This window comes from Gemmata algarum (assembly GCF_034097035.1).
GTDB classification, from domain to species: Bacteria; Planctomycetota; Planctomycetia; order Gemmatales; family Gemmataceae; genus Gemmata; species Gemmata algarum.
The window spans coordinates 57672-223800 of the sequence record NZ_JAXBLV010000233.1 but is presented as its reverse complement, the minus strand read 5'-3'; the positions used below and the strand labels follow the sequence as shown (position 1 = coordinate 223800).

Annotated in this window: 134 protein-coding genes, 1 tRNA gene and 1 pseudogene (1 of these 136 running past the window's edge); 83 read left to right on the top strand and 53 right to left on the bottom strand. The window is 66.4% G+C overall.

Features of this window, described 5'->3' with window-relative positions; all coding sequences use genetic code 11:
- Nucleotides 1–131: 131 nt before the first annotated feature.
- The 4 genes from R5W23_RS29715 to R5W23_RS29700 all read right to left on the bottom strand — a co-directional run bounded on the left by R5W23_RS29715 (nucleotide 132) and on the right by R5W23_RS29700 (nucleotide 4305).
- On the bottom strand, nucleotides 132–1028 hold the full coding sequence (locus R5W23_RS29715; protein WP_320689520.1) for a sugar phosphate isomerase/epimerase family protein: 897 nt from the start codon (nucleotides 1026–1028) through the stop codon (nucleotides 132–134).
- A gap of 234 nt (nucleotides 1029–1262) precedes the next feature.
- Nucleotides 1263–2744 (bottom strand): RNA polymerase sigma factor, encoded by a 1482-nt coding sequence (locus R5W23_RS29710; protein ID WP_320689519.1) that lies wholly within the window; start codon nucleotides 2742–2744, stop codon nucleotides 1263–1265.
- A gap of 73 nt (nucleotides 2745–2817) precedes the next feature.
- Nucleotides 2818–3399 (bottom strand): hypothetical protein, encoded by a 582-nt coding sequence (locus tag R5W23_RS29705; protein ID WP_320689518.1) that lies wholly within the window; start codon nucleotides 3397–3399, stop codon nucleotides 2818–2820.
- Between the two features lie 345 nt (nucleotides 3400–3744).
- Nucleotides 3745–4305 carry a YybH family protein gene (locus R5W23_RS29700; RefSeq protein ID WP_320689517.1) on the bottom strand — a complete coding sequence of 187 codons (561 nt, stop codon included), beginning with the start codon at nucleotides 4303–4305 and terminating at the stop codon, nucleotides 3745–3747.
- A gap of 130 nt (nucleotides 4306–4435) precedes the next feature.
- On the opposite strand from R5W23_RS29700, the gene R5W23_RS29695 reads away from it, so the two are divergent.
- Together R5W23_RS29695 and R5W23_RS29690 are read left to right on the top strand one after the other, a co-directional pair.
- Nucleotides 4436–5839 carry a M20/M25/M40 family metallo-hydrolase gene (locus tag R5W23_RS29695; protein WP_320689516.1) on the top strand — a complete coding sequence of 468 codons (1404 nt, stop codon included), beginning with the start codon at nucleotides 4436–4438 and terminating at the stop codon, nucleotides 5837–5839.
- A 226-nt stretch (nucleotides 5840–6065) separates the two neighbouring features.
- A complete protein-coding gene (locus R5W23_RS29690; RefSeq protein WP_320689515.1) occupies nucleotides 6066–8732 on the top strand; it encodes a hypothetical protein in 2667 nt (888 codons plus the stop codon).
- 77 nt (nucleotides 8733–8809) lie between these two features.
- Here R5W23_RS29690 and R5W23_RS29685 read toward each other — a convergent pair whose 3' ends face one another.
- The 6 genes from R5W23_RS29685 to R5W23_RS29660 all read right to left on the bottom strand — a co-directional run bounded on the left by R5W23_RS29685 (nucleotide 8810) and on the right by R5W23_RS29660 (nucleotide 14566).
- Nucleotides 8810–9481 carry a class I SAM-dependent methyltransferase gene (locus R5W23_RS29685; RefSeq protein ID WP_320689514.1) on the bottom strand — a complete coding sequence of 224 codons (672 nt, stop codon included), beginning with the start codon at nucleotides 9479–9481 and terminating at the stop codon, nucleotides 8810–8812.
- Nucleotides 9482–9498: 17 nt separating this feature from the next.
- Entirely contained in the window at nucleotides 9499–10308 is an 810-nt protein-coding gene (locus R5W23_RS29680) for a formylmethanofuran dehydrogenase subunit C (RefSeq protein ID WP_320689513.1), read from the bottom strand.
- Nucleotides 10308–11216 (bottom strand): formylmethanofuran--tetrahydromethanopterin N-formyltransferase, encoded by a 909-nt coding sequence (gene fhcD / locus R5W23_RS29675; protein ID WP_320689512.1) that lies wholly within the window; start codon nucleotides 11214–11216, stop codon nucleotides 10308–10310. The genes R5W23_RS29680 and fhcD overlap by 1 nt, the downstream gene beginning before the upstream one ends.
- An 8-nt stretch (nucleotides 11217–11224) precedes the next feature.
- Complete coding sequence (locus tag R5W23_RS29670; RefSeq protein ID WP_320689511.1) at nucleotides 11225–11818, bottom strand: hypothetical protein; 594 nt, start codon at nucleotides 11816–11818, stop codon at nucleotides 11225–11227.
- A 95-nt stretch (nucleotides 11819–11913) separates the two neighbouring features.
- Complete coding sequence (gene eno, locus R5W23_RS29665; protein WP_010048178.1) at nucleotides 11914–13215, bottom strand: phosphopyruvate hydratase; 1302 nt, start codon at nucleotides 13213–13215, stop codon at nucleotides 11914–11916.
- A gap of 475 nt (nucleotides 13216–13690) precedes the next feature.
- Nucleotides 13691–14566 (bottom strand): deoxyribonuclease IV, encoded by an 876-nt coding sequence (locus R5W23_RS29660; protein ID WP_407936175.1) that lies wholly within the window; start codon nucleotides 14564–14566, stop codon nucleotides 13691–13693.
- A gap of 296 nt (nucleotides 14567–14862) precedes the next feature.
- On the opposite strand from R5W23_RS29660, the gene lpxA reads away from it, so the two are divergent.
- From lpxA to rplI, 7 genes are all read left to right on the top strand, one after another.
- Entirely contained in the window at nucleotides 14863–15717 is an 855-nt protein-coding gene (gene lpxA / locus R5W23_RS29655) for an acyl-ACP--UDP-N-acetylglucosamine O-acyltransferase (protein ID WP_320689509.1), read from the top strand.
- Between the two features lie 42 nt (nucleotides 15718–15759).
- Nucleotides 15760–18006 (top strand): sigma-70 family RNA polymerase sigma factor, encoded by a 2247-nt coding sequence (locus R5W23_RS29650; RefSeq protein ID WP_320689508.1) that lies wholly within the window; start codon nucleotides 15760–15762, stop codon nucleotides 18004–18006.
- A gap of 200 nt (nucleotides 18007–18206) precedes the next feature.
- Nucleotides 18207–18857: a 50S ribosomal protein L25 gene (locus tag R5W23_RS29645; RefSeq protein ID WP_320689507.1), complete on the top strand. Its 651-nt coding sequence runs from the start codon at nucleotides 18207–18209 to the stop codon at nucleotides 18855–18857.
- A gap of 112 nt (nucleotides 18858–18969) precedes the next feature.
- Nucleotides 18970–19611 carry an aminoacyl-tRNA hydrolase gene (gene pth, locus R5W23_RS29640; protein WP_320689506.1) on the top strand — a complete coding sequence of 214 codons (642 nt, stop codon included), beginning with the start codon at nucleotides 18970–18972 and terminating at the stop codon, nucleotides 19609–19611.
- A 121-nt stretch (nucleotides 19612–19732) separates the two neighbouring features.
- Entirely contained in the window at nucleotides 19733–20281 is a 549-nt protein-coding gene (locus tag R5W23_RS29635) for a 30S ribosomal protein S6 (protein ID WP_261186562.1), read from the top strand.
- Between the two features lie 163 nt (nucleotides 20282–20444).
- Nucleotides 20445–21026 carry a single-stranded DNA-binding protein gene (locus R5W23_RS29630; RefSeq protein WP_320689505.1) on the top strand — a complete coding sequence of 194 codons (582 nt, stop codon included), beginning with the start codon at nucleotides 20445–20447 and terminating at the stop codon, nucleotides 21024–21026.
- 101 nt (nucleotides 21027–21127) lie between these two features.
- On the top strand, nucleotides 21128–21706 hold the full coding sequence (gene rplI, locus R5W23_RS29625) for a 50S ribosomal protein L9 (protein ID WP_261186560.1): 579 nt from the start codon (nucleotides 21128–21130) through the stop codon (nucleotides 21704–21706).
- Between the two features lie 888 nt (nucleotides 21707–22594).
- On the opposite strand, the gene R5W23_RS29620 is transcribed toward rplI, so the two are convergent.
- Nucleotides 22595–23698: a GTP-binding protein gene (locus R5W23_RS29620; RefSeq protein WP_320689504.1), complete on the bottom strand. Its 1104-nt coding sequence runs from the start codon at nucleotides 23696–23698 to the stop codon at nucleotides 22595–22597.
- 118 nt (nucleotides 23699–23816) lie between these two features.
- Between R5W23_RS29620 and R5W23_RS29615 the strand changes: the two genes are divergently transcribed.
- Nucleotides 23817–25109 carry a putative oxidoreductase C-terminal domain-containing protein gene (locus R5W23_RS29615; RefSeq protein WP_320689503.1) on the top strand — a complete coding sequence of 431 codons (1293 nt, stop codon included), beginning with the start codon at nucleotides 23817–23819 and terminating at the stop codon, nucleotides 25107–25109.
- A gap of 29 nt (nucleotides 25110–25138) precedes the next feature.
- Here the strand turns inward: R5W23_RS29615 and R5W23_RS29610 are convergent, their stop codons facing one another.
- A complete protein-coding gene (locus R5W23_RS29610) occupies nucleotides 25139–25921 on the bottom strand; it encodes an NAD-dependent epimerase/dehydratase family protein (protein WP_320689502.1) in 783 nt (260 codons plus the stop codon).
- A 63-nt stretch (nucleotides 25922–25984) separates the two neighbouring features.
- Here R5W23_RS29610 and R5W23_RS29605 point away from each other — a divergent pair, with 63 nt between their 5' ends.
- Nucleotides 25985–26950, top strand: coding sequence for an amidohydrolase family protein (locus tag R5W23_RS29605; RefSeq protein WP_320689501.1), 966 nt, complete (start codon nucleotides 25985–25987; stop codon nucleotides 26948–26950).
- Nucleotides 26951–27224: 274 nt separating this feature from the next.
- Here the strand turns inward: R5W23_RS29605 and R5W23_RS29600 are convergent, their stop codons facing one another.
- Nucleotides 27225–30158: a response regulator gene (locus R5W23_RS29600; RefSeq protein ID WP_320689500.1), complete on the bottom strand. Its 2934-nt coding sequence runs from the start codon at nucleotides 30156–30158 to the stop codon at nucleotides 27225–27227.
- Between the two features lie 183 nt (nucleotides 30159–30341).
- A complete protein-coding gene (lysA, locus tag R5W23_RS29595) occupies nucleotides 30342–31655 on the bottom strand; it encodes a diaminopimelate decarboxylase (RefSeq protein WP_320689499.1) in 1314 nt (437 codons plus the stop codon).
- A 116-nt stretch (nucleotides 31656–31771) separates the two neighbouring features.
- On the opposite strand from lysA, the gene R5W23_RS29590 reads away from it, so the two are divergent.
- Complete coding sequence (locus R5W23_RS29590; RefSeq protein ID WP_320689498.1) at nucleotides 31772–32611, top strand: phosphodiester glycosidase family protein; 840 nt, start codon at nucleotides 31772–31774, stop codon at nucleotides 32609–32611.
- A gap of 42 nt (nucleotides 32612–32653) precedes the next feature.
- Here R5W23_RS29590 and R5W23_RS29585 read toward each other — a convergent pair whose 3' ends face one another.
- From R5W23_RS29585 to acs, 3 genes are all read right to left on the bottom strand, one after another.
- Nucleotides 32654–33193, bottom strand: a complete 540-nt coding sequence (locus tag R5W23_RS29585; protein WP_320689497.1) for a hypothetical protein — start codon at nucleotides 33191–33193, stop codon at nucleotides 32654–32656.
- Between the two features lie 52 nt (nucleotides 33194–33245).
- Nucleotides 33246–33572 (bottom strand): DUF3817 domain-containing protein, encoded by a 327-nt coding sequence (locus R5W23_RS29580; RefSeq protein ID WP_320689496.1) that lies wholly within the window; start codon nucleotides 33570–33572, stop codon nucleotides 33246–33248.
- A gap of 442 nt (nucleotides 33573–34014) precedes the next feature.
- Nucleotides 34015–35964, bottom strand: coding sequence for an acetate--CoA ligase (gene acs / locus R5W23_RS29575; protein WP_320689495.1), 1950 nt, complete (start codon nucleotides 35962–35964; stop codon nucleotides 34015–34017).
- Nucleotides 35965–36077: 113 nt separating this feature from the next.
- Between acs and R5W23_RS29570 the strand changes: the two genes are divergently transcribed.
- Complete coding sequence (locus R5W23_RS29570; RefSeq protein ID WP_261186549.1) at nucleotides 36078–36959, top strand: carbon-nitrogen hydrolase; 882 nt, start codon at nucleotides 36078–36080, stop codon at nucleotides 36957–36959.
- A gap of 106 nt (nucleotides 36960–37065) precedes the next feature.
- On the top strand, nucleotides 37066–39336 hold the full coding sequence (locus R5W23_RS29565) for a glycoside hydrolase family 2 protein (protein WP_320689493.1): 2271 nt from the start codon (nucleotides 37066–37068) through the stop codon (nucleotides 39334–39336).
- A 188-nt stretch (nucleotides 39337–39524) separates the two neighbouring features.
- Here R5W23_RS29565 and R5W23_RS29560 read toward each other — a convergent pair whose 3' ends face one another.
- From R5W23_RS29560 to R5W23_RS29550, 3 genes are all read right to left on the bottom strand, one after another.
- Nucleotides 39525–40766, bottom strand: coding sequence for an NAD(P)/FAD-dependent oxidoreductase (locus R5W23_RS29560; protein ID WP_320689491.1), 1242 nt, complete (start codon nucleotides 40764–40766; stop codon nucleotides 39525–39527).
- A gap of 119 nt (nucleotides 40767–40885) precedes the next feature.
- Nucleotides 40886–42493, bottom strand: a complete 1608-nt coding sequence (locus tag R5W23_RS29555) for a sialate O-acetylesterase (RefSeq protein WP_320689490.1) — start codon at nucleotides 42491–42493, stop codon at nucleotides 40886–40888.
- A 91-nt stretch (nucleotides 42494–42584) separates the two neighbouring features.
- Entirely contained in the window at nucleotides 42585–44003 is a 1419-nt protein-coding gene (locus R5W23_RS29550; RefSeq protein ID WP_320689489.1) for a pyridoxal phosphate-dependent decarboxylase family protein, read from the bottom strand.
- Between the two features lie 851 nt (nucleotides 44004–44854).
- On the opposite strand from R5W23_RS29550, the pseudogene R5W23_RS32835 reads away from it, so the two are divergent.
- A pseudogene (locus R5W23_RS32835) lies at nucleotides 44855–45745 on the top strand (SMP-30/gluconolactonase/LRE family protein); the annotation flags it as partial.
- Complete coding sequence (locus R5W23_RS32830; protein WP_407936176.1) at nucleotides 45719–46270, top strand: 3-keto-disaccharide hydrolase; 552 nt, start codon at nucleotides 45719–45721, stop codon at nucleotides 46268–46270. The pseudogene R5W23_RS32835 and the gene R5W23_RS32830, both read left to right, overlap by 27 nt.
- 678 nt (nucleotides 46271–46948) lie before the next feature.
- On the opposite strand, the gene R5W23_RS29540 is transcribed toward R5W23_RS32830, so the two are convergent.
- Both R5W23_RS29540 and R5W23_RS29535 read right to left on the bottom strand, forming a co-directional pair.
- Nucleotides 46949–48460 carry an RNA polymerase sigma factor gene (locus R5W23_RS29540; RefSeq protein WP_320689487.1) on the bottom strand — a complete coding sequence of 504 codons (1512 nt, stop codon included), beginning with the start codon at nucleotides 48458–48460 and terminating at the stop codon, nucleotides 46949–46951.
- A 118-nt stretch (nucleotides 48461–48578) separates the two neighbouring features.
- Nucleotides 48579–49226: a hypothetical protein gene (locus R5W23_RS29535; RefSeq protein ID WP_320689485.1), complete on the bottom strand. Its 648-nt coding sequence runs from the start codon at nucleotides 49224–49226 to the stop codon at nucleotides 48579–48581.
- 1207 nt (nucleotides 49227–50433) lie between these two features.
- Here R5W23_RS29535 and R5W23_RS29530 point away from each other — a divergent pair.
- The 5 genes from R5W23_RS29530 (at nucleotide 50434) to R5W23_RS29510 (ending at nucleotide 65513) form a co-directional block, all read left to right on the top strand.
- Nucleotides 50434–53931, top strand: coding sequence for a hypothetical protein (locus R5W23_RS29530; protein WP_320689484.1), 3498 nt, complete (start codon nucleotides 50434–50436; stop codon nucleotides 53929–53931).
- 195 nt (nucleotides 53932–54126) lie between these two features.
- A complete protein-coding gene (locus R5W23_RS29525) occupies nucleotides 54127–55875 on the top strand; it encodes a DUF885 domain-containing protein (protein WP_320689483.1) in 1749 nt (582 codons plus the stop codon).
- A gap of 369 nt (nucleotides 55876–56244) precedes the next feature.
- A complete protein-coding gene (locus R5W23_RS29520; protein WP_320689482.1) occupies nucleotides 56245–63264 on the top strand; it encodes a hypothetical protein in 7020 nt (2339 codons plus the stop codon).
- A 371-nt stretch (nucleotides 63265–63635) separates the two neighbouring features.
- Nucleotides 63636–65120 carry a hypothetical protein gene (locus tag R5W23_RS29515; RefSeq protein ID WP_320689481.1) on the top strand — a complete coding sequence of 495 codons (1485 nt, stop codon included), beginning with the start codon at nucleotides 63636–63638 and terminating at the stop codon, nucleotides 65118–65120.
- 177 nt (nucleotides 65121–65297) lie between these two features.
- On the top strand, nucleotides 65298–65513 hold the full coding sequence (locus R5W23_RS29510; RefSeq protein WP_320689480.1) for a hypothetical protein: 216 nt from the start codon (nucleotides 65298–65300) through the stop codon (nucleotides 65511–65513).
- A gap of 124 nt (nucleotides 65514–65637) precedes the next feature.
- Here the strand turns inward: R5W23_RS29510 and R5W23_RS29505 are convergent, their stop codons facing one another.
- The 8 genes from R5W23_RS29505 to R5W23_RS29470 all read right to left on the bottom strand — a co-directional run bounded on the left by R5W23_RS29505 (nucleotide 65638) and on the right by R5W23_RS29470 (nucleotide 76348).
- Entirely contained in the window at nucleotides 65638–65850 is a 213-nt protein-coding gene (locus tag R5W23_RS29505; protein WP_320689479.1) for a hypothetical protein, read from the bottom strand.
- A gap of 15 nt (nucleotides 65851–65865) precedes the next feature.
- A complete protein-coding gene (locus R5W23_RS29500) occupies nucleotides 65866–66810 on the bottom strand; it encodes a DUF1559 domain-containing protein (RefSeq protein ID WP_261186329.1) in 945 nt (314 codons plus the stop codon).
- A gap of 390 nt (nucleotides 66811–67200) precedes the next feature.
- The gene (locus R5W23_RS29495; protein WP_320689478.1) at nucleotides 67201–68148 is read right to left on the bottom strand and encodes a beta-propeller domain-containing protein; all 948 of its coding nucleotides are present in this window, start codon (nucleotides 68146–68148) and stop codon (nucleotides 67201–67203) included.
- Between the two features lie 19 nt (nucleotides 68149–68167).
- Entirely contained in the window at nucleotides 68168–69868 is a 1701-nt protein-coding gene (locus tag R5W23_RS29490; RefSeq protein WP_320689477.1) for an arylsulfatase, read from the bottom strand.
- Between the two features lie 115 nt (nucleotides 69869–69983).
- Nucleotides 69984–71594: a reverse transcriptase family protein gene (locus tag R5W23_RS29485; protein WP_320689476.1), complete on the bottom strand. Its 1611-nt coding sequence runs from the start codon at nucleotides 71592–71594 to the stop codon at nucleotides 69984–69986.
- Nucleotides 71595–71850: 256 nt separating this feature from the next.
- Complete coding sequence (locus R5W23_RS29480) at nucleotides 71851–72315, bottom strand: hypothetical protein (RefSeq protein WP_320689475.1); 465 nt, start codon at nucleotides 72313–72315, stop codon at nucleotides 71851–71853.
- Between the two features lie 36 nt (nucleotides 72316–72351).
- Nucleotides 72352–74046 (bottom strand): hypothetical protein, encoded by a 1695-nt coding sequence (locus R5W23_RS29475; protein WP_320689474.1) that lies wholly within the window; start codon nucleotides 74044–74046, stop codon nucleotides 72352–72354.
- A gap of 535 nt (nucleotides 74047–74581) precedes the next feature.
- Nucleotides 74582–76348 carry a hypothetical protein gene (locus tag R5W23_RS29470; protein ID WP_320689473.1) on the bottom strand — a complete coding sequence of 589 codons (1767 nt, stop codon included), beginning with the start codon at nucleotides 76346–76348 and terminating at the stop codon, nucleotides 74582–74584.
- 467 nt (nucleotides 76349–76815) lie between these two features.
- On the opposite strand from R5W23_RS29470, the gene R5W23_RS29465 reads away from it, so the two are divergent.
- Entirely contained in the window at nucleotides 76816–77145 is a 330-nt protein-coding gene (locus tag R5W23_RS29465) for a cupin domain-containing protein (protein WP_320689472.1), read from the top strand.
- Nucleotides 77146–77259: 114 nt separating this feature from the next.
- The gene (locus R5W23_RS29460; RefSeq protein WP_320689471.1) at nucleotides 77260–78336 is read left to right on the top strand and encodes a S66 peptidase family protein; all 1077 of its coding nucleotides are present in this window, start codon (nucleotides 77260–77262) and stop codon (nucleotides 78334–78336) included.
- An 80-nt stretch (nucleotides 78337–78416) separates the two neighbouring features.
- On the opposite strand, the gene R5W23_RS29455 is transcribed toward R5W23_RS29460, so the two are convergent.
- Complete coding sequence (locus tag R5W23_RS29455) at nucleotides 78417–78794, bottom strand: hypothetical protein (protein ID WP_010047132.1); 378 nt, start codon at nucleotides 78792–78794, stop codon at nucleotides 78417–78419.
- Nucleotides 78795–78917: 123 nt separating this feature from the next.
- Between R5W23_RS29455 and R5W23_RS29450 the strand changes: the two genes are divergently transcribed.
- The 3 genes from R5W23_RS29450 to R5W23_RS29440 all read left to right on the top strand — a co-directional run bounded on the left by R5W23_RS29450 (nucleotide 78918) and on the right by R5W23_RS29440 (nucleotide 80746).
- A complete protein-coding gene (locus tag R5W23_RS29450; protein WP_320689470.1) occupies nucleotides 78918–80189 on the top strand; it encodes an RNA ligase in 1272 nt (423 codons plus the stop codon).
- A 192-nt stretch (nucleotides 80190–80381) separates the two neighbouring features.
- Nucleotides 80382–80452 (top strand) — tRNA-Arg (locus R5W23_RS29445).
- Between the two features lie 27 nt (nucleotides 80453–80479).
- Nucleotides 80480–80746 (top strand): hypothetical protein, encoded by a 267-nt coding sequence (locus R5W23_RS29440; protein WP_010047130.1) that lies wholly within the window; start codon nucleotides 80480–80482, stop codon nucleotides 80744–80746.
- Between the two features lie 224 nt (nucleotides 80747–80970).
- On the opposite strand, the gene R5W23_RS29435 is transcribed toward R5W23_RS29440, so the two are convergent.
- The 3 genes from R5W23_RS29435 to dusB all read right to left on the bottom strand — a co-directional run bounded on the left by R5W23_RS29435 (nucleotide 80971) and on the right by dusB (nucleotide 83859).
- Nucleotides 80971–82029 carry a transaldolase family protein gene (locus tag R5W23_RS29435; RefSeq protein WP_010048103.1) on the bottom strand — a complete coding sequence of 353 codons (1059 nt, stop codon included), beginning with the start codon at nucleotides 82027–82029 and terminating at the stop codon, nucleotides 80971–80973.
- A gap of 214 nt (nucleotides 82030–82243) precedes the next feature.
- Nucleotides 82244–82738, bottom strand: a complete 495-nt coding sequence (locus tag R5W23_RS29430; RefSeq protein ID WP_320689469.1) for a hypothetical protein — start codon at nucleotides 82736–82738, stop codon at nucleotides 82244–82246.
- 11 nt (nucleotides 82739–82749) lie between these two features.
- The gene (dusB, locus tag R5W23_RS29425) at nucleotides 82750–83859 is read right to left on the bottom strand and encodes a tRNA dihydrouridine synthase DusB (protein ID WP_320689468.1); all 1110 of its coding nucleotides are present in this window, start codon (nucleotides 83857–83859) and stop codon (nucleotides 82750–82752) included.
- 57 nt (nucleotides 83860–83916) lie between these two features.
- Here dusB and R5W23_RS29420 point away from each other — a divergent pair, with 57 nt between their 5' ends.
- From R5W23_RS29420 to R5W23_RS29410, 3 genes are all read left to right on the top strand, one after another.
- On the top strand, nucleotides 83917–84552 hold the full coding sequence (locus R5W23_RS29420; protein WP_320689467.1) for a hypothetical protein: 636 nt from the start codon (nucleotides 83917–83919) through the stop codon (nucleotides 84550–84552).
- Nucleotides 84553–84605: 53 nt separating this feature from the next.
- Complete coding sequence (locus R5W23_RS29415) at nucleotides 84606–85289, top strand: Uma2 family endonuclease (RefSeq protein ID WP_320689466.1); 684 nt, start codon at nucleotides 84606–84608, stop codon at nucleotides 85287–85289.
- A 134-nt stretch (nucleotides 85290–85423) separates the two neighbouring features.
- Nucleotides 85424–86230 (top strand): cytochrome c, encoded by an 807-nt coding sequence (locus tag R5W23_RS29410; RefSeq protein ID WP_320689465.1) that lies wholly within the window; start codon nucleotides 85424–85426, stop codon nucleotides 86228–86230.
- A 179-nt stretch (nucleotides 86231–86409) separates the two neighbouring features.
- Here R5W23_RS29410 and R5W23_RS29405 read toward each other — a convergent pair whose 3' ends face one another.
- The 3 genes from R5W23_RS29405 to R5W23_RS29395 form a co-directional block, all read right to left on the bottom strand.
- The gene (locus tag R5W23_RS29405; protein WP_261187381.1) at nucleotides 86410–86835 is read right to left on the bottom strand and encodes a hypothetical protein; all 426 of its coding nucleotides are present in this window, start codon (nucleotides 86833–86835) and stop codon (nucleotides 86410–86412) included.
- Nucleotides 86836–86998: 163 nt separating this feature from the next.
- Nucleotides 86999–87763: an SDR family NAD(P)-dependent oxidoreductase gene (locus R5W23_RS29400; protein WP_320689464.1), complete on the bottom strand. Its 765-nt coding sequence runs from the start codon at nucleotides 87761–87763 to the stop codon at nucleotides 86999–87001.
- A gap of 179 nt (nucleotides 87764–87942) precedes the next feature.
- On the bottom strand, nucleotides 87943–88872 hold the full coding sequence (locus R5W23_RS29395; RefSeq protein WP_320689463.1) for a peptidylprolyl isomerase: 930 nt from the start codon (nucleotides 88870–88872) through the stop codon (nucleotides 87943–87945).
- 101 nt (nucleotides 88873–88973) lie between these two features.
- Here R5W23_RS29395 and R5W23_RS29390 point away from each other — a divergent pair, with 101 nt between their 5' ends.
- The 6 genes from R5W23_RS29390 to R5W23_RS29365 all read left to right on the top strand — a co-directional run bounded on the left by R5W23_RS29390 (nucleotide 88974) and on the right by R5W23_RS29365 (nucleotide 95610).
- On the top strand, nucleotides 88974–89702 hold the full coding sequence (locus R5W23_RS29390) for a 7-carboxy-7-deazaguanine synthase QueE (protein ID WP_320689462.1): 729 nt from the start codon (nucleotides 88974–88976) through the stop codon (nucleotides 89700–89702).
- Between the two features lie 85 nt (nucleotides 89703–89787).
- Nucleotides 89788–90309 carry a hypothetical protein gene (locus tag R5W23_RS29385; protein ID WP_320689461.1) on the top strand — a complete coding sequence of 174 codons (522 nt, stop codon included), beginning with the start codon at nucleotides 89788–89790 and terminating at the stop codon, nucleotides 90307–90309.
- 45 nt (nucleotides 90310–90354) lie between these two features.
- On the top strand, nucleotides 90355–90870 hold the full coding sequence (locus tag R5W23_RS29380) for a hypothetical protein (RefSeq protein ID WP_320689460.1): 516 nt from the start codon (nucleotides 90355–90357) through the stop codon (nucleotides 90868–90870).
- Between the two features lie 320 nt (nucleotides 90871–91190).
- Nucleotides 91191–92564, top strand: coding sequence for an aspartate aminotransferase family protein (locus tag R5W23_RS29375; RefSeq protein ID WP_320689459.1), 1374 nt, complete (start codon nucleotides 91191–91193; stop codon nucleotides 92562–92564).
- 190 nt (nucleotides 92565–92754) lie between these two features.
- Nucleotides 92755–94047, top strand: a complete 1293-nt coding sequence (locus R5W23_RS29370; protein WP_320689458.1) for a metallophosphoesterase family protein — start codon at nucleotides 92755–92757, stop codon at nucleotides 94045–94047.
- A 78-nt stretch (nucleotides 94048–94125) separates the two neighbouring features.
- Complete coding sequence (locus R5W23_RS29365) at nucleotides 94126–95610, top strand: FAD-binding oxidoreductase (RefSeq protein WP_320689457.1); 1485 nt, start codon at nucleotides 94126–94128, stop codon at nucleotides 95608–95610.
- A gap of 322 nt (nucleotides 95611–95932) precedes the next feature.
- On the opposite strand, the gene R5W23_RS29360 is transcribed toward R5W23_RS29365, so the two are convergent.
- Nucleotides 95933–98209, bottom strand: coding sequence for a beta strand repeat-containing protein (locus R5W23_RS29360; protein WP_320689456.1), 2277 nt, complete (start codon nucleotides 98207–98209; stop codon nucleotides 95933–95935).
- A 530-nt stretch (nucleotides 98210–98739) separates the two neighbouring features.
- Between R5W23_RS29360 and R5W23_RS29355 the strand changes: the two genes are divergently transcribed.
- Nucleotides 98740–98991, top strand: a complete 252-nt coding sequence (locus tag R5W23_RS29355) for an acyl carrier protein (protein WP_320689455.1) — start codon at nucleotides 98740–98742, stop codon at nucleotides 98989–98991.
- Between the two features lie 393 nt (nucleotides 98992–99384).
- Here R5W23_RS29355 and R5W23_RS29350 read toward each other — a convergent pair whose 3' ends face one another.
- Complete coding sequence (locus R5W23_RS29350; RefSeq protein ID WP_320689454.1) at nucleotides 99385–100632, bottom strand: S1C family serine protease; 1248 nt, start codon at nucleotides 100630–100632, stop codon at nucleotides 99385–99387.
- Between the two features lie 195 nt (nucleotides 100633–100827).
- Here R5W23_RS29350 and R5W23_RS29345 point away from each other — a divergent pair, with 195 nt between their 5' ends.
- The 10 genes from R5W23_RS29345 to R5W23_RS29300 all read left to right on the top strand — a co-directional run bounded on the left by R5W23_RS29345 (nucleotide 100828) and on the right by R5W23_RS29300 (nucleotide 110701).
- Nucleotides 100828–101649, top strand: coding sequence for a group I truncated hemoglobin (locus R5W23_RS29345; RefSeq protein WP_261187393.1), 822 nt, complete (start codon nucleotides 100828–100830; stop codon nucleotides 101647–101649).
- Between the two features lie 280 nt (nucleotides 101650–101929).
- On the top strand, nucleotides 101930–103009 hold the full coding sequence (locus tag R5W23_RS29340) for a DUF1559 domain-containing protein (RefSeq protein ID WP_261187394.1): 1080 nt from the start codon (nucleotides 101930–101932) through the stop codon (nucleotides 103007–103009).
- 81 nt (nucleotides 103010–103090) lie between these two features.
- The gene (locus R5W23_RS29335) at nucleotides 103091–103489 is read left to right on the top strand and encodes a lipoprotein (RefSeq protein ID WP_320689453.1); all 399 of its coding nucleotides are present in this window, start codon (nucleotides 103091–103093) and stop codon (nucleotides 103487–103489) included.
- A gap of 105 nt (nucleotides 103490–103594) precedes the next feature.
- Nucleotides 103595–104773 (top strand): bifunctional glutamate N-acetyltransferase/amino-acid acetyltransferase ArgJ, encoded by a 1179-nt coding sequence (gene argJ, locus R5W23_RS29330; protein ID WP_320689452.1) that lies wholly within the window; start codon nucleotides 103595–103597, stop codon nucleotides 104771–104773.
- Nucleotides 104774–104884: 111 nt separating this feature from the next.
- Nucleotides 104885–105811 carry an ABC transporter ATP-binding protein gene (locus tag R5W23_RS29325; protein WP_320689451.1) on the top strand — a complete coding sequence of 309 codons (927 nt, stop codon included), beginning with the start codon at nucleotides 104885–104887 and terminating at the stop codon, nucleotides 105809–105811.
- A gap of 144 nt (nucleotides 105812–105955) precedes the next feature.
- Nucleotides 105956–106888, top strand: a complete 933-nt coding sequence (locus R5W23_RS29320; RefSeq protein WP_320689450.1) for an ABC transporter permease — start codon at nucleotides 105956–105958, stop codon at nucleotides 106886–106888.
- Nucleotides 106889–106898: 10 nt separating this feature from the next.
- Nucleotides 106899–108023 carry an ABC transporter ATP-binding protein gene (locus R5W23_RS29315; RefSeq protein WP_320689449.1) on the top strand — a complete coding sequence of 375 codons (1125 nt, stop codon included), beginning with the start codon at nucleotides 106899–106901 and terminating at the stop codon, nucleotides 108021–108023.
- 58 nt (nucleotides 108024–108081) lie between these two features.
- On the top strand, nucleotides 108082–109155 hold the full coding sequence (locus tag R5W23_RS29310) for an ABC transporter permease (protein ID WP_320689448.1): 1074 nt from the start codon (nucleotides 108082–108084) through the stop codon (nucleotides 109153–109155).
- An 8-nt stretch (nucleotides 109156–109163) separates the two neighbouring features.
- On the top strand, nucleotides 109164–109916 hold the full coding sequence (locus tag R5W23_RS29305) for a cytidylate kinase-like family protein (RefSeq protein ID WP_320689447.1): 753 nt from the start codon (nucleotides 109164–109166) through the stop codon (nucleotides 109914–109916).
- Nucleotides 109916–110701, top strand: coding sequence for a purine-nucleoside phosphorylase (locus R5W23_RS29300; protein WP_320689446.1), 786 nt, complete (start codon nucleotides 109916–109918; stop codon nucleotides 110699–110701). The genes R5W23_RS29305 and R5W23_RS29300 overlap by 1 nt, the downstream gene beginning before the upstream one ends.
- A 351-nt stretch (nucleotides 110702–111052) precedes the next feature.
- Here R5W23_RS29300 and R5W23_RS29295 read toward each other — a convergent pair whose 3' ends face one another.
- Nucleotides 111053–112057, bottom strand: a complete 1005-nt coding sequence (locus tag R5W23_RS29295; RefSeq protein ID WP_320689445.1) for a hypothetical protein — start codon at nucleotides 112055–112057, stop codon at nucleotides 111053–111055.
- 254 nt (nucleotides 112058–112311) lie between these two features.
- On the opposite strand from R5W23_RS29295, the gene R5W23_RS29290 reads away from it, so the two are divergent.
- The 29 genes from R5W23_RS29290 to R5W23_RS29150 all read left to right on the top strand — a co-directional run bounded on the left by R5W23_RS29290 (nucleotide 112312) and on the right by R5W23_RS29150 (nucleotide 142374).
- Nucleotides 112312–112752, top strand: coding sequence for an NADH-quinone oxidoreductase subunit A (locus R5W23_RS29290; protein WP_010040340.1), 441 nt, complete (start codon nucleotides 112312–112314; stop codon nucleotides 112750–112752).
- A complete protein-coding gene (locus R5W23_RS29285; RefSeq protein WP_320681368.1) occupies nucleotides 112743–113348 on the top strand; it encodes an NADH-quinone oxidoreductase subunit B in 606 nt (201 codons plus the stop codon). The genes R5W23_RS29290 and R5W23_RS29285 overlap by 10 nt, the downstream gene beginning before the upstream one ends.
- A gap of 123 nt (nucleotides 113349–113471) precedes the next feature.
- Nucleotides 113472–113975 carry an NADH-quinone oxidoreductase subunit C gene (locus R5W23_RS29280; RefSeq protein WP_320689444.1) on the top strand — a complete coding sequence of 168 codons (504 nt, stop codon included), beginning with the start codon at nucleotides 113472–113474 and terminating at the stop codon, nucleotides 113973–113975.
- A gap of 9 nt (nucleotides 113976–113984) precedes the next feature.
- A complete protein-coding gene (locus tag R5W23_RS29275; RefSeq protein WP_320689443.1) occupies nucleotides 113985–114302 on the top strand; it encodes a hypothetical protein in 318 nt (105 codons plus the stop codon).
- Between the two features lie 33 nt (nucleotides 114303–114335).
- Nucleotides 114336–115565 (top strand): NADH-quinone oxidoreductase subunit D, encoded by a 1230-nt coding sequence (locus R5W23_RS29270; protein WP_320689442.1) that lies wholly within the window; start codon nucleotides 114336–114338, stop codon nucleotides 115563–115565.
- 161 nt (nucleotides 115566–115726) lie between these two features.
- The gene (locus tag R5W23_RS29265; RefSeq protein WP_320689441.1) at nucleotides 115727–116209 is read left to right on the top strand and encodes an NADH-quinone oxidoreductase subunit NuoE family protein; all 483 of its coding nucleotides are present in this window, start codon (nucleotides 115727–115729) and stop codon (nucleotides 116207–116209) included.
- Nucleotides 116210–116212: 3 nt separating this feature from the next.
- Entirely contained in the window at nucleotides 116213–117580 is a 1368-nt protein-coding gene (nuoF, locus tag R5W23_RS29260) for an NADH-quinone oxidoreductase subunit NuoF (RefSeq protein ID WP_320689440.1), read from the top strand.
- Nucleotides 117581–117703: 123 nt separating this feature from the next.
- Complete coding sequence (locus R5W23_RS29255) at nucleotides 117704–118453, top strand: hypothetical protein (protein ID WP_320689439.1); 750 nt, start codon at nucleotides 117704–117706, stop codon at nucleotides 118451–118453.
- Between the two features lie 101 nt (nucleotides 118454–118554).
- Nucleotides 118555–120261 (top strand): molybdopterin-dependent oxidoreductase, encoded by a 1707-nt coding sequence (locus tag R5W23_RS29250; protein ID WP_320689438.1) that lies wholly within the window; start codon nucleotides 118555–118557, stop codon nucleotides 120259–120261.
- 107 nt (nucleotides 120262–120368) lie between these two features.
- Entirely contained in the window at nucleotides 120369–121667 is a 1299-nt protein-coding gene (locus R5W23_RS29245; RefSeq protein WP_261187410.1) for a complex I subunit 1/NuoH family protein, read from the top strand.
- 63 nt (nucleotides 121668–121730) lie between these two features.
- A complete protein-coding gene (locus tag R5W23_RS29240; RefSeq protein WP_320689437.1) occupies nucleotides 121731–122297 on the top strand; it encodes a NuoI/complex I 23 kDa subunit family protein in 567 nt (188 codons plus the stop codon).
- Between the two features lie 137 nt (nucleotides 122298–122434).
- Nucleotides 122435–123667: an NADH-quinone oxidoreductase subunit J family protein gene (locus tag R5W23_RS29235; protein ID WP_320689436.1), complete on the top strand. Its 1233-nt coding sequence runs from the start codon at nucleotides 122435–122437 to the stop codon at nucleotides 123665–123667.
- A complete protein-coding gene (nuoK, locus tag R5W23_RS29230; RefSeq protein ID WP_320689435.1) occupies nucleotides 123664–124089 on the top strand; it encodes an NADH-quinone oxidoreductase subunit NuoK in 426 nt (141 codons plus the stop codon). The genes R5W23_RS29235 and nuoK overlap by 4 nt, the downstream gene beginning before the upstream one ends.
- On the top strand, nucleotides 124082–126040 hold the full coding sequence (gene nuoL / locus R5W23_RS29225; RefSeq protein WP_320689434.1) for an NADH-quinone oxidoreductase subunit L: 1959 nt from the start codon (nucleotides 124082–124084) through the stop codon (nucleotides 126038–126040). Before nuoK ends, nuoL begins: the two co-directional genes overlap by 8 nt.
- 94 nt (nucleotides 126041–126134) lie before the next feature.
- A complete protein-coding gene (locus R5W23_RS29220) occupies nucleotides 126135–128027 on the top strand; it encodes a complex I subunit 4 family protein (RefSeq protein WP_320689433.1) in 1893 nt (630 codons plus the stop codon).
- A gap of 83 nt (nucleotides 128028–128110) precedes the next feature.
- Nucleotides 128111–129679, top strand: a complete 1569-nt coding sequence (locus R5W23_RS29215; RefSeq protein WP_320689432.1) for an NADH-quinone oxidoreductase subunit N — start codon at nucleotides 128111–128113, stop codon at nucleotides 129677–129679.
- 880 nt (nucleotides 129680–130559) lie between these two features.
- Entirely contained in the window at nucleotides 130560–131099 is a 540-nt protein-coding gene (locus R5W23_RS29210) for a helix-turn-helix domain-containing protein (protein WP_320689431.1), read from the top strand.
- Nucleotides 131096–131803, top strand: a complete 708-nt coding sequence (locus R5W23_RS29205) for an ISL3 family transposase (RefSeq protein WP_320689430.1) — start codon at nucleotides 131096–131098, stop codon at nucleotides 131801–131803. The genes R5W23_RS29210 and R5W23_RS29205 overlap by 4 nt, the downstream gene beginning before the upstream one ends.
- Nucleotides 131804–132189: 386 nt before the next feature.
- A complete protein-coding gene (gene glgB, locus R5W23_RS29200) occupies nucleotides 132190–134166 on the top strand; it encodes a 1,4-alpha-glucan branching protein GlgB (RefSeq protein ID WP_320689429.1) in 1977 nt (658 codons plus the stop codon).
- 75 nt (nucleotides 134167–134241) lie between these two features.
- Complete coding sequence (locus tag R5W23_RS29195) at nucleotides 134242–134949, top strand: DUF1559 domain-containing protein (protein WP_261187418.1); 708 nt, start codon at nucleotides 134242–134244, stop codon at nucleotides 134947–134949.
- A 348-nt stretch (nucleotides 134950–135297) separates the two neighbouring features.
- Entirely contained in the window at nucleotides 135298–136281 is a 984-nt protein-coding gene (locus R5W23_RS29190; protein ID WP_320689428.1) for a DUF1559 family PulG-like putative transporter, read from the top strand.
- Nucleotides 136282–136418: 137 nt separating this feature from the next.
- Nucleotides 136419–136796, top strand: coding sequence for a hypothetical protein (locus R5W23_RS29185; protein ID WP_320689427.1), 378 nt, complete (start codon nucleotides 136419–136421; stop codon nucleotides 136794–136796).
- A 105-nt stretch (nucleotides 136797–136901) separates the two neighbouring features.
- Nucleotides 136902–137588 carry a DUF1559 domain-containing protein gene (locus tag R5W23_RS29180; protein WP_261187421.1) on the top strand — a complete coding sequence of 229 codons (687 nt, stop codon included), beginning with the start codon at nucleotides 136902–136904 and terminating at the stop codon, nucleotides 137586–137588.
- Nucleotides 137589–137616: 28 nt separating this feature from the next.
- Nucleotides 137617–138321, top strand: coding sequence for a DUF1559 family PulG-like putative transporter (locus R5W23_RS29175; protein ID WP_320689426.1), 705 nt, complete (start codon nucleotides 137617–137619; stop codon nucleotides 138319–138321).
- Between the two features lie 106 nt (nucleotides 138322–138427).
- The gene (locus R5W23_RS29170) at nucleotides 138428–139000 is read left to right on the top strand and encodes a TetR/AcrR family transcriptional regulator (protein WP_261187423.1); all 573 of its coding nucleotides are present in this window, start codon (nucleotides 138428–138430) and stop codon (nucleotides 138998–139000) included.
- A 109-nt stretch (nucleotides 139001–139109) separates the two neighbouring features.
- The gene (locus tag R5W23_RS29165; RefSeq protein WP_261187424.1) at nucleotides 139110–139694 is read left to right on the top strand and encodes a carboxymuconolactone decarboxylase family protein; all 585 of its coding nucleotides are present in this window, start codon (nucleotides 139110–139112) and stop codon (nucleotides 139692–139694) included.
- Between the two features lie 67 nt (nucleotides 139695–139761).
- Nucleotides 139762–140232, top strand: a complete 471-nt coding sequence (locus R5W23_RS29160) for a nuclear transport factor 2 family protein (protein ID WP_320689425.1) — start codon at nucleotides 139762–139764, stop codon at nucleotides 140230–140232.
- 25 nt (nucleotides 140233–140257) lie between these two features.
- Nucleotides 140258–141193, top strand: coding sequence for an alpha/beta fold hydrolase (locus tag R5W23_RS29155; RefSeq protein WP_320689424.1), 936 nt, complete (start codon nucleotides 140258–140260; stop codon nucleotides 141191–141193).
- Nucleotides 141194–141504: 311 nt separating this feature from the next.
- Entirely contained in the window at nucleotides 141505–142374 is an 870-nt protein-coding gene (locus R5W23_RS29150) for a fumarylacetoacetate hydrolase family protein (protein WP_010038675.1), read from the top strand.
- Nucleotides 142375–142448: 74 nt separating this feature from the next.
- Here the strand turns inward: R5W23_RS29150 and R5W23_RS29145 are convergent, their stop codons facing one another.
- From R5W23_RS29145 to rny, 4 genes are all read right to left on the bottom strand, one after another.
- The gene (locus R5W23_RS29145; RefSeq protein ID WP_320689423.1) at nucleotides 142449–143762 is read right to left on the bottom strand and encodes an NAD(P)/FAD-dependent oxidoreductase; all 1314 of its coding nucleotides are present in this window, start codon (nucleotides 143760–143762) and stop codon (nucleotides 142449–142451) included.
- A 36-nt stretch (nucleotides 143763–143798) separates the two neighbouring features.
- Nucleotides 143799–144269 carry a MarR family winged helix-turn-helix transcriptional regulator gene (locus R5W23_RS29140; RefSeq protein WP_320689422.1) on the bottom strand — a complete coding sequence of 157 codons (471 nt, stop codon included), beginning with the start codon at nucleotides 144267–144269 and terminating at the stop codon, nucleotides 143799–143801.
- A gap of 26 nt (nucleotides 144270–144295) precedes the next feature.
- Complete coding sequence (locus tag R5W23_RS29135; RefSeq protein ID WP_320689421.1) at nucleotides 144296–145723, bottom strand: cation:proton antiporter; 1428 nt, start codon at nucleotides 145721–145723, stop codon at nucleotides 144296–144298.
- 436 nt (nucleotides 145724–146159) lie between these two features.
- Nucleotides 146160–147764, bottom strand: coding sequence for a ribonuclease Y (gene rny / locus R5W23_RS29130; RefSeq protein WP_320689420.1), 1605 nt, complete (start codon nucleotides 147762–147764; stop codon nucleotides 146160–146162).
- A gap of 1124 nt (nucleotides 147765–148888) precedes the next feature.
- On the opposite strand from rny, the gene R5W23_RS29125 reads away from it, so the two are divergent.
- The 6 genes from R5W23_RS29125 (at nucleotide 148889) to R5W23_RS29100 (ending at nucleotide 153499) form a co-directional block, all read left to right on the top strand.
- Nucleotides 148889–149767 carry a DUF1559 domain-containing protein gene (locus tag R5W23_RS29125; protein ID WP_320689419.1) on the top strand — a complete coding sequence of 293 codons (879 nt, stop codon included), beginning with the start codon at nucleotides 148889–148891 and terminating at the stop codon, nucleotides 149765–149767.
- A gap of 54 nt (nucleotides 149768–149821) precedes the next feature.
- Nucleotides 149822–150763, top strand: a complete 942-nt coding sequence (locus R5W23_RS29120; RefSeq protein WP_320689418.1) for a DUF1559 domain-containing protein — start codon at nucleotides 149822–149824, stop codon at nucleotides 150761–150763.
- Nucleotides 150764–150776: 13 nt separating this feature from the next.
- Nucleotides 150777–151259, top strand: coding sequence for a hypothetical protein (locus R5W23_RS29115; protein WP_320689417.1), 483 nt, complete (start codon nucleotides 150777–150779; stop codon nucleotides 151257–151259).
- A 234-nt stretch (nucleotides 151260–151493) separates the two neighbouring features.
- The gene (locus R5W23_RS29110) at nucleotides 151494–152612 is read left to right on the top strand and encodes a DUF1559 domain-containing protein (RefSeq protein ID WP_320689416.1); all 1119 of its coding nucleotides are present in this window, start codon (nucleotides 151494–151496) and stop codon (nucleotides 152610–152612) included.
- 21 nt (nucleotides 152613–152633) lie between these two features.
- Nucleotides 152634–152801 carry a hypothetical protein gene (locus R5W23_RS29105; RefSeq protein WP_320689415.1) on the top strand — a complete coding sequence of 56 codons (168 nt, stop codon included), beginning with the start codon at nucleotides 152634–152636 and terminating at the stop codon, nucleotides 152799–152801.
- Nucleotides 152802–152875: 74 nt separating this feature from the next.
- On the top strand, nucleotides 152876–153499 hold the full coding sequence (locus R5W23_RS29100) for a phosphomevalonate kinase ERG8 (RefSeq protein ID WP_320689413.1): 624 nt from the start codon (nucleotides 152876–152878) through the stop codon (nucleotides 153497–153499).
- A 47-nt stretch (nucleotides 153500–153546) separates the two neighbouring features.
- On the opposite strand, the gene R5W23_RS29095 is transcribed toward R5W23_RS29100, so the two are convergent.
- The 8 genes from R5W23_RS29095 to R5W23_RS29060 all read right to left on the bottom strand — a co-directional run bounded on the left by R5W23_RS29095 (nucleotide 153547) and on the right by R5W23_RS29060 (nucleotide 161522).
- On the bottom strand, nucleotides 153547–155010 hold the full coding sequence (locus R5W23_RS29095) for an RtcB family protein (protein WP_320689412.1): 1464 nt from the start codon (nucleotides 155008–155010) through the stop codon (nucleotides 153547–153549).
- A 46-nt stretch (nucleotides 155011–155056) separates the two neighbouring features.
- Nucleotides 155057–155467, bottom strand: coding sequence for an archease (locus R5W23_RS29090; RefSeq protein ID WP_320689411.1), 411 nt, complete (start codon nucleotides 155465–155467; stop codon nucleotides 155057–155059).
- Nucleotides 155468–155508: 41 nt separating this feature from the next.
- Nucleotides 155509–156516, bottom strand: a complete 1008-nt coding sequence (locus tag R5W23_RS29085) for a TIGR02996 domain-containing protein (protein WP_320689410.1) — start codon at nucleotides 156514–156516, stop codon at nucleotides 155509–155511.
- A gap of 18 nt (nucleotides 156517–156534) precedes the next feature.
- Nucleotides 156535–157428, bottom strand: a complete 894-nt coding sequence (locus R5W23_RS29080; RefSeq protein ID WP_320689409.1) for a TIGR02996 domain-containing protein — start codon at nucleotides 157426–157428, stop codon at nucleotides 156535–156537.
- 18 nt (nucleotides 157429–157446) lie between these two features.
- Complete coding sequence (locus R5W23_RS29075; RefSeq protein ID WP_320689408.1) at nucleotides 157447–158463, bottom strand: 3-oxoacyl-ACP synthase III family protein; 1017 nt, start codon at nucleotides 158461–158463, stop codon at nucleotides 157447–157449.
- 98 nt (nucleotides 158464–158561) lie between these two features.
- Nucleotides 158562–159971, bottom strand: coding sequence for a hypothetical protein (locus tag R5W23_RS29070; RefSeq protein ID WP_320689407.1), 1410 nt, complete (start codon nucleotides 159969–159971; stop codon nucleotides 158562–158564).
- Nucleotides 159972–160150: 179 nt separating this feature from the next.
- Nucleotides 160151–160579, bottom strand: coding sequence for a hypothetical protein (locus R5W23_RS29065; protein ID WP_320689406.1), 429 nt, complete (start codon nucleotides 160577–160579; stop codon nucleotides 160151–160153).
- Nucleotides 160572–161522: a DUF1559 domain-containing protein gene (locus R5W23_RS29060; RefSeq protein WP_320689405.1), complete on the bottom strand. Its 951-nt coding sequence runs from the start codon at nucleotides 161520–161522 to the stop codon at nucleotides 160572–160574. The genes R5W23_RS29065 and R5W23_RS29060 overlap by 8 nt, the downstream gene beginning before the upstream one ends.
- A gap of 598 nt (nucleotides 161523–162120) precedes the next feature.
- Here R5W23_RS29060 and R5W23_RS29055 point away from each other — a divergent pair.
- Nucleotides 162121–164403, top strand: a complete 2283-nt coding sequence (locus R5W23_RS29055; RefSeq protein ID WP_320689404.1) for a PSD1 and planctomycete cytochrome C domain-containing protein — start codon at nucleotides 162121–162123, stop codon at nucleotides 164401–164403.
- Between the two features lie 14 nt (nucleotides 164404–164417).
- Nucleotides 164418–165899, top strand: coding sequence for a DUF1501 domain-containing protein (locus tag R5W23_RS29050; RefSeq protein ID WP_320689403.1), 1482 nt, complete (start codon nucleotides 164418–164420; stop codon nucleotides 165897–165899).
- Nucleotides 165900–165998: 99 nt separating this feature from the next.
- On the opposite strand, the gene rplU is transcribed toward R5W23_RS29050, so the two are convergent.
- Nucleotides 165999–166129: the 3' end of a 50S ribosomal protein L21 gene (rplU, locus tag R5W23_RS29045; RefSeq protein ID WP_261190191.1), read on the bottom strand. 250 nt of this gene lie beyond the right edge of the window; only the last 131 of its 381 coding nucleotides appear in the window; the start codon falls outside the window, past its right edge; the stop codon is at nucleotides 165999–166001.

Genomic DNA, 166129 nt, shown 5'->3' with positions numbered 1-166129 from the left:
CCGTCGCAGGGAGGCACAGTACCCCAGGGCGGTTCCGTGTGTACCTTGGGCGGGCTACGAAGACCCAGACCCAAACGCGGAACGGCCCTGGGCTGGATGTGGTTCCAGTTCATTCGGTTTCAGGCCGGCGATTACGCTCGCACCAGTTCGTCCCACAGCTTTTTGTAGCCCTTCAGGAACTCGGTCCCCTTCGCCACGTCCGGGTACGCGGTGCCGACCTCGCACAGGGTGTAGCGGTCGTACCCGATCCCGCGGAGCAGTCCGAACAACTCGCGGTACGGGTACGTGCCCTTGGCGTCGTTGGTCAGGTCGTTGATGTGGCACGACTTGATCCACGGCTTGAGCAGTTCGAACCCCGCCTTCACCGATTTGTTTTCGAGATCGGTGGTGTTGGAGTTCCACGTCACCCCGACCGCCTTGTGGCCGCACGCCTCCATGATGGCCTTCATGTTCTTGGGCAGTTGCGTCACGGCGCCGTGCACCTCAACCCAGATTTCGACGCCCGCGTCGGCGGCGGCCTTACCGCACTCCTGAAGGGCTTTGCCAATCTGCTCGAAGGTCTTTTTCTCGTCACCGCCCTTCGGCACACCGTTCGGGCGCACCTTCACCCCGGTCCCGCCGAGGTCGTGGACCAGTTGGATGAAGGCCTTGCACTCCTCCACGTTCTTTCTCACCACCTCGGGCTTGTCGGAGTGGAACTCGCAAGTGCTGCCGCTCCCCCAGAAGGTGACGCCCGAATCCGCGAACTGCTTCCTCACGTCCTTCCGCTGATCGGCGGTGAGGGCGGGTTCGACCCCGTGCTTGTGGGTGGTGCGGCACTCCACCGCCGCAATCCCCACCTCCTTGCACACCTTCAAAAGGGTCGGCAGGTCCCAGTCTTTGGGCACGTTGTACGTGACGATTCCGAGCTTGAACTTCGCCGCTTCGGCGGCGGCGTTGGCGTTCATGGGGTGTAAGCCCCCCGAGACGAACGCGGACGCGGACGCAGCGGACGCAGCCAGGAACGAGCGGCGGGAGAGCGTGTCCATTTTGTGCGGTTCCGGGTGAGAAGATCAAACCGGAACTGATGATCCAGATTGAAGATGCGACTGCAAGAGAAAAAAGTTTGGGGCGGAGGCAATAACCCGATCGCGGGGCGCATCGGAGATGGTGAGGAAGGGGAGTTTGGCAGCGACCCTTCCTTAAATGTGGGAGCGACTGTGTTGGGCCGGTGAGTCAAGGGGTTGGCAGCGTCCCCGAAGCCTCACCGGCCCGGCCTTTTTTCACTTCTGCCCGCGTTTCAACTCCTGTACCTCTTTCCGCAGTGCCGCAAGTTCTTTCAGGATTGCATCGAGTTTCGCGTCGGTCCCAGTGGACTCGGGAAACGTGATGCCGTTACGCTTGGCACGGAGTAGGAGCAACTGAAGTTGCAACTTTGCCAGCACTTCATGTTGTGGCACAAGTGCCGTCCGCATGTGTTCGGTACGCTTGTCTGGAACCGCGGCATGCTCTAATTGCTTCTTGAGGGCGTCGCGATCGATACGAAGCCCGTCGCATTCGGCCTTCTTAATTTCACGCTGAATGCCATTTTCAAAAATTCTTGAATTATCTTTATCGTTATTTATTCTCACGCGATTCTGGAGAATCTTAGCTTCGGCATCCAGACGAACCATTTCACGTTCGATCGCGCGGAGTGCCTGTTCGGTTTCTGCGATCCGCTTCTGAAGGTCCACGAGTGAGTTCTCGTTTCGAGCGTTGTCCCGTTCGAGGCGTTCGATCAGGTCTTCTTGCTGGCGGATCTTAGCCTCGAGCTCAGACGCAAAGCCTTCAAGCTTTAGCAGCTTGTCATCAGTATCAGGCACGGCCGTCGTGGGGGCCGGCTTGGCTTCCGATGGCGAGGGTGCAAGCTCTGTGGCAGTCTTTCGGTCTACCACCATTTCGGACCGACCGCTCTGAGCGGACACCAGGCCGAACCCGGACGCGAGGGTAGCGAGCAGCATCCCGCAAACGGCCGTAAACAAAGTCTTTCGGTTCATTGAGTTAATCACTCCGTGGGCCAGGGATATCGGTGTCGTGATCGGGCCGGAACCGGTGGTGAATTGTCGCGCAAGTGCGACCGCGGCAGAAACGGCACGCGGGGCCAGCCCACTTCCCCCGGCGGCAACCACCGCCGCCGGCAGCGTGACGCCGCGGCGGGTCAAACGCTGCGCCAGCCGCGCACGAGCGGCCGCAAGGCGCGACAGCACCGTGCCACGCGGGCAGCCGAGTTCGCGCGCGGCGTCCTCGGTCGAGATCCCGCCCAGATAGCACAGCACGACGGGGTGACGGAGCCGGGTCGGAAGGCGTGCCACTTCCGCGTCCAGCAGTTCCGACAGTTCGCCGCGCTCCACCGAATCGGGAACGGGTTCTCCGGGTACGTCTGGAACCGGCTGCGTGACCGGCCGACGTGCGGCGGCGCGGGCCGACACGCGGCGGGCGACCTTGAACAGCCACCCGCCGAGATTCCCACGCACGCCACCGGCTTTGCGCGCCAAAACCAGGAACACGGCTTGGAATGCGTCTTCGGCGAGTTGCTCATCACGGAGCGCGCGGCGACAGAGGCCGAGCACCATTGCACCATGCCGCCACACCAGCAGCTCAAACGCCGCTTCGTCGCGGTCGCGTGAATAGCGGAGGAGCAGTTCGGCGTCGGACACGCCGTCGCACGACGCGGATTTGCGCCGGGCCAAGAGTCGATCGAGTAAGCCGCGGACACGCTGAGACACGGTCACCTCCGGGGGTTCACATCAGAAGTGCCTTCAACCCCGGAAGCGATTCATTAAATTTCGCAACGACGGGTCACTCTTGCGGCTGGGCTTTCGCGCCAACGCCGAACTGGCTGATGGGTGTTCCGTTAGGCGCGGTGGTGAAGACGAGCAGGATGTCGCCGCTGTCTTTCTTCTGAGCAGTTCGGAACTGATAGGACTTGCCCCACGGGTCAACGAGATCCTTCTGCCCGTTCGGCAGGAACGATGTCCCCCCGAACGGCGGGTTGACGAGGTGTCCCGGTTCGATCGGCCAGCGGTCCTCGTCCGACGCGCCCGGGTTCGCGGGGCTCATGACGTAGGCGGTGACGGCGTCCGAAATGCGCTTGCAGCCGACCTGCGCCTGCTCGAGTTGCTGTTCCCGTTTGGCCACTTCACCGACCTCGCGCGGCGGCGGCACGGCTGCGGACGACGGATCCGCTTTCGCGTTCGGTCCGCCCTTCCCCTTCGGGGTCACTTGCTTCGGCTTCGGTTTGGGCGCCACCGGCTCCGGTTCGACCTCATCCGCCGAGGTGGTCCGGAACGGAGAAAACGTCACAACGACGAGCAGAGCGATGGGGATCGCCAGCACCAGCGCCAGAAGTGTCTGCCGCTCAACCGCACCAACCCGCTTCATGTTACGCCCTGTCGGTTGCAAGATGCCGGTACAGAATGTGGCGGGAACAGGCAAATCAGCCGTGTGCGACGCCAGCGGCGGCCTCGAACGAATGCCGGCGCGATCTAATGATCTCAGATCCGCACCAGCCGCTACGAGCCACACGCTCACAAAGACAGTTTCTGACAGGATATACAGGATCAACGAGATAAAGACTGATCCTGTATATCTCGTTTATCCTGTCAAAATCTTCTGCGACTCCCTCTTGCGTCTTGGTGACTCGCACCCTCGCCTTCTTCCAATAATTCCAAAGAGATTCTTATTCCGCCGCGCGTTCTGACGATTACAGATCAGGGCGGTACGGCGTCACTTCTTCTCGTCCGCGGACGTGTGGTCGTGGACGATTTTCCACCCGTCGGGCAGCTTCCGCAAGAGGAGCGTGAACCGACCGCTGGCGGTTTTCTTTTTCTCATCCTTTTCTTTCTCGAACACCAGCTCGAACTTCCCCCGCACCATCGCCGCGTTCGGGCTGAACGCTTCGACGTGCAGTTCCGAGAAGGTCAGCTTCCCCATCTCCTTGCCTTCGGCCTGATACCGCTTCTCGTACCGCTCCTTGGTCTTCTTCCAGCCGCTGGTGATGTCGCCGCCGGAGATGAAGGTCAGCTTCTCGTCGTTCCAGTATCCGGCCATGAAGCCGTCCAGGTCGCCCTTGTTCCACGCGACCGCCTGCGCCTCCAGCACCGCCCGGATGTCCTTTTCGTCGCTGGCGGGGGTGCTGGCGCCGGTCGCCCGCGCCACGGCGGTGACCAGCGCCGTGCCGGCCCCGATCAGCAGCACGAACAGCACGACATTGACCAAGAACGCGACCTTCAGGAACTTCGCGCGGAACCGCACTTCGTTGGCCAGCGTAGTGAGGGAATCAGACATAACGTTACGCCTCACAAAGAACGGACGGGACCGTGCCGGTTAGCATAGCCGCGCGGGTTTACCGCGACCCGGGCGCCCGGTACAGTGATTGCACCACCACCGCCCACCAGCACCCACGGAGCGACACACGATGCAAGCCGCAGCACTCGACTGGCTCAACAAGAACCACGAGGAGATCGTTCAGGGGCTGGCCGAGCTGGTCGCGATTCAGAGCATCAGCACCGACGGCGAGCACGGGGCCGAGATCGAGCGCACCGCCAAGCTCACCTGCGACCAGATGCGCCACGCCGGGTTGCACAACGTGGACGTGCTCCGCGTCGGGCACTCGCTCCCCTACGCCTACGGCGAGTGGCTCGAAGCGCCCGGCAAGCCCACGGTGTTCCTGTACGCGCACCACGACGTGCAGCCCGTCAACTTCATCGAGCAGTGGCTCAGCGACCCGTGGAAGCTCACCCGCCGCGACGGTCGCCTCTACGCCCGCGGCTCCGCCGACGACAAAGGCGCGATCTCGGCCCAACTCGCCGCCGTGGCGGCGTACCGGAAGACCGGTAACCAGCTCCCGGTCAACATCAAGATGCTCGTGGAAGGCGAAGAAGAGGTCGGCTCGAAAAACCTGCTGAAGTTCTTCGAGACGCACCGCGACCGGCTCAAGTCCGACGTGATCGTGGTGTGCGACACCGAGAACGTCGAGGTCGGCACCCCGAGCATCACCTACTCGCTGCGTGGCATTGTGGCGGTGCGGGTCGATGTGACCACCGCGAAGATCCCGGTCCACAGCGGGATGGGCGGCGGCAGCTTGCCCGACGCGGCCATCGCGCTCAACGCGATCCTGGGTCGGCTTTACAGCGAGGGCGGGCCGTACCCGATCCCGGGGTTCTACGACCAGGTCCGGGCGCTCTCCGACAAGGAGCGCGTCGCGTTCGACAAGCTCCCTTCCGACCTGGAAAAGATCCGCAGCTCGATCGGGATGGTGCCCGGGGCGCGGTTCGCGATGGAGCCCGGGTACTCGGAGTACGCCCAGTGCTGGCGCCGCCCGGCGGTCACCGTGATCGCACAGGAGGCGAGTTCGATCAAGGGCGCGTCCAACCAGGTGCTTCCCAAGGCGTCGGCCCTCGTGAGCGTGCGGATCGTGCCGGACCAGAAGCCCGAACAGGTGCTGGAGAAGCTGACCGCGTTCCTGAAGGCCAACCCGCCGTGGGGCTGCGAGGTGACCGTGACCCCGGCCGGCCCGCCGGTGGACTGGTGGATGACGGACCCGAACGGTCCGGCGTTCGAGGCCGCCCTCGCGGCGATGCGGACCGGCTTCGACCGCGACCCGGTCGCGGTGGGGTGCGGCGGGTCCATCGGGTTCGTCGGCCCACTGTCGGACCTGTTCGGCGGCGCCCCCGCGCTGCTCATGGGCATCGAAGACCCGGCGAGCAACGCCCACGCCCCCAACGAGAGCCTGCACGAAGGGGACTTCAAGAAGCTCATGGCGTCTCTGGTCGCGCTGTTCGCGAACCTCGGAAAGCTCACCCCTGCAACCGTCAAGTGAGCGAGAAAAGGCCGAACCAGATCCGCAGATCGCGCAGCTTGGCACGACTTGGAAGACCTGAGCAGCCCGTTCCCGTTCTTCCAAGCGGTGTCAATCTGCGGATCGACTCACTTCTTCGGGTTCTTCACTCGCCCCGCGCGGTTTTGTTCCCGTCTGCCGCTTGGCAACTCCCGTTCCGCCGGTCACGATGAAGTCTGACACGCTCGCGCCCGGATTAGGTCGCATCATGCCGCACGCACCCGCACGACTCACCCTGATCTCCGCGGCGCTGTTGGCGCTCGCGGCCCCCGCGCCGGCACAGGTCAACGAACCGCCCCGGCCCGAAAAGGTGAAGATCGAAATCCGGTACCGCATCCGGGCCGACCGCGACGAGCGGGTGCGCCAGTACACGGACCTTCAGAAGTTCCTGGCCAAACTCGGGTTCGACGACGCGCGCAAGAACGAGCCCGACTACGACCTCGAGGTCTTCGAGCCGACGGCGGAGCGCATGACCGGCACCATCGCGGGGGCGAAGGCGCTGAGCGTTTTGGACAACCCGCGTGTGCAGAACGTCCTGTTCGAGCCGGCCGACTTTGTGCGCCCCGACGCCGACAAGCCGGTGGCGGTGAAGCTCGGGCTGCGCGGCGGGTACCTGCCGGGCACGCAGCAGCAACTGCACCGCCAGACGGTCGAACACCTCGCGCAGCTCGGCTTCGTCGAGTCGCTCGGCTACGACACCCGCGGTTACACGCTGGTCCGCGGGGCGCTCCCGAGCAAGAGCGTGGACGTGCTCGTGAAGGATCTGCGGTACGAGCCGAGCGGGTGGTTCGCGCCCCGCACCCGCGTCGCGCAGTTGCCCGCCCCCCTCAGCGACCGCAACCCGATTCGGTGGGCCGAAGTGCTCCCGCACACGGAGTTCGCCGCGCCGCTCGCGCCGCCTGCGGTGCTGCCCGCCCAGCTCAAATACTCGGCCGACCTGCGGGCCGCCCTGTTGGCCCCCGCGGCCAAGGGGACGCAACTCCGTGTTGAGGTGGTCTTCCGGGACCGGGTCGAAGACCTGCAACCGCTCAAAATCGCTCTCCGCGGCCGGTACTCCGGTGCCTCGGTTGATGGGGCGATCGGGAACATCGTTCACGTCCGGTTGCCGCGAGCGGAACTCGTCGAGTTGCTCGCCCAGGAGCCGGGAGTCATCGGCCTGCGGCTCCCGCGTCAGGGGACCGAAACGGTCACGACCGGCACGGGGGGGAAAGGCGAGGCCGTCGCGGACGCGCTCAAAGCGTCCCGCCTGGATGAGCTGCACAAGCGTGGGTACACGGGTGCCGGCGTCAAGGTGGTGCTGATCGGGTCCGACTTCACCGGCGCCGAACAACTGATCGGCACCGAACTGCCCCGGCGCACGAAGGTGCTCGACCTCACGACGGAACTCGCTCCGGACCTGATCCCCTTCAAGTCCGACCCCACGCGCGTCGGGACGGGGGTTCCGGCCGCGAAGGCGCTCGCCGCCGCCGCTCCGGACGCCGAACTTGTGCTCGTCCGAATTGATCCCGGGTGCTACTTCCACCTGAACACCGTCCTGAAGCTGACCCGCGGCGAACTCGAATACACCGAGGCCCTCCAGAGCCGGCTGGCGGAACTCTCGTCCCGCCTCTCGGCGTTCGAGGACGACCGCGACCGGGCGATTGCTGCGTACAAGACGGCGTTCGCGGACCTGACCGACAACGAGGTGGCGGTCGCGCAGCGGAAAAAGGCCAAGGCGGATCTGGATGCGGTCCTGGCACGCGAGCGAGAACTCACAGTGCTGTCCGGGCGGTTAACCGGCTACCAGAAAGACATCACTCGCACGCTGGCCGGCGCCCAGGTGATCGTGAACACATTGGTGTGGGAGTCCGGCTATCCCCTCGATTCTGTCAACGAGTTCGCCCGGACCATCGACGCCCGAGCGACCGGACCGGCGCACCGGGTGGTGAAGGGCATCCCCGCGAAACCCGCGCCGCACGTGTGGGTGCAGGCGGCGAGCGCGTCCGGCGCCGCGGTGTGGGGCGGGCCGTTCCTGGACGCCAACCGCGACGGGCTGATGGAGTTCGCGCCGCCAAAGTCAAAGCTCCCCGACCACTCCTGGTCGGCAGCCCTCAACTTCCTCGGAACGCGGGCCGCGACCGGCACCGTCGCCCCCGAGTTGGCGGCCGGGTCGAAGCTGCGGATCGTCGTTCAGTGGCGCGAGGCGACCAACCCGAACTTCCCCGAAGCCGACACCCCCGCCCAGCCGCTCACGCTCCGGCTGTTGCGCCAAATCGATCCGACCGGCACCAAGCGGTCGAGCGACGAGTTGGCCGAAGAGGCCCGATCGGTGAGCGTCCCGCAAGTGATCTACCGCACCCCGACGTTGCTGGTGTTCGAGCAAATGCTGGAGTTCAGCGTTGCCACCCCGGGCCGATACGCGCTGGCGGTGGATTCGCCGGGGGCGCCGGACGCTCTGCTCCCGGTGCTGCGGCGCGAGGTGGAAATCTACCCGCGAATCGCGATCGACACCGTTGGTGCCGGCGTTGGGGATCCCAAGGTGGTGTTTCGGAGCTTCACCAGCCCGACTGCGGGCGTCGGCACCCCCGGCGACGCCTTGGGCGCGATCACGGTCGGAGCCGATGTGCCCGGGACCCTGGTGGGGGGCGGAACCGGACTCACGCTCCGCGGGAAGCCCGACATCCTCGGCCCCGGCACCCTGAACTTCGGCCCCCAGGCCGCAAGCGGTTCGGGCGTGGCGACCGGGTTCGTGGGTGGAGCAACCGCGCTGATGGTCCAGCTCGGTGCGGCCGGCCCGAATGTGTTTTCTTCAACCGGAATCGACGGCGCTAAGAAAATCCAGTTACCGCCCGCCTGGCTGAACGTTCTGCCCCAGGGGCCGCGCGTCAGGCAGTGATCCCCGAATCCGGCTTAACGACCAGGGCCGAGGCGTACTGCCGCGGCCCCGGTTTGCTTTTGATGTGACCGCCCCGCTCACGCCGTGAGCGTCAGCACCACGAGCATCGGCCAGCCGACGTACTTGGACGCGCGCGGATAGCGGTCTGCGAACGCCGCATCCGGGGCGAGTTCTTCCACGTTCGCGATCGTGAAGCCGGCACGCAGCGCGGCCATCACGAACGCCGCCACCGAGTGCGCGACACTTCCCGGCTGAACCAGTTCGCCCGAATCGGGGTCCGTGAACCGGGCCTGTGTGCCGCGCAGCATCATGGCGGGGTGCATCGCGGACACGACCGCTCGCCCGCCGGGTTTGAGGGCGCGGCGGGCGTCTGCGAAGAACGGATCGAGTTCGCGGAGGTGCTCCAGCACCAACCCGCTGACAACCAGGTCGAATTCCGCCGAAAACGGCAGCGGCGTGTGGAGGTCGTGAACCTGGAACGTGACCGCATCCGCGCCGGGCTTGGCCCGCGCCTCGTTCAGCATCCCTTCCGAGAAATCGACCGCCGTGACCGACGCCCCCTGCCCCGCCAGCCAGAGCGCGTGCCGCCCGGTGCCGCACCCGAGGTCGAGCGCGCGGAGGCCGCGCACCGCGCCGACGGCGGCCCGAACGGGCGGCTCTTCAAGCCCCTGGAGCGGGTTCGCATCGTGATCGTAGACCTTGGCCCAGCGATCATAGCCGCCCCGAACGGCGGAGAGTTGATCCGACATGTCTGTTCCCTACCGCGCTAACCTCCGACCAACACCTCACCCTTTCCGCCGGTGAGCATGTCGCCCCGGAAACAGCGCAGGGTTCCGACACCGAACCCCGTCGGCAGGTTCACGCCCAATCGCGCGAAGTGTGCGAGGTACAACGGCAGAAAACTCGGGCGGTACTCGCACGCGAAGCGAAACGATGGCGGCAGTTGCGGCGCGCTTGCGGTCAGGATCGTGCCGCGTTTCATACCTGCGCCGCACCGCTCCCCGACCGTTCCGAACAGCGCCAGCGTCCCCGCGATCATCGACGCCCCGGCGAACTGACCGCACGCGCCTTCGACCACGATCAACCCGCGCCGCATGAGGAGCCCGAGTTCGTCGCCCGCCGACCCGCGAACGACAATCGTTCCGCCGGTCATGCCCCGCCGCGACCCGCGATAAGCGGCCCCGACGTGGTCGCCGGCGTGGCCGCGTATCTCAATGGAGCCGCCTTGCATCTCGGCACCGAGCCACCCGGCGGCGCCGGAGTCGAGCGTCAGAGACCCGCCGCTCATCTGCGCGCCCACATGCATACCGACCGGACCTTCCACGAAGACACTGCCGGCGCTCATCCGCGCGCCGATGAGTTTCACGTTCCGCGTGTCGCCCGCGAAGTGCAGATCGGCAATTGCGGTCCCGCCGGCGGTGACCTGGAAGAACTCGCCGAGCGGCTCCGAGCGGTTCCCGTGCTGTACCGGCAGCTTCGCGACTTCCAGCGGCGAGAGCCCCGCCACCCGCTCGGGGGTGATGCCGTCGACTTCAAGCGGGATGCTGGAGGGCACGCGAAGGGTGAGCTTGAGCATCACGTGCCCTCGATCAGCGCGCGGAGGCGGATGTGAAACGGTCCGAGCTTCCCGCCATAGTTGCCTGCGGTGATGCGTTTCACACCGGGCACACGGGTCGCCGCGAGCATCGCCTCCCAGGTCGCGCGTTCGACCGCGGCGAGGTCGAGGCCGTCGATAACGAGTTCGTAAACCGCGTTGACGCCGTCGGGAAGCTCCGACTTTACGGCGCCGCGAAGGGACGGGCAGTAGGCGTCGTTTGTGCTGGCGCGGAGCTTCTTGTACTTGCTCCCGACCTTGCTGCCCGAGCGCACCACCCCGCCCGGGAACGGCAGGATCACGCCCGGCACGGCACGAGCGGCATCAACCGCGTCCTCCGCGGCTTTGAGCCCGCTCGCCCGGGTGTCGGCGAGAATCAGGATGTTGCCGCCCGCGACACCCTTCGCCGTGCCGAACACGTCTTCGCAGAGGAACTCGCCGTCCATCACCGGGACGCGCCAGTAGCGCTTGCCGTCGAGCAGCTTGCTAATCTGCCAGCCGTCGCCAAAAAAGCGTAAGTTGCCGCCGATGCGGATCGAGCGGGTCGGGTCGATGGGGAGGCCGTTGAAGCACGCCGTCGTCGGGCACGTCAGGACGCACTGCGCGACGCGGTTCACGAGCGCCTTTTGCAGCGCGTCGCGGCTGAACGCGAAGAACAGCAGCGACACCCCCGGCCGCCCGTCCGGAGTTTCCGCCGGCGTGAGTTCCTTCTCCAGTCCCGCTTCGGCATCGCACCCGATCACGGACGCCGCGTAACCGGTCGCCGCCCGTGCCGCCTCCATCGCCCACCGGGCCGATTCCGCGGTCACGACGACGCGCGCGGCACTCATCCCGAACGCCTCCGCGAAGGTGTCGATCACCTCCACGCCGTTCAGCATCAGCGGGAGCATCGGTTCACTCACGGGCCGAAACCGGGTATGTGATACGGGTCGCGGTTGTTGATCGAATCGAACGTGCGGAACTCGGTCATCTTCATGCTGCCGTCGGGCTGGCGCTTGAACGTGGCCCGCACGTACAGCATTTGCTGTTCCATGCCCCCGCGCTGCTGGGCCTTGGCCATGAAGCCGATCTCAATCGTGTTGTCGTCGATCGACCGCACGTCGTCGCGGGAGAAGTTCCACACCTCGATCCGCGGGTTGAGCTGGCGGAGCATGGGCCAGAACGGGAGGCTCTTGATCTTCTCCTGCGTGAGGGCGTGCCCCTGCCCCTCCCCGTTGTAGGCGAGTGTGCCCGCGACGTGCTTAACGAAATCGTCGGGCCGGTTCGCTTCGACGGCCGCGGCCATCGCCTTCGCGCTCTTGACCGCCTGCTCGCGCGGGCTGTCGACGAACCGGTCGATCAGGAAGACCACAAGCAGCAACCCGGCCGCGATCAGGAACGGGACCGCGGCCTTGCGGGTCTGCCGCTGCGCCGCGATCACGCCCGTTATGAGCACCACGAACCCGAGCACGAGGTAAATTGCGGGCGGCGGGTCGGAAAGAAACGTTGGCATCGAATGGTCCCGGCTCTCGTGCAGACGGTCGCGGAGCGCGGGCGAACGGAACCTCTGGCTCCGTTCGCCCGCGCTCCGCGACCGCCGACCACAGCTTACGAACGGCGCATTTCCACCCCATAGACGGCGGCGGCGCCGAGCTGTTCCTCGATCCGGAGCAGTTGGTTGTACTTCGCGATGCGGTCCGTGCGGCTCGCGGAGCCGGTCTTGATCTGGCCGCAGTTGGTGGCCACCGCGAGGTCCGCGATCGTCACGTCCTCGGTCTCGCCGCTCCGGTGGCTCATGATCGCGGTGAACTTGTTCCGCTTGGCCGTCTCCACGGCGTCGAGCGTCTCGGTGAGCGTGCCGATCTGGTTCACCTTCACCAGGATGCTGTTCCCACACCCTTCCGCGATCCCGCGCTTGAGCCGGGCGGTGTTGGTCACGAACAGGTCGTCGCCGACGAGCTGCACCTTCGCGCCGAGCTTGTCGGTGAGCTTCTTCCAGCCGGCCCAGTCGTCCTCGGAGAGCCCGTCCTCGATCGAGCGGATCGGGTACTTCGCGCACAGCCCGGCCCACAGGTCGATCATCTCGTCGGACGAGATCACCTTCTTAGGGTCGCTCTTGAAGAAGCAGTAACCCTCCTTGCCGTGCTGGTGCTTGGCCTCCTCGTACAGCTCCGTGCAGGCCGCGTCGAGCGCGAACACGATCTGGTCGCCGAGCTTGTACCCGGCCTTCTCGATGGCCAGCGAGATGGTGGCGAGGGCCTCGTCGGCGCTCGGGATGTTCGGGGCGAACCCGCCCTCGTCGCCGACCGCGGTGTTCAACCCCTTGTCGTGGAGCACCTTTTTGAGGCTGTGGAACACCTCGGCGCCCATCCGCAGCCCCTCGCGGAAGCTGGTCGCGCCCACCGGCACAATCATGAACTCCTGGAAGTCTACGGTGCTGTCCGCGTGCTTGCCGCCGTTGAGGATGTTCATCAGCGGGACGGGCAGGACGTGCGCGCTCGTCCCGCCGATGTACCGGTACAGCGGCTGGCCGAGGGCGTTGGCGGCGGCGTGGGCCGCGGCCATCGAGACGCCGAGGATCGCGTTCGCGCCCAGCTTGGCCTTGTTCGGGGTGCCGTCCAATTCGAGCATCTTGGCGTCGATGGCCGCCTGCTCGAACACCTTCATCCCGGCGAGCGCCGGGGCGATGCTATCGACCACGTTCTTGACCGCGGTCAGCGTGCCCTTGCCGAGGTACCGCTTCTTGTCGCCGTCGCGCAGCTCGACCGCCTCGTGCGCGCCGGTGCTGGCCCCGCTGGGCACCGCGGCGCGGCCCATCGTCCCGCACGTCAGGTGGACCTCGACCTCGACGGTCGGGTTCCCGCGGCTGTCCAGAACTTCACGGGCTTTGAGGGCGCGAATCGTACTCATTGTGACCGCAACTGAGAGTGGGAAAGACTCGCCACGGGCGGCGACGCCAGCGGCTCAGGTGCGCTCAGGGATATGGTCGGTGCGCGAGAGGTCAAGTGAGCGGCGGGCGGAGGACGTCGGTCGGCCCCGGCGCGGGGTGTCGTCTTCGGACCCACAACGTGGGTCCAGGGTGTCAATCAGTGGCGCCGGGACCGGCCGGTCGGCGGCGGGAAGTCCGGGACCGGACGTCGTCGGGGGCCGAGCGCCCGATCGACCGGACACGGGTTCCGCGGGCGGACGCGCGGCAACAGGGGGCTACCGGATCGCAACCCCGCGGACCGCTTCCCGCCGACCGAATCTCGCACCGCCCGAGCTGGGGATCGGGTGGTGAGCGAGGTTCCTTGCCGCGGGTTCCGCGTGAGCGGGAACCGTTGGCACACACCATTCATCGGCGTCCGCGAAACTGGGCTTGACACGCTTCCTGGGAATTCGGGCTTTAACCGGCGCCGGCGTGGGTGTCACTCGCGAACCCTCGCAACAACGCGAGATTGACGCGATCCATGTCGGTCCCGTCTGCACTCTTTTTCGGCGTTTCGAGAATCATCGGGCGGTCGCGGAACCGCACATCCGTCACAAGTCGCCGGAACGCCGCCTCGCCGATCTCACCGGCCCCGATCCCGGCATGCCGGTCCACCCGGCTGCCGCGCGGCTTCTCGCTGTCGTTCATGTGGAAGAGGTTCAACCGCTCCAGCCCAACAAGGTCGTCGAACTGCTGGAAGGTGGCCGCGTAGTCTTCCGCCGCGGCCAGTCCGTAACCGGCGGCGAACACGTGACAGGTGTCGAAGCACACGCCCATGCGGTCGGCACAGTTGGCGCGGTCGAGGACGGTGGCCAGATGCTCGAACCGGTTGCCGAGTGAACTCCCCTGCCCCGCGGTGGTTTCAAGCAGCACCCGCACCTTGTACCCCGGGCACCGGGCGAGCGCCTCTTCGTACCCCGCCACCACCCGCGCCAAGCCGGCCTCCTCGCCGCTGCCGGTGTGCGCGCCCGGGTGCGTCACGAGGTAATCGGCGCCGAGCGCCTCGGCGCGCTCCAGTTCGTCCGCGAACGCCGCGACCGATTTCGCAAACAGTTCGTCCTTCGGCGAGGCCAGGTTGATGAGGTACGAATCGTGAACGGTGATCCAGTGGAGGCCGGACGCTACCGCCGCCCGGCGGAACGCGGTCACGTCCTCGTCGCGGAGCGGCGGGGCGTTCCACTGGCTCGCGTTCTTGGTGAATATCTGAACGGTTTCGCACCCCAGCGCCACCGCATCGGTGATCGCCATGTGCAGCCCACGACTGATTGACAGGTGCGCGCCAAAGAGTGGCACAGTCGCATCCTCCTGATTCACGATCCGGCTGGTTGTGTCTGTTTCTTGTGGCACAGACATTCCTGTCTGTGCGGCGCGAGAAGGCCGCACAGACAGGAATGTCTGTGCCACAAAAACAACAGCCAAAAACGGACACCAGCAACCGGAGCGTGAATGATAGGCGAAATGGGTTATTGTGTCGGCCCGTGGCAGGATTTGCACTCTCCGTTGTTCAGAAACTGGTCTGGTGCGGTGGCGGAAAATGGCGTATTGGACGGCTTCGGGTAATCTGGGTTCCGCCGACAAGGATGCCGATCATGACGAGCCCCGCGCTCCCGCACGTTCACCCGACCGCGATCGTCTCCCCGGACGCGAACCTGCTGCCCGAGGTGAAAATCGGGCCGTACACGATTATCGAAGGGCCGGTCACCCTCGGTCCCGGGTGCGTGATCGGGCCGCACGTCCACCTCATCGGCCCGCTCACGATGGGCGCCAACAACGAGGTGGGCACGGGGTCCGTGCTGGGCGGGGCGCCGCAGCACCTCGGCTACAAGGGTGAAGTCACGGCGGTCGAAATCGGCAGCGGGAACATCTTCCGCGAACACGTCACCATTCACCGCGGGATGCCGGTCGGCGCCGGCCCCGGGACCGGCGTCACGCGGATCGGCGACCGCGGATTCTTTATGGCCGGCGCCCACATCGCCCACGATTGCGTCGTCGGGAACGATGTGATCCTCGCGAACGCGGCCCTGCTCGGCGGGCACGTCACCGTCGGCGACCGGGCGTTCATCAGCGGCAACTCGGCCGTTCACCAGTTCTGCCGGGTCGGGCGGCTCGCGTTCCTTTCCGGCGCCTCGGGGTCGAGCAAGGACATCCCGCCGTTCTGGGTGATGCAGGACGTGAACTACGTCCGCGGGCTGAACCTGATCGGGATGCGCCGGGCCGGCATCCCGCCCGCGGAGCGCACCGCTATCCGCAAGGCGTACCGCATCATCTACATGACCCGCCCCGCCCTGCCGCTGTCCGCGGCCCTGGCCCGCATTGAGGCCGAAGTGGGCGAGTACCCGGCGGTTCAGGAACTCGTGGAGTTCATCCGCACCTCGAAGCGCGGCATCTGTGGCGCGCACCGGCTCGCGAGCGACGCGTCCGACGACGAATCCGCCGCGGCGTAATTTTCCTGCACGCGCCGGGACCGGTCGCGACATGATAAGGGCATGCGTACCGTCGCTGCCCTCTGCCGCGAGTTGCTCCCCGACCGCCGGTCCGACGGCGAGTTGCTTGCCGCGTTCACGTCCGAACGAAATGAGCCCGCGTTCCAGGAACTGGTCCGGCGGCACGGGCCGCTGGTCTGGAACACCTGTCGCCGCTTACTGCCACACACCGCCGACGCCGAGGACGCCTTCCAGGCCGTGTTCCTCGTCCTCGCGAGCCAGGGGCGTAAGCTCGCGGCCCGCGAGACGGTCGGCCCGTGGCTGTACCGGGTCGCGGTGCTGACCTCGCGCAACCTCCGCCGCAAGAACGCCCGCCGGCTCGCCCGCCAGCGCGAGCTACCGGAAACCGCCTCCGCCGGTGCCCCCGACTCGGACTTGCGGGCCGACATCGACGGCGCCCTGCTCGCACTCCCCGAGCGCGACCGCGAACCCATCATCCTGTGCCATCTCCAGGGCTTCACGCGACAGGAAGCCGCGGCGCGGCTCGGCTGCCCAGAGGGCACGCTGTCCGCGCGACTGAACCGCGGGCTGGCGAAGTTGCGGGTCCGGCTCCGCGCCTTCGACCCGGTGCAAGCGCTCGCCGTCCCGGCGGTCGCGGTGCCGGCGGCCCTGGCAACGAATACGGTTCATGCGGCGGTGGCATCGGGCGCGGCGGTCGCAGCGGTTACACCCGTGGTTTCCTCACTCGTCCAAGGGGTCCTTCACATGTTCTGGGTCCAGAAAGCCACCGCCGCATCGTTCGCGATGTGCGCGGTGTTCGTGGTGGGCGTGGGCGTGGGGTTGGGCACCCGCCCGGTCCAAACGGGCGTGGTCGCCCAGGACGGTACCGGCGCCGGTGCCGCTGCCAAACCCGCGAAGAACGCTCCGCCCCCCGGAGCCGAGAATCCGACTGACGAAATCACCGCACTGGAACGCAAAATCCAGGCAATCGAACAACAACAGAAGTCGCGTCGGCACGCATACGAACTCACGATCCAAAAGTTAAAGGAAGCCAAGCAGTCGGGCGAGTCGCTCGCCTACGATTCAAAGGACGTGCAGGCAGTTCTCCAGCTCTCACGCGAAATTGAGGACATCGATAGAGAACTGCACAAGAGCGGGGGGCTCAAGGACAAGTGGCGTCAGCTCAAGTGGGATTTGGCAAGAAAGGAGAACGACGGCCCGCCCGAGCAGGGCGCCGACCGCCAAGCACCGAGAACGCGCAACATGGACGACGAAGCCCAAGCTATTGCCGATATCATCCGCGAAGAGATGGTGCAACTACGACTCAAAGATCTTAAACTAAAAGAATCTACACTCAAGAGATCAATAGACATAAAACGAGAAATTCTTCAGGGGATTCAACAACAGCCGAGTAAGTCCACCGACAAAGCCGCTGCGGCAGCAGAGAAGCTTGCTCAAGCAAAGCCCCTGGTGCAGGAGTTGCAAGAGGCAATTTTCAGTCTCCAACAGACTCAAGAAGAGATTGCAAACGCCGAAGCCGAACTGAAGGCACAGCCCAAGCTCACGAAGGCGAAAGAGCAAAAGCCCGCGCCGGCAGCCGAGATAGACGCCCCCCGATCGAAGGCAGACGACTTGAGAGCGCAACTCGCCAGGCTCGAAGCCGAGAAGGCTCTGGTCCTCAAGCAAGCGGAGCTCGCCAAACTGCAACTGGATACCACGGAGGAGCAGCTCCGCAGGCTGAAGGAAGCCATCGCGCAGGCCGACCGAGCGGCGAATCGCAAGCGCGACGGCGGTAGCTACCTCGAACTGACCGTGGGCGGAACGGACAACACGTTCGTGATTCGGGAGGTGCGGACCGAAGTGAAAGGCCAAGCGACCGCGCCGCTCGGACCGATCACAACCAGCGACCCGGCCGCGCTGGCGTTGCTTCTGGCGCGGGCCAAGAACGACCCGAGCGGCCCGAAATCCGTCGAAATCAAAGTCACGGACAAGGCGAACCGCGAATCGGAGCGAGCAGCCCGTGAGGCGTGCAAGGGCTTCGAGAATATTCGGGTCACGGGTCCGACGGGTGCTCAGGTGCCGACCAAGCCTCCTGTCCCCGACGACCAACGGAAGCCGGTGCCGCGGCAACCGGTCAAGCCGGCCCCTGGCGCCACGAACAAGGCCAACATCGACGAACTCATCAAGGGTTTGAAGCTGAAGGGCACCGAGCTGGATAAACTGGATAAACTGAACAAAGCCGAACTCGACACGCTTCGGAAACGAATCGAGGAAGAACTCAAGACGAAGCCCGCACCGACCAAACCGTAGCCGCAGGCCGAACGCACCGGTTTTTTCGCTGCCGGCTTGTCACCCGGCGGCGATTTCACCATAATCCCTTAACTTACCACGAAGCGGCCCCAAATGACCTTTGGGGCCGCTTCCAGTTCGTTACCAGCAACGTGCGTCCCGCGAGGGTAGCGGCCCCCAACAGGTGCCGCGAGAGTAGCCGGGTTCGCGAGGATAAAATCATGTCTGCGTCCGTCACCCTCAAGACCACTGCGCGCGCCGAGACCGGTTCGCGTGCCGCCGCCCGCCTCCGCAAGAAGGGGCTCGTCCCCGCGATCGTGTACGGGCACAAGCAGGCCAACGTGTCGCTCGCGGTGAACGCGAAGGAACTCGACCAAGCCATCCGCGTCCAGCACGCCCGCGTGCTCGACCTCGACATCGAAGGCAAGACCGAAACGGTCCTGATCCGCGAACTCCAGTGGGATTATCTCGGTAAGGAGATGATCCACGTGGACTTCGAGCGCAAGGACCGGGCCGAACTGGTCCGCGTGTCGGTGCCCGTCGCGCTGAAGAACGCCCCGAAGGCGACCGGCGGTGGCGTGCTCGACCAACCGTTCCACGCCCTGCACGTCGAGTGCCCCCTCGGCAGCATCCCCGACTCGATCGCGATCGACATCACCAACCTGACCCTCGGCAACCCGATCCACATCCGCGACCTCGCCCTCCCGCAAGGCGTGAAGGTGCTCGACGCGCCGGAAGGCGTGGTCGTGCAGCTCAAGCTCCCGGGCGTCGAGGCCGAACCGACCACGACCGAGCCGGGCACCGGCCCCGAGGTCATCAAGCCCGAGAAGAAGAAGGCCGACGACGACGACGCGGCCCCGGCCAAGAAGTGAGCCCCGGGGGACGGGAGATGAGGCCCGCGTGCGAACCGAGCGCCCGCGGGCGCATCTGGTATGCTGAGGGCCTCTGGTTCTCGCTCGCAGCCCCTTACTCACACGTGAAGCCATGAAGGTGATCGTCGGACTCGGCAACCCCGGGCCGAAGTACGCCGGCACGCGGCACAACGTCGGGTTCGATGTGATCGATTACCTCGCGAACGGCCCCGGCGTCGGGTCCGCCCGCGAGCGGTTCGAGGCCCTCATTTCGGAAACGAAACAGGGCGACGAAACGGTGCTCCTGGTCAAGCCGCTCACGTTCATGAACCTGAGCGGCCGGGCGGTCCGGGCGATCCTCGACTTCTACAAGGTGCCGGTCGAAAATCTGCTCGTGATCTGCGACGACCTGAACCTGCCCCTGGGCAAGCTCCGGATGCGGATCAAGGGGAGCCACGGCGGGCAGAACGGGCTCCGGAACATTCAGGAGCAGCTCGGTACGGACGCCTACTGCCGGCTCCGGGTCGGCTTGGGCCAGCCCGCGGTCGGCGACGCGGTGGAGTTCGTGCTGGGGAAGTTCAAGCCCGGCGAACGGGCGGCGGCCGAAGAGGCCGTCGCCACGGCGGCGCAGGCGGCGCTCGTGTGGGCCAAGCAGGGTGCCGAGGCGTCGATGAACCGCTTCAACGGCGGTTCGTCCGACGACGGCGGGGCCAAGGAAAAGGGAAAAGGTCCGAAGGCCAAGAAAGCCAAAGACGAGCCGCCGCAACCACGGTGACGGCAGCTCCGTTCGATTGTTGCTTGCGGTTCTTGATCCGTTTACGAGTGAGCCGGTCGCTCCCCAGCCGACGTGCGGTTGGGGTCGTGGGGCACCGAAAGGGCGCCCCGGCCGAACCACGGTGACCACCGCGCCCGGGACGCCCGGCGCGGGCAACTACCCGAAGGTAACCATGCCGATTCAGACCTACGAAACGCTGTTCCTCCTCGACCCGACCAAGGTGTCGTCCGACGCGGAGGGCGTCAAGCAGCAGTTGCACACCCTGATCGAGCGCCACGGCGGCACGATCGAGGTGAGCCGCCCCTGGGACTACAACCACAAGCTCGCCTACCCGATCGGGAAGTCCAAGAAGGGCAGCTTCCACATCATCTATTACACGTTCGAGAGCACCAAGCAGGCCAACCTCGAGAACGATTTCAAGCTCCAGGAAGGGCTGATCCTGCGCCAACTGACCAGCAAGATCGACCCGAAGTGGCGCGCGGAGATGATGAAGATCGCGCACGAGGACCAGAGCAACGGGTTCGCCCTCCGCGGGATGCAGGACGAGCAGACCGTGCAGACCGACCCGGCGGCCATCGGCGGCGAGCCCCTGCTGGGCGACGACGGCGCCCCGCGCGACGCCGGCCCGCCCCGCCGCGGCCGCCGCGACATGGCCGAGAAGCCGGAGTAGTTCCGACGGTTCCGTTGCGGCGCGGCCCGTTCGGCCCGCCCCAAACCGACACTACCGACCTTGCGTCAGAGTCTCTGAATGCCGTAACGTACCCTCGCGGAAGTGCCCTTAGCCTCCAGCTTAACCATTCCTGCTAAGGGCCGACCCCGCGAGGAGGTCGCGCATGGCGACTCTGAATAAGGTGATGTTGATCGGGCGGCTCACGAAGCCGCCGGAACCGCCGCGGGTGCTGCCCAACAGCGGCAGCACCGTGGTGAAGTTCCGGTTCGCGGTGGGCCGGAGCAAGAAGAACGACGCAGGCGGGTGGGACAAGGACCCCAACCAGTTGTACGTCGACTGCGAGGTGTTCTCCCGGGCCGATAGCAAGCGCAACCTTGCCGATCTGGTCACCAAGTACGCCAAGCAAGGCGACATGATGTACCTCGAAGGCCGGTTGGTGTTCGAGGAGTGGGAAGACAAAAACGGCGGCGGGAAGCGCTCGAAGCACAAGCTCGTCGTCGACAGCTTAGAGTTCCTCGGCGGTAAGAGCGACGGGGACGGCGGCGAAGGCGGCGGGGGCGGTTACTCCGGCGGCGCCGCGGACCGCGGTGGTTACTCCGGCGGCGGGGGCTACTCGGGTGGCGGCGGCGGAGGCGGTGGCGGTCGCCCGTCGAGCGGTGGGCGCCCGTCGGGCGGCGGGCGCAGTGCCCCACCCCCGAGCGACGACGACGGGGGCGGGGGCGGCGACGACCCGATCCCGTTCTGAGTGCCGCCGGCACGGAACCCGTCGCAAACTTAACGACTCCCCTCGGCGCTCGTCGTTCGACCGGCGCCGGGGGCTTTACACAAGCACGGGACGGGTTTCACATGGCCAAGAGCACCACGAAGAAGACCGACGCCAAGAGCGCGGCCCCGAAAGAAAAGACGCTCCCGCAGAAGAAGGTCCGGGTGCGGAACCAAGTGAAGAAGGGGCCGCACGGCGGCACCCTGGTCGTCTTGGTGGACGACACCGCACACGTCGGCAAGCAGGGCGAGGTGGTCGAGGTGAAAGCGGGTTACGCCCGCAACTACCTCATCCCTTACGGCAAGGCCGTGATCCCCTCGGAAGAGAACCTGCGGACCCTCGCACAGTACAAGATCAAGGTCGAGAAGGCCCGCGAAGCCAAGATCGCCGACCTCAAGGTGCTCGCCGAGCAGCTCACCCGCCTGCCGGCCGTCACCATCGAAGCGAACGCTACCGAGGAAGGCCACTTGTACGGCTCAATCGGGCCGATCGAGGTGAGCAAGACCCTCAAGGGCAAGAACCTGAAGGTCGAGCCCGAGATGGTGAAGCTGGAAAACCCGATCAAGGAAGCGAACACGCTGACCGAAGTGCCGCTGTCGCTCGGCTACGGCATCGAAGCCAAGATCCAGGTGCTCGTCGTCGCGATGCAGGGCAAGAAGTAATCTCGCGCGGTTAGCCTCAAAGCCGCGGGGCCAGAACCATGCATGTGGTTCTGGCCCCGCGGCTTTTACTACGTACCGGGCTCATTCCCGGTCCGGGTGGTCTCTGTTTCTTGCGGCCCAGACATACCACGACCCAAAAGGCCGCGAGCTTTGCAAGCCTCCGGGTGGTGGTCTCTGTTTCTTGTGGCACAGACATCCCTGTCTGTGCTGTCTTTTCGCGCCGCACAGACAGGAATGTCTGTGCAACAAAGACATCATCCAAAGACTGACACACTCAACCGGACCGTGACTCAGTCCAGGTGTCCCGACCGACCGCAGCGTCACACACGCTTGTGGTAAGGAGCGGTGCCATCGGAATAGTAGAGGCCGTGTCGAATTCAACCGTCGCGCGCTCCGGGCGCCAACTCGCATTAGGTCACGGCGGTGGGATTGGTGCGAATACGTGTCGAACCGACAAACCGGCTGAATTCGACGTAGGACGCAGCTTCGGCGGACGATCGCACGCGGCGCTGTAACGGGGGTGACAGTACCACACCGGTGGCATCAGACTGGTCAGCGACGGGACACCTGCTACCCAACTGCTGGTCACGGACTGGCGATTCGCTGGGTGCTCGCTACCACCGAATCACACGCACCGAAGTCGTTCGAGTCGTGCGGCATTGGGCTCCGAACCAACCGATAATCGTGTCGCAACCTATGAAAAGGACATCATTTGCGACCGATTGCCCATTCGGCGAAGTTCACGAGCCGAACGAAGCCAGCCCCGTAAATGAGGGGCAAAACCGAGCAGGTGAACTTCCACAGCACCGAAAACGGAACCGATACCAGATGCTTCATTCGCCCAGCCAGCAGCGATACGGTGAACGCCGGAACCGGCCAACTTCGAGCCTACTTCGCCTCGGAGTAGCGGTGCGTTGGAACCGGTCGCCCCGGACGCAGGCTTTGGCTGGTCCGGAACTCTGCGACCACTCCGACCTTCGTCGACTCCAGAGCCACGACCCGTTTCACCTCGGCTTCCAGCACCGCCGGGTCGATCGCCACCCGGGCGTTGACGATCAGGTCCGCCTCGCGCGGGCGAAGGCCGCTCGGGAGCGACAACTTCGGCGCCGTGTCACTGCTAATCACGTTACCGACCGCGAACGCGCTCGCGTCGTCCATCCCAATGAGCTTCAGGTGCGCCACCTCGCCTCCCAGCGTGCGGCACACGACGGCCAACTCCCCCAGGACGGAGGTGAGGAGCGCGTCCAGGTCGAACGGCTCGTCGCTCGTGAGACGCGCGGTGGCGTTGAGCCAGCCGAGTTCGGCCTCACCCTCGGCGTAGATGTCGTAGTCGATGTCGAGGATCTTGCGCCCGAACGCGCCCGTCTGATCGAGCAGTTCCGCCAGCGCGTCGAACCCCGCGCCGGAGGTTGCGCTCGCGCGCAGGACCGGCGTCCCGGGAAACTGCTGGGCCACGAGCCGCGACAGTTCGTCGATCTGGACCGGGTCGAGCTCGTCGATCCGGTTGATTACGATCGCGTCAGCCTCTTCAAGCTGCTTCTTGAAGATGTAAGCGGCCTTCGGGCTGAACCCGCCGGCGGCCTGGTTGCGCAGGATGCGCAGGCCGTGGCTCGGCTTGAACAGCACCGCGTAAGGAGCCACCTCGAATCGGCCGGAGTAGAGGTCCTTCAGCGGCTGAATGACGGTCGCTACGAGGTCCGTGCAGCTCCCCACCGGCTCCGCAAGGATCACGTCGGGCCGCTCCGCGGCTTCGAGCGAACCGACCCGCCCGACGAGGTCATCGAACCGGCAGCAGAAGCACGCCCCCGGCACCTCCTCCACAGACAGCCCTTGTGCGCGGAGCGTGTTGGTGTCCACGAGGTCGTGTGCCTGATCGTTGGTCACCACCCCGACCCGCTTCCCCTGCTGCTGGTAGTGACGCGCCAGCCGTCCGAGCGTGGTGGTTTTTCCGGCGCCGAGGAATCCGCCAACCATTACGAATCGCACCGTCATCAGCGTCACCTTTGTCGGGTGTGGGTAGGCTTTTTATAGTGGCCGCGCACAACGGGCGATTGGCTCGCCACTTGCTACCGCGGAAACGCTTCGCAACAAACCAGTTCCCGGGGGCGGCTTGTTCAGGCTTCTGCGGCTCATGACCCTGGCGCCGGGTCACTTTCACGCGGCGCTCGTGCAGCAGCGGATGCTGCCCGGGGTCCATCACCGCGCGCACGTGTACGCGCCCCTCGACGCCGACACGCTGACGCACCTGGAGCGGATCGCAGGGTTCAACGCGCGGGCGGAGCACCCGACGACCTGGGACATCGATCTCCGAGCCGGGGGCGACTACCGGGAACGGTTCGCTCGCGAGCAACCGGGGAACGCGACGGTCATCAGCGGGCGCAACCGGCCGAAAATCGATCTGATCGCGCTCGCGGTCGAGAGCTGCGCGCATGTGCTCGCGGACAAGCCCTGGATCATCGACCACGCCGACTTTCCGAAGCTCGAGGCGGTGCTGCGACAGGCGGACCTGCGCGAGGTGCTGGTGTGGGACATGCTGACCGAACGGTTCGAGGTCACCAACTGGCTGCTCCGCGAGTTCACCCGCGACGAGGCCCTCTTCGGCACGTGGCAGTCGGGCACCGCCGAACGGCCCGCGCTGTGGTTGCGGAGCGTACATCACCTCAAGAAAACGGTCGCCGGGAGCCCGCTAGTGCGACCGTGGTGGTGGTTCTCCACCGAAATCTCTGGCGAAGCCATCGCGGACGTGGGTACGCACCTGGCGGACCTGTCATTGTGGCTCATCGCCCCGGACCAGCCGGTGGATTACGCAACCCAGATCCAGATGCTCGGCGCCGACCGGGCGCTGATGCTGATCACCCAAGAACAGTTCGGGGAGCTGACAGAGCTGCCCGTTTTCCCGACCGAACTGCAACCGCAAGTCGTGGAGGGGAACCTGTACTATGCGGGACACAACAGCGCGGTTTACGCGCTGCGCGGGGTCCATGTGAAGCTTGAAACGTCGTGGGAGTACGAGTCACCGACGGGTGGCGACACGCACCAGTGCATCGCCCGTGGGACGTGCGCCGTTGCGAGCATCCGCCAGCCCGCCGGCGCCCCCCCGGAACTGTTCTTGTCCGCAACAGACCCGAGCCGTCATGAGGCTTTGGCCGAGCGGTTGCGAGAGAAGTGTGCGTCACTCCAGCACGATTTCAACGGGCTCTCGGTCACGGACGACGGGCGCGAGCTGCGGGTCAACATTCCCGAAAGCTGGCGGACGACCCACGAGGACCATTTCGCCGCCGTCATGGAGGAGTTCGTGCGCTATTTTCACGCGCCCCGGACGGTCCCGCCGTGGGAACACACCAACGCGCTCGCGCGTTACTACATCACAACAAAAGCCGCGGAGATGGCCCGGTCGAGTTGAGCAGCGAAAATCAGCGGCCGGCCCGCGGCTCACTCCCCGCTCCCGGCCGGCCACTGGTCCCGGGGTGCCCACCCCAGCAGCTCTTGCGCGGAGGTCAGGTCGTACATGTGCTTCCGCACGTGTCGGCTTGTGGAGTACACCACTGCGAACGGCGGTAGCGCCGACGCTTCAACCGTCGCGGCAAAGAACCGGCCGGCGTCCCCCGGACTGAGGTACACGTCGGGGCCGAAGTCGCTCTGGCGGAACTCTTCCTCTTGGCCGGGCCGCGGGCACCACCCCAACCGGACCGCGAGCACCGTGATCCCGTGCTCGTTGGCGTACACCTGCCCCAGGGCTTCGAGGAACACCTTCGTGCAGGCGTACAGGTAACGCGGGCGCGGCAGCACGTCGGGCGCGATCGGCAGTGCCCCGCCCTGAAAATAGCCCGCGACCACTTGGCCGGTGCTCGCCAGAACCACCCGCGGAACCTTCAACGACCGGGCCGCTTCCATGACCTCATAAGGGCCGACAATGTTGCCGGGAACCAGATCGCTCAGGAAGTTATCCCCGTCGTCCGGTGCGGCCCCCCGCGGGAACCGGGCGTCGTCCGGAGTGGCCGCGAGGTGAATGATGACGTCCGCCCCGGTCGCGGCGCGACGGAGCGCGGCCACGTCGGCGAGCGGCGCGACGACCGACCGGTCGGCCGACAGCCCCGGTGTGGGGTGGAGGTCGAACCCCACAACGCTGTGGCCGCGCGCGACGAGTTCGGACACCGCGGCCCGGCCGATGCGGCCCGCGGACCCGGTAACGAGGATTCGCTTCGGAGTGCTCATAACCTCGTTGTACTCGCGCCGCCGCGTGTTACCATCGGGCTCGTTCACCCCGGAGTACCCGCCATGAACCGCCGCGAGTTGCTCGCCGCCTCGGCCCTCACGCTCTCGGGGGGCGCGAGCCCCCTGTTCGCAGCCTCTCAACCGAAGGAAAAAGCGATGCTCCCCGTCGTTGACACGCACCAGCACCTGTGGAACCTGAACGATTTCAAGTTGGCGTGGTTCGACCCGAGCACCCCCGAAGGGAAAATCCTGGGGCACAACTTCACCCCCACCGAGTACGCCAAGGCGACCGACGGGCTGAACGTCGTTAAGGCCGTCTACATGGAAGTGGACGTCATACCCGAGCAGCAGCAGAAGGAAGCCGACTACCTGATCGAACTGTGCAAGAGCGGGAAAACGGCCACTTGCGCCGCGGTGCTGTCCGGTCGGCCCAACTCGGACGGGTTCGAGAAGTACGCGAAGCAGTTCAAAGACAGCAAGTACGTCAAAGGCATCCGGCAGGTGCTGCACGTCAAGAGCACACCCGCTAGGTACTGCCTGGACCCGAAGTTCGTGAAAGGTATTCAGCTCCTGGGCGATCTGGGGCTGAGCTTCGACATGTGTGTGCGCCCGGCAGAGCTGCCCGACTTTGTGAAACTGGCAGAGCAGTGCCCGGACACCCGGTTCATCCTCGACCACTGCGGCAACGCAAACTTGAAGCACACCGCCGAGGAGCGTGACCGCTGGAAGAAGGATATGTCGGCGATGGCCACAAAAAAGAACGTGGTGTGTAAGGTGAGCGGTTTCATCGCAACCGCCCCCGAACGAGGCAAAGTTACTGCCGACAACTTGGCGCCGGTAGTGAACCACACCTTGGATACGTTCGGCCCGGACCGCGTGATGTTCGGCGGTGACTGGCCGGTTTGCCTGCTCGGGGTTGAAAAGTACGGAGATTGGCTCAACGGGCTAAAGGCCGTGGTAAGAGATCGGCCCGAAGAGCAACAAAAGAAGCTGTTCCACGATAACGCCGTGAAATTCTATAGGCTGTAGTAAAATATCCGGTTCTTCCCCCTCGACGGAGCGGCGCGTGAGTTGTCGTTCGCCAGTGTGTCTCACGACCGGAGAGGCCAAGGGTTAACGAAAGCCGCCCGGCAGGCGCCTCACAAAGCCGGCGGGGCAGAACAAATGCTGGAGTTTCGGAAATCGTTCCGACATTCGACGTGCAGCAATTGCTAACGGATTCGGTCCGGTAGTCCTGAAAGCTAAGTTAGAAACGAAAACCGGGGGCGATTTACGCCCCCGGACCGGGTTCCTTACAATCGCGTTACTGCGGAGCTTCGTTCTTTTCGGGCACCTTTTTCTCAGGCTCTTTCTGTTCGGGTCCCTTTTTGGGAGCCGGGGGTAGGACGGGCGGGTTGTAGTTCTTGAGGTCGTTGGCAAAGTTACCGGGGTTGTACGCGAGCATTCCCTTCAGCGTGAGTAACTTCGCGAGCAATTCGGAGTCCTTGGCTGTTGTGTCCGAAGTGGCGTCGCGCACCACCTCATCGATCGCCGCTTGGGGGGCCAACCGCCCAAAAGCACGGACATGGCGAATAGCGGCGTCTGCCGCTTTCCGGCGCAAAGCAATCGGTGGCTCGCCAATGGTTCGGGTGGCGAGGCGGAGCAAAGACTGCTGGGCCGCAGGTGATTTCAGTCGCTCCACGGCGTCCACCGCTGCCGACGCGCGGTCAACGTCGGTCGGGACATCAACCGCGTTGCGCAGCTCCGCTTCTGCGAGTTTGAAATCGTACCCCGGTAGATCACCGACTGCCATCTGCCGCAGGAACTCAATCGCGGCCCGCGACTCGGCCTTCTTAACCGGCACCTCGCGGGGAACCATCATGGGGTCGGCGAACAGCACCTTGAACTCCGGCTCCAGCACCAGCCGCGAGTAGGGCTCTGTGACGATCTTTATTCCTGGGTAACCCTTCAAGAGCCGCGCGAGCCGGGCCTCAAGAACGGGGTCACGAAACGGTTCAACAGCCAGCCCGATTTCAACTGGGTCCGCTTTCGATCGCAGTGCGTCGTACTTGTTCTGCGCGCCCTTCACCTTAGCCACATCGAGCTCGAACCGCTCGATCAACTTCATGAGGTCGGCAGAGGCGAGCGCAGTAGCGGCGTACTGGGCCGACGGAGGTTGAGCCGCAATCTGGTTCCGGATGCGGGTCATTTCCGCGACGGCGCCGGGCGCCGATTCCGTCGAGATCGGGAACTCGGCCGCCAAAACCGAGTAGCTGACAAGAAGCAACCGGAGACTCATGAGCCGCTTCTGGCTGTCGGAAAGCGTTATTGGAAGAGTGTCGATGACTCGCTGCAAGCGGGCGGCACGGCCCACGGCGGCGTCGCGCAACACGACATCGCGGCGCTGCTGGATCTGCGTTCGCAGTTTGAGCTGCTCGTCGGCGTTGTACCGCGGGTCCGGTACGTACGGGTCGGCTAGGCCGAGTACATCGTTCTCGGTGGCGGCGAGCAATTCCGCTGTTCGGAGGAGGAGTTGGTCGAACGTCGGCGTCCGCGGCTTGTCCGGTGAGGCGATCACGAATATAGGACGAGCCGCCACACGTGCGTCGGTGGTGAGTTGGCCGACCAAGTCTTTCAATTCAGGGTCGGCCGCGTGGTGGTCGATGAAGATCAGATCGAAATCGGACGACCGCGCGACGCGACGCAACAGGTCACGCCCGGAACCCAGGATTTCGACATCGTAGCCGAACCCACGCAGCAATGCGGCATTCGCGTCGGCCCGGAATTTACCCGGATCGACGAGAAGAGCGGTGCCCTTTGACTCCTCCGGCTTGCCGCCATCGAAACCGGCGGCGCGACGCAGTATTTCGACAATTTGCACCTTAGCTTCGGCCGGCACCGGAACGGGGCTGCGTAACAACGCGATGGCCGCCGCGAACTGGACGGAGTGGTCCGGGTAACCGAGCGCGCGAACCAGCAGCGACGGCTTCGGTGGGGTACCGGCGGGCGGTGTCGCCGCCTCACGGTCGGCGCGGTCCCCGAGTACCTGAACCATAGCCAGGACCAGCGGCGTGCGTTTCTCGGCTAACCCTCGGCTCAGCAAATCGATCAGCGCCCTCGACGGCGCTTCGGACAGGAGCTTGTAAACCGCCGGCTCTGTCGCCGCGAGCGGGGCGTACTTGGCCCGCTCGACAGCCCGCTCCGCGGCCAGCGCAAGGATCAGAGCCTGAGCAGGCTCGTAGTCGGGCCGGACGTCCAGCGCCCAACGGGCGTAGCGGAGGCCGTAGTACTCTTCGGCTTGGCCAACGGGCACGTCAGCCAAGCGCACGACTCGGATCACCTCTCCTGGCCGCACGACCCAGACAGGCACCAGCGCGGCGCTGGCGTCGGGATTGGTCTTCGCACCGAAGTACCGGCCCTTGTGGTCGTAGTACTTGCGAGCAACGGCAGTCAATTCGACTTCCGGCCGTTTGGTATCGGCCTTGGGGCCGGGCAGCAACTCGTTGTGTAACTGCGCTGCGAGGTCGTAGAGCGTCGAGCTCTCGCTACGCGGACGCGACAGGACGCGCCATAGGAACGGGACGAAATCGGTTTGGGCGTTGTTGAGCAGGTCGCGTGCGTCTCGTCGGCGTGCCAGTGCGACGAGCACACCGTACTGCTGGTCGGGCGTGAATAATTCCAGCGCCGCGACCCACCCCGCCATCGTCGGACCTTCGAGCACCGGGATCGTGTCCAGAATGCCCGCGGCCAGTTCCTTGCTCGGGTTGGCGCGTAGCGCGTCGATCAGGAACGGGACCGCGTACTCGCCGGTCCGCTTGAGTTCCAACTGCGCGAACTGCTTCTCCTCGTAGGTCTCGCCGAGGTTGCGGACGTACTTGGCCACCCGCTCCGGCTTGTACAGCACCTTAGCGGTCACCGCTTGCGCGTTCTTGTTAACGAGTTCGATGTTGTCGCGGATCTGCTTCTCGGTCGCCGGGTCGTCCGAGTACTTCGGGATCGTGCGCAGCGTCTGAAATACCGTGGTGCCGTACTTGCGTTCGATCTCGAGGTAGTCGGCGTCGGTAGGGCTGCTCTTGAGGAACTCGTCAAGGAAGATGCCGGCGACATCGTATTTACCCTCGCCTATGGTGGCGCGGAACCGCTCGTAGATTTCGAGCGGCTTGAGGGCCGGCCCCCTCGGCGGCTGGGCGCCGGCGCCCCCGCCGAGCGAGAGGGCGAACAGGACCAGTCCGAAAGCGAGGAACGAAGCGGTTCTCACCGTGTGTCTCCTCTTACGGCCGATTGCGGCGAGTCCGAGTTGGATGGCAGGTCGGCGCCCGCACCTTTCACGCTTAGCGCGTCGGCGTGCGGGGCAAAGCCGATAAACCGGGTTGATCGAGCGCGGGCGGTGGCACGGGCCGCGATCAACCGAGCTTGCTAGATGTGATTGTGAAAGCGCCGATCAGGTTAAGCAATCCTCTTCGCACGCGACGAGGTCGGCAAAGGTCTCGCGGCGGCGGATTAATCGATGCGTGCGGCCTGAGACGAGCACCTCCGCCGCCCGGCACCGGGAGTTGTAGTTGGACGACATCGTCATCCCGTACGCGCCGGCGGAAAACACCGCGAGCAGGTCCCCGCGGGTCAGGCCCGGCAGTGGGCGGTCCTTGGCGAGGTAGTCGCCGCTCTCACAAACGGGGCCGACCACGTCCTGCTTGAAGCAGTTCGGCATCTCGCGGAACGGTTGGGGGTCGTCCGGGTCGCCGTTCACGTCGGGCGTCAGCGGCACGGCGGCGGCGGGGGCGACCGGCCAGATCCGGTGGAACGAGCCGTACAGTGTGGGCCGGATGAGGTCGTTCATCGCGGCGTCTTGAATGACGTAGTGTTTGCCGCCGGTGGACTTCGTGAACACGACACGGCTGAGCAGGATGGCGGCGTTCCCGACGATGAACCGCCCGGGTTCGAGAATGAGCTGGCAGCCGCTCTCCTTGACGACCGGGAGGATGACATCCGCGAACGCGCTGGCCGGCTTCGCCTCGTCCTTCCGGTAGTTAATCCCAAAGCCGCCGCCCATGTTCAGGTACTTGATGTCGTGCCCTTGAGCCCGGAACTGCTTGATGAGCCCCAGCCCCTTTTCGGCCCCCATGCGGTACGGATCGGCCTTCAGAATCGGCGACCCCAGGTGCATGTGCAGGCCGACGACGGACAGCCCCGGGTGCCCGACAACACCCTTCGCAACGTCCACGATGGTTTCGATATCGAGGCCGAACTTCACTCCCTTGACGCTGGTGTCAGTTTTGACGTGCGTCTTGGGCGGCAGGTCCGGATTGACGCGCAGCGCCACGTTGGCCTTCACGCCAAGCTTCTGGGCGACGGCCCCGATCGCGTGAAGTTCTTGCTCGCTCTCGACATCGAACAGGAACACACCGTTCGTCAACGCGAACTCGATCTCGGAATCGGTTTTGCCCACGCCAGCGAACACGACCTTCGCGTCCGCCGGGCCGGCCTTCAGGGCGCGCTGGAACTCACCCTGCGAGGTGACATCGAAGCCGGATCCGTGTTGTCCCATCAGGCGGCAAATCGACAGGTTGCCGTTCGCCTTCACGCTGTAGCAGATGACGGGGTTGGCGTCCCGGAACGCGGCCTGCACCTCGTTGAGGTTCGCGACCAGCGCGGCCTCGGAGTAGACGTACAGCGGGGTGCCGTACTTCTCCGCGAGTTCGGGAACGGGGACATCTTCGCAGAACAGAGTGCGGTCGCGGTAGTCGAAGTGGTCCATGAACCGGCGGCCCGTGAAGGGTGTGTGAGTTTCGTTAACCCGTTCGCGTCGAACGGAATGGGAGGGGTATCATAACCGCTCCGCCCCGCCGCGTCCCGATCCGCCGAGGCTACGTGATGCGTTCCGTTCTGTTCGTGGTGCTGGCAACCGGAACGGCCGGCCTGCTCCCCGCTGCCGACGGCCCGTTCAAGCACCCGCCCGTATGGAAACTGCTGTGCAGTGGGGTGGAACTCACCAACTTGGCGCGCGACCAGCCGCGCCTCATGAAGGGGCACGCGGTCCGGATCGATCTGAAGGCGGCGGGCATCGGCTTCCTCGCCACCCCGGGCAACGGCGACCGCCCCGGCGAGACCGACGGGCTGAAGACGAGCACCTTTCTGAAGCGCCACAAGTTGCAAGTGGCGATCAACGCGGCGCCGTTCGGCCCGATTCACAAGTACGAGGAGCAGGAGCAAGATGTCGTCGGCGTGCAGGTAAGCGGCGGGAAACTCGTCTCGCCGGCGCAGCCCGGGTTCCCCGCGCTGCTGCTCACGAAGGACAACCGCGCGCGGGTCGCGGCACCGCCGTTCGACCTGGAGGGGATCGAGAACGCGGTCGGCGGGTTCCACATCGTGCTGAAGGGCGGTGAAGTGATCACCGGCGACAAATCGATCCACCCGCGCACCGCCGCGGGCGTTTCGGCCGACGGGAAAACGCTGGTGCTGCTCGTCATCGACGGCCGCCAGAAGGATTTCAGCGACGGCGCCACCACGGCAGAGGTTGGTGAGTGGCTGAAGGCACTGGGGTGCGCCGAGGGCATCAACCTTGACGGCGGCGGCACGACGACGCTGGTGATCGCGGGTGCGGACGGCGCGCCGAAGCTGATCAACCGGCCGATCCACGCGAACAAGTCCGGGACCGAGCGGGTATCGGCCAGTCACCTGGGGGTGTTCGCCAAACCGTTACCACAGAAGTAGAAGTAGCGGTGACACGAAGTGAAGGACCGCACCGGCGGAGGTTCAACCCGGGTTCTCACTCGGACGGGGCGTAGGTGGCTCCACCGGGGATACGTGCGCGTTACGCACGGCGTCCAGATGGCCGAGCAGTTGGCGAGCCTCGTCCGCGCTTTCGAACAGGACCGCGTCCAGCGGGACCGGTTCGCGGCGGTCTGAACAGCCCAATCCAACGAAATAACCATCGCGGAATTCGATGACGCACGTCGAGGTGATATGCGAAATGTGAATCCTATAAACCGTTGCGTAAATACGAACAACAACGGTCGTCTTGCTAACCTCGATCCTGAAGTGCGTGTCCCCTGTGACGAGTACCCTGAGGCACTTAAACAGGGCGTGCAGCGTAATGCCGAAGGCGAGCTGCCAGCCGGAACCGATGCCGAGGCGCCTGCCCCAATCCTCGCCTTGATACTTGACCAACCCCAAGGCGATCAGGCCGGCGAGGAGCACGACGACGACGCAGACGGCACGTGCAGCCCGTGTGCGTGCGAAGCGGTCACCGGGTGATACCACCAGCCGATCACGCTGTTCGTCGTACCGAATCATGCGCCCCTCTGGCAGCGAAGCGGTCCGTTTATCCGCCGAGCGAGCGCCACCGTCAGTCCGCGGTCGCGGCGCGTGTTCGCTCGTCGTTTCGCCTGAGCATACCATCAACGACGAACGGGCCGAACGGAACAATCGAAGCGACGGCGGCGCAAGCCACCAGCTTCGCGGTAATGGCCCCCTGCCCCCATGCGACGAACGTGACGAGCGCGTACCCGATGAACAGCGCGCCGTGAACCGCGCCGACCCAGTACACGACCTCCTTGCCGAGTTCGGGCATACCGGAGAGGTACTTCAGCGGCATCGCAATGAAGAACAGGATCAGCGCAGAAACGCCTTCCACGAGACCGGCCGCCCGAACGCGGCCGATAGGGGTTCTCAACAAGTTCGCTCCTCATTTCAGCCAGGGTCTTTCCCGCTCGCGGCGGGCGCGCTCGCGGCGGGCGCGCTCGCGCCATGCGTCGCAGTGGAACCGGATCGTGAAGTTCCCCATGAATATTACGGCGGCGCGCAAGATACGCATTGATGAGGGCCGTCCGGCGGCCACAGCCCTCGATCCCCAGCTATTCGGCCATGCGCATCTTTCGCGCCGCCGTAATATCACCTGTGAGCGCCGCAAAGGCGCTCGGCAACCGCTCCCGGAGCCATCGAACGATTCTCAATGCCCCCGAACAATCGAAATCGCTGATCGGGCTATGCCAACTTGAATAATCCAACGGCCCAGGTCACCGCACTCGATGAGGAAGTCACATAGATTGTCGTGCCGGACGCCTCGCCAGGCTGTTACCCCAACAGCCCGGCAACAAACGCTACTTTTTGCCCGATCACTCATCATCTTCACGGAGCTTGGCGAGCACCGCGAAGTCTTCGAGCGTTGTGGCGTCACCGGTGGCCTGTCGGCCGGCGGCAATATCGCGTAGGAACCGGCGCATGATTTTCCCGCTGCGCGTTTTGGGGAGTGTTTCGCTAAACCGAACATCGTCCGGGCGGGCCAGAGCGCCGATGTTGTGAACCACGTGCGCCTTGAGTTCGGTCTTCAGTTCGTCCGACGGGTTGGTCCCCTGCTTCAGCGTTACGAAGCAGACGATCCCCTCGCCCTTCAGATCGTCGGGCCGGCCGACGACGGCCGCTTCTGCGACCTTCGGGTGCTGTACAAGGGCGCTTTCGACCTCCATCGTGCTGAGCCGGTGCCCGCTCACGTTCAGCACGTCGTCCACGCGCCCCATCACCCAGATGTACCCGTCCTCGTCCTGGCGGGCGCCGTCCGCGGTGAAGTACACGCCCGGGTAGTTGCTCCAGTACGTGGCCTTGTAGCGCTCGTCGTCGCCGTAGATCGTCCGCATCATGCTCGGCCACGGCCGCTTCACCACGAGGAACCCGCCGGAGCCCGCGGGCACGGGATGGCCCTGCTTGTCCACCACCTCGGCCTGGATGCCGGGCAACGGTTTGGTCGCGCTGCCGGGTTTCGTCGCGACCGCCCCCGGAAGCGGCGAGATCATGATCGCGCCGGTTTCCGTCTGCCACCACGTGTCCACAATCGGGCACCGGCCGCCGCCGATCACGTTGTGGTACCAGATCCACGCCTCGGGGTTGATCGGCTCGCCCACGCTGCCCAAGAGCCGCAGCGACGACAGGTCGTGCGCCTTCGGGTGCTGGTCGCCCCACTTGATGAACGCCCGGATCGCGGTCGGGGCGGTGTACAGGATGGTCACCTTGTACTTGGCGACGATCTCCCAGAACCGGTCCTCGCGCGGCTGGTTCGGGGCGCCCTCGTACATCACCACCGTCGCACCGTTGCACAGCGGGCCGTACACGATGTAGCTGTGGCCGGTGATCCAGCCCACGTCGGCGGTACACCAATAGACGTCGTCTTCCTTGATGTCGAACACCCACTTGTGCGTGAGTGAGGTACCGAGCAGGTACCCGCCGGTGGTGTGCAGCACGCCCTTCGGCTTGCCGGTGCTGCCGCTCGTGTAGAGGATGAACAGCGGGTGCTCGCTGTCCAGTTCCTCTGCCGGGCAGTCAGCACTGGCGTCGGCGACCAGGTCGTGCCACCAGATGTCACGCCCGGGCTTCATCTCCACCGCGGTGTTGCACCGGTTCAGCACCACGCACTTCTGGACCGACGGCGATTTCTCCAGCGCGGCATCGACGTTCGCCTTCAGCGGGACCACCTTCCCGCGGCGCCAGCCGCCGTCCGCGGTGATGACCAGCTTCGACTGCGCGTCGTTGTTCCGGTCGGCGACGGCGTCCGCCGAGAACCCGCCGAACACCACCGAGTGCATGGCCCCGATGCGGGCACACGCCAGCATTGCGACGGCGGCCTCCGGCACCATCGGCATGTAGATCGTGACGCGGTCGCCCTTCCCGACCCCGAGCCCCTTCAGCGCGTTGGCGAACTTGCACACCTCGCGGTGGAGCTGCTGGTACGTCAGGGTGCGCGTGTCGCCCGGCTCGCCCTCCCACACGATGGCGGCCTTGTTGCCGCGGGCCGCGAGGTGGCGGTCGAGGCAGTTGAAGCTGGCGTTAATCGTGCCGCCCACGAACCATTTCGCGTGGGGGACGTTCGTCCAGTCGAGGACGGCGTCCCAGGGCTTGAACCAGTGCAGCGACCGGCCCTGCTCCGCCCAGAACCCGTCGGGGTCCGACTTGGCCCACTCCGCGAGCCGCTCGCGCTCCGCCGCGTTCACATTCGCCTGGGCGACAAACTCTGTCTGGGGGGGGAACTGCCGCGTTTCCTTCAGCACACTCGTGATGTTCTTGTCGGTCGACATGTCCGGGTTCCTGGTCTTTCGTCCGGCGGGAGGGAGTGTCGGGTCCGGTTCGGTATAACACACCTGCCCCCGAGCACCAAGTATGAAGAGGCCCGCCGAGGACGAATCCACCGATGACGAGTGACACCTTTACCATCGCCGCCGTGCAGATGAGGATCAGCCCGGACCGCGACGCCAACCTCGCCAACGCGGAACGCGCCATCGCCGAGGCCGCCAGGCAGGGCGCGCAGGTGGTGTGCCTGCCGGAGCTGTTCACCGGCCACTACTTCTGCCAGAAGGAAGACATCTCCCTGTTCGACCTCGCCGAACCGATTCCGGGGCCGAGCGAGGACCGGCTGGCGAAAGCAGCCAAGGCGAACAAGGTCGTTGTGGTGGGGTCGCTGTTCGAGAAGCGGATGGCCGGGGTGTACCACAACACCGCGACCGTCCACGACGCGGGCGGCCAGTTGCTGGGCATCTACCGCAAGATGCACATCCCGGACGACCCGCTGTTCTTGGAGAAGTTCTATTTCACCCCCGGGGACCTCGGGTTCAAGGTGTTCCCCACACCCGCGGCGAAGGTGGGCACCCTCGTGTGCTGGGACCAGTGGTACCCGGAGGCGGCGCGGCTCACCGCGCTCCAGGGCGCGGAGGTGATCTTCTACCCGACCGCGATCGGCTGGCACCCGCGCGAAAAGGAGGAGTTCGGGGCCGCGCAGCACTCCGCCTGGGAGACGAGCATGCGGGGCCACGCGATCGCCAACGGCACCTACGTGTGCGCGGTCAATCGCGTCGGACACGAGGTCATCGTGGGCGAGGGGCTGGAGTTCTGGGGCGGATCGTTCGTCAGCGACCCGTTCGGGCGCGTGCTGAAAAAGGCCAGCTCCGACAAGGAAGAGATCTTGGTGGTGACGTGCGAGCGAAAGCTGATGGAAGACGTGCGCCGCAACTGGCCGTTCTTCCGCGACCGCCGCATCGACGCTTACAACAACATCACCAAGCGCGTCGCGGACTGATCCCGTCGCGCGGGGCTCCACAATTGCACGGCTGCCCGGCACGAGACCGCGCCCCGGCCCTCGGCACCCGAACTCCATCCACACTCTCCCGATTCGAGGTCTACTCATGCGATACCGGCTCCTCTCCGCAGTCGCCCTGCTCTTCTGCCCCACGATAGTGGGCGCCGACTGGAAGCCCGCCCCCGCCCCGCTGATGACCAAGTGGGGCAAGAAGGTGACCCCCGAAAACACCTGGAAGGAGTACCCGCGCCCGCAACTGGTCCGCAAGGAGTGGCAGAACCTCAACGGGCTTTGGGACTACGCGATCACCAAAAAAGACGCCCCGAAGCCCGAACGCTGGGACGGCAAAATCCTGGTGCCGTTCTGCGCCGAGAGCGCGCTCAGCGGGGTGGGCAAACCGGTCGGACCGGACGACCGGCTCTGGTACCGCCGCGAGATCGACGCGAGCGCCTGGAAGGGGCGGCGGGTGCTGGTCCACTTCGGCGCGGTGGACTGGCAGGCGACGGTGTGGCTGAACGGTAAACCGCTCGGAACCCACACCGGCGGAAACGACCCGTTCTCGTTCGACATCACCGACGCCCTCAAGGACGGTAAAGGTGAACTGGTCGTTCAGGTCTACGACCCGACCGACTCCGCGACCCAGCCGCGCGGCAAGCAGATCCGCAACCCGCACGGCATCTGGTACACGCCGGTAACCGGCATATGGCAGACGGCCTGGATGGAGCCGGTCGCGAGCGACGCGCACATCCGCGGCGTCCGTGTCACGCCCGACATCGATAAGGGCGAAGTGGAGTTCGTTGTCGACGCGGTCGGGATGGGTAGTGCGGTGGACATCGGGGACAAGACGGACACCGGGGTGAAGGTGCGCGCGACCGGCAAGCCCGGCGAGCCGATCCGGCTGAAGGTCGAGAACCCCAAACTGTGGACGCCCGATTCGCCGCACCTCTACGACATCACGGTCACGCTTCACTCGCACGGGCGTGACAGCACGGCCGCCGACACCGTGACCACGTATTTTGCGATGCGCAAGATCAGCGCCGCGAAGGACGACAAGGGCGTGCTGCGGCTGATGCTCAACAACAAGCCGCTGTTCCAGTACGGGCCGCTGGACCAGGGCTGGTGGCCGGACGGGCTGCTCACCCCGCCGTCCGACGAGGCCATGAAGTACGACCTCGAGGTGCTGAAGAAGCTCGGCTTCAATATGCTCCGTAAGCACATCAAGGTGGAGCCGGCCCGCTACTACCGGTACTGCGACGAGATGGGGCTGCTCGTGTGGCAGGACATGCCCAGCGGCGGCGTGCCGTCGCGCGGCCAGCTCATCCCCCCGGGCGCGAAAGAGGACGCGAAGTTCAGCGACGCCGAGAAGAAGGTGTTCCGCGACGAACTCAAGGCGATGATCGACCACCTCCGGTTCTTCCCGTCCATCGTCGTGTGGGTGCCGTTCAACGAGGGCTGGGGCCAGCACGACACCAACGACATCCTGAAGTGGACGAAGCAGTACGACCCGACCCGGCTCGTCAACGGCCCGAGCGGCTGGGAGGACCGCGGGTTCGGCGACATGAAGGACGCGCACATCTATCCGGGGCCGGGGATGTTCCCCGTGATGCCGGACCGCGTCAGCGTGCTCGGCGAGTTCGGTGGCCTGGGACTGCCCGTGCCGGGGCACCTGTGGAAGAACACCAACAACTGGGGCTACCGCACCTACAAGACCGAACAGGAGCTGCGCGACAACTACCGGGTGCTCATGCGCCGGCTGCACCCGCTCGTCGGCAAGGGGCTCGCCGCGGCGGTCTACACCCAAACCACCGATGTCGAAGTCGAGGTGAACGGCTTCATCACCTACGACCGCGAGGTCATCAAGTTCGATGTCGCGGAGACGGCCAAGTGGCACAAGGCCCTGTACGGTCCGGCGCCCGAGTTGCGGGACATCGTCCCGACCTCCGAGGGGACGGCTCAGAAGTGGCGGTTCACCACCGACAAGCCCGCCGCCGGCTGGGAGAAGCCCGACTTCGACGCCGCGAAGTGGACCGAAGCGGACGCGGGGTTCGGCACCAAGGGTACACCCGGCGGCGTGATCCGCACCGAGTGGAAGACCAACGACATCTGGCTCCGCCGGACCTTCGACCTGAAGGAACTGCCGGCCGGCGAACTACAGCTCAGCGTACACCACGATGAAGATGTAGAGGTGTACATCAACGGCGTGCTGGCGCTCCGGGCGTCTGGGTTCACAACCGGCTACACCGAGTACGACCTCACCCCGGAAGGGCGCAAGGCGCTGAAGGCCGGGACGAACGTGATCGCGGTTCGCTGCAAACAGACCGGCGGCGGGCAGTATATCGACGTGGGGTTGGTCGAATACGTCCCGCCGAAGAAGTAACCGATAGCACGATCGCGTCTTGCGTGCGGGCCGTTCGCGGCCCACACGCAAGACACGACTCATTCGCGGTCTGTTGATATCTCTTTTGTCTGCTTCTTGTGGCACAGACATTCCTGTCTGTGCAGCGTGAGAAGGCTGCACAGACAGGAATGTCTGTGCCACAAGAAGCAGACAAAACCAGCCGTGAATCAGAACCGTCGGAGCGAGTACGGGGCCGGGTCGATGTGCGTCTTCCCGCCCCCCAGCATTTCGGCCACCAGCTTCCCGGTGGCGGTCGCCATCGAGAGCCCGAGCATGTTGTGCCCGGCGGCGATCAGAACGTTGCTCATCGCCGGCGCGAAGTCGATCACCGGAACGCTGTCGTAAGTCATCGGCCGCCAGCCCCACCACTCCTCTTGAACCGGTTCCGCCAGCGGGTCGCGAAGGTACAGCTTCGCCCCCTCCGTCAGCAGTGACAGGCGGGACCGGTTCAGCGACTCGTCGTAGCCCCCGAACTCCATCGTGGAACCCAGACGGTAGCCGCTCGCGAACGGCGTAACCGCCACCCGGTGTTCCTCGAAGATGAGCGGGTACTTCGGGCACACCGCCGGGCGCGGCATGGTGATCGAGTACCCCTTGCCGGGCTGGATCGGCACCCGGCACCCGAGTTCCGCGTTGAGCTTCGGGGTCCACGCGCCGGTCGCGATCACGAACTGGTCCGCGGCAACCTCACCGGAAGCGGTTTTGACCGCCGCCACCGTGCCGTTCCCCTTCACGAATCCCGTGAAGGAACAGTTCTCGCGGATCTCGACGCCGAGGCCCGTGAGCACGCGCTTCAGCTCGCTCATCAGCCGGTCGGGCCGCAGGTGCGCGTCGGATTCGTAGAGGTAACCGCCGGCCTGACCGGGGTTGAGGGCCGGTTCGAGTGCGGCGAGAGCCGCGGAATCGAGTGGGCGCGCGGGCATGTTGAACTCGCGCGCGAGCAGTTCGTTCGTGTGGGCGTAGTGTTCGAAGTGCTTTGGCGTCCGGAACACGAAGAGTAACCCCTTCGTTTCCCATTCGCACTCCAGCCGCTCCGTTTCGACCAGTTGCTCGAACAGGGACCGCGACGAGTTCAGCAGCGCCTGGATGGCCCGGCCGGCGGCCATCATGTCTCGCGCGTTGCACCGCCGCGCGAACCCGAGGAACCAGCCGAGGTTGGCGAGCGCCACGCCCGGGCGCACTTTGAGCGGCGAGTTCCGCTGGAACAGCGTTTTCAGCGTGGACCCGATCGCCCCCGGCCCGGCGAACGGCAGCACGTGACTCGGGGACACGTACCCACAGTTCGCGTGCGAGCTGCCCGAGCCGAAGCCCTTCTGCTCGACGATCACGACCTGTTTCCCGGCCTTCGCCAGCGCGTACGCACTGCACGCCCCGACGACCCCGCCGCCCACAACAACCACGCGCCGCATACGCCCTCCACAAAACGCCAAGAGTTTCCGACGGGCTCACGGGACGAACGAGCGGACCGTCTCCGCAGATCTTTCTATCCTGTGGCCCGTCGAAAGCTCACATCTTCCGGACCGGCGGGTCACTTCTTCGGACGCGGCTGGGTGGTGTACGGCGCCTCGTCCGTGCGGAACGGGGTCGCCGGCAGCCCTTCCTTGTTGAAGAAGTTGAGCGTCGGCTTGGCGAAGTTCACCCACCCGTAGCGCACCGCGACCGGTTCCGGCACCAGCTCGCTGCTGAGCACCACCGTGTCGTCCTTGATCGCGGCCTTGGCGGGAACGAACTTCCCGTCCTTGCCGGCAACTTGGAAGCCCACGAGATCGCCGTCCTTCGCCACCAGCCCGCCGCCGACGTTGTCGAACGTCAGGGTGGCGGCGCCGCTCGCGTACTTCACGTCCTTGAGGGTCGGGCCGTAGTACACGATCTTCTTGCCGTACTCGATCCCGAGCGCCGCCAGCGCGAGCCGCTCGCCCACCGGCTGCTTCGGCTTCGGGTGGATGTCGGTCTCGTTGCCCACGTCGGTGATGACCGCGATGCCGGTCTTCGGGAGCGCCTTGGTGGCGTACAGTTGCGCGTCGCGGAGTTCGGCGTAATCGACCCCGCTGGCGCCGCCGCGGAACGGGGCCAGTTGCACCAGCATGAACGGCAGCTCGCAGTTGAACTGTTTGCGCCAGTCCTTGATCATCGCCGTGAACAGCGTGCGGTACTCGAACGCCTTGCCCGCGTTCGACTCGCCCTGGTACCAGATCGCGCCCTTCACCTTGAAGTTCAGCAGTGGGTAAATCATCGCATTGTAGAGCACGCCCGGGGTGCCCGGCCCGAGCGCGGGCGGGGTGGCGCCGGGCTTGGTGGGCTCCTTCGGGACCGGTTTACCGGCGGCCTTCAGCTTGTCCGCGTTCTCCTTCCACTTGGCGAGCGCCGTCTCGTAATCGGCCTGGGCCTTCTTCGCGTCGTAGTTCTCGTACCCCTTCACCGCGGCGCGGGCGGAGTCGGCGTAGTACTTCAGGCTCGGGTCGGCGTCGAGCGCTTCGAGGCTGGCCCACGCCTGCGCCGGGGTCCCGCCCCACGAGGTGTGGATCAGCCCGACCGGCACGCCGAGTTCCTTCTGGAGCTTCTGGCCGAAGTGGTACGCCACGGCCGAGAAGCCGCCCACGGTGTCCGGACCGCTGACCGACCACTTGGTGAAGTGCTTGAGGTCGTTCTGGTCCTGGATCGGGTGCGGCGCGGTGCGCTTCTGCACGGTGAACAACCGCAGGTTCGGGTTTTCTGCGCCCTTCTTCACGTCCTCGGGCGACTCGCCGGCGTTGACCGACCATTCCATGTTGGACTGGCCGGAGCACACCCACACCTCGCCCACCGCGACGTTCTTCAGTTCGACGGTGTTGGTGCCCTTGATCGCCAGCGTGAAGCCGGTGCCGGCGGTCTGCTTCGGCAGCTTGACGACCCACTTGCCGTCCTTGTCGGCCGCGACGCTCGAAGCGGCGGCGGAGGCCTGTCCGGGCGCCTGCCGGGTGAGCTTGACTTCGACCTGTTCGCCGGCCCCGGCGGTGCCCCAGACGGTCAGCTCGGTGCCCTGCTGGAGCACCATGTTGTCGGAGAAGAGTGGGTGTGGTTTAACGTCGGCGCGGGCGGTGCCCAGCGCGAGCACGCTCACCGAAACGGCGAGCAGCGCGGCCTTGAACGAGCGCATGTGACGAGGCTCCAGTGGTGCGAGAGGGAAGCCGGAAGGTAGGCGCACGACAGATTAAACCGCCGCGCGCCGAAAGGCAATCGGGCGCGCCTCAAATCGCCGCCTCGGCCGCGCGGCGCATCGCGCCCCAGGTCGTCGCGATGTCGTCCCATTGGGTCGTCAGCCCGGCGATCGACACCCGCACCATCCACCGCCCGCCGAGGACGGCCGGGGTGAGGTACGCCAGCCCGGAGGCGTTCACGCGCTCGCACCAGGCGCGGGTGTGCGCGTCGAGTGCGTCGCCTTCCAGCCCCGGCGGCTCGTGGCGCACGCACACGGTCTGGAGCGGCGCCGGCGCGACGACCTTCCAGTTCGGGGTTCGTGCCACCTCGTCCGCGAACCGCCGCGCGTACCCCATGTCGCGCCGCAGCCGCGCCTGAAGCCCCGACACCCCTTCCCCGCGGATCAGGCACCAGAGCTTCAGCGCGCGGAACCGGCGGCCCAGCGCGATGCCCCAGTCCCGGTAGTTGGGCGCCTTGCCGTCGGCCGCCGTGCGCAGGTAGCTCGGGCTCGTGGACATCACCCGGATCAGGTGCTGCGGGTCGCGGACGTAGTACAGCGAGCAGTCGAACACCGCCCCGAGCCACTTGTGCGGGTTGAGCACCAGCGAATCCGCGCCCTCGACGCCGTCCCACATCCACCGGCACTCCGGCAAGATCATCGCCGAGCCGGCCATCGCGGCGTCCACGTGAACCCAGAGGTTGTACCGCGAAGCGACCGCGCAAACGGCCTTCACCGGATCGAGCGCGGTCGATGCGGTGGTGCCTGTCGTGGCGACCACCGCGCACGGCACCTTCCCCGCGGCCACGTCCTCGCGGACGAGCGATTCCAGTGCGTCGGGGCGTATGGCGAACGACTCATCGACCGGCACCACCCGCAGGTTGTCGCGGCCGAACCCGGCCAGCAGCGCGGCCTTCTCGACGGAGCTGTGGCTCTGGCTCGAAACGTACACCGTGAGCGGCTTCGGTTCCGCCTGGAGCCCGCCGCGGCCGAGGGAGAAGTTCGTCGCGCGCTCGCGGGCGCAGAGCAGCGCCAGGAGGGTGGCCGTGGACGCGGTGTCCTGAATCACCCCGCTCCACGCGGGGGACAGCCCGACCATCTGCCGCACCCACTCGCACGACACCTCTTCGAGTTCGGTGAGCGCGGGGCTGGACTGCCAGTTCAGCCCGAGTTGCCCGAGTCCGGCGGCGAGCATGTCGCCGAGGATGCTGGCAGGCGCGTCGTTCGACGGGAAGTAACCGAAGAACCGCGGGTGCTGCCAGTGCGTGAGCCCCGGTTGAAGCACGGCGTCCAGGTCGCGCATGACCGCGCTAAACAGCTCGGCCTCATTCGGCGGTTCGGTGGGAAGTTGGCCCTTGATCGCACCGGGTTCGGTAGTCGCGCGCACCGGCCGCGTAGCGATGCCCGCGTGATAATCCGCAATCCAGTCGATCAGCGCGTGGCCGTAGGCGCGGAATTCGTCGTTCGTCATGACACACCCGTCAATGGAGAGGTCGTAAGTCGAAGCCAGACGCCGCAAGGTCCACGCATTCAGGCGCCGGAGGCGGGTCCGTTAACACAACTTTTTACCGCTCCTGGTAGTTCCGGAGGTCCGAACTGCTTCCGGCCAGCCAATCGAAGCATCAGAGCCACGATTCCCACGGGAGCGATGGTGTCGCCGCCACGAACAAACCACCTCCGCAACCAATTCCACCACAACACGTTACAGCACATTCCCCACGAGAGCGTGGCCGGGTTTCGAGTTGATTCCGGTCGCGAAAATCGAGGTCCAATCGCGTGATTCGGAGGGAGCAACCGACCCAGCCCGCGACCAGTCGAACGCCGGCGAAGTGGTAGTCGGCGCCCCGTCGCGGTCCAGTCCGTTGCGGTCGGTGCGCAAGCGTCGGGCTTGTAATGCTCTCCGGGAACGTTTGACGCGGAAGAGAGAAAACGAACACGCCGCGAGCTTGCTCGCGGCGTGTTCCCGGGTTGCTCCACTTCTCAACCTGTGGCGCGGAGCGCTCACGGCACCGCCGAGCGCTCGGCCAGTTAGCATGCAGCGGAACCACGATCCGCGGGGTTGTTCCCGACCGCTGCATGCTAACTGGCCGAGCGCTCGTTAGCGGTGCTGGAACAGCGCTCCCCGCGCGGGGTGTGAAGGCAGTTGCTCGGACGACGCAACATCGTCCTGTCGCAGAGCGACGAGCTGAAGCAACCCAGTTGGTACGTAGTGAAGATACCCGCCCGCCCGGCGGCGGCAATCTCGGGTGCGTGCGAATTGCGGCTTGCGAGCGTGCTGTAACCGCGACACAATCACTCTCCCACCCACGAGGCCCTACCACCATGCGCCACGTCCTCGCGCTGACGCTGCTCGGTCTGACCGCCACACTGAGCGCCGCCGACAAAGACGAACTGTTCACCGCGAAACCGCTCACCGAAAAGAACAGCTTCACCCCCGGCATCGAGGGGCCGTGCTGCGACGCCGCGGGCAAACTGTACGTCGTGAACCTCAAGCTCAACGGCGACGGCACCAGGAAGAACGGCGACATCGCGGTGATCGCGCCCGGCAGCAAGCCGAGTGTGTACATCGACCTGCCCGAAAAGAGCGTCGGTAACGGCATCGTGTTCGACACCAAGGGGTTCATGTACGTCGCCGATTACACCGGCCACAACGTCCTCAAAATCGATCCCAAAACCAAAGCGGTCGCGGTGTTCGCCCACGAGCCGACCGCCAACCAGCCCAACGACCTCGCGATCGCCCCGAACGGAACCCTGTACGCATCCGACCCGAACTGGGCGAAGGGCACCGGACAGCTCTGGAAGGTCGCGACCGACGGAAAGTTCACCAAGGTGGCGGCCGACATGGGCACCACCAACGGGATCGACGTTTCGCCCGACGGCAAGACGCTCTACGTGAACGAGAGCGTTCAGCGCAACGTGTGGTCGTTCCCTATCCAGGCTGATGGCACGCTCGGCGAAAAGAAGTTACTCAAGAAGTTCGACGACCACGGCTTTGACGGGATGCGCTGCGACGCGGACGGGAACCTGTACATCACGCGCTACGGCGCGGGCACGGTCGTGAAGATGTCGCCGGACGGCAAGATCCTGAAGGAGATCGACGTGCTCGGGAAGAAGCCGAGCAACATCTGCTTCGGCGGCCCCGACGGCCGGACGGCCTACGTTACGGAAGTCGAGTTCAACCGCGTGGTGACGTTCCGCGTGGACCGGCCGGGCCTCGCGTGGGCGCGGCTGCACGCGAAGGAAACCGGAACCGTCGAGCTGTTCAACGGCAAGGATCTGACCGGTTGGGGATACGTGAAGGGCGCCACATTTGAGGGGTTTGACGGAAAGACGGAATCGTCCGACAAGCGGTATTCTGCGAAGGACGGTGTACTCGTGGTGAACCCCGGTAAGGGCCTCAACCAACTGTGGACCGCCGCGAAGTTCCCGACCGACTTCGAGCTGCGCCTGGAGTTCCGCGCGGGGGTGAACGCGGACAGCGGGCTGTTCGTTCGCGGGCCGCAGTTGCAGGTGCGCGACTACCTCGTCGCCGGGCCGTACAAGGACCTCAAAAAGTACAAGCCCCAGGACTGGAACGAGATCGTGGTGGTGGTGCGGGGCGAGGTGGCGCACTGCACCTGCAACGGCGAGGTGCTGAACGACAAGATGAAGGTCCCCGCGACCGGCCCGATCGGACTGGAAGCCGACCGCGGGCAGATGGAGTACCGCAACATCCGGCTGAAGGAACTTAAGCCGTAGAGCGCATGGCGGAACAAGCCCTGTTCGGGAGTACCGCCAGCGCGAGGCAAGGGCAATGCAGCGATCAAAGGCAATGGAGGAGCTAAGAACATTTTTGACAGGATCAACAGGATCAACCGGATGAAGACCGATCGATTTGAAACCGCGTCGATCCTGTCAAAGTTCGTCTTCAAAACACGAGGTCCGGGTGAGGGGAGACGAAGCCACGACCAGCCAGCGGTTTTGAAGGAGCCGTAGTCTCGAATTCCAGGTTCCAGATCAGCAGCGAACCAGATCAGCCCCCGACTCACACCGAATCCAGTTGAAGAGTAACTGCGTTCTGTAGGCCGTCTGTGTGAGGCCGGCGCGACACCACCCGTGTACCACCGGCCTCACACAGGACGCCGACAGAATACGGCGTGGATACTCATCAACCGCATTCCAGTAGTTTCCAGTGGGTGTAGCAGACCCAGCCACAGGCCTTTGAGTGTGGTCCGCTCACTCCGTGAGCGGTTGCTCCGGTTATCGGATGCGCGTTGCGCGCAACGACGGGGCCGCACGCCAGCGAAGCGAGTCGGGGGCGCGGAACGACCGCTCACGGAATGAGCGGACCACACTCAAAAATCAAAACCGCGGCTCGAACTTGAAACGACTGGATTCGGTATCAAGCACCTCGGGCCTCCGGCAGCGGAGCCGGCTTCAGCGACCGCCCGCCGGGGCCGGTGCGAGTCGTTTCGGCTCGTGCTGCGAACTGAGCAGTTTCAGCAACTCGGCCACCTCTTCGTGCCCCTTAATTGACTGGCGCACGACCAAGAGTTGCTTCACGGGCAGGAACTCGATGCTGGCGTCCCCGTCCCAGGACCGCGGCTCGACGGCGGCTCGCACCACCTTGACCAGAGACGCGCCCTGCTTCTCATCCCCGGCCAAATCACCCACGGGGTACACCCGCACGACCGGAGCCGCGGCCCGCGCGTCAGCGGCACGTTGCAGTTGTTTTTGCCTCTCGACTTCCATCCGCTCGATGTATTTTGAGAGCGTTTGTGATTCCGCCCTCAGCACGGTTATTTGCTGTCGGAGTTCGTAGCACTCGCGCTCCAGTGCGACAATTCGCTCTTTATCAGGGTTCTGCACCGGCTGCGGGTTCGGGGCCGGCAAAACGTCAGGAGCCGTTGCAAGCGCCGCACCTCGCCTGTTCATTTCGACCGAGGCCCGAGACTCATGGTTCTGCCGCGCCGCTCTCTCCGCGTCCATTGCGTCCCGCTGGTGCTGGAGTCTCTCGCGTTCTCGCTCCAGTTCGGTCATCCGCTCCTGGTCCGGGCTCCGGACCACCGGCTTCGGGTTCGACGCCACCGGAGCGTCGGGTTCCTTGGGGGGCGCCGCAACGACCGCGTTGGACCGCCATCCGGCAGTACCGACGGCCGCGACCGCGATGGCCACGACCGCGGTAACGATGATCGTCTTGAGTTTGGTCAACGACATTGATTTCATCATCCCCTCCATCAGCGCGGCGACCGGCGCGGCAACAACGGCTTCGCCGGACGGTATGAGTACCCCCAGTTGAATCGTCGGAGCGACCAGTTCGGCCGCGACGGTAGCCGGAGCGACGAGCCCGGCCACCGGCACAACGAGGCCGTACCGGGACAGCCGCCGCGCCAGGAGGGATCGCCCGCGGGCGAGGCGGCTGGAGAGCGTCCCCTCGGTCCATCCGAGTTGGCCCGCGGCGTCGCGCCGAGACAGCCCCTCCAGGTCGCACGCCACCACCGCCGCACGGTACACCGCGGGCAGGGCGGCAAGTTCCCGGTCCAGCGCGTCGCGCAGTTCGGGCGCGAGCCGCGCATCGTCGTGCGTCACCTCTTCGGTGCGCTGGGCTGCGGCTCGGGCTTCCCGGGTCTGTCGGGCGGACGACATCCGCCGTGCGGCGGAGGCGGTTCGGCACGCCACGCCGTAGAGCCAGTTCCCGACCAACGACCGTGGGGTGATGACCCCGGCCCGGCGGGCCAGCACCAAGAACGTGGCCTGGAACGCGTCCTCGGCGTCCTGCCGGTGGCGCAGCACCCGCCGACAGGTGCCCAGCACCATCGGCCCGTGTCGATGCACCAAGGCCGCGAACGCGGACTCGTCTCGGGCGGTAACAAACCGGTCAAGGAGTTCCGCGTCGGACGTACTGTCGTTCGTCGTGACCAGTTTCCGCAGCCGCGCGAGGTCGGTCATGTTGAGTGTCTCCGGGACACCCTTCATTGTCAGCCGAGGGGCCGGCGCGTCCGCGAGATTTCTTTCGAGGAGGTGAAGTCGCGTGGGCCTGGGAATGAAACGATTGTCCGGGCGGCGGTTACATCGGCTCGAGCAGTTCCGTCGCGGTCGGCGTGACTTGGTTCAGGGGTAGCGCGTAATACGGCGTGCGGCCGAGCCGTGAGAACCCCATGCGCCGGTAGTACCGCCGCAAACGCACGGTCGCCGCCCGCCGCTCCTCACGGCCCGCGTACCGCGTGAGCCAGCGGGCCGGCACCCGGAGCACCGAGGCCGCGTCGTGCCGGAGCGGGGAGATGTCGCTGACCGCCAACCCGCACCCACCCCCTATGAGGTCCACCAACTTGCGGACGGCCAGGAGCCCGAGCTTCAGTTTGCGCCACTTGGGCGCCAGCACCACGTAGTCGAGCACCAGCAGGTCGGGATCGGCCGCGTCGAACCGGGCCATCACCTCCTCGCGGAAGTGGTACCGCTCGGGCTCGTACAGAAGGGCGTGCAGGTAGTTCAGTTCGCTGCTGTGGCAGTCGCACACGTCGAACAGGGATTCGCCCGCGTTGTGGGCCAAAGCGACATGAACGCGCATCGCGGCCAGACGACCGACTTTCGCGACGGTCCCGGTCTCCTCGTCCGTGCAGGTGACTACGCCCGTGTACTCGGACACGAAGTCGCTCGGCTCACCGTCCGGGTGCAGGCTGGTACCGGTCCGTAACTCGATGTTGAAAGAGGCCATACACTCGACCTACTGCCCGCCGCTCACATATCCAACGTCGATTTCGCCGAGAGTGGTCACGGTCGCACAGGTTCACTGGATGTCGGCCACCGTGGGACGTTGACCCAGATGGTGACTGGACCGTGCGGAACATTTTCGAAGATTTGGTGAAAAGGGAGTTGACACGGAGGTGTGACTCGGAGAAATTCAGCTCACGCGTCGGCGCCCCCTCTCACGAGCGTGGAACCGACCGACAGGCCGACTACTCTCTCACCGGCCTGGAAACAGTACCACCCGTACTTGTGACAGCCTCTCCCTCTGTCACGAGTACGGGTGGTATGTTTTGGTTCAGATGACGAATCGCTGAGCAGGACGCCTCTCCCCACATCTTGCTCAGCGACTCGCCTCGTGAAAGAACTAAAAGCACACACCGCGCCAATTCCAGGCCCGATCGACTCACTTTTTCCTAAGTGATTAAATGCAGACACTTTAAGAAAACCAGAAATTGCTACACAAGTTTCAGAGGCCTTCTCCTGTTGCCCGCATCTTGAGCAGACCCAAACATCTTTGCGCCTTGATTCGGCAGCCCCATCCTACGGGTCTAGTTTGTTCGCCGAGGGTGTGTACTTCGCCACAGTCCAATTTGAAGATGATCCTCGCCTTCCACAGCCCTTGCCGGAATAGTGCAGAATCAAGGCAATAAATTCAAATAAACATTGAAACAAATTAGCCACGAGACGCACAAGGCCCATTCGCGAGGGCAGCACTTTCTGTTCAAAGCTGACGGACGCGGTGCTCCGGCGATTGGCCGGAGCACCGCGCCTCAAGATCGTGAACATGACCGATGCGGGCGTGACGGAGTTTCGGAAGAAGATATCGGGGTGCGAGGAATCAACCTGTGAAGCTGGCGACCTCAAGAAGCGTCGCCGCCGTAAGATAGGATGCAGTTCATCGCCCAGACCGCATCCGTCTGGGGGCGCCGGGGAGCCCGAAGTGCGCCCGCCGCTGCCTACCGGTTCGCTCGGTTGCGGTGCGGCGTGTTTTGGAATTGACTCGAACGTAGCCCCGGCGCACGGGGCGGGTAACATAAGCCTCTCTCCGAACGCCCGGCGACGGCATCGGCGACGTGCCCGCGGGGGCGTCTCGAACGCGATCCGGTCTTCCGCCGAGCCGGCCGGTCGCGACCGCATGCGACGCCCGCGCCCGGAACGTACAGGAGTTCTCGGGGATGAGAGTCGAAGAACTTGGCCGGATCCTTCGCGACATCGACCCGGCCGTCGTCCTCGTCACCGAGCCCGTTCTCGCCCGGGTCGTTCAGAAGGTGGCCGGGCGCACCTGGGCGGTCTGGCGGGTGCCCCACAGCCACTGTTTCGTCGTCGACCGATTCACGCTCTTCAAGCACGTCGAGCCGGACGAGCTCCAACTCCCTTCAGACCACTCGCTCCCCCAGCACGTCCTGCTGCTCGAGCGCCCGGCCCCCGAGTTGCTCGCCGGCAGCCGGGACGAGCTGCTCGGCCGGTACTGGCGCCTGCTGTTCCACGCCTGCGTCCACCGGGAAATCGAGCCGCGGCTCGGCGCGCTCGCGCCGGACGCGCTCCGGGAGCGGATCGAAGCGATCGGCCCGGCGGCCTTCGAGGAGGTGCGGAACGTGCTGCTGGAGGACCGGCAGCTCGCGCCCGACGCCGACGACCGGGCGGTGTACTTCGAGTTCGCAGCGTACTTTCTGGAGCTCCGGTTCTTCAACCCCGCCCTGATACCGGTCTCCTTCCCGCGGCTGTCGGCGGCCGAGGCCGCCCAGGTGCTGGACCGGGACGTGGACGGGGCGGGGCTGTTCCGCCGCACCCGGCCGCCCGGCACCCCGGACCCGGCCCCGCGGACCGACGACCAGTCGGACGAGTCGCACGACTACTACCACAAGCTCGTCCGGCACGCCCGGCGGGCCGCCGCGACCGGCGACACGGTCGCGGCGGCGGTGCTCCGCACCCGCGCCGCCCGGGTCGCCCCGGCGGTGCTGACGGTCCCGACCCAGGAGGCCGCGCGGGCGGACGTTCACGCCCTGGTCGATCGCCTCCGCCGCGCCATCGGGGCGACCGACGACGAGTCGGAGAACTGGCGCCGGGTGCTCCCGTCGCTCCTCGATAAGGCCGACCAGGGGGTGCGGCCGGTCGAAGCGTCCATCCTGTACGACTTGCAGCGGGCCTGCCGCGACCACGAGGAGCCGGTGTACGCCCTGGACGCGGCCGAGTGGGTGCTGTCCGTGGGGAAGCGGCCGATCCGCCGGCCGCTGGACAGCGAGCGGTTCGTCCGGGTGCCGGCCCAGTTGCGCACGGCCCTCCACCGGCTCACGGCGGCCCGGCTCAGCGACGCCGACCGACAGGCCCTCGCGGCCCTGCTGCGCGGGGCCATCGAGCGGGCCGAGCGGCGGCTCCGGGAGCGGTTCCGCCCGATCCTGACCGACGCGCTCCACGACGCCGGGCTCCAGCCCGCGACCCTGCCGGAGCGGACCGCGCTGGAGAAGACGGTCGAGGAGCTGCTGGACCGCGTCTCCGCGTCCGGGTTCCTCACCTTCGCCGACGTCCGGGACGCCATCGCCCGCGGCCAGATGAAGCTGCCGGACCTGAGCGGCGGCCCCGAGTACCTGGGCGGCGACCCGCTGCTGCGGTTGGACAAGCGGCTGGCCGCCCTGATGGACGGGGTGTACCGGCGGGGCGAGTCGTACACCCGGCTCCTGGAAGGGCTGACGGCGATCGGGTTCGGCACGCAGGGCGGGCGGTGGGCGGTCACCAACGTCGCCGTGCCGTTCCTGGGCGCCTTCCTGCTGGCCGAGTTCGTCTGGATGCTCGTGTTCGACCGCCGGGCGGCGGTGGCGAAGCGGGCGGGGGAGACCGAGCCGGCGTTCTTCTCGGGCTGGAACGCGGAGTGGTGGTTCCACCTCGGGTGGGTGGCACTGGGCGCGGTGTTCCTGCTGGTCATCCGGTCGCCGCGGGTGCGGGAGACGGTGTCGTCGGTTTTCTGGACCGGGTACCGGGTCGCGCGGTACGTGTGCTGGGACCTGCCCGCGCGCGTGTGGAGCACCCCGTGGGTGCGGGCCCTCGTGGCCAGCGCGGTGGGGCAGACCGTGCTGAACCTCGGGCTGAAGCCGCTCGCCCTCAGCGGCACCCTCTGGGTCCTGTTCCGCGAGCAGCTCTGGGACAGCGGCTGGGCGGCCCGGGCGGTCACCCTCGCGGCCGCGGTGTTCGTGGTGAACACCCGGCCGGGGCGGGCGGCCGAGCAACTGCTGCTGACGGCGGCCCGCGGCCTGCTGGACGTGCTCGCGTCCGCCCCGGCCCTGCTCGTGTGGGTGAACGACCTGTTCCGGGACCTGCTCGACGCGCTCGACTGGGTGCTCACCCGGGCCGAGGACTGGCTCCGGCTCCGCGGCCGCGCCGGCCCGCTCTCGGTCCTCGCGCGGGTGATCGCGGGCCTGCTCTGGATGCCGTTCGCGTTCCTGGTGCGGTTCTACGCGGTGGTGCTGATCGAGCCCATGATCAACCCGCTGAAGCTCCCGCTCACGCTGCTGTGCGCGAAGTTCGTGTACCCGCTGTTGCTCCTGTCACCGCAGATCCTGGTGCGGGACCACAGCTCCCCGCTCGGCTACGGGTCGCCGCTGGTGGCCGCCCTCGCCCCGTACCTGAGCCAGCCGGTGGGGTTCGTGTTCGTGATGGGCACCCTGTGGCTGATGCCGGACGCCCTCACGTACCTGGTCTGGGAGATGCGCGAGAACTGGCGGCTGTTCCGGGCGAACCGGCCGACGACGCTGCGCCCCGTTGCCGTCGGGCCGCACGGGGAGACGGTGAAGGCGCTGCTGCACCGCGGGTTCCACTCCGGCACGCTCCCGCGGCTGTACGCCCGGCTCCGGGCCGGCGAGCGGGAGGCCACCCGGACGGACAACTGGCGGGACGTTCGCGCGCACCGCCAGGCGCTCGAGGAGCTGGAGGAGGCGGTCCGTCGGTTCGTCGCGCGGGAGCTGGTCGCCGTTCTCAACCCGGGCGCCGGGCGGCACGGGTGGGGCGGCCCGGTGCTCGACGTGGGGAAGGTCCAACTGGCCACGAACTGCGTCCGCGTCGAGCTCACCGGGGGGGCGGGGGAGGCCGCATGGCTGGCGTGGGAGGACCGCTCCAGCTGGCTGGTCGCCGGCTGGGACCGGATCGGGTTCCTGGCCGATCTGCCGCCCGGCCCCGCACGGGAGTTCGAGAACGCGCTGGCGTACTTGTACCGCCGCGCGGGGGTGGATCTGGTGCGCGAGCAGGTGCGTGCCGCGCTTCCGCCGGCGGCCCTGTTCGACGTTTCCCCGGCCGGGCTGCTCGTGCAGTACGGGCCGCTCGAGTCGGGGCCGCCGGTGCTCTACGACCTGTTCGAGCCGGGGGACGAGTTGCGACCGCTGACCCCGGCCGGCCGGCGCCCCGCCGTGGCGCCCGCACTGGAGGCCCGAAGGGTCATGTTCCGCCGCGTGGAGCTGACGTGGGGGGAGTGGGAGAAGGTGTGGGACGCGCGCCCGGACCAACCGACCTCGCCGGACGCACCCGTCCGGCCGCCGTTCGGCCCTCGCGAATTCACTCACAATCTCCTGCCGGCCCGCGCCCCGAGCCCCGCCGGCGACAAGGGGTTTTCGGCCGAACTGGCGCCGCCCCTTTCAGGCATTCCGCGCGAGGCACTCGGCCCCGCGGGTGAGCCACGGGAAATCTGATTCGGTCGCGCAGGCACAAGCGTCCGTTGATCGCGGCGTGGCACACGCCACCCGCGCCGAACGACGCGATGCGTTCGGCGCGGGTGGCGGAAACGAGATTCCGGCGCGCCCCCGCCGGCCCCATTGCACACCGCCGGCGGGCGGTCGTATGCTCACAGTCCCCTCTCCGCCACACGCACCGCTCAGGAGTGATCCGTGATCCGACTCCGTTTCCCGGGGCTCGCCGGTCTCGTTCTCGTGGGACTCGTCGCGGCCCCCGACGCCCGCCCCGCCGCGGCCGACGGCCCCGCGCCGGGGACGTTCGCCGCGTTCGCGGACGATTACTACGCCGCCCTGTTCGCGTGGGACCCGAACCAGGCGACCTACGCGGGGGTACACGACTTCGACGCCCGACTCGCCGACCTGTCCGCCGCCAGTTTCGCCCGCCGGACGGCGGACCTCAAGAAGCTCCACCAGCGGCTGAAGGGGCTCCGCGCCGGGTCCCTCACGGACGCCGAAGCGATCGACGCCGAGGCGCTCGAGCACGCGATCCGCGCCGAGCTGCTGGAGCTCGAAACGGTCCGGGACTGGAAGCGGAACCCGGTGGTGTATCTGAGCAAACCCGCCGAGGGCATCGACCTGCTGATGAAGCGGTCGTTCGCCCCGCCCGCCGACCGGCTCAAGGCGGTGATCGGGCGGCTGAAGGCCGCGCCGCCGCTGCTGGCGGCGCTGCGGGCGAACGTGGACAACCCGCCGAAGGAGTTCACGGACCTGGGCGTCATCGTGGCCAAGGGCTCGGCCCAGTTCTTTCGCACCGATCTGCCGGCCTGGGCCCGGACCGCGGCCGGCGCGGACGAGAAGCTGCTGGCCGAGTTCGGGGCCGCCAACAAGCCGGTGCTCGAAGCGTTCGAGGCGGCGGCGAAGTGGCTGGAGGCCGACGTGCGGCCGAAGTCGAACGGGGGGTACGCGATCGGCGCGGACGCGTTCGTGAAGAAGCTTGAGGCCGAGGAGATGCTGGACATCCCGCTGAACAAGCTGCTGGCCATCGGGGAGGCGAACCTGAAGCGGGACCGGGACGCGTTCGTGGCTACCGCGAAGCGGATCGACCCGAAGCGCACCCCGGCGGAGGTGCTGGCGACGCTCACCGAGGACCACCCGAAGCCGGAGGACCTGGTGGGCGCCACCCGGGGCACCATCGAGCGGACCCGAAAGTTCCTGATCGACAAGGCGATCGTGACGGTGCCATCGGAGGTGCGGCCGACGATCGCCGAGACGCCGGGGTTCATGCGGACCGGCGGGTTCGCCTCGATGGACACGCCCGGCGCGTTCGAGACGAAGGCCACCGAGGCGTTCTACTACGTCACCCCGCCGGAGCCCGAGTGGGAGCCGAAGCGGAAGGCCGAGCACATGCGCCAGTTCAACCGGACGGGCATGGACATCATCACGATCCACGAGGCGTTCCCCGGGCACTACCTCCAGTTCCTGTACGCCAAGCAGTACCCGACCAAGGTGCGCAAGCTGTACTTCTGCGGGACCAACGCCGAGGGGTGGGCGCACTACGCGGAACAGATGGTGGTGGAGGAAGGGTACGGCGCGGGGGACCCGCGGGTGCGGTTGGCCCAACTCAACGAGGCCCTGCTGCGGGACTGCCGGTACATCGTGGGCATCAAGTTGCACACGGAGGGGTGGACCGTCGAGCAGGGGAAGAAGTTCTTCGTCGAGCAGGGGTTCATCGAACCGGAGGTGGCGTTCCAGGAGGCGCGGCGCGGGACGTACAACCCGACGTACCTGTACTACACCCTGGGCAAGCTCCAGATCTACAAGCTGCGGGACGACTACCGGAAGGCGAAATGGGCGAACTTCCGGTTGCAGACGTTCCACGACGAGTTCGTCCGCCAGGGGGCGCTGCCGATCAAGCTGATCCGCAAGATCATGCTGCCCGGGGACACCGGCCCGACGCTCTGACGGGCGCGGCGATCGGCGCGAGGCTCAGCCCCGTCGCTCGCGCACCTGAAAACGGATGCCCCGGGCGTCACCTCAAGCTGGACGCCGGTCGGGCGGCAACCCCCGACCCGCACGCCGGCCCTTGTGTCACGATCGCGGCACGAGTATCCTCGCACCCGAGGAGAGTTGCCGGGCGGTGCGCCGCCGGCCGCCCCTCTTCGGTGGTTGCGCGGTTCGTCCGATCTCGGTTTTGTTCCGTCCCGGAGTTCGCCCGTGCTCGTATCGATCCTGTGCCCGGGGTGCTCGGCGGCGCTTCACGTACCCGCTGACCAACTCGGTCAACGTCGCCGGTGCGCTCGCTGCAACAGCGCGTTCAAGCTCGCGAGTCCCGTGGGCATCCCTCTGAACGAACGCGCCGAACCGCCCTTCACGCCGCAAGGCGCCGCGAGCGCCGAACCGCTCCCGCTACCAGACGACGAACCGCTCCCCCTGCCCGACGACGAACCGAGTCCCTTGCCGCGGTCGCGCGCGGTGAAGCCGCCGCCGCGTCGGCGGTGGGGGACGATCGCCGCGTGCGCGGTTGTCGGGTTCCTGGCGCTCGGCGCCTACGGCGTCGGCGGCTTCTTCACCATCCGCGCGCTCGTCCAGCGGGAACGTCCACCGGCCAACGGCCCAGAGCTAACAGGCGCCCCGGCCCTCCCGCCGGCGCAGCCGGAGCCGACCTCCGGCCCGACCGAGAACCCGGTACCCCCGCCCGAGCCCACCGAACCCGCTCCGGCCGGACCGATTCTGGTCGCGCCCCAGACGCCGACGCCACCGGTTAAATTCGTCTCACCGGACACCTTACAACTTCCGGGAGCCGTCACCAGCGTCCACGCCGGGGGCGGTGGGCGGTATCTGCTGTTCCACGTCCCCGCGCGCCGCCAACTCGTCACCTACGACGTTGTCGCCGGGCAGACCGTCAGCACGATCCCTGCGGACCCCGGCGCGCTGATCGCCGTCGGGCGGGAGAAGGTCTTTCTCGCCCACTCGAGCGACGGCCGCCTCTACCGGTTCGACATCCGCACCGGGGTGCTCGAAGGCGCCTCCGCGCCGCTCACCCCGGAACGGTTCCTGCGATTGGCGATCGGGTCGGGAGCGGGCGGGCCGCTGGTTCTCGTCAGCCAGGCGGAAGGCCGGCCGGTGCAGGTCCAGTTGTTCGAGCCCGACACGTTCACGCTGCTCCGGTACCCGATCGACGATCCCGACAGCCCGGCGCGGTCGTTCCCGCTCGCCCTGCCGACCGGTACGGCGAGCCTCGGGGTGAGCGCCGACGGCCGGGCGATCGCCGTCGGCGATCGGCTCTACACGCGGACGGCAAACGGGTACCGGGCCTGTGCGATCAACCCGTCAAGTTCGCTCGTGCCGACGGCCGACGGAAAGCTGGTGGTGGGTTCTGCGCTCGTCGGGGAAACCGGGCAGGTTTTCCAGTACGGCGACCGGCTGCTGCGCGCCTTCTTGCCGACCACCGGCCCCTTCTTCTTGAGCGTCGAGTACGGCGGGGGCAAATCGGGCCGGGCGATCAGCGTGAAGCTGCATGCCGACCAAGAGCCGGGCGCCTTCGCCGAACTGCCCTGCACCGCTGCGGTGCAAGAGTGGGTGAGCCAAAATGGCGCGAGTTCCAGCGAGCTCCGCCACCACCTCGTGTTCATACCCGACCCGGGTCTGATGGTTTTCGCCCCGTTCAAAGGCACCACCGCGCTCCTGTTCCGCATCGATCTGGGCGCCCTCCTGCCCCTCTGGCGCGAGGTCATGTTCACCTCCGTCCCCTCGGCCGCCATCCCGCCGAAGGGCTCGTACACGTACCAGTCGTCCGCGACCGCCCGGGACGGCGCCGCGCCGGCGTTCTCCCTCCAAGCCGGTCCGCCCGGCATGACCGTCACGCCGGACGGGCGGCTGACGTGGGCACCAACCCCCGCACAGCGACAACGACCGGCCGATGTTCGACTGGTCGCGCGGACCGGAACGGGAAAGCAAGCCGTGCAGCGGTTCACGCTGCTCCCGCCGAGCGAACAGGAGCGCGACCTCGCGGCCAACCCGCCCACGCCGGTCCCCCTTCCCGTGGCCACGGTCCCAGCCCCCAAGCGACCGGCGCCCGCCGTGCCACCGGTCACAAGCCCGCCGCCCGGCGCGGCGACGCTCGTGCGACCCAAAACGATCCCGCTTCCGGCGGCGGCGACATCGGTAGCGGTCGGCGGGGGCGGGCGGTACTTTTGCCTGTTCATACCCCTGACGGGTCAGGTGGCGGTGTTCGACGCCACCCAGGGCCAGATCACCAAGACGCTCGCGGTCGGTAAGGGGGCCTTACGGATCGCGGCCGGGGCCGAGAAGCTGTTCGTGGTCGATCCGCGCGAGAAGGTCGTGCAGAGGTGGGATCTGACGACGTTCGAAAAGGAGCTGACCGCCCCGCTCCCGGACAAGTTCGTGGCCGAGCGCGCCCTCATTGGTTCGGCCGCGACCGGCCCGCTGTGGCTGTTCGGCACCGGGGCCGCCGCTCTCGACACCCAAACGCTTCAGCGGATCGAGCTGAAGGCGGACAACTGGGAGTGGGACCGCCGCACGCACCACCGGGTGTCGGCCGACGGGCGTGTGCTCGGGACGCCGGCGGCGAACGGCCGGTCCGGGATGTCGCTGGCCACCTTGGTCGATCAAACCCTGCGCGTTCGGTCCGCGCCCAACCCGGCCGGGTTCGTGGCCCCGGGGCCGGACGGCCGCATCGCCTACACGCTGTTCGGGCGGTTCGCGCCGGACGGCCGAGCGGTCGGCGCGGACGGTGCCTCCGACCTCGCGCAGCCGTCCCTCTGCATCCCGCCGGCCGAGGGGTCGAGCCTCTTCCTGAGGATCCCTCCTCCGCCTCTCATGCCCTTCAACAACGCCCCCCGGGGCCTGCTCCAAGTCCTCCGATCCGAGGACGGGCGCACGCTCGCCGAACTCCCCATCGGTCCGGGCGCGGGGCCGCCGGGCGGCAACTACGCCATCGCCCCCGACCAGCGGTTCCTTCTGGTGCCCTCCGCCGACCTGATCGTCGAACTCGCGGAGTCGGGCGACCGGCTGTTGCTCCACCCGTTCGAGCTCGATAAGGCGCTCGCCCGGTTGGGGGAGGACTACCTGTTCGTGGACGGCCCGCCGAGCGCCGCCGCGGTCCGCGGGCGGGCGTTCTCCCTCGGCTTAACAATCCGGTCGAAGCTGGGCGGGGTGAAGGTGAAACTGGAGGCCGCCCCGGACGGACTGAAGGCCACCCCGGACGGCAAGATCGCCTGGACCGTGCCCGAGCACTTTCCCGACGCCGAGGCGATCGTCGTGCTGACGGTTTCGGACGCTTCGGGGCGCGAGGCGCTCCACACCCTTCGGCTGACGGTCCGCGGGGGGCAACCCGCCCCGGCGGCGGGCGCCAAGGTCGCCGAGGTCAAGCTCTCGGGAATGGTCGAAGACGTGGTGGTCGGAGCGGGCGGGCGGTTGCTGATCCTCCACGTGTCTCAAAAGGGACAGCTCGAGGTCTTTGACGCCGTTCAGGGAAAGGTGGTCAAAACCTTGCCAATGTCCGAAGGGGGAATCGGGCTTGCGGCCGGCCGAAGCCACCTGTTCGTCGCCAACCCGGCGGCCCGAACGCTCGACCGTTACAGCCTCAAGACGTACGAGAAGGAGGCGACTTCGCCGCTGCCGATCCCAGGGGCCGTTGCCGGATTGTGCATGGGCTCGGCGTCCGATGGCCCCTTGCTGATCTGCCCGAAGGGCGACTCGAACGGGACCGGCCCGGTTCTGGTGGACCCGCTCACCCTCAAACCGATTCCCGGCGGGGACCGGCTCCCGCCGGTGGCCGCCCGGTTCGCCCGCGCCTCGGCGGACGGGAGCGTTTTTACGTGGCGCAACGAGGTCGGCCATGAAGGCCACAACATGACCTTTGTTGAGGTCGCGGCCGGGCGGGCCAAGTCCCGCACCTTCGGCGAGGGGAGCAGCCTGCTGTTGCCCGCGCCGGACGGTCGGTACGTGTACACGGGGTGGGGGGTTCACGACGGGTTGTTCCAGCGGCTGCACCCGACGAACGGAACCAACTCACCCGACCGCCCCTTTCTCCCCGCGTCCTCCGGGGGCGTATTCGTTCAGTTGGAACCCCTTACAGAAGGCCGGGACACCGGCGGCACGTCCAGCCTGCCGCGCCGGGGGCGCGTGAACTTCTTCCTCCCCGGCCAGCACCGCGCGTTCGCGTCGATCGACGGCATCGACGGGCTCGCCGGAGAGCACTACCACAACGGGCACATCGGCGGTTGGCTGATGCACGACAAGCGGGTCCACCTGCTCCCGGCGGCCGGGCGGCTGATCACCATTCCCGCGGCCAACGACACGCTGCACGTGTACCGGTACGACCTCGACGAACTGCTCACCCGGTCACGCACCGATTACCTGCTGTTCGCGTCCGCCCCGCCGACCGAGGCGGGGCGCGGGAGCGTGCTCGGCTACGCCCCGGTCGTCCGGTCCCGCACGGGCGGGGTGAAGGTGCGCCTCGACAGCGGCCCAGACGGGATGACGTTTTTGGACGGGCGGCTCGCTTGGAAGGTGCCGGCCGACTTCGCCGAGAGGGAGGTGAACGTTCTGCTCGCCGCAACCGACGCGAGCGGGCAAGAGGTGTTTCAGGGGTTCCGGCTCGCCGTCCGGGCGCGGACCGCGGGGGACGCCGATTCGCGGCCCGAACCGGTAAGCCCGAAGCTGGCAAACGGACCGGCCCCCGCGCCAACGCCGATCGGTCCGCCCGCGACGGTGGGACCGATCCGGCCGACGCCGCTCAAGGCGAACTGGCGCGAGGTGAAGTTACCGGGAGCGGTGACCGACCTCTGCCTTGGCGGCGGGGGGCGGTTCGTCATTTACCGCCTCGCGTCGGTCGGCCTGCTGGCCGTCTTCGACGTGAACGAGGGGAAGGTGGTGAAGTACCTTCCGGTCGGAGCGGGCGAGGTGAAGTTCGCCGCCGGGCAGGACGCGTTGTTCGTCCTCGATCCGGGTCCGCGACTGCTCCACCGGTGGAGCTTAGCCACGCTCGAGCGAGAGGCGACGGTCCCGCTCATGCTCGGCGGGGATGTCACCGCCCTGCTCCTGGGACACGCCTCCCGCGGCCCGCTGTTCGCAGCCGTGGGGCCGGACCCGCAGTTCGGAAAGCCCCCCTCCGTGTTCCTCGACCCGCTGACGCTCCAGCCGATCAACACGAAGGTGCCGGAAAGCCAGATGAGCGCGGCGCAAGCACGGATCTCGGCCGACGGGTCACTCGCCGTCGGCCGAGATCTGGGGCACGGGTCGGTCAGCCTCTCACTCCGGACCGGCGTGCGCAGCGAATCGCCCGACCGGGCGGACGCCGCGTTCATCGGCGGGCCGTCGGCGGACGGGCGCTTCCTCTACGGTAACGGCATTTGGACCCACGCACTGAAGCCGGTGGAAGGGGCGGAGCGGCGGTTGTACCTTCCGGCGGCAGAAGGCCCGTTCTTCTTCTCCGGCCGGCCCAAAGCCAACGGGCATCCGGACCGATTGGACCTCTTCATCGCGGGCCGAACTCGCCCGTTCGCAACCGCCGACCTCCCGACGCCCGGCCTGTTACCGCCGGCCGACCCGCAACCGGGCGGCACCCGGCTGATCTGGGTTCCCGCAGCCGACCTGTTGGTCGGCGTCCCCCCGGGCGACGACCGCCTCATTTTGGCGCGCGTGGGCCTCGACGACTTGCTGAAGAACTCGCCGGACGACTACGTGGCCGTACTCTCCGCTCCCCCTTCGGAGGCGGTGCGCGGCGGCCGGTTCGACTACTCGGTTGACGCTCGGGCGAAGGCGGGCACGCCGACCGTACGACTCACCTCCGGACCGGCGGGCATGACAATAGTTGGGCGGCGAGTCATTTGGGAGGTGCCGAAGAACTTTGCCGACACGGACACGGCAGTGGTGCTGTCGGTCACGGACGGCAAGGGACAGGAGACGTTCCAGAGTTTCACGCTCGCGGTGCGTGACACGGCCCCCGGCGCGGGCCGCGGGCCGCGGCAACCGGCAAGCGATGCGCCAGCGAAGACGGCCGAGCCGACCGCCCCGCCCGGCAACCTCGCGCTCCAAACGGCCCCACTGGATCGGGACGAGCAGGTGGTGAACCTGCCATCGACAGCCGGCCCGATCGTCCCCGCGGCGGGCGGGCGATTGTTGATCGTTCACCTCCCGAAGGACCGAGCGTTGGCGGTTTTCGACACCGCCGCGGCGCGGGTCGTGAAGTATCTGCCCGTACCCGACGATGAGGTCAAGTTCGCGGCCGGGCGGGACGAACTGCTCGTCCTGCTGCCGAAGACGAACGTCCTCCAGAGGTGGGACCTGAAGGCCCTGAAGCGGCAGTCGTCCGTGACCAGCCCGCTTCCGGGTCCGGTCAAGGCGCTGGCAATGGGGAGTAACTCAACCGGGCCGCTCGTCGTAACCACCCGGTCCAAAGATTCTGCCGGCATCCTCCTGTATGACCCGAAAACGCTCAAGCGCAGCGACCGCACGTTCGCCGAAGGCGTTCACAACGGGCGGTTCAGCGCCGAGTACCAGCCGGAGGTGCGGATCAGCGCCGACGGGGACGTTATCACGGGTTGGGTGTCGGGCCTCCAACCGTCCGGGGTGTACGTCTGGACCCGCACCGGCAAGACGTACGAGGCGTTCCACGAGCACGACACCTGGGGGCCGCTGCTGCCCGACGCTGGCGGCCGAACCGTGTACGCCACCAAGCGGGCGATCGCCACCGACGGAACGCCGCTACCTGTGCCCCCGGAGGGAATCCCGGTCCCCGCGGTCCAAGGCCCGCTCCTGCTCTCGATGACGACCGTCCCTCATAACGGGATGCCCGGCGCCCGAGTACGGGTCCGACCAACGGTCCATCCCCACCGCGGAGAGCGCCCTTTAATGACGCTCCCGGAGTTGACCGGACTGGACACCCGGAACGACATCTCGGAAGCCGCGCGGGCGGGCGAATTTGAACGGCGGGTGTTCCTGATCCCCGACGCCAAGTTGCTGGTAGCGGTGCCGGACGCCGGGGACCGCTTGGTTCTGCACCGGTTCGACCTCGACGCGTTGGCGGAGCGGTTCGGAACCGACTACCTGTACGTGTCGGGCTCACCGCCGGCGGAGGTCGCCGCCGGGGCGAAGTTCACTTACGCCCCCGTCGTGCGATCGAAGAAGGGCGGAGCGAAATTCAAACTGGTTGCCGGGCCGGACGGGATGAAACTCGGTGCGGCCGGAACCATCGAGTGGGAGGTCCCGGCGAGCGCCACCGGAAGCACGGTGATCGCGACTGTGTCCGTGTCCGACTCCAGCGGGCAAGAAATCGCCCACACGTTCAAACTATCCGTAACACCGGCCGTTTCGGCCGGGCCGTGACACCGCCCCGGCAGTAGTCGCTGCCGGCGTCCTCCCGGCCGGGTGTCGGGGTGTTGCCGCTGGTGCCGGTCGCACATTGCGCCCCGGTTCGATTGACCACGCTAGCCGCTTGAGGAGCGTCTGTGTCCGTACCCGTGAGCTGCGCACAGTGCCGCGCGACTTCTGTCGTTGACGAAGAGTTGCTCGGGAACGTCGTCCGCTGCAAAACGTGCGGAACGAACTTCGTTCTTCACTCTCCCAACGGGCTCCCTGTACCCGAAAGCCCCTCCCGCACAGAGCGGCCCGTGCGGCAGCCGCGACGGGACCGCGCCGGGCAACGAACTCGCACCCCGTTAGGGGCTCACCGCGGCGGCGGTGTTTGGGTGCTGGTGGTGGCCTCGGTCCTGTTGCTGCTGGCCGGTGCGGCGGTGCTCTCGGGCACCGTCATGCTGGCCCGCCACCTCCTCGCTCCGGCCGAGAAGAACGAGCCCGCTGGCGTCGAAATGGTACCAACGCCAGAACGCCCCGCCGAATCAGCGGAAGTCAGCGGTCCGAAACGTCCCCCTGCGGCCCCATTGATCCCTGGCCCGGTTGACCGGGAGCACGCGGTCGCGCTCCAGGGACCGATTGCGGCGATCATCCCGGGAGGCGGAGGACGGTACTTCGCGGCCCACGTCCCTTCCGCCGAGCGGGTGATCGTCTACGATACCGCCCTTCGGAAGGTCGCGGGCGAGGTGCCGGGGAGCTCTGGAACGGCCCTGATGGCGGCCGGACGCGAGAGCTTGTTCGTCGGCCGGGATGCCGACACCAACTTCATTCGGTGGGACTTTAAGACCGCCCGGCAGGATGCCGTCTCACTCCCGCCACGCGCCCAGCCGCTCCGGTACGTGGCGATGGGGGCCGCGTCCGATGGTCCGATGGTGCTGGTGACCAAGGACACCACCCGCGGCGAATTGGTCCTCGTCGATCCGGCGACACGAGCCGACCGAACGTTCCCCATCGACGACGTGACATCAACGTTCCCGATGCAGATCCCGTATCGGTACAACACCAACAAAGACAACTTACCGAAGCCCGTCCCCAGTTCCGACGGGCGGGCGATTGTCTTCAGGAATGGGGCACTGATCCGTGACGGCGCGCGGTTCCGCGCGCTGATCCTCTCCACCCCGACGGCGGTTCGTCCGGCCGCGGACGGCCGCACCTTCTTGAACCGCAGCGTCTTCTCCGATCAAGGGCTGTTGCTCCAACCCGTTGTCCCCGTCACCGAGAACCACCGGCGGTTGCTCCCCGCCATCTCGGGGCCGTTCCACGTCGCCCTTGAGCAGAACCGGGTCGCCCCGGTCACCCCCGGAGGTCCGGTTCGGTTGACGCTTTATTCAAACGGCGCCCCAGGCCCGCTCGGGAGTTTGCCGGTTCCGCCCGAACTGCGCGACTGGGTGTTGAGCGACCGGAAGGAATGGGTGGTGAACGTGGAGCACCACTTGTTCTTTGCACCCGACCCGGGCGTGCTCCTGTTCCACCCGCCGGGAGCCGATTGGATGTACGTTCATCGCGTGGACATGGAAAGCTTCCTCGATGCGGCAGGTGGCGGCCCGCTGTTCACCACCACGCCACCCGCGGAGGTCTTTCGCGGTCGCCCGTTCACATATCAGGCCCGCGCCATCGCGAAGGGAGATGTTTCGTACTGGCAGACCGGAGGGCCGTCGGGAATGCACGTCTCGCCGGAGGGGCTCATCACCTGGCCGGCGAGCGTGACCGGTACTTTCGCAGGTTCGACGGTCGAAATGCGGGTCACCGCGCGGGATCAGAACAGACGAGAGACGGTCCAGACGTTTAAAGTCGTGCTGGTGAACCCGCCGAAAGCCCCGCCGAAGTGACGCCCTCTGAGAAGCGCCCAAAACCCGGCCGGGACACGCCCGGCCGGCGGCGCAAGGCCGGATGGGACGACTACCGAAAGCGGCATCGGGCGGTAACTCAGCCGGGCGCAGGCAAGCGGCAGCCGAACTACTCGATAACCTCTGTGAGAACTGTCAGATCCCTCCGGAGCCACCGCCGTGACGCCCACCGAAGCCGTGCTCGAAGTTGCTCCCGAGGTGCCGATTACGTTCGAGATCTGGCGCTGCTACCGGGCGAACAACTCCTGGGTCAGTGCCGGCCGGTTCCCGACCTACGCGGCGGCCCTCCGCGCCGTGCCGAACCGCGGGCGTGCGCCGGGGTGGGTCGTGCTGCCGGTCTGGGCACGGTCGGCGCGCCCGGCGCCAACGGAATGATCCTGCGCTGAAAATGGGGCCGCGCCCTTGCACCGCGGCTCACCGGGGATGATTCAAAGCGCCAACGTCCGAACGCCGCGGGCCGCTGGCCCAATCCCAGCGGCCCGCGGCGTTCACGCCCGAGTCAGCGCCCGCCTTTACCGCCGAGGCGCTCTTGCTCGCGGCGGATGGCGTCGTCCTTGGCCCCCTTCGGGGCACTCTTCGGGCCGCCGGCCCCGCCGCTGAGCCGCTCCTGCTCGCGCTTGATGGCGTCCGGGTCGCTCGTCGTCGGCAGATCCCCTCCCCCACACCCGAGCACCAGAGCCAGTAACGGAAGCGCCAGTACGTACCGCGTCATGGGTGTCTCTCCGGCTCAGTTCAAGGGAAGGGTTTCACCGCCGGACCGCGTCCCGGCCGCGGTCCACGCGTCCGGGTCCACGCCGTCGCGGACGAACCGGACCGACCCGTCGGCCATGACCGCGTTCGCGCCGCCGGTGTGGCGGCTGCCGATCGGGGCCACCATCAGCCCGTACGCGCCCGGACGCCAGCACGGGCTGTTGGGCGGCAACAGGTGGTTGTACAGGCCGCGCCACATCGACCCCTCGCCCCAGGGGTACCCGCGCCCGCGCCAGCTCCCGCCGGCGAGCGACGAGGTCTGCCAGTTCAGCGCCTGGAACTGGGCGCGGGCCGCCGCGACCGTCGTCCCGCTGATGGCCCCGGCCTCAAAGCAGTCGCCCAGCTTGCTGTTCGGCCCCGAGGTCGGGTAGTTGCCGGTTTCCGCGGCGGCGGCCGTGTTCGAGGTGCCGTCGCCGATGTCGGTCAGCTTGATCGGCTGAGCGAGTTGGGAGGGCGCCCCTTCGCTGGCCGAGCGCATCCCGAACACCCCGTCCCAGCCGTTGAGCTTGGCCCAACTCCCGGAGTTGTACTTGTAGCTCCCGTACCCGAACGTGGAGGACTCCCCGCGCTCCGTTTCGGACGGGCACACGAACACCTTCGGCTTGTTCGCGTTCCAGGCGCCGAACGCGTCGTCGGTCTCGGGGTTGGAAATCATCTTGGCGATGTTGTCCTGCTCCAGGTAGGAGAGCAGGAACCCGTTCGGCCCGATGAACGAGCCGGGGCTGGTGCCCGGAGGGAGCTTCTGCTGGGCGGAGTGGTAGTTGTGCAGCGCAAGCCCGATCTGCTTGAGGTTGTTCTGACAGGTCATCCGGGCAGCGGCCTCGCGGACCTTCTGAACCGCCGGCAGCAGCAGCCCGATCAGAATCGCAATGATCGCAATGACAACGAGCAACTCAATCAACGTAAAACCGCGGCGGCGCATGCCGCACCTCCCTGAAATGAGAAAAAGGCCGGGGGTCACCAAACGGTAACCAAGGGGCGAGGAGATCCGGGCGAGGGGGCGAGGCGGGCGTGGGGGCGTGGGGCGAGAAGGAGTTCAGGGGACAGGCTAGCGGGGTGTCGCGCAGAAGTCCAGCGGATTACAAGGAACTGGCGCCTGTCGGAATGAGTGGCGGGTGCGATGTAGCGATCTGAGGACCCGTGCCGCGCACGGGCTCGCGTTGGAAGAAGATCCGATTGAGGTGGAAGCGCTCGCACTCGCGAGGACGCACTCGTTCCTCTTCACGCGCCCGTGGAACGCACCTCGGGCCGGCGAGTTACTCCACCGCAGCGCGAACGAGAGGCAACGCCGGGCGCGTGGCGCGCCCGGGGTTCAGCGGCGCACGTCCTTGATGTCGAGCACGTGCGCGGCGGCCAAGCTGTTACCGAAGGTGCGGAAGTCCTTGAACCGCCAGACCACCTTCTTGTCGCGCGTGACCTCGAACAGTTGCGGGTTCCCCTCGCCGGCGTGGCAGTTGCCGACGATCACGTTCCCGTTCGGCAGGACGTGCAGCGTCGTCACCCACGCCAGCGTGATCCCGTCCAGCTCCTTCTGGTCGATGCTCCACACGATCTTCCCGTCCTTGTCCACTTCGAGGACGCGGTTGTTGTTGCCGCCGGAGATCAGCGTGTTGCCGTTCGCCAGCCGGATCGCGCCGTACACCGCGGTCCCGTGCCCCTCGGGGCCGTGGCCGGGCGACTCCTTGCGCCCGCCCAGGTCGAGCTTGTACTCCCACACGACTTTCCCGGCCGCGTCGTACTCGCGCACCGCGCCATCGCCCTCGTGACACACGAGGTAGTTCCCGGTGTCGAGCTTACGCACCATGCGGGTGTCGCGGTGCGGGTCCGGGCGGTTCACCTGGAGCGGGATCTCCTTCACGATCTTGCCGTCCTTGTTCACCTCAACGATGCGCCGGTTGCCGCTCTCGGCGACCATCGTGTTACCGTCGGCGAGGCGCTGGAAGGAGTGGACCTCCACGCGCCCCTTGTAGCCATCCTTCGGCTTCGCGTCGTACTTCCAAACGACTTCCTTCTTCGGCGTGTACTCGGTCACAACGGTCGGTGCGGTGTGGAGCAGCAGGTTGCCGTTCGGGAGCAGGTGAGCGTCGTGCGAGTTATGTTTGCACTCGACCTCCCATTCCACTTTGCCGTCGGCGCCGACGATCGCGACGTGCCCCTTGTCCTGCGCGAGTATGCGGTAGCCGGGGTGTTTGGAATCGGTGGCGGAAGCCACTGGTACCGCCGCAACGGCCAAGGCTGTTAAGGCGAGGAGAAGTCGCATAGCAAACCTCAGAAAGGAATCACTTGCTCAGTTTGTATTCCGGCGTCGAGATCCACGGGACGACCTTCGCGCGAACGGCCCACGCTTCCCACTTCGCGACGAGTTCCTTCAACTTGTCGGGTTGCTGTGCGGCGCGGTCGCTCGACTCGGTGCGGTCGTCCTTGATGTTGTACAGTTCCCATTTGCCGCCCGGCCCCTTCGCGACCAGCTTCCAGTCGCCGGCGCGCACCGCCCGGTTGCCCTCGTGTTCCCAGTAGATCGCCTCCCGCGCGAGCGGCTTGTTCGCGAACGCCGGAACGAGGCTCTTGCCCTCAAGCGGCGTAATCGCCTGCGCGCCGGCCTTCACCGGGTACGGCGCGCCGCTCAGTTCGATGCAGGTCGCCATCACGTCCACGAGGTGACCGGGCTGGGTGCGCAACTCTCCTTTCGCGGCAATCCCCTTCGGCCACGACGCGATGAGCGGGGTGCTGATGCCGCCCTCGTGGACCCAGTGCTTGTACTCACGGAACGGGGTGTTCGACACGTTCGCCCACCCGCGACCGTAGGCGAGGTACGTGTCCGCGGCCCCGGGCATCACCTTCGGCCCCATGCGCACCGGAAACCCATCGCGGGTCTGCGGTGGCACGCTCCCCGATGGCAGAAGCGCGTCGGCCTTCAGCGGCGGGAGGGTCGGCTTCTCCGGGCGGTCGATGTTCGGGTGGTTCTTGTTCCCCGTGCGCCCCTGAAGCTCGGCGCACCCGCCGTTGTCCTGCATGTACAGGATCAGGGTGTTGTCGAACCGCCCGGTGCGTTTCAGTTCGGCGACGATCTTCCCAACGCCCGCGTCCATCCGGTCCACCATCGCCGCGTACACCTCCATCCCGGCGGCCTCCCAGTTCTTATCCGCGACGCTGTTCCAGTCGCCGGCGCCGGGCGCCATTCCCTGCTTGGGGTCGATCAGGCCTAGCTTCGCGGCTTTTTCGAACCGCGCCTTTCGCACCGGGTCGTAACCGTTCGCGTACTTGCCCTTGTACTTCGCGATGTCTTCCGGGAGCGCGTGCATCGGCCAGTGGGCCGCGGTGTAGGCGACGTACAGCAGGAGCGGTTTGTCCTTGTGCTCCTTATCGTGATCGGCAACGAACTTCACCGCGTGGTCGGAGATGGCATCCGTGTAGTAGTAGGTCTTCGGCTGATACTCCGGGTCCGCGAACGCCGAAATCTGTGTGTTGTCGCGGGTGAGCGAGGCCGGATCGAAGAAGCTCCCGGCGCCCTGGATGGTGCCGTAGTACCGGTCGAACCCGCGCTGAAGCGGCCAGTTGTGATTCGGCGCCTTCGGCCCGGTTTGGGGCGTGACGTGCCACTTGCCGACCGCGTACGCGCGGTATCCGGCCGGCTTCACCGCTTCCGCAAGCGTGACGCAGTTCTTGTTCAGGTCTCCACGATAGCCGGGGAACGTCTCACCCTTGTCGTTGACCATGTGGCCGACGCCCGCCTGGTGCGGGTATAGCCCGGTGAGCAGCGACGCCCGCGTCGGGCAGCACCGCGCGGTGTTGTAGAACTGCGTGAACCGGAGGCCGTTCGCGGCCAGGGCGTCGAGGTTCGGCGTGTTGATCTCGCCGCCGTAGCAACCGAGATCCGAGAACCCCATGTCGTCGGTGAGGACGATGACGATGTTCGGTTTCTCGGCCGCTCGCGCAGCCGGCGCACACACGAGAAGAACCAACAGGGAGAGGTAACGCATACAACCTCAAATGGTGACGCTGCGGCGAATGCGTGTCGATTTTTGACCGGATCAACAGGATGGACAGGATTTCAAAGACAAAAGCCGCCCCATCCTGTCGAGCACTCTTCATGAATCACGACACGGCGTCAAGTTGGTCCTTGAGCTTCGCGCCGGCGTCGGGGCGGACCATACTCACGAACGCGATCTTCCCGCGCAGCCACTCGCGGAAGTTCGGCAGCCCTTCGCGGTTCTGGGCGTCCAGCCCTTCGGACTTCGCGCGGTGCAGGATCGCCCTCAATCGGCGCAGCTCGTCCCGGCACACGGACGGCTTGTCGTTCACTACCACACCCGTGACCATCTGGGCCGCGCTGCGGCGCATCACGCGGGTCTTCTTCTCGTTGACGGCGAACCCTTCCTCGTGGGCAATGTGGCGCACCTTCGCGAGCAGCCAGCCGATCTTGGCAGCGGCGTCCGCATCACCGGAGAAGGTGAGGTCGTCCGCGTAGCGGGTGTAGGTGAGCCCGAGCTTCGTCGCGACTCCGAGCAGCCGCTTGTCGAGCTTGCGCGCGACCTGGTTCGACAGCCCGGGGCTGGTGGGCGCGCCTTGCGGCAGCCCGCGCGGGCCGGTCGCGGCCTCGTACTTGGTTCCGGCGTAGGTCACCGCGGCGCGCGGACACTCGGTACAGAGCAGCGCGAGAATGGTGGCAACACAACCCGAGTAGCCGTACCGCTCGAACGCGCTCCGCACCCGCGGGAACGCGATCGAGGGGAAGAAGTCCGACAGGTCGAGGTTCACCACGAACGCCTTGCCGACGTGCGGGTTTGCGTTGGTCACGATCCCGCGATCGGCAACGAACCCGTGCGCGGCCTCGGTCACCGGCAGCTTGTTCACGACGTTCGCCAGAATCCAGTGCTGCGCGGCCTTCAGGCTCTTGTGCGGAGCGGCGAGCTGGCGCGTGCCGCCGGACTTCTTGGGGACCGAGAACTTCACGTAGTGCGTGCGGGTAGCCACATCGGTGTGGAACGCCAGCCAGCGGAGCCGCGGAACGGTGAGGCCGAGGGCGTTCGCGACATCACCGGGCGTGTGCATCACCGGCAACCCGAGTTCCGCAATGCGCACCTCGTCGCTCAATCGCAGGTGGAGCCGCCCCGACACCCCGCGCCCCAAAAAAATGATATCGGTGGTGCGGCGCCGCCAGACGGCTTCGGCGCGCACCTTCTTGCGGAGATCCGCTTCCTTTTTCTTGCGCTCCTTCTCCGCCTCCTTGGCCGCACGATACGCTTGCACGGCGGCGGTGCCGGCCAGTCCAGCCGCAGCGGCGATACCCTGCTCGGTCGGCCGGACCTGCTCGTACTCCTCGCCGACGCGATGGATCTCGTTCAATTCTTCGGGCGTGAGCAGTCCGTGCGTAACGAGCGCCCGGTCGATGATCTCGGTCCGCGGGTCGCTGGCGGGCGGGATGATGCTCTGGCGCCCGAACTGGAACGCGGTGGCGAGCAGGCGCCCGTGCTTCTTGGCGGCGTCGACGATCTCCTGACGCGAAATGGGCAGGAAGTCGTTCGCGGCGTACTGGTCTTCGCTCCCCTCGGACGAGCGAGGAGCATTCGCCCCCGGAGTCCCCGAGGTGGTGTTACCCGACGGTGCTTTGTCCGAAGAAGCGGGAGCAGTCGGCGCGGCTGGAGGTGGCGCCGGAGGGGTGTCCGCGTCGCGCTTCCGGCGGAACACCCAGTCGAAGAGGCTCATGAGCGATGCTCGCGGGTAACAAGGCGGCCGGCTCCGACTTCAATCGTGGACCGAGAGCGTTCACCACGCCGGTGCCACAGGCCTTGCGGCGAGAACGCAGGTTGATTCAGTTCGTCGCAAGGCCTGTGGCACCGGCGAAACGAACAACGCTCCCGGGAACGCAATCGCAAGCAACCGCACCCGCGGCGGAACGCCGCAGGATGTTTAGGTCTCGGAGCCGGCCGCTTGGCTTCGGTAGTCTCTGTTACTTCGTCACTTACAACACGACATCCGGCTTGAGGAACTTGAGCCCGATCGGGTGCCAGCCGCCGGCCCCGCGGTAGCAACAAAGCAGCCACACGAGGCACCCGCGCGGGTAGCGTTCCAGGTACGTGAAGCGGACGAGGTCCGGCGCGGTGACCGTTTCGCGAAAGAACTCGAACGAGCCCGCACCGCCGTACCCTCTAACCGCCCCCTCGCGCACCCGTAGCATCGGCTGGCGGATCAGCTTGTCGAACTCTGCATCGTCGTATTCGGGATACGCGACCCGCACCGCTAGCAGGAACTCATCTGCCTGCCCCTTCTGAAGCTTCATGAACAGGTCATCGGCGAACGGTCGCGCCTCGTGCGGTTTCTCGACCACCACCGCCGGCGCCGCCGGGAACGCCCGCCCCAGCACAAACGCTCCGGCGCCCCCGAGTACCCCGCCGAGCACCCCCGCGAGCAGAACCGGCTTCGTCACGGTGCCCTTACCTTTGCCCTTGTGCCCCGGGCGCCGTCAGTTCGTGAACCGCCGGAACCAGTTGTCGAGCGTCCCGCCGTCCCCGCCGACGCCCAGCGCCTTGTTGCGCAGCGCTTGAAGGTGCCGACACGGCCCCTTCCGCAACCCGCCCGTGTAGAAGTACGAACAGCCGCACTTGCCCGCCACGATGCGGTCGTCAGCGTCCAGCGTCACCTCGGACGTGGAGCGGCCGTCAACCGTCCCCACAACCTGTCGCTGCCCCTTCGCGTCCGTCTTGTCGGAGCTGATCTTGCACCGCCAGCGCGTGAGTTCGCGGGCGGCGACCGTTTCCTCGTTCTCGGGGCCAATCACCTCGGCCGAGAGGGTCACCGGCATCACCTGGCGCCACCGGTACACGCCGTGCGGGAGGTCGTGGATCACTTGCCCCAGCAGGGCGAGCTTGTTTAACCCGGCCGACACCGCGGCCTCGGACCCGCGGGTCTTCGTGGCCAGCGCCGGTAGCGTCCACGTCGGGGAGTCTCGGAACGCGGCGGCCATCGCCTGCATCACGTCGTTGGACGGCGCCACCGGCGGTACGATTTGGTCGATGGCACTGCCGCCACTCGTCCAGTCGTTGGCGGTCCACCCGGAGAGCCCGAGCGTGAGCTTCATTTCCCCCATCTTCGCGACCCAGAAGCTCGGCAGCCCCGTTCCCAGCAGGTACACGTCCACGCCGTCGAGCAGCGGCAGCAGTCGCCCGAGCACGCGGAGCCGGTCCCGCCCCCATGTGCGAATCACCTCGTTGCGCGCCCCAGAATACGGCAGGTCGTGAACCACGATCTCCTTGTCCCACGGCTCGAGGACCAATTTCACCGGCCGACCGGGTGTCAGCTCGAAGCGCACGGCACGGGGCGACCGCTTGGACTTGTTGCGCGTCAGAAACGCAACCACCGAGTAGACCGCCTCGCGGCTGAGCGGCACGCGCCGCATCGGCAGACTCATCGCGCTTTGAAGCGACGAGAACCCGCGAAGCCACGATTGCGGCAGGTCGATCTTCTCTTCTCGGTACGCCGGGTCGTCGGTGCTGGTCTGCACCTCGAAGCCGAGCGGGTCGATGGTGAAGCGCGTCTCGCGGTAACTGCGGATGGTCTGGAAGTGCTCGTACAGGCGCCAGGAGTAATCGACGTTGGTGGTGCCGAGGGCAACGTCGCGCTCGGCCTCGAAAGCGTCCCGCTCGACAGTGAGGCACCCGTAGCTGCTCTCGTCCGCGCTGAAGCACTCGAAGAACATCACGTCCGGGCTGACGGTGATGACCGGGTCGCACGGCATCAGCATCCGCCACAGTTCCGGGTCTTCGCGCGACAGCAGGTTGCTGTACCGCGTCCGCGCGTCCCAGTAGCGCTGCCGGCACCGCTGGAACTTGCGCTCCAGGCCGGGCGGCATGGGGCGGCCACGTTCCTTTTCGAGTTCCGCGCGTTTGAGCTTCACGGCCTCGGTGCGGATGTGGGCTTCTTTCGCGGCCTCTTCCTTCTTCCACTCCTCGTATGCGGTCTTGTCCTTCGGCTTGAACCGCAGGTCCGAAATGACCACGTCGTGAAGCGCCGACATGGCTTCGCGGAACCGAAGCGGCTGGCGCAACACGCCCGTGTAGCTGACGCGGTCGCGGCGCAGGTTCGGCGCGAGCGACACCGCCAGACCGACGGGGGTCTGGGCGACGGCACTGCGCCCGCGATACGCCGTGTTCAGTTGCATTCGGAGCCTCTCCCGAACTGCGCTGGGCGTTGAAGAGTTTTAACAGGATTAACAAGATCAACGGGATTGAAAAGGCGAAGAGCATCGCTTGTTTTCGATCCCGTTAAATCCTGTTGATCCTGTCAAAAGCTCTTCGGTCTTCGTGTATTGCGGCGTCCGCCGCGACCGACTTCAATCGTGGACCCGAGTCGTTCACGAACGCCGCCCGGGGTACTCCCGGGACGGAGATGCAGGTCGATTCAGTCCGTCCCGGGAGTACCCCGGGCGGCGAAAAGACCAACGGCTCGGGGAACGCAATCGCGAGCAACTGCACCCGCGGCGGAACGCCGCAGAGAAGGTCTCGGATCGCGACGGACACCGTAGTTGTTGGCACAGGGCTCTCGCCCTGTGCTACGTCCGCCCGCCCCTCCGGGGCGGAAAATCCAACGGCAGTTGTTGTTCGTGTACTCAGTCTTTGCACCCCATAGGGGTCGCCGAGCGTAGCACAGGGCGGGAGCCCTGTGTATCCGACTCGCACACATTTAACATCGACAATTCAATTCCACTGTAACTCAGGGAACACAGCCTCCACCAGCGGTCTGCGCGTCGGGTTCTTCGCAACGAAGCGCGCCACCCCCGCCAGCCCGGCGCGGAACTCCGGCCCGCGCACCGACCGCAGCGACACCGCGATCATCGGCAGCAGGTCGCCGGCCTCGTCCGGGTTCGCACTGAGCCGGTCGATGACCTGGCGCACCACGAACGGCTTCGCCCGGCTGCCGCGCTGGACGTTCAGCAGCACCGTGGCCCAGAGGAACCGCACGCGGTCCGGCGGAAGCTGCCCCAAACCGTCGCGCGACTTGATCCGCTCTTCCAGCATACCGACCAGTCGGAAGCGAATGTTGTCGTAAGGGGATTCCAGGAGCCGCTGCCACACCAGCACCGCGTCGCGGGCGCGCGGCTCGACCTGGAACCACTCCCAGCCCACCTCACGCACCTCTTCAAAGCGCGAGTCGAGGAACTCGAGCACCCACACGGGATCGAATTCCGTCCGAAAACTCAGCACCTCGCACGCCCACTTCACCAGATCGACGCGCAAGGGTTCGCACTCGGCGTTCCGCAACCCGAACACGGCAGTGATTTCCTCGGCCGTGTTGACCTTCTTCCCTTGAAGGAACCTCAAGCCGAGCCGGGCGAGCGGAACCGGGCGCTGCATCGCGAGCGCCACGGCGTCGGCGAACGTCACCTGTTCCGGTTTAACGCTCCGCGCCACCAGTTCGCAGATGCGGTCGAGCAGGTCCGCCCGGGCTTCCTCGGTAATGCGCAACCACTGCTCGATCGTGACCCGCTCCAGCCCGCCGCGCTGTTCGAGCACCTCCAGCGCGAGTTCGTTCAGAACGCTGCTCGGCGAGACCAGCCACTCGAGAAGCTCGTCGAGCGTGAGTTGTGTCAATCGCTCCGGGAAGTGCTTCCGGAGCATCTGCACCGCCCACATCGCGACGGGCCGGCACCTCGCACGCACCAAGAGGTCGAAAATCGGTTCGGCGCTCCGCAACCACAGTTTGCGGAACATGGGCTCGGGCTGCAAACGCGACAGCGACCCGCCGTCCGCGACGCGCCAGCCGGTCGGCTTGGCGTCCAGAACGGGCGAGTGGTGGAACAGGACGTGAACGAGCCCCCAGTTGTCGAGCAGCGCGAGACCGTCCGGGGCGTCGGCATCGGTATAGAGCTTGAGCGCCGTGCAAACGGCCGAGATGTACCTCTCGGGGTGCTGGCGTCCGAGTCTCCGAAAGTAACGCCACGCCCGGCGGCGCAAGTAATTTCGCGTTGCGACGGAGAAGAGGAACTTCCCGGCAGTGAACCGTTCCCGGTCGGCGGTAAACCACGGCCCGCTGTACGAGCGGTCGTCGCGCGCGAGTACGGTGTCGCTGGGTGTCACGACCGCTTCGTAATGCTCGTTCTCGCGGCGGCGGTGGTTGTACCGCACCTTCGTTACGCGGCGGCGGCGGATGGTGCGATCGAACCCGGTCAGGAACCGGGCCATCACGGCGTCGTCGCCGGTGGTGTCGGCGAACTTGAACAGCCGCTTGACGAGCACCTCGTGTCGCGGGGCGTTGAACGGCAGTTCGAGGTAGGTGAACAGCAGCCGTTTGGCTTCAATGCGCGGGTCGGTCCACCACGTCTCGGCAAATGTGGCGAGTGCTGCGGCGTTGGGGAGTTGGCGCACCGCTTCCACGAACTCCGGGGCGCCGGCCTGGAACATGCGCCGGGCGCGTTCCCAGTTCGCATCGTTACCGTGTGCCGGTGGTTTGCGATCGCGGGCCATCGGAAGCACTTCCCAGGTGGTGAAGTAGCGTGATAGTACGGGCCTTCACGGGCGCGTGCAAGCGCCGTTGTGTCCGGGGAAAAGCAGCCCCGGCTACCCTTCTCTGCAAACGCCGCGCGGTCGGCACGTTGGACAGGACAACCACTTACGGCCTTATTACCGAGCGCACGCGCACTGTCCCGCGGGCATCGGCTCCTTCGCCTCGCGTTTAACCGAGAACACGATTTCGCGCCCCCAGACGACCGCAGAGACGTGAGCGAAGCGCCCCCCGCCGTGGTAGCATCGCACCAGCGGGAGTGGTAGTCGGCGTCCAGCAGTTGACCCCGTTCGTGTCTGCTCGTCGTGAGCCTCGTGGCAAGCCCCGGGAACGCGCGTACCCTTTCAGTGCGAGTGTCGATACACGAGACCAAGCCGCACCCGAAGCAACTTCACCGGCCGTCACGCTGCTCACATACACCGGAATACGCATGACCAACGGAAACCTGTTCGCAGCTCTTCCCGCCACCCGGCCCCCTGCGGAGGTGTTCGAGATACTCGTTGAACGCGCCGGCTGGAAGGTGGAACGAATCGTGTCGTGGGGCCACGTCACCGCACCCGGCGAGTGGTTCGACCAGACGACCGACGAGTTCGTCGCGCTTCTCAGTGGCGCGGCCCGGTTGCAGGTTGAGGGTGAACCCGCCCCGCGCGAACTCGCCCCGGGCGACTGGGTCTTCCTCCCCGCCCACGTGCGCCACCGTGTTGAGTGGACTGACGAGGGCATACCGACCGTTTGGCTCGCAATCCACGCCGTGCCGTAAAACGGCAGTTTGGGATGGAACATCGAGTTTCCCGCCACTGGAACGGAGAGCAACATGACCAATCACCTACACTCCAGATGTCACCAGCCCGCATCAGCCACCCGAGTTCCCACCGTGACCCGCGTACCCCGTCCGCTTCTTCCCGCGCTCGTACTTGCTGCGCTAACCGCTTCGACCGCGCTGCCGCTCGAACCGGCAACGCCGGCTTCGGCCGCGCCACCGCAACCGCCAGCGTGGACGCGCCCGGCGGCGCTTCGTCCCGGCGACACGATCGCGTTCGTCGCCCCGGCCGGTCCGGCGGACGCCGAGAAAGTTGCCAAGGCGAAAGAGCGGTTCGAGAAGATGGGGTTCAAGGTGAGCGTGCCACCGTCACTGACGACCCGCAAGAATCGGTATCTGGCCGGGACCGATGAGGAGCGCGCGGCCGAGCTCAACGCGGCGTTCAAGGACAAGGGATCGCAGGCCGTCTTCGCGGTCAAAGGGGGCTACGGGCTGACTCGCATCCTCCACCTCATCGACTACGAGGCGATCCGTAACAACCCCAAAGTCGTCCTCGGCTTCTCCGACCTCACCGGGCTGCACCTCGCCATCGCCAAGAAGTGCCGGCTGGTGACGTTTCACGGCCCGATGCCGCAGTACGGTCTGTACCGCGACGACGCCGGGTTCGGTTACTCCTCGGATGTGTTTTGGCGGACGGTGAGCGCGGACAAATACCCGAAGGGCGACAGCGGGTATACGGTCCAGCTTCCGACGGACGGACCGAAGCCGCGCAAGCTGGTGGGCGGGAAAGCGAAAGGACGGTTGGTGGGCGGGAACCTGACGCTGATCGGCGCGACAATGGGGACGCCTTACGAGATCGAGGCCGACGGTAACATCCTGTTTCTGGAAGACACCGGCGAGAAGGCGTATCGGATCGACCGGGTGCTGTCGCAACTGCGCCTCTCCGGCCACCTGAACCGGTTCGCCGGGGTCATCCTGGGCACGTTCGACGGCGCCGATGAAGCCGAGTTGGATGCGGTCTTCCGCGACTACTTCGCCGGGCGAAAGGTGCCGGTCGTTACCAACTTCCCCGTCGGGCACACGCCGTTCAACGCCACCCTGCCCCACGGCGGGCTCGTCGAACTGGACGCCGACGCCGCGACCGTGAAGGTACTCGAAGCGCCCGTCGCGCTCGGCGCCCGGAAGCCGTAATCCACGTTCCGGTCATTGTTATCTGCATCCACTTTGCTGTTGTCTTTGTGACACAGACATTCCTGTCTGTGTCAACGCCCTCACCCCGCGTACTTCGCGACCAGCGCGTTGAACTCCGGCGACGTGCGCCGCGCGGCGGCCTTCAGTTCGCGCAAGAACGTGCGTTCCAACTCGTCCACCCGCCCGTCTCGGAGAATGAACCGCTCCAGCCATCCGGCCTCGGCCGCGGTCAGGTCGCCGTCGGCGAGCATCATCTTCTTCACCACCTCGAACACGAACGTGTGGAACCGCACCACGGCCTTCGGCGCGCTGTTCCGCAAATCGATGAGGAACTCCGCCTCGGTCCGGTTGATGACGCCGTCGGCCAGGAACGCGCGCCGCAGGATCTCCGTCTCCCGCTCGCCGACCATGCCGTCGATCAGCACCAAGTCTTTTGCCAGCCGTTGCCAGTCGGCCATGAGCGTTTCTCCGGGAGGTGACGAAGCCGATTCCCCACGCGACTATACCAAATCCGACGCCCCGATCCAGCGAACCGGTGAGCACGGGGTCGCGTCCGTTGGACGACGCCCGCGAGACCACACATGAACCTCCGCCTCGACCACCTGCTCGACGACCTGCGCGCCAACGCGGCCGACATCCTCAAAGCCATCGACGCCGACCCGCTGTTGTCGAAGCGGCAATCGGGGGAGTTGGTGCTCGCGAACGCGAGCGGCGCGCTGTTCACCCCGCAAACCGCGCACCAACTGTTCGCCAAGGGGCTCGTGTACCGGCGCGACCCGTTCGAGTTGGTGTCGCTGCCGCTGGTCAAGATCTACAACCTCGGCGAGAAGAACGTTTCCGCCGCCGACCTCGCCGGCCTCGCGGCGGGTCCCGGGAACGCGCGGCTCCACTTCCTTCACAAGCTCGACGGCACGCTGATCCAGCGGTTCCAGCACCGGGGCCGCGTGTACTTTACCACCCGCGGCATGATCGAGGGGGGGCCGTGCTACGGCACGCAGGACGAGGACGCGCCCGCGCGCACCCGCAACTTCGATTTTCTCGGCACCGCCCGCCGGCTGGCGTCGCGCAAGTACCCGGCGCTTGTGGAGCCGCGGCCGGAGTTCGAGAACCTCACACTGGTGTTCGAGTTCATTCACCCCGAAACGCGGGTCATCACCAACTACGGCGACCGCGAGGACCTCGTGCTCCACGCGTGCTTCGACAAAGTCGACTGCCGCTACCGCACGTTCGCGGAACTCAAAGAACTGGCCGCGGCGCACGCCCTCGCGCACGTGGAAGAGTTCACACCGGCGGGCCACACCCTCGGGGAGCAGATCGAGAGCCTGCTGGCTTCCATCGCTGGCACCGACCAGGAAGGGACCGTCATCACCATCGAGCACGACCACCGGGTCGTGTACCGCGTGAAGGTCAAGGGGCCGGACTACCTGCGCGTGCTGAAACTGGTGGTCACCTGCACCTACGACCGGACGGTCGAGATGTTCGACGCGCACCCAGAATGGACCGGCTGGGCGGACCTGGAAGCGCATCTGCGGTCGCTCGGCCGCGAGCAGGTGCCGGAAGAGGTGCTGGGCTTCTACCGCGAGCACTACGACACCTTCGCGGCGTACCTCGCGAACTGCGAGCGGCTCCGTGTTTGGGCCGCGCAGGTGGGTGCCGACGTGCGCCGCGCGGCCGAAGCCGAGACCGAGGCGGGCAACGACCGGCTGCTACGAAAGTGCTTCGCGGCGCGGGCGGTCGCGTTCCCAAACAGGGCGCTGCTGTTCACCGCGTTCGACGGGCGCCTGGACCTGAAGGCCGTCCGCGAGTTCGCCCGCACCCCCGACGAAGCCCGCGAGGCCCTCGCGCGCGTGTGATACCGAATCCGATTGTGAGAGCACGCTTCTTCTGTAGCCGGCCTCTGTGAGGCCGGTGCCACACGGATGATGTGGCACCGGCCTCACAGAGGCCGGCTACAGAACGTCGGCACAACAATCCGATCAACCGCATTCGGTGTGATCCTTAATCACGCGAACCTTTCACCCGTGCTTCGGGTCACTTCTGCGACCGTCCTCGGGGTGTGGTGGATGCACTCGACTCTGCGAAGGTCGCGGACCAGGTTCGATTCCTGGCGGGGGCACTGTCCGATTCGCGGTGAGGTGCAGTGATGGCCAAGGAAGTGTTCTATCGCCAGTGTCGGCTGGTGAAGCGAGTGGAAAACGGCGAGTGGGTGCAGGTGTCGTGGCTCCCGGAGCCCTACGCCACGACCGGGCGTGTGGTGAAGCTGCGCGCCGACGGAGCATGGGACGACGGCTGGATCGTGACCGGAGCGGGTGACCGCCGGTTGCGGGCCGATGAGGTGCCGGACTTCCACGTCCTGAGCAAGGCCCACCTCCGCGCCACGGGCGACGCCGAAACCGCGCCGAAGGGGTGACGCTGCGGCCACGAAGACGCTGTCCGACGGGTCGGGCGGGTTCCTGCAAAGCTCCCGGGGCGGGTTCAACTCCCGACGGCGTCTCTGAAAGTAATGCGGAATGCTCCCAATGCGGATTGCGGAGTTCGGAATGCGGAATTGAAGGCAGAAAGGCACGCTTAAGCGACTGTCCTTCTGCCTTCAATTCCGCATTCCGAACTCCGCAATCCGCATTTCTCGCGGCGTTACTTCAGTTCGGCCCGCTTCTTGGCGATCAGCGCGATCAGGGCCTTGTGCGGCTCGGCGAACTTCGCCAGCCCCTCGCTCATCAGCGTCTCTTCCAGCTTCTTCATGTCCACCTTGGCGTCGATGTCCGCCAGCACTTCGGCGGGCGGGAGCTGCTCGACCTGCTTGGTGAACGTCCGGCCGCTCTTCTGCACGTCCTCGTTGGTTTGCGGCGGGTTGGTCTCGATGTCGTCGCCCGCCAGCGCCTCGACGTACTTCCACGCCGGCGGCGTGGTGCCGTCGGCCATCTTCTTGGTGCCGGTGCTCGCGAAGATCATCTCTTGCTTGCGCGGGAACCCCTTACCGGCCCAGAACTCCTTGTTCATCTTGTAGATGCGCTTGGCGTTCACGATGCCGACCTGCCCCTGCGCGGCCGGGATCAGGTTCGGAACCTGCTTCTCCGTGTACACGTCCACGCGGCTCACGAAGATGCTGTACACGCTCTTCACGTTCTCCTTGTCGGAGCGGCGGGCGGCGCCGCGGGCCACCGCGTCGCGGGCCAGCAGGTACTGCCGCTCGGAGAAGATGAGCGTGATGTTGGGGCAAATGCCCGCGGCGACCAGTTCTTCAATCGCGCCGAGGCCGCCCGGGGTGGCCGGCACCTTGATCATGCGGTTCTTGTGACCCGCGGCCCACTCCTTACCGAGCCGGATGTACTCGGCAGACCGCTCCTCGGTGTTGCGCGTTTGGGCGTGGTCTTCCAGGAGCGGGTCGAGCTCGAAGCTCACCCACCCGTCGTCGCCCTTGGTCGCGGTCCACACGTCGAGGAACACGTCTTGTGCGTCCTTGACGAGTTTGTCGGTCATGGCCCAGGCGACCGCCTCGTCGTCGCGGCCGGCGTCGAAGAACGTCTTCATGTGGGCGTCGAACCGCCCGGTCTTCAGCAGGTCCGAAATGATGATCGGGTTCGAGGTGGCGCCGGTGGCGCCTTGGGACCGGTTCAGCTTGATGAGTTCCGGGTCCACGGAATCGAGCCACAGTTTCGTGCCGGTGGCCGCCAGCGATTGCAACGGGGTCATTGGGGTGCGCCTCGCGATGGTAATTTCTGTTCGGAGGCATCATAGGCGGGGCGCATCCGTTTGGCGCGAGCATTGTTCGCCGACCGCACGGACCGGACCCGAACGACCGAAACTCCCCACATAAGCCAAAAAGCAAACGTATCTTCCTCTCGCGCCTGATACGGGTGGGGCGTGGGGAGCACCGCGGGCATCCGCGAACGGGGCGCCCTCCGCGTTACGTCCGGGCGCGGGCGGCGGCGACGTGCGCACCGACCACGGCCAACTCGACCCCGTTGAGTGCCGCCCATACCTCCGGCGCCAGAGCGGGCACCAGGAGCGCCACGAGCAGCGGCCGGTCGGTGACCTCGTGAAGCGTCAGGAACGGCGACGACGGTCCCTCAAGCAGCCCGCGAACCACGTTCGAGTCGTTCCACTGCCGGCCGACGGTGGACAGGTACAGCCGGTCCTCCTCGGCGTCGCGCCCGGTTGCCAGCACCACGCACAGGAAGAGGGCGCCGTCGAGGTGGAAGGAGCCGATGGCCCCGCCGCTCGACCCGGACCACACGACCCGGAGTTCCCCTGGCGGCACGCGCACGGTGGCGTCGCAGCGCAGGCCGGTGAACAGGCTCGCGAACTGGCGGACATCGGGGTGGTCCGCGGTCGGGATTTCGGCCCAGTGCTGTTCGTGGGCGGAGCCGTTCGGCAGCATGACCAGTCTGTGCAGGTTCATCGCGGCTCCGGTTACCAGTGTGCGATCGGTCCGGCGGGAACCGCGATGTGCGCCTGCTGCGCGTCGTACTCGGTCCAGCCGTCGGGCGCGTGCCCGCCGGAGAACGGCGCGATCAGCTCTTCGAACTCGGCGAGCGTCGAGAGCATCACGAGCCGCTGCTGCACCTTTTTGGGGAACCGCAGCGCTTTTGTGTACCACGTCGCGACCTTGCGGAAGTGGACGCACCCGTTGCGCTCGCTACCGCGCCAGTCCACGAGCCGCTTCAGGTGCAACCGCATGAACGCGAGCCGTTCGGCGTAGGTGGCGCGCGGCCCCGGGTCGCCGGTGCGCACCCAGGCGTCGAACTGTCGGAACACCCAGGGGTTGGCGAGGGCGCCGCGGCCAATCGCGATCCCGTGGCACCCGGTTTCGGTGATCATCCGGGCCGCGTCCTGAACCGAGCGCACGTCGCCGTTCCCGAACACGGGGATCTTCTCGACCGCCTCGACCACGCGGCGGATGCCCTCGTGGTTCACACCGCCCGCGAACCCCTGCTCCCGGGTCCGCCCGTGAATCGTGAGCGCCGCCACGCCCGCCTTCTCGAACTCGCGGGCGAAGTACGGCGCGCTCAGGTTGTCGTCGTCCCACCCCAGACGCATCTTCACGCTGACCGGCACCGGCCTCACGGCTTCCACGACCTGGCTCACGAGGCCGACCGTCGCGCCCGTGGTGTCGCACATGAGCGACGACCCGCCGCCGGTCTTGACGACCTTCCGGACCGGGCACCCCATGTTGATGTCGATGCCGTCGGCGATGCGGTTCTCGACGAGCCACTTCGCGGCGCCAGCCATCTCGTGCGGCTTCGACCCGAAGATCTGGACGAACAGCGGGCGCTCGGCGTGGTCGTGCGCGAGCAGCAGCATCGTCTTCTGGATGCCGTCTACGATCGCGCGGGCGTTGATGAGGTCGGTGGTGCAGAGCCCGACGCCGCCCAGTTCGCGCACCGAGAGCCGGAACGGCAGGTTCGTGTACCCCGCGAGCGGCGCGAGGTTGAACCGCGACGCGAGCGCCACGCTCCCTACGGAGAGGGGCTCGCGGTAAAAGGGTGGCGGCGGCGGGAGTTCAGCGGTCGCGTTCGTCATGTCATTACTTTACAGCGGAAGCGAATGACCGCGTAGCCGCGTTCGGAGGCACGGACGATGACGGAAGCGGAGTGGCTCGCGGCGAGCAGTGTCCGCAAGCTGCTGGGTCACCTGTTAAAGCACCACCGTGCGGATCGTAAGCTCCGCCTGTTTGCCGTCGCCTGCGGCCGTCGCAGTACGGGCGACCGTGCCTCACCGGGGTTCCGCGAGGTCACAGACGAAGTGGAGCGGTTGGCCGAATTGCGCACGAACCGAACCCGCAACCGTCTCAAGCAGTTGCGCCGGGAGTTGGCAAGCGGTGCGAGTTGGCACGCTGCGGAATACAGGGTTGTGCTTGGCCTTATTGCCGCCACCGGATGGGCCAGCGCCAGTCGCGCCGCCGCTGCGGTTCGTGGATCTGTGTGGTTGTGGCACAAAAGTCGTGAAGAACGGGTGCTGGTGTCGCTGCTCCGTGACATTCTCGGCAACCCGTTTCGCCCGCCTCGCTTCGCTTCCAAATGGCGCACGGCTAACGCGGTACTTCTCGCGCAGCAGATGTACGAGTCGCGGGATTTCAGCGCGATGCCAATCCTCGCGGACGCGCTTCAAGACGCGGGTTGCGACAGCGACGCCATCCTAAACCACTGCCGCGATCACGATTGCCCGCACGTCCGCGGGTGCTGGGTGGTTGACCTCGTGCTGGACAAAACGTAACCGCCGTTGCGGAGCCCCCCGCGCGAGCCGATAATCGGATTGGAGGAAAACGCATGACCACTGCGACCATCGAGGCGCCCATTCTGCAGACCGTCCCCGCTATCGCGCGTGTCACGCTGGCCGATTTCCTTCGGCAGCTCGGTGACATGCCGCCGGACCGCGTGCGTGCGGACTCGATGACCCGCGCCACCTTGACCGACTTGATCGCTGCGAACGAACACGGAAACGGAATTGTGTGCGAGTGGATCGACAACACTCTCGTGGAGAAGCCGGTGGGTGCTTACGAGTCCTGGCTGGCGATCATTATCGCGGGCGAGTTGTACGCGTATCTCAAAACTCACGACCTCGGGATGCTGTACGGCGAAGCGGCAGTACTCCGAATTCTTCCCGATGTCGGCCGCGCGCCGGATGTCGCATTCGTCGCCTGGAGCAGCCTGCCGGATGGGAAGCCGCGGCCTCGTCAAGACAGGGTTCCCGCGGTCGTCCCGGACCTCGTGATTGAGGTACTGAGCGCGTCGAACACACCGGCGGAGATGGCCCGCAAGCGCGACGAGTACTTCCGCGCCGGGGTGAAGCGCGTGTGGGAGATCAGCCCCGAATCTCGATCCGCTAATGTGTTCAGCGGGCCGACCGCCGTGACCCCCGTTCCGGCCGACGGCACGCTCGACGGTGACGCCGTCCTCCCCGGTTTCACGCTCGCGCTCCGCGACCTGTTCGACCGCGCCGACCGCCGATAACCCGACCGGTTTTCCGCCCCGGGACTCCTCCGCCCGCCCGCAGGACCATAGTATTCTGGCGTGAACCCGGATCGCCCGCCGCGTTCGCGTTCCCGCCTGCTCCCGTTTCCCTGCACGCACAGGAGAACCCGCTCGTGACCTACTCGCTCCGCCTCGTCGTCGGCTGCGCCGCGCTGGCCGCCGGCCTGTGGACGCTCGCCGGTAACGGCACCGCCGGCACCCCGGGGCTGCCCACCGACTCGTACAAGAAGGCCGCCGAGGCCGACCTCAAGTTCCTTCAAAAACGGCTCAGCGAGCTGGCGAAGTCCGAGGAGCCGTCGGTCCGCTCCGCGAAGCCGGCGGTGGCGGTCACGCTGCTCATCGCGGCCTACGCGGACGTGCTCGGCGACAAGGCGCTGAAAGACGACGTGCTGAAGGTCGGCGAGGCGATCAACGCCAAGAAGTACAAGGACGCCGACGCGCTGGCCCAAAAGCTGGCCATCAAGCCGGGCAGCGGGAAGACCGGCGGCGAGCTGCCGAAGCTCGAGGCGTTCGAGAAGGCCAAGGACAAGGACGTGACCTACCTGCCCACCACCATGAAGCTGTTCAGCAACACGACGGTGCTGAAGCTGCCCAGCGGCATGAACATCGAAAAGGACCTGAAGGACTGGACCGCGAAAGGGAGCGCGGTGAAGCTCGACCCCGCCGCGGTGGAACTGCTCGCGGTGCGGTCGGCGGTGCTCAACGAGTACGCGCACGATTACCCGAACGAGAAGGCCCGCACCAGCCCGCAGAACCTGAAGGAGTGGCAGAAGTTCAGCAAGGACTCGGTGGACCTGAGCAAGGACCTGATCGCCGAGGCCACGAAGAAGGCCCCGGACTTCAAAGCGCTCCGCACGAAGCTCACCGCCCTCGAAGCGACCTGCACCAACTGCCACGGCAAGTACCGGTTCGACGACTGAGCGAGTTCTGCCAAGCCGACCTGCCCCGATCGACCAAGAGCGGGGTACGCGATTGACAGCAAACGCGGCTCACGCGACCGGACTGACTGGAACGACAAGGTCGGTAAAAGCACAACGGCCCGCGGCTGATCGGTCAGCCGCGGGCCGGTTGCGTTCTGAGCGTAGAAGTTGGAGCGGTTTCAGGCCGCCGAAATGCTACTGCGCGGCGGCCCCTCGAACCGGTGCGAGAGGCGCTGGCTGTTCACGTCGAGGGCTTCGAGGATCTCGTACACCGGGCCGATGGGGATGTTGTTCGCGATGGCCCAAGAGATGACATCCAGGTTTTCGGCGCCGGTCTTGAGTTGGTTCAGAATGGTGTCGAGCAGTTCGGCGTGGTTGTGAAATGCGCGGGTGAGCAGACCGAAGTCGTGGCCCGAAAGCTCGATCCAAAAACATTTGCCCTGAAGGTGCTCGACCCACCGGGCGCGGAGGTAACCGGTCCAGTGGTCCTTCACCCACCGGTACACGCACCCCTCTCCGAGGTCGTACCCGGCCTTCTCGCTCTCCAGCCACTTGTACTTGTTCTCTTCTTCGATGCACTCACGGTGAACACTTTTCATCACCATGTCGGCACTCGGGAGAGGAGGGCACGCGTTCATGGGCCACCTACCAACTGACGCCGCACGCACGAACCGCCGGGCGAGGTGAGCGGTACAGCCGTGTGACGTTTCATCTGGAATGTTATGTCGTGTCCGGGGGCGAATCAAGCTGCTGGCACCGCCTCGTCCCTCAGCGGGCCAAATACCCCCCATCAACGAACAACGTCTGGCCGGTCATGTAACTCCCGGCCTCGCTACACAGCATCAACACCGGCCCCACCAGTTCCGTCGGTTTGGCCCAGCGTCCCAACGCGGTCCGATCCGCAAACGCCTGCTTTTCGGGGTCCGACAGCACCGACATCGGCATGTCGGTCATAAACGGCCCGGGGGCGACGCAGTTGACCGTAATTCCGAACGGCCCCAAATCGAGTGCGCTCGCGCGGGCCAACCCCATCAGCGCGGCCTTGGTGGCCGAGTAAACGTTCCGGCGTTCTTTCGACACCTGCCCCATGATCGAGGAGATGTGAACCACCCGCCCCCAGCGCCGCTCTTTCATCTGCGGCACGAGTTCGCGGGTGAGAGCCATCACGGAACTCAGGTTCACCTCGACCACGCGGTCCCAGACGTCGTCGGTCACGGCGTCGATGGCCTGCGGGGCGTTCATCCCCGCGTTGTTCACCAGGATGTCAACCCGCCCCATCTTCTCTAACGCGAACGCCGCGAGTTTCGTGACATCGTCTCGCACAGAAACGTCGGTCACGCGGTACGCCCCGCGGCGTCCGGTCCCGGCAAGAATGTCTTCGAGCGCCCCCCGAAGTTCGGATTCGTTCCGGCTGGCGATGACGACATCAGCCCCGGCCTCCGCAAGCCCGCGGGCCATCGCCTTGCCGAGCCCCTTGTTGCCGCCGGTAACGAGAGCGACGCGGCCCGTGAGGTCGAAAAGGGTGGCGGGCACGGTAGCTCACTCCCCGCGTGTGCAGATTGCGTGCAGTTAACTTAACAAGCTGCCGCGGCTCGGTGCAAGTGAAAAGTGTCACAAAGGCCCTGCCGATGTCTCCGGTCAGAACGTCCCAAGTCGTCATGTCGAAGCCGGCGGGGTGTGGCTCTCGACTTTCCGACCTGGGACTTGAGACGTCACGGAACTGTGATCTGAATCTGACCCTGTTTGCGGAGCTTGGCGATCAGGTCGGCGCGGAACTCATCGCTGTAGGTATCGAGCACGTCCGTTGCGGATTTGTCGTACGTTGTCGGCGTTCCGGGTTTGCGCTCGGTCACCTGAATGAGGTGGTAGCCGAAATCGGTTTCGACCACCCCGCTCAGCTCGCCGGGCTTCAGCGCGAACGCGGCTTTTGCGAACGCCTCGTCCACGATACCGCCCTTGCGATAAATGACGCCGATGTCGCCGCCGGTCGGGCCGCTCGGGCAGTGCGAGTGCTTCTTCGCCGCGTCCGCGAAGTCGAGCTTCCCGCCCGCGATGTCGGCGCGGATCGCTTCGAGCTTTTCCTTGGCGGCGGCGCGCTCCGCGGGCGACGCGCTCTTGCCGGCACGCAGCACCACGTGCCGCACCTTGACCTCCGCGCGGTCGAAGTGGTCCTTGTTCGCCGCGAAGTACGCCTTCAGTTGCTCCTCGGTCGCGTTGCTCTTCACGTACCCGGTGAGCTGCATCGCGGTGGTCCACGCCTCCTTCACCTGCGCCTCGGTCTGGCCGGTCTCCTTGTAGAAGTCCGCGAGCGTTTTGCCCTCGGCCTTCAGCTTCTCGCCGAAGGCCTTGAGCTGGGCGTCGATCTCGGCGGGATCGACCTTCGGCCCGTTCTTCCGCAGGAACTGCCGGAGCAGGACATCGTCCACCATGTCCGCGAGCACCTCGACCCGCATCTGGCGCTTCTGCGCCGCGGTCAGCGGGGTGAGCGGGAGCGTCGTTTTGAGGAGCGCGTCCACCTCGGCGAGCGTGATCTGCTCCCCGTTGACGGTCGCGGCGAGGTTCGGGTTGGCGGCCGGCGGCTGGGCGAGCGCGAACGTGCTGCCGGCGAGCAGTGTGAGCGAGAGCGCGAGCGGGTGGCGCATCGGGTGCCTCCGTGCACGGCGGGCGGTTTTTATGGAATCGCGAGCGTATAGCCCGCTTGCGCCGGGGTCGCAAGGAAATTCCGGGTTGCTAAGATGAGTAGATGAGCGAACCGAAGCGCACTTTACTGGCCGACGTGCCCCCCGAGGCGCGGCACCGCGTAACCCTGCTGCGCGACGTGCCGGCGGGCGAACTGCTGGTCCACGAGATCTACCTGAGCGTGCAGGGCGAGTCGACGTTCGCCGGCCTGCCGTGCGTGTTCGTCCGCACCTCCGTGTGCGACTCCCGGTGCCGCTGGTGCGACACTCCGCACGCGTTCACCCAGGGCACGCGGGTGCCCCGGGCCGACGTGCTGGGAAAGGTGTTGAGCTTCGGGTGCCCGCTGGTGGAAATCACCGGCGGCGAACCGCTCCTGCAACCGGACGTGCTCCCGCTCATGAGCGAGCTGTGCGCCGCGGGCAAAACGGTGCTGCTGGAGACCAGCGGGGCGCACGACATCGGCGCCGTCGATCCGCGCGTCCACATCATCATGGACGTAAAGTGCCCCGCCAGCGGCGAGAGCCACCGCAACCGGTGGGCGAACTTCGACGCGCTGAAGCCCACCGACCAGATCAAGTTCGTGATCGCGTCCCGCGCGGACTGGGACTGGGCCGTGGGCGTGATCCGCGCGCACAAACTGGACGAGCGGTTCGCCTGTCTGGTGAGCTGCGTGTTCTCGGACCTGAAGCCCGTGGAACTCGTCGGCTGGCTGCTCGCGTCCGGCCTGCACCGGGTGCGGATGCAGCTCCAAATGCACAAATACATCTGGGAGCCGAACGCGCGGGGCGTGTGAGCGACGGTCGAAATTTTTCGCCAACGCCGGCCACGCACCGGCGTTCGACATGGCGACGCTGCCCTTTCCCGTCAAGGAGCGCCCCATGTCGGTTCCCGCTCGGCCGCCCACGCCCCTTCCCCCTCCCCTACGCGCGAGCTTGATCCACGCCATCGACTGGCGCACGGTAGCCGCGATCGGCCTGCCGCTCTGGGCGTTTATTCTGGGCGCGATCCTGGTCCGGGTGCGTGAAACGCCCGCGCCGGCGCTCGCACTCCTCGCCCCGCCCCCGGCGCCGACTGCGTCGGCACCCAAACCACCCCCGCCCGAACAGACGCCGGTCGCCCCGATGCCACGCGAGGTCGTGGTCCGCACGCAGTTCACCGCGGTGCCGGTGCTCGTTCCGGTCGCAGTCCCTGCCGAACCCGCAGTCGCGAACGCGCCCGGGCCGGCGGAGTTCCGACTCCCGGCGAGCGAGTTCCTGCCCGCGGAGCGATGCCAGACGTTCAACACCAAGGTGAAGTTCCACCCTGGGATGCCCGAGGCCGCGGAGGAAGCGCGGAACTCGAAGAAGATGCTGCTGGTGCTGCACATCTCGGGTCACTTCGACGATCCCGGGTTCACGTGAAACAACGCCCAAGCCCTCCGTGAGGGGGCACTGTCCGACGATTCCGTGGGCCGGTTCCTGAGCGACAACTTCGAGGCGACGCACCAGAAGGTCGGGACGTTCCAGGTTGTGAACGGGGTCAAGATCGGCGGGAACGTGGCGTCCTACTTCTGCCTGAGCGACGGTACAGTGATTCACGCGGTGGCCGGGCCGCTGGGCGCGAAAGAGTTCCTGCGCGAGGCGCGCTGGGCGGTCGATTTGCGAAAAATGGCTGCGAGCGAGGCCGGTGGCGACGCCATCAAGTATCGGTTAGCGTTACGAAAAGGGCACCTGGAGCGGCTCGCATCGGAGAACGGGCTGCGGCTCCCGCCGCGAGCGTTGCCAGCGGTCGCCAGCGGCCCGCCGCCGGTGCCGACGAGCAACGAGATCCGCACCAAAGCCGGCCGCGCGCTAGGCAACCAGGGCCAGGTCCACACGCTGCTCGCCTACTATCCCCTGCCCCAGTTGTCGCAACTCTACACGATCGTGTTCGAGGACGTGCTGAAAGAGAAGGTGTCCACGCTCCCGGTGGACGTGCGGTGACAGCAGAGCCGGTGAGCGGACGGTATTACTTGTGCAGTTGTGTTCTTGAGTGTGGCCCGCTCGCTCCGCGAGCGGTGCTTGGGGCCTCAGATTCGCAGCCCGCGGCGCGGTCCGAATGATTTCACAACCGCTCGCGGAGCGAGCGGGCCACACTCAAGAACAGAACACAGCCAGAGTACACCGCAAACGCTGCAACCAGGACGTGAACCCCGGCTCACCCTTCCGGCGTGATCGAACGAAGGCACTTCCTACAACGAGCAGTACGCGATTTATTGGGTTCTCAGGGGCTCATGCCCCCGCTCCATTTTCGGAGTTCGTTCATGTCCGCGACCGCCACACGCTCGCTCGTCGACCGGTACGCCGCCGAGTTCGCGGGCTCCAAACAGCGGTTCGAGACCGCGAAGGGCGTGTTCCCCACCGGCGTGACCCACGACGCCCGGATGATGGACCCGTTCCCGGTGTACGTCGCGCGGGCGAAGGGCGCGCACAAGTGGGACGTGGACGGGCACGAACTCGTCGATTACTTCGTCGGCCACGGGTCGCACCTGCTCGGCCACTGCCCCGACGAGGTCGTGCTGGCGGTCCAGGAGCAGATGAACCGCGGCACGCACCCGGGGGCGTGCCACGAGGCGGAGATCGAGTGGGGGCAACTCGTCCGCAAGCTGATCCCGAGCGCCGAGCGGGTGCGGTTCACCGGCAGCGGCACCGAAGCCACGATGATGGCTTTGCGGCTGTCGCGGCTGTTCACCGGGCGCGGCAAGTTCCTGAAGTTCCAGGGGCACTTCCACGGGTGGCACGACTACGTCACCGTGTCGGCCGACTACCCCTACGACACCGCCAGCGTTCCCGGCGTGCCCGCGGACGTGGCCGCGCACTGCGTGGCGGTCCCGCCCAACGACCTGAACCGCGTCGAGGCGGCGCTGAAAGCCGATTCCGACATCGGCGCCGTGATCCTCGAACCGACCGGCGGGCACTGGGGCGCGGTGCCGATCCGCGGCGAGTTCCTGAAGGGGCTGCGCGAACTCTGCACCCGCTACGACCGGCTCCTGATCTTCGACGAAGTGATCACCGGCTTCCGCGTTTCGCCGGGCGGCGCGCAGGCGTTCTACGGCGTCACGCCGGACCTGACCGCGATGGCCAAGATCCTGGCCGGCGGGTTGCCCGGAGGGTGCGTAGGCGGACGGGCGGACGTGCTGGCGTTCATCGAGCCGCGCCCGGGCAAGCCGAAGATGAAGCACCCCGGGACGTACAACGCCAACCCGCTCTCGGCCGCCGCCGGGGTCGCGACCCTGACGCGCGTCGCGACGGGCGAGCCGTGCGACCGCGCGAACCGCGCCGCCGCCCGACTGCGCAACAAGCTGAACGAACTGTTCGCGGCCCGGGATTGGTCGTGGATCGCTTATGGCGACTTCAGCATGGTCCGCGTGGCGTCCGGCTACCGCGGCGAGCGGCCCAGCACCGCCGCGGGCGTCAACGACGGGTTCGTGCCGTTCGGGGGCGACGTGAACGCGCTCGACGGTCCCAAGAACATGAAGCAGTATTACGCCCTCCGGCAGGCGATGCTCCTTCACGGGGTCGATTGGTGGGGGTTCGCCGGGATGACGAGCGCCGAGCACACCGACGCGGTCATCGATCACACCGTGACCGCGTTCGAGGCGAGTCTGGAAGCGCTCGCGGCCGAAGGGCTGGCGTAACGGAAGCGGGAACGCGTGACCCGCACCTGCGGGTTACGCTCGGGCTCCGAAGTTTCGTGCGCCCTGTTCGTGTGCGTTTTGCGAAAGCACGGCAAAAGATCCCCTTTCCCTCTCGCTTTCGGGTGCGGGTCAGCGCAGCATAAAAATGCTGCCCCGTAAACCGCTCCTGCCTACCACCCGAAGCGATCCCATGACAATCAGCCGCCGCGCGTTCCTGCGCACCACGGCCGGCGGGCTGGCAACCGCGTTCGTCACCGGTTCCGGCTCCCCACAAGACACGAAACCCGAGACCGCGCCGCCGCCGCGCCTGGCGGTGGAAACCACCCCCGCGAACCTGCTGCCACAAGACACGCTGTTCCTCACTTGGCAGCGCGACCCGACGACCACCATCACCGCCCAATGGATCGGGCCGGAAAAGGCGGACGCCACCGTGCGCGTGATCCCGCCCACCGGCGACGAGTGGAAGACCGCGAAGGTCGAATTCAGGCCGTGGCCCAAAACGGACCTGAAGGTTCACCGGGCGGAGGTGACCGGCCTCGCACCGGGAACCGAGTACCTCCTCCAGATCGGCAAGGGGCCGGAGCTGTTCCGCTTCCGCACCATGCCGGCGAAGGCAACGGACACGTTCCAGTGGGTGTCGGGCGGCGACTGCGGCACGAACGCGCACGCGATCGCCAACAACATCCTCGCGGCCAAGCAGGAACCGCACTTCGCGCTGATCAGCGGCGACCTGGGGTACGACAACGGCACGTCGGCCAAGACCGCGCTGGCGTTCGTTCAGAACTACGCCAGGCACATGGTGGACCCGAAGGGGCGGCTCATCCCGCTCGTCACCTGCCTGGGCAACCACGAGGTGCGCGGCGGGTACAACGGGAAGCGCGGCGACGCCACGTTCTACCTGCCGCTGTTCGACGGGCTGTACAAGGACACGACCTACGGCACGCTCGACTTCGGCGATTACCTGAGCCTCGTGCTGCTCGACACGGGGCACGTGGCGAAAATCGCCGGGGAGCAGACGGACTGGCTCGAAGGCGCGCTGAAGGAGCGCGAGGACCGGCCGCACCTGTTCGTGACGAACCACGTGCCGGCGTACCCATCGTACCGCATCCCCGAGGGCGGCCCGGTGAGCGGAAAGCCCGGGACCGGTGAGGCGAACCGGCAGCACTGGTGCCCGCTGTTCGAGCGGCACGGCGTGGACGTCGTACTCGAGCATCACGACCACACGTTCAAGCGCACCCACCCGCTGAAGGGCGGGTTACGGGACAAGTACGGCGTGCCGTACCTGGGGGACGGCTCGTGGGGCCAGCTTCGCGCCCCGATGCCGCCCGAAAAGCGCTCGTATCTTGCGGCGACCGCGAAGGCGTACCACATGACCGTTCACCGGCTCGAAGGCGAGGCGCGGTACCACGTCGCGCTGGAGGAGTCGGGCCGGGTGGCGGATGTCTACGCCACACACGGTAAACGCCCCGCGAAGCGGGGGTGAGCGTACCGCGCCGCGGTTGCCGCGCCACAGGCGCGGTAACCGTTTCCGCTTCCGACCAACGGCTGCTAAACTACCGGCATGAACACGTTCCCCTCTCCCACCCCGCCCGCGCCCAACCCGGCCGACCACGCCCGCCTGGTCGCGCGGATGCGGGCCATCGTCGGCGCGGACAACGTCCTCACCGCCACCGCCGACATGGCGGCGTATGAGTGCGACGGGTTCACCATCGCCAAAACGAAGCCCAACGTGGTCGTGTTCCCGACCACGACCGAACACATCGTCGGGATCGTGCAGGCGTGCAACGAGTTGGGCAGCCCGTTCCTCGCGCGCGGCGCGGGCACGAGCCTCGCGGGCGGGTGCGTGCTCGTGGGCGGCGGCGTGATGATCGCCCTCGCCCGCATGAAGCGCATCCTGGAGATCAACGCCCGCGACCGCTACGCCGTGGTCGAGCCCGGCGTGGTGAACGTGTGGCTGACGAACGCACTGAAGCCCTTCGGTCTGCACTACGCCCCGGACCCGAGCAGCCAGGGCGCCTGCACCATCGGCGGGAACGTCGCCACCAACTCCGGCGGCCCACACACGCTCAAGTACGGCGTTACCGTCAACCACATCCTCGGCGTGGAACTCGTGTTACCGGACGGGCGCGTCGTCACCTGCGGCGGCCCGACGGAAGACGCCCCCGGGTACGATCTGGTCGGCACGATCGTCGGCAGCGAAGGCACGTTCGGCATCGTCTCCAAGGTGTGGGTGCGTCTGACCAAGAACCCCGAAGCGTACCGCACCCTGCTGGGGGTTTTCGAGACGATCGACGACGCCACCAGCACCATCAGCGACATTATCGGCGCAGGGATCGTGCCCGCGGCCCTCGAACTGCTCGACAAAACGATGCTGTCGGCGGTGGAGGCGGCGTTCAAGTTCGGGTTCCCGCTCGACGCCGAAGCGGTGGTAATCATGGAAGTGGACGGGCTCGCCGCCGGACTCCAGGACGAAGCGGACCGGATCGAAGGGATCGCCACAAAGAACCGCGCGCGGGAGGTCCGCAAGGCCAACACCGAGCCCGAACGCATGGCCCTCTGGAAGGCTCGCAAACAGGCGTTCGGTACGATCGGGCGCCTGGGGTTCCCGAGCTACTGCACCCAGGACGGCGTGGTCCCGCGGACGAAGCTCCCCGACATCATGCGGCACATCCAGGCGACCGCGAAGAAGTACAACCTCGGCATCTGTAACGTGTTCCACGCCGGCGACGGAAACATTCACCCGATCCTGATGTTCGACGAGCGCGACCCGGCCCAGGTGAAGGCGGTTCTGGACGCCAGCCACGACATCCTCTCGGAGTGCGTCGCCCTCGGCGGCAGCGTGACCGGAGAGCACGGGATCGGGGTCGAGAAGATCGACTTCATGCCGCTCATGTTCACCACCGACGACCTGAACTACATGGTCCGGCTCCGAACCGCGTTCAACCCCGACGGGCGGTGCAGCCCCGGGAAGATGCTCCCCACCGCGGGCGGGTGCGCCGAGCCGAGCGTGGTCGCGACCAAACCCGCCCGCCGTGCCGCAGTGTAAGGGTTAGCCGCGTTCAGCAACCCGCCTCTCAGTGTGGCCCGCTCGCTCCGCGAGCGGCCGTCAGGTCGTCCAGAACGCTCTGCGCGCAGCGAATTTGAAGCCCTAAGCACCGCTCGCGGAGCGAGCGGGCCACACTGAGACACGGGCCACACCCAGCACTACAGATTACTACTCAGTTTCAACCTCATACGCGATCAGGCTAGCTGTATTTGTTTCTTGCGGCACAGACGTTCCTGTCTGTGCGACCATCTCGCATCGCACAGACAGGAACGTCTGTGCCGCAAGAAACAAATACAGCCACTGACGACAATCGTGCAAATATTTATGATGTCACCGCTGTCGCGTTGCCGGTCGCGGTGTTCCCAGCTCCGTCCGTGGACTCGGCCACCACGATGTAGCTGCCCGCGGCCGGCACCGTGACCGACCACGTTGCGAAGCCGTCGCCCGTGTCCGCCGTAATCCAGACCTCGGTCGCGCTGTCGAACGCCGTGCGGCTCGCGTTCAAGTACGCCTGTGCCACTGAATCGTAAACGCTGACCGCCACGCCTGCGACCCCGGAGAGGGTGTCGCTCGCGGTACCGGTCACGGCCCCGGTAACGGTGGGCGCCGTGTCCACCGCGACAGTCGGCACCGTCAGGTCCACCACTACCCCATCGGTGAGTGAAGCCGTGCCCACATTACCGGCCGCGTCGGTCGCAGTCACCGCGGCGGTGTACGTTCCTTCAACCAGCGCGGTCGCGACCGCCACCGTCCAGGTGGTGCCGCTCACAGCGGCCGTGTAGGTCTGACCGTCCACCGTTACCTCGACCGTCGCCGCCGGATCATCCACTGTCCCCGTCAGGGTCGGCGTCGTGCTGTTCGTGATGAGGGCGTTGACCGTAACCGTCGGCACGGTCAGATCCACCACCAGCCCGTTGGTCAGCGCTGCGGCCCCCACGTTCCCGGCCGCGTCCATCGCGGTCACCGAGACCGTATACGTCCCCTCGATCAGCGCGGTCGTAACCGACACGCTCCAGGTGTTGCCGCTGACCGTCGCCGTGTAGGTCTGGCCGTCCACGGTCACTTGAACCGACGCCGCCGAATCGTCCACGGTACCCGTCAGTGTCGGCGTCGCGCTGTTCGTGGTCAGCACGTTTGCCGTTACGGTCGGCGCGGTCAAATCGACCACCAACCCGTCAGCCGGTGCGGCCGTGGCCACGCCCCCCGTTGAGTCGGTGGCGATAGCGGAAACGGTGTACGTACCCTCGATCAGCGCGGTCGTCACCGACACGCTCCAGGTGTTGCCGGTCACCGTCGCCGTGTAGGTCTGGCCGTCTACCGTCACCTGAACCGTCGCCGCCGAGTCGCTCACCGTCCCCGTCAGCGTCGGCGTCGTACTGTTGGTCGCCAGCGTATCAACCGTGACCGTCAGCCCCGCCAGACTCACTACCAGTCCGTCGGTCAGCGACGTGCCGCCCACGTTCCCGGCCGCGTCCGTTGCGGAGACCGAGATCGTGAACGTCCCGTCCGCCAGCGGGTTCGTGAGCGTGACGCTCCATGTGGTCCCGCTCACCGCAGCCGTGTACGTCTGGCCGTTAACGGTCACGCTCACGGTCGCGTTCGGGTCGTCCACCGTGCCCGTCAGGGTGGGAGTCGCGCTGGTGCTGGTCAGCGGATTGATCGTGACGGTCGGAGCGACCGAGTCGAACGTCACCGCGACCGTGTTGGACGCCGTGTTCGCGTTGCCAGCCGCGTCCTGGGCGGCGCCAGCCGCGACCGACACGGACACCGCCCCCTGGCCGGACGGCACCACCGAGAATGTGTACGTGCGCGAGTTCACAGCCCCGAACGCCGTGGCGGTGCCGTTCGAGACCGTAAGACCGGCAGCCGTGAATCCAGTCACGTCCTCGTCGAACGTGACGGTGAACGGGACCGCGGCGGTGGAGGTGACCGCCGCCGAGAACGTGGAGACGGTCGCGGTCGGTGCAACGGTGTCCGCGGTCGGCACCGTCGGCGGAACGGTCGCAGTCGGCGAACCCGGTACGAACCCGCCGACCACGCTGGGCCGGCCGAGCGCGGAACCCGGTGCGTCGAAGTAGTCGGTACCGGACGGGTTCACCAGCGCGAACGCGGGCGCCACAACACCTGAGACCAGCACCTGGTCGTCCCCGTCGCCGGTGGTCAGCGAAACGCCGTTGCGGAACCCGGACGCGTGCAGGATAACCACGTCGTTGCCCGTGCCGGCGGCCAGAACGCTCTCACCCTTGTGCCCCGCGTCCGAGATCCCCAGAACATCGTTCCCCACCCCCATGTCCACGTTCAACCCGCCGCCGGAGCGGGTGCCGCTGATGAGCAGTGTGTCGTCCCCGCCGCCCATGTTGATGTGGTACCCCTGTTTCACCCCGCCGATGTACACGGAGCTCTGCCCGTTGACCGTGGTGGCACCGTCCAGCGAGCGGATGACGACCGCGTTCTCGCCGGCGCCGGCGATCCAGATCTGGTCTGTGTCGTTGGTTCCGGTAACGTAAAGCACCTTGTCGAACACGTACGCCGTCACGTTCCCCGCCGGGGTCGTGCGGTCCTCCAGGCCCTCGACGGCGGGAACGAACTGGGGCGCCATGTGTGAGAAAGACCGAGCCGAACTCATGGAGCGTACACCTGGGTGAAAAAGGGACGGGCGGTGGGCGGGGCACGGACATAAACCGCACGTCGTGCCGAGCGAGACCCGCGCGGGCGCGGTTTTAATCACTCGAGAGCCGGCGCCAGGTGCAGATCGCGTAGTACACAACAACCAATGTCAGCACACACATCCGCGACCACATTTCGACCTCAACAGCCGCGATCGTACAGCCCGACCCTTATTAATCACAACAACCACACCCACAGCGACGACGCATTAACATCAATGATTCAAATTTATATTTTTTCAACAGCCACAACTGCACAAGCTGTAAATTCCGTGCCGAAGTGGCGGCGCGCAGCCGAGCCGGCTATGCGCAGGCGCGTCACGGAACTGCCGCTCAGGCGACCGGCCAACGTGCGCGAGTTGTTGCAAGGCCGCGGTTGCCAGCTCGTTCCGGTTCGCGATAAACTGGACCAGCCCCTGTCATGAACTAGAGGGGGCAGCGCGTTTGTTCCTAAAGGGAACCCATGTTGCCGGCTGTGATGTGCGTGATCGCCTGTGTTGTGCTGACTGTGGTTGTGAGCGCACGGCGGGCGAGGGCCGCGCTTGAGAGGCGGTTCCCGCCGATCTCGGACGCCGAATTTGTGATGCGATGTTCGCCGAACGTGGACCCGAAAATCGCGCTCAAAGTGCGACGGATGGTGGCGGCGCACTTTGCCGTCGAGTACGAGCGGGTTCACCCCTCAACCGGCTTCGTCACAGATCTCGGCGCGGATTAGCACTCGTGGCGAAACGGCCGAATGGTCCGGGTTTGGTTCCAGTCCCCGCGCGTCTTGCGCTCACGAAAGCAGAGTTTTGACAGGATAAACAGGATGGACGGGATGAAGGCCAATCGATCTAGAACTTTATTTATTCTGTCGATCATGTAAACATCATATTCTTCTGGTCAGTGCCGACGAAGGGGTGCAGCACGCGCGTGACTGGCTCGACCACCTCAGTATGGACGTGTTGCGACCGTTGGCAGGTATCCTCCAGTGGACCGGGGCGGCTTTGACCACGTTGCGGCTCGTCCCGCGTCCGTCGAAAGTGGCCGCCCTCAGCGCCACCGGGAACGGCCTCATCTCACTCCGGCCGCTCCGGGTACCGCAGCCGGCACCCGGTACCGCCGCCCGTCACACCCCGCCCACCGTAACCGTTAGCTCCATCTCCTTCGTCGGGAACCGAACGATCTTCACCTTCGCCTCGCCCCCGACCGGCAACCCGCGGACCACCCGCTCGTAATCCTCCACGTTGTCGATCGACTCGCCGTTGATCGCCACGATGAGGTCGCCGGCCTGGGTCACCACTCCGCGCGGGCTGTACGCGCACCCTTTCAGCCCCGCGGCGTCGGCCGGCCCGTTCAACACAACGCGATCGATCATCACCCCGTGGTCGTACCGGGCGCGGCGCAACTGGCGTTCGTCGTACAACTTCACCCCCAGGTCGGGGCGCAGCGACCGGCCGCTCTGGATCAGCTCGGTGACCACCCGGTTCACCGTGTCCACCGGGATCGCGAACCCGATTCCCACGTTGCCCCCGTTGGGCGTCGCGATCGAGGTGTTGACCCCGATCAGCCGGCCGGTCTTGTCGAGCAGCGGCCCGCCGGAGTTCCCGGGGTTGATGGCCGCGTCGGTCTGAATCGCCTTCGGGATCTTCACCCCGCTCGGCGCCTCGATGATCCGGTTCAGCGAGCTGATGATCCCCGTCGTCATGCTGAGGCTCAGCCCGAACGGGTTCCCGATCGCGTAGACCGTGCGGCCGACTTTCAGGTCGTCCGAGGTGCCAACCTGGATCGGCTTCAGCTTCTCCTTGGGTGCGGAAATCTGGAGCACCGCGAGGTCGTTGTCCGGCGCCACCCCGATCAGCGCCGCGGTGTACGCGGTGCGGTCCGCCAGCACCACCCGCAGTTCGGTGCCCTGGCGCTTGCGCACCTCCGCAACCACGTGGTAGTTGGTGACGACGCGCCCGGACTCGTCCCACACGAACCCGGACCCGCCACTGGTCTGGAGCTCGCTGGGGGCTTCGTCCCAGCGGCCCTGCTTCACCATCACCACGTCCACGTTGACGACCGAGGGGCGGACCTTCTCGAAGACGGTCTCTCGCTGCGCCTCCTCGGCGTCCGGGGCGGCGGCTGGGGTGGTCGTGCGGAGCTGCGCGTTCGGGTCCAGCCCGCCACGCTCGGCGCGCAACCGGCTCACCAAGTAGGTTCCGGCCGCGATCCCGATCCCGCCCAGCGCCACGCCGAGCAACAGGAACGCGGCGTACCACAGTATCGGGCGGGCGGGCGGCCCGTCTGGCGCGTACCGGTTGGGGAAGTTGGGTCGGGTCGGGCGGTCGTTGTGGGGGCCGCGGTCGCGGCCGTCGTCTTCGTCGTCGCGCATGGGTTGCGCACCTCTGTGTGGGACCGTACCGATTACGAGGGCCTAAACCGAACTGCGGATTCGCCCGTGCCCTGGCCCCGATGCGTTAAAAACGGGTGACACGTTCACCCGGCACGGCCCCGTGGTTACACTATCGTGTCGAACGCGATACCGACGGGTGTACCGGTTCGCTCCTATTGTTCGAGAGGTTCCACCATGCGCGCGCGAATTTTGCTGGCGGTGCTCATCCTGAGTGGGGCAGTCGGCCTCACGCGGGCGGACGACAAGCCCCTGGACCGGGCCGAACTCGACAAGCGGATCGTGAGAATCGTGTACGAGTCCGCACTACTGGGCACGGAAATCTTTAACCGCGGCGGGCACGGGGAGTGCGCGCGCCTGTACCAGGGCACGCTGTCGGCCGTGGTGCCGATGCTCGACCACCGGCCGAAGCTCCAGACCGACGCCCAACAGCGGATCGAGCGCGCCAAAGGCCTGAACAAGGCGGCCGAAGCCGCCATCGAGATGCGTGCGGCACTGGACGAGATCCAGAACACCATCGCGCCGCCGATCAAAAAAGAGCCCGCGCTGGAGCCGAAGGACACCAAGGAACCCAAAACCACGCAGGAGCCGAAGGACACCAAGAAGGTACTGTGGGACCGGCTCGGGGGTGAGAGCGTGGTGAAGGCGGTCGTTCACGATTTCGCGCTCGCGGCCCTCGAAGACCCGAAGGTGAACTTCACCCGCGGCGGCAAATACAAGCCGAGCGCCGCGGCGCTGGAGAAGTCGATCGTGGATATGATCAGCGACGTGAGCGGCGGGCCGTTCAAGTACAGCGGCAAAAGCATGAAAGAGGCGCACAAGGGGATGGCGATCACCGACGCCGAGTTCGACGCTCTGGCCGTTCACCTCGTCGCGTCCCTGAAAAAGTTCAAGGTCGCGGACCCGGAAATTGCGGAGCTGGTGAAGGTCGTCGCCGGCACCCGCGAGGCGATCGTCGAGAAGGCCCCGGCGCCCACGGAAAAGGGCACGAAGCCGTAACCGCCTCCCGGCCGGGCGCCCGAAGCCGCGCCCGGCCGTCTGTGCCGGTCACCGTGCGCGACACACATTTCAAATCTACTCAGAATATTCACTTTGCAATCACAGAAGTAGCACCAACTCTTCACACCATTCAACATTCTCTTTTGCACCGCATCATCTAGAGTACTGAAGTCGCATCATCGCCCGAACGGCTCGAAACGCTGCCGCTTCAGGTGAGGCCGGGCCGGTGGCCCGCACCTTTGATTCCCGTGCTTTTCTCCTCCAGTTCAGAGGTCCGTCGATGGCTCGTTCCTCGGGTCGCAGGTCCGCGTTCACCCTGATTGAGTTGCTGGTGGTGATCGCCATCATCGCGATCTTGATCGGTCTGCTTCTCCCGGCCGTTCAGAAGGTGCGCGAAGCCGCCGCCCGGATGAGCTGCTCCAACAACCTCAAGCAAATCGGCTTGGCCCTCCACAACTACGAAAGCTCCTACCAGCGGTTCCCGACCAGCGGCGAGGGGAGCGTGAACTACGACACCGCGTTCGACCTCCAGTCGACCTGGACGATGATCCTGCCGTACATCGAGCAGGACAACGTGTACAAGCTGATCGACACGAGCGTGTACTACCTCCAGGCCGCCAACCAGGCCCCGTTCCAGACGGCCATCAAGACGTACATCTGCCCGAGCAACCCGTCGGCCGGGAGCGGCGGCAAGGACAGCGCCGGGTACGGCATCTGCGACTACATGCCGATCGCGTACACCGACATCGCGGACGGCACCGGCGGCGGCTGGCGGGCGAACGGCTCGAGCAAGGCGACCTGGCGCGTGGAAGGGATGCTGACGGTCGGCAAGGGCACCGCGGCGCCGACCGCCTCCCAGTACAACAAGCCCACCTACATGCTGAACGTCAGCGGGCAGCGGAGCGTCTCCGGGGTGACCGACGGCCTGAGCAACACGATCGCGATCATTGAAGACGTGAGCCGCGGCTACTTCGGGAACGTGAACGGCACGTACACCGCCCCGGGCGGCAACCCGACGCAGATCGCCCGGTGGGCCGAGCCGGACCAGGCCAACGGCGTGTCCGGTCCGGCCCTGGGTTCGAGCGGCGAGCAGTGCTACGAGGCGAACAGCGGGACCGCGGCGTCGTGCAACAGCCGCAAGGCCATCAACAACAACGCGACCCCGTTCGGCGGCCCCACCACCTGCCCGTGGAGCTCGAACAACTGCGGGCCGAACGACGAAGCCTTCAGCTTCCATTCCGGCGGCGCGCAAGCGGTGTTCGGAGACGGCCACGTGGCGTTCATCCGCGACAGCATCGACATGGTCTCGATGCGGCGCCTGTGCACCCCGGCCGGCGGTGACCTGACCCCGAACTTCTAACGGTTGGCCCCGCCGACCGTTGCGAGCCGGGCGGTTGTCACCGCCCGGCTCGCGATGTTTACTTACACCCAGAGGTATTCGATGCGTCTGCGAATTGCGTTCTCGCTCGCCCTTGCCGGGGCACTCGCGGTTGCGGGCTGCGGCACCAAGGGCGACCTCGCCGGGGGCCAGGTGCCGGTCAAGGGGAAGGTCGTCGGTAAAGAAGGAAAGGGCGTCGGGCCGCTCGCGATGCGGTTCTACCCGACCGAGCCCGGCCGGTCGAACGGCACGGGCGAGAGCGCGGCCGACGGAACCTTCTCCGCCAAGACCAGTTCGACGGTGGACGGGCTGATCCCCGGCAAGTACAAGGTGACGCTCGCGCCGCTCCCGAAGCCGGGCGCGTCGCCGGTTCCGATCCCGGCGAAGTACGCGGACGAATCCAGCTCCGACCTGATCGTCGAAGTCGCCTCCGGTAAAGACCTGACGATCGAGCTGAAATAAGCGCCACGTTCCGTTCGCGACCGTGCGGCGCCCTCGTGCGTGCCGCACGGCCGTTTCCGTTAAAGGCTCCTTTCTCCCGCTCGCCCCCGCGCATAGGATTGGGGCATGAGCGAATGGCACCTCGCCCGCGGCTACAGGTACGCGGGCATCGTCAGCGGGTTACGCACCGAGCCCGACCGGCGCGACCTGGCCGTTATTGTGAGCGACACGCCCGCCGCCGCGGCCGGCGTGTTCACCCAGAACCGCGTGTGTGCGGCGCCCGTCCAGGTGAGCCGCGAGCGGCTCCCGCGCGATGACGCCCGCGCGATCGTGGTCTGCTCGGGTAACGCCAACGCCTGCACCGGCGATCAGGGCCTCGCCGACGCCCGGCGGATGACCCAACTCGTCGCCACCGAACTCGGGTGCGCCACGGAGCAGGTGCTGGTGGCCTCGACGGGCGTGATCGGTCGCCCCCTGCCGATGCCGGTCCTTGAGGCGGGCGTCCCGAAGGCGACCCGCGAAGTGGCCGAGGGCCGAGACGCGCTTTCGAACGCCGCTCACGCCATCCTGACCACCGACACCGGGATCAAGATCGCCACCCGCCGGCACGCGCCCTTCACCCTGACGGGGTTCGCCAAGGGCGCGGCGATGATCGGCCCGAACATGGCTACCATGTTGGGCTTCGTTCTCACCGACGCCGCGGTCGCCCCCGCCGACCTGCACCGCATCCTCAAAGTCGCCGCCGAGCAGAGCTTCAACAGCATCTCGGTGGAGGGCCACACCAGCACCAACGACACCGTGTTCCTGCTGGCGAACGGTTCCGGCCCCCAGCTCGCGGGAGCAGAACTGGACGCCTTCGCGCACGAGGTGCGGCACGTCTGCGTGGAACTGGCCCGCAAAATCATCATCGACGCCGAAGGCGCCGAGCACCTCATCACCATCGAGGTCGAGGGTTGCCGCAGCGACGCCGAGGCGAAGCAGGTCGCCAAGACCATCGCGGAGAGCGCGCTCGTGAAAACCGCGGTGTTCGGCGCGGACCCGAACTGGGGGCGGGTGGTGTCCGCGGCGGGGTACTCGGGCGTGGCGTTCGAGGAGAAGGACCTGTCGCTGTGGATGGGCGACCTGCTGCTGTACCGGGCCGGCGCGCCGCTGCCGTTCGACGCCGCGTCCGCGTCCGCCTACCTGAAGCACAACCGCGAGGTGCATTTCAAACTGCGGTTCACGCTCGGCACCGGCCGCTCGACGTTTTACACCAGCGACCTGACCACCGAGTACGTCCGGCTCAACGCCGATTACACCACTTGAGCGTGACACTAAAAACCGTAACGTCGTGACGCCCAAGAACCGAGCCTTCGCCCGCGTGCCCGGTTGTGACGACGTTGCGGCATTCACCGCCGTGCCTGTCGGCTTCAGACTATGAGCCTGATCGAGCTGAACGCCGTTTCGCGCACGTTCGGCGCGTTCACCGCGCTGCGGGATGTTACGCTCTCGCTGCCGAAGGGCCGGATCGGGCTGCTCGGGCCGAACGGCGCGGGCAAATCGACGCTGCTGAAGATCCTGATGGGCCTGATTCCGCCGTCGAGCGGAACGGGCCGCGTGCTCAACGAACCCCTGGGCGGGGACCGGGACGCCGCAGGAAACTGGCGGCTCCGGCGGCTCATCGGGTTCATGCCCGAAGCAGACGCCCTCGTCCCGGGGCTCACCGGGGTGGAGTACGTGGCGCTCGCCGGCGAGTTGTACGGGTTACCGCGGCGCGAGGCCACGCGGCGCGCGCACGAGGTGCTCTCGTACCTCGAGTTGGAAGAAGCGCGGTACCGGCTGGTCGAAGAGTATTCGCTCGGGATGAAGCAGCGCGCGAAGCTCGCCCAGGCGCTCGTTCACGACCCGCCGGTACTCCTGCTCGACGAGCCCACATCGGGCCTCGACCCCGCCGGGCGCGACGCCATGCTGCGGCTCGTGAAGGCGCTCGGCGTCGATCACGGGAAGTCGGTTCTGCTCTCGACGCACCTGCTGGCGGACGTGGAAACCGTGTGCGAGCGGGTGGTCATCATCGCCGGCGGGCAGGTGCGGCGGGAGGGAACCGTGGCCGAGCTGCGCGACCGGCACCGGGACCGGTTCCGCGTCCGCGTCCAGGGCGAGACCGCGGCGTTCCGCGCCGAGTTGGAAGCGGCCGGGATGAGGCTCCTCGCCGACAACGGCGAGGGCGAGTGGCGGGTCGGGGTCCCGCAGGGGTGGTCGAACCTGACGTTCTTCCAATGCGCCGCCGCACAAGGCGCCGTCATCCGCAGCCTCGTGCGCGACGAGGAAACGCTGGAGGAGCTGTTCCTCAGAACGGTGATCTAATTTTCGGTCCGGTTGCGGGCCGTCTGTTTTGGCTTATGTCTTGGTGGCACACACAGGAATGCCTGTGCCACAAGAAAAAGGCACGACCAGCCGGATTCGCCGCCAGCCCCTGGTTCGCTTCACAGCAGCGGGTCGAGAACCTTCATGGCGCACACCGACACCCTGCTCCGCTACCGGCCGTGGCGCGGAACCCCGCTCGGGCCGCTGTACGCCTCGGCGGCGCTGGCCCGCGCCTCGCTGAAGCTCCTGCTCCGCCGGCGGCTCATGTGGGGCCTGTTCGGGCTGGCGCTGCTGATCTTCTTCTTCTTCTTCTACGCCCAGTACCTGATGGTGTGGATCACGAACCAGTTCGCCACCGAGTCGGTTCGGTTCGCCGGCATCCCCGTGAACGCGCGCAACATCACCCGGTTCCTCGACCGGCTGGCACTCAACGGCACGGACCACACGTTCGGCAACTTCATCTGGTACCAGGGCTACATCCTGGTGATCGTGCTGTCGCTCGCGGGGTCGGTGCTGGTGGGCAACGACTTCGCGCACGGGAGCCTGCCGTTCTACCTCTCGAAGCCGATCGGGCGGTGGCACTACGTGCTCGGCAAGTGTCTCGCGATCGGCGGGCTGATCGGCCTGCTCACCACGCTCCCCGCGGCGCTGCTGTGGGTCGAGGCCGGGCTGCTGTACGACTGGCGCACGTACTACTTCGACCACTTCTCGCTGCTGCTCGGTATCATCGGCTACGGGGCGGTGCTCACCGCCGCGCTGTCGCTGCTGACCGTGGCGACGGCGGTGCTGGTGCGCCGCACGGTGCCGATGGCGATGATCTGGATGGGGCTGTTCGCGCTGCTCCCGATGCTCTCGGGGTGGCTGGTGGAGTCCACCGAGAACCGGCACTGGCGGCTGATCGACCTATGGAACAACCTTTACCTGTGTGGGCTGAGCTGCCTCGGGACGGACCCCGCCACGGTGCGCCCGCTGCCGCAGCCCGACTACTGGGAGGCGTGGGCCGTGGTCGCGATCGTGACAGCCGCGTGCGGGCTGTTCCTGCGGCGGCGCATCCAGGCGGTCGAAATCGTCTCGTAAGTGGTGATCGATGAGCAACGAGTTCGTGCCGGCGGGACGAGCGACGGGCGTCGGCACTCCGGGAACCGGCCGCGCCGCCGAACATGCCGAGGTGCCCCAAGTGGCCGACGAGACGGTCCCGACCGCGCACGCCGATACGCACGGGGCACAGACCGAGGCACGGGCGCCTCACGCCGCCCGTTCGTCCGGCGCGCCGCTGCTCCTCTTCGAGCAGGTCTCCAAGTGGTACGGGACGGTTCTGGCACTCAACCAGGTGACGCTGGAACTGACCGGCGGCATCACGGGCCTCGTCGGCGCGAACGGGGCCGGCAAATCCACACTGCTCCGCATGGCGAACGGTCAGCTCCGCCCGACGCTGGGTCGGGTGAGCGTGCGCGGGGTCGATACGTGGAACTGGCGCGCGCGGCGGCTGGTCGGGTACTGCCCGGACGCGGACGCATTCTATGAGGAAATGTCCGGCCGCCGGTTCGTCTGGACGATGGCCCGGCTGTGCGGCTACACCCGGGCCGAGTCGCACCGGCGCACGGAAGGCGTGCTCGCGCGCGTCGGCATGTTGGAGCGCGCCGACCGCAAGCTCCGCGGGTACTCGAAGGGGATGCGCCAGCGGATCAAGCTCGCGCAGGCGCTTCTTCACGAGCCCGAACTGCTCATCCTCGACGAACCGCTCTCCGGGATCGACCCGATCGGGCGCCAAGAGCTGCTCGAACTGTTCCAGTCGCTCGCGGCGCAGGGCAAGTGCCTGCTCATCTCCAGCCACGAGCTGGAGGCACTGGAGAAGCTCACGAACCACGTGGTGATTATGGCCCGGGGGCGGGTGGCGGCGGTGGGCACGCTCCAGCAGATCCGCGACCTGCTGGAGGACCACCCGGTTTCCGTCCGCATCGATGTCGAGAACCCCCGCGCGGTCGCACGGCTGCTCATCGCCCTACCGGAGGTTCTGGCCGTCGATGTGGCGCCGAACCTGGCCGACGGCCCCGACGCGCTGGTCGTGAAGGCCGATCACCCCAAACGGTTCTTCGAGACGTTCGGACGGCTCGCCGTGGAGCACGCGATCGATGTGCGGCGCCTTGAGCCGCTCGACGAGTCCGCGCACGCGATCCTCGGCTACCTGCTCGGCGGCAGCGGGAAGACGTGAGCCGAGAATTGGAAAGCCGGGAGGTCAGGGCCAGAAGCAACTACCGCCGCGAGAGCCGATGAACACCACGAACGAGTCCGCTGCTCAATCCCTGCACCCGGCTCCTCATTCCACACTCCCCAGCGCGTTCCGCGCTTGGTGCGTGCTCGTCGTCCAGAGCTTCCAGCGGCACTGGCGGATGCGGCAGATGGGGCTCGTGTCGGCCGGCTTGCTCGCTCTGGTGGTGACGTGGGTCGGGTTCGCTACGCGCAACGGCGCCTGGGACGTTACGCAGCTCCGCGCCCGCCGCACGGTCACCACCATGATCGGCCCGCGCCCGCTGGCGACCCAGGAGGCCGAGCGGCAGAGCCTCGGCGCCCGTTACCAAGTTGTGTTCGAGGGGGCGGAGGTCAACACGCAACCGCCGCACGAGCTGCCGAACCCGCTGAACCCCACCGAGGACGCACTCACCACCCTGCTCCTCTCGATCCCGCAGGCGGCCCTCCGGTCCGAACCGCTCCGGGAGAGCTGGGGGTTCATGAACTACTCGCGGTTCGCCGTCCTACTGGTGTTCATGGGGTTCGTGCTGCCGCTGTTCACCCTCTCGTACGCGAGCGGGGCGTTCGGGACCGACCGCGAGACGCGCTCGCTCGTGTGGGTCATGACGCGGCCGATCCCGCGCGGGGGCATCTACCTGGCGAAGTTCCTCGGCACGCTGCCGTGGTGCGTCGCGTTCGGGCTCGGCGGGTTCGCGCTGGTCTCCCTGGCCGGCGGCGCGACGGGCCGCGCCGCGTTCGCGCTGTACTGGCCCGCGGCGGCGGCCGGCACGGTCGCGTTCGCGGCGCTGTTCCACCTCGTCGGCGCGCTGTTCCGCCGGCCGGTCGTGATCGGCTTGGTCTACGTGTTCTTTTTCGAAACGGTGGTCGCCGCGCTGCCCGGGAGCCTGAAGTTACTGAGCCTGACCTTTTACGCCCGCTCGCTGATGTATAATGAGGCCGTCGCGGCCGGGCACCCCGGCGAGATGCTCCCCGCGATCACCGCGCAGGCCGTGTCCTCCGAGACCGCTTGGGCGGTGCTGCTCGCGGCCCCGGTCGCGATCACGCTGCTGGGAATGTGGCTGTTCTCCCGGTCCGAATACCGCGACGACGTGTGAGCCGACCGATGCCCCCTCCGTCTCCCGTTTCGATCCCGTTCGAGCTCCAGGGCGCGCCGGTCCACGGGTTCCGTGGCAACGCACCCGACGGCCCGCTCACGCACCCGCGGGGGCTGACGGTCGCGATCAGCCGGCAGGCGGGGTCGCGCGGCACCGAAATCGCGAAAAAGGTGGCCGACATCCTCACGTGGCAGGTGTTCGACCACGACACGCTCGATTACCTCGTTCAGAACGACGACGCGCGGGCGCAACTGTTGGCCGACGTGCCCGCCGACGCGCGGGCGTGGGCCGACGCGCAGCTCGGACACCTCCAGCGCGACCACAAGCTGAACGCGGACCCGGAGGTGCTCCCGCTGATCCGGCTCGTGCTGACGGTCGCGGCCCGCGGGAACGCCGTGATCGTGGGACGGGCCGCCGGGTTCTTGCTGCCGCCCGAGACCACCGTACACGTCCGCGTCATCGCGCCGACCGAGGCTCGGGTTGCGTATTTGGCCCAGGAACTTCGACTCACCCGGCCCGAAGCCGCCGAAGAGGTGCGCGCCCGGGACGAGCGCCGCGCACTGTTCCTCGACCGCACGCTCGCGCGCGACCCCGCGGACCCGACCGCCTACGACGCGGTGGTGAACGCCGAGCGGCTCGGCGTCGAGGGGGCCGCACAGTTCATCGGCTGGGCGGTGCGGACCAAGCAGATGTTCGCGGAGATCGCGGAGAGCGGCCCGCCGAGCACGTTCACCGACCTCGACGAACTGGCGGGCGTTTGATGGCCGCGTTCGCCGCGTTCGCCCGTACCGCTGCGGCGCTCGAGCCGCGGGTGGCCGTCGTGCTTGGGTCGGGATTGGGCGGCGCAGCCGCCGCGTTCGTGGAACGCGCAGCGGTGCCGTTCGGCGCTGTCCCGGGGCTGGTTCCGCCGTCGGTTCACGGCCACGGCGGCACGCTGGCGGTCGGCGAGTGGAGCGGCGCCCCGGCCCTGCTCGTTCGAGGCCGGGTGCATTTCTACGAGGGCCACCCCTGGGAGGTCGTGACCGGCACGGTGCGCACCGCGGCCGAACTCGGCGCGCGGCGCCTCGTCCTCACGAACGCGGCCGGCGGCATCAACCCGGCTCTGGCGCCCGGCTCGCTGATGGCCATTCAAGGTCACCTCAAGCTCCTCGGTCCCGCCGCGTGGCGCGGCCTGGCGGCCGGTAACGCGCTCGTGCGCCCGTACGCGGTGCGGCTCATTGAGGCCATGCGGGTACACGAACGAGCCGCCGGGCGCGAACTGCTCGCGGGGCTCTACGCGGCGCTCACCGGCCCGAGCTACGAGACCCCGGCGGAGATCCGCGCGCTCGCCGCTTGCAGGGCCGACGCCGTGGGCATGTCCACGGCGCTGGAAGCCGAAGCGGCAGCCGCACGCGGGCTTGAAGTGGCGGCAATTTCGTGCGTCACGAACAAGGCCGCGGGGATCGGAGGAACGTCGCTCGATCACGCCGAGGTGCTGACGAACGCCGCGCTAGCCGTTGACCGACTGGGGGCCTTGCTCGGGGCGCTCATTCGCGCGCCGTACTGACACAATCCCTACGCGACATCGGAGTCACACCGAACCGGCTTTCGCGGTGCCTGCAACGGAACGCAGGGCTGGGCGCGCCGCGCGAGTGACAGCGGTTCAGTGATTTCGAGTTTGAAGCAAGAACACGTGGAGAACCCGCGGGATTTACCTGGGAACGCGACCGTCTCGTCCGCTTCTCGGGGGATGAGGAAGCTTACTGGAGGTCCGCAATACGATCCCACCTGCAAACCGGCGGACGGGACGTCCGCGGTCCCAGGGCAATACCGACTCGAGTTCCGTGGCTCGAACCTGGAACGACTGGAGTCCGACAAAGTGAGGCCGTAACCGCCCCCCATCAGACTCGGGCTAACTCTACCGCGGCCCCATTGATTTCCCTTCCTTCTTCAACTGGTCCTCTACTGACTGAAAGAAGAGGGTCGGTCTGAGTATCACCACCCACACCTTGTCCTTCGGCGCGTAGTCCAACTTGAAGATCGCAACCCCGCCATCGAAAACCACGGTAGAACCGGTCGTGCCGAGGTCTTCGGTGTCGAGCGACTGCGCAATCGCCTTCTTCCCCTCCAACTCGAACAGCTCGCGCTTCTGCATCCCCGTGACGGCCGTCGACGATTCGGTCAGCTTCATCCGAACGGAGCGACGATCGGCCGAAACCACTAGCAGCGCATTGAGAGCAAACCCTTCTTTAACGAACAGCGGGTTGCTGGTTTTCGTGCCGACGCTGATTGCGGCCGGATCGTTTTTGAACGGAATGACCACCTTGCGGGCTGAAACGGTCGAATCAACTCCGTTCACGAACCGTGCGCTGGAGGTCTGCACGATTCGACCACTTTTGAGGAGCTTGAGGGCAGCAGCGGGCAGCTCCAGATCCTCAGGTTTCGACTCGGGGACGCCGATCACTTCCCTTCCGATCGCGAACAGCACCGGCGACTTTGACCGACCTTTCGGGAGCGCGTTCACGAGTTGCCGATAAGTCGCCGCATCGAGCTCGAAAACCTCTGTCTTCACGTCAATCGCGAGATCCTGAAGGGACTCCAAAGCCTCGAGCAGGTCTTTCACCTCGTGGTGGACCTTCTCGGTGGTCCGAACTTCGAGCTTGCCGCCGTCGCGTTCGACCAACTGCGCCCCGGTGCCGTCCGGTTTCGGCTCACCGATCGAAACGGTTTCGAAAATGAGTTTCACCAGCGCGTCGAAGTCGGCAACGACGCCCCCCTTCTCGCGCCCGACGATCAGGTTTTTGACGGTGTACACCTTCGTTACGAGTTTCTTGTCATCAAGGGGCTTGGGAGCGGGTTGCGCCAGTACGGGCGAGCAGAACAGGACGAGCGCGACCGGGAGAGCGAACAGAGTCGGACGCATCGGGGCGGCCTCCGAGACGAGAGGGCGTAAGGGCAATCCGTCCATCGAACACGCGAACGGGGCGAGCGTTGGCACACTTTTCTTGACGCCTCAACCTGCCTCCGTAGGATCACTAGGCCTAAAACGCACGCCTCGACCGTCTGTCGAGGTTGTTTTTTGCCTGTCCTTGTGAAATCCCTCACAAGGCGCGGTAGAATACCCGCGAAGCAGACTCGCTCTTCTCGACCGATCACGACAGAAAGGGGACACGCGCGATGCCGGTCACCCCCGTTCAAACGCCCGGCGGCATCGAACCGGCGTTCGATCTGGTCGCTTACTACCCTGTGCTCATTTACGCCGCGGTCTGCATCCTTTTCGGCTTGAGCGCTGTCGCGGCCACCCACTTGTTCCCGTTCAAGCCGCGCAAGCCGACCAAAATCAAGCAGATGCCTTACGAGTCGGGCATGGACCCGATCGGGTCGGCCCGGATGCAGTTTGACGTGAAGTTCTACCTGATCGCGATCCTGTTCCTGGTGTTCGACGTGGAACTCCTGTTCCTCTACCCCTGGGCGGTCATCGCCTTCGGCGAGGGCGGGGACCAGACTTGGCGCACCGTGTTCGGAACCATCGTGTTCGTCGAAATCATGGTGTTCCTCGCAACGTTCGTGATCGCTTACGCCTACGCCTGGAAGAAGGGGGTGTTCCAGTGGCGCTGACGAACATGCTGCCGGACTTCATGATCGCGCCGCTCGACTACCTCGCCAACATGGCGCGGAAGCACAGCCTGTGGCCGATGCCGTTCGCGACCGCGTGCTGCGGCATCGAATTGATGGCGACTGCCTCCAGCCGGTACGACATCGCCCGGTTCGGCTCCGAGGCGATGCGGTTCTCCCCGCGGCAGTGCGACGTGATGATCGTGGCCGGCCGGGTGGCGATGAAGATGGTGCCGGTGATGCAGCGCATCTGGCTCCAGATGCCGGAACCGAAGTGGTGCATCTCGATGGGCGCGTGCGCGTCGAGCGGCGGGGTGTTCGACACCTACGCGGTCGTCCAGGGCATCGACCGGTTCATCCCGGTTGACGTGTACGTGCCCGGGTGCCCGCCCCGGCCCGAGCAACTGATCCGCGCGGTGCTCGACCTACAAGAGAAGATCCAGAAAACGGGAACGATCGACGCGCGCGAGTTCGCCGCGCGTGCGGCCTACGAGGGGCCGACCGCCCTGGCCCGCGAGTTGGGCGCGGAAGAGGCGATCATCACCCCCGGCGACTACAACACGGCCACGCGGCTGCGGTCGCTGCCGACCGTAAACTGATTGCGCCGGAGCGCGGGCCTCTGGCCCCCTTTGGCGTGCGGCGCGGAGCGCTTCGATAGAACGTCGGAGCGAGATCTTGGGTGCCACCAGCGGGCCAGAGGCCCGCGCTCCAGTGAAGAAGACATGCCCTACCTCGACACACTTAACGCGAAGTTCGCCGGGGCGTTCACCATGTCGTCGTTCCGCGACAACCAGCGGGTGCTGGTCGATGCGGAGCAGGCGCCGAAGGTGCTGTTCGCGCTGCTGAAGTGCCTGAAAGAGGAGTGCGGGTTCGACTTCCTGACCGATATCGGCGGGGTCGATTACCTCGGCTACGCCGGCGCGACCGACCGCTACTGCGTGGTGTACGGACTCACGAACCTCGCCACCGGCGAGCGGGTGTGGGTGAAGGCGTTCGCCAACGATCCCGAACCCGAGCTACCTTCGGTGGTAGAACTCTGGAAGGGGGCCGATTGGATGGAGCGCGAGGTGTACGACATGTACGGCGTGCGCTTCCCCGGGCACCCGGACCACCGCCGCATCCTGATGCCGTCAGAGTACACCGGGCACCCGCTCCGCAAGGACTACCCGCTCCGCGGGTACGGCGAGCGGCACAACTTCCCCACCGTCACGCGGGCCGACAGTTGAGGGATGGCGATGGCGCTGAGTCCGAGGGCGGGTGGTGCGGTCGGCCTCGCTCTGGGCGCCGCAATCCTCCTGTACAACGCGCACTCGCTCCGCACAGAGGGTGTGGTGTACCCGGTGTTGCTCGCGTTCGGTGTGGGGGTACTTCCGTCATCGCTCGGGTTTGCGGTACTGCCCATCCAACGGATGATGATACCGATCGAAACCGGTGACGGGCGGGCGGTATACGACAGTCAGAACTCGAAGTTGACGCCCCTCGGCGGTGCCCTCGTCGGGTTCGGCATCGCCGCCGGATTGGGGCTGTACGCATTCTTGAAGGTGGGATTCTAGCCGGCCACTGGTTGCTCATTCGGAGTCGCGTCGATGCCGCTCGAAGCCGCTGTTCCCGTGGAAGACATCGCTGGCGCGGACCAGGAGTTCCTCTATACCCTGAACTTCGGCCCGCAACACCCCGCGACGCACACCACACTGCGGCTCATCCTCACCCTCGACGGCGAAACGATCGTCAAGGCCGTCCCCGACATCGGGTACCTGCACAGCGGGTTCGAGAAGCTGGGCGAAGACCTCGACTTCAACCAGTACGTGACAATCGTCGACCGGATGAACTACATCTCGCCGTTCGCCAACGAATGCGCGTGGTTCACGACGGTCGAAAAGCTAATCGGCATCGAACTCACCCCGCGGTGCAAGTACCTCCGCACCATCCTCGCGGAGCTGGCCCGCATCAGCGACCACCTGCTCTGCGTCGGCGCCGCGGCGCTCGATCTTGGGGCGCTGACCGGGTTCCTGTACGCCTTCAACGCCCGCGAGAAGGTGTACAACATCATGGAAGCTGCCTCCGGGCAGCGGTTCCACCCGAGCTACTGCCGCGTCGGCGGGCTCATGGCCGACGTCAACGACGACGTGGTGGCCCTGATCCGCGACTTCGTGAAGACGTTCCCCAAGGTCCACGCCGACATCTGCCGGCTGCTGAACCGGAACCGGATCTTCATCGACCGCACCAAGGGCATCGGCGTGCTGTCGAAGGAAGAGGCGATCAACACCAGTTGCAGCGGCCCGGTGGCTCGCGCCAGCGGCGTGGTCCGCGACCTCCGCAAGGACGAGCCGTACCTCGCGTACAAAGAGCTGTCCGGCGCGTTCAAGATCGTGTGCGGCAAGGGCGGCGACTGCTACAACCGCTACCTCGTCCGCATGGGCGAGATGCTGGAGTCCTGGAAGATCATCAACGCCGCCGTGGAGAACCTCCCGAGCGGCCCGGTGAACGTGGACCTGAACGACAAGCTCACGATCCCGGACAAGAACGCGACCTACCGCAGCATCGAGGGGCTGATCCAGCACTTCGAGCTCTTCATGTGGAACCGCCGGTGGGAGACGCCGGTGGAAGAGGTGTACGGGGCCAACGAGACCGCCAACGGCGAACTCGGGTTCTACCTCGTCGCGGACGGGAGCGGGAAGGCGTTCCGGGCGCGGACCCGGCCGCCGTCCTTCATCCACTTCGCGGTGTTCCCGATGATGATGGAGGGGCACCAGATTTCCGACGTGCCCGCGGTCCTCGGCAGTCTGAACATCATTGCCGCGGAACTGGACAGATAAGACTGATTGGCCACAAAAAAGCACAAAGCGCACAAAAGAAAACCACGAACAGAATTGATTGAGATCCGATCTTCTGTGTTGCTCTGCTGTCTTCCTTTTGTGCCCTTTGTGCTTTTTTGTGGCCACGGCTCTCCTTTGCTTGGTGAACGTTGGAGCGCGACATGCCGGCTTTGAGTCCTGAGCTTCGCGAGAAGATCAAGGCGTTCATCCCGAAGTACCCGCGCAAGCAGGCGGTGACTCTGCCGGCGCTGCACCTCGTCCACGACGAGCTGCGCACCGTGTCGAACGAGGCCATCGTCGAGATCGCCGAGATCCTCGAGCTGCACCCGTCGGAGGTGCACGACACGATGACCTTCTACGCCTTCTTCAAGGGCGAGGGGGAGAAGCTCGGCACCACGCGGCTGTGGGTGTGTCGCGGGCTGGCGTGCATGCTCCGCGGCGCGTACGAGCTGATCGAGCACTGCGAGCACAAGCTCGGCGTTCACTGCGGGCAGACCACCACCGACGGGAAGATCACGCTGGAGTTCGCCGAGTGCATCGGCGCCTGCGACGGCGCCCCGGCGTGCCTCATCGAAGACGTTCACGCGATGAACGTGACGCCCGAGAAGGCCGACCAGCTCATCACCGAACTGAAGCTGAAGTAAGCCATGCCATACGAACCCGTACTCCTCGCGCGGATCAACAAGCCCAACAGCGGCAAGCTGGAGGGGTACCGCGCCGACGGCGGCTACGAGACCATCGCGCGGGTGCTGAAGGACAAGCAGCCGCTCGATGTCACCACGCAGGTGAAGGACGCCGGGCTCCGCGGCCGCGGCGGCGCGGGCTTCCCGACCGGCCTCAAGTGGACCTTCCTCCCGAAGGACCACCCCGGCCCGGTTTACCTGTGCGTCAACGCCGACGAGTCCGAGCCCTGCACGTACAACAACCGCATCCTGATGGAGAAGGACCCTCATCAGGTGCTCGAAGGGATCATGCTCGCGTGCTACGCGATCAAGTCCCCGAAGGCGTTCTACTACGTCCGGTACGAGTACGGCGACTCTTACCGCTCGCTCGCCGCGGCCGTTGAAGAGCTGTACGCCGCCGGGTTCCTCGGCAAGGGGATCTTCGGCAGCAGCTTCGACCTCGACATCGTCCTGCACCGCGGCGCCGGGGCGTACATCTGCGGCGAGGAAACGGGCCTCATCGAGTCGCTGGAGGGCAAGCGGGCCTGGCCCCGCATCAAGCCCCCCTTCCCCGCGATCGAGGGCGCGTTCCGCAAGCCGACGATCGTGAACAACGTCGAAACGCTTGCGTGCGTGACGCAGATCATGAAGCGCGGCAAGGAGTGGTTCCAGTCGCTCGGCGTGCCGCCCGACCCGAAGAACCCGCGCGACGCCGGCAGCTACGGCCCGAAGCTCTACACGCTGGCCGGGCACGTCGAGAAGCCGGTCTGCGTCGAGGTTCCGATGGGCATCACGATCCGCGACCTCGTCGAGAAGCACGGCGGCGGCGTGTGGAAGGGCCGTAAGGCGAAGGCGGTCAACCCCGGCGGCCTGTCGATGGGCTTCGTGGACGTGAACGCGCCGCTCAAGGGCGAGGACGGCAAGACCGAGTACGATATCCCGCTGGACTTCAACGGCCCCGGACGTGTGCAGTGCCTCGGGTTGGGCACCGCGGCCGTCACCGTGATCGACGACCAGACCAGCATGGTCGATGTGCTCCACAACGTGTGCCAGTTCTTCAGCCACGAGAGCTGCGGGCAGTGCACCCCGTGCCGCGAGGGCACCGGGTGGATGCTCAAGATCACCGACCGCCTCCGCCGCGGGCTCGGCCGCAAAGAAGACCTCGACATTCTTGTTGACGTCGCGGACCGGATCGGGATCATGCCCGGGACGACCATCTGCGGGCTGTCCGACGGGGCCGGGTGGCCGGTGAAGACGGCGATCCGCAAGTTCCGCGCGGAGTTCGAGGCCGCGATCAAGAGCGGCGCGAAGAGCAAGTACGCGAAGTCGCTCACGATGGCCGGGGCGCACTGAGCCGTCGGGAGCAGCCGGCGCGGATCGTTTTGGATGGGTGCGGTGGTCTCGTGGTACTGATCGGTTTCGTGCTGTTCGTGTCGCCGTGTAGCGGCATCCAGCACCGACCCGCGAGGTGTCGCCATGCGTCCGCGAATCCTGACGGTGGGTGCCTGCTTGCTCCTTCTTCTGGGGTGCAAGCGGGGCGCGCGAGACACGGGACCGGCACGCGACGAGGTCGGCGTCAAACCGGCCCCCGCAACTCCGACCGTGGCCGAAAAACCGGACACGAAGGACGAGCCGAACTGGCTGAAGGACGAACGGGGACGGCCGAAAAGGGATCAGCTCCCAGTTGACGGCACGACGAGCGGCGGGAAGCAGCCCTGGAACGTGGGGGCACCCGCTGGCGGCGCTCAGCCACCGACGGACGGGGCGCAAGTGGGCCAGTCGGGTGCGACGCAACCGATGACGCCACCGGTCGCCCCACCCGCTCCAGGAGGTGGTGCGAACCCGGCCCCGGCAAAGCCCCAGCCGATGCCAGCGGCGGGAAACGCGGTGCCGGCCCTCGCCCCGGCCGGCAACACACCCCTCGGAGCCGCGAAGCGGGTGGTCGCGATGGCCGACATGCGTGACCTCCAGTTGTTCATCGACACCGCGTCCCTCGCGAGCGGAAAGATGCCGTCCGGGGCCGAGATCTACGAGGCGCTGGTGGCGGCGCGAGCGCCGACGGCGGCGCTGGTGAAGGACGGGGCCATCGTCCTGACCGGCACCCGGGAGCGAGAGAGCGTGTGGGCGTTCGAGGCCAACGCGTACCTCAAGGGTGGGCTGGTGGTCAGCCAGAACGGGGTCGAACGGCTCACCGCCGACGAGTTAAAGCAGCGGCTCGGGAAATAACAGGCAAGGGGTCAGGGGACGGACATCGGGGGGCGGCGAACCGCCCGGTCTCTCGTCTCACTGATCTCGGATCTCTGACCTCTGTCCTCTGGGCTTACGAGATGCCGACGGTCTACGTCAACGACAAGCCGGTCGAGATCGGCGCCAAGCGGCTCAACTGCGTGCAGGCGGCGGAGCTGGCCGGCGTGTTCGTGCCGCACTACTGCTGGCACGAGGCGCTGTCCGTCGTCGCGTCGTGCCGCATGTGCCTCGTCGAGGTCGGCGACCTGAAGGACGGCAAGGTCACGATGCAGCCCAAGGTCGTTCCCGGGTGCCAGACGCCCGTGAAGGACGGGACCGTCATCGTCACGGGCGAGTACGACAAGCGCGACCGGGCGCTGCCCGTGCTGCCCTACGACCCGAACTACACGAAGGCCGCGGCGCCCGGCGAGCGGGCCAAGAAGTCGCAGGCGGACACGCTCGAAGGGCTGCTGCTGAACCACCCGCTCGACTGCCCGGTGTGCGACAAGGCGGGCGAGTGCAAGCTGCAGGACTTCTCGTTCAAGTACGGGCGGTCCGAGTCGCGCATGGTGGACGTGAAGAACGCGCCGCCGAACAAGCCGCACCTGTCCAGCAAGATCACCCTGTTCACCGACCGGTGCATCCTCTGCACCCGGTGCGTGCGGTTCACCCGCGAGATCTCCGGCACGTCGGAGCTCCAGGTGGTCGGCCGCGGGCACCACGAGGAGATCGACGTGTTCCCCGGCCGGCCGCTGGAGAACAAGCTCGCCGGGAACGTCGTGGACCTGTGCCCCGTCGGCGCGCTCGGCAGCAAGGACTTCCTCTACAAGCAGCGGGTGTGGTACCTCAAGACCACCGACGGAGTCTGCAACCGCTGCTCGACCGGGTGCAGCACCTACAACGACACGAACAAGGACATCGTGTACCGCGTCCGCGCGCGGCACAACCCCGAGGCGCAGGGGCACTTCATCTGCGACGAGGGGCGGTACGGATACCACCACGCCAACAGCGGCGAGCGGTTCGTGCGCCCCGTGGCGAAGGTGGAGGGGAAGTTCAAGCCGGTGCCTTGGAGCGCCCTCCTGCCGCAGATCAAGCAGGAGTTCGCCGACGCCGCGAAGGCCTCCCCGAAGGGCGTCGTCGCGGTCCTGTCGCCGTTCCTGACCGCGGAAGAGGCGTTCCTGTTCGGCAGCTATTTCAAATCGCTCGCCCCGGACGTGCGGCTGGCGCTCGGGCCGGTCCCCGTGGTGGGCGAGGACGACAAGTACCCCAAGAACGTGCGCGGCGAATCCGTTGAACCCGTCAAGTTCACCATCCGCGCGGAGAAGGCCCCGAACCGCCGCGGCGTCGAAGAGGTGCTGAAGCAGCTCCAGGGCGCCGTCATCCCGTTCGCGACCGTTGCGGGCGAAAGTCTCGCGGCGATGTGGTTCTGCGGCGGCTATCCCGATAAGTCACACCTCGACGCGCTCGTGCCGACCGGCTGGAAGGTGCCCGCGCTGCTGGTCGCGCAGGACCTCCTGCCGACGGTGGTGACCGCCTCGGCGAAGTACATCCTGCCCGCGACGACCGGGTTCGAGAAGGACGGCACGTTCGTGAACCACGCGAACTACGTGCAGACCTTCCCGCGGGCCGCGAAGCCGCCGGTCGAAGCGCGAACGGAGCTCCAGCTCGCCTTCGACCTGCTGGGGCGGCGCGGGCTGGTGCAGCCCGACGCGGTGCGCAAGGAACTTGCGAAGGCGGTGCCGTTCTTCGGGGCGCTGGCCCCGGAAACGCGGCTGGCGCTGGAAGTCGCTGGCGAGCGCGGGGCGTAAGCCCGCGACGCCGACCGGTTTCACACGACCTTCGTGGCCCGACGACCGCGTGTTCGTAAACGAGAACTCGGGGGGCTGACGCCCCCGCTCGCCAAGACCGAGACACCATGCCGACCCTCGACCCCCTTGTCATCACCGCGATCCTGATCGTCGGCCTCATCGGCGGCGTGCTGGGCGTGTGCGGGTACCTCACGCTCGGCGAGCGCAAGATCTCCGCCTGGATGCAGGACCGCGTCGGGCCGAACCGAGTCGGCCCCGGGGGGCTGCTCCAGCCGCTCGCCGACGGCGGGAAGTTCTTCCTGAAGGAAGAGGTCATCCCCGACCACGTCGATAAGGTCTTCTACCTGCTCGCCCCGGCGGTCGCGGTCGGCACGGCGCTGCTGGCGCTGGCGGTCGTGCCGTTCGGCCAGACCACCCCGCCGCCGGACGCGGTCGTGGCCGGCCCCGGCGCCGTGGCGACGTTCGAGGGCCAACAGAAGGCGTACCAGGAGAGCCTCAACTTCGCGATCGCGCCGGGCCTGGATATCGGCGTGCTGTACATCTTCGCGCTCGGGTCGCTGGCGGTGTACGGCGTGATCCTGGCCGGGTGGAGCGCGAACAACAAGTACTCGCTCCTCGGCGCGCTGCGCAGCTCCGCACAGATCGTGAGCTACGAGATCCCGCTCGGCATGTCGGTCCTCGGCGTGTTCCTGATCGTGGGCTCGCTCAACCCCGAAAAGATCATCGCCTGGCAGGCCGGCGCGAGCAGCGGGGACGCGGTGCTGGGCCAGCTCGCCGCGTCGCTCTCGATCGGGAACAACTGGTGGCTGGTGCTGTTCCAGCCGCTCGCGCTCCTGCTGTTCCTCGCCAGCGGCTACGCGGAGAGCAGCCGGTTGCCGTTCGACCTCCCCGAAGCCGAACAGGAACTGGTCGGCGGCTACCACACCGAGTACAGCTCGCTCAAGCTGGGCCTCATGCTGCTGACGGAGTACGTCCACCTCGTCACCGGCAGCTTCATGGTGGCGGTGCTGTTCCTCGGCGGGTGGAGCTTCTTCGGGCTCGAAGCGGTCTCCTCGAACGTGATCGTCACCGCGGTGCTGAAGCTGCTCATCCTCGTGAGCAAAATGGTCGCGCTGTGCGTGTTCGCCCAGTTCGTGCGGTGGACCATCCCCCGCTTCCGGTTCGACCAGCTCATGAACCTCGCGTGGAAGGTCATGATCCCGCTCGCCCTCCTGAACCTGCTGGCGGTAATCTTTGTGAAGCAGTTCGGGTGGCCGCTGCTGGTGCTCACGGGCGTGAACGTGGTGCTGTTCTTTGGCGCCGGCGTGCTGGGCGCCCGGACCAGCGGCACCGTCACCAACCCGAAGCGGAAAGTCGTGAAGCTGCCGCCGGGGCTGCCCGCGGGCGTCACTTATGCCGGGCGCTGACCCGCTCGTCGCCCCGAATCGCCCCCGCCTGTCAAGCGGCGGGGTGTCAGGACACGGTGCCTTATGCCGCTCGCCGAGAACGACGTGACGTGGGTCGAAGAGGCCAAGCTCGGGCTGTGGGAGCAGCTCTACATACCCGCGCTCGTCGCCGGGCTGAAGACGACGCTCGGGCACATGGTGAAGCCCAAGATCACCGAGCAGTACCCCGAGCAGGAGCCGAAGCTGACGCCGAACTACCGCGGCGTCCACCGGCTCAACCGCGACGCCGCGGGCCGCGTCAAGTGCGTGGCGTGCTACATGTGCGCCACCGCGTGCCCGGCCCACTGCATCGACATCGTGGCCGCCCCGGCCCCGACCGAGTGGCAGAAGGACGGCCGCGAGAAGTACCCCGAGACCTTCGTCATCGACGAGCTGCGCTGCATCTACTGCGGGATGTGCGAGGAAGCGTGCCCCGTGGACGCGATCGAGCTGACCACGCTCTACGACCTGACCGGGCTGAGCCGCGAGCAGATGGTGTTCGACAAGGAGAAGCTGCTCAGCGTGTTCGACGCCACCACGAAGGCGGGCACCGACCCGGTGCGGACGCAGTCGGGCAAGCTCGGCCCGGCGAGCGAGGCCCCGCCCGCCTGACGCGACCGCGAAAGTCGGAACCGGGTGGCCGGAACCGGAGCGCGTGACCGCCCGGTTCGGATTTCGCGGTTACCGAAATCGGTCCCGGCCTCATATACCATCGTCGTTACGCTTGTGACACCCATCACGAACTACGCATGAACCTGCTCGCGCTCAGTTCGACGCAGCAAGCCGGCGGGCAACTGGCCCTCGCCGCGCTGCTCGGTGTCGTCGGGTTCTACCTCCTGCTGCCGCGGCCGCGGGGTCGGTTCGTACCCGGCGGCATCGCGGCCCTCATCGGCGCCGCGGCGGTGCTGGTCGCGTGGCTCGTCACCACGTTCGGCCGCCCGATGCCGGACGTGATCGGCACCGCGCTGTTCTGGCTGTTCTCGGCCGGGGCGCTGCTGTTCGGCACGGTCCTCGTCGTGCAGAAGAACCCGGCCCGCGGGGCGATCGCGTTCGCGTTCGTGATCCTCAGCGTGTGCGGCCTGTTCCTGCTCCTGGCCGCGCCCTTCCTGATGGCGGCGACCGTCATCATCTACGCCGGCGCGATCATCGTGACGTTCCTGTTCGTGCTGATGCTGTCGCAGGCCGGCACGTCGAACGAGAACGACCGCACCCGCGAGCCGCTGTACGGCAGCTTCGCCGGGTTCGCGTTCGTCGGGCTGGTGCTGTTCACCCTGTACCAAACCAGCCAGGGGCCGAAGCCCGGCGAGGACGAGTCGGCCCCGCACGCGCGGCTGCTGGCACAGGTGGTCACCGCCGAGGAACACCGGGCACTGGGCGAGGCCGCCGCGCGGCTGGAAGAAGCCGAGCGGATCTTCGACGGCGACCTGACCACAGCAACCGAACGCGACAAGCGGACCGAGGAGTTCGAGAAGGCGTACCGGTCGATCAAAAACGACAGCTTGGTCCCGGTCGTGGGCGGCGTCAAAATCGGCGCCGGGGTGCCCGCCCGTAGCGGCGCAGTGGCGGACGAAGCGGGACAGGTCGAAAGCGGCTCGATCCGCGAACGGCTCGAGCCGCCGCTCCACGGTCCCGTCGGCACCGGAACCACACTGGTGCGAGAAGATCAGCAAGCCCGCGCGGCTCTGACGCGAGCGGGCGCGGTGCGCAAGACGAGTGCCGGCACGCTCGGCGAGGTCGAGCGGCTCATGAGTGCCGGTGCGACCCCGGACACGAGGGACGGCGCCAAGGCCGCGGTCCGGAAGCTCCGCGAAGAGGTCCTGTTGCTCCGCGGGTCCGCCGACCTACCGGCCGGCAACGTCCGCAACCTGGGGTTCGTGTTGTACTCGCAACATCTTTTAGCCGTCGAGCTGGCCGGCACACTGCTGCTGGTCGCGGTCATCGGCGCGGTCGCGATCACCCACCGGAAAGGGGGCGCGCAGTGACCATCACGCTCTGGCACTTCCTGGCCGTTGCGGCGGCCCTATTCGGCATCGGTCTGGTCGGGTTCCTCACCCGGCGGAACCTCATCACCATGTTCCTGTGCGCAGAAATGATGCTACAGGGCGTGGCGATCAACTTCGTCGCGTTCGCCCGGTACCACGGGAACCTCGACGGTCAGGTGTTCGTGATGTTCATCCTGGCGGTCGCCGCGTGCGAGGCCGGGATCGCGCTGGCCCTCTTCGTCAGCCTGTGGCGCCGGCAGCGGTCGCTCGACGCGACGGACCTGCAAGACCTGCGTGAACTCGGCACGCCGCTGGCGATGGACGCCGACCCGCTCGTTCGTCCGGTCGAAGAGCCGGACCCGACGCTCACCCCCGCGGGCGCCCGCCCCAAGCCGACCGCGGAGGAGGTGGCCCGTGTCTGAGCCGATCACCCTCGCCCTCATCGTTCTCGCGCTCCCGCTGTCGGCGAGCCTGCTGGCCGCCCTGCTGGCGTACACGCCGCTCAAGAGGTTCGCTCACGTCCCGCTGATCCTGGCGTGCGGCAGCGCCGCGGTGACCGCGCTGGTCCTCCTCATGAAGGTGATGGACAGCGGCACCGGCGTGACCGTGTCCGAGCCGCTGACGTGGTTCGCGGCCGGGCACCTGAACGTCCGGTTCACGCTGGCCGTCGACCCGCTTTCGGCGATGATGCTGTCGATGATCACCTTCATCGCCACGTGGATCGCGCTGTTCGCGAGCGGGTACATGCACGGCGACGGCGGGTTCGCCCGATTCTTCGCGGTGATGTCGCTGTTCGTGTTCAGCATGTGCGGGCTGGTGCTCGCGAACAACTTCCTGCTGCTCGTGGCGTTCTGGGAGGGCGTGGGGCTCTGCTCCTACCTCCTCGTGGGCTACTACTTCGAGAAGCCGAGCGCCGCGACCGCCGCCCGCAAGGCGTTCCTGGTCACGCGCATCGGGGACACGGGCTTCCTGCTGGGCATCTTCCTGTTGTGGAAGCTCGGCGGGTGGAACACCGACCTGAGCCTGCTGTTCGATCACATTCAGCACCACCCCCCGGAGCAGTGGCAGCTCACGACGGCCTGCCTGCTGCTGTTCTGCGGCGCGGTCGGCAAGAGCGCCCAGTTCCCGCTGTACGTGTGGCTGCCGGACGCGATGGAAGGTCCAACGCCGGTGTCCGCGCTCATTCACGCGGCCACGATGGTGACCGCAGGCGTCTACCTACTGGCGCGATGCTCGCCGCTGTTCGCGATGGCCCCAGACGCGCAGATCGTCGTGTCGTGGATCGGTGGGATCACGGCGATTCTGGCCGCCTTCATCGCGCTCGCCCAAACCGACCTGAAACGGGTGCTGGCGTATTCGACCGTCAGCCAGCTCGGGTTCCTGTTCCTTGCGTTGGGCACGAGCGGCACAATCGACCCGAAGTTCGCGGTCGTGGCCGCGATGTTCCACCTGTTTACCCACGCGTTCTTCAAGGCCCTGCTGTTCCTGGCGGCCGGGAGCGTGATGCACGGGATGGGCGGCGTAATCGACGTGCGCCAGTTCGGCGGCCTCCGCAAGGTGATGCCGACCACGCACCTGACGTTCCTGTGCGGCGCCGCGGCGTTGGCCGGGGTGCCGCTCCTGTCGGGCTTCTGGAGCAAGGACCTGATTCTCGAATCGCTGCTGGAGGCGAGCGAGACCGAGAGCCGTTACACCGCCGGCTACTTCGCCCTATTCCTAGTGGCGTGTACCACGGCGTTCCTCACCGCCTTCTACACCTTCCGAGCGTACTTCCTGACGTTCTGGGGGCCGGAGAAGATCCCGCACGAGGCCGGCCACCACGCGCACGAGTCGCCGCCGTCGATGACGATCCCGCTGATCGTGCTGGCCGTTGGCGCGCTGGCGGTGGGTGCGGTGGTCGAACCGTTCACCCACTGGTTCAGCGACTTCGTGGGCGGCACGCAGGCCATTGCCTCTTCGCGCGGGCTGGCGCCGGCGAAGGAGGTGCCGCACCACTTCAACTGGCTCATGGCGGGCCTCAGTGCCGCTCTGGCTCTGAGTGGCATCGGCCTTGCGTTCGTGCTGTACCGCAACGGCGGCGCCGACAAGGTGCCGTTCGGGATGAGCGGGGTGTTCAAGGCGTCCCGCGACAAGTTATACGTAGACGAGCTGTACGGGGCGGTGCTGGTCGCCCCGTCCAACGTGCTGGCGTTCCTGGCCCGGGTGTTCGACGGGTTCCTCGACGCCCTGACGCGGCTGATTGCCACGATCCCGCAGTTCCTCGGGCACTTGGTGCGCCCGATCCAGAACGGCCTGGTGCAGTTCTACGCGCTGTCGATGGCCCTGGGCGTGGCCGTGTTTCTGACGTTTGTCGTGTTCCGAATCACCCGCTAGGAAGTGCGGGGTGCGGGCCGTGGGACGCGGAGTTGAAGAATCGTTTTTGGTTTTCGCTCCGCGTCCCACGGCCCGCACCCCGCACTAAAGACTGATGTCTGAATACGCCGTCATTCGCGTGCTGGTCCTGCTACTGGTCCTGCTGCCGCTCGTGTCGGCAGTGGTGGTTCCGGCGTTCGGTCGGGTCGCGCGCCGCGCCGCTCTGATCCTGGCGCTGCTGCACCTCGGGGTGACCGGGGCCGTCGTGATTTACGCGGGCATATGGCTCGCCGAGCGAAACAACGACCGACGGGTCGCCGGTGACATCGGTTCGTTGCACTTCAGCCCCGAGTTCGTTCCCGGCGACTCGGCCGGTTACGCCGGGGACGGTTCCGACGGCCGCACCACCTGGACGGTGCTGAGCCTGTCGAGCAAACCGACGCCCCGGGGCGAGTCGGGGCCGAACGTGCAGTTGTACCTCGGCGTTGACGGACTGAACCTGTGGCTGGTCGCACTCGCCAGCGTCATGCTGGTGCCGGTCATCCTGGTGTCGTGGGAGTCGGTGCAGCAGCGCCCGGGTGCGTTCTACGGGTGGCTGTTCGTGCTCCAGGCCGGCGTCATCGGCGCGTTCCTGTCGTTCGACGTGGTGCTCTTTTACGTCTTCTTTGAACTCACGCTGATCCCGTCCTTCTTCCTCATCGGCAACTGGGGGGTGACCTCGGCCCGCCGCGACGCCGCCCGCAAGTTCTTCCTGTACACCCTGGCTGGAAGCCTGCTGACCCTGGTGGGTGTGATCGGCGTTGTGCTGACCAACCCGAGCGAGGACGGCAGCATCACGTTCTCCATTCCGAAACTGATGGCGAACGTGCAGGAAGGGATGCACGCGGCGCACCTCAAGGCCCTCGCGGGCGACGGCTCGGCGCTGGCCGCCAAGCACCAGACCCAGTTCTGGCTGTTCCTGGCGCTGATGGCCGGGTTCATGGTCAAGGTGCCGATCTGGCCGTTCCACACGTGGCTCCCGTCGGCCTACGGCGAGGCGCCCACCGGCGTCACCATGCTGCTGTCGGCGCTGATGGCGAAGCTCGGGACGTTCGGCATCTTGCGGCTCGTGCTGCCGCTCGTGCCCGACGCGGCGATCCAGTACGGGTTGCCGGTGATCGGCGGGTTCGCGGCCTTCGGGATCGTCTACGCGGCATTGTGCGCGTACGCGTCCAAGGACATGAAGCTGGTCATCGCCTACAGTTCGGTCTCGCACCTCGGGTTCCTGGTGCTCGGGCTGTTCGCGTTCAACCGTGAGGGGTTGGCCGGGTCCGCGCTGCACATGGTGAACCACGGGCTGAGTACCGGGGCGCTGTTCGCCTCGCTCGGCTTCCTGATGGACCGGTACCGGACCACCGACATCGCGAAGTTCGGCGGCCTCATGGGCCGCTACCCGAACTTCGCAATCCTGTTCTTCGCGCTGGCGTTGGCTAGTGTCGGGCTGCCCGGGCTGAACAACTTCGTCAGCGAGATGATGATGCTGGCCGGGCTGTTCGACGCCCGCAACCCCGGGCTCAAGAGCCTCGCGTTGGCGGTCGTCGCCGCGACCGGCATCTTCCTCAGCGCGTGGTACGTGTTCACCATGCTCCGGGCGGTGTTTTTCAACCCGCTGAAGGAGCCGGAGCCGGTCGCACCCGAGGCGCCCGCGGGCGATATTTGTCGGCGCGAGTTCTTCGCGTTCGGATCCCTCGCCGCGCTGTGTCTCGTGCTCGGCCTGCTGCCTCAGCCCGTGCTGGACACGATGAAGCAGGATGTCCGGAAGCTGTCGATCGTGGGCGACGCGGCCCGCGCCCGCGTGCAGGGCGTGCCTTACGTGTATGTTGAGGACGAGCTGCCGCCCGCGAACGTGTCCGCACCGGTTGCGCCGCCCGAGCCCCTTAGTAAGGGTGGACAGAACAAGGGTGACGAAAAGGGCAAAGTCAACAACAAAGCCAAGGCGGCCAATAAGAAGGCCGACGGTAAAGAGTAGCGGTAGCGAAGGCGGCGCGCTCGCGGCAGCGTTCTAACCGGAGCCGGTCGCGGCTCGTCACACCCGACATGACAGCAACCCCAATGACCGATCCGCTCCTGCAACAGACGCTTACGGGTGTGTTACGGCTCGCGTGGCCGGAGATCGCGCTCGTCACAACCGCATGCGCCGTGTTCCTGTTCGGGTGCCTTTGCAACCGCCGGTGGCTCTGGTTCACGGTGTCGCTGATCGGTGTGGTGCTGGCCGCGGTGCTCGCGGGCGTGTTGGATGCACCCGCGCCCGAACTGCTCACGGCGGCCCCGCTGGTTCCGGACGGCACCGCGGCGTTCGTGCGGTGGCTGAGCCTCATCAGCGTGTTCGTGCTGCTGTTCGTGTCGTGGGGCGAAGTGGACCGCACCAACGCCTCCGAATACTACGGGTGCCTGCTGGTCGCCGGCGCCGGGGTGTCGCTGGTGGCCCGGGCCAACGACCTCGTCACGCTGTTCCTCGCGCTCGAGATGCTGTCCATCCCGACGTACGTCCTCCTGTACCTGCCGGCACGCAACAAACTGAACCAGGAAGCCGCCGCGAAGTACTTTCTGCTCAGCGTGATGTCGTCGGCGCTCATGCTGTTCGGGTTCAGCTACCTCTACGGGCTGACCGGCAGCACGAACCTCACCGTCATCACCGACTCGCTGGCCAAGACCCACGCCGACGCTCTCAACCCGATGGCGCTGGTGGGCATCGTGCTGGTGATCGCGGCGTTCGGGTTCCGGATCACCGCGGTGCCGTTCCATTTCTACGCCCCGGACGTTTACGAGGGAGCGCCGGCCGGGGTGGTGGCCCAGCTCGCGTTCTTCCCCAAGGTCGCCGGGTTCGTCGCTCTGGCCCGCGTGCTGGGACTCCTCGGCGCCGACGTGAAGCACCTGCCGTTTGACTCCGCCACACAACTCCCGCTGCTTCTCTGGATCTTGGCCGCGCTGACGATGTGCGTCGGGAACGTGCTCGCCCTGTTGCAAGACAACGTGCGCCGGATGCTGGCGTATTCGAGTGTGGCGCACGGCGGGTACATGCTGATGGGTCTGGTGATCGCCAGTTCGCTCCCGGACGCCGCCGGCCGGCCCGATGTCGGTGGGATTGATGCGGTGCTCGTCTACCTCGCGGCTTACGGGATGATGACCATCGGCGCGTTCGCCGTGATCCTGTTCCTGAGCCCCCCGGACCGGCCGGTGGAAGCGATCGAGGATTTGGCTGGCGCGGGTCAGTCACACCCGATCTCCGCGGCGGCGATGACGGTCTTCCTGTTTAGCCTGATCGGTCTACCGCTGACGGCTGGGTTCGCGGGCAAGCTGCTGTTGTTCGTCGGGGCGTTCAGCGCCCCGACCGGGACGCCGGTAATGCGGAACCTCTATCAAGTGATGGCGGTGATCGCGGCGATCAACTCTGCGATCGGGGCCTACTACTACCTGCGGGTGATCGGGGTCATGTACCTCCGCACGCCGCTCCGCACCCCGACCCGTTCGCGCGCGGTGCCGACGTTCTTGGCGAGTGTGGCGCTGGCCGGGGGTACGCTGGTCTTCGGCGTGTACCCGGAACCGATCGTGGCGGCCGCGCGGAAGGCCGCGCCCATCCCCGCGGCTACCAAGCCCACCGCCGAGCGCAACGCGAAGTGACCACCGCTCTGTGCCTCACGCGCCGCCTGCGGCGGTCGGGCGTGAGGCACCCCGCTCCCCCTACTCCCCTCAAGAACAAAGTGCGTAGGACGAGCCCGTCCTACACAGAACGGGCTACAGGCTGATCCGATCGGGGCCGGCGGAAGTTGCATACGGGCGGGTGAGCGAGCGGCAGGTCCACAAGTCCTCTTCGGGTTTCGTTGGTTCGTTTCGCAGCCCGTTCGAGGGGGCACGGACTCGGCAATTCCCCTCTACTACGGTCACGCGTACACGCCAATTCGTCTCGAAGAATGCCCCTCGCTCCGTCGATTCGCTCGCACCCAGCGGCATCGCGCATCTGGAACAAAGCGGTCTTGTCCGCGGTCACAAAGACACGATCGCCGATCCGATCTCATACCTGCCTTACGGTCCACAGAACATGGTTTCGGTCGTCGTACCGCCCATTGCGTCGATGGTGGTGTAGAGCGGCCCCAACCACCGTCTCGCGCCAACCGCACCAACCCGGGCACCTCACCGTAGAGTGCATCATGCACCTGCAACACCGTGACGAGTACCGCGGGCATCCATCGTACCTCATACAAGCCCACCCCAACCGAGCATTGAGCTGAGGCGCAAGCCCGGCACCGCGGAGAGGGTCCGGGGACGAACGAAGCAACGCAGGAGTCACGCGGCTCGGGTGCGAGGCCCACAGCTATCACAAAAACAATTGCAAACATATTAACAATTGAAACAAATCAACTCCACGAGTTAGACATTACCGGCTCTCCGCGATTCTTGGGGGTGTGAGAGTGTTTTTTGCGGTTTGGTCGATTAGCAACGGGTATTCTCAGCGAGTTGACCACAGCCGCGTGTTCACCCTTAACAGTTCCGGAGACTCGCCATGAACGGCGAGAGCGTTTCCCAGGTCTGGACCGACCTCGTCCAATTACCGGGGTTCGCCGTCGTCCACGTGGAGCCGGACACGGCCCACCAACGCTACTTCATCACTGTGGTTCCCGAGCACGCCATTGGCGTCTGCCCCCAGTGCCAACGAACCGGCGACACGATCAAGCAACGACGCAATCGGGATCACATCCTCGACTTGCCCCTTGGTTCGCATGCCGTCGAGTTGACCGTCCGTGTCGGACCGTTCGAGTGCCAACACTGCGGGCCGTGCTTCACTCCGCCGATCCCGTTCCTGGCCGAAGGGTCGCACGCCACCGAACGACTCCTGGTGCGAGCCGCCGAGTTGATCCGCCACAGCGACGTGGCCAATGCGGCTCGGTTCTTTGGAATCCCGGAGAAGACTCTGGAGGGGTGGTATTACGCGTTCATCGAACGGCAGCAACAGCGAGCGGCGGAAGCACCATCGGGGACGATTCGTCGCATCGGGATCGACGAGCTGTCTCTGAAAAAAGGCACCGGCCGTTCGTCGCCGTGATCGTCGATCACGATCACGGGTGCGTGCTCGATGTGCTGGAAAGGCGTGAGAAGGGGACGGTGTTGGGGTACCTCAGGAGGCAGAAGGAACGGGGCGTGTTGAGTCATGTCGAGGAGGTGACGACGGACATGTGGGACGCCTACGTGGAGGCCGCCCGGGAGGCGTTCGGGGAGAGCGTCGCCATCACCATCGACCGGTTCCACGTCATGAAGAACTTCCAGGACGGCCTGACGGCGGCTCGCCGGGAGTTGCAGCGTGGGCTGTCGGCGGCGGCCAAGACCCGACTGAAGGGGAGCCGGTGGTGGGTGACGAACCCGGAGAACCTGCGTGAGGAGGACCGTGAACCGTTCGCCCGGTTGCGGCAGGAGTTCCCGATGCTGGGTGCGTTGTGGGACCAGCGGGAGGGCTTGCGTGCGATCTTCGAGGATCGATCGATCACCACGGTGGAGCAGGGTCGGGAGCGGTTGGAGGGCTGGATGCGCGAGGTTCGGAAGTTGGGTCTATCGTCGTTAGACAAGTTCTGCAAGACGTTGACGAACTGGATGGGCCGGATCGCGAACTACTTTGGGAACCGGAACAGCAACGGTCGCACCGAGGGGTTCAACCACGGGCTACGCTCCATCCTGTGGCGTGCCTGGGGCATGGTCAACTTCAAGAACTTCCGGCTCCGCGTGTTGGACCGCTTCGGACGGGCGAAAACCTGAACGTCCCCAAGAATCGCGGAGAGCCACATTACCTTAGTGAGTCTTCATCGAAATCGATGTGTTGATTCGGTTGTCGCCAGGTGCTGCAAGCGCGTCGTTCGGTACGTACCGACGGGTTAGGGGACGACGGACACTTCCGTCCGCTTGTTTGTCAAAAGTCAATCGGTTGAGACATATAAGATTGTTAGGTGCAGGCCGTTCGGGCGTGCCCCGTCCGGCCCCGCGCCGCGACATATGGGGTTCGCGCGCTCCTGGGCTTCCGGCACAATCATTGCTCCGCAACTTACTTCTTTGCGGTGATGTGCGCCCGGCGGGTGGCGAATCGGCCGCGAATCCGGTAGTTCTTCTTTTAATCTCCCGTCACCCCACGCGGACCGAGCGAACCTATGAGCCACGCCGACGAGACGCCCAAGTTCCTCCCGTTCGGCTCCGATCCAGCCCCCGTTCCCGCGACCACCCCGACACCGACCACCGGGTACGAGTGGTTCGGCCCGCAGGACGTGTACCTCTTCAACGAGGGGAGTCACATCCGGCTGTACGAGAAGCTCGGCTCGCACCCCGCCACCGTGGGCGGCGCCGCCGGGTACCACTTCGCGGTGTGGGCGCCCAACGCGGACTACGTCAGCGTCATCGGCGACTTTAACGGGTGGGACCGGGGCGCCAACCCGCTCAAGGTGATCGGGTCTTCGGGCGTGTGGGGCGGGTTCGTTCCGGGGGTGAAGCGGGGCGCGTGCTACAAGTACCACGTCGCCGCGCCCGGCGGATTCGCCGCCGAGAAGACGGACCCGTTCGCGTTCACCTGCGAGATCCCGCCGAAGGCCGCCGCCGTCACCTGGGATCTCGGCTACAAGTGGGACGACGCGGAGTGGATGGCGAAGCGGAAGGACAAGAGCGGTCACGACAAGCCCGTGAGCATTTATGAGGTCCACCTGGGCTCGTGGATGCGCGAGGCGGACCCGCCGTACCACTCGCTCAACTACCGCGATGTCGCCCCGAAGCTGGCGGAGTACTGCGCGGACCTGGGGTTCACGCACGTCGAGCTGCTGCCGATCACCGAGCACCCGTTCTTCGCATCATGGGGGTACCAGACCACCGGGTACTTCGCGGCCACCAGCCGGTACGGCACCCCGCAGGACCTGATGTTCCTGGTCGACACCCTGCACCGGCACGGCATCGGGGTGATCCTCGACTGGGTGCCGAGCCACTTCGCCACGGACGCGTGGGCGCTGGCGCGGTTCGACGGCACCGCGCTCTATGAGCACGCGGACGCGAAGCAGGGGTTCCACCCGGACTGGGGCAGCTACGTGTTCAACTACAGCCGGCACGAGGTGCGCTCGTTCCTGCTGTCGAGCGCACTGTTCTGGCTGGACAAGTACCACATCGACGGGCTGCGGGTCGACGCGGTGGCGTCGATGCTGTACCTGGATTACTCGCGCAAGCAGGGTGAGTGGGTGCCCAACCGGTACGGCGGGCGCGAGAACATCGACGCGGTGGACTTCCTGCGGCGGTTCAACGAGGAGGTGTACCGGCACTTCCCGGACGTGCAAACGTACGCGGAGGAGAGCACCGCGTGGCCGATGGTTTCGCGCCCCACATACGTCGGCGGGCTGGGGTTCGGGTACAAGTGGGACATGGGCTGGATGCACGACACGCTCCGGTATTTCATGCTCGACCCGATCCACCGGAGGCACCACCAGAACGACCTCACGTTCCGGATGCTGTACGCGTACAACGAGAGCTTCGTGATGCCGCTGTCCCACGACGAGGTGGTGCAGGGCAAGGGGCCGCTCTGGGACAAGATGGCCGGCGACGAGTGGCAGAAGTTCGCCGGAATGCGCCTGCTGTTCGCGTACCAGTGGGGCATGACCGGTAAGAAGCTCCTGTTCATGGGCGGCGAGATCGCCCAGCGGCAGGAGTGGCGGCACGACCAGAGTATCGACTGGCACCTGCTCCAGCACGTGCCGCACAAGGGCGTGCAGTCCGTGGTGCGGGACCTGAACAAGCTCTACGCGAGCGAGCCGGCGCTTCACGAGCTCGACAACCAGCCGGGCGGGTTTGAGTGGATCGACTGTACCGACTCGGCCAACAGCGTCATCGTGTGCATGCGCAAGGGGCGGGGCGATGACGTGATCGTGCTGGCCTACAACTTCACCCCGGTCCCGCGCTTGGGGTACCGGGTGGGCGTGCCGGGGCCGGGCGCGTGGACCGAGGTGCTGAACACCGACGCCGCGGGGTACGGAGGCAGCAACGTGGGCAACGCCGGCGCGGTGTACGCCGAGTTCTCTCCGATGCATGGACAGAAGTACTCTGTACTGCTGCACCTGCCGCCACTTGGCGCAGTATTCTTTAAGGGCAAGCTCTGATTCGGGTGGGATCCCGACGGTGCGCCGCTGGCACTCCGTCGGGATCTCGCGCTCCGTTCCCCGGAGGTTCTGTCGATGCGTGTGTCATGGCTGCGGGCGCTCCTGCTTACCGCCCCCATCGGTCTCGTCGCTCTGGCGGTCGTGGTTCCCGCGGCGGCCCAAGACGAACCGCCGGCCGTTACGGAAATGGTCCGCTCGCAGAACAACCTCAAACAGATCGCGCTGGCCGCGCACAATTTCGAGAGCGCGAACGGAAAGCTGCCGAGCAACGTCGCTGATAAGGACGGTAAGCCGCTGCTGAGCTGGCGCGTGGCCATCCTCCCGTACATCGAGGAAGAAGAGCTGTACAAGCAGTTCAAGCTGGACGAGCCGTGGGACTCGGACACGAACAAGAAGCTGATCGAGAAGCTGCCCAAGGTGTACGCCCCGATCCGGGTGAAAGCCAAGGCCGGCGAAACCTTCTACCAGGGGTTCGCCGGCAGCGGGGCACTCTTCGGCGGTAAAGCGCAGGTCGCGATTACGGAGATCACCGACGGGACATCGCAAACCGTTATGGTGGTCGAGGCCGGCGAACCGGTGGTCTGGACCAAGCCGACGGACCTCCCGTTCGACGCGCAGAAGCCACTGCCAAAGCTCGGCGGGATGTTCGACGGCGCGTTCCACGTGGCACTCTGCGACGGTTCGGTGCGCCGCGTTCGGCGGAACTTCGATCCCGATGAGTTCAAAAAGACGGTCACGATCGCGGGCGGTGAGATCGCCGACAGTAAGAAGCTCTGGAAGTGAGTGCCGCCCGCGCCGCGGCATACCCGGAAGGCCTCTGATCAGCCGAGCCACGTCAATTGGCCCAGCGTAACAAGCCGGGTTTGTGAGCACAGGTGCCACGAGTCCGGCTCTCCTGTTCCAGGCACGTGTTCCGACATCCGGCCGTGGGAGCGACACCCGCGACACCTCTTGTCAGTAGCTCCTTCTGCTTGCGCCTGCCGAAATAAACCTAACAACAAACATTTCGCTTCACGATCGACCTTGGGCGCAGAACACGTCGCCCGGGCACCAAGTGATTGACGTGTCGAGATCGGTCTGGTAAGGATGGAGGAGGTTTCATCTGTTCTTCACCTCTCTCCCGAGGTCGTAATGGTACCGTCCCTGCGCGTACGGCGTGCGTTCACGCTGATCGAACTGCTGGTGGTGATCGCGATTATTGCGATACTCATCGGCCTCTTGTTGCCCGCCGTTCAGAAGGTGCGCGAGGCCGCCGCCCGGATGAGCAGCAGCAACAACATCAAGCAGACCCTCCTGGCATGCCACAACGGGCACGACACGACCAATTACCTGCCGCCGGCGGTGTCGTTCTGGTGGAGCAACCCGACCAACTTCACGTACTCGAGCAGCGACTCGACGTTCTTCTTCGCGCTGCTCCCGTACTACGAGCAGGGCGCCGTGTCTAACAGCATCGGCAACTGGCCGGGGAGCGGGCTGGGCCAGATCGGCAGCACCAGCCAAGCCGCGATGAGCATCCCGCTCAAACTGCTCGTGGCCCCGGCCGATTCGACCGGCGGGAGCGGGGTGTTCGCGCGCGGGTTCAACGCCGACTGGATGTGGGAGCCGGCCAAGAGCGCCGGCGGGGTGGACGTGGCCCTGTGCAGCTACGCCTGTAACTTCCAGGTGTTCGGGCGTCCGGGCCAGGTTCCGGCCAGCCCGGGCGACTGGCAGAACACGGCCGGTAAGAACAACCTGTCGAGCCTGACCGACGGCACCTCGAACGTCATCTTCGTGGCGGAGAAGCGTAAGGGGTGCGGCCCGGCCGGCTCGCCGAACGGGTCGGACACGTTCGGTACCGCATGGGGCCACCCGGCGGACGACCGCTTCTGGCCGACCTTTGCCCGGTACCCGATCAGCACGTCGGTGGCCGTGGACCAGCGGCAGTTCCCGGTGCCGCAGTTCAACCCCACCGCCGCTCAGTGCGACAACAATCGCGCACAGGGACACAGCTCGAACGTGATCCTCATCGGGCTGGGAGACGGCAGCGTTCGCTCGGTGTCGTCCGGCGTCACCCAGCAAACCTGGAGCATGGCCGTGCAGCCGCGGGACGGCGGCGTGCTCGGCAGCGACTGGTAAATGACCCGCCCCGCGGCCCCGGCAGCGTGCCGGGGCCGCGTCGCAATTTGGCCCCTTCCATTTCCTCCCCGGGCGTTCGATCCATGCGGAGTGTCAGGCTGTTCGTATTCGGTGCCGCCGTTGTCGGAATGTCGGCAGTGGGGTGCTCGTCGACGCCACCGGCCAAAGAGACCGTCGTGACCGGCTCGGTCATCCTCGACGGCGAGAAGTTGACGATGGGCGAGGTTTACTTCGAGGCCGAGGACGGCTCCGCCAGCGCCCGCGGTGAGATCGCGCCGGACGGCAACTACCGCGTGCCGTCCGCCCCGTTGGGGAAAGTGAAGGCCGCCGTTCGGACTTCCAATCACGCCCAGTTCGCGGCCCCGAAATCAAAAGACGGCAAAGCGGTGACCGTCGGCGGGCGCGGCGGCACCTTCGTGCCGGTTCCGAAACGGTATGAGGAAGTCGGAACCTCCGGCTTGACCTACACGGTCACTGCGGAAAGCGCTATCAACATCACGCTCAGTAAGAAATGACCGCGGCACACCTCCGGCCGGAATAAATCGGCGCGGCTGGTGAGATCGTGAAGCGGCTGCGGCGTCTCGTTCGGAACCAAGGGGCGTTGGAACCGGAGGACGATGATGAACACGTGGCGAGCGCTCGTGACGGGGGCCATGCTGTGCGGTTCGGTCGCGTTGGCGGTTGAGCCGCCGACCAAGAAGGAACTCGAAACCGCATCCGAGAACCTCAAACAGGTCGGTCTGGCGTTTCACGCGCACGCCGACGAACACGACGGACGGCCGGCCGACGACATCGCCGACAAGGACGGCCGGCTCCTCCTGAGCTGGCGCGTCGCCCTGCTCCCGTACCTGGGGGAAGAGAAACTGTACAAACAGTTCAAGCTCGACGAGCCGTGGGACGGGCCGAACAACAAGAAGCTGATCGAGAAGATGCCCAAGCTGTACGCGCCGGCACGCGGCAAGGCGAAGGCGGGCGAAACGTTCTACCAGCGGTTCGTCGGCAAGGATACCATCTGGACCGAAAAGGGTTCGCTTAAGTGGGCACAGATTGGCGACGGCTTGTCGAACACGGCACTCGTCGTGGAAGCCGCCAATCCCGTGACCTGGAGCCAGCCGACCGACCTGACGTTTAACGAGAAACTGCCGCTGCCGGGCCTCGGCGGGTCGTTCGACGGCGACTTTCACGTTCTAATGGGAGACGGGTCGGTTTACCTTTTCAAAAAGGGTGGCGACCCCGGCGAGATGAAAAAGGTAATCATGCCCAACGACGCACAGCCGGTTAACACGGATAAACTGATAAAGAAATAAGGCCCCCTTCCCCTACCGAGGTCTCCCGATGCGCACGCCCTGGCTCTGGACACCGGCCCTTTTGGTTCCCACGGCCCTTGTGAGCGCCCTCGTGGTGCCCGCAGGCGCACAGGACGAGCCGCCCTCGCTGAAAGAACTCACCCTGTCGTCGAACAACCTGAAGCAGATCGCGTTGGCGTTCCACAACCTGCACGATACGAACGGTAAGATCACCGGTAACGTTGTCGATAAGGATGGCAAGCCGCTGCTGAGCTGGCGTGTGACGCTGTTGCCGTACCTCGAAGAAGGTGAGCTGTACAAGCAGTTCAAGCTGGACGAACCGTGGGACTCGGACGCGAACAAGAAGCTGATCGAGAAGATGCCGAAGGTGTACGCCCCGGTCCGGGTGAAGGCCAAGGCCGGCGAGACGTTCTACCAGACGTTCACCGGCAAGGGGGCGCTGTTCGGGGATAAGGCCGACATCAAGCTGACCGAAATCACAGACGGCACCTCGAACACGGTGCTGGCAGTCGAAGCCGGCGACCCGGTGATCTGGACCAAGCCGGCAGACCTTCCGTTCGACGAACAGAAGCCGCTCCCCAAGCTCGGCGGGTTGTTCGACGGCGTGTTCAACGTGGCTCTGTGCGACGGCTCGGTGCGGCGGGTGCGCCGCAAACTCGACCAGAACGAGTTCAAGAAGGCGATTACCGTGGCGGGCGGGGAGATCATCGACGAAAAGAAGCTGTGGAAGTGACGGTGTAATACCGCCCCGGCGCGCGGTGTACTACCCGAGTGGCGACCCGGTTCCGCGAGCGCGGTGCCGGGTCGCGGCACTTCACACGCAGCACCGTGGGGAATCGATGGCTCGCACCAAGCCGACGGCCGACGCCCGCGAGCGGATCCTCGAAGCCGCGGACCGCCTGTTCTATCGCGACGGGGTCCGCGCCACCGGGGTCGATACCGTCATCGCCGCGGCCGGGGTCGCGAAGATGACCCTGTACGCGCACTTCAAATCGAAGGACGAGCTGATCGCGGCGTACCTGCGGCATCGCAGCGAGCACGTCTGCACCTGGTTCGCAAGCGCGGTGGTCCGGTACGCCGAACAGTCGGGCGACTGGCTCGACGCCATCTTCGCGGCACTGAAAGAGTGGTTCCACACACCGGACTTCCGCGGCTGCGCGTTCATCAATGCGACCGCCGAACTACCCGACCCGTCGCATCCGGGCCGGACCGCGATCGACGAACACGCACGTCGGTTCACTGCTGCCGTGGCCGATGCGCTTAAAAAGGCTGGCGTGAACGATGCCGCTACGGTGGCGACGGCCGTGACCATGTTGATCGACGGCGCAATCGTGGCCGCAGCGCGCGACGGCGCTTCGGACAGCGCGGATCAGGCTTTTGGAGTGACTCGCACGCTCCTGCAACGGGTCTGAGATTTTTTTCTGTAAGCACTATACAGACCGGTCTGTATCAACTCCCGTCAGGGGCGAAAAGGTGCCCGCCCAAACGAGCCCGGCACCGCGAATACGTCAGGAGTCGATCATGTCCCGCTTGAACCAAGTCGATCCGATCCGTGCTGAAGGCAAGGCCAAGGTGCTGCTGGACGCGGTGAAGGCGAAGATGGGGATCACGCCGAACCTGACGAAGGTGATGGCGACGGCCCCGGCGGTACTCGAAGGGTACCTGGGACTGTCCGGGGCACTGGCGGGCGGCACCCTCCCGGCAAAGCTCAAACAACTGCTCGCGGTCGACGTGGGACAGGCCAACGGGTGCGACTACTGCGTGTCCGCTCACACCGCCATCGGGAAGCAGATCGGGTTGACCGCCGAACAACTGATCCAGGGGCGCAAAGGCACCTCCGAAGACCCGAAGACCGCTGCGGCCCTCGCGTTCGCCCGCACCCTGGTCGCGAAGCGCGGGCGGGCGTCGGACGCGGACGTGCAGCAGGTCCGGGCGGCCGGCTACAGCGACGCCGAGATCACCGAGATCGTCGGACACGTGGCGCTGAACACGTTCACCAACTACGTGAACAACGTCGCGGAAACCGAGATCGATTTCCCGAAGGCCGAGCCGATCGATCACCACGAGGCATGCGGCCAGATCCAGGGGTGCGACCCGACGCGGTAAGACCCTGTCGCGCCCCGGTTCGCGGTGAGCCGGGGCCGTTTTGATTCCTCGAAAAAGGCTACTTCTGATGTCCGCCCTGCCCCCGATCGTTCCGCCGTTCGCGCTCGAAACGGCACGCCTAAAAGTGCGAGCCGCGGAAAACGCCTGGAACACCCGCGACCCCAACCGTGTGGCGCTCGCGTACACCGAAGACACCGTGTGGCGTAACCGCGCCGAGTTTCCCAAAGGCCGCGACGAGGTCCGCGCGTTCCTCCGCCGCAAGTGGTCGCGAGAGCTGGAGTACCGGCTCGTGAAGGAGTTGTGGAGTTTCACTGAGGACCGCATCGCGGGGCGGTTCCAGTACGAGTGGCACGATGACAGCGGGCAGTGGTTCCGCAGCTACGGCAACGAGTTGTGGGAGTTCGACGCGGCCGGGCTGATGCGGCGCCGGGAGGCGAGCATCAACGACCGCCCCATCAGGTCCGCAGAGCGCCAGTTCCACTGGCCCGCACCCGGGCCGCGTCCCGACGATCACCCCGGCCTCACCGGTGTCGAATAACCCCGAAATCTCAGGAGTATGAACCATGTCCCGCGCGTCTCTTCTCGCCGCTGCCCTAACACTGACCGCGGCGCCGGTGCTGGCGGCCGACCCGCCGAAGGTGCTGCACAAGACCGTGAAGGTCGGCGAACTCGACATTTTCTACCGCGAGGCCGGGCCGAAAGACGCGCCCGCGGTGCTGCTGCTGCACGGGTTCCCGACCAGCTCGCAGATGTTCCGCAACCTGATCCCACAGCTCGCAGACCGGTACCGCGTGGTCGCCCCGGACTACCCGGGGTTCGGCAACAGCTCGATGCCCCCGCGCGACACGTTCGGCTACACCTTCGACAATCTCGCGGCGGTCGTCGAGCGGTTCACAGAGGCGGTCGGGCTGAAGAGGTATGCGTTGTACGTGCAGGACTACGGGGCTCCGGTCGGGTACCGCTTGGCGAGCAAGCACCCGGAGCGGGTGACCGCGATCGTGGTGCAGAACGGGAACGCCTATGAAGAGGGGCTCGACAACGACTTCTGGAAGCCGATTAAGGCGTACTGGAAGGAGCCGGCGAGCAAGGAGAAGCGTGAGGCGCTGCGGCCGTTCACAAAGCTCGACGCCACCAAGTGGCAGTACACCCACGGGCTGAAGAACCCGGAACTGGTGCCCCCGGACGCCTGGATCACCGATCAGTATTTCCTCGACCGCCCCGGGAACGCGGACATCCAGCTCGACCTGTTCCTGAGCTACGGGAGCAACCCGCCCTTGTACCCGAAGTGGCAGGAATACTTCCGCAAGCACCAGCCGCCGGCGCTGATCGCCTGGGGCAAGAACGACTCCATCTTCCCGCCCGCCGGCGCCGAGCCGTACAAGCGCGACCTCAAGACGCTGGAGTTCCACCTGCTCGACGCCGGGCACTTCGCCCTGGAAACCAACGGCACCGAGATCGCGAAGCTGATGCAGGAGTTCCTCGCCAAGCACGCGAAGTAGATCCCCACAAGCGGCCCGCGCGGCCGACCGCAACAACCAGAGTCGGCGGCCGAATGAGGCTTACGACCCAATGGTCGTGAGCCATTCTTGTTGCAAAACAGGGCGACTGACGACGGTGTGATGACGGTCGGTTCCAAGAACCGCGGCGGCTGGATCAGAAGCGCCGTCCGATCAATCGCGAGCGGGACAGTCGGTGCCGGTACAACCCGTTGCGTGCTGCCACCCGCAGCGGTGGCGCGGGTCGGAACCCCTTCCCAATCGGCGGGCGCTCCATTGAATACTTCGAGAATCCCTCCCCAGGAGCACCTCGAATGAAGCTCGCCACAATTCAGACCCCGAACGGTCCGCGCGCCGCCCTGGCCGTCGCCGACGGCTACATCGACCTGCACGCCACCGACCCGGGGCTGCCGTCTTGCGTCAAAACGCTCCTCGCCGCCTCGCCCGCGGTGCGCAAGCTGGCGGCGGAAGTGGCGTCCTCTCCCAACGCCGTGAAGTACGCGGCTAACGCCGTGAAACTGCTCCCGCCGGTTCCGAACCCGGGGAAGATCCTCTGCATCGGGCTGAACTACCGCGACCACGCCATCGAGGGCGGCAAAGCGATCCCGACCGAGCCGGTGATCTTCGGCAAGTTCCCCAACACGTTGGTCGCGCACGGCGAGCCGATCGTCCTGCCGAAGGTGGCCCAGAAGATCGATTACGAGGCCGAACTGGTAATCGTGATCGGCAAGAAGGGGAAGCACATCCCGGACACTGACGCCGCGTTCGAATACGTCGGCGGGTACACGGTGGGGCACGACGTTAGCGCCCGCGACTGGCAGTTCCGGGGCGAGGAGAAGCAGTGGATCATCGGTAAAACGTTCGACACCTTCGCCCCGACCGGGCCGGTGCTCGTCACGACGGACGAGCTGAAGAACCCGCACAACTTGCAGATCCAGTTGCGGCTGAACGGCACGACGCTTCAGAACTCCAACACGAAAGAGTTCATCTTCGGCGTGCCGGCGGTGCTGGCGTTCCTCTCGCAGGTCATCACGCTGGAACCGGGCGACCTGATCTTCACGGGCACGCCGCCGGGCGTGGGCATCGCGCGGAAGCCTCCGGTGCTGTTGAAGGCCGGCGACGTGGCCGAGGTCGAGATCGAGGGGATCGGCACGCTCAAGAACCCGGTGGTGGCCGAGAGCTGAGTAACGACGCTCTTCTGTAGCCGGCTTGATCGGCCGGCTACAGGTTGGAACGGGTCATGACCGCGGGCGCTGGCTTACCGCATCGGGTTGGCCGGGAGGTACAGTTCGTTGACCTTGTTGACCTCGTCGGGCGGGGTGCCGTCCTTCCAGGTCGGGATGGCCTTCTTGTCCGGCGGGTAGAGCGACTCCAGCGGCCCCCACACCTCATCCACGTGGTCGTCGAACAGGTCGCCGATGAGCAGGTCGGTCACCTTCCCCTTCAGGTGCGGGTAGGCCTTCACGAACTGGCCGAAGCTGAACCCGTCGTAATACTCACACACGAGCCGGCGCATCCGGTCCACGCCCTTGTTGAACACGTCGCCCCAGCGGCCCAACTGCGCCGCCGAAGTGTCCCCCGATGCCAACCCGTCGGCGATCGCGTCCGCGGCCAGTTCGCCCGACTTCAGCGCCAGCAGCACGCCGGAGGAGTACAGGGGGTCGAGGAACCCGAACGCGTCCCCGATCAGCGCCCAGCCGTCGCCCGCCACCTGCGACGACCGGTACGAGTAATCCTTGGTCGCGTAGTAGCCGCCGCGGCGCTGGCCCGTCGAGAGCCGCTTGGTGACCTCGGGGCAGGCGTCCTTCTCCTCGTTGAACACCTGCTCGTGGCTCCCGCGCCCCTTGAACAGGTAGTCGAAAGGGGCCACCACGCCGATGCTCACCGTGTTGTCGTGCTGCGGGATGTACCACCACCACCCCTGCTTGTTCGGGGTCTGGATCACGACCGTCGCACCCTCGTCCCTGCCGGCGTCGCGGTACGCGCCCTCCCAGTAGGTCCAGATCGCCCCTTTGTTGAGCACCGGGTCCCACAGCCGCAGCTTGAACTTGTTCTGGAGCATGGTGCTCTGGCCGCTGGCGTCCACCACCACCTTCGCCCGCACCTCTTCCGACCCGCCGCCCTCCTTCTGCACCTTCACGCCGACGGCGCGGTCGCCCTCGAACAGCACCTCCAGCACGCGGGCCGGCTGGCGGACATCGACCCCGTGCTGACGCGCGTTGTCGAGCATCATGGTGTCGAACTCGCTGCGCACCACCTGCCACGTCTGTGACCGCTCGCCCGGCTTGTTCTCGTCGAAGTAGAACGGCGCGGACATCTTCCCCTGGGCGTTCACGAACTGGACACTGTACTTCTTGACGAACCCGCTGGCCTTCATCTTGGGCAGCATGTTCAGCCGCTTGAGCACATCGTACGTTTCGGGGATCAGCGACTCGCCGATGTGGAACCGGGGGAACTGGTCCCGCTCGAACAGCCGGACCTTGGCGCCCCGCTGGGCGAGGAGGGTCGATACGGTGCTGCCGGCCGGTCCGCCGCCGATCACGGCAACATCGACGCTGCTATCGGTACTCATGGGGAACTCCGCTCGGGTTACAAGAGTGTGAGGGAATCATCGCCAACTGCTGTCGGCGTCTTCGTGGGGCAGTCGGGCGGCCCGGAGCAGCGCGGTCAGGTCGCGGAGCTGCTCGCGGCTCAAATGACCGAGCTGCCGGGCGTGGCACTCGCGCAGCGGCGCATGGAGTTCGTCGAGCAGCGCGACGCCGGCCGGGGTGATCGATACGTGAACCTCGCGCCGGTTGGCCTCCGACCGCTGGCGATCAACCAGCTTGCGCTCGGCCAGCTTGTCGAGCATGCGGGTCACATCCGGGGCACGAGACACGAGCCGGGCGGCCAGATCGAGCGTCCGGAGCGTGCCCGGCTGGGTGGCCCGCAACAGCCGCAGCGCGTTGTACTGCTGGGGCGTCAGCTCGTACCGTGCGAACAGCTCGTCCTCCAGCGCGCGGAGGCGGTCGAACGTCCGCCACAGGCCGAGGAACGCCTCCTGCTCGGGCGAGTCGAACCGGCGCTGGGGCGCGGCCATGCGGTGCCTCCCGCGGGTAGGGTGCGTCAGCGCCCGGCCGCGCCCGACGGTTGCGGGACGAGCCGGCTCACGACAGGGCTGGTCATGGCCGTGGTGACCAGGGCCATAATCACCATCATGGCGAACAGCGTCGGGCTGATCACCCCCAGGTCCAGCCCGATGTTCAGCACGATCAGTTCCATCAGCCCGCGGGTGTTCATCAGCGCGCCGAGGGCGGCGGCGTCCCGCCACGACTGCCCGGTCAGCCGGGCGGCGATCATCGCCCCGCCAAACTTCCCGGCGGTCGCCACCAAGACGATCGCCCCGCACCACAACCAGTCTTGGCCGGAACTAACCAGCCCGATTTGGGTTCGCATCCCGGTGTACGCGAAGAACGCCGGTAGCAGAAGTACCGTGACCGGGTCCCGCAGTTTGGCGGCGAACTCGCGGGCCAACCGCCCCTCGTGCGGGACGATGGCGCCGAGCAGGAACGCCCCGAACAGAGCGTGGATGCCGATCGCCTCGGTGGCCATTGCAGACGCCAGCACGGCAAGGAATGTGCCCGACACCACCAGCGGCGGGAGCGGCCCGGGCGCCGCGTCCAGCCGCGCGCTCAGCCGTGCGGCGAGCGGGCGGATGAGTAGGAGCATGACGGCAATGAACGCGGTAGCCTGAACGGCGACTGCGGCCACCCCGGTCATCTCGGACTTCGCGATCCCGACGATCAGTGCGAGCAGGCACCACGCGGTCACGTCGTCCGCGGCCGCGCACCCGAGTGCGACGATCCCCAGTTCGGTCCGCTCCATCTTGCGATCGGTGAGGATGCGCGCGAGCACCGGGAAGGCGGTGATGGACATCGCAACGCCCATGAAGAGCGCGAAGCTGGTGAACGGCACCTCGCTCGGCGCCAGAGGGCGGTACAAGGCCAGCGCCAGAGCGGACCCGAGGACGAACGGGGTCACGATGCTCGCGTGCGAGACGGCCACGGCGGACCGGGCCTGCTCGCGCAGCCGCACGGCGTTGAGTTCGAGCCCGACGAGGAACATGTACAACACGACGCCGATCGTTGCGACGGCCTTGATCGCCGCCGGCACCTGCCCCTTCGGGTCAGCGGTCGCTGAGGGAATCAGCAGGTGCATTGCTTCGGGCCACACGGCCCCGAGTAGGGACGGGCCTAGCGTGATACCGGCGACCACCTCCCCGATCACAGACGGCTGACCGACCCACCGGCAGGCGCGCCCGAGGAGCGTTCCGAGCAGGATGACGGCAACCAGCGTGGCCATGACGTGCAGCACCACGTCCACCGGTTTTGAGGCCGCGGGTGCGGTTGCGGCGGGGGGCACCGGGGTGAACCCGGCCCCGGCACGGCAGATGAGGAGGACCAGTCCGACGCCGACCACCAGCAGTGCGGTGTACCCTGCAATACTGGACCACAGTGCGGGTCGGGCGGCGGGCAGCGTGTCGGCCTGGGACATCGTGGACTCCGACAGAACGTCTCCCGGATAATACCTGTTCAGACAACCGTTGTCTACACAGCTATGCAACATTACGCTGGCAGAAGCATTTTCAGACCCGGCCCGATCGCGCACCGGTCATTGGGGAGTGTCCGAAACTAATCCCCCCCCCTGCCCCACGTGTCTTTCAGGCTTTACCAGCTTGACGCGTTTCGTTGAGTTTCGGGCGAGGATAATCGTCATCGACAGGATGGCGTTGGTGTTGTGAAAAATGTGATGCGGGTCGGGCGACCGACTTCTCGCCGCAGAATCTCAGCGATGACCGAAAGCGAGGACGCGACGACAGGTATCAAGAAAGGAGCCCCGTCCGGTGTGGGTTCGGAAGGGGCCGTTTGTGGTGGCTCGTTCGATGGCGGCAGGACGAGCCGAAACGGCTGTCCGTTTGCATAAGCTGTTGCTATTTCGCCACATCGGTGGCGCGACTCTCGCGGATCACCGTGACCTTAATTTCGCCGGGGTAGTCGAGCTGCTGCTCGATCGCACGGGCGATGTCGCGGCAAATGCGGACCGCATCGGCGTCGGTGGTGCGGTGCGCGTTCGCCAGCACGCGCAACTCGCGGCCCGCCTGAATCGCGAACGCGTGGTCCACTTCCGGGAACCCGCACGCGACCGCTTCCAAGTCCGCGAGGCGCTTCACGTACTTCTCAAGCGTTTCGCGCCGCGCGCCCGGCCGGCTCGCGCTGATCGCGTCTGCCGACGCCACCAGGACGGTGTAAATGTTGTCGATGGTAATGTCGTCGTGGTGCCCGGCGATCGCGTGGAGCACCTCCTTGCTCGTCTCGCCGTACCGCTTCGCCAGCTCGGCCCCCACCTTGGGGTGCCCCCCTTCCATCTCGTGGTCCGCGGCCTTGCCCACGTCGTGCAGCAGTCCGCACCGGCGGGCGAGTTGGGCGCTCAGCCCCAGCTCGGACGCCATGATCCCGCACAGGTGCGCCACCTCGACCGAGTGGGCGAGCACGTTCTGGCTGTAGCTCGTGCGGAACCGGAGCCGGCCCAGCAGGTACACCAGTTTCTCGTGCGGCATCGGCACGTCGGCGTCGAGCACCGCTTTCGTGCCCAGTTCCTGGATGTGCTTCTCCATCTCGGCCTGCGTCTCCGCCACGACCTCTTCGATGCGGGTCGGGTGGATGCGGCCGTCCTGGATCAGTTTGGTGAGCGCGATGCGGGCGATCTCGCGCCGCACGTTATCGAACGCCGACACGATGACCACCCCGGGCGTGTCGTCCACGATCACGTCCACGCCGGTGAGCTTCTCGAAGGTGCGGATGTTGCGCCCCTCGCGGCCGATGATCCGGCCCTTCATGTCGTCCGACGGGATGTCCACGGTGCTGACCGTCGCGCCGGCGGTCTGGTGCGCGGCGTACCGCTGGATCGCGATCGTCACGATCTCGCGGGCGGTCGCCTCAGCCTGTTGCTTCACCCGCTCCTCATGCTGGCGGATCTTCTTAGCCACCTCCTCGGCGAGCTCGCGCTCCAGGCGCTCCAGAAGCAGCTTTTGCGCGTCGTCGCGGGACAGGCCGCTGATCTCGTGCAGCCGCTTCGTTTCCGTCTCGACCAGCTCGTCGAGGTGGCGGGCTTTGTGGTCGAGGGCGCTCTCGCGCTCGACCAGCTTCTCGCGGGCGGCGTCGAGCTGCTTGTCCTTGCGGGCCAACTCGCGGTGCTGTTGCTCCAGTGCGTCCTCGCGCTTCTCTACGCGGCGCTCGAACTCGCGCACCTCGGCACGCGCGAGCTCCAGTTCGCGGCTCAGCTCCTCGCGGCGGCGCACGGCCTCGTCGCGGGCCTTCAGTTCGGCGTCGCGGACGATGCGGTCGGCGTCGCGGCGGGACTCCTCGATCAGCTCCTCGCCCCTGGCGGCGGCGAGGCGCAGGGCCTCGGGGTCCGGTGCCGTAATAAGGGGAACCGGGTGCGATATGGGCGACGATCGGCGCACGACCAAGTATGTGCCGCCGATGCTCACGAGCACAGCGGCAACGACCAGCCCGCCGATCAGTAGCGGGTCCATTGTGAGCCACTCCTTACGGCGGCCCGTCGAAGCTCGGCAGCGGGACGGTCCGCGCCACCCCGAGCCCTGTTCGCGGGCGCGAGCGGGCGCGGGACGGCTAACGAACCTGGTCCCCTCCACATGAAAACGGCTATCACCCGGTCGGGCGCAACGCTCCGGCCGGGTGGTCGTCGGTGTCAAGCCCCGCGCGCGGCGGGTCCGAGGTGCGACGGGCGAACCGGTATCGCTATTAAGGTTAAACGGGTCGCGTACCGTCCGTGACGGTCGCCGGCGAGACGACCGCGCCCGTGGAATCCCGTGTGGCCGTCCTGGCGCGTCGGGGGTTGCGGCTATTATTACCGGCGCGAAGTTCGGCTGCAACTGAACACCGCGCCAAGTTCGGATTCCGCTTTTCTCGGAACCGGCGCACACGGCCAGGGCGTTACGGGCATTTTTATTTCGGTGGCTCATCCGGGTGGCAACATGCGGGCTCCTCACCGCTGTGTGACGGTTCATCCGACAAGGACTCGCATAACGCCGCGCAACTTATCGGGATAGATCCTGACAAATCGCGCAGTAGGAAAAGTCCTAATGCCGATGCACCAGTTACTTATGGTCATCGAGATGCGCGACGGCCGGCAACGGTTTCGGCCCTAGAATGGCGCATCAAGTTGTAGTTGCGCAGCATTCTTGCCGCATCGCCTGCTCGGTTCAGAACATTTTGAAGCGAGCCCCCAATATGACGGTTCAAAAGAGTGGCCGCATAACCGTTGCGTGCCCTTTCTTCGGCGTCGAAGGCGTCTGGACCATGACCGGGCCGGTCCGCAATCGTCGGAAGTGAAGCGTCCCCGTGCGAGGCGAACGCTGGCGCCGCGAACAGGTGTTTTTTGCAGATTCATCACGTAAGCCACCGAAACCAATTAACATTCACCGCACTTACACCCCTTCTTCACATCGACACAAAGCGTTTCTATCATGTGACTTGCGAGGCAAAAACCCACTGAACTTCGACCGTGTGTGGCTCAGTTCGTGAGCGACATCTTCACAATTCGCAAAGCTCGATACGCTAGTCCACGCCCCGCCGAACTCGCTCACGCCTCGCCCGACGGTTCACCAACGTCAACAAGAATTTCGAGGTTTCTTTGATGACGCGTCGTAACGCGCCACGCGGATTTACACTTATTGAGTTGCTGGTGGTGATTGCGATCATCGCCGTTCTTATCGGGCTCCTGCTCCCGGCCGTTCAGAAGGTGCGTGAGGCTGCAGCCCGGATGAGTTGCACGAACAACCTCAAGCAGATTGGTTTGGCGTTTCACACCCACCACGGCGCGATCGGCCGGTTCCCGCACGCCGGGTCCGACGGGCCGGTCAAAACCTGTTGTGAATCGGACCCCGGTAACCGTGTCGCTTGGTCGTGGATGTTCCACCTGCTCCCCTACATCGAACAAGAGAACCTGTACCGGAACACGGACGACACGGTCGTTCAAAACACGGCCGTCAAAACCTATTACTGCCCCACCCGCCGCCAGCCCATCGTGTACTCGGACGGCGCCCGCTGCGACTACGGGGGAAACGGCGGTCGCAACATGTCGGAGGCCGGCAAAAGCGGGATGCTCGTGCGCCAGTGGGCCACTCTACCTCAGCCGGCAGGAACCGAACCGAACCAGAAGCGGACCATGAGCGACGTGTCCGACGGGCTGTCGAACACGCTCTTGGTCGGCGAGAAGCAGTGCCACCGCGCGCGCCTCGGCGCGGCCGGCGGCGACAACGAGACGTGGCACAACTCCGGCTGGGATCAGGACCACGAGCGGTTCGGTGAGGCCGTGCCGGAGCCGGACGACAAGCACCCGTTCGCCTCCAGCCCGAACTACTGGTCGGTTCGGTTCGGCGGCTCACACTCCGGCGGGTTCACCGCGGCCATGGGCGACGGGTCCGTTCGCTTCATCCGCTACGGCATCGACTCCAACAACTGGATGCGGGTGTGCCTGATTAACGACGGCGAAGTGATCAACGCCGACTTCTAGTCGCCGGTCCTGTGCCTGCCCGCCCTTATATTCCTTGCACGAGGCCTCCTTTTAATGATTATCTCGCGAGCGACGCGCCGCGCGTTCACGCTGATTGAATTGCTGGTGGTGATCGCGATCATTGCGGTCCTGATCGGGCTTCTGCTGCCCGCCGTCCAGAAGGTGCGCGAGGCCGCCGCGCGGACGAAGTGCCAGAACAACCTCAAGCAGGTCGGCCTGGCGCTGAACAACTTCCACGCGACCTTCGGCGTGTTCCCGCCCGGGGCCGCCGCCTCGACCACGAGCGGCACGAGCCAGTCGCACCTGAAAAAGGCCGGGCTGACCGTGTTCAACGTGAACCACAGTTGGGCCGTGTTCGTCCTGCCGTACATCGAACAGGACAACGTCCAGAAGCAGTACTCCATGACCGTGTCGTGGGACCACGCGAACAACCGCGCCGCGATCGCTAACCGCATCCCGGTGTTCATGTGCCCGACAGTCCCTAACGGCGACGCGCGGGTGTGCGAGCGTATCAGCGGCGCCAAGAACCCGCCAGCCGATTACGCGCCGGACAACGGTTACGCCAAAGAACTGGCCGAAAACGACGGCGTTTGCGACGTGGTTCCCGATTACAGCGGCCTACTCGTCGTCAACCGGGTCTACTCCGTCGCCGAGGTGCAGGACGGCGCGTCCAACACGTTCGCCGTCTCGGAAATCGCCGGCCGGCCCGACCGCTGGCAGGCGGGCAAGTTGACCGGCGCGAACACGCAGACCGACGGCGGCTGGGCGGACCGCGAGAACGAGTACATCACACACGGGATGAACGCGGCCGGCACCGGTGGCGGAACGTGTCACACCAACTGTTCGAACAACAACGAGGTGTACAGCTTTCACCTGGGCGGCGCGCACCACGTGATGGCGGACGGGTCGGTGCGCTTCGTCAAGCAGTCAATGGACATTCGGCAGTTCGTCAAGCACATCACCCGGGCCGGCGGTGAAACGCTGTCCGACAACTGATTTTGGGGATCACATGAAACGCGCGCTCGTTACCCTGCTGGTCGCCGCCCTGGCGGCGGGTTGCTCGGACTCGGGTCCCCAGCCCAACGAACTGGCCCCGCACCCGGTTCACGGCAAAGTGATGTACGACGGGAAGCCCGCTGCGGGGGTGATCGTCACGCTGATCCCGTCCGACGCGCCGATGGTGCCGCACATCCCGCGCAACCCGCAGTCCGTGACCACGCCGGACGGCACGTTCGCCCTGTCGACCTTCGCCGACGGTGACGGCGCCCCCGAGGGCGGCTATCAGGTCGTTTTCCGGTGGCCGGGCGAGAAAAACGCCAAAGCCGAAGGTGAGGCCCAAGAGGATACGGACCGACTGATGGGTTGGTACGACGGTACGCACTCTACACTCACCTGCCGCGTGAAACCGGGCCGCAACGATTTGCCCACGTTCAACCTCCCGAAGGTGGACCGCCCCCCGCCGGCGTCGAGAGGGGTGCCGGGCCGGAACTGAGCGCACGGGGAGTTAAACCGCACCGGACGGAAACTCGTCCGGTGCGGTCGCGTTTTATCAGGGGTTGCGCGCGATCGTGATCATTTCGTGAACCGGCCATGATGACAGTGCGAGGGTTGTCTGAATTAGCATCTATGGGGCTGGCGGATTTCTGTGGCTCAGGCAAAATTTCAATCGGACGACTCGCACCCCGTCCGCTTTGTCCTTGTCGCCCCCTCACGGAGTTCCAGATTCATGGACCCCCGGCGCCGTTTCGTTTCCCGGTTCGGATTCACCCTGATTGAACTGTTAGTGGTGATCGCGATCATCGCGATTCTCATCGGGCTGCTACTGCCGGCCGTTCAGAAGGTCCGCGAGGCCGCGGCCCGGATGCAGTGCAGCAACAACCTCAAGCAGATCGGCCTCGCGTTCATGAACTTCGAGGGGGCCAACCAGTACTTCCCGCAAGGGCCGTACGACAGCGACCCGCGGATCGAGTCCCCCCTGTCTAAGTACGACGAGCAGCCCCCGGCCTACGGCGGCACCCCGTGCTGCAACGCCAGCCACCCGGACGGCTGGAACCAGTTCTTCCGCATCCTGCCGTACATCGAGCAGGACAACGTGTACAAGCTGGCCGATTTCGGCACCGCTCCGCCGAACTCGATCAACTCGACCCAGGTCGGGCAGAGCCTGGTCAAGACGTACTACTGCCCGAGCCGGCGGTCGCCCGCCCTGTACATCGGCGGCGGCACCGGCGGGCAGACCGGTTCCACGGGCACCGGGCGCCTCGACTACGCCGGGTGCGCCGGGATCTTCCAGGGCTCTCGGGTCGAGTGGTCGGGCAGTGCGCCCACGAACGACCTGTGGCTCGGCATCCCGCCGGCGCCGACCGGGTTCGGGGCCGAGGCCGACGAGCGCGCGACCCCGAACCTGGGCAACACCTCCGGCCGCAAGGGGTACATCGTGAACTCGGCCCGCGGCGCCAAGCGGCGGCTCGCGGACGTGACCGACGGCACGTCGAACAGCATCATGGTGGCAGAGAAGACGATCGCCGTCGGCCGCGAGGGGGCCGAGGGCGGGGACAACGAGCCCTGGCACAACAGCGGTTGGGACGAGGACAACATCCGCTGGCACTTCGCCCCGTCGCACGACAGCGACGTGGCCAAGAGCCCGCCGTGCTTCCCGCCGGGCACCTCGGGGTGCTCGGGCAGTAGCATCTGGCGGCGCAACTTCGGCTCGCGCCACACCGGCGGCATGAACGCCGTGTTCGGCGACGGGTCGGTCAAGTTCATCCGCTTCGGCGTCGACCCCGAAACGTTCATGCGGGCGTGCGCAATCGACGACGGCGGCACGTTCAACCCGGACAACCTGTAACCCAACCCGGAGAGGTTCATCGTGCGCGTGATGCTCGTGCTGGTTCTCGCGGCCGGCGGCTTGGCCGGCTGCGGCTCCCCTTCCGGCCCGGCCGGGAAGCCGACCGAAGAGGCCATCAAGGCCGATAAGGCCGCTCAGGAAAAGGTCGAGCAAGAGGAGCGAGGGAAGCCCATCAAGGGCAAGAGGTAATGTGACCGTCACACCGGCCGGGGCCATGTGCCCCGGCCGGCTAATTTCCCGGCTTCATTCCCGGAGGTCTGCCGATGCGGGCGCCTGCGTTCCTGTCCTCGTTGTCCGTATTTTTCGCTCTTGTAGCGTGTTCGGGCTGCGGCTCGCCTCCGGCCCCCGCGCCGGCCGCACCGCCGGCGCCGGCCGCACCCGAGCCGGCGGGCGAACGGGTGGAGAATCCCAAGTACACCGCGTGGTCGCGGGTCCCGCCCGGAACGGTGGCGACCTACGCCGAAGTCACAGACGCCGCCGGCACCGTCACCCGCCGGATGAGCACACTGCGTCTGGCCGAGCGGACTGACACGTTCGCGGTGGTCGAGGCCGAAGACTGGGCGCCGGCGGCGGACGGGGGCAAAACCGACGCCCAGTCCCAATCGCTCAAACAGCTCCGCTGGATGGGCAAGCCGACCGGCGCCGCCGCAAAGGACCTGCAGCGGCCGGCCGGGACGTACGCGGACGGCACGGAAACCCTTACCGTCGCGGGCAAGAAGTACGACACCCGGTGGTACAAGTACAAGGGGCACGTCGAGGCCGGGGAAACCGACACCCAGGTGTGGTACTCGGACGAGGTGCCCGGCGGACTCGTCCGGTCGGTGCATCGCATTCCGTCGCTGAAAAAAGTGATAACGAACGAGCTAACCGGTATCAAAACGAACTGACCCGCCCGACGTTCCAGTCGCCGGCGTGCCACTCGCGCGCCGGCGCATCACCCCTTGATGACGCCGAGCGGGCGCATCCGGACGACCCGGCGTGACAGGTCGGCCTCGTGGACCGCTTCGACCACGTCGTCCACGTTCTTGTAGGCCTTGGGCTGCTCCTCCGCGAGCCCGTTGCGGCTCGAAGCCATGGCGATCACCCCCTTGTGCTCCAGCTCGCGCTCGATCTTGCGCCCGACGCCGTCCTTGAGAGCCGCCGTGCGGCTCATCGCGCGGCCCGCGCCGTGGCAGGTGGTGCCGAAGGTCTTGTCCATCGCCCCCTGCGACCCCACCAGCACCCACGAGGCGCGACCCATATCGCCCGGGATGATGACCGGCTGTCCCACAGCGCGGAACGCGTCCGGCACCTCGGGGTGACCGGCCGGGAACGCCCGAGTCGCGCCCTTCCGGTGGACCCAGACCTTTTTCCGCTTCCCCTCGACGGTGTGCTCCTCAAACTTGGCGATGTTGTGCGCCACGTCGTAGAGCTGCTCCATCCCCAGGTCTTCCCACGAGCGACCGAACACCTGCGCGAACACCTCGCGCGCTTGGTTCATCAGCAGTTGCCGGTTGCAGAACCCGTAGTTCGCGGCGGCGCGCATCTGGGCGATGTACTTGCGGCCCTCGGGCGAATCGGCCGGGGCGCACGCGAGCTGCCGGTCCGGCAGCTCGAACCCGTACTTCTGCGGGCAGTTGCGGAACGTCGCGAGGGCGTCATCACAGACCTGATAGCCCAAACCGCGGCTCCCGGAGTGGATCATCACGCAGATCTGGTTCAGCTCGAGCCCGAACGCTTTCGCGACCTCGGCATCGAACACGCTATCGACCACTTGCACTTCGAGGAAGTGGTTGCCGCTGCCCAGCGTGCCGCACTGCTCGGCGCCGCGCTTCACCGCGTGGTCGCTGACCTGGTGCGGGTCGCCGCCGTCGATCAGCCCGTTCGCTTCGGTGTGGTCGAGGTCGCGCGACACGCCCAGCCCGCGAGCGATGACGAACTTCGGCCCCTCGCCCATCAGGCGCCGCGTCTCGGAGGTGTCGAACTTGTACTTCCCTGTGCGCCCCGCGCCGGACGGGATGGTGTAGAACAGCGCTTTCACCAGCTCCTTGATGTGGTGCTTCACGTCGTCCAGGAACAGGTTCGTCTTTATTAATCTGACGCCGCAGTTAATGTCGTATCCGACTCCGCCGGGGGAGATCACGCCGCCCTCGTCGGGGTCGGTGGCGCAGACGCCGCCGATGCAGAACCCGTACCCCCAGTGGATGTCCGGCATCGCGATGCTCGCGACCTGGATGCCGGGCAGGGTGGCGACGTTCGCGACCTGGTTCGCCGCCTGGTCCTTGCGGATGGATTCGAGCAACTTGTCGGTCGCGTAGATGTGCCCGGGCACGCGCATACCGGGCTTGTAGCTCTTCGGGATGCGGTGGCAGCAGCACCCGATGTTCTCGAGCGGCCCGGTGTAACCTTCCTTCGCCATAAACAGTTCTCAGTAAACGGTGATCGGCGTCCCGCGGGCGTTCGCCTCAAATATCGACGATGACTTCCGCGAGCCACCCGCCGGCGTGTTCGGCGACCTTCAGTTCGTGGTAGGTGATGGCTTTCACTTCGTGCGCCAGCGTGTGGCGCTCCGGGTTGTACGGTTCGCCCGTTGCGGTCGCGGTGAGGCCGTCCGCGGTGACGGTCACGTCGAAGGCAGCGAACAGCATGTGATCTGTCTCGAACCGCAGGAGCAACTCTTTGAGCCAGTCGAACAGCAGGAACTCGCGGTCCGATCCCGAGAGTTCGAGTTGCACGTTTTGCGCCGGTCGAACGCCGTCGGGCTCTTCCACCATTGCGGAAAGTAAGCATTTGGCCATCTCCGCGAAAAGCAGCGGCAGAGTGGGGGCAGTAGCCCTTAACCCGAGATCGGCGGTGTGTTCGAACAGCTCGTGCATCGGCGGTTCCACTGACACGGACGGCCGGGCCGGGGTTCGGTTCAATCGATGCTTGGCGCGGGTTGAAGGTCCAAGGTGAGCCTCGGATCGACTGAGCCCAATCGAATGGTAACGCCGATCACGTATCGCGTGCGCGCGACGAGAAAAGAGAACGAACCAGTTGTTCCGCCGTAGGCGGCTATTCGGTCTGCGAAGGTTTCCGCTAGCGACATTTGTGCCTCCCGTGCGACTACCTCGGCGATGGCTGGCCAAAAGCGTGCCGGGAGTGGGTCGTGGTAACTCCATCTCTCCCCGGTTTGATACGCGATGGCGACATGGTGCCCCTCGGGAAAGACACGCACCTGCGTGGCTCCCATCCGCAACCCCTGCACAATGATCGACTCTATGAACGCGGGGTCCGGTCCTGCTACGGTGTGCAGAGGCAATGCATAGAATCCGCCCGCGATGTCAGTAAAAGAAACGAAGAGTGGCTGTGAGTCGAAATAGTCGATATTGCATCCACCGAAACCGGAATTGAGCGCCGAGACGATTTTGTTTTGTTTGGCCCGCACAAGGACGACATTGCGATTCAAGATAAACGAGAGTTTGTGGGCCGTATCGACGTGATGCGGTGCTGCATTCGCACAAAACAACGTCTCTTTTACCGCCGCGAGAGGGATAGTGAGGTTCTCTCGCGCGACTGATTCGGGTACCTGTTGCAGCACATCAGTCGGAACAGCGAAATTGTCGAGACGGACGGTGACGTTCGCCGCCGGAATGAGTTGCAGAATTGATTCCGGATCACGAGCAAATATCAGCGCCGCGAGCGTCAACTTTGCGCGCACCTTTGTGGCGGACCCGTCAGCTTGACGGAGAAGTCGCTGTTGCTCGTCGCTGTCGGGGGCGTGGCGGTCGGCTTCTTCGCGCAGGCGGATGTATTGCGCCCAGGCTGCATTAGAAGGCATACCGGTCTCGTCGAGCCAGTCGGCGAACGCGAGCCGTGTGGTGGCGTTCGTGGGGTGCCGCAGGTGCTCCCGGACAAACGCGTCGGCGTCGGGGTGCTTTCGCATCAGGTGCCCGGGTTGGACTCAATACTCGTCGTCTTCCTCAAAGTCATCTTCATCACAACCGTAACCGAACCGCTCCGCAAGTGCGCGGCCGAACTCGCGTGGGCGGAAGTCGTTCCCGGCGAGATCGACTTCGAGCATCCGCGGCAGTGTCTCCGAGTCGAGCAGCACGCGAATGTCGTCGTCGGTAAGCCGGTTGTACCGGAGGCTCAGCCTTTTGAGCGTGGCGAACCGCGGCGCGGACGCGAGCAAACGAATCGTGCGCTGGCGCGCGAACTGAACAGCTCGATCGAGAGCGAGCGATTCCAGAGCGAACGGCGCCGGGGAGTTCAAAATGGATTTAACGAAGGCGGGGTTGATCGCGGCCCCAGGGAACGAGATTTCGCGCAGACCGCTCAGGTACGGAGAGGCGATCAATTGCTGGAAGCCGCCCGCGCCGATGGCGTGATTGCGCGCTTCGAGTTTCGCCACCGCACGCAGCAGCGGGCTTGCGACCAACTCGGACAGGTATTTCAACCACGCGACCAAATCATCCGCATCGCTGGCCGAGAGGAACATCCTGAACGCCACCGGTTCGGCCGCGAGGGCGCGGCCCGCAACGGCGAGATATTTGGTCGAAACGACCTCCACATCGGTGAGGAACCCGCGGACGTATTCCCCTTCGGTTTCGCTGATCCCGATCGCTCTGCGCCAGCCGCCGCCCATCGCGGCTCCGTGAACACCCGCAATTCGTGCGTCAGGGTCGTTCCGCTCGCGCACCGCGTCGGACGCCTTTGCCGGCTCGATCTGCACCCGAATAAACTCGGCCCGCTCCGGTTCGCCGCGCTCTTCGAGCCAGTCGGCAAACACCAGCCGGGCCGTGTCGTCGTTGGGGTTGTTGAGAATGGCGTCGATGAACGCGGTGCGATCGGACACGGGCGATGTCCCCATCTGCTACCACCGGATGACCGCGGTGCCCCACGCCAGCCCCGCGCCGAACCCGCTCATCACCACGAGGTCGCCGTCCTTGAGCCGGCCATCGGCGGCGGCCTCGTCGAGCGCGATGGGGATGCTCCCCGCGGACGTGTTCCCGTACCGCTCGAGGTTGTTGTACACCTTGTTCCGCGGGATGTTGAGCGAGTCGATGGCCGCGTTGATGATCCGGATGTTCGCCTGGTGAACCACGAACAGGCCGACGTCCTCGACCGTCAGGTTCGCGGCGGTGAGCACCTCGCGGATCGTGTCGCACAGGATGTTGACGGCCCACTTGAACACCGCGTAGCCGTCCATGTACATGAAGTGCTTCCCCTCGGCGAGCAACTCCGGCGTCACCGGGGTGCGGCTCCCGCACGCGACCCGCTGCAGCAGCGGCCCGCCGGAGCCTTCCGAGCCCATGCTGTACGCGATCACCCCCTGGTCCGGGCGCCCGGGCTCGACGAACACCGCGCCGGCGCCGTCGCCGAACAGCGGGTACGTCTTGATGTCGGTCGGGTTCAGCACCCGGCTGTTCGTGTCCCCGCCGATCACCAGCGCACGGTCCGAACAGCCCGACTTCACGTAGGCGCTCGCGGTGAGCAGCGCGTACATGAACCCCGCGCACGCGGCTTCCACCTCGATCGCCGGGCCGATCAGTCCGATCCGGTCCTGGACGAGGCACGCGGTGGAGGGGAACGACATGTCCGGGGTGAACGTGCCGAGCACCAGCAGGTCGCAGTCCCGGGCGGTGCGGCCGGTCTTGGCGAACAGGTCGTTGGCGGCCTCGACGCACAGGTCGGAAGTCGCCTGGGCCGGCGCCGCGTGCCGGCGCTCCAGGATGCCGGTGCGCTTCACGATCCAGTCGGAGTCGAACCCGAGTTTCGCGTGCAGGTGCTCGTTGCTGACCACCATGTCGGGCACGTACTTCCCGGTGCCGACAACCCGGATGCCCATGAGGGACCGGCACTTCGGGCGGGTTGTGACTCTCTCGCTCATTGCTTCGCAGTCCGCACTGGTCCGGCCGGGCCGGGCGCCCGGGACGGGAACGGAAATTGTATTGGGCGCCGGGTGGGCGTTCAGTTGTCGCCCGGCGGTCAACTGTTCTGGGCGCCGGACGCAAGGAACTTGAGCAGCCCGGTGAGGGCGCTCCCGGTCACGTCGATGCGCAGGTTGCCGTCCGCGGGCGACAGGTGGAACGCCCCGATCAGCATTTTGACACGGAACGTGTCCTCGAAGTGCCGGGTGTTGGTTTCGACAAACTGGAGCCCGCACAGGAACTGCACCGCGAACCCGACCGCCGGGCGGTACTTGGCTTCGCGCGTCAGGTCGCCGGTGACCCGCGTGAGGTGGTACGCGCACGCGAGACTCTGGACGCACCGGCCGGTGTCCGCGGTCGCGGCCGGGGCGTCGCCGGCGCGGCCCTCCACCACGGAGCGGAACCCGCCGGCGTACTGTGGCGTGCGCGGGTCGTTCGGGCTGATTTGTAAGTCGCACAGCCAGTCGTTCATCTCGAACGCGGCGGCGGCGGCCTCGGCCAGTTTCGTTTGCAGGTACAGCTCGACGGCCGCGGGCGAGACGGTGACCGCGAGCGCCGGATGCGGCCTCGCGCGGAACACGGCCCGGTAGTGCGCGACGCCGCTCTTGACCGCGTCCTTCTTCCACTCCGCCAGGCGGGCACGGCCGCTGGCCGCCAGCGCCTGAAGGGCCAGCCCGGGGTACTCGTTTACCCCCGCGGGGTCCACCTTGAGCGGGTCGTCGGCCGGGCCGTCGGTGTAGTGGACCGAGCCGTCGGGCTTCAACCGGGTGCGAAGGAACGTGCAGAGTTGCTCCGCCGCGGTGAGGAGCGGCTCGCTCGGGTTCGGTAGCTCGTACACCGTCAGCGCGACCAGCGCCGCGAACCCCACGCGGTTGCACACGAGCGACATCTGCACCGGCACGCGGCAGTTGGGGTCGTTCGAGTCCGGTTTGGTGAACGCCAGCAGCCGCAGCGCCGCCTGGTTCGCGAGTGCGGCGTGCTGCTTGTCGCCGCTGAACTTCGCCGCTTGGGCCAGCGCCAGCGCCGCCTGCGCCTGGCGCAGGTCGTGGTCGCCGGGCATCGGCTGGCGCAGGGCCGGCAGGTAGCCGTGCAGGAACTGCCCGTTGGCCTCGTTCATCTTGGCGAGCCAGGCCGCGCCCAGCAGCACCCCGCGGACGGCGTCCTGGGTGTTTTGCGGGTAGGCGTTGAGCGGCAGGAGCTTCGAGAGTGCCGTTTCGGCCGCGGCCTGTTGAACGGGTTGGGCGCCCGGCGCGCCGGCGATCGGGAGCGGCTTGGGCGGGATCGGTAGGGTCGTTTCGCCCGGCGCGCCGGGAGGCACAACCGGCGGCGCGACAGCCGGGGCCGGCTGCGTTGCGGGCGCCGCGGGGGGGGCGGGCGGCGCTACCGGGAACGGGGCCGGGGGCTGGGCCGCGACGACCACGACGACGAGTAGAACGATGACCCCGGACGCCAACAGTACCCGTCTCATTGTGTCGCCCCTCCGTGAGCTTCGAGCTGATCGGCGGGCACTGTAAACAATGCCGCTCCGGTCACGCAATGCGAACGTGCGCGCGCTTCGCGAAGGGGCTTTGGTGGTCGGTGGCACGTGGGGGAAATGAAAACGTTGCCGGGGCACGAGCCCCCGGCAACGTGGTTCGGAAGAGCGGGCTACTTCTTGCTGCTCTTCAGGTTGAAATCGACGTTCTCGTTCACCCCGGGCTTGAGGGTGACCTTGAGCGTACTGGTCGTGTTGTAATCGGCCGGGATCAGTTCCTTCAGAACATCCACCTTCGGGCTGTCCGGGGTGTCGTACATGGCGCGCTTGCCGACCACTTTGGACGCGTTGATGGTGACGGTCATCTCCCCGGTGGACGTTTCGAGCTGGTACTTCCCGTTCTCGATCCCGCCGCCGGCCGTCTGCCCGGCGCCACCGGCCGGGTAGAACTGGATGATCCCGTTCTCGACCGGCGCCCCGTCAAACGTCACTGTGCCGGACACCTGCGCCTTCGGCGGGCCGCCGCACCCGGCCATGAAGGCGAGGGCGACCACGGCCCCCAAAGCTGCGCCGCCGCGCACCGCTCGTCGGAAGTTATTCACTGATGATGTCTCCGTGGGTGGCGGTTCCCATCGCCTTCCAGGCGGTCGCGTTCACCGAGTTCGAGTAGAACCCGACCGAGCCGTCACAGCGTGCGGCGTTCACCCCGCCGGTGTGCTTGCTGCGGGCCGACATCAGGTTGTCACCCGCTTGCACGCACGGCATCGTCTGATCCGGGTTCGCGGCCACGCTCGGCCAGCACACGTTCGAATTGCGGTCGATGCCCGCGTTCGGGGTGTTGAGCGTCATGAACCAGTGGGAGTTGCCGTCGTTCATCACGTCGCCGCGCCCGTCGGCCGCGTTGTCCTGGGCCGGGATGCGGGTCTCGGACAGCATCAGCGTGTTCGAGGTCCCGTCGGTGATCGCGACCAGGGTCCGGCGGTAGGGGACGTACCCACCGAACCCGCCGCTCGAGTTCCAGCCGAACGGTCCGTCGGCCGGGTCTACGCCAGTACCTTCGGCGAACAGGTAGTTACCACCGTAGTTGGCCACGTAGTTACCCCGCACCCGGTAGTAAACGTCATACGTCCACATCGCGTTGGGCCGGTCGCTCGGGCAGTAGTAGAGCTTCTGAGGTTGTGCGACCAAACCGGTGGTAGAGCTCGTGACGGCGTTCGGGGACTGGTAGAACCCGAGGGTCCGGTTGTACTGGTTGGCCAGCGCCGTTTGCTCGATGTACGGCCACAGTTCCACGTAAAAGGTCCGCCGCGGTGTCCGCTGGCCGGCGTACGGCAGCGTGCTGTTGGCGTCGTGGTAGTTGTGCATCGCCAACCCCCACTGCTTGAGGTTGTTCTGGCAGGACATGCGCGCGGCCGCTTCGCGCACCTTCTGGACAGCGGGCAGCAGCAGCCCGATCAGGATCGCGATGATCGCGATCACCACCAGCAACTCGATCAGCGTGAACCCCGACTTTTTGGGTCGGCAGTCGGTCCGGGAGAGACGCATAAGATCCCTGTGAAAACGTGGAAAGGGAATAAAACCTGATCAAGCAATAATCTCCGCAACCGGACGGCTGGTTGCGGTGAAACGCTTGTTACAGGCGGGCGCGAATAGGAGAGCGGACGGCTAAGCCAAGCCAGCGAGTTCAGGACTCTCCCAGGGCGAGATGACAGAGCGAGCTGAGGCGAGTAAGCAGCTCGTTTCACTGAGGAACGCGAAACCGGTCCGGTAACAACGTGCTCAGCGAGTTTGGTGGGCTGTGAAAGATGATAACATGGCACGAATTTAGACTCAATAAAAAACTTGAAAACACAGGTCATGTGGGACAAGAATCCGAAGTGAGGCTCTCATAAATCGAGTGAATCTAAAGCGTAATGATTGAGAGCATTTTTTGCGCCGAATTTTGCATTCTGGTGAAAGTCACTTCTAATTGAGCTTGCGCCTAACCCACCCCAAGCCATCTGTCCGCCACAACCGCCGTTCCAGAACTCGTCTTCCCTGACCGTCCCAACTTTGCTAAACGGGCGCCACAATCCCCGGTCCGAAGCGGGGACGAACGACCGCACCCGGCCGCATCGGTCGGGATCGAGGGGCGAGGGCTCACATGAGGTTGCTCCCGAGACGCCGGTACCTCGTACTCGCGCTACTCGTCCTGTTGGTGGGGGGCGTGGCGCTAATCGCCGCCCCGCACAAGAAAGCCCGAAAGAAGAAGAGACCGGCGCCGGCGAAGGTTGACTACGCGCAGCAGATTAAGCCCATCCTGGAAGCGCACTGCTACTCGTGCCACGGGCCGACCCAGCTCAAGGGCGGGCTCCGGCTCGACCGGGCCGCGGAACTTCGTGCCGGTGCGATCGTTCCGGGGAACTCGGCAAAGAGCCCGCTCGTGGCCGTGCTGACCGGGGCCGACGATCTGCCTCAGATGCCGCCCGACGGCGAGCCACTCGGCGCCGAGCAAATCGCGCTCATTAAGAAGTGGATAGACGAGGGCGCGGAAGTGCCCGACGAACCTGATCCGACTCCGTCGCACGGTCCGGACCATTGGGCGTTCCGAGCGCCGGTTGCCCCGCCAGCCCCCGGTACGAACTCGGCCGGTAACCCGATCGACGCCTTCCTCACCGCCGGGCGCGAGCGGCGGGGGCTGGCGCCAAACCCGCCCGCACCGGCCGCCGTGCTTCTGCGCCGCGTGTTCATTGACCTGATCGGCCTGCCGCCGACCCGCGAGGAACTGGCCGCGTTCCTCACCGACACCGCCGACGGGGCGTACGAGCGGGTGGTCGATCGGCTCCTCGCGGACCGGCGGTACGGCGAGCGGTGGGCGCGGCACTGGATGGACGTGTGGCGTTACTCCGAGGCCGACGGGCGCAAGGCGAAGGCCGACATCTGGTGGGGCAACGCGCACGTCTGGCGGTGGCGCGACTGGATCGTGGACGCGCTCAACGGAGACAAGGGCTACGACCGCATGGTGCTGGAGATGCTGGCCGGCGACGAGGTCGCCCCGGACGATCCCAAGACCACCGCGGCAACGGGGTTCCTGGTCCGCAACTGGTTCAAACTGGACCGCGACATCTGGCTGACCAACACGGTCGATCATACCGCCAAGGCGTTCCTCGGGCTGTCGATGGGCTGCGCGCGGTGCCACGACCACAAGTTCGACCCGGTCAGTCAGAAAGAGTACTACCAGTTCCGGGCGTTCTTCGAGCCGCACGACGTGCGAACCGATCCAGTGCCTGGCGAGACCGGCCCGGCGGCCCACGTCGCCCGCGCCTTCGACGCCAAACCGGACGAGCCCACCTGGCTGTTCGTGCGCGGCGACCCAAAGGTTCCGGACAAGTCGGCCCGCATCACTCCGGGCGCCCCGGCGGTGCTCGGGACCGTCACGGTCGCCCCACCGGCCGACGGGGCGAAGAGCACCGGGCGCCGGCTGGCACTGGCCCGGTGGATCGGGGACCGGGCCAACCCGCTCACCGCTCGCGTCGCGGTGAACCACATCTGGATGCGGCACTTCGGCCGCCCGCTGGTGGACAACGTGGCCGACTTCGGCACCCGCACCCCCGCGCCGGTTCAGCAACCGCTGCTCGACTGGCTGGCCGTTGACTTCATGGAACAGGGGTGGAGCACCAAGCGCCTGCACCGGCTCATCGTGACGTCGGCCGCGTACCGCATGAGTTCATCGACGAAGGGCGCGCCGGCCGGGAACGTGAGCGCCGACCCGGACAACGCCTTCTACTGGCGGGCGAACCACCGGCGGATGGAGGCCGAGGTGGTGCGTGACTCGCTCCTGTGGCTGGCCGGCGCGCTGGAACCGACTGCCGGCGGCCCGCCGGTAGACTCGGCCCGCGGCGCCGAGACCGGGCGCCGCAGCCTGTACTACCGGTCCTCGCGCGAGGACAAAATGGAACTGCTGACGGCGTTCGACGCGCCGAGTGTGGAAGAGTGTTACCGGCGCGAGCAGAGCATCGTTCCCCAACAAGCGCTGGCGCTGGAAAACAGCGCGTTCGCGTGGGACCAGGCGCGCCGGATCGCCCGGCGGCTGGAGGGCGCCGCGCCGGCGCCGGCCGCGTTCGTGACCGCCGCGTTCGAGCACGTCCTCGGACGCTCACCCACGGCCGCGGAGGCTTCGGCCTGTGAAGCGTTCTTGACCCGTCAGAAGGCGCTCCTGGCCGATCCGGGCCGGCTGACGCCGCTCCCGCTCCCGCCCGAACACCCGGCGCCGCTCGATCCCGAAGCGGCCAAGCAACTCGCCGAGCGGGTGCCGGGTTTACCACTGGTGCTGGGCGAGGCTAAACCGTTGCCCGCGGTCGCGCCCGCCTGCGATCCGGTTGCGCAGGCCCGGGAGTACCTGGTCCACGCGCTGCTGAACCACAACGATTTCATCACCGTGCGCTGAGCAAGGAGGCCCATATGCTGCTGCCACACCGCCCGATCGGGCGCAGACGGTTCCTCGCGGACCTCGGCATGGGGTTCACCGGCGCGGTCCTGGGTGCCATGCTGTTCGAGGACGGCGTCGCCAAGTCCATACCGGGCGCGACCGCACCGGTCGCCAAGGCCAAGAACGTGATCTGGCTGTTCATGCTCGGCGGGGCCAGCCACCTGGAGACCTTCGACCCGAAGCCCGCGCTGACCAAGTTCGCGGACAAGACGATCGCCGAGACCCCGTTCGAGCGGACCGTTCGCGACCCGAAGATCACCCGGAACTTCCGCACGTTCGCAGGTGCCGCCCGGCTGGGCACCAAGATCCTGCGCCCCCAGGTCGGGTTCTCGAAGCGGGGCAAGTGCGGCACCGACGTGTCCGACTGGCTGCCGCACATGGGGGACTGCGCGGACGACCTGGCGGTGGTGCGGTCGCTGTGGACCACCGACTTCAGTCACGCCGCGCAGGCGCTGGCCCACACCGGCCGGATCATCATCGACGGCCGGGAGCCGTGCCTCGGCTCGTGGGCGCACTACGGGCTGGGCACGCTCGACCGCAACCTGCCGAAGTTCGTCGTGATGGGGCGGCCGCCGAGCGACTTCGGCGGGGGCTCCGGGGCGCACCAGGCGAGCTACCTGGGGCCGGAGCACGATGGCGTGCCCGTCGAGGTGGAGCCGGACCGGGCGGTGCCGTACCCGCCGCGCGGCCGGGGTCTGACGCGCGAGGCCCAGCGGGCCGAGTTCGAACTGGTCGGCGAGCTGAACAACCTCGCCGGGGTCGAATACCCCGACGATCCGGCGCTGCGCGCCCGCATCAAGTCCTACGAACTCGCGTTCCGGATGCAGTCGGCGTTCCCGGACATCGTGGCGCTGGCCGACGAAACCCGGGAGACGAAGACGCTGTACGGCCTGGACGACCCGGTCACCGCGCCGTTCGGCCGCCAGTGCCTGGTCGCCCGGCGGCTGGTCGAACGCGGGGTGCGGTTCGTGCAGATCTATCACGGCGGGGCGGCCGACGACGACAACGGGTTGTGGGACTCGCACCAGGAGTTGCGGAAGAACACCGCGGCGCGGTGCCGTGAGGTGGACCGGCCGGTGGGGGCGCTGATCAAGGACCTGAAGCGGCGCGGGATGCTGGACAGCACGCTGGTGGTGTGGGCCACCGAGTTCGGGCGGACGCCGAACGTCGAACCGCGCCCGGACGGGGAGGCCGACCGCGAGGAGCTGCGCGGCCGGGACCACCACATTTACGGGTTCTCGTCGTGGCTCGCCGGCGGCGGGATCAAGGGCGGCGTGGTCCACGGCGCCACCGACGAACTCGGGTTCCACGCGGTGGAGGACCGGCACTTCATCGCCGACGTTCACGCGACCGTTCTGCGGCAGCTCGGCCTCGATCCGGAGCGGTTGGAGATCCCGGGCCGCCGTCGGCTGGACCTGGAGCGGGGTAAACCGATCACCGAAATCATCGCGTGACTCGTTCGCTCGCTGTGGAAACGAAACGACCGAACGCCGGCCCCAAAGGGCCGGCGTTCGGTCGTTACACGCGCTCGTGGTAGTATTCGGTGCGTGTACTCAGCTCGCGGCCGGTGCCGGGGCGGCTTCGGACCGCGCGGGCTTCGGCTCTTCGGCCGGCGTGGCCTCGCCGGCGTTCAGGATGTGGGTGATCTTCACCTTCACGTGCGGCTGCGTGTGCCCCTTCAGCC

What these genes read in the sequence shown, in the direction of transcription:
- R5W23_RS29715 (WP_320689520.1), bottom strand. Translation starts at nt 1,028, where the DNA reads ATGGACACGCTCTCCCGCCGCTCGTTCCTGGCTGCGTCCGCTGCGTCC.
- R5W23_RS29705 (WP_320689518.1), bottom strand. Translation starts at nt 3,399, where the DNA reads ATGAAGCGGGTTGGTGCGGTTGAGCGGCAGACACTTCTGGCGCTGGTG.
- R5W23_RS29700 (WP_320689517.1), bottom strand. Translation starts at nt 4,305, where the DNA reads ATGTCTGATTCCCTCACTACGCTGGCCAACGAAGTGCGGTTCCGCGCG.
- R5W23_RS29695 (WP_320689516.1), top strand. Translation starts at nt 4,436, where the DNA reads ATGCAAGCCGCAGCACTCGACTGGCTCAACAAGAACCACGAGGAGATC.
- R5W23_RS29690 (WP_320689515.1), top strand. Translation starts at nt 6,066, where the DNA reads ATGCCGCACGCACCCGCACGACTCACCCTGATCTCCGCGGCGCTGTTG.
- R5W23_RS29685 (WP_320689514.1), bottom strand. Translation starts at nt 9,481, where the DNA reads ATGTCGGATCAACTCTCCGCCGTTCGGGGCGGCTATGATCGCTGGGCC.
- R5W23_RS29680 (WP_320689513.1), bottom strand. Translation starts at nt 10,308, where the DNA reads ATGCTCAAGCTCACCCTTCGCGTGCCCTCCAGCATCCCGCTTGAAGTC.
- fhcD (WP_320689512.1), bottom strand. Translation starts at nt 11,216, where the DNA reads ATGCTCCCGCTGATGCTGAACGGCGTGGAGGTGATCGACACCTTCGCG.
- R5W23_RS29670 (WP_320689511.1), bottom strand. Translation starts at nt 11,818, where the DNA reads ATGCCAACGTTTCTTTCCGACCCGCCGCCCGCAATTTACCTCGTGCTC.
- eno (WP_010048178.1), bottom strand. Translation starts at nt 13,215, where the DNA reads ATGAGTACGATTCGCGCCCTCAAAGCCCGTGAAGTTCTGGACAGCCGC.
- lpxA (WP_320689509.1), top strand. Translation starts at nt 14,863, where the DNA reads ATGACGAGCCCCGCGCTCCCGCACGTTCACCCGACCGCGATCGTCTCC.
- R5W23_RS29650 (WP_320689508.1), top strand. Translation starts at nt 15,760, where the DNA reads ATGCGTACCGTCGCTGCCCTCTGCCGCGAGTTGCTCCCCGACCGCCGG.
- R5W23_RS29645 (WP_320689507.1), top strand. Translation starts at nt 18,207, where the DNA reads ATGTCTGCGTCCGTCACCCTCAAGACCACTGCGCGCGCCGAGACCGGT.
- pth (WP_320689506.1), top strand. Translation starts at nt 18,970, where the DNA reads ATGAAGGTGATCGTCGGACTCGGCAACCCCGGGCCGAAGTACGCCGGC.
- R5W23_RS29630 (WP_320689505.1), top strand. Translation starts at nt 20,445, where the DNA reads ATGGCGACTCTGAATAAGGTGATGTTGATCGGGCGGCTCACGAAGCCG.
- rplI (WP_261186560.1), top strand. Translation starts at nt 21,128, where the DNA reads ATGGCCAAGAGCACCACGAAGAAGACCGACGCCAAGAGCGCGGCCCCG.
- R5W23_RS29620 (WP_320689504.1), bottom strand. Translation starts at nt 23,698, where the DNA reads ATGACGGTGCGATTCGTAATGGTTGGCGGATTCCTCGGCGCCGGAAAA.
- R5W23_RS29610 (WP_320689502.1), bottom strand. Translation starts at nt 25,921, where the DNA reads ATGAGCACTCCGAAGCGAATCCTCGTTACCGGGTCCGCGGGCCGCATC.
- R5W23_RS29605 (WP_320689501.1), top strand. Translation starts at nt 25,985, where the DNA reads ATGAACCGCCGCGAGTTGCTCGCCGCCTCGGCCCTCACGCTCTCGGGG.
- lysA (WP_320689499.1), bottom strand. Translation starts at nt 31,655, where the DNA reads ATGGACCACTTCGACTACCGCGACCGCACTCTGTTCTGCGAAGATGTC.
- R5W23_RS29590 (WP_320689498.1), top strand. Translation starts at nt 31,772, where the DNA reads ATGCGTTCCGTTCTGTTCGTGGTGCTGGCAACCGGAACGGCCGGCCTG.
- R5W23_RS29585 (WP_320689497.1), bottom strand. Translation starts at nt 33,193, where the DNA reads ATGATTCGGTACGACGAACAGCGTGATCGGCTGGTGGTATCACCCGGT.
- acs (WP_320689495.1), bottom strand. Translation starts at nt 35,964, where the DNA reads ATGTCGACCGACAAGAACATCACGAGTGTGCTGAAGGAAACGCGGCAG.
- R5W23_RS29570 (WP_261186549.1), top strand. Translation starts at nt 36,078, where the DNA reads ATGACGAGTGACACCTTTACCATCGCCGCCGTGCAGATGAGGATCAGC.
- R5W23_RS29565 (WP_320689493.1), top strand. Translation starts at nt 37,066, where the DNA reads ATGCGATACCGGCTCCTCTCCGCAGTCGCCCTGCTCTTCTGCCCCACG.
- R5W23_RS29560 (WP_320689491.1), bottom strand. Translation starts at nt 40,766, where the DNA reads ATGCGGCGCGTGGTTGTTGTGGGCGGCGGGGTCGTCGGGGCGTGCAGT.
- R5W23_RS29555 (WP_320689490.1), bottom strand. Translation starts at nt 42,493, where the DNA reads ATGCGCTCGTTCAAGGCCGCGCTGCTCGCCGTTTCGGTGAGCGTGCTC.
- R5W23_RS29550 (WP_320689489.1), bottom strand. Translation starts at nt 44,003, where the DNA reads ATGACGAACGACGAATTCCGCGCCTACGGCCACGCGCTGATCGACTGG.
- R5W23_RS29540 (WP_320689487.1), bottom strand. Translation starts at nt 48,460, where the DNA reads ATGACCGACCTCGCGCGGCTGCGGAAACTGGTCACGACGAACGACAGT.
- R5W23_RS29535 (WP_320689485.1), bottom strand. Translation starts at nt 49,226, where the DNA reads ATGGCCTCTTTCAACATCGAGTTACGGACCGGTACCAGCCTGCACCCG.
- R5W23_RS29530 (WP_320689484.1), top strand. Translation starts at nt 50,434, where the DNA reads ATGAGAGTCGAAGAACTTGGCCGGATCCTTCGCGACATCGACCCGGCC.
- R5W23_RS29505 (WP_320689479.1), bottom strand. Translation starts at nt 65,850, where the DNA reads ATGACGCGGTACGTACTGGCGCTTCCGTTACTGGCTCTGGTGCTCGGG.
- R5W23_RS29500 (WP_261186329.1), bottom strand. Translation starts at nt 66,810, where the DNA reads ATGCGCCGCCGCGGTTTTACGTTGATTGAGTTGCTCGTTGTCATTGCG.
- R5W23_RS29495 (WP_320689478.1), bottom strand. Translation starts at nt 68,148, where the DNA reads ATGCGACTTCTCCTCGCCTTAACAGCCTTGGCCGTTGCGGCGGTACCA.
- R5W23_RS29490 (WP_320689477.1), bottom strand. Translation starts at nt 69,868, where the DNA reads ATGCGTTACCTCTCCCTGTTGGTTCTTCTCGTGTGTGCGCCGGCTGCG.
- R5W23_RS29485 (WP_320689476.1), bottom strand. Translation starts at nt 71,594, where the DNA reads ATGAGCCTCTTCGACTGGGTGTTCCGCCGGAAGCGCGACGCGGACACC.
- R5W23_RS29475 (WP_320689474.1), bottom strand. Translation starts at nt 74,046, where the DNA reads ATGCAACTGAACACGGCGTATCGCGGGCGCAGTGCCGTCGCCCAGACC.
- R5W23_RS29470 (WP_320689473.1), bottom strand. Translation starts at nt 76,348, where the DNA reads ATGGCCCGCGATCGCAAACCACCGGCACACGGTAACGATGCGAACTGG.
- R5W23_RS29465 (WP_320689472.1), top strand. Translation starts at nt 76,816, where the DNA reads ATGACCAACGGAAACCTGTTCGCAGCTCTTCCCGCCACCCGGCCCCCT.
- R5W23_RS29455 (WP_010047132.1), bottom strand. Translation starts at nt 78,794, where the DNA reads ATGGCCGACTGGCAACGGCTGGCAAAAGACTTGGTGCTGATCGACGGC.
- R5W23_RS29450 (WP_320689470.1), top strand. Translation starts at nt 78,918, where the DNA reads ATGAACCTCCGCCTCGACCACCTGCTCGACGACCTGCGCGCCAACGCG.
- R5W23_RS29440 (WP_010047130.1), top strand. Translation starts at nt 80,480, where the DNA reads ATGGCCAAGGAAGTGTTCTATCGCCAGTGTCGGCTGGTGAAGCGAGTG.
- R5W23_RS29435 (WP_010048103.1), bottom strand. Translation starts at nt 82,029, where the DNA reads ATGACCCCGTTGCAATCGCTGGCGGCCACCGGCACGAAACTGTGGCTC.
- R5W23_RS29430 (WP_320689469.1), bottom strand. Translation starts at nt 82,738, where the DNA reads ATGAACCTGCACAGACTGGTCATGCTGCCGAACGGCTCCGCCCACGAA.
- dusB (WP_320689468.1), bottom strand. Translation starts at nt 83,859, where the DNA reads ATGACGAACGCGACCGCTGAACTCCCGCCGCCGCCACCCTTTTACCGC.
- R5W23_RS29420 (WP_320689467.1), top strand. Translation starts at nt 83,917, where the DNA reads ATGACGGAAGCGGAGTGGCTCGCGGCGAGCAGTGTCCGCAAGCTGCTG.
- R5W23_RS29415 (WP_320689466.1), top strand. Translation starts at nt 84,606, where the DNA reads ATGACCACTGCGACCATCGAGGCGCCCATTCTGCAGACCGTCCCCGCT.
- R5W23_RS29405 (WP_261187381.1), bottom strand. Translation starts at nt 86,835, where the DNA reads ATGGTGATGAAAAGTGTTCACCGTGAGTGCATCGAAGAAGAGAACAAG.
- R5W23_RS29395 (WP_320689463.1), bottom strand. Translation starts at nt 88,872, where the DNA reads ATGCGCCACCCGCTCGCGCTCTCGCTCACACTGCTCGCCGGCAGCACG.
- R5W23_RS29390 (WP_320689462.1), top strand. Translation starts at nt 88,974, where the DNA reads ATGAGCGAACCGAAGCGCACTTTACTGGCCGACGTGCCCCCCGAGGCG.
- R5W23_RS29385 (WP_320689461.1), top strand. Translation starts at nt 89,788, where the DNA reads ATGTCGGTTCCCGCTCGGCCGCCCACGCCCCTTCCCCCTCCCCTACGC.
- R5W23_RS29375 (WP_320689459.1), top strand. Translation starts at nt 91,191, where the DNA reads ATGTCCGCGACCGCCACACGCTCGCTCGTCGACCGGTACGCCGCCGAG.
- R5W23_RS29370 (WP_320689458.1), top strand. Translation starts at nt 92,755, where the DNA reads ATGACAATCAGCCGCCGCGCGTTCCTGCGCACCACGGCCGGCGGGCTG.
- R5W23_RS29365 (WP_320689457.1), top strand. Translation starts at nt 94,126, where the DNA reads ATGAACACGTTCCCCTCTCCCACCCCGCCCGCGCCCAACCCGGCCGAC.
- R5W23_RS29360 (WP_320689456.1), bottom strand. Translation starts at nt 98,209, where the DNA reads ATGGCGCCCCAGTTCGTTCCCGCCGTCGAGGGCCTGGAGGACCGCACG.
- R5W23_RS29355 (WP_320689455.1), top strand. Translation starts at nt 98,740, where the DNA reads ATGTTGCCGGCTGTGATGTGCGTGATCGCCTGTGTTGTGCTGACTGTG.
- R5W23_RS29350 (WP_320689454.1), bottom strand. Translation starts at nt 100,632, where the DNA reads ATGCGCGACGACGAAGACGACGGCCGCGACCGCGGCCCCCACAACGAC.
- R5W23_RS29345 (WP_261187393.1), top strand. Translation starts at nt 100,828, where the DNA reads ATGCGCGCGCGAATTTTGCTGGCGGTGCTCATCCTGAGTGGGGCAGTC.
- R5W23_RS29340 (WP_261187394.1), top strand. Translation starts at nt 101,930, where the DNA reads ATGGCTCGTTCCTCGGGTCGCAGGTCCGCGTTCACCCTGATTGAGTTG.
- R5W23_RS29335 (WP_320689453.1), top strand. Translation starts at nt 103,091, where the DNA reads ATGCGTCTGCGAATTGCGTTCTCGCTCGCCCTTGCCGGGGCACTCGCG.
- argJ (WP_320689452.1), top strand. Translation starts at nt 103,595, where the DNA reads ATGAGCGAATGGCACCTCGCCCGCGGCTACAGGTACGCGGGCATCGTC.
- R5W23_RS29325 (WP_320689451.1), top strand. Translation starts at nt 104,885, where the DNA reads ATGAGCCTGATCGAGCTGAACGCCGTTTCGCGCACGTTCGGCGCGTTC.
- R5W23_RS29320 (WP_320689450.1), top strand. Translation starts at nt 105,956, where the DNA reads ATGGCGCACACCGACACCCTGCTCCGCTACCGGCCGTGGCGCGGAACC.
- R5W23_RS29315 (WP_320689449.1), top strand. Translation starts at nt 106,899, where the DNA reads ATGAGCAACGAGTTCGTGCCGGCGGGACGAGCGACGGGCGTCGGCACT.
- R5W23_RS29310 (WP_320689448.1), top strand. Translation starts at nt 108,082, where the DNA reads ATGAACACCACGAACGAGTCCGCTGCTCAATCCCTGCACCCGGCTCCT.
- R5W23_RS29305 (WP_320689447.1), top strand. Translation starts at nt 109,164, where the DNA reads ATGCCCCCTCCGTCTCCCGTTTCGATCCCGTTCGAGCTCCAGGGCGCG.
- R5W23_RS29300 (WP_320689446.1), top strand. Translation starts at nt 109,916, where the DNA reads ATGGCCGCGTTCGCCGCGTTCGCCCGTACCGCTGCGGCGCTCGAGCCG.
- R5W23_RS29295 (WP_320689445.1), bottom strand. Translation starts at nt 112,057, where the DNA reads ATGCGTCCGACTCTGTTCGCTCTCCCGGTCGCGCTCGTCCTGTTCTGC.
- R5W23_RS29290 (WP_010040340.1), top strand. Translation starts at nt 112,312, where the DNA reads ATGCCGGTCACCCCCGTTCAAACGCCCGGCGGCATCGAACCGGCGTTC.
- R5W23_RS29280 (WP_320689444.1), top strand. Translation starts at nt 113,472, where the DNA reads ATGCCCTACCTCGACACACTTAACGCGAAGTTCGCCGGGGCGTTCACC.
- R5W23_RS29275 (WP_320689443.1), top strand. Translation starts at nt 113,985, where the DNA reads ATGGCGCTGAGTCCGAGGGCGGGTGGTGCGGTCGGCCTCGCTCTGGGC.
- R5W23_RS29270 (WP_320689442.1), top strand. Translation starts at nt 114,336, where the DNA reads ATGCCGCTCGAAGCCGCTGTTCCCGTGGAAGACATCGCTGGCGCGGAC.
- R5W23_RS29265 (WP_320689441.1), top strand. Translation starts at nt 115,727, where the DNA reads ATGCCGGCTTTGAGTCCTGAGCTTCGCGAGAAGATCAAGGCGTTCATC.
- nuoF (WP_320689440.1), top strand. Translation starts at nt 116,213, where the DNA reads ATGCCATACGAACCCGTACTCCTCGCGCGGATCAACAAGCCCAACAGC.
- R5W23_RS29255 (WP_320689439.1), top strand. Translation starts at nt 117,704, where the DNA reads ATGCGTCCGCGAATCCTGACGGTGGGTGCCTGCTTGCTCCTTCTTCTG.
- R5W23_RS29250 (WP_320689438.1), top strand. Translation starts at nt 118,555, where the DNA reads ATGCCGACGGTCTACGTCAACGACAAGCCGGTCGAGATCGGCGCCAAG.
- R5W23_RS29245 (WP_261187410.1), top strand. Translation starts at nt 120,369, where the DNA reads ATGCCGACCCTCGACCCCCTTGTCATCACCGCGATCCTGATCGTCGGC.
- R5W23_RS29240 (WP_320689437.1), top strand. Translation starts at nt 121,731, where the DNA reads ATGCCGCTCGCCGAGAACGACGTGACGTGGGTCGAAGAGGCCAAGCTC.
- R5W23_RS29235 (WP_320689436.1), top strand. Translation starts at nt 122,435, where the DNA reads ATGAACCTGCTCGCGCTCAGTTCGACGCAGCAAGCCGGCGGGCAACTG.
- R5W23_RS29220 (WP_320689433.1), top strand. Translation starts at nt 126,135, where the DNA reads ATGTCTGAATACGCCGTCATTCGCGTGCTGGTCCTGCTACTGGTCCTG.
- R5W23_RS29215 (WP_320689432.1), top strand. Translation starts at nt 128,111, where the DNA reads ATGACCGATCCGCTCCTGCAACAGACGCTTACGGGTGTGTTACGGCTC.
- R5W23_RS29210 (WP_320689431.1), top strand. Translation starts at nt 130,560, where the DNA reads ATGAACGGCGAGAGCGTTTCCCAGGTCTGGACCGACCTCGTCCAATTA.
- glgB (WP_320689429.1), top strand. Translation starts at nt 132,190, where the DNA reads ATGAGCCACGCCGACGAGACGCCCAAGTTCCTCCCGTTCGGCTCCGAT.
- R5W23_RS29195 (WP_261187418.1), top strand. Translation starts at nt 134,242, where the DNA reads ATGCGTGTGTCATGGCTGCGGGCGCTCCTGCTTACCGCCCCCATCGGT.
- R5W23_RS29190 (WP_320689428.1), top strand. Translation starts at nt 135,298, where the DNA reads ATGGTACCGTCCCTGCGCGTACGGCGTGCGTTCACGCTGATCGAACTG.
- R5W23_RS29180 (WP_261187421.1), top strand. Translation starts at nt 136,902, where the DNA reads ATGAACACGTGGCGAGCGCTCGTGACGGGGGCCATGCTGTGCGGTTCG.
- R5W23_RS29175 (WP_320689426.1), top strand. Translation starts at nt 137,617, where the DNA reads ATGCGCACGCCCTGGCTCTGGACACCGGCCCTTTTGGTTCCCACGGCC.
- R5W23_RS29170 (WP_261187423.1), top strand. Translation starts at nt 138,428, where the DNA reads ATGGCTCGCACCAAGCCGACGGCCGACGCCCGCGAGCGGATCCTCGAA.
- R5W23_RS29165 (WP_261187424.1), top strand. Translation starts at nt 139,110, where the DNA reads ATGTCCCGCTTGAACCAAGTCGATCCGATCCGTGCTGAAGGCAAGGCC.
- R5W23_RS29160 (WP_320689425.1), top strand. Translation starts at nt 139,762, where the DNA reads ATGTCCGCCCTGCCCCCGATCGTTCCGCCGTTCGCGCTCGAAACGGCA.
- R5W23_RS29155 (WP_320689424.1), top strand. Translation starts at nt 140,258, where the DNA reads ATGTCCCGCGCGTCTCTTCTCGCCGCTGCCCTAACACTGACCGCGGCG.
- R5W23_RS29150 (WP_010038675.1), top strand. Translation starts at nt 141,505, where the DNA reads ATGAAGCTCGCCACAATTCAGACCCCGAACGGTCCGCGCGCCGCCCTG.
- R5W23_RS29145 (WP_320689423.1), bottom strand. Translation starts at nt 143,762, where the DNA reads ATGAGTACCGATAGCAGCGTCGATGTTGCCGTGATCGGCGGCGGACCG.
- R5W23_RS29140 (WP_320689422.1), bottom strand. Translation starts at nt 144,269, where the DNA reads ATGGCCGCGCCCCAGCGCCGGTTCGACTCGCCCGAGCAGGAGGCGTTC.
- R5W23_RS29135 (WP_320689421.1), bottom strand. Translation starts at nt 145,723, where the DNA reads ATGTCCCAGGCCGACACGCTGCCCGCCGCCCGACCCGCACTGTGGTCC.
- rny (WP_320689420.1), bottom strand. Translation starts at nt 147,764, where the DNA reads ATGGACCCGCTACTGATCGGCGGGCTGGTCGTTGCCGCTGTGCTCGTG.
- R5W23_RS29125 (WP_320689419.1), top strand. Translation starts at nt 148,889, where the DNA reads ATGACGCGTCGTAACGCGCCACGCGGATTTACACTTATTGAGTTGCTG.
- R5W23_RS29120 (WP_320689418.1), top strand. Translation starts at nt 149,822, where the DNA reads ATGATTATCTCGCGAGCGACGCGCCGCGCGTTCACGCTGATTGAATTG.
- R5W23_RS29115 (WP_320689417.1), top strand. Translation starts at nt 150,777, where the DNA reads ATGAAACGCGCGCTCGTTACCCTGCTGGTCGCCGCCCTGGCGGCGGGT.
- R5W23_RS29110 (WP_320689416.1), top strand. Translation starts at nt 151,494, where the DNA reads ATGGACCCCCGGCGCCGTTTCGTTTCCCGGTTCGGATTCACCCTGATT.
- R5W23_RS29100 (WP_320689413.1), top strand. Translation starts at nt 152,876, where the DNA reads ATGCGGGCGCCTGCGTTCCTGTCCTCGTTGTCCGTATTTTTCGCTCTT.
- R5W23_RS29095 (WP_320689412.1), bottom strand. Translation starts at nt 155,010, where the DNA reads ATGGCGAAGGAAGGTTACACCGGGCCGCTCGAGAACATCGGGTGCTGC.
- R5W23_RS29090 (WP_320689411.1), bottom strand. Translation starts at nt 155,467, where the DNA reads ATGCACGAGCTGTTCGAACACACCGCCGATCTCGGGTTAAGGGCTACT.
- R5W23_RS29085 (WP_320689410.1), bottom strand. Translation starts at nt 156,516, where the DNA reads ATGCGAAAGCACCCCGACGCCGACGCGTTTGTCCGGGAGCACCTGCGG.
- R5W23_RS29075 (WP_320689408.1), bottom strand. Translation starts at nt 158,463, where the DNA reads ATGAGCGAGAGAGTCACAACCCGCCCGAAGTGCCGGTCCCTCATGGGC.
- R5W23_RS29070 (WP_320689407.1), bottom strand. Translation starts at nt 159,971, where the DNA reads ATGAGACGGGTACTGTTGGCGTCCGGGGTCATCGTTCTACTCGTCGTC.
- R5W23_RS29060 (WP_320689405.1), bottom strand. Translation starts at nt 161,522, where the DNA reads ATGCGTCTCTCCCGGACCGACTGCCGACCCAAAAAGTCGGGGTTCACG.
- R5W23_RS29055 (WP_320689404.1), top strand. Translation starts at nt 162,121, where the DNA reads ATGAGGTTGCTCCCGAGACGCCGGTACCTCGTACTCGCGCTACTCGTC.
- R5W23_RS29050 (WP_320689403.1), top strand. Translation starts at nt 164,418, where the DNA reads ATGCTGCTGCCACACCGCCCGATCGGGCGCAGACGGTTCCTCGCGGAC.